Genomic DNA, 223,029 nt, shown 5'->3' with positions numbered 1-223,029 from the left:
GATATCCGTCCTCATCAATCATGCCTGCATCGCCGGTCTCATAGTAACCGGGGAAATGATTGAGGTACGAGCTTTTGAATCGCTCTTCCGCATTCCACAACGTCGGCAACGTACCGGGGGGCAGGGGCAACTTCACCGCAATCGCGCCCAACTCGCCGGGTTTCATCGGATGGCCGCCTTCGTCCAGGATCTGCACGTCATAGCCCGGCATTGGCTTCGCTGGCGAGCCCAACCTGGTCGGCAGTTCCTCGATCCCCAGCGGGTTGCCAGCGATGGTCCAGCCGGTTTCAGTCTGCCACCAATGGTCGATCACCGGCACTTTCAACGCGTCCTGCGCCCAGACGATCGTGTCCGGGTCTGCCCGTTCTCCAGCCAGGTAAAGCGCGCCCAAATGGGACAGGTCGTAATTGGCGATCAACTCACCTTGCGGATCCTCGCGTTTAACCGCGCGGATCGCCGTCGGGGCAGTGAAAAAGCTTTTGACTTTGTGTTCGGAAATCACGCGCCAGAAGGTCCCCGCATCCGGGGTACCCACGGGTTTGCCTTCGAACACGATGGTGGTGTTGCCATGGATCAGGGGCGCGTAACAGATGTAGGAGTGCCCTACGACCCATCCCACGTCGGATGCCGCCCAAAACACGTCACCAGGGTCGACATTGTAGATATTCTTCATCGTCCAGTTCAACGCGACCAGATGGCCTGCCGTGGGGCGCACGACACCTTTGGGTGAACCGGTCGTGCCCGAGGTGTAAAGGATATAGGCAGGATCATTACCATCGACCGGGACACATTCAGCCGGTTCGACGCCGTACTGGAAGCCGTGCCAGTTAAAGTCGCGCCCTTCGACCAGCTGGGCGACTTCCTGTTCGCGTTGGAAAATAACGCAGAAATCGGGTTTGTGCTCTGCCAGATCAATCGCGCCGTCCAGCAGGGGTTTGTAGTGAACCACGCGGCCCGGCTCCATCCCGCAGGAGGCGGCGATGATCGCTTTGGGTTTGGCGTCGTCGATCCGCACGGCCAGTTCGTTGCTGGCAAAGCCACCGAATACCACCGAATGCACCGCGCCCAGACGCGCACAGGCCAGCATCGCCTCAAGCGCCTCGGGGATCATTGGCATATAGATGATAACCCGGTCGCCCTTTTCGACACCCTTGGCCCGAAGTGCACCTGCCAAATTGGCTACGCGGTTGCGCAGCTCGACATAGGAAATCTCGCGCTTGGTATGCGTGATCGGGCTGTCATAGATGATCGCAGTCTGCTCGCCCCGTCCGTTTTCGACATGGCGGTCGACAGCGTTCCAGCAGGTGTTTACGCGGGCGTCCGAGAACCACTCGTATAGCGGCGCGTTGTCATCGAACAATGCTTTGGTCGGGGGGCTTACCCAGTCGATGCCCTTTGCGGCCTCCATCCAGAAGCCCTCGGGGTCGGATTTCCAGCCTTCGTAAACGTCCTGATATGCCACGGTGTTCTCCTCCGTCAATTCCTGGGCATGTGTGTAAGGGGCAGGGCGGCCACAGGACAAGCAAGCGGCGTGACGGAGCGTCACTTTATCGCAAAAAGTTTGCAGAATTCGCCGAATTGACTTGCAAATTTTTGCAAATGCACGACTGCGTGAGGGTTATCCGGCGATTGATGGGTAAATTTGCAAATCTGCAAATTCAGGCGTGCAAACAGATAGGGAATCGGCCGGACGCCGTTTTAGACGTCCGGCCGCAGATTATCCGTAGTGCGTGACCGGCGTTCCGGCGATGGCGGCCATGTTCAAAAGCCCCCGCGCGGTGATCGAGGGCGTCACGATATGCGCTTTGTTGCCCATCCCCATCAGGATCGGCCCGACCTCTAGCCCGTCGGCCTTCATCTTCAGAATATTCCGCACACCGCTGGCTGCGTCCGCATGAGCAAAAATCAGCACATTGGCCGAACCTTTCAGGCGCGAATTGGGGAAGATCCGCCCGCGCAGTTCGGGGTCCAGTGCCAGATCCAAGTTCATCTCGCCCTCATAGGTAAAGTCACGCGGCTCGGAATCCAGAATATCCAGCGCGGCCCGCAGGCGTTTGCCGGACCCTTCGGACTGGTTGCCAAACTGCGATTGCGAGCAGAAAGCGATCTTGGGCTCTAGCCCAAAGCGGCGCACGTGACGGGCGGCCCCAATGGTGCTTTCGGCGAGTTCCGCGGGCGAGGGCAGTTGCCGCACATGAGTGTCGGCGATGAACAACGGCCCGTCTTCCAAGATCATCAACGAAAGAGCACCATGCGGGCGCAGGTCGCCGTCCGCCAACACTTGTTCCACATAGTTCAGGTGCCAGCGATATTCGCCGAAGGTGCCGCAGATCATACTGTCGGCGTCGCCCCGTTGCACCGCGATGGCGGCAATTGCGGTGTTGTTTGTCCGCATGATGGCCTTGGCCAGATCAGGCGTGACGCCGCGGCGCTGCATGAGCTGGTGGTAAGACGTCCAATAGTCGTAGTATCGCGGATCGTTTTCCGGGTTCACGATCTGAAAATCCGCACCTGGCCGCACCGTCAAACCCAACCTTTCACAGCGGGCCCCGATCACGTCTGGTCGACCGATCAGAATGGGGGTCTCGGTGGTTTCTTCCAGAATAGCCTGAGCAGCCCGCAACACCCGTTCATCTTCACCCTCGGCAAAGACGATCTTGCGGGAAGCGGCTGCGGCGGCCTCGAAAACCGGGCGCATGATTAGGGCGGATTTGAAAACGGTCTGGTTCAGCTGTTCCTTGTACGCCTCGATATCTTCGATGGGACGCTTGGCAACGCCGCTGTCCATTGCGGCCTTGGCCACGGACGAGGACACAACCCCCACAAGGCGCGGATCAAAGGGTTTGGGGATCAGATAGTCCGGCCCAAAGGTCAACTGTTCCCCTTTATAGGCGGCTGCGGCCTCGGCACTGGTGGTGGCGCGCGCCATCTCGGCGATGCCGTCCACGCAAGCGATTTGCATCTCGTCGTTGATCTCGGTTGCGCCTACATCCAGCGCGCCCCGGAAGATGAAAGGAAAGCACAGGACGTTGTTGACCTGATTTGGAAAGTCACTGCGGCCTGTGGCGATGATTGCATCCGGGGCCACTTCGCGCGCGGCGTCGGGCAGGATTTCCGGCGTCGGGTTGGCCAACGCGAAGATGATCGGGCGGCTAGACATTTTCGCGACCATTTCGGGCTTGAGCACATTCGGCCCGCTGAGGCCCAGAAACAGGTCCGCGTCGCCGATCACATCATCCAATGTACGCAGGTCGGATTTCTGCGCAAACTGATCCTTGTGCGGATTCATATCCTCGGCGCGGCCCTCGTAGACCAGCCCGTGAATATCGCACAGCCAGATATTCTCGCGCTTGACACCCAGTTTGACCAACATGGACAGACAGGCAATCCCGGCCGCCCCGCCGCCGGTCGAGACGACTTTGATATCTTCGAACGATTTGCCGGCAACGTGCAGCGCGTTCTTGGCCGCAGCGCCCACGACAATGGCGGTGCCGTGCTGGTCGTCGTGAAAAACGGGGATGTTCATCCGCTCGCGGCAGATTTTCTCGACGATGAAACAGTCGGGGGCCTTGATATCTTCAAGGTTGATCGCGCCAAAGGTCGGTTCCAGCGCGCAGACGATATCAGCCAGCTTCTCGGGGTCGGGTTGGTCGACCTCGATATCGAAACAGTCGATACCGGCGAATTTCTTGAACAGAACGGCCTTGCCCTCCATCACTGGCTTCGAGGCCAGCGCACCGATATTGCCCAGCCCCAGAACAGCAGTGCCATTCGAGACCACTGCAACAAGATTGCCGCGCGCGGTGTAAAGCTCGGCATTGTGCGGGTCGGCCTTGATTTCCAGGCTGGCTTCGGCCACGCCGGGCGAATAGGCGCGGGCCAGATCGCGGCCATTGGCCATGGGCTTTGTGGCCTTGATCTCAAGCTTTCCAGGTTTGGGATGGGCGTGGTAATCAAGCGCGGCCTGCCGCAGGCTGGGTGTGTCCGACATCGACAAATCAACTCCGTTCCAAGATTTGGTTGATCGTTAAACCATTTTCCGAGGCTTGGCTACGTTGCGTCATTTCATTGCGGGTTTCCGACCTCATGGGGGTGCTGGTTGAATTCTGCCACGAAACATTTACGGTCTGCCGCGTTCGTGAACCCCAATGAATACGCGCAGCGATGAAGGTCTGATATGAGCTTGAAAGACGAACGCAACCCCGGCTTGGTCCTGCACGGATCGTTCGGTGTGCAATCCGTGGGGCTGCGGGCGGTGCTGGCTGTGATGGCCTGGATTCTGGTCGTGATTTCAATCTGGCCTGTTCAGGCTTCGGCCTTCAACCAAGAAGGCGGGCTGATCGAAACCGGATCGGCATTCGCGCTGATGATGGCTGGGGTGATTGCGCTTTATCGCTATCGTGGCGTGTCGCGTTTGTATATTGGCGTTGTCTGTCTTCTGCTGGCCGAGCGCGAGCTTGAGGCAGATATCTACGCCATTGGCACTTGGCAGCATACGATCCTCAGCGGGTTGGATACAGCGCTGGACATGACCCTTGTGCGTTTGGTGCTGGTTGCAATCGTGCTTGGCGGGCTGGTCTGGCATGGCATTCCGTCTGGCTGGCGCGCGTTCAAAGCCCGCGCGCCTTTTTTGCTGGTGTTTTTCCTGGCGGGCATGTCGGCGGTGGTCGCGCAACTGCTCGAAGAGGTGTCCGGGATGATGGGTTCGGATATTTCGCAAACCATGATGCTGCGCCTGTTTGTGCTCGAAGAAACGCTTGAGATGTTCTTTTCGATTGGCATTCTGGCCGCTGTTCTGATCGGATGGCCGAAAGCCAAGACCGAAGAGACAGTGAATGACCAACAACCAGACCAAAGCTGAGATTCGCCTGCCCACGCAGGAGCTGCGCGACGATATCCCGTTCTATACCAGGGTGCTGGGGATGCGGATGGATATGATCTATCCCGCCGATGACCCTCGGGTGGCGGTGTTTTCCGGCCACGGGCTGCGGCTGCGTATTGAAAAGGACGCGTCGGAAAGCCCCGGCACGTTGCGCATCCTGACCAATGACCCCGACAGCTTTGCCGACGGGGAGCGCAGCCTAGTGGCCCCGAACGGCACAAAGGTCGAGATTGATGAGCTGAATCCGCCCATGGTCATGCCCGACACCGTTCATTCCTTCGTGGTGCGCAGGCTCAAGGATCAGGCCCCGTGGATCATTGGCCGTGCCGGGATGCATTACCGCGATCTGGTGCCCGACCGGCTGGGCGGGTCCATCATTGCTAGCCATATCCGCATTCCCGACGGTGGACCGGTGCCGGACATGGTGCATTTCCACAAGGTCGGGTTCCAACTGATCTTCTGCATCCATGGCTGGGTGGATGTGGTCTATGAGGATCAAGGCGAAAAGATGCGCCTGACGGCGGGTGATTGCTTTATCCAGCCACCCGAAATCCGTCACCGCGTGCTTGAGGCATCGGACAATGTGCAGGTGATCGAGATCGGCGTGCCTGCCGAGCACATCACCGAGATTGATCACGATATGGACTTGCCCACCCCGGACTACCGACCCGATCGTGAATGGCAGGGGCAAAAGTTCGTCTTCAATCAGGCCGAAGGCGCGGATTGGGTGCCGTTCCGCCTGCCGGGCTATATCTGTCGCGACACAACGATTGCCGAAAACACCAAGGGCGTGGCCGGGGTGCAGGTGGTGCGCAAAGGGCAGGGTGAACCGCAATGGGCCGCACATGACACCGATATCCATTTCACCTTTGTCATGAACGGCGCGGTCACGTTAGAGGGTGAAGGGCGCGAGCCGTACCCGCTGGAACAGGGCGACGCGTTTGTGATCCCTCCGGGGATGCGTACGCGCCTGTCGGACCCTTCGGATGATGTGGAGCTGCTTGAGGTCACGCTGCCCGGCACGTTCAACACACGGCTGGGGTAAGAATTGCGGCGCGCGGGGCTTCACCTTAGCGCGCCGTTTCACTAGAACAGTATTTTTCTGACCAGATGATCAAAAATCGGGGAATCGCCATGAGCCTGAAAGACGCAGCCCTATTAGTTCGCGAAAACGCCTATGCACCCTATTCGAACTTCAAGGTCGGGGCGGCGGTCCGGTCGGCAAGCGGCACCGTCTATTCCGGCTGCAACGTGGAAAACGTGGCCTATCCCGAAGGCACCTGCGCCGAGGCCGGGGCGATTGCTGCCATGGTCGCCGCAGGTGAGCAGGAACTGACCGAGGTTTATGTGGTTGCCTCATCGCCTCAGCCCGTGCCGCCCTGCGGGGGGTGCCGTCAGAAACTGGCCGAGTTTGGCAAGCGCGAGGTCAAGGTGACGCTGGCCTCGGTCGAAGGGTCTGAGATGGAAACCACCATCGGCGATCTGCTGCCCGGGGCCTTTGGTGCCTCGCATATGGAGTGAGCCATGGACGCCCGTTCGATCAACGCCAAGCTGCGCCGGGGTCAGGTGCCCACGGCCGAGGAGTTGCGCTGGTTCGCGCAAGGTCTGGCCGATGGCGGCGTTAGTGACGCGCAGGCCGGTGCCTTTGCCATGGCCGTTTGTATGGGCGGTCTGGGCGCGCAGGGCCGCGCTGACCTGACGGTTGCAATGCGCGACAGCGGTGACGTTCTGACATGGGATGTCGATGGCCCGGTGATCGACAAACACTCGACAGGCGGGGTGGGGGATAGCGTCAGTCTGGTGCTTGCGCCTGCACTGGCCGAGATGGGGGCCTATGTTCCGATGATCTCGGGTCGTGGGTTGGGTCATACCGGCGGGACGCTGGACAAGCTTGAGGCGATTCCGGGCGTGACCACTCAGATCAGCGAAGATCGTCTGGCGCAGATTTTGCGCGAAACTGGTGCGGCTATTGTTGGTGCAACGGGGCAGATCGCCCCTGCGGACAAGCGGCTTTATGCGATCCGCGATGTGACGGCGACGGTGGAAAGCCTTGATCTGATCACCGCGTCGATCCTGTCCAAGAAACTGGCCGCCAGCCCGGATGCACTGGTGCTGGACGTCAAGATGGGCAGCGGTGCGTTCATGAAAACTCACGAAGATGCGCGCAATCTGGCACAGGCCCTGACCCAGACGGCGAATGCTGCGGGGTGTCGGACCTCGGCAGTGATCACGGATATGAACCAACCTCTGGCTCCGGCGCTGGGCAACGCGTTAGAGATCTGCGAGGTCATGAAGGCCATGACCAACGGGCACAATTCGCCCTTGGCCGAAATCTCGGTCGAGTTAGGCTGCGTGCTGCTGGTGGATGCCGGGATGTGCGCAACCGTGGATGAAGGTCGCGAGAAACTGGCCGAAATTATCCGCTCTGGCCGCGCGGCCGAAAGGTTCGGGCGCATGATGGCCGCCGTTGGCGCGCCTCTGCATTTCGTCGACAACTGGTCGCGGTACTTGCCCGAGGCCAGCGTGATCCTTGAAGTCCCTGCGCCAAGTGCGGGCTATGTGACCGCGATGGACGGTGAGGCGCTGGGTCTGGCCGTTGTCGCGCTGGGCGGTGGGCGGCAAGTTGAGAGCGACCTGATTGACCCTGCCGTTGGCATCTCGGACATCGTGCGGCTGGGTGATAAGCTGGACAAGGGTGCGCCGTTGGCCGTGATCCACGCCGCCCGCGAAGACGCGGCGCAACAGGCGGCGCAGGCCGTCCTGCAAGCGATCAGTCTCGGGCCGGACAGCCCCGCGCTGCCGGGGATCGTGCATGAAAGGATCACCGCATGACCCGCGCGTTTCTGGTCGTGATGGACTCGGTCGGCATCGGCGGCGCGCCGGATGCGGATCAGTTTTTCAACGGTGAGGTTCCCGATACGAGGGCCAACACGCTGGCCCATATCGCGCAGGCTTGCGCCGAGGGCCGGGCTGAGGAGGGCCGCTCGGGGCCGCTGCACCTGCCCAATCTGGACGCTTTGGGGTTGGGGGCGGCGACCCGTTTGGCCTCGGGCGCGGACACGCCAGGGCTGGCGACAGAACCTACCGGCCTATGGGGCTGCGCGCGGGAACACTCGCCGGGCAAAGACACGCCCTCGGGCCATTGGGAACTGGCCGGGCTGCTGGTGCCATGGGATTGGCACTATTTTCCCGACACCAAGCCATCCTTCCCCGCTGATCTGAGCCGCGCTGCGGCAGAGGCTGCGGGCACGGACGGTATTCTGGGTGATTGTCACGCGTCGGGCACGGCGATCATTGCCGACCTTGGGGCTGAACATCTGCGCACCGGTTGGCCGATTTGCTATACGTCCGCCGACAGCGTGTTCCAAATCGCCGCGCATGAGGAGCATTTCGGCCTCGACCGTTTGCTGGACATGTGCCGAACTCTGGCCCCACGCCTGCACGAGATGAAAGTGGGCCGGGTTATCGCGCGGCCATTTGTGGGCTCGCCCGAACAGGGCTTCACCCGCACCACCAACCGCAAGGATTTCGCCATCCTGCCGCCCGCGCCGGTTCTGACCAACTGGGCGCAGGACGCCGGGCGGCGCGTACATGCGGTCGGCAAGATCGGCGATATCTTCTCGATGCAGGGAATCGACACATTGCGCAAAGGCTCGGATGCGGACCTGATGCGCCACCTCTCCGATCTGGTCGACGAGGCGGAAGAGGGCAGCCTGACCTTCGCCAATTTCGTGGAGTTCGACAGCCTCTACGGCCACCGCCGCGACATCAGCGGCTATGCGCGCGCGCTGGAATGGTTCGACCGTGAGATCGGCGCAATCATCGCCCACCTGCGCCCCGGCGACCTGATGCTGCTGACCGCCGACCACGGCAATGACCCCAGCTGGATCGGCACCGACCATACTCGGGAACAGGTTCCGGTGCTGATCGCCGGGCGAGGCGCGGGTCAGATCGGCGCGGTCAATTTCGCCGATATTGCGGCCAGCATCGCACATCACCTGAACATCCCGGCACATGGGCCGGGGCGGAGTTTCCTATGAGCGTTGCAGACCTTCCCAAAATCGAATTGCACCTGCACCACGAAGGCGCGGCCCCGCCCGCCTTTATCCGGCAGTTGGCCCATGAAAAGCGCATCGACCTGAGCGGGATTTTCAAGCCCGACGGTAGTTATGATTTCCGCGACTTCGCGCATTTCCTCAGCGTGTATGAGGCCGCCTGCGAAGTGCTGAAATCGCCCGAGGATTTCCGCCGCCTGACACTGGCCATCCTCGAAGAAAGCGCGGCGAACGGAGTGGTCTATTCGGAAACCTTCCTCAGCCCCGATTTCTGCGGCGGCGGAGACCTGCATGCCTGGCGCGACTACCTGACCGCCATTCAGGATGCGGCGGATGAGGCGGAACGGAAATACGATATCACTCTGCGCGGCGTCGTGACCTGCGTGCGTCATTTCGGGCCGGACAAGGCTAAACTCAGCGCCTATTGCGCGGCGGAAACGGCGGGCGAGTGGATCACCGGGTTCGGTATGGGCGGGAACGAGGCTATGGGTGCTCAGGGGGACTATAAGTGGGCCTTCGATTGCGCGCGTGAGGCCGGTCTGCGCCTTACCACCCATGCCGGAGAGTTCAGCGGCCCCGAAAGCGTACGTGAAGCCATCCGCGATCTGGGCGTGGAGCGTGTGGGCCACGGAGTGCGCGCCATCGAAGACACTGACCTGATCCGCGAGATTCTCGACCGCGACATCACACTAGAGGTCTGCCCCGGCTCGAACGTGGTGCTGGGGCTTTTCCCCGACTTCGCGGCCCATCCGATTGCGAAACTGCGGGAGGCCGGTGTCAAAGTCACGGTTTCCACCGATGACCCACCGTTTTTCCACACTACAATGCGGCGCGAATATGAGATGCTGGCGCAAGCCTTCGGCTGGCAGGCCGAGGATTTCGCGGCCCTAAATGAAACCGCCCTTGCGGCCGCCTTTTGCGATGACAAGACCCGTGAACGGGTCAAGACAAGACTGGAGAGAACATGAGCGAACACCTGACCGTCGTTGACCATCCGTTGGTGCAGCACAAACTGACGCTCATGCGGGACAAGGGCACTTCGACCGCCGAATTTCGGCAGTTGCTGCGTGAGATCACGCTGCTGCTGGCCTATGAGATCACGCGCGAAATGCCGTTGACCACCCGCCATATCGAAACCCCGATGGAGGAAATGGACGCCCCTATCCTAGCGGGCAAGAAACTGGCGCTGGTGTCGATCCTGCGCGCAGGCAACGGCATGCTGGACGGGGTGCTGGAGCTGATCCCCTCGGCCCGTGTGGGTTTTGTCGGCCTCTACCGCGATGAGGAAACGCTCAAGCCCGTGCAGTATTACTTCAAAGCGCCCGAAGGGTTGAAGGACCGTCTGGTCATTGCCGTTGATCCGATGCTGGCCACGGGCAACAGTTCAGCCGCGGCGATAGATCTGCTGAAGGAGGCTGGCGCCACTGATATTCGCTTCCTTTGCTTGTTGGCCGCGCCCGAAGGGGTCGCACGCATGAAAGAGGCGCACCCGGATGTGCATATCGTCACGGCCTCGCTGGATCGCGAGCTGAATTCCAAGGGCTATATCATGCCGGGGCTGGGCGATGCGGGCGACCGGATGTTTGGCACCAAGTAAGCTGGTCTAGCCGCCGCAAATATTCTGTAGCCGGACCCAATCGCGGTCCGGCAGAACCTGCTGCTGAGGACGTCCGGCCATGGGATCAGCCTCGATCAACCCCAGCACGGTTTCGCCGGTTACATCCATGGCATAGGCAAACGGGGTCGAGGGCAGGGCGGTCTGCGCGAACATCTCCAGCAACGCGTCATCAGGTAGGGACGGGCGGGGTTCAGACAGAACCTCTTCGGTATAGGCATCGACGATGCCCGGTGTCAGCTCCCCGGTTGTCAGCAGGCGAAAGGCGGTTGCAGCACCTGTGCGGTTCAGCAGATCGTCCAGCGGGTCCTGTGCCTGTGACCGGGCGCGTTCGGCGACGATATAGCCGGCGGCGACCGAAGGGTCCTCGTGATCTTCGACCAACGCGCGGTTTAGCAGGATAATGCCGCCCGGCAGGCTGAGGCTCGTTTGCACGCCCGCAGGCAGGATAACCACTTCACGCACACCGGTACGTGTGGCCAACTGTTTCAGCGCGTCCTGTGCGTCGACCGAGGCGCAGGCGCGGCCTGACACGCGCTCGATCCGTTCAAGAATTGCGTCGCCGATATCGTGGCGTTTGATCTCGGGCACCACCGAGACCACGTGGTTTTGCACGGCGGCGGGCACCCAGAACACCAAAAGGGCCACGACGGCGGCGGCAACACCGGCGACGCTGAGCCAGCGCAATCGCCCCGGATGCGGACGGCTGCGGTCAATGGCCCGTTGCAGGCGGTCGATTGCCTCGATCATGGTGGTCTCGGTTTCGGCCAGCTCCAACGTTTCGTCCGGATCGCCATCGGGATTGTAGATGGCCGGATATGCGCCGGGGTTCTGCCGTTCCAGCGCAGCCAGCGACCAATGGGTCAGCGCGTTGTCGTTGAAATCCGAGATTGTCATCGTGGCTTCGCCAATCGACACCACGACCTCGCGCCGCTGCACATCGGGCGATGGCCGCCACAGACCGGTTGCTTCGATCCGTTGGTACTGTTTAAGGGCCGTCATCACGGGTGAGGTCTGCTCATTCTTGATTGGCGGCAGTTTAGCACGCAAAAATCCAGCGGCGCAAACCTGTTGCGCGATGTCGGGGAATTGTGCTGGATGTGACGACGCATCCGGGCGCAGGCGTGCCCCGGTCGGTTTCTGCAATAGGGTCAAACATGTCGTCTGGTGCGCAAACTTCTCCGATCCTGGCCTCGGTTCTGATGGTCAGCGCAATGGCGATCATCGGGGTGATCGACAACGTAGTGATCCTGCTGGCCGACACGGTCGGGCTGTGGCAGTTCCACCTGAGCCGGTCCACCCTGATGCTGCCGCTGATCATCGGCTTGTCCTTGTTGGGATTCGGGCGCTTGCGTCCCGTCCGGCCGGGTCCGGTGATGCTACGCAGTGTGCTGATCACGCTGGCCATGCTGTTCTATTTCACCTCGCTGGCGCTGATGCCGATTGCGCAGGCGCTGGCAGGTCTGTTCACCTCTCCGATTTTCGTGCTGCTGATTTCGACGCTTGCAATGGGGCAGAGGATCGGGCCATGGCGCATTCTGGCCGTCCTACTGGGGTTCGTCGGGATCCTGTGCGTGCTGCAACCCAATCCGCAGGATTTTGATGCCCGCACCCTGCTGCCGGTGGCCGGAGGGTTGTTCTATGCCCTCAGCGCCATCATCACGCGCAGCCATTGCGCGGGTGAAAGCACAGTCGCGCTGTTGGCGGCGATGGTGATCACACTGGGGTTGACGGGATTGATCGGAGTGGTCGTTCTGACCTTCTTCCCCATGATATCGCCCCCAGGGCCCGACGGGTTTGTCACGCGTGGCTGGGTTTGGCAGATGCAGGACGCTGTGCCATGGATCATCGTGCAGGCTGTAGGGTCAACAATCGCGGTTTTCATGCTGATCAAAGCGTATCAGGTAGGCGAGCCATCCTATGTTGCAGTGTTCGAATACTCGGTCATGATTTTCGGCCCCCTGTTTGCGTGGGTCGCCTTTGGTCAGTCCATCGGGCTGATGCAGATCGGAGGGATTGGTCTGATCGCGACCGCCGGAGCGCTGCTGGGCTGGCGGGCCGGTCGCACGCCCGCCGAGCAGGCGGCGGCATGATCATCTCAAATGGCCGTAGATACGTGTTTGTCCAAATCCCCAAAACCGGGGGAACGTCGCTGTCTCTGGCGTTAGAGGCGCGGGTGATGAAGGATGATATCCTAATAGGTGATACGCCCAAGGCCCTACGGCGGCGCAAGCGGCAGAAGGCTTTGACAGGCGTTGGCGCTTTGACGAAACACGCACCGCTTTCTGCGCTGGATGGGCTGATGACACCGGTTGCGTTGCGCGGCATGTTCACGTTCACGCTGGTGCGCAACCCTTGGGACAGGATGGTCAGCTACTATCATTGGCTCAGAACCCAAAAGTTTGACCACCGGGATGTCACCTTGGCGCAAACCCTTTCATTTCAGGATTTCGTCTTGCACCCGCAGATTGCACGATCCTTCGCAGCCAATCCCGCAAGGCGCTATATGACGCTGGCCGATGGGACCGAACATTGCAGTGCCTTCATCCGGCTGGAGCGAATTGACCAAGACGCCGCCCCGCTATTCGACCATTTGGGATTTCGGGTGGCATTGCCCCTGCGCAACAGGTCCGAGCGGGCATCGGACTATCGCAGTTACTATTGCGCCAAGACACGTGCGGCTGTGGCCGAGGCTTGCGCCGAGGATGTCGACAGGTTTGGGTATCGCTTTGATTAGCAGTACGTTCCGTTCGGAATCTTGAAAAAGTGCAAATGGGAAAGCTGGCGCAGGGGGGCTGCGCCAGCTTCTTTGACTTTTAAGCCGCTTTGGCTTCGGGGTCGAAACGCCCGTAGAAGCTTTGACCCTTCTCCGCCATTTCCCGCAGCAGCGGCGGGCAGGTGAAGCGTTCGCCGTAGGCTTCGGTCAACTGATCGCATCGCTCAGCTGCATAAGGCGTGCCGATGATGTCCAGCCAGCTCAGCGGGCCACCGGACCACGGCGCAAAGCCCCAACCCAGGATGGCGCCCACATCGCCTTCGCGGATGTCTTCCAGAACACCTTCCTCCAACGCGCGGACAGCTTCCAACACCTGCGCGAACATCAGGCGTTCCTGTACTTCGATCAGGTCGGGTTGGTCCTCGGCATGCGGGTATTTCTCGGCCAGACCGGTCCAGTACGCGACGCGTTTGCCCTTTTCGTCATAGTCGAAGAAGCCTGCATTGGCCTTGCGGCCCAGACGGCCTTCGCCTTCCATCCAGAAGATCAGGTCATCGGCGGGGCTTTCGGGATAGGCGTTGCCCATCGCAGCTTTGGTCGCCCGCGCGATCTTGGCACCCAGATCAATCGAGGTTTCGTCATTCAGCTGGATCGGCCCCACGGGGAAGCCCAGCTGACGCGCGGCATTGTCGATCAGCACCGGGCTGACGCCTTCGGTGATCATCCGCAGACCTTCGTTGATGTAAGGGATGATGCAGCGGTTGGCGTAGAAGAAGCGTGCATCGTTGACCACAATCGGCGTCTTGCGGATCTGGCGCACATAGTCCAGCGCCTTGGCAACCGCACGATCACCGGTTTCGCGGCCCTTGATGATCTCAACCAGGAACATCTTCTCAACCGGCGAGAAGAAGTGAATGCCTATGAACTGTTCGGGCCGAACGCTGGCCTTGGCCAGATCGGTGATCGGCAGGGTCGAGGTGTTCGAGGCAAAAATGCAATCCTCGGGGATGATCGCCTCGACCTTTTGGGTCATCTCGGCCTTGACGGAAGGGTCTTCGAACACGGCTTCGATGATCAGGTCGCAGCCTTTCAGGTGGTCCAGATCGGGCGTTGCGGTGATGCGCGACAACATCGCCTGTTTCTTGTCTTCGGTGACTTTGCCGCGCTTCATGCCCTTGTCCAGATAAGCCTCGGTATAGGCTTTGCCTTTATCAGCAGCCGCCTGATCACGATCGACCAGAACAACCTCCATCCCGGCCTGGGCCGAGACCAGCGCGATGCCCGCACCCATCATGCCCGCACCCAGAACGCCGATCTTCTTGACCGACTGATCCGGCACACCGGCTGGACGTACTGCGCCTTTCTCAAGCGCTTCTTTGTTCAGGAACAGCGACCGGATCATGGCACCCGAGGACGGGTTCATCAGGACTGAGGTGAACCAGCGCGCTTCGATCTTCAGCGCGGTGTCGAAGTCGACCAGAGCCCCCTCATAAACTGCACTCAGCAACGCCTTGGCCGCCGGGAAGGCGCCTTGGGTCTTGCCGTGTACCATCGCCGAGGCGCCAACGAAGTTCATGAAACCTGCAGGGTGGTACGGCGCACCGCCGGGCATTTTATAGCCCTTGGCATCCCACGGCTTGACCAGATCGGTGTCTTTCGCGTTCAGCACCCATTCCTTTGCGGCTGCCACCGGATCTGCAGCGATCTCATCGATATAGCCTGCGCCTTTGGCCTTTTTGACGTCCAGCATCTTGCCTTCCAGCAGCAGCGGTGCCGCTGCAATCGCGCCCACCTTGCGGACCATCCGCGTGGTGCCGCCCGCGCCGGGGAAGATGCCGACCATGATCTCGGGCAGGCCATATTTCGCCTTGGGGTTCTCGGCAGCGAAAATGCGATGCGTGGACAGAGGCAACTCCATGCCGATGCCTGCGGCAGTGCCGGGCAGGGCGGTTGCGATCGGCTTGCCGCCTTTCTTGGTCTTGGGGTCCATGCCGGCCAGCTCGATCTTGCGCAGAAGGGCGTGCATTTGCATCGTGCCGTCAAACAGACCTTTGGCCGGGTTGTCGCCTGCCTGTTCCTTCATCACAGCCAGCAGGTTCAGGTCCATGCCGCCCGCAAACGACCCTTCTTTGCCCGAGGTCAGGACGATCCCCTTGACCTCCTCATCCGCCAGCGCCTGATCGATCAGGTCGCTCAGCTGGGCCAGCCCGTCAAAGGACATTACGTTCATCGTCTTGCCTGGAACGTCCCAGGTGATCGTGGCGACGCCGTCTGCGTCTTTGGTCAGAGTGAAATCAGTCATTGTCATCTCCAATCTGGTCAGCCGTCAGCGGGCTGCCGTCTTTCCGGGTGAAGGCCTCGCCGTCGGCGTCATCCTTCACCATCATGTCGATATCGCTGTAAAAGCCGGTCTCGGTCGGGGTCCGCGTGCCCACCACCAGAAAGGTCGCGGGCGCGTTGGTTTTGTTCACAAGGTGGTGGCCGTTGGGCTCACCTGCGGGCCAGGCCGCGCAGTCACCGGGCTGCATCTCATGCTCACCATCGTCGTCGATCAATGTGCAGGTGCCGGAAAGCACAATGGCGAACTCGTCCTGCTCCATGTGGTAGTGCCGCAGCGAGGACATCCCCGCAGGCTCCAACCGTACGATGTTGACCCCGTATTGGGTCAGACCGCCCGTATCCCCCAGCCGCTGAATGAAACGACCTGCGGTCGCCTCGGCCAGCTTACCGGGATAAGACGATCCCCCAATAAACGGGATCTGAGAGAGATCCAGCTTGGGCATCAGACCCGCTCGATGATAGTCGCGGCACCCATGCCCGACGCGATGCAGAGCGTGGCCAGGCCGGTTTCTTTGTCCTGACGCTCCAGTTCGTCTAGCAGGGTGCCGATGATCATCGCGCCGGTTGCACCCAACGGGTGGCCCATCGCGATCGAGCCGCCGTTGACGTTCACCAGCTCGGGGTCCACATCAAATGCCTGCTGGAACCGCAGTACGACCGACGCGAAGGCTTCGTTCACTTCGAACAGGTCGAAATCCGAAATCTGCATGCCGTTGTCGGCCAGGATTTTCTGGGTCACCGGAACCGGGCCAGTCAGCATGATCGTCGGGTCTAGACCGATCTTGGCAGTGGCCTTGATCCGTGCGCGCGGTTTGATGCCGTGCTTTTCACCGAATTCCTTGTTGCCGATCAGAACGGCCGCAGCCCCGTCCACGATGCCCGAGCTGTTGCCCGCGTGGTGGATGTGGTTGATCTTTTCCAGGTGCGGGTATTTCAGCAGGGCGACCTTGTCGAAGCCCGGCATCTGCTCGCCCATCATCTGGAAGGCTGGGTTCAGGCTGCCGAGGCTCTGCATGTCAGTGCCGGGGCGCATGTATTCGTCGCGGTCCAGAATGGTCAGGCCGTTGCGGTCCTTGACCGGAATGATCGATTTTTCAAAGCGACCTTCGTTCCAGGCTTGCGCCGCGCGGCGCTGCGATTCCATCGCCAACTGGTCCGCCTGATCGCGGCTGAAGCCGTATTCGGTGGCGATGATGTCCGAGGAAATACCCTGCGGTACAAAATAGGTATCCATCGCCAGGGTAGGGTCAACGGCAATAGCCGCGCCGTCCGATCCCATGGGTACACGGCCCATCATCTCGACGCCGCCGGCGATATAGCCGTCACCGGCACCGCCTTTGATCTGGTTTGCGGCCAGGTTCACGGCTTCCATGCCGGAAGCGCAGAAGCGGTTGATGGCCAGACCCGGGATCGATTCATCCAGATCCGAGGCCAGCACGGCCGAGCGCGCCAAACAACCGCCTTGCTCCATCACCTGCGTGACGTTGCCCCAGATCACGTCCTCGACGGCGTGACCTTCCAGGTTGTTGCGCTCTTTCATGGCGTTAAGGGCGACGGCGGACAGTCGCACCGAGGTTACCTCGTGCAGGCTGCCATCCTTGCGGCCCTTGCCACGCGGGGTGCGCAGGGCGTCATAGATATAGGCTTCGGTCATGGGTCTTCTCCTCAAGCTCGATCCGACGGATTGCCGGGCATCAGGTCATAGGGGTGTTTCCAGCCGGGCTGTTCGCTGAGGCGCGTCAGCCAGGCGTCGATATGGGGCCAGTCGGCACGGTCAAAGCCGAATGGTTCAGGGTAGTACAGGTATCCGCAGCAGCTGAGGTCGGCGTTGGTCACGCCGTCGCCCACGATCCAGTCGCGGCCCTCAAGGTGGGTATTCAGAATTTCGTAAGCGGCCTTCAGGCGTCCTTGGTTGAACGCAATGACATCTGGGTTGCGGTGCTCTTCGGGCAGGAAATTGCACAAAAACCGGGTCATCCCCGCATTCGAGCTGAGCTTGTGATTGTCCCACAGGACCCAGCGAAAGATATCGTAGTTTTCGTCGCGGTCCTTGCCACCGAACTTGCCTGACTTTTCAGTGATATAAGCCTGAATGGCACCGGATTGACTTGTGCGGAAATCGCCATCGGTCAGGACTGGCACCTCGCCCATTTCATTGACCTCTGCGCGATATTCGGGGGTGCGCGATACGCCTTTGAAAAAGTCCACGAAAACGGGTTCCCATTCCAGGCCCGACATCTCAAGCGCAAGCGCGGCTTTGTAAGAATTTCCGCTTTCTCCGAAGCAATGCAGTTTGATGGTCATGTGCGCGCCCCTCCCGTGGCGTGTGCGGCTATGTCGGTATTTCCGAATTTTTGAAGAGAAGAAGTCCGCAGGGTTTTCCCTTCTCCGTAACGGTTCTTTAACGTCAAAGCGGCCTTTTCATGCGTGCGGTACTGGCTGCCGAGCCGATGTCCGCACGATGAAAAGCTTCGCCTTCCTGACTGCGTGCCCAAAGGTGCGATCATAACCCGGATGGCGGGGGGGAAGCGTGCGTTTGCCTTCTTCTCGCTCCAAATACGTCCGCCGGAGGCGGACAGAGTATCTGCGATTTGCCAAAGTTGTCTGGTCCCCGCATCATTCACCGTTTTCGCGCCTCAAGTTCCGAGTTGAAGATGCGCAACTTGTGCGTCAGGTTGTCGTGATCAATCACGCTGTTGAAATTTTCGAATAGAAACGACAGAGCCTCACCTTCATCCAACCCGGCTTCGGCAGCGAAACCGCGCAGTTTGCGATAGCCATCTTCGGTCATTGCAACCGGAAACCGGCGGGTCAGGCGAAAGCGTTTGGGCATGTCGGTCCTTTGCGAAGTCCGGCTGCAAGACAAAATCCTGCAGCCGGTTTTGGATCAGAAGTTCGCCGCATCCAGAGCCATGACAGTGTCAGCACCGGTCTGGATACGCGCCAGATGCAGGCCGGTGGCCGGTAGGCGACGCGCCATGTAGAACTGGCCGGTGGCAATCTTGGTCTGGTAGAACTCGGTATCCGAGGCCCCGCCGTCAAGGGCCGCATAGGCTGCTTTTGTCATTTGCGCCCACATCAAGCCCAGGCAAACGTGGCCGAACATGTGCATGAAGTCGTTCGAACCAGCCAGTGCGTGGTTGGGGTTCTTTGCACCGTTCTGCATGAAGTACATGCCAGCCGCCTGCAGATCCTTGGACGCCGCCTTGAGCGGTTCGATGAACGCCTTGTCAAAGGCTTCGTTCTGGCCACCGTTTTCCTTGCAGAAATTCTTGACGATGTCGAAGAAGGCCATGACGTGCTTGCCGCCATCGGTAGCCAGCTTACGACCCACCAGATCCAGCGCCTGAACGCCGTTTGCGCCTTCGTAGATCATGGCGATACGGGCGTCGCGGGTGTATTGCGACATGCCCCATTCCTCGATGTAGCCGTGGCCGCCGTAAACCTGCTGAGCTTTGACAGTCATGTCATAGCCTTCGTCGGTCAGGAAGCCTTTGATGACCGGAGTCAGCAGCGAGATCAGGCCGTCTGCATCTGCATCGCCGGAACGATGTGCTTGGTCGATCAGTGTGGCACCCCACAAGATGAAGGCGCGCGCACCTTCGGTAAAGCTTTTCTGATCCATCAGGCTACGGCGGATATCGGGGTGGACGATCAGCGGATCTGCCGGGCCGTCGGGGTTTTTCGCGCCGGTCACGTCACGGCCCTGCAGGCGGTCCTTGGCATATTCTACCGCGTTCTGATAGGCAGCCTCGGCCTGTGCCAGACCCTGCATACCCACACCCAGACGCGCTTCGTTCATCATGGTGAACATGGCGCGCATACCTTTGTGCAGGTCGCCCAGCAAGAAGCCGGTGGCCTCGTCATAGTTCATCACACAGGTCGAGTTGCCGTGGATGCCCATCTTCTCTTCGACCTTGCCGACCGAAACGCCGTTGCGTTCGCCCAGCGAGCCGTCTTCGTTGACCATGAACTTGGGCACGATGAACAGCGAGACACCCTTGATGCCCTCGGGGCCGCCGGGGATTTTGGCCAGAACCAGGTGGATGATGTTGTCGGCCATGTCGTGATCACCGGCCGAGATAAAGATCTTCTGACCTGACACCTTATAGCTGCCGTCGTCCTGCGGTTCAGCCTTGGTGCGCATCAGGCCCAGATCGGTGCCGCAATGCGGTTCGGTCAGGTTCATGGTGCCGGTCCATTCACAGCTGACCATGTTGGGCAGATAGGTGGCCTTCTGCTCGTCGGTGCCGTGGGCGAGAATGGCCGAAGCCGCGCCGTGGGTCAGACCCTGATACATGGTGAAGGCCTGGTTGGCGGACTGAAAGAACTCGCCCACCGCGCTACCCAGGACATAAGGCATGTTCTGACCGCCGAATTCCTCGGGCATATCCAAGCCGGTCCAGCCGCCTTCTTTCATCTGCTCGAAACCGTCTTTGAAGCCGGTCGGCGTGTAGACGACACCGTTTTCGTGGCGCACACCTTCGGTGTCACCCACAACGTTCAGCGGGTGCAGGACGTTTGTTGCGATTTTGCCGGCTTCCTCAAGAACGGCACCGGTGAATTCGGCTTCCAATTCGTCGTAACCGGGGATTTTCGACCCCGAAACGTTGAGGACTTCGTGCAGAATGAACTGCATGTCTTTTGTTGGCGCGTTATAGACGGGCATAAGAAGCTCCCTTTAATCTCAAATGTCCGGAGGTGGGGCCGCAGGGCTACTCGGCGGCTTTCTTTTCGTTCTTCATCGAGGCGATTACTTTCTCGCCCCAACGCAACTGTTCCTTCAGATCGTCGATGGCCTGCGTCAGTTCTTCGCGGCGGGCCTCCATATCGGTCAGACGCTCGCGGGCGATCTCAAACGTGCGGGTCATCTGCGTCATCTGCTGATCCCCCACATGATACAGATCCAGAAGTTGCCGGATTTCTTCTAGGCTAAAGCCAAAGCGCTTGCCGCGCAGAATCAGTTTCAGGCGCGCCCGGTCGCGTTTGGTGAACAGGCGTTTTTGCCCCTCGCGGATCGGGAACAAAAGTTCTTTGGCCTCGTAAAACCGCAATGTGCGCGGCGTGACGTCATAGGTCTCGCACATTTCACGAATGGTCATCAGATCTTCGGTCATGGTTTCAGCACTCTTGTCACTGGCGTCTATCAAGTACAGTTGCGCAGTCGATGCGCCACTTACAACACGGAGATGACGTTCACGTAATGCAAACGCTACGTCACAACTTTAGTTGACGTAACTTCCGTTTGCGTCAAGTCTGTTTGAGGGTGAAATCCCCAACGTCACGTCACGTTATTTTCAGATTTCGACAGCTGGCCAACACCCAATTGAAACGGGAATTGCAACAGCAATCCCTTTTGCGGGGCTTCAAGAGGGCCGCAATAGGCGTTGAGGTCAATCCAGCGACCTGGCGGTCTGATCGCGCATGGTTTTCAGAGCGTCGATCGCCTCATCCAGTTGCTGCTTTTGCTTGTGTAGTTCAACTAATTGGACATCGGCCAAGTCGACAAAAGCCTTCATCTGCGCCTGGTTGCCCTGATCTTCGTATATCAGCAGCCATTGGCGAATGTCTTCCAAGGGAAAGCCGTATTTGCGCCCCCGCATGATCAGCGTCATGCGGGCGCATTCGCGTGGACCATAGAATCGCGCACGGCCTTCGCGGTCGGGCTGCAACAGCTCGATATACTCATAGTAGCGCAGGGTGCGCGGTGTCACATCGAACTGGGCGCACATCTCTTTGAATGACAAACGGTCGTCGGGCATTCCTGATCTCCTCTGGCGCAGCCTATGACCTACGCCTGACAAGCGCAACAGGTGGGCTTGCTCTTTTGCGGGCCACGCGCTCATAAAGGGAGAAACCAAGAAGGTACAAATAGATGGTCGACAAAGCTGCTATCGCGCGTCAGTTCATCGAGGCGATCCCACATGCCAGGGCGCTGGGCATGACGCTGACTGAAATCGGTAACGGAGAGGCTGCGATTACAATGCCCTATAACGTGGAATTGGTGGGCGATCCGCGAACTGGGGTCATCCATGGCGGCGCTGTATTTGCCGTTCTGGACACCTGTTGCGGCGCCGCTGTCATGAGCCACCCGTCCGCGCCCGGTGGCACGGCGACCATCGATTTGCGCATCGATTATATGCGCGCGGCAACCCCGGGTCAGACCATCACCACGCGCGCGACCTGCTACCACATCACCCGTAACGTGGCCTTCGTACGCGCGACCGCGATGGACGAAAATCAGGACCTGCCGGTGGCCACGGCCTCGGGCTCTTTCACGGTGGAGGGGCTCTGATGGCGCGCAAACGTCCCGAACCCGTGCAAGTGGTCAAACAGCGCCGGGACGCGGCGCTGAACGCGATTGTCGATGGAGTGCCTTATATCCGATTCATGGATTTCAGCTTTGACCGGCGTGGGGATGAGCTGACCGGGGTGTTGAACTATGACGAAAAGCTCATCGGAAACCCGATCCTTCCCGCCCTGCATGGGGGCGTCACCGCAGCCTTCCTTGAGGTCACGGCCGTGATCACCTTGAGTTGGGAGTATTTCCTGCCCAGCATCGAGAGCGGTGAGCTGGATGCCGAGCAGATCGCGCGGGATGAGACGATCCGCTTTCCCAAGACTGTGGATTTCACGGTCGATTATCTGCGATCCGGTCTGCCGCGCGATGCCTATGCGCGGGCTATCATCAGCCGGTCGGGGCGTCGCTATGCCTCGGTCCGGGTCGAAGCATGGCAGGACAATCATGCGCGCCCTTTTGCGCAGGCCACGGGTCATTTCCTGATGCCACAACCTAAGACCATGGGTAGCTAGCCTCCATGCAGGACGCTTCGGCGCCAATAACGCATGGACGGGTGCTGAAGATTGCCCTTCCCATTGTGTTGTCAAACGCCACCGTTCCGATTTTGGGCGCGGTCGATACCGGCGTTGTGGGCCAGATGGGGCAGGCGGCCCCCATCGGAGCCGTCGGCATGGGCGCGGTGATCCTGTCAGCGATTTACTGGATTTTCGGGTTCTTGCGCATGGGCACGACCGGTCTTGCAGCGCAGGCGCGCGGCGCAGGCGATACAGCCGAGACCGGTGCGCTGTTGATGCGCGGCCTACTGCTGGGCGGTGCCGCTGGTCTTGTATTCATCGCTACGCAAGTATGGGTGTTCTTGGGGGCCTTCGCGCTGTCCCCGGCCAGTCCCGAGGTCGAGTCCCTGACCCGCGCATACCTTGAAATTCGTATCTGGGGCGCGCCCGCGACGATTGCGCTTTATGCTGTGACCGGGTGGTTGATTGCTATCGAGCGCACCCGTGGCGTGTTCCTTCTTCAGATCTGGATGAACGGGCTGAACATCCTGTTGGACCTATGGTTCGTTCTGGGGCTGGGCTGGGGTGTCGAAGGTGTCGCCATCGCCACTTTGATCGCCGAGTGGACTGGTCTGGCGTTGGGCCTATGGCTGTGCCGCAGCGCGTTCGGCGGCAATCAGTGGCGCGATTGGCCCCGGATTTTCGATTCGGCACGCCTGCGTCGGATGCTCCAGGTGAACACCGATATCATGATCCGGTCGGTCCTGTTGACGGGCTCATTCACCACCTTCCTGTTCGTGGGGTCCGATCTGGGTGATGTTAATCTGGCGGCCAATCAGGTCCTACTGCAGTTTCTGGAGATCACGGCTTTTGCGCTGGACGGATTCGCCTTTTCAGCCGAGGCGCTGGTGGGCGGCGCAGTGGGTGCACGGGACCGGTATCAGGTGCGGCGGGCGTCGGTCATGGCGTCGCAGTGGGGTGTGGGCGGAGCCTTTGCCTTGGGTGCAGTGTTCTACCTTGCCGGGCCTGCGCTGATCGACCTGATGTCCACCTCGCCCGAGGTCCGTCTGGCTGCGCGAGAATACCTGATCTGGGCGGCGCTGGCTCCGGTGATCGGAGTGGCAAGCTGGATGTTCGACGGCATCTATATCGGGGCAACCTGGACGCGGGATATGCGTAACGCGATGATCCAGTCGGTTGCGATCTATGTGGTCGCCCTGTTCTTACTGGTGCCGACGCTCGGCAATCACGGCCTTTGGGCCGCGTTGATGGTTCTGAACATTGCGCGGGGATTGACCTTGGGATGGCGTTATCCCCGGCTTGAGGCGCGGATCGCCTAAAGCAGGTCCAGCAGGTTCTCAGGCGGGCGTCCGATGGCGGCCTTGTCGCCATGGATCGCCAAAGGACGCTCGATCAGGATAGGGCGTTCCGCCATTGCCGCGATCAGTGCGTCCTCTGACGTGGTTTTGGTCAGCCCGAGTTCCTTGAACTGTTTTTCACCCGTCCGCATCATGTCGATGGCGGGTACGCCCAAAAGGGCCAGTGTCGCGCGCAACTCATCCGCCGAGGGCGCGTTTTCAAGGTATTTCCGCACCTCGACCTGCGCGCCTTTTTCCTCAAGCAACGCCAGCCCTGCGCGGGATTTCGAACAGCGGGGGTTGTGCCAATAGTTGATCATAACCAGTCCTCTCGTTTGCTGCCCACGGCTTGCGCGACCGTGTCGAACCCGTCGCGCGCCAGAAGTTTATCCACCCCCTGCGCGATCTCAGCGGCCAATGAGATGCCGCCATAAACCATCGCCGTGTAGAACTGCACGGCAGAGGCTCCGGCGCAAATCTTGGCATAAGCCTGTTCCCCCGTGCTGATCCCGCCAACACCGATCAGAGGGATCTGGCCATCGGTCAACTGGCTCAGCCGGGCTAATACGCGGGTGGATTTCTCGAACAGAGGTGCGCCGGACAGACCTCCGGCCTGATCCTTAAGCACACTTAGCAGCCCGTCGCGGGACAGGGTGGTATTGGTGGCGATCACCGCATCCACGCCGGTTTCCCGAGCGACATCAGCAATGTCTTGCAATTCGTCTTCGGTCAGATCGGGGGCGATCTTCAGGAAGACAGGCAGGGGACGGGGCAGGGCATCGCGGGTTTCGATCACTCCGCCTAGCAACGCACTGAGCGCAGCCTTGCCCTGCAGGTCGCGCAGTTTCTCGGTGTTAGGGGACGAGACATTGACTGTCGCGAAATCCAGATGTGCCGCACAATGGGCCAGCACCTTGGCAAAGTCGCCGGGGCGGTCGTCGCTGTCCTTGTTCGCACCCAGGTTCAGGCCGATCACAGCGTCTTTGGGGCGATCCGCCAGACGAGTGGCCATGACCTCCATGCCTTCGTTGTTGAAGCCAAAGCGGTTGATGGCGGCTTTGTCTTCGGACAGGCGAAACAGGCGTGGTTTGGGGTTACCGGGCTGCGGGCGTGGGGTCACGGCACCGACCTCGATAAACCCGAAGCCCACGCGGGACAGAGGTGTCAGAACCTCGCCGTTCTTGTCGAAACCAGCGGCCAGCCCAACCGGGTTGGGCAGATCAAGCCCAGCCACCTGTGTGCGCAACCGGGACGAGGTCACAGGACCGGGCGCGGGGGCCAGCCCCGCTTTCAACGCCTTGATCGACATCCCATGCGCGGCTTCCGGATCCATCCGGTGCAGGGCGGCAAGGCCCAGTTTCTCGGTCAGTTTCATCCGAAGCTCTCTCTGCCTTGGGTCGGCGCGCAACGGATCAGCCGCGACGTGTCCACCGCTGCCTGACGATGCACGACCGCTTTTTGGTAATCCGGGTCCGTGACCATTTCCATGAACGCATGGGCGGTGGGATAGCTGGCGATAAAGACTGCGTCCCAAACCTCGTCCTGCGGGCCGATCAGGGTTGTTTGAAACGCGCCGCTCCATAGAATGTGCGCGCCGATACGAGCGATGATCGGGGCGGTCTCGCTCCCGTAGTTGCGATAGGCCTGCGCGCCGGTCAGACCGGCATCGGCCAGATCGTGGTCATCCGGGTACGCGGCCTTGGCGCGGAATTTCACCAGATTGAGCATCTCGATCGGATGATCGCGGTCCAGATCCTTGAACGCCTCGAACTGCGCGCGATCTGGGTCGACGTAGCGGGTCATTCCATCTCCTCGGGGAACTGGTGGGCCTGCCCGTCAAAAGGCAAAGGCTTGGCCCAATGCACATCCGTCATCCTGATCTGCCGGTAGAGATGCGGAAACAGCGCGCCCCCGCGCGAGACCTCCCATTTCAGGTCGTCACCCATCGCGCCGGCGTCGCAGGCCAACAGGGTCAGACCGTCGATCCCGGCGAAATGCTTGGCCGCTGTCTCGGCTGCTTGCTCGGCCGTCGAGAAATGGACATAGCCGTCTGCGACATCAATCGGAGCACCGTCCGTCGCCCCATCGGACTGCAAAGCGGCCCATTCGTCGGCCCGGAAAATCTTGTAAATCAGCATGGGGCCGTGATGCCTCGCACGGCGGGTAGAATCAAGCTGGATTTCCCCCTTTGACTCTTTGCGCAGCACGGCGCACGATCACGACAAATAACAATTGGGAGTTTGAACATGTTCACCCGCTTACTGACATCGGTCGCCGTTCTGGGCCTGACAGCAGGCATGGCCGCAGCCGAATATAAGCTGACGATCCTGCATACCAACGATTTCCACGCCCGGTTTGAACCCATCAACAAATATGACAGCGGCTGCAGCGCCGAAGACAATGCCGAAGGCGAGTGCTTTGGTGGCTCGGCCCGTTTGGTAACGGCAGTGAACGATGCCCGTGGCCGTGCCGAGAACTCGATCCTTGTGGATGGCGGAGACCAATTTCAGGGGTCCCTGTTCTATACCTATTACAAGGGCAAGGTCGCGGCTGAGTTCATGAACAAGCTGAGTTATGACGCGATGACCGTGGGCAACCACGAATTCGACGACGGGCCCGAGGTTCTGCGCGGTTTCATCGACTCGGTCGATTTTCCAGTGCTGATGTCGAACGCCGATGTCAAAGACGAAGAGCTGCTGACCGACAAGATCAAGAAATCGACCGTGATTGAAGTGGGCGGCGAGAAGATCGGCCTGATCGGCCTGACGCCGGAAGACACCCATGATCTGGCCTCACCTGGCCCGAACATAACCTTCTCGGCCCCGGTCCCGGCGGTGCAGGCCGAAGTTGACAGACTGACCGGCGAGGGGGTGAACAAGATCATCGTACTCAGCCATTCGGGCTTTGGCGTGGATCAACGCGTGGCCAGTGAAACAACTGGTGTCGATGTGATCGTGGGGGGACATTCCAACACGTATCTGTCCAACGTCTCGGACAAGGCGGCGGGTCCCTATCCAACCGTGGTGAACGGGGTCCAGATCGTTCAGGCCTATGCCTATGGCAAATTCCTTGGCGAGCTGAACGTGACCTTCGATGACGACGGCAATGTGGTCGAGGCCGCGGGTGAGCCGCTGATCATGGACAACACTGTGACCGAGGATCAGTCGGCGCTGGATCGCATCGCGGAACTGGCCGTGCCGCTGGACGAGATTCGCAACAAGGTTGTGGCAAGTGCTGCTGACGCGATTGAGGGCGACCGCGCTGTCTGCCGAGTGCAAGAATGCCAGATGGGCAATCTTGTAGCCGATGCCATGCTGGCCCGTGTTGCCGATCAGGGTGTGCAGATTGCAATTGCAAACTCGGGTGGTTTGCGTGCCTCGATTGATCCGGGTGACGTGACCATGGGCGAAGTGCTGACCGTGCTGCCGTTCCAGAACACGCTCTCAACCTTCCAGATCAGCGGTCAGGGCGTCATTGATGCGCTGGAAAACGGTGTGAGCCAGGTGGAAGAGGTCAAGGGCCGTTTCCCGCAAGTGGCCGGTATGACTTTCACATGGGATCCTGCGGTGGCGCCGAACGAAGGGCGTATCAGCGATGTGATGGTAGCCGAGGATGGGGGCTTTGTCCCGATTGACCCGGCGGCGACCTATCTTGTCGTGACCAACAACTATGTCCGTAATGGCGGCGACGGCTATGATATGTTCGAAGGCGATGACAAGAACGCCTATGATTATGGCCCGGACCTGGCTGACGTGACGGCCGAATATCTGGCCGCCAACGCGCCGTACACACCGTATCTGGACGGGCGCATCAAGCAGAAATAACCGCTTGGGTGCAGGAAACTGACAGGCCGCATCGTAGGGATGCGGCCTTTTTTGTTTTTATCAGTCGAATTCGTATTCAGGCCAAAGCGCGGGATCGATACCATCCAGCATTGGCTGAAGATGGTGCCTGACGCTGCGCCATCCGCCGACAGATTTGGTGGAGATTTTGTTGCGTACCTGGTCGATGCTGGCCGTTCTAACCTGTTTTTTGTTCTCTTCCGGATGCATCATCGCCTCGGACCAGTCGATGCCGCAGAACGCAGCGACCTTCTTGCTGTAGGTCTCGGGGTCGGCCACGAGTTTTTCGTAAGGAACGGTCAGGATGCGATCCCCGAACACTTTTTCCCAATGCGCCATATAGCGCCGGTACAGGTTGGCCGTGTGTGCAATCGCCTTTTGGTTTGACGCATAGCTCATCCCACCTGCGGGAAAGCGTCGGATCCATTTCGACAGCGCTACATCGCGTGGATCGCGCTGCATGTTGATCACCCGCGCATTCGGGAAGGCGCACAGCAAATAGCCTACACGTTGGAAATTATGGGGCATCTTGTCGACAAAGGCGATGGACCCTTCCGGGATCGGAGGCATCAGCTTGCGAAATTCCTGCGCGAAATGAGCGGCAGATGCCGTATCGAAGGTATCCTTGCCTTGCCAGAAGTTAACCGAGAGGTCGGACCCGAGCATAAGTTCCCCACAACCAGCAATGTTGGGGTCTGAACTCAGCATCATCTCCATCAAGGTCGTGCCTGAACGCGGTTGGCCGACGACGAAGATCGGCAAGGGCCCTTCGCTTAGGTCATTTGCCAATATTTGATTGCCTTCAGAAAATTGACGTGTGACCGTGCCCAGTTTTTCCTCTTCGGATTCAAAACTATATGGATTGGAGTCGTGCTGAACCGCGTTGGCCTTTTCGAATTGCGGCATGGCCGCGTCCAAGCCCTCGATTTTGTGTGTCAGATGCGCCTTGGCAAATTCCAATTCGGTTAACTCGTGCTCCGATTTCTCAATCGCGTTTTCAACGTTTTCAAGCAAGTTTCCGGCTTCCTCACGGCTAGCCATCGTTGACAATTGCAGCAAAGAGGTGATGTGGTCGGGGGTTTCGTTCAGAATCCGCTCCAGAATAGCCTTTGTCCCCGCCTTGTCCCCGCCTTGATGCAGGCTGACCGCCTTTTGGAACGCGATTTTGTGGCTTTCCGGTGCGATCCGGTAGGCATGGTCAATATCATTTGAACTATCTTCGACAAAACCGACGCGCCCATAGGCTCGAGCCCGTGTCGAAAGAAGGTCGACATTGTCAGGGTCTGCGGCCAGCTTTTTGGTTGTGTGATCAATGATCTGACGCCAGTTGTTACCTTTCAGGTAGATTTCATCCAGAACGCGGTTGAGCTCTTTGTTGTTGGGAAAGATCTCAAGTTTCTGTTCGGCATAATCCAGCGCTTTTGGAATCTGGCCGGTTTGCATCAACGCATTGGCCAAATTCTCTACGAATTGCGGGTCTTGCGGCTTCATCCGCGCGGCTTCCACGAAATGCGGGATCGACTTCCTATATTGCTTCATTTCGGTCAGGACAAAGCCTGCGATGGCGTGAAAATCGCTGTCTTTTGGAAACTTCTTCAATCCCAGTTGAGCTTTTTTTAGCGCCTGGTGCGGCTTGCCGGTCTCCAGCGCTGACAAAGCCTTGCTTTTAAGGGTATTGGCTGTTTGGTTTTGCATATGACCCGGTGCCTGTAAGAAGGAAATATAGGTGGTTCATTACCCATGTGCGGACGGTTTGCAATAACTCTTCCGAATGATGCGATGGCTCAGCTTTTTGCCGCGCGGCCGTCCAACAGCTTGCCGGCTGTGCCCAATTTCAATGTTTGCCCCACAAATCAGGTACATGTGGTGCGCGCGAGCGAAAACGGGCGGACCCTGGATCCGATGCGCTGGGGGTTCCTGCCGCATTGGTACAAGACCGAAACCGCTGGGCCCCTGCTGATCAACGCGCGTGCCGAGACCCTGGCCGAGAAACCAGCCTTTCGCGCGGCCTGCCGCGAAAGGCGCTGTCTGATCGTGGCGACGGGGTTTTATGAATGGAGCAAGACCGAACAAGGCAACAGGTTGCCATGGTACATTCATCGCCTCGATCATGCGCCCATCGCCTTTGCTGGTGTCTGGCAGAACTGGGGCGCCGAGGAAGCCCGGCAGCCGACCTGCGCCATCGTCACGACCTCGGCCAATGACACTCTGAGTGCGATCCATCATCGAATGCCGCTGATCCTTGAGCCACAGGACTGGCCCTTGTGGCTGGGTGAGGCAGGGAAAGGTGCCGCCCGTCTGATGGTACCGGGGCCTGAGGGCTTGCTGAGCTATTACCGGGTCGATCCCGCCGTGAACTCCAACCGGGCCAGCGGAGCGAGCCTGATCGAGCCCGTCGCAGGTTGAGCGTTCTTCTTTGCAATCCAGCTTGCGCGCGATAGACCTTTGACATGGTTTTGAAATTCCACAGCCTTCCTGACCTTTATGCGCATGGGTTTGACATCGTGATCGACGTGCGCAGCCCCGCAGAATATGCCGAAGATCACCTTCCAGGTGCGATCAGCTTGCCGGTTTTGGACAATGAAGAACGCGCGCGGGTCGGGACGATCTATGTGCAACAAAGCCCATTTCTGGCCCGCAAGTTGGGTGCAGCGCTGGTGTTTCGCAATGCCGCCAACCATATCGAAAACAGCCTGGCGCATCATGAGGGCGGGTGGAAACCTCTGGTCTATTGCTGGCGCGGTGGGCAACGCTCGGGCTCATTCACTTGGATGCTGCAACAGATCGGTTGGCGGGCCGAAGTGGTCGAGGGCGGCTATCGCACCTATCGCCGTTTGGTGAACCGATATCTCTACGAGGACCCTCTGCCGCATCGTCTCTTCGCGCTGGATGGCTACACCGGAACTGCTAAGACTGAATTGCTGGCCCGTCTGAACATCCGCGGTGTTCAGGTGCTGGACCTGGAAGGGTTAGCCAATCACCGCGGCTCGCTACTTGGGGAACAGCCCGGGGGTCAACCTAGTCAGAAAGCATTTGAATCCGCGCTTGCGGCGGCGCTCTGCGCCCTTGATCCCGCACATCCCGTGGTGGTCGAGGCGGAATCTTCCAAGATCGGGTCTTTGATCCTGCCGCCCTCACTGTGGACCGCGTTATGTGCCGCGCCGCGCATTCACATCTGCGCACCGCTTGAGGCGCGCTCGGCTTATCTGGTGCGGGCCTATGATGATATTTTATCTGACACAGCTCGATTGCGGGACAGGCTGTTTCCGCTCCGGTCTCATCGCGGGCATGAGGTGGTCGACGGTTGGCTTACCCTGATCGAGGCGGGCGACAAGCTGGCGTTGACGCAGGCTTTGATGCAGCAACACTATGACCCGGCCTATGCGAAATCCAGCCGTGCCCGGAAGGCGGATGTGATTGCGCGGGTTGATGTGCCGACGCTGGATGCCAAGGGGTTGGAGCAGGTCGCTTCTCAGGTACAGACGGTTCTGGATCAGTCCTGAAGGCGCAGCCCTGCGGCTTCGGTCATATGGCCGATCACCACAGCTGGATATCCGGCTTTGTGCAACCGTTCGCAAAGATTGTGAGCCTTATCCGTCGCGACCGCGGCCAAAAGCCCACCTGCGGTTTGCGGATCGAACAAAAGATCAGCTTTACCGCCAGACGGCAGGTCCGGTGCGATGGAACGATTTTCGTCGAAAATCGTGGACCGGACCCCCAGCGTGGCCAAGTCGAGCGCGCCGGTCATCAACGGAATCGCATCCAGATCCAGCGTTGCGCCACAGCCCGAGGCCTGACACATGCCCATCAAATGCCCCGCCAGCCCAAACCCGGTGACATCCGTCATCGCGTGAGCATCAGCCAGAATCCGAGACGCTTCAGCTTGCGGGTGGGTCATCTGTTCATAGGCTTTGGTGATCCAGTCCCCGTCGGCTTGGCCGGCCATTTCAGCAGCCATTAGAACGCCGCTGCCCAGAGGTTTGGTCAGGATCAAAGCATCGCCCGTATGCGCCCCGGACAGGGTGATCGGCGCGCGCGCGCACAGTCCGGTCAGGGTGAACCCGATGGTCATCTCATCCCCCATGGAACTGTGACCGCCCACGATCTCGGCCCCGGCTTGGCGGATGACTTCACTGGCAGTTGACATGATTTCGGCCATCGTTCTGCGCTGCAAGTCGGGCGTCATGCGGGGTAGGATGATGGTCGCTGTAGCGGCCTGTGGCGTAGCGCCCATTGCCCAGATATCGCCCAAGGCATGAACTGCGGCGATGCGTGTCATCAGTACTGGATCATCTGAGACGCTTCGCAGATGGTCCGAGGTGATGACCTGCCGCACGCCACCAGTATGAACCAGGGCGGCATCGTCGCCGGGCAGGGAGTGGATGTCCGCTCGTTGTACCTCGGGCAGGTGTTTCAATGCAGCGTGCAGCGCACCGTGCCCGACTTTGGCACCGCAGCCGCCACACATGGGTTTGTTGCCCAACGCCTCTTGCAACCCGCTGGCGTGAAGCCGTGGCACCTCGGGCGGTTCCATCTGCGGCAGGTGCCGAAACTTGTTCATAAAGGTCTGATCAATGTGGTTTTTCCAACGCCACATCAACGGGCCACTGAACGAGGTTCCAAGACGCTCGCCCAAAGCTGATTTCTCGCCCAGCGAGATCAGTTTCAGGTAATCCTTCTGCGGTTGATAGCGGCGCATCCGGCCCGCCCCGAGCATGGCTCGCAAGTTGTTGAACAAGACTGGCGCCTCGCGCACCGCGTAGACGCCCGCTTTGGGGCTCGGGTTTTCGGACAGATGCGCGCAATCCCCGGCGGCGAAAATCGCGGGGTCGCTGGACTGGAGGAAGCCGTTCACCCGGATAAAACCATCCTGCATCTCCAGCCCGGTATCAGCCATCCAGGCATATGGGCGCGCTCCGGCTGCGCCTGTCACGAAACTGGCAGGGATTTGGCGGCCATCTTCCAGCACGACGGTTTCGCTGGTGATCTTTGCAATGGTCGCGCCTTCGATCACGTCAACCCCAAGCCCCTCCATGGCCTTGCGGATGGTTGCAGCGGCCTTGTCCGCTGTCGCCGTCAACGCCTGCGCATTGTCGATCAACGTGACCTGCGCCGCGCGCCCCTTGGCGCGCAGGGCGTGGGCCATGGCCATCACCAACTCAACCCCGGCCACTCCGCCGCCAATCACAACGACCGAAGCAGGGCCCGTGCGTTCAAGATATTCGCCCCATCTGGCGGCAAACGGACCCAGAGGTTTGGCGGGCACCGCGTGATCAGAAAATCCGGGCAGGGCGGGCATGTCCGAGGTGATGCCCACATTGACCGAGGCCACGTCAAACGCCACGGGTGGTCGGCCTGGTACGCGCACGCAACGGGCATCCAGATCTATCCCCTCGACCTTGCCCAAGATAACCCGCGCGCCAGCAAACCGGGCCAGCCTCACCAGGTCAATATCCAGTTCTGCGCGTTCGTAATGCCCGGCCACAAACCCCGGCAACATGCCGGAATACGGCGCTGTGGGGCCGGGGTTGATCACGGTCACGCGTGCGCCGGGCAAGGGGTTCATCCCCCATTTGCGCAGCAGCAGCGCGTGCGTATGGCCGCCGCCGACAAGAACCAGATCGCGGGTCAGGGGCAGCGGAGAAGTATGCATCAGGGTCAGTTCGCTGTGTGGTCAGGGACGTCCTCGACCTGCTCGACCGCGTGGGTGGCCCAAAGCTCATCCTCGCCCGCATCCGGCAGATCGCTTGGCTTTTCATGGCGATGAATATGCCATTTGGCAATGAACAGGGCCGTGATCGGCGCGGTCAGGAACAAAAAGAGCGTGATCAGAAGCTCGTGCAGCGAGAGCTTGCCTTCGAGCAGAACCGAATGGCCGATCGACGCCAGCAGCACCCCGCCTACGCCCAGCGTGGTGGCCTTGGTAGGTGCATGCAGGCGCGACATCGGGTCCTTCAGCTTGATCATCCCATAGGACCCGACAAAGCCGAAAATGCCAGAAACGACCAGAAAGAAAGCAATCAGAATTTCGAAGATAATCGTCATGCCGCCCTCACTCGATGATATTGCCGCGCAGCATGAAGCGCGCATAGGCTACGGTGGAGACAAAACCCAGCATGGCAATGATCATGGCGGATTCGAAAAAGATCTCGGTCCCCAATGCAAGCCCGTACAGGATCATCAGCGCGATAGTGTTGATCACCATCGTGTCCAGCGCCAGAACGCGGGTGCCGACCCCCTCGGCCGAGATGATCCGGTAGAGACACAGCATGATCGCTGCGCCGAAACAGGCGAAAGCGAACCAGATGGCATAGGTGACAATCATTCGAAAATCTCCTTCAGGCGGCGCTCATAGCGTTGCTTGATCTCGTCACGTACCGCCTCGGGGTCGGGGGCGTCGAGGCAGTGAACCAGCAAGTTATGGCCTTGTGCGGACAGATCACAGCTGACTGTGCCGGGCGTCATGGTGATCGTTCCGGCCAGCACGGTGATCGCCTCGGGGGTGCGCAGTTCCAATGGAATCGAGACCCAGTTGGGTTGCCGGTCGGCATCGCGTTTGAACAGGATGATCCTGGCCACGGTTATATTGGCGATCACGATGTCCCACAGCACGACCAGCATGTATTCGGCGATCATCGGCCAGTTGCGCAGTTTCGGCCGGTCGGGCCAATAGGGTTGCGTGACAAAGGGGATAATGATCCCCAGCAACAACCCGAACACCACCGAGTTGAGCGAGCCGGTATTGGCCAGCAGCACCCACACCACCGTTAGCAGAAAGGTCAGGTGCGGGTGCGGGAATATCCGGTGCAGCAATCTGATCATCCGTTTTCTCCCAATACGGCAGCGATATAGTTTTCAGGGGTGAAGAGCTGCTCAGCCGTGTTGCTGGCATATTTCAGCGCCGGACCCGCAAAGAGTGTCAGCAGGACCAGACCCAGAACCGCCGCAAAGACCGATGTAAAGGCCAATCCGGGGTGGGGTTCGGGGGCAGGGCTGGCCAGCGCCTCTTCTTCTTTTTCAAGGTCCGTCGCAGGATTGTGCTGGATATCGTGGCTTTTCCAGAAGATCAGCGTACCCGCGCGGGCCAGACCGACGATTGTCACGAAGGATCCGATCAGGACGACCGCCCAGATCGCGTTGGCGTCAGGCGCATCTCGCGCGGCATCCAGCACCAGCAACTTGCCGATAAAGCCTGACAGGGGCGGCATCCCAGCCAGGGCGATGGCCCCTACAAAGAACAGGGACGAGATCAGCCCGCTCTGCGGCATCGGCGCGGTGGGGGCGATGGACCCGCTGCGGCGTTCGACCACCATATCGGCGATCAGAAACAGCAGTGCCGTGGCAAGGGTCGAGTGGTAGATGTAATACAGCGCCGCAGCCGTAGCGGTCTCGGTAAACAAAGAGATTGCGATCAACAATGTTCCCATCGAGGCGATGGCGCAGAACGCCACCATCCGCGCGATATGCTGTGCGCCCAGAATGCCGATGGTGCCAATGGCCAGTGTCACCAGAGCCGCTGGTTGCAGCCAAGAGCCCACCAGGCCTTGGGTGGCCTCAACCTCGGGACCGAAGCCCAGCGTGTACATCCGCAGGATCGAATAGGCCCCAACCTTGGTCATGATCGCAAACAGTGCGGCCACCGGTAACGGCGCGTTGGCATAGCTGGCAGGCAACCAGAAGTGCAGCGGAAGAACGGCGGCCTTGATACAAAAGACCAGTAGAAGCAGCACTGCGCCGACCCGCAGCAAGGCCGTATCTTCGGCAGGCAGTTCAGCCACGCGCACCGCCATATCGGCCATGTTCAGCGTGCCTGTGACGGCATAAAGCGTACCCAGAGCAAACAGAAACAGGGTAGAGCCCAGCAGGTTATAGGCCACATATTGCACGCCTGCTTTCAGGCGGGTTGCGCCGCCTCCATGCGTCATCAATCCGTATGAGGCGATCAGCAGCACCTCGAAAAAAACGAAAAGGTTAAAGGCGTCGCCAGTCAGGAAGGCTCCGCACACACCCATGAGCTGGAAGTGAAACAGGGCGTGGAAATGTTTGCCCCGGTCGTCCCAGCCCGAGGCGATGGCGTAAAGCACGATAGGCAGGGCCAACAGCGCGGTCAGTAGCACCATCATCGCAGAAAGCCGGTCCAGTACCAAAACGATGCCGAATGGCGCAGGCCAGTTGCCCAACTCATAGACCAGAATATCTCCGCCAGCGGCCTGCGCGGTGATGGTCAGGGCAATACCCAATAGGCCCACCACACCAGCGACCGAGAAGATGCGTTGCAGGTCCAGATGATAGCGCAGGACCATGATGATGAACGGGGCCAGGATCGCGGGCAGAACGATCGGAGCGACGATCCAGTGGTTCATGCGTCTTCTCCCGGCGCGTCGGTATTGTTTTGTCCACGCATGTCGATGCGGTCATCCTTGGCCGAAAGATAGGCCGAGAGGGCAATCATAACGATCACTGCCGTCATCCCGAACGAAATTACGATGGCCGTCAGCACCAGCGCCTGCGGCAGCGGGTCGGTATAGGGCACGTCCTTGTATTTGTTCAGCACCGCAGGTGCATCCAACGCCAACCGGCCTGTGGCAAACAGGAACACGTTCACCGCATAGGTCAGCAGGGAAAGGCCCAGGATGACGGGAAAGGTTCGGCGGCGCAGGATCAGGAAGATCCCGGCAGCGGTCATGACGCCTACGGCTGAGGCTACGAGCGCTTCCATCAGGCCTGCTCCTTCTCGTTGTCGTCTTTTGCGTCGCGGTCCCGCAGCGGGTTAATATCCATCGGGAATTCCTGCGCCATGCCCGGCTGCCACGCAAAACGCGACAGGCTGTCCAGCGCCAGCATTACCGCGCCAAGCACGGCGAGGAACACGCCGGTGTCAAACAGGATGGCTGTAGCCCATTCGAACTCTTCCAGCGGCGGCCAGTGGATATAGCCGAAATCGCTGGTCAGGAACGGGCGCTCGTTGAACCACGCGCCGATCCCTGTAGCAGCGGCGATCAGTACACCCCATCCGATGGACCCGTGGTAGTAGAACCTCTGCCGTTCAATGGCCCAAGTGTAGCCGCTGGCCATGTATTGCATCAGATAGGCAATGGCGACGATCAGACCGGCGATGAACCCGCCGCCGGGCTGATTGTGCCCACGGAAAAAGATATAGGCCCCCACCATCAGCGCGATCGGCATCATCATCCGGGTCACGACGACCATCATCAGCGGATGCGAGTCCCCCGACTGTGGCCAATGTGGTTTGCGGTTCAGCAGATAGGCGCGCACATTCGTGCCCAGAACGGACTCGGTCAGGGCAAAGATGATCAGGGCGGCGATGCCCAGAACGATGATCTCACCGAAGGTATCAAAGCCCCGGAAATCCACCAGAATGACGTTCACCACATTGGTGCCGCCTCCACCCTTGTACGAATTGGCCAGATGGAATTCCGAGATCGTGGGAAAGGCAAAGTCACGCAACATCAGCGCATAGATCAGGGCACCGGATCCGATCCCCGCTACGACCGAGATCGCTGCATCCCGCCAGCGCCGCGCGGCGCTGCTGTCCCAAGGCGTATCGGTGGGCAGAAAGTTCAGCGACAGCAGCAACAGGATCATCGTTACCACCTCGACCGAGATCTGGGTCAGCGCAAGGTCGGGGGCCGACAGATAGTTGAAGGCCATCGAAACGATCAGACCAACGACACCGATCAATACAAGCGACAATAGGCGGTTGCGGTGGAACCACATGATGGCCAGGGTGGCTCCCACCAGACAAATCCAGCCGATCACTGGGATCACCTGCAGCGGCAGGGGATCGCGCGTCTGCGCGCCGATAGAACCGGTCGCATAGGCGTAGTACCCAAGCCCCACGGTAAAGGCGATCAGGATGATGGCATAGCGGCTGATCACGCCATTATGCAGTGTGTCGGTGATCCAGCGGCTTGCCGAAGTCAGCGCACTGATCACGGCCTCGAATATGGTTTTCGCCTCGGGGCGGGGCAAGGCGTTCCAGAATTGCTCACCCCGGCGGTGCTGGGACAGCAGGAACAGGCCACCCAGTGTGGCGACAACCGACATGTAAAGCGCGGGCGTAAACCCGTGCCACAGTTTCAGCGAGTAATAGGGCGGCTTGCCACCGCCATAGACCGCATCCGACACAACCGCGACCAGCGGGCCGACGATAGCGTTGGAATAAAGGCCGATGAGCACGACCAGCACGACCAGAAACGCCGGGGCCAGCCACAGCCCGACCGGCGGGTCATGCGGATGATGCGGATAGTCGTGACGCTCGGGGCCAAGAAACACATGGCTGATGAAGCGGAATGAATAGGCTGCCGAGAACACTGCAGCCAACAGGGCTAGACCCGGCACCAGATAGTGCGAATGCAGCCAGGTGGTGTGGACGGTTTCTTCCAGCATCATCTCTTTCGACAGAAACCCGTTCAGTGGCGGCAGACCCGCCATGGACAGCGATGCGATAGTGCCGATGGTAAAGCTGATCGGCATCAGGTGGCGCAGCCCGCCCAGTTTTTTTATATCCCGGGTTCCGGTCTCGTGATCGACGATCCCGGCGGTCATGAACAGCGCAGCCTTGAATGTCGCGTGGTTGATGATGTGGAACACGGCGGCGACTGCGGCAAACTTGGTGCCAAAGCCCAGCAGCATGGTGATCAGGCCCAGATGTGACACGGTTGAAAAGGCCAGCAGCGCCTTGAGGTCGTCTTTGAACAGCGCAATCACCGCACCGATCAACATGGTCACCAAACCGGTGGTCGCCACGATATAGAACCACGCATCCGTGCCCGCCAGAACCGGCCACATCCGCGCCATCAGGAACAACCCGGCCTTCACCATGGTTGCCGAGTGCAGATAGGCCGACACAGGCGTCGGGGCGGCCATTGCGTGCGGCAGCCAGAAGTGGAACGGGAACTGCGCGGATTTGGTGAAACAGCCCAGCAGGATCAGGATCAGCGCGGGCAGATAATAGGGCGACGCCTGAATCATCTCCTTGTTCTGAAGGATTACGCTCAGGTCGTAAGACCCCACTATATTGCCCAGAATCAGCATCCCCGCGATCATGGCCAGCCCGCCAGAACCGGTCACGGCCAGTGCCATGCGCGCGCCCTGACGGCCCTCAGGCAGGTGTTTCCAATAGCCGATCAATAAGAATGAGCTTAGAGACGTAAGTTCCCAGAAAATAAGAAGAAGTAAAATGTTGTCAGACAGAACGATCCCCACCATCGCGCCCTGAAACAGCAGCAGATAGGTGTAAAACTGTCCCATCGGGTCCTCGCGCGACAGGTAGAACCGCGCATAGAGGATGATCAGCAGTCCGATCCCCAAGATCAGCAGGGCAAACAGAAAACTCAGCCCGTCCATCATGAAATTCGCGTTCAGGCCCAAGATGGGGATCCAGTCGAACCGGGCGGTCACGACCTCGCCGCGCATGATCGTGGGGATATGGATCAAGACGCCCATCAGTGCCAGGAATGTGGTGAGGCCCGCAGCCGAAGCAGCTGCATTTCGTCCTGCCCTGATCAGTAGAGCTGGAAATACAGCACCAAGAAAGGGAAGGGCCGCGATGAGGAATAGGGACAAGTGCGATACTCCGGTCTGGGCGGTCAAGATAACCCTGATTTTGTAAGGATAATTTTCGAACTGTCCAGCTATTGCAAGTACCGCTGTTTGACCTACCGATGTCGCCAAATTGCGGTTTTTGAAAAAATCCTGACATGAACTTGATCCGGCTCTCTGAATTGAACGCGGATTTGCGGTGTTCAATATGGTAATACGTATCTGACCACACAGGAGGGCACGACGTGCCAGACAAGACGATCCGCACCCGCAGGTGGATTCTTTTCGGCGGCGGGGCCGCCGTTGCAGCGGGTTTTGCGATCCGGGAATACCGGTTGATCCCGCCCAGCTATGCGGGTGGGCATCTCAGTGTGCAGGCGGCGCATGAACAGGCCGTGTCGGGCGACGTGCTGTTGCTGGATATTCGAACCCCGCGCGAATGGGATGCAACAGGTGTGGGTGAGGGTGCCTATCCGCTGGATATGCGCCGCGATGATTTCATTCAGGCGCTGGATCAACTGACCGACGGCGACAGGTCTGCACCCGTTGCACTGATCTGCGCGCGTGGGGTTCGGTCCGCGCGGCTCAGCAACCGGCTGAGCGAAGCAGGCTTTACCAATATCATCGATGTGCCCGAAGGGATGCTAGGCTCGGCCGCAGGGCCCGGTTGGGTCCGGTCGGGGTTGCCGGTTGGAACTTATGAGGAGGCCGTTCAATGATCCGAGCCGCCGTGCTGGCTGTTGTGGCCGCATTCGCCGGGCAGTCGGCCCATGCCGCCTGCGCTGATCAGGACGGTGCCTGCCGCACTGAAATGGGCGAATATCACATCGAACTGCCCAAGGCGGAAAACCCGCCGCTGGTCGTTTTCCTGCACGGCTATGGCGGTAGCGGGACCGGCACGATGAAGAACCGCGGCATGGTCAAACCCTTGTTGTCTCGTGGCTATGCGGTGATGGCACCCGAGGGGCTTGAGCGCGCCAACCGCCCCGGTGTCAAAAGCTGGAACTTCTATCCCGGTTTCGGCGACAGGGATGAAACCGCCTTTCTGACCGAGGTCGTTCAGGACGCCGCTGACAAGTTTGGTATTGATGCCGAGCGGGTTATTCTGGGTGGTTTCTCGGCCGGTGGGTTCATGGTCAATTACCTGGCCTGCGATGCGCCCGAGACATTTTCGGCCTATGTGCCCGTGTCAGGCGGGTTCTGGCGACCTCACCCTGAGGCCTGCGAAGGGCCGATCCGAATGTTTCACACCCATGGCTGGACCGACAATGTGGTTCCGCTCGAAGGGCGTTTGCTGGGCGGTGGCCGGTTCCATCAGGGTGATATCTTTGCCGGGCTGGAAATCTGGCGCATCGCCAATGGCTGCGTCGATACCAAGCCCAGCGGGTTTTCGACGACCGGCCCTTTTATGCGCCGGTATTGGAGTGGCTGTGCAGATGGCAGTGCACTGGAGTTTGCGCTGTTCCCTGGAGGGCACACAATGCCCAAAGGGTGGGCGGACATGATGGTGGACTGGTACGAAGGCCTGCCCGGCGGCTGATCACTCTGCCGGGGTCATCACGCCTTTACCTTCGATCAAGCGCTTCAACTCGTCTCTGTGACGGCGGGCCGAGCGTGTGATCGCGGGTTCCTTCACATCCTCTTTCATCCCGACCATGCGGCGCGCAGGGCCCGAAGACACTCCGCTGAGTGCAGAAAGCGGGATCGCGAAGGCCAGGCTGATCGCTATCGGGGCCAGCCAGACCGAGACCAGCCCGGACAGGATGCCGACACTCAACGCTACGCCGCTGACGGTTTCCAGAGCATGGCACAGGATCAGAGTACGCAGCCCATAGCTGCCCCCGTCGCGCGCCTGTGGGGACCAGCCCTTTTGCACACCGAATGCGGTGCGGAACACAGCGATCATCTGTTGCACCATCAGGATCGGCGCGTAGAGGATCGACAGAATGACCTCGGACAAAAACGAAGTCAGGAATTTGAAGCCGCCGCCAAAATCCGAATAGCGCACACCGCTGAGCGGCAGGGCCAGAACGCCCAGCACCTTGGGGGCCAGCAACATGGCATACATAACGAGAATGATCAGCATATGGCGGGTTTCCGACATCTCGGGCCATTGCGGGAACAGTGGATTGTCGGGGCTGAAATAATACAGGACCGAGGCGTCCTCTCCCTGACCGATCAGTGCCCACATAACCAGCAGAGCAAACCACAAGGGCGACATCAGATACCCGACCGCACCATGGAACATGTGGAAGCGGGACACCGCGCGGAACCCGGTCGAGCTCAGCAATTTCAGGTGTTGCAGGTTGCCCTGACACCAGCGCCGGTCCCGCAGCGCGTGGTCGATCAGTGTCGGAGGCGTCTCTTCATAGGATCCGCGAATGCGCGGCAGGAAGCGCACGGCCCACCCGGCGCGGCGCAGCAGTCCGGCCTCAACAAAATCGTGGCTCATGATCAGCTTTTCCTGACCATTGAAAGCGCGCAGTTTGGGCAGGCCCGCGCTTGAGGCAAAGGCGCGCGTGCGGATGATAGCGTTGTGGCCCCAATAATTGCCCTCTTGCCCACACCAACGGGCCAGACCTTCGGCAAAGGCGATGCCGTAGACGCCGTTGGCAAATTGCTGCATCCGGGCAAATACCGATTGCGCGCCGATCAGTTGCGGGTAGCTCTGGATCAGACCGGCTCCGGGGTCACGCGCCAAGGCGTCGGTTAGGCGGGTGATGGCACGGCCGGTCATCAGACTGTCGGCGTCCAACACCAGCATCGCATCCCAATCAGCCCCCCAGCGGCTGACCCAATCGGCGATATTGCCCACCTTGCGGTCAGTGTTTTCAGGACGACGGCGGTAATACAGCTCAAGTCCCGGCGCTAGGGTTGTGCGCAGCGCCTCGACGCTGTCTTGTTCCTGCGTGGCGATCTCGGGGTCGCGCGTGTCGGACAGGATGAACATGGCATAGTGATGCTGACCACCGCGCTTACTCAGATCCTCCAGCATGGTGCGGGCATTGCCCAGCACGTTCCACGGCACCTCGTTGTAGACGGGTGTCAAGAGCGCCACGCGCAGGGGCTGAGGGCGGCCTTCGCGTTTGGGCTGTTCCTGCCGCGACAAGGATACCATACCCAGGAGCACGGTGCAGACCGTGAAAGAAATCCAGAAAAAGTTAAACGAGATCAACGCCAGCAGGATGCCTTCGATCAGGTTGATCCCTTCGGCCCCGAACCAGTCGGACATCACCCAAAGCAGCCCCAAAGTGGCCGCCATCGCAGGCGAAAAGGCCAGCGCGCGCCAGAACCCGGCCGAGGCGCGCTTGCCATTCGGTACCTGTGCATCCCGAAACCCGGCGCTGAAATCCTGCGCGGGCATCGCCAGAGGGGCCTCGGGCGGCATGATATGCAGATCGCGGCTCATGTGGTCCAACGATATAGCCACACCTCAGAGGCGGGCTGTTTGTCCTTCAGAAGCTGCGCGCGCAGCTCTACGTGGTTCCGTTCTCCCGGCTGGAAAGAGAAGGCCAGCCGCAAGCCGCCGGTATCGGGATTGCGTTGCAGCACGCCGTCTGAGGTCTCGGCATGGGGCGAGTCAACAAAGATGGTCATCGCCTCGGGGTCATCGAACAGGTCCGAAGCCTCAAAATCGATCACTGCCAGACGTCCGTCGCCGAAGGTATTGTCGCCCATCGCGGTGTTGATCACGCGCGGCATAGGGGTGCGCTGGGGTTCTTCGCCCCAGATCAAACGATAGGACATGTCGATCTGGCTGCCGGCGGCATAGGGCTCGGCCGGGCGCCAATAGGCGACGATGTTGTCGTAGATTTCCTGATCCGCCGGAATCTCGACCAGCGTCACGGTGCCTTTACCCCAATCGCCCTTTGGTTCCACCCACAGGCCGGGGCGCTTGTGATAATTCGCCTCAAGATCCGCATAGTCGGAAAACTTGCGTTTCCGCTGCATCAGGCCAAAGCCGCGTGGGTTCGTATCCACGAACGACGAAATCTGCAGGCGGGTAGGGTTGGCCAAAGGCCGCCACAGCACCTCACCCGCGCCATTGCGAACCATTAAGCCATCGCTGTCATGAACGGCGGGGCGGAAATCGTCAAACCGGCTGTGGTTGGTCTGGTCGAACAGGAACATCGAGGTGCCGGGCGCGATGCCCACATGGGGCAGCTCTTCGCGGGGGAAAAGTGTTGCTTCGACATCCATGATGCAGTCGGCCCCGGCGGTGACGTTGAACCGATAGGCCCCGGTCACGCTGGGGCTGTCCATCAGCGCGTGGACGACCATGTTGCGCTGGCCGGGTTTGGGTCGTTCCAGCCAAAAGCGGATGAATTCGGGAAATTCCTCACCATCCGGGTCCCCTGTTTTTAGGGCCAGACCACGCGCGGACAGCCCGTAAACCTCGTGCAGACCAATGGCGCGGAAATAGCTGGCGCCTTGCCAGACGCAGAACTCATCGGTCTTACCGGGGCGGTGCATTTCGGTGCGAAGGCGCAAGCCCGAGAACCCCAGCGTGTCGTCGATGGGCAGGGTCGGCACGTCTTCGGATTTGTCGAACATCGACAGATCGAACGTAACCGGGGTGGTCATCCCGTCCTCGACCGTTGAAACCTTAACAGTGCGCGGGAAGTACAAGCCCGGCGTAAAGAAATCGACATTGAACGGCGTCTGGGTTTCGTACCACAGCGCACGGTCCAACCGGAACCGGATCGAGCGATACTGCTGATACGTCAGGTCCTGCCATTCCTGCGGAACCATCTCACGCTCGGCATAGGGTTGGCTGGCCAGTTCCCGAGCCAGCGCGATCACATCGTTGCGGTCAAAGGGGACCTCGCCCCCGGCAGCAAAAGTGGCCGGAGCGAAAGCAAGCGCCGAAGTTGAGGCCAAAAATGCGCGACGTGTGAAATTCATTTTTTAGACTTCCAGGGGTGTGACTTGAACCAACCGGCCAGATAGGCCACGCCGATGATCATGGCAAAGCCAATAATGTTGGCGATGAAAACGCTGGCAACATCTCGCCCACTCAGGTCCAGCCCAACGCCGATCAGGCGCGCTGCTGCCATGGAAAAGACGAAAACCGCCAGCGATTGCTGCCCGACCTTGGTGATAACGGTCAGCAGGAATTCCCACACTTTCGCCGCTGCACCCTGACCGGTTGCGATCAGGCGATGGCCATGCTCACCCGCGACGACCCAGCCCAGATAGGCCAGTGAGAGGAAGTGGACATAGCGCAGCAGGCCAAACTCGGTCTTGCCCCGCAGTTCCGAGGTCAAGGGCCAGCCCTTGCGCAGCACGGCACCCAATTCAGGCGCGGCATTGTTGATCCAGGTAAAGACCTTCCAAGATCCAAACGGGGCCGACAGGATCAGGAACAGCACAGCAGCCCAGATCAGGGTTTTCGATACGGGCGGGGCAGGGATCCACCCGCGCATGAAGGCAAAGCCGGTAAAGAACAGCAACTGCCAGCCGAAGGGGTTGAAGAACCACTGACGGTCCGACCAAGGCTCGGCCGGCAGGGCCAGCGCGCCGGTTTGTGCCACCAGCCAAATCGCAATCGACGTGGCGGCCACGGCCCAGAACCCGACGCGGTACAGGCCCATGTAAACAGGCATCAGCGCCAAAACCACCAGATACATTGGCAGGATGTCAAAGTAGTTCGGCACGTATGTCAGCGTGAACAGACCGACCATCTGTGGCGCGGGATCGTTGAAGAAGTGCTGGAGGTTCAGTGAGGAAATGTATGTTTTCTCGAAGAAACCCGTCTGGTCCAGCGCCGCCATCGACATGGCCACAAAGAAAAACAGGCAGATATGCGCCCAGTAGACCTGCCAGATGCGGAACGCCACGCGAGCCGTTCCCATCCACCAACCCTTGCGGGCAAAGGCCCCACCAAACGCAATGGCCGAGGCCATCCCCGAGCAGAATACGAAAATCTCGGTTGCATCCGAATAGCCGAACCGCGCTGGAATCCATCTGGCCCAGGGGTCGTTCGGGATATGGGCGATCAGGATGATGAACATTGCGATGCCGCGATAGAAATCCAGCCGCGGGTCGCGCACGCGGGCAGGGGCGGCTGCTTGGGCCGCCACAGGCGCAAAATCAGAAGCGGGCGATGCTGTCGCCATACGTGTTCTGTCCTTCTTTGGTCTTTTTTGTTTTTGTTATTCAGCCGGAACGCTTTGCGCGTCTCCGTCATCGCGTGCCGCGTCGATCAATGCGCGGCGCGCAAGGGCGTAATTGTCCTCGCCACCAGCCCGTTTTGCGCGGCGGTCATCCAGGATGCGCTCGACTGCATCCAGACGCCCGGCGCGCAGGCCGGAATCAATTGTGATGCGCTCGAATACATCACGTTGCGCGTGACTGCCACCTGCAAGTTGCATTCCGTCACGTGCTGTAGAAAGGAAATCAAAGGCTTGGCCATACAGGCCGTCGCCAAAGGCTTCCAACCCTTTGGCTGCTGCAACGCCTGGATCGGACATGCGGATCGGGGTGTCGCCCTGATTGCGCTGGGCGTCTTTCTGGATGCGTTTCAGCATCTTTCCGGTCGCCTCGTCCCGGTTATCGCCAGTGAGGGCCAGGAGATAGTGCAGGTCGGCAAAGATCAGGCAGCCGTCTTCGGTGCGATTGGCGCTCAGGTCAGCCAGTTCTTCCCAGCGATTGCCGACATTTACGCCCTCAAGCTCCAGACGCGACAACAACGAGGTCGCGTTCGAGATATCGCGGTAATCGTCGGTTTTGTCTTGACGGATGTAATTGTCATACAGCTCCATCACCTGATCGACCTGTCCCAGATCCAGATGCATCAGCGCTTTGTGCCACCAGACGTGATAGCGAAAGTTGTTGCAATGCGACCAGGCGTCCTCGCGCCCGGCCAGCCAATCCAGACCCAACTGTGCGTTACCGGTCATCTCATGCACGTGGGCCACCGCGTGTAGGCCCCATGCGTCATCTGACACCATCCACAGCGCTTGACGGCCTGCAATCTCGGCCTTCTCATAGGCGCCGGTTTCTTCCAGCGCGAAAGAATGGCAGCCCAACAGATATCCACGGCCCGCGTGATCAGGCTCATACGCCGGCATCACACGTTCGATCGAGCGACGCATGCCTTCGGCGTCGCCCAGAACAAAGCGGGTGGCATGGCTAAGCTTCATCGCCAGCGAGTCTTGCGGATTGGCGCGCAGGATTTCCTCGAATTTCTGAACGGCTTGCGAGGGGAGATCGGCCAGATACAACTCCAGCGCCTGCACATACAGGCGTTCGCGTGCGGTTACCGGTTGACGCGTCATGGCTGCATTGGCAGCGGCCAGAGCCTCGACGGCGACAGGCATCATCTCGCGGCGGCCCAGCAGAACCATGAACAGACCTTTGATCGCATGGCCCAGGGCAAAATCAGGCTCAAGCTCCAAGACTTTTCCCAGATGCTGAGGCGTCACCGCCGCATGCGCCATGAACCCGAGCAGCACGCCATCCCACGCCTCGGCGCTAGCCGAATGGCTCAGGGTGTTCATCTGTCCGAAAACGTCTTGTTTCATGCTCGTGGTCCGATCCGTGTGAGAATTAGTACAATATTCGACTTACCAGAGACTCTAGTCGGGTCGTATCAGTATCGACCGACCTCTCGAATTGGTGAAATGCTGTGTGTGCAAAACGTGAAAAAAACCGCCGATTCAACGGCATGTTTCAGCAACATGCCGCCGAATTAGGCATTGTGTTTCAGTCTTCAAACGGGTTTTCGGCGTTCAGAACGGCCTGAGTGTCCGCGCCAAAGGTCGGTGGAGCACTGCGATATGTTACAGGCGTTTTGGACAGTTTCAGCGGATTTCCGATCAGATTCACCTGTGCCGGGTCGGCTTGCATGGCGATCTGCATCTGCCTTGCGGCGACCTGATCGGTGGCAAAAACCTGATCCAAAGTCTGCACCGGGCCCACAGGCACTTTGCGACTCTCAAGCTCGGCAATGACGGTTTCAGTGTCATAGTTTTGTACGGCTGGGCGCAGAATTGCATTCAGCGCATCACGATGTTCCAGACGTGATGGGTTGGTCGCAAAACGGGGATCGTCCGCCAGGGCAGGCTGCCCGATGAAGTCACAGAACCGTCTAAATTGGCTGTCGTTGCCAACCGCCAGGATCACGTGCCCGTCCGCCGTTTGATAGACGTCATAGGGCACGATATTCGGGTGCCCATTTCCGCGCCGTTGAGGGACGTTGCCAGAGGTCAGGTAATTCACGCCCTCATTGATCAGCCACGCAATTTGCGCGTCGACCAGCGCAAGGTCGATCTGCTGGCCCTCACCTGTTTGATCCCGGTGACGTAGCGCGGCCAGAATACCGACGGTCGCGTACATGCCGCACATCACGTCAGCGATGCCCACGCCCACCTTCATCGGCGCGCCTTCGGGGTCGCCGGTCAGCGACATGATCCCGCCATAGCCCTGCGCCATCAGGTCATACCCGGGTTTCGATGCGTTCGGCCCATCCTGCCCATAGCCCGAGATCGAGCAATAAACGAGGCTGGGAAATTCCTGCGACAAGGTTTTGTAATCCAAGCCGTATTTCGCCAGCCCGCCGGGTTTGAAGTTCTCGATCAGAATGTCCGCGTGCGAGGCGATGCGTCGGATTTCCGCCTGACCCTCGGGGGTGGTGATGTCGATGGCCACAGATTTCTTGTTGCGGTTGGCCGACATGAAATAAGCGCTTAGGTCCGATGCATTCCCATCCGCGTCCGTCACATAAGGTGGACCCCACTGCCGCGTATCATCGCCGCCGGTTGCCGGGTTTTCGATCTTGATCACGTTGGCGCCCAGATCGCCCAGCAATTGCGTGCAGGTCGGTCCTGCCAGAATGCGGGACAGGTCCAGAACCTTGACGCCCGTCAGCGGCCCCTCAAATCCGGCCATCATAGCCTCCACGGTCGATCTCGGCGGCGATGACGGTAAAGCTGTCGGCCTTGACCGCCGCGTCCAGCGCCGCGCGCAGCTCCTCGCGGTTGCGCACCGTGTGGCCGTTGCCGCCGAACGCGCGGCCCATGGCGGCAAAGTCGTGGCGGTCGAAATCCACGCCCGTATTGCCCATCTGGCGCTGGCGCTGTTTCAGCTCGATCAGCGCAAGGCTTGCATCGACAAAGACCAGAAAGATTGGGTTTCCCCCCATCTCGGCTGCTGTCGAAAGCTCTCCGGCAACCATCAGGAACCCGGCATCACCCGAGAAGCTGATCACCGGGCGGTCGGGTTCGGCAAGTTTCAGGCCAATCGCCATCGGCACGGCACAGCCCATGGTACACAGGGCCGAGGACTGGATCAGCCCGCGTTCCTCAGAGCAATCCCACATTTGGCTCAGCAGGATGCGATGCGCGCCGCTGTCGGCTGTCGCCAGCGTGTTGGCGGGCAGGGCAGCGCGGGTCTCAGCGATAACCGCCGCGGGACCCCAGTCGTCATCCGTGGGAAACGCCTGCGCCAAAGCGGCTTTGACTTGCGCGGGTTCGCCACCCAGCCAAGTCTTGCGCGACGGGGTGCCTTTGGCAATGGCCTCCAGCGTCTCGCCCGTATGCGCGACCAAATTCAGCCCCGCCTGATGCATGTAATGGTCATTGGGCACAGCCGAGACGTCGATCACGCGCTTTTCCGCTGGGTCCCAGATCTCACGCCAGCCGGGGCGCATTTCGATCGGGTCATAGCCCAGACACAGCACCAAATCGGCCTGTTCGACCAGCGGAACCAGATGTTTGTCGGCCAACGGCGAGAGGCCTGCGCCGCCCAGACACAGAGGGTGATCCTCGGGGACTACGCCCTTGGCCTTGTAGGTCGTCACAAATGGGATGTCGAAATGCTCCAGAAATGCCTGCACCACGTTGCGCGAGTCGTCATAGAGAACATCCAACCCGACAATTGCGATGGGCCGTTCGGCCTGCGACACCCAACGGCGGGCTTTCTCAACGCAGTCGCCCGCAGGCGACACAGTGGCGATCTTGGCGCGGCGGCGCGGTTTCACCCCCGACACGCGGGTATCCGCGACCGAGATCGGCACGTCGATATGCACCGGACCGGGGCGCGGTTGATTGGCCAACGTAACCGCCTTATCGGCAACAATGTCTGCGCCTTTGGCGGTCAGCGTAAACGTCCCCTTGGTGATCGAGCGATAGACCTGCGCGTGATCCATTACCTGATGGGTATAGGTCAGCGCTTCATCGGCATCGACGCAGCCGGTCAGCACGATCATCGGCACCCGGTCTTGCAAGGCATTGGCGACCACGTTGATCCCGTTCATCGCACCGGGGCCAAGGGTGGCAACCAGAATGGCAGGCGCGCCGTCGCGGTGATGCACGGCCTCGGCCATGAAACCGGCGGCGTTTTCATGCTTGGTCAGGTGAAAGGTGATCCCGGCCTTTTCCAGCGCATCGACAAGGGTCAGAACCTCACCACCGGGCATTCCAAAGGCGTGGCGACATCCGGCCTCGTACAAACGTTGGGCCAGAAGGTCCGCTGCGCGGGGCGAGAGGTCTTGCATAAGTCATGCTCCGAAAAACTGTTTCACAGCAGATTGCGGAGGACAGCCCCAGACGCAAGCCGGATCACGCCAGTGTGACTATTTGACTGCTGTTTCGGCCACGGCTTGAAACTTGCCATCCAGTTCCTCAGCGATTTTGCGCAGGGGTTCTCCGCCCTCGTAGACATAGGGCGCGAAGACAAAGCTGGGAGTCTTGTAGGACAGAGTGGCCGTGCCGTCCTCGTTTTCGGTGACATAAAAGCGGATCGGCGCCTCGATCATCGCGTTCACTGATGTTTCCAGCACGCGCACCGCATAGTCGTTGTTGAAGGCACCAATGACCCGATTGCCGGGGATAGTGATCCCGCGCGATGCGGCGGCGTTGGTCGGGCCTGCCTGCGTGACGACGATCAGACCATTGGCTTTGATGGCATCCTTGGTGTCGGTAACCAACGTGTCGTAACTTTTGTCGGTTGCGTAGCTGGCCCAGCCCGACAGGGGCTCGTCTGACAAAGCAGGGGTCGCTATCAGGGCAACCGCAGTCCAAAGGGCTTTCATCTGGGCCTCCTGTTTCGGGGTTGCGACAGTGATGCCAGAAAGCGGGACAGGGCGCACTCACAATCTTGTGCGTTTTCTCGATTGCGCCTGCGGTTGGAAACCCTCAGAAACAGGCAAATGCCACCCGATGAGTTCCGAATTGGATCAGATGCGCCTGTTGATATGTTCGTCCTGTGCCGGTGCCCGCGATTGCGGAGCCGAGGTCAAAGCTGTCGAATCCGCCCTGACCCGCGCGGGGATTGAGGGGCGGGTTTCGGTCGATCAGCACGCCTGTTTCAGCGGATGTGCAGAACCCGTGGCCATCGCGCTGCAGGCGGATGGCGGGGCGTCTTACGTGTTTTCAGGGGTCGATGTAGCCTCGGACGCCGATGATATCGCGGCGACTTGCCGGACCTATCTGGACAGTCCTAAAGGCTGGATCGAAGACGCCCGACCTTGCGGGCGGCTTCGGATGTGTCTGCGGGCGCGTATCCCGGCGCTTTAGTCGATCTGTAGTGTGACCGCCGCGCTGACGGGGATGTTGTCGACCATCAAAGGGCTGTGGCTGTTGGCATTCAACGAGACCGAGACCTCGACTTCGCCCTGCGGCAGTTGGTCGATATGCATCCAGTTGCCATAGAGCCGGGCCAGTTTATCGCCATTCACGTAGACATGGGCATGCCCCTCGCCGTCGATATCGGTTTTTGATGCATTCTCAGGCGAGAACCGAAAGTTTTTCGGCACAACATGCAGGTTCCATCCGGCCATGGGATCGGGGGTCAGAGTGATCTCAACCCCCGGCGCGTCGGCCCCGGCGGGCAGGTTGATGGCAGTCGAATGATCGTGTGCGGCTGCCTCGGCGTGAGATGGACTGTGATGTGCAGGATCGCCATGGTCATGGCCGTCGAAAGTGACGCCATTTGCAGCCGCAACCACAAATCCTGCACCACTGCCAAAAACTATGCCGATTGCAAACAGGGCAAGTGAGCGTGCCATTTTATGTTCCTTGATGGTAGTAGCAAACACGCCGAGCTGGTCTCGGCGTGTTTATAAGCGTGCTTGTCAGGCCGCAGCTACGGCACGCTGGCTTTCATATCGCCAGAAGTACCCGGCGAATGCCCCGACCAGAACCCAGGCTACCAGGCCGATGCCAAAAGCGCGTGCGGCAAACAGCGCGCCGATCTCGGTCGGCACAGGGCCGGTGAACACGTCGGGCTCGGGCGCGCCGATCAGGTGCGGGGCCAGCAGCAGGGCGGCTGCGATCACATAGCTGACAAGGTTGCCGCCAAAGGCGATCAGCCACATGGCTACACCTGCTGCTGCGACAGTGGCAAACCACCAAACCTGACGCGCTGCGACATCCGCCGCTGCCACGCCGGGCACTTCGGGCGCCAACGAAAAACCGGGGGCGAGGTGAACCGCGATAAACCCGGCCAAACCCCACAAAACGCCTGTGCGACCGTCGATTTTGTGACCGCTGCCCTCGGCCACCGACATCAGCGCGATCATCATCAGTGCATAACCTGTATAGATGAGCATTGTGAAAATAACGCTCAGCGCATCGCGGAACAGTTCCGAGAACATGCCCGGCAGCTCGGGGTGGGCACTGACGACGTCGCCGCCGAAATGGACCAATTCGCCTGTTTCATACAGTTCGGCGTGCAGCAAAACCGGTTGCACAAACGCAAGCTGCAGCAGGGCGGCAATCAGCCCCGCTGTAGCACCAGCGAACAACGCGCTGGTCAGAATGCGACCAAACATGGGTTTAGTGGCAGGGGAAGCCGGTTGCGTGACGCACGTCATGGGCTGCGTCATGCAGGGCAGCGGCCTGAACGTGGCCAGTCACCGAAATGATGCCAAGACCCAGAACCACAGCGAACATGACCGGCAGGATACCAGCGCGCGAGGCGGTTTGTGTTTGTGTTGTCATTTTCAATTCTCCTGTGCCGTCGCACCCGACGGCCGGTGTTTCAAATCACGCCTGGCAGGTCTCCTGGCTTGCGGGTCAGGGCCTGTGCTCGCCTTCCCCCTGAAAATTCAGGAGTGGCTGGTTGAGCAAGGCTCACCGCTTACAGTCGCGGGGGCGGCTGTGGATTGGATCAACTCGGATCGCACCACATTCCCTCTTAGCTCGTCGCTGTGAACGACGGGACCAGACGGGTTCATCTAGCCTTCAAAACCCGCGTGGCGCAATCGCCATTCGCGACCAATTTGGTCAGTTCACGCACTTTTTGAGAAGATAGATATCCATGATCCACCCGTGATCGGCGCGCGCATCGGCACGGGTGTCCAGAATCTGCTGCGCAACCTCAGCCAAGGGCCCCTTGATCAGAATTTCCTCTTTCATGCCCACATAAGCCCCCCACCAGATGTCATAATCTGCCATCTGAAGATGTTGGAACGAGCACTCACCATCCAACATTACCGCCACGTTTGATGCACCGTCCGGCCACCCTTCGTCGCGAATCCGCCGCCCCGTGGTCACGATGTAGGGGGCACCCAGATCGTTGATCGGAATCGCGTGGGCAGCCGTCAACGCCTGCAGCGCTGTAATGCCAGGGATCACCAGCGTCGTTGGTTGAGGGTCCAGCCGCGCCGCGATTCGCAGTGAGCTATCGTATAGCGACGGATCGCCCCAGATCAGCAGCGCCACGTGCTGTGCGCCGGGATGGGCGGCAATTGCCTCGCGCCAGCGCAGGGCGATGGCGTCGTGCCATTCATCCACTCCGCGCAGATACCCGTCATCGGACCGGCGCTTGGGGATGTCGAAATAGGCGATCTGCGGCGGCGTGTCGGTGACCTGCGCAATGATTTCTTCGCGCAGCCCGGCCAGATCGGCCTTGTTCTCGCCCTTGCGAGGGATCAGGATCAGGTCCGCCGCGCGGATCGCCTGCGCGCCCTGAAAGGTCACGTGGTCAGGGTTTCCGGTGCCGATACCGATCAGGGTCAGGTCAAACATCGTCAAGCTCTGCCAGCGGGCCATAAAGGATCAGCGCCGGGGCGGTTCCGATTTCTTCAGCCAGCTTTTCGGATAGCGCGCCCACTGTGCTGCGATGCAGCTTTTGCTCGGGGGTCGAGACGGATTCGGCCATCAGTGCAGGCGTTTCCAGCGGCAGGCCATGGGCGTGCAGGGTCTCAACCAGCAGGGGGAAGGTGCGCTTGCCCATGAAAACGACGGTGGTCGCATCCGGGTCGGCCAAAGCGGGCAGGTTCAGGTCCTTGGGCAGTTTGCCGCTGACATCATGGCCGGTGACAAACTGCACCCGCCGCGCGGTCAGCCTGCGGGTCAGTGGGATGCCAGCCGCCGCCGCTGCCGCCACGGCCGAGGGGATGCCGGGGATGATCTCATACTCGATCCCAGCCGCGCGCAGGGCCACCAGTTCTTCCTCCAGACGTCCGAACATGCCGCCATCGCCGGATTTCAACCGCACGACCCGCTGGCCTGTTTGCGCATATTCCACCAGCAACCGGCTGACATGGTCCTGTTTAGGCGAAGGGCGACCCGCCCGTTTACCCACGCCCACCAGATCGGCATCCTCGCGTGCATGGGTTAAGATCGGCCCGCTGCTGAGGTCATCAAACAGCACCGCATCCGCCTTTTGCATCCGGTCCACGGCCTTTAGCGTCAACAACTCCGGATCGCCCGGACCCGACCCGATGAACGAGACAAACCCACTCATACTGAGGCCTCCGCGATCAGGTGAAAGAACGTGCCGGTCACATTGCCGCGCACCGATCCGGTCTGCGGCCCTTCGGCCCCTTCAGCGTCAAACACACGGGCCAAAGGCGCGTCGGGTTGCTCGATGATCGAGGAATAGTGGAACTCATGCCCCCGCAGGCCCGTGCCTACGGCAAAGCCGGGCATGGGGGCCAGCAGCTCGGCCCGGCGATACCCCAGATTGAACTTGCGCTTCTCGTAAGATGTCACCAGCCCCAACAACCCGGCCATCTGATGCGAGACACCCTCTTTGTCGACCAGCGCCTGTCCCAGCGCCATATACCCCCCGCATTCGCCATGCACGGGTTTGGTCTGCGCATGTTTCCGCAACCCCTCCTGAAAACTCGATGCAGCGGCCAGAGTGCCTGCATGCAGTTCAGGATATCCGCCCGGCAACCAAACCAGATCGGCATCCGCAGCCGGGGCTTCATTGGCCAAGGGCGAGAAGGGCAACACCTCGGCCCCTGCCGCGCGCCAACCTTCCAGCAAATGCGGATAGGTGAACGAAAACGCTGCATCGCGGGCCAGAGCGATCCGTTGCGCCGGGGGCCGCGGCAGCGCGGCGGACGATGGCCCATTCGGGCCTGAGGATGCCGCCCGCTTGATCGCCTCAAGATCGACATGCTCGCGCAGGAACGCAGCATAGCCGACAATTGCGCTTTCCAGGTCGGGGTGTTCGACAGCCTGGATCAGACCCAGATGCCGCTCGGGCAGGGTTAGGTCGCCGCGCCGGGGCAACACGCCCAGAACCGGCAGGCCCGCGCGCTCCATCCCCAGCCGCGTCAACCGCTCATGCCGGGGGCTGGCGCAGCGGTTCAGGATCACGCCGGCAAAGGGCAGATCGGGGTTATACATCTTGAACCCCAAAGCCGTCGCTGCCGCCGACTGCGCCTGACCGCCCACATCCAGTACCAGCACCACCGGCCAGCCCATGCGCTGCGCCGTCTCTGCACTCGAGCCATAGCCCAGCTCTCCGGGTTTGGCGACGCCGTCGTACAGCCCCATTGAGCCCTCGGCGACCACGATATCCGCGCCTTCGGCCTGTGCAGAAATGGCGTCCAACAGAGGCTCTCTCATGGCCCAGCTGTCCAAATTGAACGAGGCACGCCCCGCAGCCGCCCGGTGAAAGGCCGGGTCGATATAATCTGGTCCGCTTTTAAAAGGCTGAACGGTCAGCCCATCCTCGGCCAGCGCACGTAATAAGCCCAGCATGACCGTGGTCTTGCCGGTGCCCGAGGACGGTGCAGAAATCAGAAGGCCCGGAGGGTTAGTCATCGCGTCATTCATCCTCGGGGCTCCAGCTGGACCACGGGCTGTCGGCGCTTTGCGGGCGATAGCGGCGGTCGTAATCCTTGGAATACAGACAGCTTTCGTCGAACCCTTCCCCCGCAAGCGCTGGGCCGACCATGATCAGCGCGGTGCGGGCGATGCCGTCGTCCAGCGCGTCTTTCAGCGTCTCCAGCGTTGCACGGATGATGCGTTCATCGGGCCAGCTGGCGCGATAGACAACGGCCACCGGGCAATCGGCACCATAGGCCGGGGTCAGATCAGCGATGACCTTGTCCAGATTGCCGATCGACAGGTGAATGGCCAGCGTTGCGCCGGTGCGGGCGAAGTTCTCAAGCGTTTCACCCTCGGGCATCGAAGACGCGCGGCCCGGCGTGCGGGTCAGCACCACCGATTGCGCGAGGCCGGGTAGTGTCAGTTCCATGCCCAAGGCCGCGGCTGCCGCGGCAAAGGACGGCACGCCGGGCGTGACGCTGACCGGGATACCCATCTCTTTCAACCGGCGGATTTGTTCGCCCATGGCCGACCAGACCGACAGATCGCCCGAATGCAGGCGGGCCACATCCTGACCAGCCTTATGGGCGGCATCGATCTCGGCCATGATCTGATCCAGATCCATCGGCGCGGTGTTGATGATCTTGGCTCCCTCGGGGCAGTGGCCAAGGATTTCCTCGGGCACCAGCGAGCCCGCATAGAGGCACACGGGACAGGACGCGATGATATCGCGCCCGCGCAGGGTCAGCAGGTCGGCAGCGCCCGGTCCGGCGCCGATGAAATGAACTGTCATTTTTGTCCTCCGATGGCAATAGCGCAAGTGGCCAGCCGGTCGTCTGATATCTGTCGTGGTGATAGCAGCCGCGCGCCAGATCCAGCGGCGGCAAGGGCGGATGCTTCGGCCACACTGCCGGTGCCATAACTGGCGCGGCTGCGGGGCGAGCAGGTGAGCGTGCGCTGCCCGGCCAGATCGGCGGGCGCGATGAAATGCAGGGGCAGGGCGGTTACGGCTGCGAATTCTGCAAGCGCAGCATGGCCCTCTTTGTCTGCGACGGTCGCCAAGGCGCTGACGGGGTGGTCAGAGGCGGCAGCCGCAAAGGCCGCGCGCAGACTGTCCACCGTCGCGGCGGAGGAAAAGCCAAGGCCCGCGACGATCATAGCGTGACGCTCCACTGCACCACCGGATAGCCGGATTTCCAACCCCGGCGCGGCCCCAATGGCGCAGCCTGCGCCAATTCAATCCGCAAAAGATCGCCGCCGCGTTTCTCATGCCACTGCGCCAGCAACGCCTCGCTCTCCAGTGTCACTGCATTGGCGACTAAGCGGGTACCAGCGGGCAAAGTGGCATACAGCCAGTCCAGCAGCGCGGCGCTTAGACCTCCACCGATGAACACCACATCCGGCAGGGACAACCCGTCCAGCGCATCGGGCGCAGTGCCGTGGATGACGGTCAGCCGATCCTGACCCAGCGCATCGGCATTGCGACGAATCCGCTCGGCCCGGTCCGCGCGGGGTTCAATCGTGGTGGCCGTGAGGGTCGGATCGCACATCAACCACTCGATACTGATCGAGCCGGAGCCGCCTCCGATATCCCACAGATGCTCACCGCGATGCGGGGCCAGCGCTGACAGGGTCAGGGCGCGGACAGGGCGTTTGGTGATCTGGCCGTCGGTCTCGAATATCTCATCCGGCTTGCCTGAGGATTTGGGCAGCGCGCGACCCTCGCCTGCGACTTCAAGCGCGACGCAGACCGGGTGATCGAACCCGCCCAGCAGCGCCTCGGTCAGGGACACACTGCGGGAACGTTCACGAGGGCCGCCGAGCGCCTCCATCACGTGCAGGCGGGTGTCGGCAAAGCCGGTTTCGGTCAGGTAGGTCGCCAGTTCCGTCACCGCAGCCCCGTTGCGCAGCAACAGAATGGCGCGCAGGCCTGGCGACAGATGCGGTCGCAGCCGCGTCAGGGGGGCGGCGTGCAGGCCGAAAGTCAGCGTCGCCTCCAGCGGCCAGCCCAGCCGCGCGGCGGCCAAGGAAAAGGTTGACTGGCCGGGCAGGGCGGTCCATTCCCCAGCCTCGAAATTGCGCGCGATGACCGATCCGGCACCAAACCAGAACGGATCGCCCGAGGCCAGCACGACAGTGGGTCGCCCCCGGAACCCCGTCAGCACGGGCAGCCCGTCGGCAAAAGGCACCGGCCATTCGACCCGCCGGGCCTGGCTGTCGGGGATCAGCGACAGGTGGCGCGGCGGGCCCATGATGATTTCAGCGCGGGCCAGCACTTGACGGCTTGTGGGTGACAGGCCATCAAGCCCATCCTCACCCAGGCCCAGAACGGTCAGCCACGGAGTTTCATGCATGACACACCTCCTGATCCTTGGCGGCACGACAGAGGCCAACGCCCTGGCTAAAACCGTGGCCGAACGGGGCATCCAAGCGACCTATTCCTATGCGGGCCGCGTTGATAACCCGCGCCCGCAGCCGTTGCCGATGCGCGTGGGCGGGTTCGGAGGCGTGGACGGCCTGACCACCTACCTGCGCGATCACGCGATCACCCACGTGATCGACGCCACGCACCCCTTTGCCGCCCAGATGAGCGCCAACGCGGTGGCCGCCTGCCATAAGGCCGACGTGCCTCTGGCCGCGCTGACCCGCCCGGCATGGGTGGAACAGGATGGGGACGACTGGCAGCATGTTCCGGATATCGACGGCGCGGTGGCCGCCCTGTCCGCCGCGCCACAGCGGGTGTTTCTGGCCGTGGGCCGGATGCATCTTGAGGAGTTCGCCACCCAGCCTCAGCATCGTTACTTGTTGCGGCTGGTCGATGAACCGGGTGCTCTGCCGTTGCCGAACTGCGACGTGGTTGTCTCGCGCGGGCCATTCACTCTGGCCGACGATCAGGCGCTGATGCAGCGCCATGGGATCCAGTTGGTCGTGTCCAAGAACGCGGGCGGCGTTGGCGCGCGGGCCAAGCTGGACGCGGCGCGGGCGCTGAGCCTGCCGGTGCTGATGATCGACCGTCCGGCCCTGCCGCAGCGGGTCGAGATGTCGAGCGTTGCTCAGGTTCTGGACTGGCTGGTTCATACCTGATCCTTGGCCGGTGTGAACCTCGGCGTGTAGACGATGGGCGCGCCGTCGCGCTCGATCACGCGGGTGCGGGACGAGCCGACGATGACCACCGTCTGCATATCCGCCATCTCGGGCGTGGCCTCGGCCAGTGTCGAAATCCGAATGGCCTCATCGGCGCGCGACACGGCGCGGGCGAACAGGATCAGCCGTTCGGGCTCGCATTCCTCGCGCAGGATTTCCAACGTTTTAACAAAGCCTTCCGGGCGGGACTTTGAGCGCGGATTGTAAAACGCCATTGAGAAATCCGCTTGTGCCGCCAGCCGCAGACGCTTTTCGATCAAGGACCACGGCTTGAGGTTGTCACTCAGGTTGATGGCGCAGAAATCATGCCCCATAGGTGCGCCGGCACGGGCCGAGGCCGCCAGCATCGCCGTGATCCCCGGCAGCACATCAATCTGGATATTGCGCCACTCGGGCGGGCCATCCTCCAACGTCTCAAACACCGCGGCCGCCATCGCAAACACACCGGGGTCGCCCGAGGACACCACGACCACGCGCTTGCCCTCGGCCGCCATTTGCAACGCGTGCTGCGAGCGGTCGATCTCGACCCGGTTGTCACTGGCGTGCAGCGTCAAGCCTTCGCGTTCAGCCACGCGGGCAACATAGGGGATATAGCCGACCACGTCCGTGGCCTCGGCCAAAGCGGCAGTCACCTCGGGCGTCACCAGCGCATCATCCCCTGGTCCAAGACCGGCGATCTTGACCCAGCCGCTCATGGCCTGCGCCCCTGACCGTGCACGATGATGATCGAGAAATAGGGTGTGACCTTTTCACAAGCCTCAGACAGTTTCGTCACCGTCTGGTTCGGCATTTGCGCAAATTCCACAATCCACGCGCGGTCATAGAGGCCCGCCGTCTTCAGCGCGCGCTTCACCTTGTCGATATTGCGCCCGATCTTCATTACGACCAGCGCGTCGGTCTGTGCCATGCGTTGTGCCAGATCGTCCTCGGGCAGAGTACCCACTAGTACGGTCAGCACGTCATCGCCCCAAGTGATAGGGTCTCCGGTCGCTGTCCAGGCACCCGACATGCCGGTAATGGCGGGCACGACCTCGACATCAGATTTGTCGCGCAACCGGTTGTAAAGATGCATGAAAGAACCGTAGAAGAACGGATCACCTTCGCACAAGACCACCACGTCTTCGCCCTTTTCGGACAGAGCCTTCAGATGTGCTGCGCAGTCTTCGTAAAACGCCGAGAGCAGCTCGTTATAGCGCGGATCGCTCACTGGGATCTCGGTCGTGACCGGATACTCCATTGCAAATTCGACGGCACCTTCGGGGATCATGCCATTGACGATTTTACGCGCCTGTCCGCTGCGGCCTGGTTTGCGGAAAAACGCCACGTGGCGCGCGTTGCGCAATAGGCGGTCGGCCCGGACGCTCATCAGGTCGGGATCACCGGGGCCAAGGCCCACGCCATAGATGGTGCCGCTCATTCCGCACGGCTCGCGATGGCGTTGACGGCGGCGACGGTGATGGCGCTGCCGCCCAGACGGCCCTTGACGATGCAGGATGGCACCGGCTGTGCCTCCCACAGGGCGTCTTTGGATTCGACCGCGCCGACAAAGCCCACAGGGCAGCCGATGATGGCGGCGGGGCGCGGGCAATCGGGGTCTTCCAGCATGTTCAACAGGTGGAACAGAGCGGTGGGTGCGTTGCCAATGGCGACAAGGGCGCCTTCCAGATGCGGGCGCCACAGTTCCAACGCGGCGGCTGAGCGCGTGTTGCTCATCTCAGCCGCCAGGGGGCGTACGCGTTCGTCATGCAGGGTGCAGATCACCTCATTGTCGGCGGGCAGGCGAAAGCGGGTCACGCCCTCGCTGACCATGCGCGCATCGCACAGGATCGGCGCGCCAGCTTCCATTGCGGTACGGGCAGCGGTTACAAAACCGGGCGAGAAATGGACGAATTCCTCAAGCCCGACCATGCCAGCGGCGTGGATCATGCGGACAGCGACCTGTTCCTCGTCGGCGTCGAACCGAGCCAGATCAGCCTCGGACCGGATGGTGGCAAAGCTCTCCTTGTAGATCGCCGCGCCATCGGTTTCGTAAGTGTAGGGCATCAGGTGAAGTCCATATTCATCAGTGTTTCTTCGGTCAGGCCGGTCTGGCAGGGCTCATCCCCTGCCCGGCCCTGTTTGACAAGATCAAATCGTCCGGCATTGCCGATCAGGGTTACATCGGCCGGACCCATGCGGGCGCATCCTTTGCTACACCCTGAGACATGGAGGCTGCCGGGGATGCGTGCTGCCAAAGCACGGGCAATGTCGCGGGTTTCCGCCTGCGCTTGCGGGCAATATGGCGCGCCGGGGCAGGCGTCGGTGGTCATCAGCGGGTCGGTGCCGTCTGTGACAAAGGCCGGGGCGGGTATGGCTGCCCCGCCTTCCAACAGGATCAAGCGCCACGGGGTGACCCGTAAGGCAACGGCCCTGCTTTGCGCGATCAGGTCTTTCAGGGCGCGCACAGGCAGTTGCCCAAAGGCTGCACCATAGAGCGTCCCCTGATCGCAGAGTCCGGGTTGCAGCGGGGTGCCCACCGGGCCCGGTGTCGTTCCTTGACACTCCGGCGGCAAGTTCGAGACCACGCGGGCCATGCGCCTGCTCTCGGGCGTGTAGTTTTGGGAGAACCATGCGGCCAAGGCGATCAGCAGGTCGATGGCTTCCGATTCTTGGACCAAACGTCCGGTGTTTGCCCCATCAGCGCGCAAGATCAAACCCTCTGGGCTTGTTTCCAGCCGGATATCGGCTGAATCCCCAGCCAGCAGGCGCTCAGGTCCAGTGTCGATGGCAAAGCCGAACTTGGCGGGCAGTGCGGGCAGTTCGGCCAGCCGGTCAATAAGCTCTAGTGCCAGCCGAGCGGTCAGGTCTCCGGATTGGTACAGAGGTGAGACCAGAATGTTGCGGCGCACCTCGATCCCCGGCTCGGCGTCCAGCAGGTTCAGCGCGGCCAGTTCGGCCAGCAGGGATTGATGATCCGCCTCGGCCACGCCCCGCAGCTGCAGGTTGGCGCGGTTGGTCAGGTCGATGGTGCCATTGCCAAAGTGTTCCGCCAGATCGCACAGACCTAAGGCCTGCTCAGCTGTCAGACGAGCCAGCCGAGGCCGCACCCGCACCACCAGCCCATCGCCCGACATCATCGGACGGTGCGCGCCGGGGCACCAACCCTGTACGATGGGGGCGCTCATCCCAGCCCCTCCAGATCGGCGCGAATCGAGTTGCGGCGTGTGTTCCAAAGCCCCGCCTCAAGCAAAGCGCGGAACCGGTCCTGCATGGCCTGATGCGCTTTAGGGTTGGCCTCGGCCAGAAAGGCGTCGACCTCAGCGTCGCCCAGCGTGGCATCGTGGTAAAGGTCGAAAAGGTGCGGCGCGACTGTGCCTGACAGATGCGCGAAGGATGCCATATGATCCAGCGTCGCGGCGATCTCGGCTGCACCCCGGAAGCCATGGCGTTGCATCCCGGCGATCCAGCCGGGGTTGGCGGCGCGGGCGTGGACCACGCGGCTGATCTCTTCGGGCAGGGTGCGCGCGCGCGGGGTGTCGGGGTTGGTATTGTCCAGATGATACAGCTGCGCCGTGCCGCCTGTGATCTTCTTGGCGGCGGCGAACCCAGCCTCATGAGTGGCGTAATCATTGGCCAACAGCAAGTCGGTTTCGGTCAAATCCTGCAGGTGAACAAAGCTGTCGGCATTGGCGACGCGCTGCGTGATCCCGTCCTTGTCCTGCGCGATGTGCTCGCCCTCCAACGCGTAAGAGCTTGCATCCAGCCATGCCTCACCCGCCTGCGCGCGCGCCTCGTCAGTGTAGATTTCGGACAATTGCGTCATGTTCACGCCATAGCTGCCGGGGGCGGGACCATAGACGCGGGCGGCGGGCTCCTGACCGGCATAGGGGTTCCAGTCGGCCGCCTCATCGCGCGCCGACAAGGCCCGGATCGCCTGACCGTATAGCGCCGATAGCGTCGGAAACACGTCGCGGAACAGGCCCGAGACCCGCAGCGTCACATCCAGACGCGGGCGGCTGAGGTCGGTGATGGGCAGAACCTCGATGCCTGAGACCCGCTCTGACCCCTTGTCCCAGACGGGTTTGACGCCCAGCAGGTGCAGCGCCATGGCGAATTCCTCACCCGCTGTGCGCATGGTGGCCGAGCCCCAGAGATCAACGATCAGCCCTTTGGGATAGTCGCCTTCCTCTTGCAGGTGACGCCGCACCAGTTCTTCGGCCAGTTTCACGCCTTGGCTATAGGCCGCGCGCGTGGGCACGGATCGTGGGTCGGTGGTATAAAGGTTCCGCCCGGTAGGCAGTACGTCCGAGCGGCCACGATAGGGCGAACCGGATGGCCCGGCCTCGATCCGCTTTCCGGCTAGTGCGTCGATTAGGGCGTTGCGTTCAGACTGGGCGGAAGGCGCGGGGTCGAAATTGCCGGTCACTTCTGGCACCCGGCCAAAGATGTGCAGCCCGTCGCCGAACTGGCTTTCCTTGATGTCACAGACAATGCGGTCGATGCGGGTGATCGCCTCGGCGGTGCAGGTGGCCTGATCCAGACCCAGATCGCTTTCCAGCCCGATGGCCTGAGCCTCATTCCGGATATCCTCTTGCAAACGGTCGCGGCGCTTGGGGTCCAGACCATCGGCGTTCGAGAATTCGTCCAGCAGGGACTCCAGCCGTACCATCCGATCCGGTGTACCGCTTTCTTTCAAAGCGGGCGGGATGTGGCCCAGCGTGACCGCGCCGATCCGGCGCTTGGCTTGCGCCGCCTCGCCGGGGTCATTGACGATGAAGGGGTAGATCACTGGCAGGTCGCGGATCAGCGCCTCGGGCCAGCAACCGGCTGAGAGCGCCACGGATTTGCCGGGCAGCCATTCCAACGTGCCATGGGCTCCGATGTGGATCAGCGCATCGGCATTCAAGCTTTTACGCAGCCAAAGGTAAAAGGCGACATAGCTGTGGCGCGGGGTGCGCGACAGGTCATGATAGTCGTCATCGCGTAGCTCGGGCGTGCCGCGTTCAGGTTGCAAGGCGACCAGAGCCTTGCCCCGACGCAGGGCGGTGAAGTGAAAGGCACCATCGGTGTAAGCGGGGTCATCCTCGGGAGCGCCCCAAACCGTATGCAAGTCGGTGCGCAGCTGTTCGGGCAGGTCCGCAAGCGCGGCCTGATACTCGGCCAGCGGCCATGCGATCCGGGCGTTCAGCAGCGTATCAGCGATTGGTTTGGCAGGGGCGGTATCATAGCCCCCGGCTTGCAGGTCGGACAGCATCGCCTCAGCCGAGGCCAGCGCGTCGAGGCCCACCGCATGGGCCATCTGCCAGTCCTTGCCCGGATAAGTGGACAGCACCAGCGCGGGCACGTGATAGGCTTTGGGTTTGTCCTGAAGGTTCAGCCAGCCGGTGACACGGTCGAGGATGGCCTCGATCCGTTCCTCCTCGGCCCGGTGGGCAAAGCGGGAATATTCCAGATGCGGGTCGCGTTTGCCCGGCTCCTTGAACGAGGCGATGCCCGCTGAAATCCGCCCGTCCACCTCGGGCAGCACCACATGCATGGCGAGGTCGGCGGGGGAGAGGCCGCGTTCCGCCTCGGCCCACGCCTTGCGGCGCGAAGTGGCCAGTGCGACCTGGAAGACGGGCACATTTGCAGCGTCCAAAGGCGAGGTACCCGACGCGCCTTTGCCCGAGAAGGACGTGGCGTTGATGATCGCGGACGGGGCCAGCGATACGATGGTGTCGCGCAGCCAGTCGGCGGCGGATGGCGCTTTCAGGGAAGGGGCGAACAGGCCCACGGCCTGAAAGCCGCGCGCGCGCAGGCTACGGATCAGGGCGGCCACGGGGGCTGTGTCGGCCGAGGTCAGGTAAGCGCGGTAGAAACTGACCACGACGCGTTTTGAGTCACCGGAAAACGCCTGTTCCGCCGGAATCACTCCGCGATCGGGGCACCATGCGCCGCAGTCGGGCAGGGACTTGGCACCCATCACCGGACCCGCATAGAGCCCCGCGGCCAGTGCCATCTGTGCCAAAGCGGCTTGTGCTGCAACCTCGCCACCGGTGTCGCAAAGATGCGCCAAGCGGCGCAGGGTGGAGACGGGCAGGGTCGAATAGTCATCCAGCCGCGTATCCTCGCGCCCGTCGGCAGGCAGCACGGCCACAGCAATCCCTTTGGTCTGCGCAAGCGATAGAACCTGCTGCAGTCCGTAGGACCAATAGGGCACCCCGCCGATCAGGCGGATCAGGATGCCTTTAGCGCCCTCCAACGTCTGTTCCACATAGGTGTCAACGGACAGAGGGTGTTTCAGCGCCGTCAGATTGGCCAGTCGCAGGGTTGGCATCCGACCGTCAGGCCCACCACCGCGATGCCAGCCTGCCGCGAAAGCACCAAGGTCGCTGTCCGAAAATGACAGCACCACCAGATCCGCCGGGCTCTGGCCCAGATCGGTTGGGGTTTCAGATTCCTCTAACCCGTGGCTTTCGCGGAAGACGACGTGCATGGTTTACTCTGTGCTTACTCGGCGGCTTCGGTGACGCCCGCGAGGATTTCGCGGATTTCAGCCTCTTTGATATCGTCATGCTCGGCAATAACCACCAGACGCGAACGGCGCTCTTCGCCGGGCTCCCACGGACGGTCATACTGATGACGCACGCGCGCGCCCACAGCCTGGACCAGCAGGCGCATTGGCTTGCCCTGAACAGCGGCATAGCCTTTGACGCGCAGGATGTTCAGTTCTTTGGCAAGACGTTCGATTTTCGCGACCAGATCGGCCGGGTCGGTCTGTTCCGGCAGTTCGACGATGATGCTTTCGAAATCATCGTGCTCGTGATCATGGTGGCCATCGTGATGGCTGGGCCGAGCCTCCATGTCATCCTCGGCGGCAGCCTCAAGACCCAGCACGACGCGCACGTCCACAACGCCTTCGGCCACTTCGACGACCGGCAGAGGGCGCGGGGCCTCTGCGGCGATGATCTCTTTGGCTTTGGCGACACCTTCGGGGCCGGCCAGATCAGGCTTGGTCAGCAGGATGATGTCGGCACAGGAGATCTGATCCTCGAACACCTCGGACAGCGGCGTTTCGTGGTCGATGGAGTCGTCGGCCAGACGCTGGGCATCCACCGCCGCGACATTCGGGGCAAAGCGACCGGCGGCAACGGCCTCGGCGTCGGCCAGCGCGATCACGCCGTCAACGGTGATCTTGGATCGGATATCGGGCCAGTCGAACGCTTTCAGCAGCGGCTTGGGCAGCGCCAAACCGGAGGTTTCGATCAGGATATGCTCGGGGCGCGGCTCCAGCGCCATCAGCGCCTCGATCGTGGGGATGAAATCATCGGCCACCGTGCAGCAGATGCAGCCATTGGCCAGTTCCATGATGTTTTCCGCCGGGCAATCGGGAATGGCGCAGGATTTCAGGATATCGCCGTCCACGCCGACATCGCCAAACTCGTTGACCACAACGGCCAGACGCTTGCCCTGCGGGTTCTGCATCAGGTGCCGCACCAGCGTGGTCTTGCCCGAGCCCAGAAAGCCGGTGATCACAGTAACGGGGAGTTTTTCGAGGGTGGACATGTCAGGCTCCAATCGGGGGAATGCGCGAGGCGCAGTTTTTGCGGAAATGTTCGGGGCGCTCGCGCCATTTGACCAAGCCGTCTTCGGTGGCCAGATACTTGGTCGCGCCGTCGACGATCACGTCGACATGATCGACTTCGTTCAGGTTCTCATAAACAAAGGTCCAGCGCTCGGGTCCGCCGCGCAGAACGATGGAACAGCCCTGATCGCAATTCGACAGGCATTCGACGGCTCTCAGCGTTACGCCTTCGGGCAGATCGGCCTGTTCCAGCGCCTTGTGCAACAACGTGCCGGGGCGGTCTGCGTCATCTTCAACAGGTAGGCCGCGGCGGCAGGTGGTGCAAACCAGCAGCTCGACCGGAGCGGTCTCGGTCATGTCTCTCATCCCCCCAAATCCTCATCGTGGGGGACGGGGTTTCAAGCGGGTCGCATTTGACCCGACACCGGAACACCCCGTCCGGTTTCAATCGCGGGTGCTGGCAGGTCTCCCGGCTTGCGGATGTCAGGGCAATTGCCCTGTCGGATGTCCCGCCTTCCCGGCCTGTTTGGCCAGTGGCTTGGGCACCCTCTCCGGTCACGGTCGCGGGGGCGGCTGCGTTTGGCGGATGATCCGTTGACGCATTCCCTTTTCATCCTCGTGCAGAGGACACCAACGGATCGGACATGCGGCACCGGGCAGGGGCTTGTCAAGCGAGTCGCAAGCATCTGTGAAGCAACGGTGGAAAAGCGACCTGTAAGCGTCGCTGGGCGGCATGACGAAGCCCGCAACCCCGTGCTGCCATGACCGAAACGGCGCAAACAGGGAGACGTGTCGCATGAGAGTGGGCTTTATCGGACTGGGCAATGTGGGCGGCAAACTGTCCGGGTCTTTGCTGCGCAACGGGATCGACCTGACGGTGCACGATCTGAACCCTGATCTGGTCGCGGGCTTCGTGGCGCAGGGGGCCAAGGCCGCCGAAAGCCCGGCCCAGCTGATGCGCGATTGCGACGCGGTGATCACCTGTCTGCCATCGCCTGCTGCCTCGGACGCCGTGATGCAGGAGATGCTGCCCGATGTCGGCCCCGGCAAGATCTGGATGGAGATGTCCACCACCGACGAGGCCGAGGTCAAGCGGCTGGGTGCGCAGGTCATCGAACGCGGAGGGGCGGCAGTCGACTGCCCCGTCTCGGGCGGGTGCCATAGGGCGGCGACGGGCAATATCTCGATCTTCGCGGGCTGCGACCGCGCGACGTTCGAACGTATCCTGCCCTTTCTGACCACGATGGGCCGCCGCGTGCTGCACACGGGCGCGTTGGGCTCGGCCTCGGTGCTTAAGGTGCTGACCAACTACCTGGCGACTGCAAACCTGATTACCTGCGCTGAAGCGCTCGTGACCGCCAAGGCCGCCGGGATGGACTTGAACACGACCTATGAGGCGATCAAGATTTCATCAGGTACGTCCTTTGTGCATGAGACCGAAAGCCAGGTGATCCTGAACGGATCACGCGACATTTCCTTTACGATGGACCTTGTGAAAAAGGATATCGGGCTGTTTCAGGACGTCGCTGACCGCGCCGGTGTACCGCTGGAGATCAACCCGGTCATGATCCAGATTTTCGAGGACGGAATTGCCCGCTATGGCGAGCGTGAATTGTCTCCCAACATCATCCGACGTCTGGAGGATGCAACCGGTCTAGACATCACAGCCTCCGGTTTTCCGCCCGAGATGGAGGACGACGAACCGGAAGAGCCCGGGTACGAGGTCATCCCTCAGGGGCGTGGGGCCGAATGACGCAAGCCGCGCGTCAGTGGAATAGTCTGTTTTGTAGAGAGAGTGGAGGCGAGTACCGGAATCGAGATTTATAATAAAAATATAATAAAAACAATATATTGAATGCTTCATATCCTCCTCAATATCCGCAATTTATCCTCCGTTTTGCGTGGTTTTTTGGGTTTGAGAGCCAATGCAAGGACTTCTTGGCTGGTCAATTTCTGAGCGCGGCCTTGCCAAGCTGATTTCTTGGGTTGGTCCAGTTTACTTCCCGCGTTCAAACCACTAACGGTGGTCCACAGATTTTATTGAGGTCAAAAGTTGCGGAAAGCAGGATTTCGCTGGCGGAAATGGCACCGCATTCGAGCAAAAAACGAGTTCAAACGAACCCAAAAAACATCCAGTTCCGAGGCGGGCTATTCGACGGTTCCACTTTGGGCGAACAGGTCGCGGAACTTAGATAACTACTACAATAAGTATGTCAGGATATGGCAAGGCGGTCAGGAACAAACCGCGATCTGTACGCGGCAACCAAGGGATGCCCCTCAAAACCTGTGCTTTCGAACGAACCTGTTAGAAACAACACAGTTTTTCGACCAAATCCGCAGGAGTTTTGTGATTGCCATAAACCGGAAAAAGGGTGGTTTTGTAAGACGCCCATCCAAACGCGGACCTCCGCGCATATCCGGCTATGCTGACTTCTCGAAGATCGACAGTATCTCGATGGCTGCCGCAGTTGTATTGGCGGCTGACTATGACCGCCTTAAGCACTTTTTGAATGAAGTACCCCCGACGATAAATCTAAGGGATTGGGACCCTGTAGTCGTGACACGGCTGCACCAATTGGGGTTCTTTAATATCCTAGGACATGCGCCTGATCCTCACCTCCTTGTGCAGGATGGGGATTTTTTGTTGATGAGAATCATCCGATCCCAAAACTGTGAAACGCTCGCTCAAGTTGACGACGCGCTCATGGAATTAGGTCGGTTTGTATCGCCAAATGGCCGCAGCCTGGATGCCAAAATTACCCATACGTTGTCCATAATCAGCGAGGTCATGTCCAACGTCACGCAACATGCTTACCATCCCGAGGTCGATTTCAAGTATAACCACCTAAGTAGTTTTTGGGTTTCAGCAGAAGCAGATAGAGCAGAAAGTTCACTAAGAATTGTGCTTTATGATCAAGGAGCCACCATACCTATCACCTATCCAAGAATCGACAGAACTGATATAGTCAAAACGTATTTTAGACGCGCTCTGAGGAGAGATCGTTCGTTTGACTATGTCGATGACGGTACCTATATCAGGGCAGCGCTTAGGTATGGCGGTTCGCGTACGGACGAAGACTATCGTGGAAAGGGGTTTCCTCAAATGAGTGATCTTCTGGACACTTTGGGCGGAGGAGAGTTGCGAATTTTCAGCCGTGGCGGTTGGTGCGCCCGTGGGCGTAACGGAAAGATTACTTCTGGGAGTCATCCTTGTTCCATAGGTGGGACATTGGTTGAGTGGAAAATTGAACTTTAGACGATGAGCGAAGTCACTATGACAATAGACATTGCAAATGAATTTTCCCGCTATCCGGCAGGGCGAGTGCCTTCTGATGGCCCTGACAACGGTGAGAGATTTCGCGAAGAGATACTCGTTCCCAGATTGACGACAGCCCTGCAAAGCGGAAGCGTGGAGAGCGTCGTTGTGGATATCGACGGTTGCAGAGCTTTTGGATCATCGTTTCTCGAAGAGGCTTTTGGCGGCTTGGGACGTGTTCCCTCGTTCCCGTTTAAAGATGCTCTGAAAATCTTGTCGATCCAATCGACTAAGCCGCACTTGAAGATATATCATGATGCGATCATTGAGTACTTGGCAAAGGCGAAAGCTCAACACGCAGCATAGCGGTTTTCCAGAATGTTCGAAAAGATCGCGCTCACACTGATTGGCGCTGTAATCGGTTGGGTCCTCTCGTGGTACCGATACCGAGTAGCTGAAAACGCAAATCTAATAAGCGATCACATAAAGGATATCGAAAAGTTCGCCGAGGAACTCAGGCAACATTGGACCACGTCTTTCGTGGATACGGATGCTAACCAACACCGTGCCGAGATCGCCAAGATTAGGTCACTGCACACATCGATCTCCTCGTTCTACGGAGAAGCCGAATACAGGCTGGGGCTTGCCAGATATCAGAATTATCAAGTTCTTCAACTTCGCCTTTTTATGATTGGAATGGGTGGCGACTTTGAAACAATCGGACGTGATATCTGCGAAGAGACTGCTGTAGAAACGCAAAACCTGTCGTGGCAATTGATCCAGAGCTTGCGGCTAGCCCGCAGGGAACAATACGGAATTATTGCCGCCGCGCGTTCTTACGTTTCGTACTTCCGCAAAAAGGGAAAGCCAAGCTGGTAAGTCCGAAGCCGCTTTAGGTTGAAATTTGGGTCAAAAATCTGAGGGCGGTACTAATACGCGATCCTTCCCGCGATCCCCCCGTGGCCCCCCTCAGCGATCTCCCCAAGGAACCATCAGGGGCCACCCGGTGCCACCCTCTCGCCCATGGTGTATCAATCACAACCTTCCTTGACGATTGCAACAACGCCGCCTATCTGCTTGAATTGAGCCATCAGAGGAAGGCCAATCTATGAAGCAGTACGTCACCTATCGACGAGTATCCACGACCGAACAAGGGCGCTCCAGGCTAGGCCTAGAGGCCCAGACAAGGGACATAGACTTGTTCCTGGCTAACTACTCAGGCGAACCCTTCGAGGTCATAGGAGAGTTCACAGACGTTCTCAGCGGTGCAGACAATGAGCGCCCAGAACTAACCAAGGCGATCACCCTAGCGAAGCAAACAGGGGCCGAGTTGCTGGTCGCAAAGTTGGACCGTCTGTCACGCAAGGTATCCTTCATTGCAAAGCTCATGGACGACAAGAAGCTGTCCTTGCGTGTCGCTTCGATGCCCCATGCCGACAAGTTCCAACTACACGTCTATGCGGCTTTGGCGGAACAGGAACGCGAGTTCATATCCAAGCGAACCAAGGCGGCACTACAGGCTGCAAAGGCCCGAGGTCAGAAGCTCGGCGGTATGCGTGATGCTACGATGAAGCGGAACGAAGCTGTGAAGGCTAACGCTGCCGCAAGGGCTGAGAAGGTGCGGGGCCTTGTGTTGCCCCTGAGAGACGCAGGGAGGTCGCTGCGTGAGATAGCTGCGGAGCTTGATAAGGCTGGCGTGGCAACTGCACGGGGTGGTGCTTGGAGTGCTGCTCAGGTGAAACGGATCATCGAGAGATTGGAGGTGAACTCTTAGCTTTCAGGGGCGTTCGCGGCTCAATTCATCCCGTATTGGGCGTGTTCTCGTCCTTTCCTGCGTCGTGGTCTGTGTGTGTAAACTAAGGGCAAGACTGCCCTCTGTGTCGGCTGGAAAATACATACGATATCGTAAAGGTATTGATGTCGTAACTATCTGAAAATAAACAATTTAATTGTTGACTTCGACGGGTCTCGGCTCGTAAGTATCCGTATCGCATTTACGAAAAAGGAAGCGACGGTATGGACAACCAAACACGCAAAGACCTCGGACAGGTTCAAGACATTCTCGAGCAACGCATTCATGAACTGACACACGGCGACGACTACGCTTTTCGCGCCGACCCCTTGCCGAAACTCAAGGGCACCTTCTGGAAACGCTTGCCGCTCACGTTCCTCTTGATGGCAATCAAGGCAGTCCTGCTGACCTGCAAGACAACTGCAAACTCAGACACTCACCCGCCGGAGGTTCTTCGCGTATGAGCAGCGCCCGCCGCAAACTCCCATTGAAACACTTTTCTTCCACACTCGAGGTTCAGGCGTTCGCCTTTGACGCTGCAATCCACATGACGCAGAAAAGCGTGTTGGACAAAGTGGAGCGCGACGGCCTCGTGGGGGATGAGGACTACAGGAACTTGCAACGGAAGATTGATGATCTACTCACTGTTGCGAGAAGCATGGGGCTTCCTCAGTTGGGCATGAGGCACTGGTCAATTACTGCACCCTTCTGAATAAACCCCGGAACGTCTTGGCTGGTGATCTACTGGCCAGGACTGGACCATCAGAAACCCATATAAACAATGGGTTCTGAATTACTGCACCCTTATGAGAGAGAAGAAACGAAAGTTATACCTTAAGGTACCACTCAGAGTTTCCTCATGGGTTCAACCTCCCGTACATCCTACTGTTGTTGGTCAATGATGATCATCACCAATCAATGACACTCAAAGTCTACCCCGAGTTCTCATCAGGTCTTGATCCTGATGCTCATGATCGGGGACTACACGCTAGGTTGCTACTTCAAGTTCAGTGTCCATCACTAACAACCATCAATCCTAATCCCTATACCGCATCGATCTAGGTCCTTTGTTCGATGATGGTTCAGGTCCCACACAGTTCCCCTCAAGTTACACCCTGCGTGTACTGAGTGGTCGAACTAGTGGGACCTTTTTCCCGTTTCACTCCGCCCGTGTTGTATTTGTTAGCTTGGCACATGGGCGGGTTGATGGGGGTCTCTGTTCCTTGGTGACTGTTTCGCAGAGACCCCCGAAGTAATCCCAACGCATAACCCAGCACCAGCATCCAGCGAGGCCACGATGACCATTTGTGCCTCAGCGACATGCGATAACCCATTACCAGCCTATGAGTTCAGACAACGCTTACCTCAGCGATGGGGTCTATGTTCCCGTTGCAGATCGGTCGTTCAGAACCGTGGTGTTCCTCTCGGTGGCTACATGTCCGGCGGTGCGATCAACGCGGTGGCTCGTTCGGTCTTGAAGCACATCAAGCCAACACCCTCAGAGACCGCCTTGGCGGTAAGGTTTGCCCGAGGCACACGTCATCGTGTCGGTGAATGGGATCGTCGCCCCACCTATAGAATGGCTCCGCTGAAATACGGTCGAGCAAAGACAAGGTTGCCGCATCTATTGGTCGGGCGTCGGTATGAACCGAACCCGTCAGTGATCGTCAGGGCTTTCGCCCACTACACGCTCGCTCGAGAGTTCGTCGGAACGGGACATAGGTATAACGTCTTCCTTGCTGGTGGCACGTTCATGGGTCGCCAAGGTCTTTGTGTTCCGACCGGTCAGAAGGATGAGGTACCGACCGGCGATGTTCGGTATTCCAAGTACCGCCTGAGTTACGCCGACTTCGCCATTGTCGGCACACACGCCTTACGAGCCGCTGAGAAGCTCGGTCTGGGTCGATCTGATCGAGACCTAGCAGCATTCATAGTGACGTCCTACGGGCGTCTTCTAGCCTCTGGTGATGCATATCCACCGGTCTCCGTACCGCTGCGCTCAATGCGAACAGATTACCTCGGTGATAGCTTGTTCGATCACGTCCTGCCGAGGTCCCCAAAGATACCCTCGAGATATCACAAGGCCCTCCGTCGCTCATCGGGATTGGTCAGAGGTGAATGGCCCGAGGGTCTCGACCCCGTGTCCGATCTGACACCCCGACTGTCACTCCCGCCAGCACCCGAACCACCCCCGACGCCATCTACGGATTGGCTGTTTGACACGTAAGGACCGCGAACATGCCAAGAGCTAAACCCGCACCCACGTTAATCGCCAAGACTTGCGGTGCATGTGGCAAGATCTTCGAGACCCACAAGGCGAGGGCCACACGGTGTGAACCGTGTATCGCCGAGGATCGCAGGGTTACTCGGAAGCCCTGCATCTCTTGCGGCACCAAGTTCCCAGCACCTAACGGCGACGAACTCCAATGTCTTTCGTGCGCCGAAGAACTCGGCATCGGCCAAGCCTCGCTCACACCCGAACAACAGGAAGCTCAAAGAGCCGCCGAAACACTGGCTGGATGGAAAGAGAAGGTAGCGATTATCGAGCGTGACCTAGCCTTGCTCCACGCCAAACCTAAAAGGACAAAACTCATGAACGCTCAGACGAAGGCGTCAACAATTGGCATCGCTTGGTTGGAAATTGTTAGCCGCGATGGTCAGGTTTCTTCGCTGTCGCAACTGCATGAACGCGACATCACCGAGGAAATGAAACTACGGCTCGTGATGGCGTTCACCCGACTTCGCCTCAAAGGTCACTCGTTGGATGTCTTGGCGACCCTCTGCCCCGTCCACCTCATGACCCTCGACGAAAACAAAGCGATCACCGATCTGCCCCTAGTTAAGAACCCAACTCCACCGACACCCCAAGACCTGGCCGAGATCGAGTTAGGTCTCCGCTAACCCACCCAATCCAAAGGACATAAAAAACATGGTTGAAAGAGTAACCCTCGGTGGCGGCGATGCCACCGTACAAACAATGCCATCCTCCAATTCTTACGCTTCAAGTGCAGACTATTCGAGCGGCGGCGTTGTCGTCCGTGACACCGGCAACATGCAACGCGAGGTTCACTCAAAGGACGAACTCAGCGATGCGGACGTGATCACCATTCAAGGCATGTCGATGAAAGTTGCTCAGGCCAAAGAGCTTGGACTTCTCAATGAAGCCTTCGACGAACAGTTGTCGATAGGTGCTGCTCGACGGGCCGCGCAGGAACATAGTGATGCGCAGGAACAAACCCAGGGCAGCGACACGGGTCATGCTGAGTTTGACTCGGTGGTCGATGGTCTGAACGCCTCGCTTGATGACAACATCATGACGATGGAAGAGGCTCAGACGTATGAGACGGCATTCGCGCAAATTGCCATGTCGGGTATGACCATCGACCAAGCCGCCGACACCATGCGTGGTCTGGCTGATGGGTCGGTATCGGAACTAGACGTGGATGGCGACACCCGCGCGTTGTTCTCGAATATCCAAAGCACGGTCACTGAGGCCGCAACCCAGAGCGCAATGCAAGAACTTGGGCAAGATGGCTTCGATTTCCTGAAACAGGCATCCGCCACAAACCCCGGAGTGGACCGCGTGGTCCGTCAGTTCGCCGTAGACCGGGCGGCGGGTCGTGCCGATGGAATTACGTGGCCCGAGTTTGCGCAGTATATCCGCGAGCAGCTTGGTCACTGACAAGTCCGCTCGGCAAGTTCGGTAGGTTACTTCGCCTGATCGTCTTTTTTAGATCGGGCGATTTCCTCTAAGGCGTCAATCATCCGCTTCTGCTCGTTCGCCTTGCGCTTGCTTGACCTCATGATCAGCCAAATTGGCAAAATGAAGATCAACAAGATGAGAATAAGACCAGGTAGGCCGATGTTGTTTAGCATTAATACATCTCTGTTGTTTCTCGGCTGTTGTCCTAACGCTAAACCGATTTCGCGCTAAAGAAAACTCCCGGCCTGTCGCAACATCCTATCCCAGACCAGTTCGCCCGAGGACGGGTTGCGAGGATAACTGAGGTTCACCTGTCGGGGTCGAAAGAATGAATGACAATACCATGATCGACCTTAGAGAGATGGTGACGGACGCCGATATCATGCTGGTCCTGAACCGCGTCAAACCGAGTGACTGCTCCGATCCAGACTACTGGTTTGCGACCGTTGATCTCATCGAAGACGGTCGGTCTCCCGGCGGCAACGGAATGTTGACCATGAGTGAACTCATGGCTTGGGAACACCGCGTCACGAAAGGACAAAACACCAATGATCAAGACCAGACGCGCCTCGACGTACCTGCGGACAACGATGTTCCCTACGGTACGTCGAGAGAAAACCACCGGACTTTACGTCAGATACACCCATCATCCAGCCGATCCTCTAATTGATGCGGCATACATGGATGTCGAACACGCGAGAACTGGCAGGTTCGGTATCGGTTGGCACTACTTGGTGCTGGTCGATGGTACGATTGAACTATGTAGACACCCCCTGATGTGTGGTGCAGTCGGTCGAGAAACCTTCAACAGAAGCCATATCCTGATTGGCGTAGTGGGGGGGCGAGACCGTGAAACTGGTAAGTTTTCTGAGACCCTCATGCCTGCCCAGCGTGACGCACTTGAAGCCCTCTACCCGAAACTAGCCGAAGCGCTCGGTGTCGCACTTGAGATTGATGAGAGCCTTGAGAAGTTCTCCTTTCTGCAGCACGAGCAAGCCAAAGCTGCCGAGGCTGAACTCGAAGAAACCCTCGACCGCACCGACGCGATGACCGCAGGCGTCTACTGACGCCCAATAATAACAATAGAAAGCTGACACCCAATGAAGGACCAAACCGAAACGACTAATGCAGCCCGTAGTTGCCACTTCTGCGTAGGACCAATCCCGACCCAAAGACACCACAGCGCGATTTACTGCCATAAGAATTGCAATCGAAAGGCAGCCTATCACCGGAAGACGCCCGAGGAACGCGATGAAATCAACAAGCGGTCGAACCAAAGGCGCTACATCAAAGACCTGCTGCCCCGCATTCAGTTGCTTAAACAGGTGGCCTCGGAGTTACACGCAGGCAGCGACGTGGGTTACGCCATCGCTGCGCTCGTACACCGGCAGACAATCACTGACTGGCGGTGGTCACTTGCCATCGGCTACGCCCAATCTCAGGAAGCACTGGTTCATCTAGCGGGTGGCCCTGAGTACCTCGAGGAGATCATCGAGGAAGAACTCGAAGCGGTCGCCATTCACTGACACCCGTCTGTAACGACCCTCAACCCCCAAAATCACCTCCCGTGAACCATTGATTTCATTGGCTTTTCCGTGGCCAAAATCGACCCTCCGCAGGGGTTGGTAGGGAAGTGCTGTTTTAGGGGTTCTGAGGCTTCCAAAAAAGGACTCCTCCAAATGGCCAACGCCATCACAATAGGTGACGCCAAGCGTCACTACCAAAAACACACTCCGCTGCACGGCAGAACCCGCCAACACATGGCAGACCTCGACGCAATCGCAAAGGCTTCCGCCCCGATGACCAAGGCTGAGAACCTGATCAGCAAACGCTGCGATGAGGTCATCGACCGCAAGATCGAAGAGATGCTCACTCGTCTGCAAGGTCGCCGTACCCGGCATCGCTATGACCAATCTGCCGTGGTTGCTCTCGAGCATCTGACAGATGACCCCCTTGATCCCCATACGCAACTACCGATCTGGCGGGACATGCTGCGCCGCTCGAAGGGAACGACCCTGCCAAAGATGGATTTCTATCGAGATGCCCGCGCGATCTTCCAGCAACACTCAATGTTCAACCTGGCGGCTCAGTGAAGCCGCACAACCAAAGGAACCACTATGACAACAAGTAACAACCCCGCACCGGGACCGCTGACAGACGACAGCGAAAGCTGGAAGCGCACACTGTCCGTACTTGCAGGTATCCGCCAGGTACGCCACGAGATGCGCGAAGAGGCGGACCAGATCACAGCAGCAAATCCTAACCAGATGATCAAACCCGGCCACGGGGAACGATCTGATATCGTATCTGTTTTGGATGAGGGCTACGCATCGATGGTAAACGACCTTCGCCGAATTGCCCGCAGTTGCGGTTTAGCAATGCCGGATAACCTCAGGTGAAGGTGGGCACGATCAGTACCTAACGACACTTGTTCTGGGCGGCTTGGGAAAAACCCTTTGGCCGCTCTCACAACAACAACCTTTTCGGCTGTTATGAGCATACAGTCAGCTACTTAGCTTACGGGCGGCTTGCTTGTCTTCATATTGCTTCCACAGTCCCATATGTCCGTTTTGCCGCGCATTTGCCAGCCATAGCTTCTTTCTAGCGTCGGGCATTTCCATAGATCGGTACTGTCCACCGGAGAATTTTGGCCAGTCTATCGCTAAACCAAGTTTGACCATTTCAGCAGATAGATCACGGCCATCCTCGAGGTAGCACTTTGCAACTGTCCGTCCGTGGGTGTCTTGCTCGGTAACTTCCGCCCTGATTTTTTGACCCTTGCAGAGCGAAACGAGCGCCCATTTCGCTTTCTTGCCATAGGGATGGTTCATCTCGGGAGCATCTACGCCAAACAGACGAACCTGTGTTTTCTTAATGACCAGTGTGTCGCCATCTACAACGTACGCTGAACCCGTTAGTATCGTGACCTCGGGTTTCGGTAACGTATGGTCAGGATCAAAACGCTGCGGTTGGGATGTGCGCTGTCGTTGGTTCGTGGTTAATCTTGGTTTCTCATACGCACCTGACTGACTCCCAGGAGTAGTTGTGTCGCGACGCCTGTTGCTGCGAACCGCCAAATACACAGCGCCCGCCAATACCAAACTCAAAACTACTAAGATTTCCACGAGACAGTTCTCCAAAAGCTAGGTCAGTCAAAATTTTCATACTGGATCATGATCGACCCAAGCACACGTTCGGGTTGAAACGCTAGGGACACCTCACATTCACCCAGAGAGATGTGACGGATTTGCCCGGCTGAGTGCTTTCCCGCGCAGGTCAGCTAGGCGGTTTAACTCTTCTTACTGGAACTCCAAGAATAACAACCGGTATTTCAGTTAGTTCCTACTATTCACATCTACTAGGACTTGTGGCGCAAATTGGCGGAAACTCACAGAAGAATGGCAGCTTCGCGCAAGCATTCAATTCAAAGGGTCCAGATGTGCAACCCAGGGTGAAAAATCTTAATGAATGATTAAGTGACGATCTATCGCGTGATGAGTGTGGAGCAAGGCGTAATATGACGGAGAACAAGGATCGTTTGACGGCTGAGGAAGCAAAGGGACTTCGGACCGCTAAAGAGCTTGAAGGTCATCTCGCGTGGCTGGACACGTTTACCCCCGCAGCCTTGGGTGTCCTAGCCATCGCATCTGGTATTTATACCTATCTCGGTGTGTCCTCATTGCTCGAAGATAATGGCGCAGTCTCATTCTTCGCAGCCGTTGCATACTCAATCGCCGTCTCTGTCGGCATCTTCGTCTTTTGGAGCTACATGCTCCGTCTGCTGCCTTCTATGCGTACGGCCAGTGGTTTCATTGGTCTGACCATCTCTACGATTGTTGGCTCTGTCGCCATTATCGCCATGTCTAGCTGGCTCAACGCAGCCGCACTCGCAGGCTCGGCAGCAGTCGAACAACACTTGGAAAACACCGTCCGTGACTACCAAGCTGCTCTTGAGCAAGCTCACGATATAGCTCTGAGTGGTCAGGCGTTGGGGCGCGAGGTGGAACGCGCCCGCCAGAGTTTTGAAGAACTCGCTGAACTCGAGCAGTCCGGAGACCTCTCGGGTACCGCCGGACGAGGTGCCGTGTTTCGTGTGCTAACACAAAAGGCTGAGGAGTTGCGAAACCTTGAAGAGCAGATCGCGGCACAGCAAGAACCTATCGAGGAAGCCTTCCAACAAGGCAACGAAATCCTTGCGAAAATGCGTGAGCTTACCGTCGCGCCCGGTCCAGTAGATCGCCGCTCGGTTCAGTTTTCTGAGGAAAGCGTGAAGTTGGCTGGTGTTATCTCGCGCCTCAACCAGTACAGCGTGGCACCACTTGTTGCTCGTGCTGCTGAGGACTTGCCATCCTCGGTCGTACTTCCAGAGCTTGATGGGCGCAGTTCCGACGTACGAGACGCGCAATCGTCCACAATCAACTCTGTTTTGAATGCGCTGGACCAACGCAGCAAGACACTCAAGAACGCTGCTGACGAGGTATTGGACATGGAGCCGCCCATCGAGACGGCATACAATCCGATTTCCAGCGCCGATGCGGTAATCAAATACGCCCACAACTTCGTCCCTTCGTGGGCAGGAGCCATCGCCATCGACTTGTTGCCCGCTGTGTTGGTGTTTGTGCTGGCAATAACTCAGGCGGCGATACGCAGTGGTAAAGACGGGATGAGCATCGAGGACACGCTGACACTGGCAGATCTGAGAGCCGCGATGAACGCCATGAAGGACGTCGAGGCAACTATGGGTGTCGCAGACGCAGCCATCCTCAACCGAACGTCGCCGCAAAAAGATGAAGCGTGATGGGCTTACTACGTCGTCTCGATCCACGCTCTGGGCTGCGCTACGTTCTGATATTGCAGCTAGCGATTGCGGGCGTCCTAGTAGCGTCGGATGTTCTTGGTGTCATTCCCAGTCCGTTCAAAGAGCGAGTTGAACTCCCAACAGGGCCGGTATCTCCCGGTGATCAGCGCCGAGAGTATCGCACTGATCGCAGTGATCCGTCTCTTTTGCATCAGGATGGACCTCTGGATGTGCCCGTGCCAGAGGCTTTTCCAAACCGATTGGACTTTACTGTTCAGGATGTAGAGGGGTTAGGGCGAGTTCTCTTACTGAGCGGCCAGATAGAGGTAGATGACTCTTCTCGCTTTGCCTCCTTCCTATCGGAGATGCAAGACAAACCAGACCTTGTAGCTCTTCACAGTCCTGGGGGCGTAGTCACTGAGGCGCTGGCCATTGGCAAGCGGGTGAGAGAAGCTGAGCTGTCTTCTGCCGTTCTGGCTGGTGCGATGTGCGTGTCGTCATGTCCGTACATCCTGGCAGGCGGCGAAGAACGTATAGTTTCACTTCGCGGCATTGTGGGTATGCACCAGCACTACTACGAGCAACCTCGCTTAATACCTGTCGTCTTCGCAGTAGAGGGCATCCAGAAGGGGCAAGGAGAAACAATGCAGCATCTGATCGACATGGGTGTGGACCCGTCGCTGATGTTGTACTCACTGAACACTCCGCCCGAGGAAATCTATGCGCTTATCGAGGAAGAACTCGTTGATACCCGCATAGCAACTCAAATAGTCGATTAACACGAAACACCGAGGACTTCGCCTTGTTCAAGAAGCTAACCATTGCAATGGCATTTCTCGCCACGACAGCCACTGCTGGTGGCCTCCAAGTACGCGACGCAGACACGATCGTTGTCGATGGCACTCCCGTCCGTCTGAACGGTGTGGATGCGCCAGAACTTGGTACTCGCTCTGGTCAGAATGCCAAACGCTGGATGGTGAACTTCCTGCGGGGCAAGAGCGTCGAGTGCAAACTCAATGGTGAGCGCACCCATGATCGCTGGGTTGGTGTTTGCTACGCGGACGGACAAGACATTGGTGCTGCGGTGATCGCTGCGGGGCATGCCCTGGATTGCGCGAGGTACTCGGGGGGGCGATACAGGCACTTGGAGACGCCTTCGGCTAAGTCTCGTTTTAAGCGGGCTGGGTACTGTAGGTAGGGAGTAACAATTTTTTAGGAAGCGTACTCCCTGTCGAAATAGTCACCATATTCAATTCATAATAGAACTGCATTGAGAGACGCGTTTGCAGAAGGGAAAAGAATGAAGCGTGTTTTAACCTTACCGGCGGTTTTCGCCTTAACTGCAACCACTGCAGTCAATGCTGCAACCGTCTGCGAAGTCCCAAATGAAGACCGCCGATTTGTTTTCGTCGGCGACTCGGCAATTATTGAAGTTAAAATCGGGAACGGCAAAACTGACTCAACTCATTTGACATGCATACAAGTTGGCCATGCTGCGCCTACCTGCGGACACAGGGAAGGCAATAGTCAAACTATCCTTTCCGTAATAGACGATAGAACTCTCGTGCTCACGGTGGCGGGGTTTACGGATGTTACTTTTGCTCCCGTATCGATCGTTTACCGCGACGTGATTTGCAAAGAGATATGAAGTAGCTTTGTCTACGTCGCCGTTGGTCATCGTATCGGATGATGGGGATATCACTCAATTGATGGTGAACCGGGCAGAGGTTTTTAACACCCATGTTGCCGAAACCGCGACGATAGTTGATGCCGGGGGAAGTTGACAGTCAGCCTCACGTAGAACGGTAGTCTCTCTCTTAGATGCCTTATGGTGTAGATAACGTGATCTCGTTCGTTCGGATACTTGTTCACTTACCCACCTTAGTGATGAAGTTGAAGTTCAACCGCTCGATTGCTTCTTTTCGGACTTTTAAGCTCGGGCCTTCACCGTATGAGCCGGCTACATCGCCGGAACCGTGTCCAGTGATGAAGTCGTTTATCTCCTTCGACACCCCGGCATCCCTTAGCATGTCCTTGAAGTTCCCGCGAAGTGAGTGAATGACTTTTGTAGGGTCCTCGGTGACCCTGCGTACCCAAGGCATCAACGCCTTGGATGCTGGCCCCTGTGTCTTTCCATCGCGGTCTCGGGGAAACTCAGGGAAAATCTGGCCGGTTTTACCTGCTTTGATCCATGTGAGGGCCGGGTGGACCGGCACCCGTCGCTTAGACCCCGAGTTCTTCACGATGGAACCTGTAAGGTCGAAGTAGAGAACGCCTTGTTCTTCATCTTCTTTGACATCCTCCCAAGTAAGCAGAGCGGCTTCGTCGAGCCTCATACCGGTGGTAGTCAGGATCGATAGCAGGGATCGCAGATGAGGCTCCATCGGCAGCGCAAAGAGAGCCTTGAGTTCTCCTTTGGTGAACGGTGTGTAGCTTTGCTTCTTGGTGCCGAGGTTCTTGTCGAGCTTGATCCCTGCGAACACGTTGTGAGGAACCCAGCCCTTTCTAACTGCATGATCAAACATGCGGCGCACGTAGCCGATCTTCTTGTCGATGGTCTTTCGGCTTTTTGAGGCACCCACATTCTCCGCGAATTCGTGAACCATCACCGCAGTGACCTCAGATAGGGAAATGTCTCCGGCGAAGTCCTTGAATTGCTCAAGGGCGTGTTCTGCTTCGCGCTGAGTCTTGATCGTGCTGTACGGATTGGTCTCAAGGTACGCTTTGGAGGCGCTGGCGAGGTAAACTGTTCCCGGAACAGCCGCTCGCTCGGTTCCTCCAGCCTTCCACTCACGGTAAATCTTGAGAGCTTCCTCCGCATTTTCGTTCACCACTTCAACAGCGACGTCGTCTTCTTCATCCTCGGTGTACTCAAGGTTCCGGCAGTATTGGATAAGACCTTCAAGTTCTCCCGTGTCCTCCATTCGTTGCACTTCGTCGGCGTCACCGATCCAACCCAGTAGATCGCTGATAACGTCGCGCGGATCAGGCTTGCAGTTGTCCAGTTGGGCGTAGAGTTCAACGGCAATGTTGTGCTGCCTGCGCTTGGCATCAGCCAAATCACTGGTACCCGTGGACTTCTTGAGTTGCTTCCTGCCGTTGAAGTGCTGGCGAAGCTCGGCGGGGATAGTCAGGAGAACGTAATACTTGCCTTTGTTCTTCGCCAAGGTCGTCGCGGGGTAGTCAAGCACCTGTATCCTCCAAAGTATCCTCCATGAGATACTCCAAGTGTCTAATACATTGAGAAAAAACACAATAGGGTGGAGTGGAGGCGAGTACCGGAATCGAACCGGTGTACACGGATTTGCAATCCGCTGCGTCACCACTCCGCCAACTCGCCTTTTCAAGTAAAATCAAATACTTGCTGTGGTGTGACAGGCGTTTTAACAGCTTTCTTCTGGGGCGTCCAGAGGGTTGCGGCGAAAATTCAGCAAGCGCAGGCGTGCCATATCGGAAACAGGTTCACTTTCTTGTTCTGCAACAAAAGTTTCGATGCCTGAGCCGTTGCCGGTTTTATCCGGATATGGCACAAGCCCAGCATCCAAGGGAATAGAACGAGCGATCCAATGACAGATTTTGCAGCCCGGCGCCGCACTATGGTCGATACGCAAATCCGGCCTTCTGATGTCACGAAATTTCCGATTATCGATGCGATGCTTAGCGTCAGGCGTGAAAACTTCGTGCCCGATGCGCAGCGCGAGGCAGCATATGTTGAAGGGCTGCTAGATCTGGGGAACGGTCGCTGCCTGCTGGAGCCTCGGACGCTTGCCAAAATGTTGGATGCGCTGAATATTTCCAATGATGAGGTCGTACTCGATATCGCGCCGGCGATGGGGTATTCTACTGCTGTTGCCGCAAAGATGGCGCAGCTTGTGGTTGCGGTGGAAGAGGATGAAGAACTCGCGACCGAGGCCCAAACCGTTTTGATGGAAGCAGACGCAGATAACGCAATCGTGCATGTCGGGCCTTTGGAGCAGGGTGCAACCGAACATGGCCCCTACGATGTCATCCTGATTCAGGGCGGGGTCGAGCATGTGCCTGACGCGTTGCTCGCGCAGCTCAAGGATCATGGTCGGATCGCATGCCTTTTCATGGATGGTGAATTGGGAACTGTTCGGATCGGCCACAAATCCGGCGAACGCGTGACTTGGCGCCACGCGTTTAATGCCAATGCCCCGGTTTTGCGCGCTTTTTCCACGGATCGTGTATTTTCGCTATAATTCCGGGACAGATTGTCCTGCCACCTTGATTAGTTGAACATAAACGCGCAAACTGTCCGCAGGGCTGCGTAATTTTGGTTTGAGAGGATTTCGTGATGAGTTCTACGGCGGGAGGAAAACTGGTCAAGGCGTTGGCGCTGACGGCTGGTATCGCGCTTAGTGTTGTGCCAGGTCGGGGCGCATGGGCAGACAATCTGACAGACGCGTTCATTGGTGCTTATAACACCAGCGGGCTGTTGGAGCAAAACCGCGCCTTGCTGCGTGCTGCCGACGAAGATGTGGCGATCGCATTGGCCGCGCTGCGTCCGATCATCAACTTTGCCGCTCAGGTCAGCCAGGATTATACCCGCTCGACCATTGACGATGTGACGGTCCGAAATGAACCTTCTACGTTCTTTGCTGGTCTGACGCTTAGTCAGCTGATCTACGATGGTGGCTTTTCGGTTCTGGGCAAGCAATCGGCGCAAGAAATCGTTCTGTCCACACGTCAAAGCCTGATTGATGTGGAACAGGCCGTGCTGTTCCGAGCCGTAAATGCTTATTTGGCCGTTGTTCTTCAGGAAGAAACCGTTCAGATTCAATTGAACGATGTAGAAGTTTCTGCCGAGGAACTCCGCGCTTCGCAGGACCGTTTCGATGTGGGCGAGGTGACGCGCACGGACGTGGCGCTGTCGCAGGCGCAGCTTGCCAGCGCTCAGGCGGAACTGTCCGTTGCGCGCGGGAACCTGAGCACGGCGCAGGCCGAATACGTTAACGCCGTAGGTAAAGCGCCGGGCGCGACGGCTGGTCAGCCCAGCCTGCCCAACCTGCCGCGGTCAGAGGCGGAGGCGATTGCCCTGGCTCAGCGCAACCACCCGGCGATCCTGTCATCTCAGCATGAGGTTCGTGCCTTTGATCTGGCCGTTCTTCAGCAGCGTGCGAACCTTGGCCCGAATGTTACTTTGAACGCGGATGCCGGGATTACCGAAAGCTACGACAACGACGATTCAATCGAAGACGCGACGGTCGCTTTGACCTTCACTCAGCCGATCTATGCTGGTGGCGCCTTGGCCGCGCAGGTCCGTCGTGCAATGGCGACCCGTGACGCGTCCCGCGCGAACCTGCTGAACGTACAGAAAGATATCACGCAAGGCGTTTCCGTGGCTTATGCCAACTTCCAGGCTGCATCGGCCAGCCTGCGCGCTTCGACCGAGCAGGTGCGAGCTTCTCAAGTGGCCTTTGACGGCATCCGGGAAGAGGCGACCTTGGGCGCTCGGACGACGCTGGATGTTCTGAACGCACAGCAAGACCTGCTGGATGCGCAGCTCAATGAGGTTGCATCGCGCACCGAACGGTCGCGGGCTGCCTATCAGTTGTTGCAGGCGCAAGGTCTTTTGACGGCCGAGCGTTTGGGGCTGGCCGTGCAAATCTATGACCCGACGCTGTATTACAATCTGGTCAAGAAAGCACCGGCACAGGTTAGCAAGCAGAGCAAGGATCTGGATCGGGTACTCAAGGCCCTGCGCCGCGACTAACCCAGGACACAATCTGTTGTGAGGGCCGAAGTGTTTGGCTACACTCGATTCTGAGGAAAGAGTGGTAGAGAAGAATGACGGATAAAGTCGTAGACGGGAGAGTAGAGGACGTTTTGTCCTCTATCAAACGCCTGGTCGGTGAAGAAGGCCGCAAAATCCCCGATCTCGTTCCGTCTTCTTTGGCACGAAAGCCCGGTAGATTGGTTTTGACGGACGCACTGCGAGTCGGGGATAATGAGGACGGTAAACCCATTGCAGACCCGGTGGTGGATGCGTCAGTCAAACCTATGGTTCTGCGCGCCCGGGATGCAGTAGAGAGTGAGGCGTCGCAACCCGTCCCAACCCCAGAGAAAGTTCCGAGTTTCAGCCTGAGTTCCAAGATAGAAGCGCTGGAGGCGGCGATTGCCCGCACCGAGGATCAGTGGGAACCCGACGGTGATAGCGATGACGCCTATTCTGGAACTCCGACTCGTGCTTTGGGTTGGAGCGTCGGGAACGAAGCCAAAGAGGATGAAGTGGTGGAAGAGGGGCTCTCGGACACCAAAGCAACCTTCATCCGTGACCCCGAGGTCATCGCGGCGACCGAGGCTGAAGAACAGCCTGAACCTCCTGCGATGGATGAAGACGCGTTGCGCCAGCTTATCGCGCAGGTCGTGCGGGAAGAGCTTCAGGGCGTGCTGGGCGAACGCTTTACCCGCAACGTTCGAAAAATGGTCCGGCGCGAGATTTATCGGGCTTTGGCTGAGGTGGAATCCAGCTAGACGCTAGGCCCGGCAGGGCTGTTGCGCCAGTTCCAAAAGCTGATCCAAATCCATATGCTGCTCAAGATGGTCGGCCAATGCGTCCAGCGTCTCGTCCACGCCGTCCTCGTAATTGATCTCTGAGACAGCCCCCAATTCCGACAGGTAACGCGCGCGGAACGCATCGGACGAAAATATCCCGTGCAGATAGCTGCCGCGAATACGTCCAGTTTTGTCTGCGGCACCCTCGGGCCGACCTTCAACCTCCAGCCAAGCGCGGGCGCAGTCGGGGCCCTCGGTCCGGCCCATATGGATTTCATAGCCTGACACCGGTTCTTTGCCGGGAACCGCATGCGCCTGCCGCAACGTGACCTGCTTCTGGCCAGCCATGATGGTATCGACGTCCAGCAAGCCCAGCCCATCGACTGTTCCTGGTCGACCATCGACGCCGCCGGGATCGGAGATGGTATTGCCCAGCATCTGATACCCGCCACACAGGCCCAAAACATGACCACCGCGCCGCACATGGCCATAGAGGTCCACATCCCACCCCTGCGCCCGGAAATAGGTCAGGTCGCCGATAGTGGATTTACTGCCTGGCAGCAGCACAAGGTCAGCATCGCCGGGCAGGGGGCGCCCCGCAGGGACGATCTCGACCGTGATGCCTGGTTCAGCCGAGAGCGGGTCCAGATCGTCAAAATTGGCCATCCGCTCAAGTTGCGGCACCACCACTTTGCAGGTCCCGCCCGCGTGAGAGCGGATGTCCATCATATCCTCGGCAGGCAGTTTCCATGCGTCGTTGAACCACGGCACGACACCCACGCAGGCCCAACCGGTCCGCGCTGCGATATCGTCACGCCCTTCATCGAAAAGGGATACATCGCCCTTGAAGCGGTTCACCGCAAAGCCCTTGATCATCGCCAGATCGCTGGCTTCCAGCACCGCCTGCGTGCCTACAATCTGTGCGATTACACCGCCGCGGTGAATGTCGCCGACCAGCACGACCGGCACACCTGCGGCGCAGGCAAAGCCCATATTGGCAATATCTCCCTTACGCAGGTTGGTTTCAGCCGGACTGCCTGCGCCCTCGACCAGAACCAGATCGGCATCCGCACAGAGCCGGTCAAAGCTTTCCAGCGCAGCCCCCAGCAGCTTGGATTTGCCCTTGCGGTAGTCACCCGCCTTCATCGTTCCAGCCCGCTGCCCCTGCACGATGATCTGCGCCCCCGTGTCGGTTTCGGGTTTGAGCAGAATCGGGTTCATATCCGTATGCGTCGGCCTGTTCGCTGCCCACGCCTGAAGCGCCTGCGCGCGCCCGATCTCGCCGCCGTTTTCGGTTACGGCGGCGTTGTTTGACATGTTCTGCGGCTTGAACGGAGCCACGCGCAGCCCGCGTCGTGTATAGGCGCGAGCCAGCCCGGCCACCAAAACCGATTTACCCACATTGCTGCCGGTACCCTGAATCATGATGGCGCGAACCATGCTTGTTCTCCTATAACCTGACGGGCACATGACCCGATTTGATGGCAGAGGAAAAGCCCCCGATGAACACGCCAGCCCATCTTTTGATCGGAGCCGCCGCCTTTGCGCGCCCGTCCTATGGCCGAACTCTGCGTGCCGTTCTGATTGGGTCGGTGCTGCCGGACCTGTCGCTCTATCTGATGGCGGGGGTGTCGCTGTTCATTCTGAACATCCCCGAGCAGGTGGTGTTCGGGCAGCTTTATTATTCCGACGCGTGGCAGACCGTTTTTGCCATCGACAACTCGTTTCTAGTCTGGGGGCTGGCACTGGCCATCGGGGTATTGCTGCGCGCGCGTTTGCTGGTGCTGGGCGCCTCGGCCGGGTTGCTGCATCTGGGTACCGATTTTCTGCTGCATGCAGGGGATGGACGGGCGCAGTTTTGGCCGCTGAGCAATTGGGTCTTTCACAGCCCGATCAGCTATTGGGACAGCGCCCATCACGCACAATGGGTCGTGCTTGTGTCGATCACAGCCTGCGCGGTGTCATATATCGCGCTGTGGCGGCGCGGGTTGACCCTTCCGACCAAGATCTTCTTCGCAGCTTTGCTTGCATCCGAAGTCTGGGTCGCTCGGCAGTGGCTGTTGTTTTTCTGACGTTGGTTTAGCCAAAAGAAAAGCGCGCTCTGGCAGTCAGAGCGCGCTTTTTCTCAAAGGCAGCAGTTCAGATCAGGCGGCTTCGGCCTGCTGAGCAGCGTTACGGCGTTCGCTTTCCTCGCGCGACAGCGCGACCGAGGTGCGCACACCGCGCCCCACGAATTCCATCAGGCCGCTGACAACCCGCTCATTGGGGTCGATACCCGCGCAGGACAGCACCTCGCGGCCATCGCGAGAGCGGGCCCAGCGGGCGATTTGTTCGGGGCCATTGCCGTATTTCTTGTCATCGGCAATTGCATCATCCAGGGCAGCCAGAACGACGGCTGCAAAAAGTTTGCGCGCACGGTTGCCTTGCTCATTGTTAAAGGCGGTGCCGTCAACGAAATCTCTCATCTCGTCTTCCTTGTTGTTCTTGCTCTTGCATTTTCGGCGTGACGGTCCTTATGACCTATAAAGTGTGATTCGGATACAGCTAATATGCATAGTTGCGTTGCGTCACTCGCATAGCTTGCTGCATGTGCAGCACTAGGTCTCGTTGTCTTGCCAGGTGTGGTCACGCCAGATATAGGAAGCGCAACTGACGCATCAACCGTTTGTGAAGGATTTATGTCATGCCCAAGATAAATGGGAACGAAATTCGCCCCGGCAATGTGCTTGAGCATAATGACGGCCTGTGGGCAGCCGTAAAAGTCGATCACGTAAAGCCCGGAAAAGGCGGTGCTTTTGCGCAGGTCGAACTGCGTAACCTGCGCAACGGGTCGAAATTGAACGAACGGTTTCGCTCGGCGGACAAGGTCGAGCGTGTGCGGCTGGAACAGAAGGATCAGCAGTTCCTCTACGAATCCGACGGCATGCTGGTGTTCATGGATTCCGAGACCTATGAGCAGATCGAACTGCCATCGGAACTGCTGGGCGAACGTCGCCCGTTTCTGCAGGACGGCATGACCATTGTGGTTGAGTTCTACGAAGCAGAGGCCCTGAACGCCACGCTGCCCCAGAAAGTGACCTGCAAGATCGTCGAAACCGAGCCGGTCGTCAAAGGTCAGACCGCTGCGAACTCGTTCAAACCGGCCATTCTGGACAATGGCGTCAAGGTCATGGTGCCGCCCTTCATCGGTCAGGATGAGATGATCGTAGTGAACACCGAGACCATGGAATATTCCGAGCGCGCGTAAGCTGCACTGAAATCACCAAGAGGCCGCGTTAGCCAAGGCTACGCGGCCTTTTTTATGTGCGGCGCTTGATACGGCGGTATTGCTCGGGGTGGGGGCCGAACAGTTCCAGCATCAGCTCATACTTGATGCGGTTGGCGCTGACCTGGCGGTAGAAGGCGATCAGAAACGCGGTCGGTCCCTGGATCCGGGCCAGCCCGCTTGTTGCGGCAACCACGGTGCCGACATCGGTGCGCCCTTGCAGAACCAGCCAACCGCCCAGCATCAGTATGCCAACGGTGCCTGCGCCGTTGATGACGCTGAGCAGGAATTTGGCAGAAAGCTTCCAGAGAAACATCCGGCGGCGGGTTTCATAGATGTCGTCGAACTGCGCCTCGACCTCACGCGCAGCGGCGTCGATCTGGGCCGAAGTCAGCCGGTCCGTGGCGTTGCGCAGAATGCGCACGCGTTCAGCCACAAAGACATTAACTTTGCGTTGCGACACCAGCACGATGACGATCTGCGGCACGATCATCGAAAAAGCGATCAGTCCCAGCCCCGGCTGTGTGGAGGAGATATATCCTATCACGCTGATCAACGTTCCGATCTGTACGACCGGGTCGGAAAACGCACCACCTGCGAATTTGCCGAGCTCTTCCGCTTCGGCCGAGATGGCGGTGGTCATGGTCCCCTTGCGCACGTCCTCGCCCGTTTCGTTCAGATCAGCAGACCTGACCAGCAGCCGCTGACGGATAAGGCGGATCATGTCTTCGCCCAGCGTGCCCGAGCGGTATCCCAGCACCCATTTCAACCCGAGGCTCAGCAGGATAACCCCCATCATCCCCGCGCCCAGCAACATCAGGTGATCGGCATCAATATTGGCCGAGGTCAGGTGGTTGACGATATCGCGTTGAAATTCCAGTGGGACGGCGGCAAGGGCGGCCACCGCAATGGACAGGGCGATCAGGATGATCTGTCGCCCGGCGCTGGCGCGCCAGATCGCTCTGTATAGCTTGAACATACCCGCACCCGTGTTGGTCCCGTCGGTATTGTGACAGCGCCAGGGTAGGGGTGGCAATCTTTACTCGCGGTGACGGGGATCAGCCGTGCCGATTGCGCAACAATTCAATCGCTTAGCCGAACTGTCGCTGTGTCGGCCTGCATATCGCCGATGGCGCGATCCAGCCGCAGATACGCGATGGCAGCGCCGCCAGACTGAGTGAACAACGTCCCAACAGGTTTGCCACCTGCGTTGATTTCCGTTCCGACCGGGGCGCTGCCGTCGATCAGCACCCTGCGCAGACCTTTGCGCAACTCGGTCTTGTGCTTCATGCGGGCGGTGACCTCTTGCCCGACATAACAGCCCTTCTTGAAATCGACGCCGTTCAGCGCTTCGAACCCGGATTCGAGGATGTAGCTGTCTGGGGTCAGCTCAACGCCCGTCTCAGGGATGCAATTTCGCACACGGATGGCGTCCCAATCGGTGCCGTCGTCGCTTTCAGAAGCAGCGCTATACGTCCGCCAGCCCATGTCATTGTGGCGTGGGTCGGGCTGGGCGCCGTCGGGCGCAGGGCCGGTGCCGCGTTGCAGATTCAACCCGCTGTCCGCGATCGTGACGTCCGCGCGCAGCTTGTACATGCTCAGACGCTTGACCAGCCCGTCCGCCAGAGTTTCTGCCACGTCCAGCAGGACAGCGTCGCCCCGACGCGTCAGAAAGAAATCGGCAAGGTATTTGCCCTGCGGCGTCAGCAGCGCTGCATAGACCAACCCGAGCTGCATCCCGGCGATATCGTTTGTCACCAGCCCTTGCAGGAAACTGTCAGTGTCCGCGCCACTCAGGCGCAGGATGCGGCGATTGGGCATGGGGGTGTCCTCGTGCTTTCCCTCGGCTTCGTGATATAGGAGTTCGCGCCGACAAGACCAGAGGGTAATCCACGTGCCAGCACCGATCTCGATCGTCATCCCAACCCTGAACGCGGCTCAGACCTTACCCGCAACGCTTGAGGCGTTGATGGAAGGGCTGCATACCGGCCTGATCAGGGAGTTGATCGTTTCGGACGGTGGATCGACGGACCAAACGCTAGAGATCTCGGATGAGGCCGGGGCTGAAATCGTGTTCGGTGCCGCGTCGCGCGGTGGTCAGTTGCGCCGGGGGTGTGCCGAGGCCAAGGGCGAGTGGCTGCTGGTGTTGCACGCCGATACCGTATTGCAGCAGGGCTGGACCAAAGTGGTTGGGGATCATCTGCGATATGGCACCCCGGGGGTCTTCCGGCTGGCGTTTTCTGCCTCGGGTTTTGCCCCGACATGGGTGGCGGGTTGGGCCAACCTGCGCAGCCGGATATTTGGCTTGCCCTATGGCGATCAGGGTTTGCTGGTTCCGCGCCGCCTGTATGAAAAGGCCGGAGGGTTCCCGGATCAGCCATTGATGGAGGACGTGGCGTTGGTGCGTCGCCTTGGCCGCATCACTCTGTTGCCGGTCCGGGCCTTTACGAGTGCGGACCGATACCAGAAGGCGGGTTGGCTGCGTCGAGGGACGCGGAACCTTTGGACTCTGACACGGTATTTTCTTGGCGCGGACCCGGAGCGGCTGGCTCAGGCGTATCGGCGCTGAAGGCGGTGCGTAGTTCTACAAGCGATTTGCCCAGACGGAACGGTGCAGCAAAGCTGACCAGACATAGAGCAATGATCTGCAACACCAATATATGCGCGTTGGCTTGTAGATATTCCCATTCGTCTTTCAACTTCCCGACTTGCGCAATCAGATCCTCATAGCTTCGGGCAAGGATCAGATAGTCACCGGCAATCGCAGGCACCTTGCGGCGCATATTGTCGATGGCAATCTGGGTTTTGTCGTCCACGGTCGTAAAGACAAGAAACTGGTCAATGTCGAAAGCGTTGGCCTTTGCGGCCATCGCGCGTGCGTCGTCCATATCGTCTTTTGCCTGACGTCCGAATAGGAAGTGCAGTCCTTGCAGCGGCGCGACCTCGTTGGTCACGGCTATAAACAGGGGGAGGTCAGCGTTGCTGGCCGTAGACGCTGACAGGAATTCCACCTTTTCGCACAGAACGCCGATATCATCGTCGTAGGCGGGATCACAAAAGCGCAACCGAAAGCGCGCAGCGTCCCGGTCAAAGGCCAGTGTAGCTGCGTAAGCCACGTCGATCTGCCGGTCCAGACGAGAACTGTCTGCAGTGTAAAGACCTGCCAAAACGGCAACCAATGCGCCGATGCCACCCAGCACGACCCAGACCAGATCGGCCAGTTTCCACGCTCGATGCCCCGCAGGTTTGCGGAACAGAAACCCGGTGCCTACGAGTCCGATCAGAAAAAACAGGATCAGAAGCGGCAGTTGATTATCGGCGACAAAACTCATGCCCATAAAGTGAACGCGCGGCCCCGAAGTGGCAACACTGATCACGGGCAGTTGTAAATTATAGCAATTTCAGATGTTAAGAACCCGAGCTTTGACCGAACTTGCGGAACAGCTTGGTACGGTCAAAGGCGGCCTCAAGTTCGTCGGTGCGGTCTTTGACCGAATCCCAAAGGCGTTCCTGAACCTCGGCGATGGCGCACTCCATCAGCGTCAGGATTGACGCCATCGAATCCCACGCTGACGGTACCGCAATCCGTGCGGCAAAGGTATGTTTGGCCAGTCGGTGAATGGGCGAGCGCCACTGGTCTGTGAACAGCACAATCTCGGCCCCGCGTTCCTGACAGAGCTGCCCGATCAGCATGGTCGAGTTCTCGTAGCGCCGCACGTCCAGCGCGATTAGGACATCATCCTTGCGTACATCCAGCAGATCATGTGTCCACGACGCAGCCACCGGTAACATTCGGACGTCGGGACGGATCATTTGCAAATGCAGGTACAGGTACTGCGCCATTGTACCTGTGATGCGTCCTCCGGTGATGAAAATACGTCGGTTGGGATCGGATAACAGGTTGCAAAAACTGTCAAACTCGGCTGGATCGACCTCATCAATCGTGCGCTTTTGGTTGGCGAGGGATTGCTGGGAGTAGCGGTTGAGGATGTGTTCTTCGGGCAGATCGTTTTGCCAGACATCACGCTTGGCGATGGGGCCCGAGATCATCTCTTTTACTTCGCCCCGCAGGGCGGCCTGAAATTGCGGATAGCCGTCAAATCCGGTCTTTTGCAGCATCCGTGCCACCGTGGTGGTCGAGACCGAGGCGGTGCTGGCCAGTTCAGTAATGCTGCCCAAGCCTGCCATGGGATAGTCATCCAGGAGCACACTGACAAGTTGCCGTTCCGAAGGCGTCATCTTGTCCCGATGGGCCAGCAGCCTGTCCGTCACCCGCACTAAACGATCCTCCTGTATGCGACAAAGGCATAATGTGAATAATTTTTCATCAAGATCAAGTCTGGAGAAAATTGTACAGGAAAATTATTGACAGGTGATCGACGTGTGTGGAAATTTTTCCACAAAGAAGATTCTGGGAATCGCGGGGCGATAGGTTGGATTTCGGCACAGTTGTTCACACTGACTTGGCAGGCAACGCCCCGAAGGTGGTGTTGGTCTGCGAACACGCGTCGAACCGCATCCCTGCGTTTCTGGGCGACATGGGCCTAGGCGCCGAGGCGCGCGACAGTCACATCGCATGGGACCCCGGCGCATTGGCCGTGGCCCGGATGATGTCTGCCGAACTCTCGGCACCGCTGGTTCATGGTGGTGTTTCGCGGCTGGTCTATGACTGCAACCGCCCCCCCGAAGCGCCGGGCGCCATGCCCGTCCGGAGCGAGGACTACGACATCCCCGCAAATGCCCAGATGTCGGATGAAGAAAGGCAGGCCCGTATCCACGGGGTCTATGACCCGTTTCGACAAGCCTTGTCGGCTGTGATTGACCGCAACCGCGCCTCACTGGAGTTGCTGGTGACGATCCATAGCTTCACGCCAATTTATCACGGACAAAAACGTCAGGTCGAGCTTGGCATACTGCACGGAGTCGATGATCGGTTTGCCGCCGCGATGATGGCAACGAAAGCCGTTGAGAACCCGTATATCACGCGACTGAACGAGCCGTATTCGGCCAAGGACGGCGTGGCCCACACATTGGATGTGCAGGCATTGCCCAATGGTTTGCTGAACGTGATGATCGAAATCCGCAACGACTTGATCCGCACGCCTCAGCAGTACGCAACCGTCACCAACTGCCTTGTACCGTGGATCAAGCGGACCTTGGCGACCTTCGAAGAAAGGGCGGCCGAGTGATCCGGGCGATGAGCATATATGTCCGCGTCGTTGACGCGATCAACTACCGGATCGGGCGGGTGATGATGTGGGGTCTGTTCGCGATGATGGGCATCCTGCTGTGGTCGTCGATCTCGAAAACCTTCTTTCTGCCGTCGCTGTGGACCCTGGAAATGGCGCAATTTGCCATGGTGACCTATTACATCATGGGCGGGCCGTATTCGATCCAGCTGGGTTCGAACGTACGGATGGACCTGTTTTATCACAACTGGAGTCACAAGAAGAAAGCGTGGTTCGACGCCTTCACAGTGCTGCTGTTGATTCTGTATCTGGGCGTGCTGTTCTATGGCGGCTTGGGCTCGACCGCCTACAGCCTTGGGTATTGGGGCACGGAACCCGTGGCCTATTTCACCGGTCTTCTGACCGGCAGTGAAGAGGTTGGGCGGCTCGAGCGTTCCTCGACCGCGTGGCGGCCTTATATCTGGCCGATCAAATCGATCATGACGCTGGGCTTTTTCCTGATGCTGCTGCAGGCGATATCGGAATTTTTCAAAGACATAGCCCGGATCAACGGGCAGGAAATCGGGGTCGCTCGGGCATGAGCCAGGAATATATCGCCATTTTCATGTTCGCCTCGATGATGCTGATGCTTTTCACAGGTCAGCGCGTCTTTGGCGCAATCGGAGCGGTTGCTACCGTTGCCGCGCTGGCCCTGTGGGGAACAGGCGGGCAGGACATTACATTTTCAGCCGCCATGAAGCTGATGAAGTGGTATCCACTGCTAACGCTGCCGATGTTCATCTTCATGGGCTACGTGTTGTCAGAAAGCCGTCTGGCCGATGACCTCTATCGGATGTTCCATGTTTGGATGGGGCCGGTGAATGGCGGGTTGGCAATTGGTACGATTGGCCTGATGGTGCTGGTTTCGGCCATGAACGGGCTCAGCGTGGCGGGGATGGCGATTGGCGCGACCATTGCGCTGCCGGAATTGCTGCGGCGGGGCTACGACAAGACGATGGTGACGGGGGTCATTCAGGCGGGGTCCAGTCTGGGAATTCTTGTGCCGCCTTCGGTGGTTCTGGTGCTCTATGCGATGATCGCGCGGCAGCCGGTAGGGCAGTTGTGGCTGGCAGGGATCGTGCCCGGCCTGCTGATGGCAGGAATGTTCATTTTGTATATCTGGATCCGCTGCCGCATTCAGCCGCATCTGGGCCCCGCAATGGAAGATGCGCATGAGGTCCCGCGGGCCGAGAAAATCCGCCTGCTGGGCGCGGGTGCGCTGCCGCTGATCATCTTTGCCGCTATGATGGTGCCCTTTGTGAATGGCTGGACCTCGCTGGTCGAAAGCTCGGCCATTGGGGCGCTGACGGCGCTGGTCGTGTCGGTGGTGAAACGGCGCATGACGTGGAAGATTTTCGAGGACTGCACCAAGCAGACGCTGGCGATTTCGTGCATGTTCATGTGGATCATTCTCGCCGCTCTTGGCTTTGGTGCGGTGTTTGATGGCTTGGGCGCGGTGAAGGCCATCGACAACCTGTTCACCGATCAACTTGGCCTGTCGCCATGGATGATTTTGATCCTGATGCAGCTCAGCTTTATCGTGATGGGCACGTTTTTGGACGATACGGCGATGCTGGTGATCGTAGCCCCACTCTATGTGCCACTGGTGGGGGCGCTGGGCTTTGACCTGATCTGGTACGGAGTGCTGTATACGATCACCACACAGATCGCATATATGACGCCGCCCTTCGGCTATAACCTGTTTTTGATGCGCGCGATGGCCCCGCCCGAGATCACGCTGCGCGACATCTACCGCTCGATCTTCCCGTTTGTGGCGGTGATGGTGCTGGCGCTGACGATTATCATGATCTTCCCGGAACTGGCCTTGTGGCTGCCCGGATATGTTTACGGAAACTAACAAGAATGCCGATGAAAAGGCACGAGAAGAACTGCAACAGAGAGGAAATGACATGACAACAAGACGTAAGTTTTTGCAAACGGCCGGGGTCGGCGTTGCCGCTGCCCCTCTGGCCGCGCCCGCGCTGGCGCAGAGCACGATCACATGGCGGATGCAGACCTATGCCGGTCCAGCTTTGGCGGCCCATGTGATCGACCCCGCGATCGAGATGTTCAACAAGATTGCCGGCGACCGGATGCAGATTGAGCTGTTCTATGCTGATCAGCTGGTCCCGACCGGAGAGCTGTTCCGCGCCATGCAGCGCGGCACCATCGATGCGGTGCAATCGGATGATGACTCGATGGCATCTCCCACCGAAGTCACCGTGTTCGGCGGCTATTTCCCGTTTGCTTCCCGCTACTCGCTGGACGTGCCGGTGCTGTTCAACCAGTACGGCCTGAACGAGATCTGGGATGAGGAATATTCCAAGGTCGGCGTCAAGCATATCAGTGCCGGCGCATGGGATCCCTGCCACTTTGCCACCAAAGACCCGATCAACAGCCTGGCCGACCTGCAGGGCAAACGCGTCTTTACCTTCCCAACGGCGGGCCGCTTCCTGAGCCAGTTCGGCGTTGTGCCGGTCACTCTGCCGTGGGAAGACATCGAGGTCGCGGTGCAAACCGGCGAGTTGGACGGCATCGCTTGGTCGGGCATCACCGAGGACTACACCGTGGGTTGGGCTGATGTGACCAACTATTTCCTGACTAACAACATCTCGGGCGCATGGGCAGGATCGTTCTTTGCCAATATGGACCGCTGGAACGAACTGCCGGAAGACCTGCAGACCCTGTTCCGCGTTTGCTGCGACCAATCGCACTACTATCGTCAGTGGTGGTACTGGGGTGGCGAGGCCAGCCTGCGTGTGAATGGCGATAAGATGGAACTAACCTCGATCCCGGACGCCGAATGGGCGCAGGTCGAAGAAGCAGCCGTTGCCTTCTGGGATGAAATCGCAGCTGAGTCCGAGACCAAGGCCAAGGTTGTTGAGATATTCAAGCAGTACAACGCTGACATGCTCAAGGCCGGACGGCCTTATCGCTACGGCTAAATTCAACGCGATTTCGGCGCGCGGCCTCGGTCGCGTGCCGGTATTGGACCTCTGGAACCCCGATCCCCGATGCTAGGCTTGCCTCTGAAACAGACAAGAACACTCTGGTCGCGCCGTGGCGTGAACCGGGTCAGAGGGGTATAGGCCAATGGCTATTGCGGGGTTCCTGATCGAGATTTTTGCGGCGACCATGTTGCTGCTGTTTGCGGTGCGGCTGGTCCGCACGGGCATCGAAAGACGCTTTGGCGCATTGTTCCAGTCGCTGTTGACGCGACACTCGAACACCTTTGTTGCCGGTGGGGCCGGTATGGTTCTGGCCACGATCCTGCAAAGCTCGGCGGCGGTAACGGTTTTGCTGACCGGTTTTGCCGCGGCAGGCATGGTCAGCTTTGGCCTTGCGTTGGCCGGGGTGCTGGGCGCGGATCTGGGTGCAGCGCTTGTCATTCAGGTTCTGTCTTATGATCTGGGCTGGCTGCAGCCCGTGCTGCTGGCGCTGGGCGGGTGGCTGTACCTCAAGTCCGACCGCGCCAATGTGCGGCTGATCGGGCGCATTGTTCTGGGCATCGCGTTCATTCTGGTTTCATTGCAGTTCTTGCGCGATGCGGTTGATCCGATCCGCGAGAGCGCCTTTTTGCCCGCCATCGCGGGCTATCTGGAAAGCGACTATTTCAGCGCCTTTATCGTGGGCGCGGTACTGGCCTTTGTCATGCACAGTTCGGTTGCGACGATCCTGATGTGCGTGACACTGGTTCAGATCGGAGCCATCCCTTTTGCTGCCGGGCTGTCGCTGGTTCTTGGGGCCAATCTGGGCTCGGCCTTTATTCCGATCTGGCTGACCCGTGACCTGACTGTTTCCGCGCGTCGTATTCCACTGGCCAACCTTCTGCTACGCGGCAGCGCGGCGCTGGTGATGCTGATTGTGGTCAACGTGACCGGCACGCATCAGACGCTGATGGTGGCGGGGGCAGGGCAGTCGTTGATCTTGGCCCATATCGGGTTCAACCTTGCCGTTTTTGTGCTGGCCACAGGGTTTGTGAACTGGATGGAGCGTCCGGTGACACTGCTGCTGCCCGAGCCCGAGGTTAAGGCGCACGCGATGGACCACTTCTCGGACGCGCTTAGCCCACTGAACGATCCAAGCGCGTCGGGGGCGAACGTTGCGATGTCCTCGGTCCGGCATGAGCTGTTGCAGATGGTCACACAGGTTGAGCGCATGTTCCGCCCGGTTCTGGATATTTATGAGCAGGACGACAGCGATGCGATCTCGGCCCTGTGGCAGCAGGATGAACGGGTGAATGCACAGCTGACCGAAATCCGACGCTTTGTCGCCCGAATGCCGCGCCAAAACATGAGCAAGGCGCAGATCAAGGAGGCGCGCGGCCTGGTCGAATACGCGATCCGGCTTGAGGCGGCGGGCGACGTGGTGTCAAACCGCATGACCCGAACCGCGCAGATCAAACACACTGAACGCACCGAGTTTTCGGCGCAAGGCTGGAAGGAACTCAAGGACCTGCACGCGGCTGTACTGGCCAGTTTCTCGCTGGCTCGTCATGTGCTGCTGGTGAATGATGTGGACTGCGCCCGCCGTCTAGTGCTGGACAAGGCCGAGGTCAAGCGCCTGTCACGGCATAGCCGCAAGGCGCATCTGAAACGGCTTGAGAGGGGGCAGACCGAGAGCTTTGCCTCAAGTGATCTGCATCTTGAGACGTTGCGCGCCATGCGTGACCTGCACGGGCATATCGCCGCCATCGCCTATCCGATCCTCTACCAAAGCGGGCAGGTGCTGGAGACACGTCTGGTGATGGAAATGGATAGCGAAACGGTCGAGGACTAGGGCCGCTGGGAATAATTTGGGACGACGGTCCCAGAAGATGACAAAGGATGAACGGGATGGGCAATGAAGCAAGATTGAACGATCTCAAAGCCAAGGCCGAAGCTGGTGAGGTCGACACCGTGCTGGTCTGCATGGTCGACATGCAGGGGCGTCTGATGGGTAAGCGGTTCCACGCGGGTCATTTCGTGGCGGGCGCTTGGGAAGAGACCCATTGCTGCAACTATCTGTTGGCCACCGACCTCGAGATGGCGACGCCCGATGGCTATGCTGCCACCAGCTGGGAACGCGGATATGGCGACTATGTGATGAAGCCTGATCTAAGTACTCTGCGCCCGGTTCCGTGGCTTGAGGGCACCGCCATGGTGATGTGCGATGTGTTGGATCACCATACGCATGAGGAAGTGCCCCACGCGCCTCGGTCCATCCTGAAAAAGCAGGTGAACCGGCTTAAGGCCATGGGCTATGACGCCATGTGCGCCACCGAGCTGGAGTTTTTCCTGTTCGAGAAGAGCTTTGACCAGATCCGCAAGGAAGGGTTTCGCGATCTGGAGCCGATCTCGGGCTATAACGAAGACTATCACATCCTGCAGACCACCAAGGAAGAGCATGTGATGCGCCCGATCCGCAATCATCTGTGGAACGCGGGGATTCCGGTCGAAAACTCGAAAGGTGAGGCTGAGACCGGGCAGGAAGAGCTGAACATCAAATACGCCCCAGCGATGGACACGGCCGAGTATCACTCGATTGCCAAGAACGCAGTGAAAGAGATCGCGTGGCAGCATGGCCATGCGGCGACGTTCCTGCCGAAATGGCATCATGAGAAAGTGGGAAGCTCGTCCCACGTGCATCAGTCGCTTTGGGCAGACGGGGTGCCAATCTTTTTCGACGAAAAAGATCCGCTCGGGATGTCTGATGTCATGAAGAACTACATGGCGGGTTTGCTGAAATACGCCGCCGATTACACCTATTTCATGGCTCCCTACATCAACAGTTACAAGCGGTTCATGAAGGGCACGTTTGCGCCAACGCGGATCATCTGGTCGGTGGACAACCGCACGGCGGGGTTCCGTCTGTGCGGGGATGGCACCAAGGCAGTTCGGGTGGAGTGCCGTATTCCGGGCTCGGACACGAACCCGTATCTGGCGATGGCAGGGATGCTGGCCGCTGGGATTGCCGGGATCGAGGAAGCGCTGGAATTGCAGCCCCCGACACAGGGAGACGTCTATCAGGGCGAAACGGGCATGATCCCCGGCAACTTGCGCGCGGCGCGGGATGCGTTGCATGGGTCGGCCATGTTGCGCGCGGCCATGGGGGATGATGTGGTCGATCACTATGCCCGTGCGGCGGAGGTCGAGATCGAAGAGTTCGAGCGTGTAGTGACGGATTGGGAAATTGCGCGCGGGTTTGAGCGGGCTTAGAGGGCGGGAGCGAGGGGCCAGCCCCTCGCGCTCCCCGGGATATTTTGGGCCAGATGAAGCAGGGATCCTGTTTCTTTCGAAAATGGAGTGAAAATGGGGCAGATGTTGCAATGTGTCTCGCCGATTGACGGATCGGTTTTTGCGGAGCGTGAAGTGTTGTCGGCTGAGGCGGCTTTAAAGTCCGCCGCGCGGGCCCGTGCGGCGCAGGTGGAGTGGGCGGCGCGGCCGTTGCAGGAGCGGATTGATCTTGTAATGGCAGGTGTGGCCGCTGTGGGGGCGATGAATGACGAGATCGTGCCAGAGCTTGCGCATATGATGGGCCGGCCGGTGCGCTATGGCGGTGAGTTTGGCGGGTTCAATGAACGTGCAAGTCATATGGCCGAAATTGCCTCAGACGCTCTGGCCGATATCGCTGTGGGTGAGGATGAGACCTTCAAACGCTATATCAAGCGTATTCCGCATGGGGTCGTTTTTGTGGTGGCGCCTTGGAATTACCCCTATATGACGGCGATCAACACGGTGGCACCTGCGCTGATTGCGGGCAATGCGGTGGTGCTGAAACACGCCACACAAACCTTGCTGGTGGGTGAGCGTATGGCGCAGGCGTTCCATGCGTCGGGAGTGCCCGCGGATGTGTTCCAGAACGTGTTCCTCAGCCATGACGTGACCAATGATCTGATCGCTGGCAAGGCGTTTGATTTCGTAAACTTTACCGGCTCGGTCGGCGGCGGACAGGCGATGGAACGCGCTGCGGCGGGCACCTTTACTGGCGTTGGTACCGAGTTGGGTGGCAAGGATCCGGGCTACGTCATGGAGGATGCCGATCTGGATGCGGCGGTCGATACGCTGATCGACGGGGCCATGTTCAACTCGGGCCAGTGCTGCTGCGGGATCGAACGGATTTATGTGCATGAAAGCCTCTATGACGCCTTCGTTGCCAAAGCGGTTGAGGTGGTGAAAGGCTATAAGCTGGGCAATCCGCTTGACGCTGAGACGACGATTGGCCCGATGGCCAACGTCCGCTTTGCTGATGAGGTGCGCGCGCAGATTGCCGAGGCTGTCGCGGATGGTGCCGTTCCCCATATCGAGACCTTCGCTGAGGATGATGGGGGAGCCTATCTGACCCCACAGATCCTGACCAATGTCACCCATGACATGCGCGTGATGCGGGATGAGAGCTTTGGTCCGGTTGTGGGCATCATGAAAGTGTCCTCGGACGAAGAAGCCATCGGGCATATGAATGATAGCGAGTTTGGCCTGACTGCCAGCCTCTGGACCCGTGACGTGGATCGCGCGGCGCGGGTGGGCGACCGGATCGAAACCGGCACCGTGTTCATGAACCGGGCGGATTATCTGGACCCGGGTCTGTGCTGGACCGGCTGCAAGAATACCGGGCGCGGAGGCGGATTGTCGGTCATCGGCTATCACAACCTCACACGTCCCAAATCCTACCATCTGAAAAAGGTGACATCATGAGCCTTGTTGGAAACTGGTCTTACCCGACCGCGATCAAATTCGGCGCTGGCCGGATCAAGGAACTGCCCGAGGCCTGTGCGGCCGCAGGGATGAAGCGCCCCTTGCTGGTGACTGACAAAGGGTTGGCCGGTCTGCCGATCACCACGGCCACGCTGGATATTCTTGAGGCCGCAGGGCTGGGTCGCGGGCTGTTCAGCGAAGTGGACCCGAACCCCAATGAAAAGAACCTCGAAACCGGGGTTGCCGCCTATAACGCGGGCGGCCATGACGGGGTGATTGCCTTTGGCGGTGGCTCGGGCCTGGATCTTGGCAAGATGGTTGCCTTCATGTGTGGCCAGACGCGCCCGGTGTGGGATTTTGAGGATATCGGCGATTGGTGGACGCGCGCCGATGCCGATGCCATCGCGCCGATCATCGCTGTGCCGACCACTGCCGGAACCGGGTCCGAGGTGGGGCGGGCCAGCGTCATCACCAACTCGGAAACGCACGCGAAGAAGATCATCTTTCACCCCAAAGTTCTGCCTGCGGTCGTGATCTGTGACCCTGAATTGACCGTGGGGATGCCCAAGTTCATCACCGCAGGCACCGGTCTGGACGCGTTTGCGCATTGCGTCGAGGCGTTTAGCAGCCCGCATTATCACCCCATGTCCCAGGGCATCGCGCTGGAGGGGATGCGGCTGGTCAAGGACTACCTGCCACGCGCCTATGCTGACGGTACCGACATCGAAGCCCGCGCCCAGATGATGAGCGCGGCGGCAATGGGCGCCACGGCGTTCCAAAAGGGCCTCGGAGCGATCCACGCGATGAGCCATCCGATTGGCGCGGTGTTCAACACCCATCACGGCACCACCAACGCGGTCTGTATGCCCGCCGTGCTGGATTTCAACGCGCCCGTTATCGCGGACCGGTTCCAGCAGGCCGCGGCCTATCTGGGCATCGAAGGCGGCTTTGACGGCTTCCGTGCCTTTGTGCAGGCGTTCAACGACAGCTTTGCCATCCCGCGCAAACTGTCCGATCTGGGCGTGACCGAAGCATCGATCCCGGAACTGGTCAAAGGTGCGATCACCGACCCGTCCTGTGGCGGCAACCCGATTGAACTGACCGAAGACAACCTGACCGCGCTGTTCAAAGCCGCGCTGTAACAGGGTTGCAGACCCGATCCCTCACCTCGCATACTGCGCGCAGGTGAGGGAGATTTTCATGACCAAAGAGATTGTTCTGATCCACGGGGCCTTTGCTGGGCCGTGGTGTATGGAGGATTACGCGGGCTTCTTCCGCGCGCGCGGCTGGACGGTTCACACCCCTGCGCTGCGCTACCATGGCGGCGACCCCAAGGCCGAGCCCGATCCCGGCCTGACCGACACCAGCGTCATGGACTACGCCGATGACGTTGCCGCATTCGTGCAGGGGCTGGATAGCAAGCCGGTGCTGCTCGGCCATGCCATCGCCGGGGTGGTGGCACAGCAGGTGGCGTCTCGGGGCCTGGCCAGCGCCATCGTTCTGATCAACCCGAATGCGGCCTGGGGGACGCTGCCCGAAACCGACGACGAACGCGCGGTACCGCGCGCGCTGATGGAGGGCGGGGCGTTCTGGAAACAGCCCATGCGCGTTGATTTCGACCTGATGGCCCCCTTTGCGCTGAACAAATTGCCCGAAACGCAGCAACATGAGGTGTTCGACCAACTCGGCCCCGAAAGCGGGCGAGTGATGTTCGAGATGTTCTTTTGGATGTTCGACGACCAGCACGCGATGAAGGTGGATATCGACAAGGTCGACTGCCCGGTGCTGATCGTATCCGGAACCGAGGACCGGGCCGTGAACCCCAACACCTGCCACGCGCTGGCGGAACTTTACGGCGTGCGAGCCACCTTCCTGCCAGCCGAAGACCACGCCCATTTCCTGTTCATGGAGCCCGGCTGGGAGGGGCCAGCAGGTCAGATCGCGGATTGGCTGGAGCAAATGGTGGGCTAGAACGCCCACCCAACGCGTTCAGTTGTTGGTCGAGAATGTGCTCTGCGGTTTCCACTTCAGCGAGCCATCCTCTTCACGATGACAGCGCAGCAGGCGTTCCTGAACGGTACTGACGGTGCTGGTTACAGTGTTGTCGCCGACCATCAGAACAAATGCGTCTTCGGAATAGGCCATGCCTTCATAATAGCAAAACCGCTTCTCGGCACCTTCCGGAATAGGCGATGCGGTGCTGAGCATTTGCTGCGCTGGGGCTTGTGTGGCCAGCAGGGCTAAGGCCAGTCCGAGGAGTAGTGTCTTCATGTCGTCCTCCCGTTGAGAAATCAGTGGGTCAAATGGGTCTTGGACGCTCGGGAGCCTCAAATATCGTTCTTGAATGACGGCTTGAGGGTAAGTGTGAACGAGATCAACGGGTTAGGCAAGGGGGGTGTCCATTGTTCAAGGAGGTTGTTGGTCCACCTTGAATCGCTGATGTAATTTTCAAATTAGCGAATGCGCTCTAGCGTGAAGGCAGACGGCTATCAGACGCTGAGAAAGGACTGACCACCTGACAGTTGAGTATTGCTATTTTGGCGTTGTTTTTCATAAGGAGGACTGCAAACATAGGTGGAGAAGATTTTTTCAAGATATACCAAAGGTTGACAATGAGTAACTATTCACATGGCGGCCCAGAGTTGGGCCGAATTCACAAACGTAACAACGACAAAAAGTTTTTCTGCCACTTTACTGGTTTTCTTGAGGGCGTGGCGGCAAGTGGATACCTAGAGGTTGGCGAAATTGAGCCATTGATTGCAGAATGCGAAGAGTTCGTTCGGCACGTAACGGATGGCGATGCAAATGATATTATCGAAGATTTTGGAGTCGATCTTTTGGATCATTCGTCCATCGACTCGGTTGTCGAAATACGTATGAAGGAAATCGAAGAATCCTGCGAAAAGAGCCAACTCAACCGTTTTCTAGGATTTTGCCGAGGCATTGTGTGCGATGGGAAAATCACTTTGGCCGAAGCGGAAGCAATAGTATCGTTTATTGATCGAAACCCATCATTACTAGATACGGTTGGGGTTAAGCAGATCCTTGTTTCATCCGTAGATGCAATTGCCGACGGCATTGTTTCAGAAGAAGAATCTGACGAACTTAGCGAAGTCATCGGGCATGTAGTGGGTGATTGCTACGGCGATACGGGAATCGCACAAACTACCGGAGTTGCGAATTATCAGGAAACGCGCCTTGAAAGCATCGAAGCAGATTTGGACGGGGCAGTTCTCGTTTTGACGGGAAATTTCAAGGCGAATCCCAGATCAATCTTCGAGAAGCAACTTGAGGCTTACGGCGCCCGAATGGCTCGAAGTGTTTCGGGTAAAGTTGATTTCTTGATAATCGGAGGTGAGGCTTCAAGAGATTGGATAGAGCTAAACCGAGGCACCAAGATTCGTAAAGCACAAGAATTGCGTCTAAAATCGGAGCGCCCGTTGTTTATTTCTGAAAGCCAGTTGCTGCGGTTAATGGCACAATAACCCTATCTCAAACATCCAACTCCTCCACAAACCGCGCGTTCTCCTGAATGTATTGGAACCGCAGTTCGGGCTTCTTGCCCATCAGGCGCTCGACCAGGTCGCCGGTTTCTCCGGGTTCGTCCTCGTCAATCGTGACGCGGATCAGCTTGCGCGAGGCTGGGTCCATCGTGGTCTCTTTCAGGTCCTTGGCGTCCATTTCGCCCAGACCCTTAAAGCGGGATACGTCGATCTTGCCCTTGCCACCCAGACCTTTCTCAAGCCATTCGTCGCGCTCGGCCTCGTCCAAACAATAGACGCGCTTGGCGCCTTGGGTCAGGCGGTACAGAGGCGGGCAGGCCAGATACAGGTGGCCCGCGTCGATCATGGGCCGCATCTGGGTGAAGAAGAACGTCATCAGCAAGGACGCAATATGCGCGCCGTCCACATCTGCGTCGGTCATGATGATGACCTTGTCATAACGCAGGTCGTCCACGTTGAACTTGGTGCCAAGGCCCACACCCAGCGCTTGGGTCAGATCGTTGATCTCGGCATTGGTGCCCAGCTTGGAGCTGGCCGCGCCCAGCACGTTCAGGATTTTGCCACGTAGGGGCAGCAGGGCCTGTGTCTTGCGGTCCCGCCCCATTTTGGCCGAGCCACCCGCCGAGTCGCCCTCGACGATGAATAACTCAGTCCCGTCGCGTGTTGAACTAGAGCAGTCCACCAGCTTGCCGGGGAGACGAAGTTTTTTAGTGGCGGACTTGCGTTGTGTCTCTTTCTCGGCCCGTCGGCGCAGACGTTCCTCGGCTCGGAGTATCACAAAGTCGAGTATAGCGCCGGCGGATTTCGTGTCCGCGGCCAGCCAGTTATCGAAATGGTCGCGGACCGAATTCTCGACCAGACGCTGCGCCTCGACCGTGGCCAGACGGTCTTTGGTCTGGCCCACGAATTCCGGCTCGCGGATAAAGCAGGACACCAGCGCGCAGCCGCCGGTGATCAGGTCTTCGCGGGTGATCTGCGCGGCTTTCTTGTTGTTGATCAGCTCACCATACGCCTTGATCCCCTTGAGGATCGCGGCCCAGAACCCCGCTACATGGGTTCCACCTTCGGGAGTGGGGACGGTGTTACAGTAGGATTGGATGAACCCATCGCGCGAAGGTGTCCAGTTGATCGCCCATTCGACCTTGCCCGGTGTCCCGAACTTCTCGGTGAAGTCCACGGTGCCTGCGAAGGGTTGCTCGGCATAAGTGGACGAACCGTTCATCGTCTCTTTGAGGTAATCGGACAGGCCTCCGGGGAAGTGGAACGTCGCCTCGGTCGGGGTCTCGCCATCGTCGATGGCGGATTTCCAGCGGATTTCCACGCCTGAGAACAGATAGGCCTTGGAGCGAATGGATTTGAACAACCGCGCCGGTTTGAACTTGTGGTGGCCAAAGATTTCGGCATCGGCGTGGAATGTCACGGTGGTGCCGCGCCGGTTGGGGGCCGCGCCGACTTTTTCGACCGGACCCAGCGGGATTCCGCGGGAGAACCGTTGTTCGAACAGCGTCTTGTCCCGCGCCACCTGTACGACCATCGAATCCGACAGAGCGTTTACCACCGAGGCACCAACCCCGTGCAGACCGCCCGAGGTCTGATAGGCCTTGCCCGAGAATTTACCACCCGCATGCAGGGTACACAGAATGACCTCCAGCGCGGATTTGTCGGGGAATTTCGGATGCGGATCAATCGGAATGCCGCGCCCGTTGTCGCGCACGGTCAGGGCGTAATCTTCGTGCAGTTCCACCTCGATTCGGTTGGCGTGCCCCGCGACCGCCTCGTCCATCGAGTTGTCGAGGATCTCGGCCACCATGTGATGCAGCGCGCGCTCATCCGTGCCGCCGATATACATGCCGGGGCGTTTGCGAACGGGTTCCAGTCCTTCAAGCACCTCAATCGAAGAGGCGTCGTATGTGGAGGTGGCGCTGGGCGTCAACAGATCGTCTGGCATCGGTGCTGCTCTTGTTTTTGGGTTTTACCCATTATGGCAGGTGATGTGGTCCGGGGGAAGAGGGGCGCGAAGTGTTGTGGGTAAATGGTAGGCAGGTCGGAAGGGCTGATCATGGTTTTGGCAAGCTTGGTCAAGTTCGTGTACCCTGTGAATATTGCGGACTGCACCAGACTGGGAGAATTTCAATGAGCACGAACGCCTCGGGCTTTGTCGGGGATATCCCCTCGCACTATGACAACGGGTTGGGTCCAAATATTTTCTTTGATTACGCGGACCGGATTGTCGACGCCGCTGTTTCAGGACAGTCCAAGACCGTTTTGGAACTCGCGGCAGGAACGGGTATCGTCAGTAGTAGATTGCGGGATAAATTGCCTTCGGATGCCTCCTTGATCATTACTGACCTGAACGCTCCGATGTTGGATGTCGCGCGTCAAAAATTTTCCTCCAAGGACAAGATCGATTTTCAAGTCGCCAACGCGATGGAGTTACCATTTGGCGACTCGCTTTTCGATCTTATCGTGTGCCAGTTCGGGGTCATGTTCTTTCCCGACAAAGTAGCGTCGTATCGTGAGGCGGCGCGTGTTCTCAAGCCGGGTGGCCGGTACGTTTTCAATGTCTGGAGCGCGATCGAGTTGAATCCGTTTTCCCAGATCGCCCAACAGGTTGCTTCGGAGGTGTTCCCGGATGACCCGCCGGGCTTTTACAAGGTTCCCTTCCATTATGGCGACCCGCAATTGGTATGTTCGGATCTGGCCGAGGCCGGTTGGGAGGATGTCTCATTCCTGACGATCGAGCTGACGAAAACCATCTCGAACCCGCGGGCCTTTGCAGCAGCTCTTGTCTTTGGCAATCCTTTTATCGACGAGATCCGCGAACGTGGTGGTGTTGATCCCGAAGATGTCGTGGCTCGAATTCTCGCAAGGCTGACTGATGCCTTCGGGGCGAACGGGATGAACATGCCCTTGTCTGCCACCATTTATGAGTGCCGCAAGTCATAGGTGCGGCGTATAAAAATTAAATTTCATACGATTGCCTCTCGAAGCTCAATTTGAACGCAACTAAGCTGCGCTGGAAACGACAGGGGACAGGTATGAGCTGGATCAAAGTGGTGCCGTTCGAAGAAGCGACCGGCAAGCTGCGCAAGCTGTATCAGCGGGTGACGGGGCCGGGCAATAATGTGGACAACATCATGATGGTGCATTCCTTGCGCCCGCATTCGATGGAAGGCCACATGGCGATGTACAAGAATGTCTTGCACCATTCGGCCAACACCATCCCGAAATGGTTTCTTGAAGTCCTGGGCGTGTGGGTCAGCGCGCTCAACCGCTGCGACTATTGTGTCGAGCATCATTTCAGTGGCCTGCAGCGGCTTTTGGCTAACCCTGACCGAGGCAATGCTATCCGTGCCGCGATTGAAGCCCGGACACCGCAGACGGCCCCTCTGGATCCGGCGCAGATCGCGGCGATGGGCTATGCGCGCAAACTGACCGAGGCGCCTGCGGAACTGACAGAAAGTGATATTGAGGCTCTGCACGCTGCAGGGTGGGAGGATGGAGAAATCCTCGAGATCAATCAGGTCTGCGCCTATTTTTCTTACGCCAATCGCACGGTTCTGGGGCTGGGCTGTTCCACCGATGGGGATATTCTGGGGCTGTCCCCCAACAACTCGGACGATCCGTCAGACTGGGGACACCGTTAAGGCTCGGGTCCAGTTCAGAATGGCCTGCGCCAGCGCCTTGGGGCGTTGATGATGCAGCCAGTGGTCCGTGCCGGGAATGTCAATGCGGGTCAGGTCGGGGGCGAACTCTTCCAGCCCCTCAGTGGCCTCGGGTAGCAGGGCCTTGTCCTCAGATCCCCACAGCAAAAGATGCGGGCAGCGGACCAAAAGGCGCTCGACCGGCAGCTCGGGCAGATTCGTCAGCGGTTCGCCGGGTTTCGCCACCACCAGCGGAGAGGCGCGGTACCAGTTCAGCATTGCGTCCAACCGGCCGGGCCGGGCCCATTCGGTGCGATAGGCCTGCATTTGTGCATCCGACAGCCAATCCAGCCCCATCCCGTACCGAAAGAACCTCTCGAGCCGCGCGAAATTGTCGGCAGAAAATCTTTGGGCGGCGTCTTCGGCCCTCAGATCGTTGATATATTGCGAGGCCGCTGATTGCGCTCCGCCCGACGCCATCGCGCGCTGAAACGGCACCGGGTGGACGCCATTGGCGATAATCAGTCGGCCCACCAGCTTGGGCTGGAACATGGCCAGCCCATAGGCGACTGAGGCCCCCCAATCATGGCCCAGAACCGTGACAGGTGCGCCCAGCATATCGATCAACGCCGCCATGTCCCCGACCAGTTTTGACAGGGTATAGTGCCCGACCCCCTCGGGCGCCCAGCTTTGGCCATAACCACGCTGATCCGGGGCAATACAATAGAAGTGTTCAGCTAGATGCGGGGCCAGATCAGCCCATGTGCCGCCATATTCAGGAAAGCCATGCAGCATCAGCAAGGGCGGCAGGCTGGGATCGCCCCAACTGCGTAGAAAGAACGGCTGTCCGTCCAGTTCGACAAATCTGCTGTCCACGCGTTAACCCTCTGCTGCCATAGCCAAAAACAGAACCACAAGGTTACAGCAATTTGATACCAATCAAAGCGCGAAATGGCGGTCTCTGCTAGTCACTGGGTCAGACAGCTTTTCAAGGAGAGATTGCATGGAAACAGCGGCGCGGATCGAAAAGACACAAGCCTCCGCCAACGGCGTTCCGGTGCCCACGACCGGCCCGGCTGAACCCAGCCCCGAGAAAATTCGCCACGCGTTTGAAAGCGGCAAGTACCCCTATGGCCGCAAGATGGCGCGCAAGATCTATGAGGCGCAAAAGGCCGAGTTGCAGGCTGAGCTGCTGAAGGTTCAGATATGGGCGCAAGAAACCGGCCAGCGGTTCGTGTTGCTGTTCGAAGGCCGTGACGCTGCGGGTAAAGGCGGCACAATCAAGCGGTTCATGGAGCACCTGAACCCACGTCAGGCCCGAGTGGTTGCGTTGAACAAACCCACCTGGGAAGAGAAGGGTCAGTGGTATTATCAGCGCTATGTTCAGGAATTGCCCACCGTTGGTGAAATGGTGTTCTACGACCGGTCCTGGTACAACCGCGCAGGCGTGGAACGGGTGATGGGCTTCTGCTCGCCCAACGAATATCTGGAATTCATGCGTCAGACTCCGGATCTTGAGCGGATGCTGGTCCGCTCGGGCATTCAGCTTTACAAATACTGGTTCTCGGTCACGCAGCCCGAACAGCAACGCAGGTTCAAAAGCCGCGAGACGGACCCGCTGAAACAGTGGAAACTGTCGCCGATCGACAAGGCCAGCCTTGACAAATGGGACGACTACACCGAGGCGAAAGAGGCGATGTTCTTCTATACTGACACCGCCGACGCGCCATGGACCATCATCAAGTCGAACGACAAGAAGCGTGCGCGCCTGAACACAATGCGGCATTTCCTGTCGACGCTGGACTACCCCGGCAAGAACCATAATGTGGTCCGCGAGCCTGATCCCTTGATCGTTGGACAGGCGCATCACGTCATCCATCGGTCCGAGCACATCCTTGGCAGCGCACTGCACCCTGATGCGCGTTAGGGTCATCCGGGCTGTTGATTGGCCCCGGACTGAGAGTCTCATCCTGAAATTTCGCTGATCTGGTCTTGTCCCGGCCTCGGGCCGGGCATAAGGCTGGGGCGATGAACAAGGTGATGACATATCGCGGCCATTTCCGGGCCATTACCGTGCTGGGCCTACCGTTGGTGGGCGGGCATCTGGCGCAGTTTGCTATCGGTCTGACCGACACCATCATGCTGGGCTGGTACGGGGTCGAAGCTCTGGCGGCTGTAACCTTGGCCAGTAGTTACTACTTCGTGCTGTTTCTGTTTGGGGCCGGGTTCGGCTGGGCGGTGATGCCCATAGTCGCCACCGCCGCCGCCGAGGAGGATGAGACCAGCATCCGCCGCTCGACCCGCATGGGGCTGTGGTTGTCGCTGATCTATGCCGCGTTGATGATGCCACTGCTGTGGTGGTCCTACCCGATCCTGATTGCGTTGGATCAGGACCCCGAGGTCGCCCGGACCGCTGCGCAATATCTGCGGGTCGCGGGCTGGGGCCTGTTCCCGGCGCTGATCGTGATGGTCCTGAAATCCTATTTGGCGGCGTTGGAACGCACGCAGATCGTGCTGTGGATCACTGTGACGGCTGCTGTGGTCAACGGTTTCACCAACTATGCGCTGATCTTTGGCAATTGGGGTGCGCCCGAGTTGGGCGTGATCGGTGCGGCCATCGCTTCGGTCGTGACACAGGTTGTCTCGCTGGTTTTCGTGGTGATCTACGCGGTGCGTGCCCTGCCCGAACACAGCCTGTTTCAGCGCTTTTGGCGCCCGGATTGGGAGTTCTTCTTCAGCGTCCTGCGTCTGGGCGTGCCCATCGGTCTGACCACATTGGCCGAGGTCAGCTTGTTTGCCATGTCGGCAATCATGATGGGCTGGCTGGGAAAAGTGCCGCTGGCGGCGCATGGTATCGCGCTGAATCTGGCCTCGGCTACGTTCATGGTGCATCTGGGTCTGTCCAACGCGGCAACGATCCGCGCAGGTAATGCGCTGGGCCGCAAAGACCGGGCACATCTGGAAAAAGGCGCGATTGCTGTGACGGCGATGTCGCTGGTGATGTCGGTGCTGACCGTGATCCTGTTCCTGACCTGCGCCGAGCCGCTGATTTCCCTGTTTATGGAGGCGGATGACCCGCAGCGGTCGCAAATCCTGCTGATCGGAACCGGGTTGCTGGCCATGGCGGCGCTGTTCCAATTGGTCGATGGCGCGCAGGTGATCGCGCTGGGCCTGTTGCGTGGATTGCAGGACGCCAAAGTGCCAATGGTGATGGCAGGGCTCAGCTATTGGGTCGTGGGGATTCCGGCCTCGTATTACTTCGGCTTTGTCCAGGGGATGGACGGGATCGGCGTGTGGCTGGGCCTTGTGCTTGGGTTAGCCTTCGCAGCGGTCTTGCTGATGGCGCGGTTCTGGATGCGGTCGGTCCGCTCGGTCCCGGTGGTAGGTTAGTCTTTGGTCAGACGATCCGCCTTTTTACGCACCAGAACACTGCGCAGATCGTGCATCGCCAGTAACAGCCGGTCAGTGACTTCCTCAAGCTGCTCATCTGTCGCTTTGGACTGCGCCCACTGAGTCGTCAGGTTCAGGTAGTCCACGGCCCGGTGAATGTCGTCCATATCACGCTGTGCCAAAAGGGCTGTGCGGTCCTCGATCCAACGCGTGATAGCGGCCTGGTCGGTCTCGGTTAGGGTGCGCTGTCCCTGCGGCTTGACCTCTCCGTTGCGGATGTTGATGACCGCGATTTGGTCCATCTCGATCCGGCGTTGGCGGTTTTCGGTGTCGATCCGAAAAACCGCCGCCCCATTCTCGCGCACGCGAAAGTAATATTCGGGCAAATCCACGGCTCAAAGCCTCCGATCAGGTCAGTGCGGCGCAGAACCGCTGAATGCGGGTGCAGGCCTCGGTCAACGCCGCGTCCGAGGTTGCGTAGCTGACGCGGAAGTTTGGGGATAGACCGAAGGCGGCCCCGAAAACGACGGCCACGTCGGCTTCTTCCAGTAATGCCGTGGCAAAGGCTTCATCAGATGAGATCACCGTGCCCGCCGGAGTAGTCTTGCCGATCAGCCCTGCGATCGAGGGGTAGACATAGAACGCGCCTTCGGGAGTGGGGCAGGATATACCGTCAATCTCGTTCAGCATCCGCACTACCAAGTCACGGCGGCGTTTGAATGTCTCGGCATTGGGGGCCAGAAAGTCTTGCGTGCCCTCCAGCGCCTCGACTGCCGCCCATTGACTGACGGAGCAGGGGTTTGAGGTCGACTGAGATTGAATCTTGCGCATCGCGGCAATCAACTCGACCGGACCCGCCGCATAACCGATCCGCCAACCGGTCATGGCATAGGCCTTGGACACGCCGTTGCAAGTCAGAGTGCGGTCATAGAGGCCGGGTTCAACCTCGGCCGGGGTGCAGAACTCGAACCCGTCATAAGCCAGGTGCTCATACATATCATCAGACATGATCCAAACATGTGGATGGCGTATCAGCACATCGGTCAATGCCTTCAGTTCGGCCCGGCTATAGCCCGCGCCCGTTGGGTTGGACGGAGAGTTGAAGATGAACCACTTGGTGTTTGGCGTAATCGCGGCCTCAAGCTGGTCGGCGGTCAGTTTAAAGCTGTTCTCGAGCGTCGTTTCCACCACAACCGGCGTGCCTCCGGCCAGTAGCACCATGTCGGGATAGCTGACCCAATAGGGCGCAGGGATGATCACTTCGTCGCCGTCGTTCATCGTCGCCATCAGCGCGTTATAGAGCGTTTGCTTGCCGCCCGTGCCCACCGAGATCTGCGCAGGCGAATAGTCCAGCCCGTGGTCGCGCTTCATCTTCGCGCAGGCGGCCTGTTTCAGCTCGGGGATGCCATCGGGCGCGGTGTATTTGGTTTTGCCCGCCGCAATGGCGGCAACGGCGGCATCCTTGATGTTCTGCGGCGTGTCGAAATCGGGTTCTCCGGCGCTCAGGCCGATAACGTCGCGTCCCGCGGCCTTCAATTCGGCCGCTTTGGCCGTCATGGCGATTGTAGGCGACGGTTTTACGCGTGACAGTGTCGCAGACAGGAAACTCATGGGGGCCCTCGGTTTGAATGATCAACCTGTCTGTCATAGGGTGCGCCCGAAAGACGATCAAGCGATATGAATTGTGGAATTGGAGACCCCGATGAACGACGAAAACGACTGGTACGGCCCGGATTCAGCGACATTCGGCGACCGTCTGGCAGGTGCGCGTGAAGCTGCGGGGATGACACAGTCACAACTGGCCCGCAGGTTGGGCGTGAAAAAAGCAACCCTCGCGGATTGGGAAAACGACCTGTCCGAGCCGCGCGCCAACCGCCTGTCGATGCTGGCCGGGATGGTCAATGTCTCGATCATGTGGCTGCTGACCGGGGAAGGCGAGGGCATGGATGCGCCCTCGGAAGCTGAAGAACCCATGCCCGAACTGGTGGATATCGTGGCCGAGCTACGCTCGATCCGGGGCGAGATGCGAGCCAGCGCGGAACGAGCCGCGAAACTGGAAAAGCGTCTGCGACAGATGGCTGAGCAAGTCCTGTGACCGAGCAGCGGGACACGCGGATCAAGCGGTTGAAAATGCGTTCGATGCGCCGGGGCATCAAAGAGATGGACCTGATCCTGTCGGCCTATGCCGATCGCAATCTTGGCAGCATGGATGAGGCGTTGCTGGACCTGTACGACGCCCTGCTGCACGAGAATGATCAGGACCTGTATCAATGGGTGACAGGACAGGTTTCCACGCCCGAGCCGTATGCAGATCTGATTGTGGACATAGCGCAAACCTTTCAAAAGTAATAGCAAAATCTGCTTAACAGAATATTCGGTTTTTCGATTCATGCTGCCTGAAACGGCGCGATTGAATCGGAGGATCGGATGAGTATGGAAATGCAGGTCTCCGCGCACGGGGCCAAGGGCTTCATGACCAGCTATCTTGAGGCGCTTGCGCTGGTGGAACGGCTGCACCGCCTGCTGCTGGACGTCATCAAGGACGAGTTCGAGCGTGTCGGCGTGCTTGAGATCAACGCTGTGCAGGCCTTGTTGCTGTTCAATATCGGCGATCATGAGGTCACGGCGGGCGAATTGAAAAGCAGGGGCTACTATCAGGGCAGCAATGTCAGCTACAACCTGAAAAAGCTGGTTGAGATGGGCTATATGCACCACCAACGCTGCGAGATTGACCGCCGCTCGGTGCGCGTGCGTCTGACGCCGCGGGGGCGTGAGATCCGCGATATCGTATCCGAACTGTTCGCGCGCCACGCAGGTGGGTTGCAATCACGTGGCGTATTGGAGCTGGAAGGGATTGAGGACATCACCACTTCCCTCCGCCGGGTTGAACGCTACTGGACGGACCAGATCCGCTATATTTACTGATCAGGGCCGGGTGTAGGGCCCGGCATCGGACAGGACCAGGCCTTCAAGCTCGCGGATCAGCTTGCGGGCCATCGCGTCCTCATAGGCTTCGAACCCCACGGCGACCTCGACAAAGGCATCGGGGCCCAGAGTGACCCATGCATTGTAATAGGCAGACAACTCGCTGATCTGCACGTCGCGCTTGTCCCCAACATTGGCATCATCAGGGCCGATCACTAGACCGTTGATAGTGATCCCGCTGGATTGCAGCGCCTGTTTGGCCTCGCGGGGATGGGGTCCAATGTTATGTTTGCCGTCGCCAGACAGGTCCAGCGTGTGCTTCCAGCACTCAGGTTGTTGCCACAGCAGACCGGCGCCAAACTGCATCGCCGATCCGACCGCCGTTCCCTGCGGCGCCGAGCTGCGCGTCACGGAGTTCAACAGGTCTGAAATACCATCCAATTGTTCCTCGGATCGGATTTCTGTCCAGTCTAGCAACATGCGCTGATGACTGGGCTCACTCCATTCGAATACCGCCAACCGCACCGCAGGGCCAAGGCCCGAAAGAAGTAGTTGCTTGACTTCGGGTCGTTGCAGGGCAGCGGCCAGACCACCAAGCTGCAACCGGTATTCGGTACTATCGACCGAACCAGAGACATCCAGTCCAAGGGCCAGCGCTTGCCTGCACTCAGACATCGCAGGCGTTGCCAAAAGGGTTGCGGCAGCGGCAAGGTAGCGGATCATTTCAACGCATCACCAGATAGCGCGCCGATTTGCAGGCCCTGCAATTCCCGCTCAAGTTTGCGGCGCATGGCGCGCTCGAAATCCTCAAACCCTTGCGCAACTTCCAAAAAAGCGCCGGGGCCATGCAGGACATTGTTCTCGAAAAACGGGATCAGGAACAGCTCACCCTCGAAATCGGCGGCGTTGATGACCAGCCCGTTCACCACGATGTCCTGAAATGGAAAGTGGCGATAGGCCGAGTCTGGTCCGTACCCGTCATTGTTCGACCCATCCCCAGACAGATCGATGGTCTGGAACAGGCAGGGCGGGGCTTGCTGCATCAATGTCGCACCAAAGGCCAGCGCATATCCCATCGCCGTGGCCGACCCGCTGTCGGACCGCACCGACTGTTGCACCGTCGTCGCCGCTGCCAGCAAGTCCGCCCGCGTGCGGATCATCGACCAGTTCAGTATGACGTGCTGCGTGCTGCGCCCGCTCCATTCATAAACGGCCAGCGCCACGGGCATGGGGGACGAGAAAAACGCCTCGGTCACCTCGGGTGCGACGAGTGCTGCGGCCAGGCCCTGCCGTTGCAGCGTGTCTTCGGATGCGTCTACCGAGGTCGATATGTCCATCGCCAAGGCGAGCGCCAGCCTGCAGGTCTCGGCCCGCAGGGGGCTGGCCAGAGCAGCCAGTCCCAGGATTGTCAGCCAGCGGATCACCAGTGGCCGGTGCTTTCCATGCTGGCCCAGGGTTCGGCCGGATCAAGCGCGTCACCGTTTTGCAGCAGCTCGACCGAGATATTGTCGGGCGAGCGCACAAACGCCATGCGCCCGTCACGTGGCGGCCGGTTGATCACGACGCCATTGTCCTGAAGTAGTTGGCATATTTCGTAGATATTATCGACTCCGTAGGCCAAGTGACCGAAATGCCGGCTATCGCTAGGCAATCCGTCGTCGCCATCCCAGTTATATGTCAGTTCGATCGGGCGATCTTCTTGCCCCGGAGGTGCCATGAAGATCAGCGAAAACCGGCCCTGTTCACTGTCATACCGGCGGGTTTCTTGCAGCCCCAGCAGTTCGTAAAACGCCATGGATTTCTCAAGATCTTTCACACGGACCATGGTGTGGAGGTATGTCAGCCCCATTGCGGTTTCCTTTTTTTGTTTAGGTGATGACAAGCACCTTAGCGCGCTAACATAGTCTGTCGAGAGGCGCGGCGGACACAATTTGGAAAATGCACAAACAAGCGTACATATCGCGGTTCCGGTCGCTGCATTGCCGAGATATAGTGGTCGCCGACTCATTCGATGGAAAGGAAATTTCATGCCGCTGTCCTCTGACCAACTGGCCGAGATCGAAGCGCAAAGGGCGCAATCGCATCAAACGCGTCGTGTTGTGGCTCCGGGGATGGAAGATCATTTGTACACTGCTCATCAAGTCCTGGACCACGGCTTTGTGCGCGTAATCGACTATATGGGCGATGATAACGCGATCTGTCAGGCGGCGCGGGTGTCTTACGGCAAAGGCACTAAGTCGGTGCAGAATGACGAGGGCCTGATCCGCTATCTGATGCGTCACTGGCATTCGACCCCGTTCGAGATGTGCGAAATCAAGCTGCATGTGAAGCTGCCAGTCTTTGTGGCCCGTCAGTGGATCCGGCACCGGACGGCGAATGTGAACGAATATTCCGCGCGTTACTCGATCCTGGATCGGGAGTTCTATATCCCCGCGCCCGACCATGTGGCGGCGCAGTCCGAGGTGAACAACCAGGGTCGGGGCGAAGCCTTACAAGGGGAAGAGGCCGCGCGGGTTCTTGAAATGCTAAAGGCCGACAGCGCCCGGTGCTATGACAATTACGAGGCGATGATCAGTCAGGACGGTCAGCAGGGTCTGGCGCGTGAACTGGCGCGAATGAACCTGCCGGCGAATATCTACACCCAGTGGTATTGGAAGGTGGACCTGCACAACCTGTTCCACTTCCTGCGTTTACGGGCCGACCCGCATGCGCAGTACGAAATCCGCGTTTATGCCGATATGATGTGCAAGATCGTCGCCGATTGGGTGCCTTTTGCCTATAAAGCTTTCGAAGATTATCGTCTGGGCGCGGTGAATCTGTCGGCACAGATGGTCGACAGCCTGCGGCGGATGCTCGCCGGAGAGGCTGTGACGCAGGAAACCTCGGGCATGACCGCCCGCGAATGGCGCGAGTTCGAAGCGGTCATTCGCGAAAACTAAGCGCATATCGTTTGTCTATACGTACTGTCATGAAGCTGTTACACTGGCTTCATGGCTTTTCTTTCCTGTATCCGATACGCGTGCTTGATGTCGTTGCTTGGCGCTCCGGCTTTGGCCAAATCCCCTATTGCTGAGGTGCTGTGTGAGCCGACGTCCCGGTTGCATGACAAGCTGGAACGTCAGTTCGGCTCGCAACGCGCAGCCTCTGGGGTGCGCAGCCCTGAGCAGATCATGGAAGTCTGGACTAGCGAGAAAGGTGATTGGACGATGGTTGTCACTTATTCGACCGGCACGTCCTGCATCGTTGCGATGGGTCAAGACTGGTTCACGCACGTCGACGCAGATCCGGCGCGCGGTTAGCATTGGTCGAACCATTATTGGTCAACGGCCGGAAATTGGCCGTTGCCCTGCTTTGTCTTCCCGTCGGGAGGGGGCCTTACAACGGTTTCAAATCGGCGGCCATCTGGCGACCGTCGCGTCCGTCCTGCAATTCGTATGAGACTTTCTGATTGTCTGCGAGCCCGGTCAGACCTGACCGTTCAACAGCCGAGATATGTACAAATACGTCCTTGCCACCTTCATCAGGGGCAATAAACCCATAGCCTTTAGTGGTATTAAACCATTTCACGGTGCCAGTTGGCATTTCCCGTGTCTCCTTCTACTTACACGTTGTCCCACAAATTGGTGGGGGAAGTGATTGACGCCACCGCCTTTCATCACCGCCGCGCCCACACGCTTCGGCCCGAATTGCGTATTTCGTCTTTTTCAACATTGCACGGTGAAGTAAAAAATCAAGAATTACCGGAACACGTTGGCGAAATTGCCTAAAATTCGCACAAGCACAGGAAGCCCCCGAAAATGCGTCTATATGGACTTAAGAACTGTGACACCTGCCGTAAGGCATTGAAGTCATTGCAGGATGTTGAATTCATCGACGTCCGCGCTGATGGCGTGCCTGAAACAGTGCTCTCAAAGGCTCTTACACATTTCGGCGAGGCTTTGCTCAACACCCGGTCCACGACTTGGCGGGGCCTAAGCGAAGACGAACGCGCGCGTGCACCGTTGGAGCTGTTGCGCGATCATCCGACCTTAATGAAACGCCCGCTGATCGAGCGTGACGGGGAGCTTTTTCTCGGCTGGACGGCGGCGACGAAGGCGGCTCTTGGCGTCGGCTGAGCGGATGCTTATCTGCAAGGGCGCAAGCAAGAGGGCGAAGGATGCGTAACGCAGCGATGATTTTGGGTGTGATTGCCGGGCTAATCGGCATGTTGGTCGGCTTTGTCGGCTATGGCTATGTCGAACTGATCGACCGGTTCGGTGAGATCGACGGGTTGGCCGAGCAGGTCGACAACGCGCAACTGATCCAGACGGCCTCAATCCTTGCGCCTCTGCTGGCGATTGCCGGTGGTGCCATGGCCAAGGCGCGGGCACTGGTTGGGGGGCTATTGTTGCTGGTCTCAGCAGGCGGCATGTATTACGCGTTTGGCTTCAATGCCTTTACCATGTTCCCCGTCGCATTTGCCGGGGTGGCGGGGGTCCTCGGGCTGGCCGCAGGTAAACCGGACGAGCCCAAGGCGCATTTCTAGATCATTTTAGGCGCAGGACGCGGTCAATGGAAATCGGGCCTGCGCCGTTGATCACGATGACCAGGAACAGGAAGGTCCACATCACACGCTGATCCATCAAAGTGATGGCGTTGTCGAACAATCCACCCAGTTTCACGCCGTGACCGGCGACATCAACGATGGTCTGGACCCAGACGAACCCGATCATGGCCAGGGCAGCAACGCGTGTCAGAAGACCAACCAGCAGAAGCGCAGGCAGGACGAATTCGGCCACGGTGCCGAAGAAGATCACGATGCGCTGGAAAAAGGTCATCTGGGTGACGTCGTACAAAACGGCTTCAGCCGCTTTGGGGAAGATCTGGCCAAAGGCACCGGCTGACGCCGAGAAGATCGACCCGTCAATCTTCAGGGTGGCCGAGTTCCAGTAATACACAAGCAATACAGCAACAAAAACAAGCCGCGCCAGGGTCGGGGTCAGCCAATTGGCCGAACTGTCGAGCCGTCCCAGGACGTTATTGTGAAGAGAGATCAGGGCAGTCATTATGCCAGCCTTTCGATAGTCACAGAAGTAAGAGCGCCGCCTTGAAGCAGCAGCGCCAGAGTAGCCCCAAGGTCAAACTCGGGGGTGGTTGCAGAGGTGTCTTCAAACGCCTGACCGATAGTCTGACCGGCCATCATCTCTGCAATCCAATCCGCACCACCGGCAGGCAGCAGATGCGGAGCGGGATCATATTCCGGTCGTGTTACTAACACGCCTTCGGCCCCAGCCTGTGGCTTGGGTGCGTTTTCTAGCGTGTTGAAACGCCAGATCGAATAAATCGGCCATTCCGAGCGGATCACCCGCATCGACGGCGCAAATTCAAGCGTGGCCTGCATCACCTCATCAGGCGCAACTGCCAGCGCATCCGCTGGGGCTGGGGTGCTGTCGGCGGCGTGGTAAGACTGACGCAGAGCCAGTTCCAGCCGAGCGATGTCGGGCAGGTAGCCCAGATGCGAAAGCTGCGGCATCCCGGCCAGAAACTCGGGGAATGCTTCGCCATAGAACATCATCATGGGCGAGGTCGGAGGATGCTGACGTAGGAAAATACCCGATAGACCATCCATATTCTGCGTGCCCAGCAGTTTGGTAATCACCGGAAAGGCCTGATGCATTGCCTCGGTCAGCGACACGGCGACGTTGTTGCGGTAGACGCTGAAACGACGTCCTGCGGGTTGTTCAGTCGCATCCACAAGGCCGTCCGGAACCGCCTGAGACGGGTCCAGCAGGGCCGTGTGGAATGTGGTCTGTGAAACGGTCATGCCGGAATCCGGTCCAGCGCTGCCTGAGCCCTGTCGGCCTCGGCACGCAAAATTGGCCAGTCGGGAACGTCGGTATCCCACTCGATCAGGACGGGCTTGGGGCCGGATTGGTCCAGAACGTAGTCCAACAGCGTCCATACCGGGTCCACAACTTCCCGCCCGTGGCTATCAATCAGCAGGGGGCGACCGTGGTCGTCTTCGTCTTCGTCGTGGCCGCCCAGATGAATCTCACCCACTTTGTCCAGCGGATAGGCGTCGATATAGCCTTGGGGTGAGAAATTCAGATTGGTGGCCGACACGAACACATTGTTCACGTCCAGCAACAGGCCACAGCCCGTGCGACGCGCGATTTCACGCAAGAAATCAGGCTCGGACCAGGTGCTTTCCTCGAACGCCAAATAGCTGGAGGGGTTTTCCAGCAGCATCTGCCGCCCGACAACCTCTTGCACCTGATCAATATGCTCACAAACCCGGTCCAAAGTTGCGTCGGTGTAGGGCAGGGGTAGCAGGTCGTTCAGGAAATGGCTGTCATGGGTCGACCAAGCCAGATGTTCCGAAAAGCTGGCAGGGTTCAGCCAGCCAACCAAATGTTTCAACCGGGCCAGATGATCGGGGTCCAGCGGGGTTTCGCCGCCAATGGACAGGCCGACACCGTGGACAGAGATGGGGAATTGCTCGGACAAATGGCGCAGTTGCGCCAGCGGGCGTCCGCCATCGCCCATGTAATTCTCGGCATGGATTTCCAGCCATGCCACCGGGTGCGCGTGATCCAGAATTTGCTGAAAATGCTGGGGCTTATATCCGACACCCGGCGCGGCGGGCAGTCTGTTTGAACGAATAGCATTGTCCAGCATCGTTATAGTCTCCGGTTCACGACAAAGAGGCGGGCGACAAGGCCCGCCCCTTCGGTTTTCCTAAGCGCGGGCTTATGCCGGCAGGTCGCGGTCCAGCGGCTCCAGCGAGCCTTTACGGTCCGAACCGTCTGCGGTTTTAGGCAGCTCGATATCGGCGCAAGTGCCTGCGTCGACCAGAGTCCAGGCATTGCCCTGATAATCAACGGTCGAGGTACCGGCGCAGGTGGTGCCGGGGCCTGCGGCGCAATCGTTTTCGCCTGCCAGCGAAACGCCATAGCATTTCTCTTTGGCTTGTGCGGTTGCGGTGGTGGCCATGCCCGATACGGCGGCTGCAACGGCGCTTGCGATAACGAGGGACTTAGCTGTGTTCGACATCTCGGTAATCCTTTTGGTGACTGCGTATGTCTGTGTTGACAATGACAAAGGTAGTCGTTCAGAGGCGACAGTTAAATTCACGAGCCCGTGTCTCACAACCCCGTCAGGCACTGTCATGCCCCCTTGCAGGTTAACATATTGTTTTTGAAATCGAAAATGGAAAATATTTCAATCCGGCCCCTGTTTTTGGGCCGGATCGCAGGCAAATTGACGCCGAATGTTACAGCAGATCGGGCGGTGTCGCCTCCTTGGAAAGCTCAATTGTTACAGCCTCAAGTGATTGAACCTGTGTTTGTTTTTCACCCAAACGGCGAACACTGACTGTGCGTTCGTCAACTTCGCGGTGTCCGACGGCCAAGATCACGGGCACTTTACCGACAGAATGCTCGCGGACCTTGTAGTTGATCTTTTCGTTGCGGATATCCGCTTCGGCCCGAACCCCGGCGGCTTTGAGCGTTTCCACCACTTCGGCCACATAGTCATCAGCCTCGGAAGTGATCGAGGCGACAACGACCTGACGCGGGGCCAGCCAGAAAGGCAGCTTTCCCGCGTGTTCCTCGATCAGGATGCCGATGAACCGTTCGAACGAGCCCAGCGTTGCCCTGTGCAGCATGAACGGACGGTGCTTGGCACCGTCTGCGCCGATGAAGCTGGCATCCAGACGTTCGGGCAGATTGGGGTCAACCTGCAGCGTGCCGCATTGCCAGGTCCGACCGATGGCGTCGGTCAGAGTGAATTCCAGCTTGGGGCCATAAAACGCGCCTTCGCCTTCGAGGATCTCATAGTCATACCCGGCGGCTTTGCAGGCATCGCCCAAGGCTTTTTCGACCAGATCCCAGCTTTCATCGGACCCGATCCGCTTTTCGGGACGGGTGGACAGTTTGATCGTCCAGTCGTGGAAGCCCAGATCGGCATAGACCTTGGATAGGAAAGCGATGAACTTGGCGGTCTCGGATTCGATCTGATCTTCGGCACAAAAGATGTGGCCATCGTCCTGCGTGAAACCGCGCACCCGCATGATGCCGTGCAATGCTCCCGAAGGTTCATAGCGTGCGCACGATCCGAACTCAGCCATGCGCAGGGGCAGGTCGCGATAGGATTTCAGACCCTGATTGAACACCTGCACGTGGCAGGGGCAGTTCATCGGCTTCAGCGCGTTGATCGCCTTTTCGCGGGCATGCTCTTCGTCCACTTCGACGATGAACATGTTTTCCTGATATTTGTCCCAGTGACCCGAGGCCTCCCACAGTTTGCGGTCGACAACTTGCGGGGTGTTGACCTCGACATAGCCGTCACGCTCCTGCATTCGGCGCATGTAGTCCTGAAGGGTGGTGTAGATTTTCCACCCGTTCGGATGCCAGAAGATCTGGCCGGGGGCCTCTTCCTGCATGTGGAATAGGTTCATCTCGCGGCCCAGCTTGCGGTGGTCGCGTTTGGCGGCCTCTTCCAGCATATGCAGGTGGGCTTTCAGCTTTTCCTTGCCGGTGAAAGCCACGCCATAGATCCGCTGCAACATCGCGCGGTCGCTGTCGCCGCGCCAATAGGCGCCCGCGATGCTCATCAGTTTGAACGCATCGCCGGGCAGTTGGCCGGTGTGCTGCAGGTGCGGACCGCGGCACAGGTCCTGCCAGTGGCCGTGCCAGTACATCCGCAGCGGTTCATCGCCCGGAATGGCTTCGATCAGCTCGACCTTATAGGGCTCGTTATTGGCCTTGTAGAATTCGATCGCGCGGTCGCGGTCCCAGACCTCGGTGGTGACGGGGTCGCGCTTGTTGATGATCTCTTTCATCTTTTTCTCGATGAGGCCGAGATCTTCGGGGGTGAAGGGTTCCTCGCGGTCAAAGTCATAGTACCAGCCATTGTCGATCACGGGGCCGATGGTGACTTTGGTCGCGGGCCAGATTTCCTGCACCGCGCGGGCCATGACATGCGCCAGATCGTGGCGGATCAGCTCATTGGCCTGATCTTCATCCTTCATGGTGTGGATGGCGATTTGGGCGTCGGACTCAATAGGCCATTGCAAATCCCAGTGCTTGCCGTCGACCGTGGCCGAGATTGCTTTTTTGGCCAGCGAGGTCGAGATATCGGCAGCGACCTGCGCGGGTGTTACGCCTGCGTCATAGGAACGTGCATTGCCATCGGGGAAGGTGAGAGAGACGGATTTCGAATCCAGGGCCATGTTGGCTCTCCTCGTCGGTTTGGCGCCCACTGAACGCCCGGTTGCGGGTTATTTGCGTCTGGCTGCTTTGGCAGGTGGTGGGGATTGTGTCAAGTGTCGGAGCGAGGGGCCAGCCCCTCGCTCACCCCGGGATATTTTTAGCCAGATGAAGAGCGGATCGGGGAATTGCGGTTGGGGTTGGGACGTGCATGATGTTGACAAAGCAAAGAGGGTTTTATGGCAGAGGCTGAATTTCTGGACACCGCGCAGGGGCCGCGATTGGCGTATCACAAAAGTGAGGGGTCGGGGCCCACGGTCGTTTTTCTTGGCGGGCTGAAGTCGGATATGGAAGGCACCAAGGCGGTGCATCTTGAAGCATGGGCAAAGGCACGTGGGCAGGCGTTTTTGCGGTTCGACTATTCGGGGCATGGGGAGAGTTCCGGTACGTTTGAGAAAGGCTGCATTGGCGATTGGCATGAGGATACGGTTGCCGCGGTCAAGGCGCTGACCGAAGGGCCCTTGATTGTGGTCGGGTCGTCCATGGGTGGCTGGCAGGCGTTGTTGTTGGCAAAGGCAATGCCGGAACGAATTGTCGGGATGGTTACAATCGCTGCCGCGCCGGACTTTACCGAAGATGGCTATTGGGCCTCGTTCAGCGATTCACAGAAGGCGGCTCTGGAGACGGTGGGGCATGTGGAATTGCCCTCGGATTACATGGAGCCTTACATCATTACCAAGCGCATGATCGAAGATGGGCGCACGCGATTGGTTCTGCGCGATCCGTTGGCTTTGCCATTTCCCGTGCGATTTTTGCAGGGCACGGCGGATACAGCGGTGTCAATCGAGACGGCTGTGCGGTTGCTGGACCATGCCAGTGGACCGGATATGCGGTTGCTGTTGGTCAAGGATGCGGATCACAGATTCTCGGACGGGCCTTGCCTGGAGATTATCGAACGCGCCGTGCTTGATGTTCTTGCCCCCGAATGACCCGGTTGTTTCTGCGTTTCATTGTCGTGCTGGCAGCTCTGGGCGGCCTGATCTTCTGGTTGGGGCCGCGCGAAGAGGTTGACCTTCATCCCACGTTTGAGCCGCGCAAATTTGGCGAGGGGGTGCAGGTCTATTTCGAGAGTGTCGAATCCGCCTTCGAAGACATCGTTCCCGGTGTCGAAAAGCGGGTGATCTGGCAAGAGGGATTCAAGGAACAGCGAACACCGGTGTCGATCCTTTATGTTCACGGATTCTCGGCCTCATCCGAGGAAATCCGCCCGGTGCCCGATCTGCTTGCAAAAGCGCTGGGTGCCAATCTGGTGTACACGCGCCTGCAAGGCCATGGGCGCGGCGGTTCCGCCATGGCAGAGGCGACGGCCCCGGGGTGGATGGCCGACATGGCCGAGGGCCTCGCCGCAGCACGCGCGGTTGGCGACCGGGTGGTTGTGATCTCGACCTCGACTGGGGGGACGCTGGCTGCGGCTGCCGCGCTGGATGCCGAGATGACGCAGAATGTCGGCGCGATGATCTTTGTTTCGCCGAATTTCGGGGTCAATACGCCGGGGGCTTGGATACCCGGCCTGCCTTGGGCGCGAAATTGGTTGCCGATGTTGATGGGGGAAACCCGCGATGTGTCAGATACCGACCCGGATCGGAACAAATACTGGTCGCTGAGCTATCCGTGGGAGGCCGTTGTTCCGATGACCCGGCTGGTCGATGTGGTGAACGGGCAGGATTTTGCGCAAGCACAGGTTCCGGCGCTGTTCTGGTTCTCGGATGACGATCAGGTGGTGCGTCCCGATCGGACTCATCAGGTGGCGCAGGCGTGGGGCGGGCCTGCGACAGTCAATCTGGTTACAATGGGCGAAGAAGATGACCCTGCATCGCATGTGGTGGCTGGGCGGCTGATGTCGCCGGGGCAGACCGAAGCCACAGTGGATGGCATGCTCGCGTGGCTACGCTCGGTGGGGGTCGAATAGCGATGCGTAAACCGGCCAGTATGTGGAGCCTTGAGACGCTGGGCCGGGTGCGCTTGTCGCGGCATTTCTTCATGCGGGACTTCCTGTATTCCGAAATCGGGAATTTTCATGGGATACAGAACATCCCCGAAAACCCTGATCTAGCCATCGAAACGGGGCGCGCTTTTTGCCAAACCCTGCTGGACCCTTTGGAAGAGACCTTTGGGCGCGTCGCCGTACGCTCGGGTTATCGCGCGCCGTCGCTGAACCTGTTCGGCAACGAAAACAAACTGAACTGTGCCCGCAATGATAACCCGATGGAATGCCATATCTGGGATCGGGGCACGGGCGAGAACCGGATTGCGGGGGCGTCGATCGTGATTCCTTGGTTCGCGGATCAATATGGAACCGGACGCGATTGGCGCGATCTTGCGTGGTGGATGCATGATCATCTGGACTATTCCGAGATCTGGTTCTTTCCCAAGCTCTGCGCGTTCAATCTGGTCTGGAGACCTAATCCGCATCGCCGGATCGATAGCTATATCGCGCCACGCGGATGCCTATTACGGGCGGGGACAGAACCTGATGAGCCCCGGGAAAAGCGGCAAGCGCGCTATGCGGATTTCCCACCCTTTCGGGGCATCGACTATCCCTGAACTTTCCCTTGCCCGGGTGCTGAAAAACGCTCATCCTGCAGGAAAAGTTGATTATTGTGGAGGCTCTGTGTGATTGAGCCGTTGGTTTTACTGCCCGGTTTCATGTGCGATGCGCGCCTGTTCGGGGCTCAGATTTTGTACCTGTCTCATTACCGCGCGGTGACGGTTGCGCCCCTGTCGGTCGGCGAACGGATAGAAGAGATCGCCTCGGGCTTGCTGGACCAGTTGCCGCATCGGTTTGCATTGGGCGGCTTCAGCATGGGCGGGGTTGTGGCGCTTGAGATCGCGCGCCGCGCGCCGGACCGGGTCTCTCGGTTGTGCCTGATGGCGACCGATGCGCAGGCCGATACCCCTCAGATCGCAGCGGGACGTGAAGAGTTGATCGTTGGGGCAAAATCCGGGCGGCTTGAGGATGTGATGACTCGCATGATCGGTTCGGACAGTTTGGCGCCGGGGCCGGAGCGAGTGCCCGTCCTGAACGAAGTGATGGCCATGGCCATTGATCAAGGCCCGGATGTGTTCGAACGGCAAATGCGGGCCATGCAGCGCCGACCGGACCAGCAAGGGGGGTTGCGGTATATCAACGTGCCAACTCTGGTTTTGTGTGGGGCCCATGACCAAATCACCCCAGTGCGCAAACATAGTTTCATGGCTGAGATGATCCCGAATGCCGAACTGCGTGTGATCGAGGAGGCGGGCCATATGGTGCCGCTCGAGGCCCCCGCCGCGGTGACCGAAGCCTTGGAGGCTTGGCTGAACATTCCGGCGCGTTTGGCCTACTTGTAGAGGGCTGCGCGCTCGGGTTTCGTTAGGACGGTCGGTTTGGCCGACGTTTCCCTGGTGTCGGCATCGAAGAAAGGCGTGTTCTTCCAACTGCCAGACAAACGGGACTTCAGCACGCGCGTCACCAGACCAATTGCCGCAGGGCCCAAGCCTTCATGCGCTTGCTTTCCGCCGGGGCGTGGAACAAAGCCGCGTGTACGTACGGGCCCTAGGTCGCTTGGGTCCGGGATGCGGTTCACGATGAACCCGGCGAAAGGAACTTTCGGTGTACGTGAAGTGGTGGCCAGCGGGGCGTTGCAGCAACTGGCGTACCAGCGCAACATCCCTTTGGGGCTGAGCTGCATCAGCGCAAGGTGTTCTGCGCCGTGTTCAAAAACGATCTCCTCGGGCAGCATTTGCAGCACGTCGACCGGGCCAGGGGCAGGGTCGGGTTGTCCAAAATAAAGCTGCGCGGCCCGGCAATCGTGGCAAAAGCATTCCACATGTGTGGACGAAGCGACCCCTGCGGCTGAAATGCGCCCACTCAAAGCACCGCAGGTGCAGGCGAAGGTAGTGTCCTTGGCCGGGCTTTGAACCATGCGCCTCAGGCGACTTTGTTCTTGTTGGCGGCCCGGCGGCGCGGTTTGCGTGTGTTGGCGTTCATGAAGTCGATCACCAGCGGGCGGATATTGTCGCGCCAGCTGCGGCCCGCAAAAATACCGTAGTGCCCCGCGCCGGGTTCCACATGGCTGGCCTTTTTCGCATCGGGCAGACCGGTGCAAAGATCAAGGGCCGCGATACATTGGCCAGGGGCCGAGATATCGTCATTCGCGCCCTCAACTGATTTTACCGCGACATCGGTGATCTTGCCTATATCCACCTTGTGCCCGGCCACCACAAATTCATTCCGCGCAATTTCGCGGTTTTTGAAGATGCGTTCGACGGTAGACAGGTAGAACTCGGCCGTCATGTCCATCACTGCCAGATACTCATCGTAGAAACGGTTGTGCGCGTCATGATCCGAGGCCTCGCCCCGCATGACACGCTGGATCTGGTCGGTGAAGGCCTTGCTGTGGCGCTCTCCGTTCATCGACATGAACGAGGCCAACTGCAACAGGCCGGGATAGACCATGCGGCCGACGCCTTTGTACTTAAAGCCCACACGCTGGATCATGGTTTCTTCCAGCTGGCCCATTGTAACGCGGCGGCCAAAATCGGTGACATCCGTCGGAGTCGCGTCTGGATCGACCGGCCCACCGATCAGTGTCAGAGTGCTGGGTTGTGCCTTGGGTTCCACCTCGGCCAGGTAAGCCGTGGCAGCCAGGGTAAGGGGCGCGGGCTGGCATACGGCAACAACATGTGTTTCCGGGCCAAGTTCTTTCATGAAATCGACAAGGTAGAGTGTATAGTCCTCGACATCGAACTTGCCTTCGGACACAGGGATATCGCGCGCATTATGCCAATCGGTGACATAAACTTCGCAATTGACCAGCAGGCTTTTGACTGTCGATCGCAGCAACGTCGCATAGTGGCCCGACATTGGGGCAACCAGCAGAACCTTGCGCGGCTGTTCTTCGCGACCGTTGACGCGGATGTGGATCAGGTCGCCAAACGCACGCTCGACCACCGGCACGATGTCGACAAGATGGTCCTTGCCATCTTCGCAGGTGAAGGTGCGAATGCCCCAGTCAGGCTTGACAATCATGCGCTGGAATGTGCGTTCCGTGACCTCGCCCCAGGCTGCCATCATGCTGAACGCAGGGTTCGGCACCATCGAAAACAACGGGTAAGAGGCCATCGCACTGGCGGTCGCACCCATCCATTGATTGGTGTTGCGCATGGTTTCCATCAGATCATAGGTCATCATGTAGCGCATCGGGCGAACCTCCTGAGTGACAGCCCTAAACTTCGGACCATTCGTCGCTTTGCGCTGCGGCTGCCGCGACGTTATTCTGCATAGCAGCAAGATTACGGGGGAATTGTTAAAATGACAACAAGTGAAGACCAGGCGCAGGAATTGTCCGCAGAACATCTTGAACGGCTTAAAGAAAATATGAACAAAGTCGAAGAGCTGTCGAAGCGGCTGGTCGAGGTCATGGCCGGGAAGAAGGCGCATTCCCCCGCGTTGGACGGCCCGAATCAAGAGCTTTTCGCAAAAGCAGCAACGGCATATATGGCCGAGGCTTGGCAAAATCCCGCCAAGCTGTTGGAACACCAGATTGCCTATTGGAGCAAGTCTGTCATGAACTTTGCCGAAGCGCAGCAGGCGCTGACAACGGGCGAAGTTGAGGGGGCGGCACCAGTAGCCAAAGACAAACGTTTTGCCAATCCGCTTTGGGAGACTAACCCTTATTTCCGCTTCGTCCGCCAGCAATACCAGACAAATGCCGATGCGATTTCAGAAGCAGTGGCCTCGGTCGATGACATGGATGCCAAAGACAAGCAGCGTCTTCACTTTTTTTCGCAACAGATCATCAACATGATGTCTCCGACAAATTTTCTGGCCACAAACCCTGATGCGCTGGAAAAAGCGGTCGAGACTGAAGGTCAGTCGCTGATCAAAGGGCTGGAGAACCTTGTTTCCGATCTGGAGGCCAATGATGGCGAGATGGTTGTTCGACTGGCGGATGACAGCGCCTTTGAAGTGGGCGGCAATATCGCCACGACACCGGGAGAGGTGGTCTATCGCAACCGGTTGATGGAGCTGATCCAGTACAAACCGGCAACCGAGACAGTGCATGAAACGCCGATTGTCCTGTTCCCGCCCTGGATCAACAAATTCTACATTCTGGACCTCAAAGCCCAGAACAGCCTGATCAAATGGGTAACGGAGCAGGGCTACACCCTATTTGTCGTCAGTTGGGCAAATGCGAACGCATCCCACGCCGAAATCGGCATGGGGGACTATATTGAAGAAGGTTACCTGACCGCGATCGAGCAGGTGAAGGACATTTGCAAGGTCAAGCAAGTCAATGCGGTCGGCTATTGCATCGCGGGCACCACACTAAGCCTGACGCTTTCGCTGTTGAAGCAGCGCGGGGACAAGTCGATCAAGTCGGCCACGTTCTTCACCACTCTGACCGATTTTGGCGAACAGGGAGAGTTCACCCCGTTTCTGCAAAACGACTTCGTCAACGGCATCGAAGACCAGATCGGTAAGGATGGCGTGCTAAAAGCCTGGGTCATCGGGCGAACCATGTCCTTTCTGCGCTCCAACGACCTGATCTACGGCCCCGCAATCCGCAGCTACATGATGGGCGAAACACCTCCGGCGTTTGATTTGTTGTACTGGAACGGAGATGGGGCCAACCTGCCAGGCCGCATGGCGGTCGAGTATTTGCGTGGGCTGTGTCAAAGCAATGATTTTGTCACGGACGGGTTTGAACTGTTGGGGCACAAGCTGCATATCCGGGATGTCGACGTGCCGTTAATGTCAATCACCTGCGAGACCGATCATATCGCGGCCTGGAAAGACTGTTACCGCGGCGTGCAGCAGATGGGGTCACGGTCGAAAACTTTTGTGGTGTCGGAATCGGGTCATATCGCAGGCATCGTGAATCCGCCCAGCAAAAAGAAATACGGGCATTATACCAACCCAGACATGCAGCTGGACGCTGACAGCTGGATGAAGGATGCCGATTTCCATGAAGGGTCCTGGTGGCCGCTTTGGGAAGCGTGGTTGAGAAAGCGGTCTGGCAAGCAGATTCCGGCGCGTGAGCCGGGCGATTCGAACCACCCGTCTCTGTGTCCCGCGCCCGGTACCTATGTATTGGCCAAAGCAACTGATTGATTAGTAAGGGAATCCGAAGTTTTTTCTGCGTTGCAGCAAAAAAATCTTGCAATGCTGCGATGCAGCAATCATATTGTCCTCAAGCTGATGAAAACCGGGGCGGGCCCGGTTCGGCAAAAAGGATTTGGACAATGGCAAAGACCCCTGACTTCACCGCGACCCTGAAAGACATCATGGGCGCATTCCCCGTTGACACTTCCGCTCTGGAAGGTGCCTTCAAGTCGACCGCAACCCTGAACGAAAAACTGTCGGGTGTTGCTCTGGAAGCTGCAGAGAAATCGGCAGAAATCTCGAACAAATGGACCAAAGACACTCTGGCCAAACTGACCGAGATGTCGAAAGCAAAGGCAGAGCCTGCCGACTACGCAAAAGCCGCAACCGACTTCGCAAGCGCGTCGGCTGAAGTTGCCGCAGAAAACCTGGCTGCTTTCGCTGAAATCGCGAAAAAAGTTCAGAGCGAAACCGTCGAGCTGCTGATGGCTGCCGGTAAAGACGCTGCAGAAGACGCAACTGCTGCTGTCAAGAAAGCCACCAACGAGGTGACTGCTGCTGCCAAGAAAGCAACAGCTGCCAAGTAAGTAAGGCCGCGAGGCGCACCCATTCCTCCCATCTGGTGCAATCGCGTTGGGCAGGTCGAAAGACCTGCCCTTTCTTTTTGTTCTGCAGTCGCATAATCTCTGCTGCAACGCATCATCCTTGGGGAGGGTAAACGGTGTCAGAACAAGAAAAACCGTTGCTGATCAAACGCTATGCCAGCCGTCGGCTGTATAACACCGAGACCAGCGACTACGTCACGCTAGAGGATATCGCGGTGTTCATTCGCGATGGGCGCGAAGTGCAGATTATCGACCTGAAGACAGGGGATGACCTGACACGCCAATATCTGCTGCAAATCATTGCGGAACATGAAAGCCGGGGCGAAAACGTGCTGCCGGTGAACGTGCTGAACGATCTGGTCCGCAGTTACATGCTGCCGGGAGGTGGAATGATGCCGCAGTTCTTGCAAAGCTCGTTCGATATGCTGCGCGAAAGCCAGTCCAAGATGATGGAGAACATGAACGCCATGAACCCGATGTCCCAGATGCCCGGGTTCGAGGCGATGCAGGCGCAGCAACAGGCTTTTCTGAAGGCGATGACCGGCGGATTGTCTGGCCAGTGGTCTGGCCCCGACAAGGAAGATGAGGCCAGATCCGAACCGAAAGAAGATCTGGACGACATCAAAAAGCAGCTTGCCGAGCTTCAGCAGAAACTATCCAAACTGAACTGAACCTGCCATGCGCTGGGTGCTGACGGGCGTCGTGCTGTGTTGGGCAACGCTCGTTTATGCGCAAGGGCAGTTTTCTGAGCCGTGGTCGCCGATCTGCACGCTTGGGTCTGCTGCGGATGATGGTTGCGCAGATATCCGTGCCCGCGAAATACTGGATGCGGCTGAACCGCCATGGCGCGCAATCGGACGAGTCAATTTTGCCAGCAGGGCCCAGCGATCTCATTGCACCGGCGTTTTGGTGCGGATGATCTGGTTCTGACCGCCGCGCATTGCCTTTACAATGCCGCGCGTCAGCTCTGGATACCGCCATCCAATATCCGCTTTGCTGCTGGGTATCAGCGAGGGGAGGCCTCCGCGGTCTCGACCGCCAAGCGCTATGTCCTGCCCGAAGGCCAAGGCACTGCATTCAATGACGGACCTGAACTGGATTGGGCGGTGCTTGAACTGGAGAACCCGATTGGCCGGACGTTGGGTTCTTTTCCTCTGACAGAGCAGGATATGTTGACCGGATTGGTCGCGGGTTATGCTGGGGTGCGGCCGCATGTCCTCAGCCGTGCGAACCCATGTCCGGTTGTTCGGCGGACTGATGCGCTGATGATCGCGCGTTGCCCTGTAATGATGGGGGATTCCGGCGCGCCCTTATTGATCGACACGCCATCAGGGCTGGCTGTGGCTGGTGTCTTATCGCGCGTCGCCGCAACCCCCGAAGGGATCGCGGCGCTGTTTGTGTCCAGCCGAGTTGTCTACGTACCCTCGCACTGACGCTCAGGTGCCGAACGCCATCTCGGGGGCGGTGACCTCACCGACCGAGGCCAGCAGGATGTCGGCAATCACGTCCAGCTCTTCCCGTGTCAGGCGGACGGGCAGCCGAACGTCGCAGGCTTTCATCAGCATGTCGCGCGTTTGGGGCAGATCGACCTGTTCGGGCAGGAACTGCCAGTTCCAGAAGGCGCGGGCGTTGTCTTCGCTCAGGCCAAAGACCTGAACCTTGACGCCTCGCGCCTCGGATGCTGCGGCAAAGGCGCGGATATCATCATCGCTCAGGTTCACTAGGTTGAACTGGATCGAATCCGGTGCACGTTGTTCCGGCGCAAGCGGGGCAGGGACGTTGATATAAGGCGAGGTGTTCAATCGGTCGGCCACGTAGTCGTGATTGGCGAGCCCGTCTTTGACGCGGCGCGCCAGCTCTGGGATCTGCGGCCGGATCACGGCGGCGCTGAGGTTGCTCATCCGCAAATTATACAGCGGCAATTGGTTCTGCCAGCGAGAAAAGGCTTGCTCCAATTCGGGCGAGTTGTCGCCATGCGGGCCTTTGTGTTTTTTCCAGTTATGCTCATACGCGCCCGACATGATCACGGCGCGGGCCACCAGATCGGCGTCGTCGGTGATCAGAATGCCACCTTCGCCCGCGTTGATCATCTTGTAGGACTGGAATGAGAAACAGCCGACCTTGCCAATCGTGCCGATATTGCGCCCATGCCAGGTGGTGCCCAGCGAATGGGCCGCATCCTCGATCACGGGAATATCGCGCGCATCGCACAACGCCATGATTGCGTCCATGTCGGAAGTATGCCCGCGCATATGGCTGATGATGACGGCCTGAACACTGTCCAGCTTGGCCTCGAAATCGGCCATGTCGATGCGATAATTCTCGCCCACTTCGCACAAAACCGGAATGCAATCCGCATGGACGACCGAGGACGGCACGGCCGCAAATGTAAATCCGGGGATCAGCACCTGCGCATCCCGCGGCAGGCCCAACGCCTTGAGCGACAGGAACAAAGCGGCCGAGCAGGACGATACGGCCAGCGCATATTTCGTGCCCAAGAGGGCCGCGAATTCGCTTTCCAGCAGCGCAACAGGCGCGTCTTGCGGCGCGGTATAGCGGAACAGGTCGCCCGACTGCATCAGGGCGTCGATGGCCTCACGCGCGGCGGCAGGGATGGGTTCGGCGTCATGAACGTTAGGAGGAAGCGTCATATTTGATTTTCCCAAATTCTATCTTTGGAAAAAATAAAGCTAAAAGAATTTCAATCCAAGCCCCTACGTGAACATGCTGCGAAATTTCACCGAACTGTTGTATTTGAGGGCAATTGCATCCCGACCGCCGGATTGCGTCTTGTATCCGTAGGGGAATCCGGGTGGCAATGGGACAATCTACATGTTGCATTTCACGGTCCGGATTGTTGCCATCATGCTTGCTAGACTTGCTTTTTCACTGTCCATTCTCGCTCTGCCAGCTCATGCGCAATACGTCCTGTCCGACGGAACCGAAGTCGCGCCGCTTGAGATGTTCCAGGAATGCGACGTCTGCCCCGAGATGATCGTGTTGCCGTTGGGAGAGTTTCTGATGGGCGCTGCACCGGGAGAATCCAAGCGCAACTTCCATTGGGACAAAAAGGGATTTCGTCTTGCGACACCGGAAGAGCCCTATATCGCCCATCACGAGGGACCGCTTCACCAAGTAACGATCGATATGCCTATCGCAATGGGGCGCAGCGAGGTGACCCATGATCAATGGATGGCCTGCGTCAACGACGGAGGTTGCGGGGGGCATATCCCGCGTGCTTGCACACCGCGCATTGATGGGCCGTGCATAGACATTCGTGGTAATTACCCGGTCGTCGATGTGTCATATCTGGACGGGCTTGCATATACAAAATGGCTCAACCAGAAAGTGGGGGGCGAAGTTTATCGCCTACCCACTGAGGCAGAGTGGGAATACGCGGCCCGCGCTGGGACGCAGACGCCCTTTGCTCAGGGTGAGGAAGTCACCACCGATCAGGTCAACTTCCGCGGCAAGCCGACCGAAGAGATGCTGGGTGTAAAGCGCCCTGATCTGGCGCGGCGAGGCCATCCGGTTCGAGTAGATGAGCTCGACGCCGCAAATGAGTGGGGATTCCGGCATATGTCAGGGAATGTAGCCGAAAGAACAATGTCTTGTTGGAGTTACAGGCACAAAACTTGGAACTCGTCCAGCTTGTACCTCGAAATGTCTGCTTCGACGAATTGTGGCTAGAGAGTTGGCCGTGGTGGAACGTACTGGACGGCAATGGATTTCTCGCGCGTTGCCACGCGTGGTCCAATTCGAGCGGACGCCAGATCGCAATCTAGCGGTTTTCGTGTGTTGAGACAGTTTGCGCCGCCGCGTTTGGCTACTTTTCAATCAAACTCCCAACCGATCCCGCAACGCAAACCACGTCATCGCCAGCACCAGCAGGGGGTTGCGCAGGGCGGGGCCTCCGGGGAAGGGCAGGGCGGGGACGCGGGCCATGGTGTCGAACCCTTCGGCTTGGCCTTGGATGGCCAGCGCCATCAACTGTCCCGCATGGGTTGCCGTGCCAACCCCATGGCCGGAATAGCCCGAGGCGGACAGGATATTGGGCGCAACCCGCGTCAGATACGGCATCCGCCGCATGGTGATCGCCAGTGTGCCGCCCCAGGCATAGTCGATCTTGACGTCGCGCAGGTGTGGGAAAATCTCTGTCATCGGTTTGCGGACTTTGGCGGCGATGTCCGCCGGGAAGCGATAGCCATAGCTTTCGCCGCCACCAAACAGCAGCCGGTTATCGGCGCTGAGGCGGAAATAGTTCACCACGAATTTCGTATCGGCCACCGCTACGTCACGGGTCAGAACACGGGCAGCATCTGTGCCCAAAGGTTCGGTCGCAGCGATGAAATTGTTGATCGGCATGACCCGCGCAGCGACCTTGCTGTTCAGGCCCCCCAGATATCCGTTGCAGGCCAGAATGACGTGATCGGCCGTGACCTTGCCCTGCGCGGTGTGAACGATGGCGGGTGAGGTCTCCTCGACCCCCGTCACCTCGGTGCCTTCATATATCCGCACGCCTGCCTTGGCCGCTGCCTGCGCCAGACCCAGCGCATAGTTCAGCGGATGCAGATGCGCCGCACCCATATCCAGATAGCCTCCGCGATAGGCGGGCGAGGGGCACAGACCGTGGCCCGCGCCTTCGTCCAGCAGCTCCATCTGGTCATAGCCATAGCGGTCAGACAAGTGAGCCGCGTGATCGTGCAATTCCTGCTGTTCTCCGCTGGACAGGCCTAGAACGGCAACGCCCGGTTTCAGGTCGCAGTCGATCTGGTGTTTCGCAATCAGCGATTTGACCAGTGCCTTCGCATCCTCGGCAAGATCCCACAGCTTCACCGCATCGTCATCACCAACCAGCCGCTCAAGGTCTTCCTGATCCATCCGTTGTGCGCTGCCCAACTGACCGCCATTGCGGCCCGACGCACCAAAGCCCACGCGATGCGCCTCAAGCAGCACCACGCTGAACCCGGCCTCGGCCAGATGCAGCGCTGCGGACAGGCCAGTATAGCCGCCGCCGACCACGCAGACATCCGCCTTTTCATTGCCAGTCAGCGCGGGAAACCGGTCGATAGGATTGACCGTGGCCGCGTACCAGCTGGCTGGATATTCAGCCTTGCGGTCGTTGGAATAAAGCAGGTTCATCGCAGTTCAGACATTCATCAGCAGATGCTCACGCTCCCACGGAGAGATAACCTGCAGGAACTCTTCATACTCGGCGCGTTTGACGATGCCGTAGACGCGGGCAAATTCGGGGCCCAGAACCTCGTGCAGGGCGGTCGCCTCATCAAACAGGTCCAGAGCATTGCCCATGACCTGAGGGATATCGCCTTCGCCTTCGTAAGCGTCGCCATAAAACTGACGGCGTGGGCGTTCCTGTTGGACCAAGCCCAGATAGCCACAGGCCAGTGACAGCGCGATGCCCAGATAGGGGTTGCAGTCCATCCCGGCGATGCGGTTTTCGACCCGGCGCGCCTCGGGCCCCGACAGCGGCACGCGGATGCCGGTGGTGCGGTTGTCGCGTGCCCATTCCAGATTGATCGGCGCGGCGTGATCTTTCACGTAGCGGCGATACGAGTTCACATAGGGCGCCATCACCGCCAGACCCGAGGGCAGGTGGTTCTGCAACCCGGCGATGAAGTGGTAAAACGCGTCCGTCTCGCCCCCTTGCGGGCCCGAGAAAATGTTCTGCCCGGTCTCCATGTCGATGATCGAATGGTGGATATGCATGGCCGAGCCGGGCTCATCCACAATCGGTTTCGCCATGAAGGTGGCAAAGCAGTTGTGGCGCAGGGCGGCTTCGCGGATCAGGCGTTTGAAATAAAAGACCTCATCTGCCAGCTTGACCGGATTGCCGTGGCGCAAGTTGATCTCCAGCTGGCCCGCTCCGCCTTCTTGGGTGATGCCGTCAATCTCGAACCCTTGGTGTTCGGCGAAATCGTAGATGTCGTCTATCACCGGGCCGAATTCGTCCACGGCCGTCATCGAGTAAGCCTGCCGCGCGGCCGCCGGACGGCCCGAGCGGCCCATCATCGGCTTGATACTTTGCGCGGGATCCACGTTGGGGGCAACCAGAAAGAACTCCATCTCGGGCGCGACGACGGGTTTCCAGCCCTTGTCGTGATACAGTTGCACCACGCGTTTCAGGACGTTGCGCGGGCTGAACGGGATTGGGTTGTCATCGCGGTCGTAGGCATCGTGGATTACCTGCAGCGTCCAGTCGCCGGTCCACGGTGCGGCGGATGCAGTCGTAAAGTCCGGCTTCAGGATCATGTCCCGTTCGATGAACCCATCTTCGCCCGCGGCCTCGCCCCAATCACCGGTGATGGTCTGGTAAAAGATGCTGTCTGGCAGGTGGAAATAAGATTGCTTGGCGAATTTCGAGGCGGGCACTGCCTTGCCGCGCGCGATACCGGGCAGGTCCGAGATGATGCATTCGACCTCATCCAGTCGGTGGCCGTCGAAATAGCTGCGGGCTGCCTGCGGCAGTTGATCTGTCCAGTCGGCCATCAGGCCCTCTCTTTCTTCAAAAACTCCGCCATGAATTGCCCGATCTTTGGGTTGTCGTCATTGGCAGGCAGGCGGTTTGTGGCCGCTTGCATCAATTCGTCAGGCACAAGGCCCTTGCCGCGTGTCTCAATCAGGCCCTGGATAAAGCTGTCACCATATTCGGGGTGGGCCTGTACGGTCCAGATCGTGTCGCCATAAGCCACCATGGCGTTGCGACAGAAATCGTTGGTGCCGGTGACACGCGCGCCGTCGGGTAGGGCGACTACCTGATCCTGATGCCACGCATTCAGCGTAACTGTCTGGCCATCAAGGTCATAGTCGGTGCGCCCAACGGCCCAGCCACCCTGAAATTTCTCGACCTTGCCGCCTAGTGCCTGAGCGATAATCTGATGCCCGAAACACACCCCAATCAACGGCTGGCCACGGTCCCGGATGGCTCGGATCAGGTCTTCAAGCGGCGGTATCCAGGGATGGTCCTCATAGGCGCCATGGCGCGAGCCGGTGATGACCCAGCCCTCAGCCGCATCCGTGCTGGCGGGAAACTCTCCATCAACGACGTTGTAGGTTTCGAACGTGAACCCGTTCCCCCCAAGCAAGGCACGGAACATGCCGTCATAGGTGCCGAACTCACCGTACAGTTCGTCCGGGGGGTGGCCGGTTACAAGGATGCCGATTTTCATGAGTCACCAAATTTGATCAAATTCATTCTAACGAACCCAAAGGGGCCGGGCAAGGGGGGTCAGACGGCCTCGACGTAGCTTAGCCAGTGCTCTTCGGGGGGACGCTCGGCGAAGCGTCGGACTTCCTGCCGTTTGGTCATCGCCAGAAAGCGGATCAAATCAGCAGGGAAGATGCGCGCCACTTTGGGGTCGGATTCGAAGGTAGTGATCGCGGCCTCCCAATCGCCCGCCAGTTGGGGCAGGCCACCGATTTCATAGGCGTTGCCGGTGATCGGGGCGGGCGGCTGAGCTGCGTCCTCGATCCCGTTCATCGCGGCACCCAGAACGGCGGCCAGCATCAGGTAGGGGTTGATGTCGCCACCGGCCACGCGATGTTCAATCCGGCGGGCGGCAGGGGCACCGCCGGGAATGCGCAGGGCAGCGGTGCGGTTCTCGTAAGCCCAACTTGCACCGGTGGGCGCGTGGGCACCGGGCACGAGCCGGGTGTAGGAATTGCCGTGCGGCGCAAAGATCAGCGTGCTACCGGGCATCGCCGCCAGACACCCTGCAACTGCGTGGCGCAGCGTGTCCGTCCCCTCGGGGCCGCCATTGTCAAAGACGTTCCGACCGGCCTGATCCACGACCGAGAAATGCACATGCATCCCGTTGCCCGCATCATCAGCATAGGGTTTGGACATGAACGTTGCGGTAAACCCGTGCTTGCGGGCAAGTCCGCGCGTCAATACCTTGAAAAGCAATGTATCGTCGGCGCAACGCATCGCATCCTGATGGTTCAGGTTAATTTCGAACTGGCCGATGCCGCTTTCGGAAATGGCGGTCTGGGCGGGGATGCCCATCGCGGCGCAGCCATCGTAAAGCTCGGTGAAAAAGGCATCGAACGCGTCCATCTCGGCCATGGACAGAACAGCCTCATCCACCAGCCTGCGCCCGGTAATGGGGTTCATCGGCGGTTGTGGCTGCGCGCCCGAGGAATCGAGCAGAGTGAATTCCAGCTCGGTCGCCGCGATTACCGACCAGCCGCGCTGGGTATAACGGTCCAGCACAGCGCCAAGCGCGTGGCGGGGGTCTCCGGCGAAGGGGGTGCCGTGGTCGTCGTACAGACCCATGGGCACCAGTGCGGTGTCCACCTCAAGCCAAGGCATTGGGACCGCGCCGCGATCGGTAGGCAGCAGCACACCATCGGCATCACCGGATTCAAACACCAGCGGACTGCCGTCAATATCCGCGCCCCACAGATCCACATTCAGCGCCGAGAACGGCATCCGCACGGACCCATTGTCCAGCTTGTCGGAATACGAGGGCGGCACGCGTTTGCCCCGCAACTGACCGTTCAGGTCACAGGCTGCAACGCGAAAACTGTGCAAGGCGCTCAGGTCCATCGGGGGCTCCATCATTGTGGTTCTCCCGAGGTTTAGTCGACACGGCGCGCCTTGTCACGAAATTTGATCAAATTAACCCCGCGCCGAGTTCAGGCGGCGCGGGGCAGGGGGTCAGGCGAAGCTGACACCGTTTTCGGCCATCGGATGCTCGGCCACCAGAACGCCTGACATCGCGTGGATCGCATTGGCCAGTGCCGGTGCCGACGGAGGCGTTCCGGGCTCGCCCACACCGGTCGGCGCCTCGGCAGAGGGCACGATATGCACGTCGATGGCGGCGATATCACTGATGCGCAGCGGCTCGTAATCCGGGAAGTTGGACTGATCGACCGCCCCGCTTGTCAGCGTGATCTGGTCACGCATCACATGGCCGATGCCATAGCCGATGCCGCCTTCCATCTGCGCTTTGACCACATCCGGGTTCACCGCGATGCCGCAATCCACGGCACAGGTGACCTTTTCGATCTTGATGCCGTCTTCCGGATCGCCCGAGATTTCAACGACCTCGGCCGCATAAGACCCAAAGGATTTATGCACCGCGATTCCTTGCGAACGGCCAGCAGGCGCATTGCCCCAGCCCGCTTTTTCAGCGGCCAGTTTCAAAACGGCGGCTTTGCGCTGCTGATCGGGGTTGGCGCTGTCCGACAGATGGGCCAGACGGAATTCAACCGGGTCACGACCTGCGGCTTCGGCCACTAGGTCCATCATAGTTTCCATCGCATAGGCTGTATGGGTATGACCCACCGAGCGCCACCACAAAACCGTTGTCGCCTTGGGTGTGTCGGTCAGGCCAACGGCCATTCCAGGGATGGCATATGGGCTGTCAGCCACACCTTCGACCGAGCTGTGATCGACGCCGTCATGCACCAGAACGGCCTCGAACGCGGTGCCTTTTATCACCGATTGCCCGGCGATCTGATGTTGCCAGCCAACGATTTTACCGTCCGTATCCAGACCCACACGGACTTTATGGCCAAAGGCGGGGCGATAGTAACCGCTGCGAATGTCATCCTCCCGCGTCCAGACCAGTTTCACTGGGCGCGAGCGATCGGTGACCACAAAGGCCAGCGCGGCTTCGACCTGATAGTCCGCATCGGGCGTGGCGCGACGGCCAAAGGAACCACCAGCCAGCATAGTCTTGATGTGGATCTTCTCGGGTGGCAGCTGGAATATCTGCTGATAGGCCATATGAGGGCCCGTCGGCATCTGTGCGCCGTCATGCAGGACGATGTCACCCTCAGCAGTTTGTTCGATGGTGCAGTTCAACGGCTCCATCGGTGCGTGGGCCAGCAGTGGGAAGTAGAAGGTCTTTTCGACCACCTTATCCGCGCCGTCGATGGCTGCCGAAACCGTTCCAACATCCGCCTTGTTCACGTTGTAGGTGGGTTCAGCATCCAGCGCGGCCATGATCTCGGACCTGATTTGATCCGAGTCGCGGGTCTCGGCCCCCGACATGTCCCAGTCGACCTCAAGCGCGTCGCGCGCCTGGATCGCGGCCCAAGTGTTTTCGGCATAGACCGCAACGCCCGCCTGATTGGGCAGAACGGCGGCACTGATATAGCCTTTGACCTCTTTCGATGCGCTGTCATCAAAGCCAAGTGCGACACCGCCCTTGGATTCCGGGCGCTTGATCATCGCGACCATCTGGTTCGGCAGATGCACATCCATCGCATACATCGCTTGACCGTTGCCCTTGATAGCCGAGTCCTTGCGGCGCACGGCTGCGTTGCCGATCAGGCGGAACTCGGACGGGTCTTTCAGGCGTGGCTCGGCCGGCGCTTCTAGCTGAGCAGCGGCTGCCACGAACTCCGCAATCGGAGCGGACTTGTCACCGGCCTTGACGATGCCTTCTTCGATGGTAATGCCCGACGCATCCACGCCCCAGCTTTGGGCGGCGGCGTTGATCAGCATCTCGCGTGCGGCAGCGCCTGCCTGGCGATATTGCAGCCAGGAATTCGCCATCGCGGTAGATCCGCCGGTGCCCTGGAAAGGACCGAACAGAAGGTTGTTATAGACATTCGGGTCCGACGGCGCGAATTCATATTCGATCTGATCCATGGTCAGGCCGATTTCCTCGGCGATCAGCGTCGGCAGGCCGGTGGCCGGGCCTTGACCCTTTTCAAAATGCTTCACGATGGCCGTCACTGTGCCATCAGCATCGATTTTCACGAAGGGGTTGAACTGAGCGGTCTCGGACGAGGCCGCCGCCAGCGCGCCATCGGGGCGGGCGCCGACCAGCAGTACGGCACCGGCAGCAGCGGCGCCTTTCAGAAACCCACGGCGAGAGGTGTTGATGGTCATGGATCAGGCCTCCAGAATCTCGGACGCGCGCTGGACGCCGGCGCGGATGCGTTGATAGGTGGCACAGCGACAGGCGTTGCCATACATGTATTCGTCAATTTCCTCGGCCGAGGGCTTGGGGTTTTCGGACAGCAACCCGACAGCCGACATCACTTGGCCCGACTGGCAATAGCCGCACTGAACCACGTCCAGTTCGACCCAGGCCTGCTGGACTGCGGCACCGATCTTGTCGTCGCCGACGGCCTCGATCGTCGTGATCTCAGCATCTTCGACATCTTCGATGTAAGTTTGGCACGAGCGCACGGGCTCGCCATTCAGATGCACGGTGCACGCACCGCAGGACGCGACGCCGCAGCCGAATTTGGTTCCGGTCAGCTTCAATTCATCCCGGATCACCCACAGAAGGGGCGTGCCGGGTTCGGCATCGACCGTGTGGGTCTGGCCGTTCAGTTTCAAGGTCAGTGACATGAGGGGGATACTCCATGTTGGGCTGGTTACCTGAATCGGTAAACTTGCGGGTTTACAATAGGTGACGCTCCCATCAGTGTAAACCCATGCGTTTACCTAGTGTTTGACCTTGCTCTGTCAATGGGCTTATAGCTTGCAGATATGAACGACATCAGCGCGCCGAATGCGGCCAAACACGCTCAGATCATCGAAGCTGCCGTCGCCGAGTTCCAGGAAAAGGGGTTCGCGGCGGCCAGTATGGACCGTGTGTCTGCTCGCGCCGAAGTGTCCAAGCGTACATTGTACAAGTATTTCGAAAGCAAAGAAAATTTGTTCCGGTCTATCGTGGTGGAGCTGTCGAACCGGTTCGCCGGTGTGCTGGATATCCGCTATGAAAAGGGCCGCGATATCCGCGAGCAACTGACTGAACTGGCTTGGGCCGAAGGGCGTATTCTGATGCTGCCCGAGGTGATGGCAATGTCGCGTATGGTGATCAGCGAAGTTTTGCGCAGCCCCGAACTTGCGGCGGCAGCGCAGGGCAAACTGGACAAGACCTCGGTGTTCATTCGGATGTTGCGGGACGCGTCAGAGGACGGCCAGTTGCAAATCGACGACCCCGACGCCGCCGGGCAGGAGTTCATCGGATTGATCAAGGCGCGGGCGTTCTGGCCGATGGTGTTCACCGGCAGTGTCCTGAGCGAGGCCGAAATGACCGACACGATCAACAGCAGCGTTGAGATGATCCTGAGCCGCTATGGCCAGTGATCCACAGCGCGGTTGCGGCGTGGCAATCCTGCGCGGGTGTTTCTACCTCTGCTTGCAGGTTTGCCGATGACGCGTGATGACGCATCTTTAACACTTGCGTGAGATTTTCGCGCAAAATCAAAGTAAGCTTTGCTTCTTTTCCGTTCTGAACGGAATACTGTGTCAAACGTTACTTTTTCGGAGCGTTCATGCGACTTAGCGTCGGCATCGCTGTCTCAATCCTGGTTGCCTTCTCGATCGGCGTCTCGACGTTTGTGGTCCATTCCTTGTGGTGGACGACGGCGCGCGATAACAGCCGTATGCTGGCTGCAGAAATCAACACGCAGATCGCCAATACCGTGCGCACCGAGGTGGGCGCGACGCTGGGCTCGGCCGAGGCCGCCTGGGCGGCGGTGCGTACGATCTTTGTGCAAAACGTTATTGAGACCCGTCAGGCCGATAAGCGCGAATTCGTGTTTCTGTCGCAATTGCAGGCACAGCCCAACATCTCGTGGATTTTCTTTGGCTGGCCGGACGGCAATTTCTTTGCCTCGCATCGTCTGGGTGATGGTGGGCTTGAGATGGTCGAAATTGACGACCAAATCCACGACCGCATGTTGCGCAAGGACCAGTATATTTTCATCCCCGGCGACATTCAGTTTGAGGCGCGCACCTTTTCGGAGACCACTTATGACCCCCGTGACCACGCGTGGTTTGGGAATTTCATGGGTCTGAACTCTCAGGGGTGGATCGAAGCACGTGATTTGCCGGGCAGCAACAAAACCGTTTACGCGTTTGCTGGACCTGTCGATGTGAACCGCAGACGCGAAGGTGTCTTGGCCGTCGCGATCGAAACGGACCGGCTTTCGCGCTTTCTGGCCACTTTGAACCCCGGTGAGTTCGGGGCGGCCTTTATTCTGGACGCGGATGGCAAGGTCATCGCTGTTCCTGATCAAGAAGCGGATGAGGTGACGCCTGCGCGGATGGGCGAAGGCGAACTTTACGAAGTTGCCATGATCTCGGGCGAACAGCTTTTAGGCGGCTCCAAGGCCAAAGCGGCGGGCAGCCAGAACCAGAGGGTGGTGATCGACGGGGTTCCCTACGCGGTCGCACTGACCCCGCTGGGGTTTTATGGATGGCGGGTGGCCACGGTGATCCCGGAATCTGCGTTCTTGTCAGGGATCGACAAGACGCTGATCAACCTGCTGTATATTCTTATCGTCGTGGTGACTTTGGCCATCGGGTCGACGATCTGGCTGGCACGCAGCATTGTGGCCAAACCGCTGGCGCGCATCGCCGAAGACCTAAACAAAATCGAACGGTTTGACGTCGAAGAGATCTCGCGCAGGCCCTCGAAGCTGTCCGAACTGGCCAATCTGTCTGCTGCAACTGCGAGCATGGCGGCCGGTTTGTCGGCTTTTCGCAAATATGTCCCGACCGATCTGGTGCGCATGCTGGTTGCCGAGGGCATCAAATCGCAACCGGGCGGGGACATCAAACGGATCTCAGTCCTGTTTTGCGATGTGACCGGCTTCACTGGGCTGTCCGAAAAGCTGGGTCCGCGCATCGTACAATTGATGGAGCCGTTTTTCAGCGCGGCATCGACCGCGATTACTCGCCATGACGGCACCATCGACAAGTTCATGGGGGATGCGGTAATGGCGTTCTGGGGCGCTCCGCGTACCGATGCCGATCACGCCGAAAATGCTTGCCGCGCCGCGTTGGACCTGATCGCCGCTGTCGATGAGGCCGGTATCGTGGACGACGCTGGGCACCCCCTGCGTGTGCGCATCGGTTTGAACAGCGGTGAAGCTCTGGTGGGCAATATCGGTTCGGAACAGCGGCTCAACTATACGGCCATCGGTGATGTGGTGAATGTGGCCAGCCGGTTGGAAGGGGCGAACCGGTCTTTTGGCACTTTGATCCTGATCGGCCCGGAAACGCGGCGCGAGGCGGGCGATGCGATTGTCGTGCGGGAACTGGACACACTGACCCTCTTTGGGCGGGATCAGGAGCTGGTGGTTTATGAGCTGATCGGCATGAGAGATGGGTTCGACGCCCCTGACGACTGGATTTTGGCCTACGAACAAGGGCTGGCACATTACCGGGCCAAACGGTTCGAGCAGGCGATTGCAGCGTTTGAGGCGGCAGATCAACTGCGTGGCGGCGACCCCGCGTCGGTTGTCATGAAAACCCGCGCGCATGAGTTGCTGAGCGCCCCTTTGCCCAAGGGGTGGCGCGCTGTGACCCATACGGAAAAGTACTGACGCGCTTTTCGCCTGTTGACCGGCCTTGATCGAATGCGGCCGCGTTTCGTCGCCTGCTGCTGTTCGTTTCGAGCGTATGTGATAAAGGGTGCCGCACTCGAATCGGCAATTCGGCACCAAATGCTTTGTAAAGGTGCCTTTCTTGAGCGTGTAAGGCGAACCTGGTGACGAACGAAATACGAAATGCAGCGCGCCTGAGCGTGGCCCCCATGATGGATTGGACAGACCGCCATTGCCGGTATCTGCACCGTCTGCTGAGCGCCGAGACCCTGCTTTACACCGAGATGGTCACGGCCCCCGCTCTGGTACGCGGCGGGGCGCTGCATCTGTTGGACTATAGCCCGCAGGAACATCCCGTAGCGCTGCAACTGGGTGGGTCGGACCCCGCCGAACTGGCGAAAGCCGCGCGTCTGGGAGGCGAGGTCGGGTACGATGAGATCAATCTGAACTGCGGCTGCCCGTCGGACCGCGTGCAATCGGGCACATTCGGCGCGGTGCTGATGAAAGACCCGGCCCGCGTGGCCGAATGCGTGGCCGCGATGCGCGATGCGGTCGATGTCGAGGTCACGGTCAAATGCCGGATCGGCGTTGATGATCAAGACCCGGAGCAGGTTCTGCCCGCCTTTCTTCAGGCCATACGCGCGGCAGGGTGCGAACGCGTCACCATTCATGCGCGCAAGGCGTGGCTGCAGGGGCTCAGCCCCAAGGAAAACCGCGATATCCCGCCGCTCGATTATGATTTGGTGCACCGGATGAAGACGCAGTTCAGCGATATGCATGTGTCGATCAATGGCGGCATCATCTCGCTGAAACAGGCGCAAGAGCATCTGGATCAAGGGCTGGATGGTGTCATGATCGGCCGAGCTGCCTATCACCAGCCCGCCGATATTCTGGCAGAGGCGGACCCGCTGATCTACGGAGTCGGGCAGGCCGCCGATCCGATCGATGTGGTCAAAAAAATCGTGCCATATGTCGAGCAGCACCTTGCCGCGGGGGGGCGTTTGCATCAGATCACCCGCCATATGCTGGGTCTGTTCGCTGGGCGTCCCGGCGCGCGTGCCTGGCGACGGGCCTTGTCCGAAGGGGCCGTGCAGGACGGGGCAGGGCCTGAGGTCATGTTGCAGGCGCTCGACCGCGTTGCGCCTTTGACTGACGCGTGAGAATTCAAAACGCGGCCTTTGGGTCGGGATGGGGGAAAGATGCCAGAGACGATGTTGCTGGTTCAGATGCTGGCACTTTTGCTTGTGATCGGAGCGTTCGCGGGCGTGTTGGCCGGATTGCTGGGTGTTGGCGGTGGGATCGTTCTGGTTCCGGCCTTTTTCTATGCGTTTCAAACGCTTGGTTATGGCGGTCCGCAACTGATGCAGCTGTGTCTTGCAACTTCGCTGGCCACAATCATTGTCACGTCAATCCGCTCGGTTCTGGCCCATAACAAGAAAGGTGCGGTGGATTGGTCGATCCTGCAAGGCTGGGGGCCGGGCATCGCGCTGGGCGCAATCCTCGGCGTGATGGTGGCGTCGGCCCTGCGAACCGAGGCATTGCAGGCGCTGTTCGGCGTACTTGGGATGGTAATAGGGGCCTATATGGGGTTGGGCAAGTCGGAATGGCGGCTAGGTGACGCGATGCCCAAGGGCGTGCGGCGTGCGGTCCTATCTCCGGGCGTTGGGTTCCTGTCGGTCCTGATGGGCATCGGAGGGGGCAGTTTCGGCGTGCCGCTTATGAGCCTGTTCAACACGCCAATTCACCGTGCCGTCGCGACGGCTGCCGGGTTTGGTGTAATCATCGCCGTGCCGTCGGTCATAGGCTTTCTGTTTCTGGGCATCGCGCCCGAACACCGCCCGCCGCTGACCATCGGCGCGGTCAATCTGGTTGCTTTGGCCATCGTGGTCGCAATGACCATGATTACGGCGCCTTGGGGCGTAAAACTGGCCCATGCGATGGACCCGAAGCCACTCAAAAGGGTCTTTGCGGTCTTTCTGACATTGGTCGCGCTGAACATGCTACGCAAGGCGGTGGGGCTGTGATGGATTTCCACGAGAGGGGCTGGGTGAAGTTTCCCTATGATCCGGTTTTGGCTGATTGGGTGCGGCACGCTTTGCCACAGGCACGCGCCTCGGTGGCGGATCCGGCCCATGCACAATGGGTGGATTGCGAGGGCACTTGGTTCATCGGCGTAGATGCACTGGACAATGATGCGCAGGGACGGGTCGGGCAGTCGGATGTCCTGTCCGGGCAGGCCATGGGGTTTATTGTCGAACAGTACGGAACACTGCCCTTGCACAAAGGTCAGGTCTCGATCATCTATCCCGGCTACCCCAAACCGCGCCGGGGCGAGAATGAGGCGGCAGCGCGGTATCGACGCAATCGGGATGCGGCGCATGTGGATGGTCTGCGCCCGACGGGACCGGACCGCCGCCGCCGCGTGGATGAGCCGCACGCGTGGATATTGGGAATACCGCTGACCGATGCCAGTGCTGATGCCTCACCCATGGTTCTGTGGGAGGGCAGCCACAAAATCCTGCGCACCGCTTTTGCAGAAGCGCTGAAGGATCACCCTCGCGACAGGCTGCACGAGGTGGATATCACCGACATCTACCAAACCTTCCGACGCGAGGTGTTCGACACCTGCCCGCGTATCGAACTGACCGCCAAACCTGGCGAGGCGTATTTGCTGCATCGCCATTGCCTGCACGGGGTCGCGCCGTGGCCGGATGGTGCAAATGCTGGGCCGGACGGTCGGATGATTGCCTATTTCCGCCCCGAATGCGCAGGGGGTGTGGCCGAGTGGATCGAATCTCCGTAACCTGCCGCCATTGTTTTGGTTTGGAGGTTTAGGGGTATGATTACGGTTCACACAAGTTCGGACGGCGCGCAGATTGAAGTCGAGCTGTCCGGCGAAGTCACCAGCACCGATTACAGCGAAACGCTTGTTCCAGCGATCGAAGCGGCGCTGGCAGAGCATGAGACCGTGCGCCTGATGGCCGTCGTTCAGCCCGAGTTCAAGGGCTATGACCTGGGGGCGGCGTGGTCGGATACCAAGCTGGGTCTCAGCCATTGGCGCGGCTTTGATCGGATCGCCGTGGTGGCTGATCAGGGGTGGGTGCAGACCAGCACTCGTCTGGCCGCGCCGATCATGCCCTGTCCAATGCAGGTTTTCGAACTGGCCGATATCGAAGAGGCGCGGCGGTGGTTGCGCGAATCCTTGGGCTCGATCCATGTGACCGATTTGGGCGGACCCTGTGTTCAGATCAGCCTGTTGGGCAAGCTGGACCCCGACGAATACCAAAAGGCCGGGGCGCATCTGGACGATCTGCTGCGCGACAAGACCGGGTTTCGTCTGCTGATCGACCTCAGCGCTTTTGACGGCTGGCGGGGCCTTACGGCTTTAGCTGCGCATTTCCGACTGGCAAGCGGCCATATCGGACGGCTGGATCGCGCGGCTATCGTGGGCGACAAGGCGTGGCAACATCTGGCGCAACGCGTCGCAAGCCATGTGCTGGGTGCGCGTACCCAGTTTTTCCCGGCAGAAGAGATAGATAACGCAAAGACCTGGCTTGCCGCTGGCTAGTGTCAGGATCGGCGGATTGACGCCAAGTCAGCCCATTTGGCGACATGTTGTTCTTGATTGACCAGTCAGAAAAAATCTAGTGTCCCAATGTTTGCCCCGTCGACCACGCGAGGCAACAAAAATGCCGAAACGCGCCGTTGTGGGTTGCCACTCACTCACAAAATGTCTTCGAACTTGACCCCCTTGGAGTTCAGACCAACCTGCAACGGCGCAGGCGCGGCACAGGGGTCGGGAACCGGGGAGGTAGGGTCAGGATTTGTTCAGACGCGCCGACCGTCCGCCGCGCCGTTTTGCAAGCTGCGGCTTGCGGTCGGGCAGGGACTCCATGATCTCGGCACGTTCGGAACTGTCCATCTTGGACCAGCGCGAGATCTCGTCGATGGTGCGATAGCAGCCGGTGCAGATCCGCTCTGTCGGGTGCACGACGCAAATCTGGACACAAGGGCTTTCGACCTCATTCCGTTTCCAGACCATGTTTGTCATAGGCGTCATCCGTCCTTACAGAAAGCGCAGCCTGTCCAGCGCTCCTTGCAAGATATAACCGGCGGCGACGTGATCAATAACCTGTCCGCGACGTTTTCGTGTCGTATCCGCCTCAAGCAGTGCTTTTTCTGCCGCAACAGTGCTGAGGCGTTCGTCCCAGAACCCGATGGGGACATCGGTCAGACGCATCATATTGCGGGCAAAAGCGCGGGTAGACTGGCACCGGGGGCCTTCGGATCCGTCCATGTTTTTCGGCAGGCCCAGAATAACTCCGCCAATTTCACGTTCTGCAATCAGCTCTAGCAGGCGTGCGGAATCGAGCGTGAATTTCTTGCGTCGAACAGTCTCCAGAGGGCTGGCCACGCCGCGCATCCGGTCCGAGACCGCGACCCCAATGGTCTTTTCCCCCAGATCCAGCCCCATCAGCGCCGTCATTGGTGCAAGAGCCGATGCGAAATCTTCAAACGCGTCGTGGATCATTGCGCGATCCCGGCCTGAAACGCGGCTGCGTCAAGCAGTTCCAGCGCCTCGGTATCGCCTGCAAAGATGTCCACGGCTTCTTTCATGATATCAATCGCGCGCTGGCCTTCACCCAGAACCCCCAAAGCGGCAATAAGCTGCGCCCAATCCTCGACCGGACCGCCTTCGGTGGCCAGACGATCTGACAGCTGGTTGACCATGCCTTGGATCATTTCTTGCCGTTCCTCTGGCGTCAAAGCCGCGGCGGCGTCGATGTCTTCACGGCTAGGGCCGGACGGTGCCGGGATATTTGGCGGGTTAAACACGCCTGCCCGGAAAGCCAGATCGTCAAGCTGGGCGTAGATGGCCTCGACCCAAGGCGCGCTGGGTGGGGCGACGCGCAGGGCGTCGATCCAGATGCGATAGCCGATGTCAGGACGCCCGACCTGAACCATCATTTGCCCCAGATAGTAGTTTGCAGGGCCATGACGCGGATCACGCTGCAATGCCTGCTTCAACGCCTCTTCCGCCTCGGGCGAGACATAGCCATTTGCCGACAGGATCATCATCTCGGCCAGATGCGAATAGGCATCCGCCGGAGCGGCGTCACCGGAAAGTTCGATCACCCGCTGCTGCGCGGCGTAGGCAGCCCGGAAATTCCCTGCGTTTGCCTCATGTTGCGCCAGCAGGATATGGCCTTGCAGGTCGTCGGGGCGTGCCGAGACTGTCTCACGCAATTGCTCCAGTAGGGCAGCGTAGCTTTCGTCCAGTTGCGGCTGTGGAGCGGCGGGTAGGTCGGCCTCGACCTGAGCCTGGCTGGGGCGGTCGGCCCGTAAGGCTTCGGCCATCTCCTTGCGCAGCTCCAGTGGCTGATCCGGTAGTCCGGCCGCGCCCATCTGACGATACATCCAGAATCCGCCGCCTACTAAAACGGCAGCAACGACCGAGATTGCGACGACATTGGCCCAGAGCGGCGGTCCATCCTGATCCGTTTGCGCCTGCATCTGCGCGTCAGCGGCCAGAATGCGGCGCGAGATTTCGGTTCGCACACGTTCTGCGTCCGCTTCGCTGACGACGCCCCGCGCCAGATCGCGATCAACACCTGCCAGTTGCTCGCGATACACACGCAGGTCGTAGGCTGCGGCGGGTTCACGGTTTTTACGCCCCCTGAACATCGCATAGCCAAGGAACGCGGCAATCAGCAGCGCGGTGAGGATCAAGAGGGCCCAGAAAGTCATGACAGCTCCAGTATAGCTGCCCTGACTTAGACCTGCAGGCGCGTAGAAAAAAGGGACAAATGGCCGCGAGACGATTACAACACGCAATATTGGGCGCTATGTCGCAATAGTGCGATATTACGGCGTTGAACGGCAGGGGTATAGTGTCGTTACGCGGCATACCTTCGCACAATCACCGAACCGGATGGATTCGCTTATGAAACACTATTCAGCCTTTGCTGTGGCGCGTGAAGCGCTGCGCTATCACACCGGGTGGGAACGCGCTTGGCGTTCGCCCGAGCCTAAGAAGAAATACGACGTGATCATCGTCGGTGCCGGTGGTCATGGTTTGGCTACGGCGTATTACTTAGGTAAAAATTACGGCATTCAGAATGTCGCCGTGATCGAAAAAGGCTGGCTGGGTGGCGGCAATACCGGCCGGAACACGACCATCATCCGGTCGAACTATTTGCAGGATCCGTCGGCGGCGTTGTACGAAAAGGCACGCAGCCTCTACGAGGATCTGAGCCAGGATCTGAACTACAATATCATGTTTAGCCCGCGTGGCGTAATCATGTTGGCGCAGACCCAGCACGAGATCCGCGGCTATCAGCGCACGGCCCATGCCAACGCGTTGCAAGGTGTGAAGACCGAGTGGATCACGCCCGAGCGCGTCAAAGAGCTGGTGCCGATCATCAATCTGGACGGGCCGCGCTATCCGGTTTTGGGCGGTCTGTGGCAGGAACGCGGTGGTACCGCGCGTCACGATGCGGTGGCCTGGGGTTACGCCCGTGCCTGTTCGGCCATGGGAATGGACATCATCCAGCAATGCGAAGTCACCGGCGTGCGGCAGGAAAATGGCCGCGTTGTGGGCGTCGACACCACCAAAGGCGCGATCGACTGTGACAAGCTGGGCATTGTGGTCGCAGGCCATTCCGGTCAGCTGGCCGAGATGGCGGGCTTCCGTTTGCCGCTTGAGGCCGTGGCACTGCAGGCGCTGGTGTCCGAACCGATCAAACCCTGCATGGACGTGGTTGTGATGGCCAACACTGTGCACGGCTACATGTCGCAATCCGACAAGGGTGAGATGGTCATCGGTGGCGGCACTGACGCTTACAACAACTTCACCCAGCGCGGTTCGTTCCATCATATCGAAGAAACCGTGCGGGCGCTGGTCGAGACCTTCCCTATGATCTCGCGCCTGAAGATGCTGCGCCAGTGGGGCGGGATCGTGGACATGACCGGCGACCGCTCACCCATCCTGTCGAAAACGCCTCTGGGTGGATGCTTTATCAACGCTGGTTGGGGCACGGGCGGCTTCAAGGCCATTCCGGGCTCGGGCTGGGGTATGGCGCAGCTGATGGCTACGGGTCATTCGCCGCTGACCGAAGCCTTCACGATGGACCGCTTCAAAGAAGGCCGCTTCATCGACGAAAGCGTCGCCGCCGGGGTGGCGCACTGATGAGATTTTTCGTCGAAAAATCTTACGCGCCCGACACGCTGATTTCGCAGGACACTGCCGTGTACCTGCTGCCGAAAGGATGACCAGATGCTGATCCTGAATTGCCCATATTGCGGCGTCGATGCCGAAGAAACCGAACTGGCCGCTGGCGGCGAGGCGCATCTCAAGCGCTATGGCCCCGGCTCGTCGGATGATGAGTTCCACGACTACCTGTTCATGCGTGAAAACCCCAAAGGCGTTCACTTCGAACGCTGGCGCCACGCCAATGGTTGCGGAAAGTGGTTCCACGCGGCGCGTGCGACCGACACGCTCGAAGTCTTCGGTACCTATTCCGCTCAGACCACCGAGCCACCGCAAGAAATCCGCGAGGCGATCACCGCCAAGCGCCCCGGCTGGACCTGGAGAGAGTTCGAATGATCCGCCCAGCCACCCGTAATTCCGCCTGCGAAAGGTCCGCAACATGAGCACCCGTCTCGCAAATCAAGGCCGGCTGATCGACCGGTCGAAACAGGTTACATTCAGTTTCAACGGCACCTCGATGCAGGGCTATGAGGGCGACACGCTGGCCTCGGCCCTGCTGGCCAATGATCAAATGATGATGGGCCGATCGTTCAAATATCACCGTCCGCGCGGCGTTGTCGCCAGCGGCGCGGAAGAGCCGAACGCTCTGGTCGGTCTGGGGCAGGGCAACCGGTTCGAGCCGAACCAGCGCGCAACCACGACCGAGCTGTTCAATGGCTTGACCTCGATCTCGCAGAACCACTGGCCGAACCTCGAGTTTGATATCGGGTCGATCAACACCCACCTGTCGCGCTTCTTGCCGGCGGGCTTCTACTACAAGATGTTCATTCATCCCAAGCCGTTCTGGAAACACGTCTACGAGCCGTTCATCCGTCAGTCCGCGGGTCTTGGCAAAGCGCCTGACAAGGACAACCGCGATGCGGACACGTACGAGCACTTCTACCACTTCACCGATGTTCTGGTAATCGGCGGCGGTGTAGCGGGTCTTCAGGCTGCGAAAGTGGCAGCCGCGTCCGGTGCCAAAGTCATGCTGATCGAGCAGACTGCCCATTGGGGTGGCCGGGCTCCGGTTGACGGTGGTACGATCAATGATGAGCCTGTGGATAAGTTCGTGGAACAATTGGTTTCCGAACTCGAAGCAATGGACAACGTCACGATGCGCAATCGTTGCATGGGGGCCGGGGTTTATGACCACGGTTACGTGCTGGGATATGAGCGTTTGACCGACCACAAGCCGGGCACTCAGGGCCCACGTCACCGGCTGTGGCGCATCCGCGCCAAACAGGTTGTAACTGCCACCGGCGCGATCGAGCGTCCGCTGTCCTTTGCGGGCAACGATGTGCCGGGCGTGATGCTGGCCTCGGCCATGCGCGACTATGTGGTGAACTGGGGCGTGACCCCCGGCGACCGCGTAATCGTTGCGACCAACAATGATGACGCCTATCGCACTGCGATCATCCTGAAACAGGCCGGTGTCGAGGTTCTGCGTATCGTGGATGCGCGCACGACAGCCGGACCGTTGGCCGATGAGGCGCGCCAGCTTGCCATTCAGGTCGATCCGGGCAAAGCCATTGCCAAGGTCAAGGGCGGCAAACGCGTCAAAAAGGTCGAACTGTGCAATCAAGAAGGCATCGGCGGTGCACGCGAAGAGGTCGAGTGCGACGCGGTCGCCATGTCGGGCGGCTGGTCTCCGGTCGTGCATATGTGGTCGCATTGCGGCGGCAAACTGATCTGGGATGAGGCGCAGGCGCATTTCCGGCCTGACCCGTCGCGGCCTCCTCTGGGCGCTGATGGTGAAGGGTTCGTGCTGGCCGCGGGCTCGTCGAATGGTCCGCTGGCGCTGGGCGATGTTCTGACCGACGCGGATGCAGCGGGCAAGGCAGCAGCCAAGGCGGCTGGTTTCACAGCGAAACGCACCAAGGCTCCGGTCGGTGAGACCACGGCTGAGGCTCCGATGGCGGCGGTTTGGTTGATGCCCGCCAATGCCGAGATCGGTTTGCGGATGAAATCTTGGCTGGATTTCCAGAACGACGTCAAAGTATCCGACGTACAATTGGCCGCGCGCGAGGGTTACGAAAGCGTCGAGCACACCAAGCGTTACACCACGCTGGGTATGGCAACCGATCAGGGTAAGCTGAGCAACATCAACGGCTTGGCGATCCTTGCTGATGCATTGGACAAGGAAATCCCGAAGGTCGGTACAACCACCTTCCGTCCGCCTTACACACCCATCTCGATGGCTTCGATTGGCGGTGAAGCGCGTGGTGAGGTGTTCCAGCCGATCCGTCAGACTCCTATGCACAACTGGCACGACAAGAACGGCGCCGATTGGGAGCCGGTCGGCCACTGGCGCCGGACCTATGCCTATGTTCGTCCCGGCGAATCCGTCCATGACGCGGTCAATCGCGAGGTGAAGAACACCCGTGAAAACCTCGGCCTGCTGGATGCCTCGACGCTGGGTAAGCTGATCGTCAAGGGCCCCGATGCGGGCAAGTTCCTGGACATGCTGTATACCAACATGATGTCCACGCTAAAGGTCGGCAAATGCCGCTATGGCCTGATGTGCTCGGAAAACGGCTTCCTGATCGACGACGGCGTTGTTGCCCGCATCGATGAGGACACGTGGCTGTGCCACACCACCACCGGCGGTGCCGAGCGTATCCATGGTCACATGGAGGAGTGGCTGCAGACCGAGTGGTGGGACTGGAAAGTCTACGTCGCCAACGTGACCGAGCAATACGCACAGGTCGCCGTGGTCGGCCCCAACGCTCGTAAGGTGCTGGACAAGCTGAACGCACAGGCGGGCGGCGGCATGGATCTGTCGAAAGAGGCGCTGCCATTCATGGAATGGCGCGATGGCAAGATCGGCGCGTTCGACGCGCGGGCCTATCGCATCTCGTTCTCGGGCGAGCTGTCCTATGAGATCGCGGTTCCCGCATCTCAGGGTCAGGCCTTCTGGGACGCTCTGATGGACGCAGGCAAAGAGTTCGGCGTGATGCCCTACGGCACCGAATGTCTGCACATCCTGCGGGCCGAAAAGGGCTTTATCATGATCGGAGACGAGACAGACGGCACCGTGATCCCGCAAGATCTGGGGCTACACTGGGCGCTGTCGAAAAAGAAAGAGGACTATCTGGGCAAACGCGCTCATACACGCAGCCACATGGCCGATCCGGACCGTTGGAAACTGGTCGGGCTTGAGACTGTGGATGGTTCTGTCCTTCCCGACGGTGCCTACGCAGTGGGCGAGGGCGTCAATGCCAACGGTCAGCGTAACATGATCGGGCGTGTGACCTCGACCTATTACTCGGCCAATCTGGGCAAAGGCATCGCCATGGGCCTGATCAAGCACGGTCCTGACCGGATGGGCGAGATTGTCGAGTTCCCGGGCACCGACGGCAAAACCTACAAAGCCAAGATCGTTGACCCGATCTTTTACGACAAAGACGGGGAGAAGCAGAATGTCTGAACCCATCAGCGCACTGAACCACGCCAGCTTTGAGGGCATCGCCAAAGTCGAAGAATGCGGCCTGCAAGGCATGATCACGCTGCGCGGCGATCTGTCCGATAAGGCGCTGGCGAAGGCCGTCAAAGACGCAACCGGGCAAAAAATGCCCGGTCAGCGCGAAGCTTTCGTGGAAGGTGAGTCCGGCGTGTGCTGGATGTCCTCGGACGAATTGCTAGTGCTGGTGCCCTATGCCGAAGTCGACGCCAAGCTGGCGGCCATGACCAAGACACTAAGCGGCACCCATTCGTTGGCTGTAAACGTGTCGGACGCGCGGGCTGTGTTCCGTGTCTCGGGCACCAGTGCCCGCGAGGTTCTGGGAAAAATTGCCCCGGTCGAGCTGTCGGCCGAGGCCTTCCAACCCGGTCAAATCCGCCGCTCGCGCCTTGCACAGATCGCAGGGGCGTTCTGGATGGACGACGCCGAGACCTTCCGCGTCGTCTGTTTCCGTTCGGCTGCGGATTACGCGTTCAACTTGCTTAAAGTGGCCGCACAACCGGGCAGCGAGGTCGGGATCTACTGAATCTGAACCTTTATCGTTTTGAAGTAGGGCCACCATGTCTTGTACTGGTGGCCTTTCTTTTTGAGCGCCCAATTAGTCGGTAAAGCCTACTTTGCAGCACAATTTATTGTCGTGCCGTGCTACGTTCTTTTCCCCCATTGCGGGTGCCTGACCTATGCGGTAGCAATAGACGATATATTAATAGTGACGTCGGTAATGAGAATTTCAAAATTACTTGTGTATGGCTTCATTGCCGGTCTGAGCCTGCCAAACTTTGCCACTTCCGAGACATATGCAGAATCGTTTGAATGTGTCTTCGGTAAAGGCCTGGTAAACCGTCCAACACCAACGCGAGTCGTTTTTTCAGTTGATGAAAGTCAACGTTCCGTTGTGCTTCACGAAGTTGAAATGCAGGGAATCAATACTCCGAAAACCTGGGCTTCGATCAACAGAACCAGCTATCGTCTACTTTCATTCAGTTGGTTCGGCGAGCCGTATACGTTTTCCGAAAACGGTCGTCGTACCAGGGTTGGCGACCCCAGAACCAAAGTTCTGGATATTGGGCGTCAAGAATTTTCAATCTTTTTGAATCGCCAGACTATGCGCGCAATTGCGAGTTCAAGATCCAATGTACAGACGTCCCATGATGGCAATGCGAACGGGACCTGCGTTGAGATTGAGTTTTCAAGTTGAATAGCGAAAGGGTTGGCAAGTGAGGCCCAATTCAAGCGCAATTGCTCTCATTGGTGCTTTAACCATCATCCCGGTCGCTTCACTCTCTCAAACTTTCAAAGAGACGTTCGAGTGCGATTTCGGTCCGGGTATTGTCAGCAGCCCTACGCCTCAGCATCTTGTCTTTTCAGTCGATGAATATGGCCGGTCTGCCTATCTTCACGAGGTGCAGCTGCCAAATGTCGATACACTGCCAGGGCACGCCCGCATCAAGCGCGACGGCGTCCGAAACCTGTCAATCGCGTGGTCCGGAAAAGACTATGTCTATTCTGATATAGGGCGCACTCTTTCTTCCGGTGCATCACGCTCAGACGTTGTTGATCTGAAGGATCAGGAGTTCGCGGTTTTCTTGGATCGCAAAAATATGAAAGCGACAGCCCGGTCGGAATCCTACCTAGCTGTATTTTCACGTACCGGTTTCGCAGAGGGGAATTGCAGAGCAGTTCCTACACCAAATTAACCAAATGAAGGAAAAATATAGATGAAAGTTGCACTCGTCGCGCTGGCATTTTCTATCGCCGGAACAATGGCTCAGGCGGAAATTGTAAACTATGACTGTGAATTGCATAGCATGGAAGCGCAGGGCTGGATTCCCCCTCGGGTATTGCTGAGCGTGGATGCCGACAACAAGCGCGCGCGCGCCTACGATGGGGCGATTGCCTCTTACAACGAATACAAAGGCTGGTCGGATGAAAAACCGATGGACACAAAATTCAAGGTCAACCGAAAAGACCAGTATCAGGTGCAATGGAAAGTGACGCTGTCGACCAGCACGACCCAAAAGCTTCGGGTGTCCTACATGGCGCGTCTGGACCCGAAGACAAACAAGTTTGACATGACAGCCCGGTTTCCAATGGTGGACGTTGTAAACCGCCCCAGTGGTGTCGGACGGTGTAAACCGGTTCCCAGTCCGAACCTGTATTGAACGAAGGAACGTCAGATCGGCATTTAGCCGTTCAGAAGGAATGTTTGGAAACCGGTCAGGGCAGGGGCTGAGGTAAAGGACTGCAATCCGACCTCGGCCCCGGTCGCATCCTTGCAGGACTTATAGAATGACAAGAGTTGCGCCAGTGCTGCCATCCTGTCGGCGCGCTGCTCCTCTGGCAACAAAGGCGCGTGGGTCGACAGGTACAGGGCCGGACGGTGTTCCTCCAGAAATGATATCAGGCTGGGCAGCACGGTGAATTCGGCGCCCTCAATATCCATCTTGACCAGTGACACTTGGGACAGGTCATTCACCGCCTGGAATTGATCCCAAGCGATGGTCAGCGCGTCAGTACCATGAGCGCCATCATGCAGCAGCGAGCTGGTGGAATCGCCGGGCTCACCCCGGACTGAGGCCATACGGGCGACGCCGAACTGATCCGACAAGGCCACCCCAAAGGCCGAGACATTGCGGATGTCATTCAGATCCAGGTTCCACGCCAGATAGCGGAACGCCGTGGGATCAGGCTCGAAACACCAGACCTGCCGTGCACGGCGTGCGCCATACAGAACCGTTGGCCCGATCCACGCACCGATATCCAGATAGTCGCGGTCGGGTGAAAGGTGCTCATCCAGAACCGCGAATGTCTCTGGCTCCCACTTTCCTGCAGTTGCCCTGCGCCAGAATTTCGAGTGATAGGGATCCAGGTGAAACGCTTCACCATTCAGGGACCCAGCATAGTACCCGCGGGCGCGGTAAAACATCTTGCGCGCCTGTGTAAGCATCGCGGACCTTTCGGTTTTGTGATCTCTGCCCTTGACCTATGGCCGTTGCCAAAGCATTTAACCTTTGGAACCGCAACAATCATTTCAACAGGGGGCCGAGATGGCTTTTGAACTTCCTGATCTTCCTTATGCACATGACGCGCTGGCAGCCAAGGGCATGTCCGCGGAAACATTGGAATATCACCACGACCTGCACCACAAGGCCTATGTCGACAACGGCAACAAGCTGATCGCTGGCACCGAATGGGACGGCAAGTCGCTGGAAGAGATCATCGTGGGCACCTATGACGCAAATGCTGTCGCTCAGAACGGTATCTTCAACAACATCAGCCAGTTGTGGAACCACAACCAGTTCTGGGAGATGATGGGCCCCGGCGTGAGCGCCATGCCCGGTGAGCTGGAGAAGGCTCTGGTCGAAAGCTTTGGCTCGGTCGACGAATTCAAATCGCAATTCAGCGCTGCAGGTGCCGGTCAGTTCGGCTCGGGCTGGGCGTGGCTGGTCAAGAACGCAGACGGCTCGCTGGCTGTCACCAAGACCGAAAACGGCGTGAACCCGCTGTGCTTTGGTCAGACTGCGTTGCTGGGTTGCGATGTGTGGGAGCATTCCTACTACATCGACTTCCGCAACAAGCGTCCGGCCTACCTGACAAACTTCCTGGACAATCTGGTCAACTGGGAAAACGTCGCCTCGCGGATGTGATCGGCTGACCGGTAGTACTTTTTTGAGGGCCTACTTGCGTAAGTGAGTGGGCCTTTTTCGTTACGTGACGAGTGCTTAAGGTGATAGGGGTTGCCGCAGCAGTTCTTTCGATGACTGTTTGAGCCCAAAGAAGACGTTTGGATCAAGCGCGGCGAATGACTGCATCAATGGTGGTTCAAACGATCTTCCACACTAGGCAAATACGAAATCGTCAGCACTTATTCCGACTACTCCCAGCAGTGTAATTTCGTCTAAGTCTAAAGCGGTGCCATCAAGGTCGATGATCGTGTTACCGTCTATCTCTTGAATATTCAGCGACAAGGAGTCTGTCTCGGCAATACCATAGCCGGAAATGTCCAGTTTATCTTTACCCACTTCAAAGTCATGGACGGTATCTAGCCCACTATTCGGGTTAAAAACGAAACTATCGGCTCCTCCCACGGCCTCGTCAAAGAGAGAACCATCTCCCCAGAGGTCGTCGTTTCCAGCCCCTCCGATAATGATATCGTTCCCTCCGACAGTGTCTCCGTATAGGTTCGGAGCGTCGCCAACGATCAGGTCATCGTCTGCTCCGCCGTTCAGAATATCGTCAGAGCTCTGGCCAGAACCAACTGCCCAATCCGTATCTCCGAACAAATAGTCGCCACCATCACCGCCCGAGATCGTGTCATTCCCATACAGTCCGACGACCACGTCGTTCCCGCCACCCATTTCGGCGACATCGTCCAAGTCAGTGAGAATAACATCCTCGCTGACATCGCTGCCAATAACATGAACCGGAGCCTGTTTTCCCTTGGCGGAAAAAAAATCGAAGTGAGGAACATTCTCCTCTTCAGTGAAAAGGTGATCTATAAAGCTATCGAAGTTCTTTTTTGACGCAAGCACGCCTAAGTCAACTACAGAGCTTTCGCTATCGTTTTTCGGTGGTTTTCGCGGCATTGTATTTCCCTCGAAGATGGAAAGGAATTGCTTCTGCCTGATCTGCCTTCGGCTAACGGTATAGCATCGGTGTGATTGCGTCTACCGGGATTGATTTCGGACGGCCGGAGCTTGAGGGTTTCACGTACCTGTCAAAGTTCAGAAATAGTCTTTGGAAATTTGAGAATGTGGGCTTAAGGCTTTCCTCGAATGGCAGAGATGCCCGCAATGTGAACAATGATTTCCACACATTATGCCGCGCAATCTGCTCTTCGGCTCACGTATTAGCATTTGGATTTGCTTGACGTCTGATCTCTTGCTGACCGGTAATTTCTCGCCGATAAATTCGAATTAATCTGAGTGCGTATTGTACGGGCCACTGTAGTCCCTAGCTATATAGGGCGGAGGGAGAGTACCGCCAATCTATTAAAAACACTCAAGCAGCGCGCCGAAAAACCGTTGGCGCGCAACGAGATACCTATATCCGTTGAACAAGGGATGGTCACATAAAACCATAGCAGGAGATCACGATGGTCGCACTTTCACAGGGAACTTGGATTGTCATCGCAGATGGCGAAAAGGCTTTGTTCATGGAGAATATCACCGATGCCGAAGACCCCAATCTGGTGGTTGTCTCCGTTGAAGAAACCGATGGGGCCAGCAGCAAGCCCTCAGATCGCGCCGGGCGACGGGCGGATGCGGGTCCGAACCAGAAATCTGCCGTTGAAGAACCCAAGTGGAAAGCGCATGCGAAATCCCTGTTCGTGCAGGATGTGGCCAATCTGTTGAACCGCAAGGGGCTGAAAGGCGCGTATCAACGCCTTGTTTTGGTAGCCAGTCCGCATGTTCTGGGCCTGCTGCGCCGCCGCCTTCATGGAGAGGTGCTGAGCAAAGTAGTCGCCGAGGTCGACAAGACGTTGACAAATCATCCGCTCCACAAGGTCGAGCAGGTGCTGATCAATCGTTTGAAACCAGCGACTTAAGCGGAGTTTTGAAAGCAGGTGACGTGGTCGCCTGCTTACCCTATGCTGGGTTCCAACAAATGCCGCAGATTGATCATGGCTGCATCCGGCCCATCGACCCATGTGATGAAATCACCCAGCGATGCATCAGCAAAGCCCTGACCTATGACCTGCTGCAAGAGGTCGTACAACGCGTCCCAGTAGCCATCCACATTTATCACCAGAATGGGTTTGTCATGCAGGCCCAACTGCCGCCAAGTCAGCGCCTCGAACAGTTCGTCCAGCGAGCCGGGGCCGCCAGGCAGCACAACGACCGCATCCGCATTCATGATCATGACCTTTTTGCGCTCATGCATCGTTTCGGTCACGACAAAGCGGGTCAGGTCGGTCTTGCCAACCTCGCGTTGCAGCAGGTGCACGGGGATGACGCCAAACGTGTCACCACCAGCATCCTGCGTGGCGCGGGCGACTTCGCCCATCAGACCTACATCTCCGGCGCCGTAGACCAGTCGCCAGCCCTCTTGCGCCAGCAACTGTCCGAACCGGTTTGCAGCCTGCGCATAAGCCGCATTAACACCATTGCGTGACCCGCAATACACACAGACAGATTTCTGGGTCATTATATAGGCTCTCCGGGGTTGTATCTGGGGTTTTGACCCCTGATAGCGAGATTGATAGATTGGCTCAACCGTCAGGCAGAATGCGTGTAAGTCAAAGCATTTGCGCTGCGGAGTGGAAGGAAAAGAATGGACGATCAGTCTGGACGCGAAAGCTCCGGTACTTTCACCTGGGGGGTGATCGCCGGAATAGTGGTTTTGATCGGGGCGGGCGGGGCCTATCTGTCCGGCGCGTTCGATCCTGTGGCCGAAGACCCTGCTCCACAAGCAGAAGCCAACCCCGAACAACCCGCGCCGACCGAAAGTGCGCAAGCGCCGGCCGCGGTGGAGGAACCGGCTGCGTCCGAAGAACCCGTTGCTTCAACGCAGCCCGAGACGACCGCACCGTCAGAACCGGAAGTGGCTGAGGATGCTGCTCCGGCTGAGGCTGAGCCAGCAACGGAAGACGTGGCCGAGGCCGCGCCTGAGACAATCCCGCCCAGCCTTGATCAGATCTTTGTCGAGCCCGACGGTAATGCGGTGCTGTCGGGCAACGCCGAGCCGGGCTCGGTGGTGCGGGTGCTGCTGGATGGCAAAACGGTTCACAGTTTCACCGTGGATCGCAGCGGGCAGTTTGCCGAATTCGTCCTTATCCCGTTTTCTAGTGCAGCGCGTGGTTTGACGCTTGAAACCGATGGGCAGGATCAGCCCGTGCGCTCGGATGACTACCTGATCGCAGCCTTGCCCAAACCTGTGGTGGAGGCTGAGCCGGTCCAGGATGAACCCCCGGCGACCGTGCAGGAAGACGTTGCGCCATCGGCGGATGAAGGCACACAGATTGCAGAGAACACTGCGTCCGAGGAAGAACAGGCTGCAGAAGCTCCTGAAGAACTCGCGGCGGACGAGCAGATCACCGCAGTGGAACCAGAGCCCAAAAAAGAGGAACCGGAACAGCAGGTTGCAATCCTGCGCTCAGGTGAAGATGGGGTCGAGCTGGTGCAGCCTGCAACACCTCAGGAAGACGCGGATCAGGTAGCACTGGATACGATTGGGTATTCGGACACTGGAGATGTGGAGCTGACCGGGCGCGTGCCGGATGGCTCGGTCGTTCGGCTTTACCTCAACAATAAGTTGGTGGATGACCTGCCGCCTGCCGATGACGGCAAATGGCGTAGCGAGCTGGAGGATGTCGACCCCGGCGTCTATACCCTGCGGGTGGATGAGGTGGGCTCTGACGGTACCGTTGTCAGCCGGCTTGAGACGCCGTTCAAACGCGAACCGCTGGAGGTTCTGCGCGCGGCCGAGGCATCCAACGCGGCCGCCACCACGGCTGAGGCCCCGGCTATCCGATCCGTTACCGTGCAAGAGGGCGATACGCTCTGGGCGATATCGCGGGAACGTTATGGCGACGGTCTGCTGTTTGTGCGCGTGTTTGAGGCCAACCGCAGCGCCATCCGCGACCCTGATCTGATCTATCCGGGGCAGGTCTTCACCATTCCTGAATAATCCTGTACCTCTGGCCCTCTTGGGTCAGGGGCTAATCTCTGACCGCAGTTCTGGTACGTGATGAGACGAGCAGCCCCTATGCTATCCGCAGATAAGCCTGAAACCGACGAGCGACGGTCGGGTTGGCGCACGATCCGTAAGGTCGCGCCCTACCTTTGGCCAGATGATGAGCCTTGGGTGAAACGGCGTGTTGTGATCGCCATGGCCATGCTGGTGCTGGCCAAGGTGATCGCGGTGTGCACACCCATCCTTTATCGCGATGCGGTGGACAGCCTGGCCGGAGACGGCGTGCCGCCGCTGGCGTTGGGGGCCGTCGGCCTGACCGTTGCCTATGGCATCGCACGCATGATGAATGTTGGCTTTCAGCAGCTGCGCGACGCGGCCTTTGCGCCCGTGGGTCAACGCGCCCTGCGCGCCTTGGCGCTAGAGACCTTCCAGCACATACACCAACTGTCGATGCGCTATCACGTGACCCGCCGCACCGGCGGCCTTAGCCGCATTATCGAGCGCGGTGTGAAGGGTGTCGAGTTTCTTTTGCGGTTCCTGCTGTTCTCCATCGGGCCGTTGATACTCGAACTGTTGCTGGTCGCGATCATTCTGATGTGGCTGTTCGACGTGTGGTATCTGGTCGTCGTAGCCGTCACCATCGCGCTTTACATCTGGTTCACCTTTGCCGTGACCGAATGGCGGGTGAAACTGCGCCGGGAGATGAACGATCAGGACACCGAGGCCAATCAACGTGCCATAGACAGCCTGCTGAACTTCGAAACCGTCAAATATTTCAACGCCGAAACGCGCGAAGCTGAACGCTATGATGTGTCTATGAAGGCCTATGCGGGGGCAGCGCTCAAGACGGCGTATTCGCTGGCTTTTTTGAATTTCGGACAGTCGTTCCTGATCACTTGCGGGCTGATCGGGGTCATGGTTTTGGCCGCAATCGGCGTGCAGAATGGAGCGCTGACGGTGGGTGATTTCGTCATGGTCAACGCCTACATGATCCAGATTACCGTGCCGCTGAACTTTCTGGGCACGGTCTATCGTGAGATCCGGCAGGCTCTGGTCGATATGGGGCAGATGTTCGATCTGCTGGAACAACCCGCCGAGGTGACGGATAAGCCCAATGCGCCCGCGCTAAAGGTGACGGGTGGCGAGGTGACGTTGCAGGATGTGCGCTTTGGCTATGACGCAGACCGGGAAATCCTGAAGGGTGTGTCGCTGACCGTACCGGCGGGGCAGACGGTGGCTATCGTTGGGGCGACAGGTTCGGGCAAATCCACCATTGGGCGGTTGTTGTTCCGCTTCTATGACGTGACAGGTGGGGCGCTGAAGATTGACGGGCAGGATGTGCGGGATGTCTCGCAAACCAGCCTGCATTCTGCGATCGGCGTGGTGCCGCAGGACACCGTCCTGTTCAACGACACGATCCGCTACAACATTGCCTATGGCCGCGATGGGGCCACGCAAGAGGATGTTGAGGCCGCCGCAAGGGCTGCGCAGATTCACGACTTCATCGTGACCCTGCCCGAAGGCTATGACACGAAGGTCGGCGAACGCGGCCTGAAGCTGTCGGGCGGAGAAAAGCAGCGCGTCGGGATCGCACGTACTTTGCTCAAGAACCCGCCGATCCTGTTGCTGGACGAGGCGACCTCGGCGCTGGATACAGACACCGAGCAGGACATCAAAGATGCGCTGGCCCGCGCGGGCGAAGGGCGCACGGTTCTGACCATCGCCCACCGTCTGAGTACCATCGCCGAAGCGGACCGGATCGTGGTGCTGGAACAAGGTGAGATTCTGGAGCAGGGCACCCATGACGAGCTGCTGGAACGTCAGGGCCGCTACGCCCAGTTGTGGAGCCGTCAGCAATCGGATGCCCAAGCTGCATAACCTGTTATACTGCCCCCAATGGTTAGAGGTCTGGTGATGCGTATTGCTTTGAAACTGGCAGTTGCCGCAATTGTTCTGAGCGCGATGCCAGCGCTCGCGTCAGATGATCCGATTGTCGGAGTGTGGAAGACTGAACCGGACCGCAAGAACCTAACCTCGCATATCAAGATCACTGCGTGCGGCGACAAATTCTGCGGTCAGATTCTGTCGGCCTATGATTCCTCGGGGAAAGAGGTGCAGACGCCCAATATTGGCAAAAAGCTGTTCTGGGACGTGTCCAGCCAAGGCGGCGGTAGCTATGGCGGCGGTGAGTTCTGGGTGCCGTTGATCAATGTGGACGCGGTACCGCAGATGACCTTGCAGGGCGATACGCTCAAGGTCAAAGGGTGCGAGCATCATATCTGCGCGCACCAGTCCTGGACCCGGTTATAAGGGCTTTCCGGCGGTTGACCCAGTTCTATTCGGCAGCTTTCAGCGGTGGACCAGGCGGATGACCCGGTTTCTGATCGCGGTCATCTGCCGTTGAATCATCCCAAACCATTTCGGACGCTTGCGCCTTACGGGCAGCACGCCGGATCGCGACCTCTTGCGCAAGCGGGCTGTTCTCACCCGCCGTGACGCGCATCAGCAACCGGCTTAGCCACAGGGCGTAGGTCGTGACCCAAACGCGCAGCGCCAGCATCGAGGGCGTTACGATCAGCGTCAGCACCGTTGCAATCCCCAGCCCGAACACAACGGCGGTGGCCAGTTGCTTCCACCACAGCGCAGTGGGGCTGTCGATCGAGTAGCCACCATTGATGAAATCCAGAGACAGCCCGAACATCATCGGTGTCAGACCGGCCATGGTGGTCAGAGTGGTCAGCAAGACAGGGCGGATACGGGATTCGGCGGTACGTATGATCGCCTCGATCCGGGGCATATAGCTGCTGTATTCCTGATAGGTGTCAATCAGAACGATATTATTGTTCACCACGATCCCGGCCAGAGCCACGATGCCCGTCCCGGTCATGATGATCGAGAAGGGCTGCTGCATCACCATCATGCCGATCAGCACCCCGGTGGTCGACAGGACCACCGCCAGCAGCACCAGCACCGAGTTATAGAGCGAGTTGAACTGCGCCAGTAGGATCACGAACATCAACCCCAGCGCCCCCAGGAAGGCATTCGCCAGAAATGCACCGGATTCGGCCTGTTCTTCCTGATCTCCGGTCCATTCCCACGCAATCGCGGGGCCAAAGGGATCGTTATCCAGCCACTCGGTCAGCAGCGCGATGCGTTCGTTCGGTGTCACGGGCCGGTAGGTCGCGGTTTCAGCCTGGGACTGCACCTCTTGCATATCCGCAGCGCCGGTTAGTTGCACGACCTCATAGGTCTTTCCATTGCCACCGTCGATCGTTGACAGCGTAGAGGTCGCATCATCCTGAACCTCGCGGACCAAGGCAAGACGCTTGTCTTCGATGCTCTGTCCTTCGCTGTCGGTCGACATGGCGATCATATCGACCAAACCCGGTTCAACATCCGCTTTCACATCATAGTAACGCTGCTGGTCGACGCGATTGATCTCGGCCAGTTTGGCGACAGGTTGGCGGGTCACAAAGTTAGACAGGGGCACCAGACCGTCCGCTGTGCGCACTTTCAAGGTATCCAACGTTGACAGCACGCGGTCATCTTCGGGCAGTCGGACGCGTATTTCGATCTCTTCATCGACCGTGTCGGGGCGCATTTCGCCCAGCAGTAGGCCGCGGGTCACAAGCTGAACCATGGCACCGACGGTCGCCACATCCGCGCCAAACCGGCCCGCTTTGGCAACGTCCACGTCGATCTGCCAGTCGATACCGGGCAGGGGCAGGGTGTCTTCGATCTTGATCAGCCCCGGCGTTTCGTCAAACACTCCGCGTGCGGTTTGCGTGGCAGCAGTCAGCTCAGGCCAACTGTCGCCCTTCAGGCGCAGGTGTACCGGCTTGGCCGAGGCCGGGCCCTGTTCCAGTGGCAGAATCTCGACCACGATGCCGGGAATGGTAGCCAGTTCGGCATTCAACTCGTCCAGAACGACATCGCCGTCAAACTCTGGCGCGATGGTCTGACGGTCCAGCAGACCAAACAGGATTGGCTCGGAAATGGTTGGGCGATCCTCCCATGGGATGATCTCGAACTGAACGCGGCCCACGGTGTCAGCGGGGGCCTGCGCGCCGCCATTGTTCTGCGTCAGGCCACCTTCTCCAGCGAAAGAGAACACATTGACCACGGCGGGGTGCGATCCGATGATCCGTTCGGCATCTAGAACCATCTGGTCCATTTCAGCCAGGGATATGTTGCCACGGGCGCGCACATAGGCAGTGGCTTGTTCGGGTTCGTTTTCGACAAAGAACTCGACCCCGCGATTGTTGTTGCCATAGGCGATCATGACCATGACAACAGCGGCACTTACGACAAGAATCGACACCACCGGCATGATCGGATTGCCGACTAGAAACTTAATCACATGGCCAAAGCGAGTGTGTTCGCGGGCGGTGTGCACATGCGGGTCCGGCGCGCGTTCAATCCGAGCGGCGCTGAGCGTGACAGAGCCGGCAAACGCCCCCAGCGTGAACAGGATGGCCCCGAATACCAAACCGCCCGAGCTGCCAGCAGGCATCAGATAGGCCGGGTTCAGGACCTGCATGGCCCCCAGAAAGATCAGCAGCAGTGCAGGCGGTACCAGCGCGACACGTGCGCGCCATGACAAACGGGCACGCAGCCAATCTGCGGCATGGTCGAACACACGGCTCAGACGGCCAGATACGCCGCCCATCACGGGTAGGTAGATCAGCGCAACGATCAGTGAGGCAGACAGAACAAAGATCAGCGTGACCGGCAGCATGCCCATGAACTCACCCGGTACGCCGGGCCAGAACAGCATGGGCAGGAAGGCACAGAGTGTGGTCGCAGTAGACGACACGATAGGCCAGAACATGCGTTGCGCCGCCTCGACATAGGCATGCATGGGCCCGACGCCATCTTTGATGCGCTTGTCAGCATATTCCACCACAACGATCGCGCCATCGACCAGCATCCCCACCGCAAGGATCAAGCCAAACATCACGATGTTGGAAATACTGACGCCCATAACGGCAAGGAAGGCAAAACACAGCAGGAATGAGGTCGGGATCGCAAACCCCACCAACAGCGCCGCCCGCGTGCCCAGCGAGGCCAGAACGACGATCATCACCAGCGCAATCGCCGTCAGGACCGAGCCTTCAAGCTGGCTGACCATCGAGCCAACGATGCGGCTCTGATCGTTCGAGGTGCCCAGTTCGATCGTGGCGCGCATCTGGTCGGGCCATTTCGCCTGAGCTGTGGCAATGGTCTTTTTGACGTCCTCGACCGTGTCGATCAGGTTGAAGCCCTTGCGCTTGACCACTTGCAAGGCGACCGTGGATTCGCTGTTAAACCTTGCGGTGCCTTCGCGGTCTTCGAAAGTGTAGTTGATCTGCGCCAGCTCGCCCATGGTCACGACCCGGTCGCCATTGACCTTGACCGGCAGGTCGTAGACATCCTGCGCCGTTTTGAACGACGAGGGGATCTTGACCGAGAATGTACCCTGTGCGGTTTCGACCTCACCTGCGGCGATCAGTTGGTTGTTGTTCTGAACGACGTTGATCAGTTCTGCTGCGGTGACGTTGTAGGCCTCAAGACGAAGGGGGTCGATGATGACCTCCAGCAGTTCGTCCCGATTGCCCGCGATACCGGCCTCAAGAACCGAATCCATCGCTTCCAGATCGTCCTGCAAGTCCTTGGCGACGCGCGCCATTGTGCGCTCGGGTACCGCGCCGGTTAGGTTGACGATGACGATGGGGAATTCGGAAAAGTTGATCTCGGTCAGCGAATATTGCTCGGCCCCTTCCGGAAATTCGGCCTGAGCGCTGTTCATCGCATCGCGCACATCCGCCATGATGGCGGTCTTGTCCCAGCCAAAATCAAATTCCAGCGCGACCCCGGCATAGCTTTCGGCGGCGGTCGAGGTCATCTCTTTCAGACCATCAAGATCGGCCAGCTCGGTTTCCATCGGCTTGACCAACAGATTCTCAGAATCTTCTGCCGAGATGCCGGGGAACTGAACCGAGACGAACAGGGCCGGGATCTCGATATCCGGCTCGCCTTCTTTGGGCAGACCAATATAGGCATAGCCGCCAATCACCAGCGAGATGGCGATAAAGGCCAGGACCATCCGGGCCCGGCCAGCGGCCCAGCTGACGATTCCGGTCATTCGGTCAGGTTCCTGTAGGTGGGGGCGACTTTCACACCCGCAGTCACAAATTCCTGCCCGATCACGATGATATCCACCGTTTCAGGCAGGCCATCGACCCAGACACCTTCGGACGTGTCGCGCAACAGTTGGATCGGCTGGAAGGCGACAATGTTGCCCGCCGCAATGGTGCGCACACCAACCTGCCCCTCACGGCTGAGGGTCAGGGCCGATTGCGGCAGCAGGTGCGCCTTGGTGCCTTCGGACGCGATACGAATATCCGCCGTCTGGCCATCGCGGATTGTCAAATCAGGGTTGGGGACGGTGATTTCCACCTCGAATGTCCGGGTAGTTTCGTCCGCGGACCGGCTGAGAAAGCTGACCCGGCCAGCCACCTGAAGGCCTGTAACCAGTTGCGCCGTCGCCTCAGACCCGACAATCACGCGGTTGACCTCTGTCTCGGGTACAAAGCCCACCAGCTTAATCGGGTCAAGCTGAATCACTGTGGCGCATAGCGAGCCGGGCAGCATCAGACTGCCAAGTTCGGCAGTGTCGCTTTCCAGTAGGCCTTTGAACGGGGCCTCGATCGTTTGACGGTCGATCTCGCGCCGGGCCGCTTCGACCTCTGCAATGGCGGCTTCGATACCGGCGCGCGTGGCTTCCAGACCGGCCTCGGCAGTTTTGATACCCGCCTCGGCGGTGCGCATGGCGGCCTGACTGGCAACCCGCCGCGTTTCCGACCCAAAGCCAGTTTCCGACAGTCTTTGCGCGGCGGTTAGGTTGATCTCGGCCTCGGCCACCAATGCGTGGGCTTCTTCCAAGCGGGCTTCGGCCTCAGGGATGCGGCTTTCGGCCTCAAGCTTGGCGGCCATCGCCTCGGCCAGACTGGCCGGGCGGGTGCCGGGATCCAGTTCACACAGCAAATCCCCGGCCTCGACAAAGGTGCCTTTGCGCTTGGGTTCCGAGATAACGGTCGAGGTGGTTTCAGCCAGAACTTCGACCTGACGATTGGCTTTTGTTTGGCCCCGCAGCGACACAGCGCTGTCAATCTCGCGTGCGACTGAACGCAGGGCAACCACGTTGACGGCGGACTTGTCCGAAGCACCTGATGTTGGTTCAGGCGACTCGGTTGCGCTTGTTTCGTCGGCTTCGGCCCGCCCTGCGAATGCAAACAACGCATCGCGCTCGAACACCAGCAGGAACAGTGCGACTGTTACCAGAACCGCATTTACCAGCGAAATCAAGCGCATAAAGGGTTTCTCCCAGAAATTTTCGCCAAGATGGTGTTGACGCACGTACTTAAATGTGGGGCCGATTATGCAGCTTTTCCACGCTAAACTGAATAGTTTGGTTCACTTTTTTCCGCAAGCCTGTGCCGCCTAGTGGGAAATGTGCGAATTCGGACCCTTGGCTTGGCAAATGTGGCGGGTTATGACATGGCGCCATACACCACGGATTACAGCCCCGGAGGGCAGGGATGAGCGACACCGACAGTTTCATTGATGAGGTGACCGAAGAGGTCCGCCGGGACCGTCTTTACCTGCTGCTGCGGCGCTGGGGCTGGGTCGGTGTGCTGGCCGTGGTTCTGATCGTCGGCGGCGCGGCCTTCAACGAGGTGCGTAAGGCGCGGGCAACCGGACAGGCCCAGGATCTGGGCGACTCGATTCTAGCGGCTCTGGCGTTAAACGACTCGGCGGAACGTGCTGCTTCCCTGTCGGAGGTTGAGGCGGCGGCGCCGGGTGGAGATGCAGTCCTGAATATGTTGCTGTCGGCGTCCCAGGTTGAAGCCGGGTCCGAGGCGGATGCGGTTGCAAGTCTGAACACCATTGCGGTGCAGGGGGACCTGCCTGAGATCTACCGGGCGATTGCGGCTTTTAAAGCCTTGTTGCTGCAAGCGGATAGCCTGCCCATCGCAGACAGACGCCAGCAATTCGAAGCCTTGGCTGCGCCGGGTGCGCCGCTGCGCTTGCTTGCGGAGGAGCAGTTGGCGCTGCTGGATGTGGCTGAAGGCAATGTCGACGCGGCGATTGCGCGGTTGCAAGCGCTGCGCCAAGATGCCGAGATCGGTGTTGACCTGCAACAGCGTGCTGCGCAACTGATTGTAGCCCTTGGGGGTGAACCCGAACCGCTGATAGCCCGGCAGGGCTAATCCGGGGCGGAACACATATTGGACAGGCGAGTGCGCAACATCATGGTAACAAGTCTATTTTCCCGCGTCGGAGCGTCGGTCGCAGTTCTTTCCTTGACAGTACTGGCTGCCTGTCAGGAAGCCGAGGTGATCCTGGTCGGCCCCCGTGAGGATATCCGCCCCGCTGCGGATTCCGAGGCGGTTGAGACACGTGGAGCCAAACCGATCAGCCTGCCGGCCCAGCAAGCTAATGTAAGCTGGCCGCAAAGTCCTGGCACAGCGGCGTTCCGCACCACGCATGCGCAATTGCGCGCGAGTCCGCAACGGGTATGGTCGAATTCCATCGGTAAGGGGGATTCGCGCAAACAGCGCATCACAGCCGAGCCTGTCGTAGCAGGCGGTTTGATCTACACTCTGGACTCTGGCGCCAACGTCACCGCGACATCCGCACAAGGCGCAACTGTCTGGAGCGTTAATCTGATCCCTGCACAGGATGGTGACGCGGACGCCACAGGCGGTGGCTTGGCCTATGCTGATGGTGTTTTGTATGTGTCATCTGGGTTTGGTCGCCTTACCGCGCTGGATGCCAGAACCGGCGTAACCCGCTGGCAGAAACGGTTGAACGCCACCGGCAGCGGCGCGCCTTTGGTGAATGGCGGCTTGCTGTATCTGGTCGCCGGGGATGAGACCGGCTGGGCCGTGGATGTCAAAGACGGGCGGATTGCTTGGCAGATTCAAGCCACGCCGAGCGTCGGAAACGTCCTGGGTGCGCCCGCTCCGGTAATCGCGCAGGAATTTGCCGTGTTCGCCTTTGGCTCTGGCGATGTGTCGGCCACGTTCCGTCGTGGCGGCATCCGCCGCTGGAACGCCTCGGTGGCCGGTGGGCGCCGTGGACGCGCGGCGGCGCAGATCGTTGATGTCACCGGTGGCCCGATGGTGGTGGGCGGCACGATTTATATTGGGAACCACTCGGGCCGCACCGTGGCCTTTGACGCGGATTCCGGTGAGCGAAAGTGGACCGCCGATGAAGGCGCAATTGATACGGTTTGGCCTGCGGGCAACAGCATTTTCCAGGTCAGCGACCGCAGCCAGCTGATCCGTCTGGACGCAGCGACTGGTCAGGTAGTCTGGGCGCAGGACTTGCCAGGCTTCGTAAAGGACAAACCCAACCGTCGTGGTCCCATAGTGGCTCATTACGGCCCGATTCTGGCCGGAGGGCGCATCGTAATCGCCTCGAATGATGGCTACCTGCGCTTCTTTAATCCCGTCGATGGCGCGCTGGTCAACCGGGTCGAGGTCCCCGGCGGGGCCACCACTGCACCCGTCGTGGCGGGGCAGACCTTGTATGTCGTATCGACCAAAGGTGATCTACACGCTTTCCGTTGACGAAAAGATGCGCTAAAGGGCGCGTCTGAGTCTTGAAAGTTGAATGTCATGTCACTGACCCTCGCCATCGTGGGGCGCCCGAATGTGGGCAAATCCACCCTTTTCAACCGCCTTGTGGGCAAACGTCTGGCCTTGGTCGACGACCAGCCCGGCGTGACGCGCGACCTGCGCGAGGGCGAAGGGCGTCTGGCCGATCTGCGTTTTACCGTGATTGATACCGCCGGGCTTGAGGACGCCACCGATGACAGCCTGCAGGGCCGGATGCGTCGCCTGACCGAACGTGCAGTGGACATGGCCGATGTCTGTCTGTTCATGATAGACGCACGCGTGGGCGTGACGCCGACCGATGAGCTTTTTGCAGATATCCTGCGCAAACGCTCGAAACATGTGATCCTTGCGGCGAACAAGGCTGAAGGGTCAGCCGCGGATGCCGGTGTGCTTGAGGCGTATAACCTTGGCCTTGGCGAACCCGTCCGACTGTCGGGCGAGCATGGCGAGGGGATGACGGACCTGTATACCCAATTGATGCCTCTGGCTGATGCAGCCGAGGAGCAGGCCGTCGATGACGCCCCCCAGACCGATATCGAACTGGATGAGGATGGTGAGGGCGAAACCCCTCTGATCACCGCAGCTAAGCCGTTGCAGGTGGCTGTTGTAGGTCGCCCGAACGCGGGAAAATCTACGTTGATCAATAAGATCATGGGCGAAGATCGTCTACTAACCGGCCCCGAGGCCGGGATCACCCGCGACGCGATCAGCCTTCGGGTAGACTGGGCCGACCCGGATGGCGACAGCACGCCGATGCGGATTTTCGACACGGCAGGCATGCGTAAAAAGGCCAAGGTGCAGGAAAAGCTTGAAAAGCTCTCGGTTTCCGACGGGTTGCGCGCGGTGAAGTTCGCCGAGGTCGTGGTAGTTCTGCTGGACGCAGCAATTCCATTTGAGCAGCAAGACCTGCGTATTGCCGATCTGGCCGAGCGCGAGGGACGGGCCGTCGTTATCGCGGTGAACAAATGGGACATTGAAGAGGACAAGCAGGAGAAACTGCGCGACCTCAAGGAATCCTTTGAACGTCTGCTGCCGCAACTGCGTGGTGCGCCCTTGATCACCGTATCTGCAAAAACGGGCCGCGGGCTTGAGCGGCTACGCGCGGCCATCCTGCGTGCCCATGATGTTTGGAACCGCCGCGTGCCGACGGCTGCGCTGAACCGCTGGCTGACCGCAATGCTGGAGCAGCACCCGCCACCAGCGCCGCAAGGCCGCCGAATCAAGCTTCGCTACATGACGCAGGCCAAGACCCGCCCGCCGGGCTTCGTGGTGATGTGCTCGCATCCCGACAAGATGCCCGAAAGCTATAACCGCTATCTGATCAATGGCTTGCGCGAGGATTTTGACATGCCCGGTACGCCCATCCGCCTGACATTGCGCGGCCAGGGCGACAAGAACCCCTACAAAGGACGGCGTAAGAAAAACGCCGGTGCTTTGGCCAAACATCTCAAAGGGCGCGCGTAACCGCGCCAAATCGCAGCATTTTCGGCTGAGGGGCGTGACAGGCCCCAAACTGCACGCTAGCATTCACTGGCGTGCATTTGTTTTCGCGCGTGCGGGTTGCATGTGAGAATTCCACGCTTAATTTCAAATTGATATTAAACCGGGCCATCGTGAGGGGCGGGATGGATGGATCTAAGAGAATACACGCGACAATATGCGGTGCAGGACAACCGGCTGGCGGCTCTCAGTTATTTTGGGACTTTCGCGGTGTATTTTGCATCGCTTGCGCTGGCCATCGCTTATGTGGATCGCTGGTATATTATGGTCCCCGCCGGGATTGTTTTCGCATTTGCCGCCGTGCGCCTGTATGTCTTGCAGCACGATTGCGGCCACCATTCCCTTTTCGAAACACGTCTACAAAATGAATGGGCCGGGCATGGGCTGTCACCTTTCACCTTTGCCCCGTTCGAAGTGATGAAGCAGAACCACAATCTGCACCATTCCGGAATCGGAAACCTGGAACATCGCGAAACCGGTGAAATTCACACGATGACAGTGCGCGAGTGGACTAAGGCGGACTGGAAAACCCGTTTGTTCTATCGCCTTTACCGCAATCCGTTCATCCTTGTCCCAGTGGGCGCATTGTTCACCTATTTCATCCGTTATCGCTGGCCCAAGAACACGATGCGGTTCGGTGTGACCGGTGTCGTTCTGCACAACCTGTCTATCATCGTGTTTCTGGGGCTGCTGTACCTGATAGCGGGCAGTACCGGCATTCTGGTGTGGCTTGTCTTCTCTTTGTTGGGTGGGATGCTGGGCGTATTCCTTGTATATCTCCAGCATAATTTTGAGGATACCTATTGGGATCGGCGTCCTGACCTGGACCCTAAACTGGCGGCTTTGCAGGGGTCGTCCGCATTGGATTTCGGTTGGTGGTTCGACAACGCGGTGGCCTGCATTACGTTGCATGACATCCACCATTTCAACGCGCGTATTCCGTCTTATCGACTGCGGGAATGTCACTACAACCTACCGCCCGAATACACGCCGCGGCGGATCAAGTTCCCCGAAGCGGTGGCGGCATTGAACCTCAAACTGTGGGACGAAGACGCCAAACGCCTGGTGCCGTTCCCAAAGAAACGACAAACAGCCAACTTGGCCCATAGCAGTTAGGTCTGGGATCATACGGCTTGCGGATCTGTATATTCAGTGTATATACATCTGCTTGGAGATACAGAAAGGACAAGGAATGACCTCAGTGACCGACGTTAAAGGTGTGGGCGAAGCGTTAGGACAAGCGCTTACGGCAAACGGTTTTAGAACCGCAGAAGCCATCGCCAAGGCAAGCCCTGCCGATCTGGTCAAGGTCCCCCGAATTGGTGTCGCGCGTGCGCCGCTGCTGATCGCTGCAGCGAAAGAGGCGATTTCGACCAAACCAGCCGTCAAGCCGGCTGCCACCAAGCCAGCCGCACGCCGAACATCGACGCGCAAACCGGCGGCGCGTAAACCGGTCGCGCGCAAGACGGTGGCCGCTGCCGAAAAAACGGCTGAGGCGGCGGCCCGCAAAGCGGCCGAGGAAAAAGCAGCCGCAGATGCCGCCGCAGCCAAAGCACGGAAAAAAGCCAAGGCCAAAGCCAAAGCGGAAAAGGCCGCCAAAAAACGCGCCGAGATGGAGGCCGTGTTCTCGAAAGCCAAGGACAAGGTGAAGGCAAAGGCGAAGAAGGACAAAAAGTCCAAAAAGGACGACAAGTCCAAGGACAAGAAGAAAAAAGACGACAAGAACAAAGACAAGAAGAAAGAAAAGAAAAAGGCGAAGAAGTAACCCTTCCTCGCCTTTGAGATTTGCGAACCGGCGGCTGTGGCGCGCCGGTTTTCTTATGCCAAGCTGCCGTCCAGTTGCAGTGTCAGCTTGCCACCTAGATAGGGAGCCAGCACCTTGGGCAGGGTGACGGTGCCGTCGGCGTTCTGGCCGTTTTCCAGCACTGCAATCAGGCAACGCCCCACCGCCAGACCCGAGCCGTTCAGCGTGTGGACATATTCCGGCTTACCCCCGCCTTCGGGACGAAAGCGTGCGTTCATGCGACGAGCCTGAAAGTCTCCACAAGTCGAGACCGAGCTGATCTCGCGGTACGTATCCTGACCGGGCAGCCAGGCTTCGATGTCATAGGTGCGGCGCGCGCCAAAGCCCATATCGCCGGTACACAGGATCACGGTGCGATAGGGCACGCCCAGCTTTTCCAGAATCCCTTCGGCGCAGCGCAACATGCGCTTCTGCTCGTCGTCGGAATTGTCCGGATGTGTGACGGAGACCATCTCGACCTTCTCGAACTGGTGCTGACGCAGCATCCCGCGCGTATCTTTGCCGGCAGAACCGGCCTCGGACCGGAAGCACAGCGAATGCGCGGTATAGCGGCGGGGCAGGTAGCTTTCTTCGATCAGCGTGTCGTTGACGATATTGGTCAGCGAGACCTCGGACGTCGGGATCAGCCACCAGCCTTCGCGCGTCTGATAGCTGTCTTCGCCGAATTTCGGCAGCTGACCAGTGCCCTGCATCATTTCCGACAGAACCAGAACGGGGCCGTTGACCTCGGTCAGGTCGTTCTCGTTGATATGCGTGTCCAGCATGAACTGCGCCAGCGCGCGGTGGATGCGTGCGACGCCGCCGGACAGCAGCACAAAACGCGAGCCTGACAATTTCGCGGCGGTCTCGAAATCCATGCCGTTTTGAACGGCCTCAATCTCAAAATGCTCTTTTGGGGCAAAGTCCATTTCGCGCGGGGTACCCCAACGGCTCACCTCGACATTGTCGTTCTCATCGGCACCTTCGGGCACATCCTCGGCCGGCAGGTTGGCGATGCGGATCAGTTGATCCGTCAGCAGAGCGTCCAGATCCTTGGCTTCGGTCTGCATTTGGGCGATCTCGGCCTTTTTCTCGGCGACCAGCGCGCGGAGGCGTTCGAATTCCGCCTCATCACCGCGCGCCTTGGCGGCGCCGACCTCTTTGCTGGCCTTGTTCTGTTCGGCCTGAGCGGTCTCAGCCGCCAGAATTTTCGCACGGCGGCTTTCGTCCAGCCGAAGCAGGTCCGACGACACCGGCGCGTCCCCACGGCGCGCAAGGGCGGCGTCGAAGGCGGCGGGGTTTTCGCGAATGGCGCGGATGTCGTGCATGTCTCAGATCCTTGAATGCGTGAATCACTGAGACCGCTTATGCACCATCTGAACCGCAGGGTGTAGCACCGGTTACGACTTATCCGCGCCCTCGTGGGATTCATGCGCCAGATGGCCATCCCAGTCTTCGCTGGGGATTTTCGGATCGGGCGGATCGGCCATATAAGACGGCGTCATGATCTGCACGCCGTTTTCGTTGAACACGGCCACGATATTGCGGTGCAGGTCCGAGCGGATTTTGGGAATGATGCTGCCCCGCGTGGTATAGCCGTTGATCTGGTAATTTATCGCGTAATCGGCTAAAGCAGTCCACAAAACAAAGGGTTCCGGCTTGGCCTTGATCCCCTTAGTGCGGTGGGCGGCCTCGATTAGCATGGCCTCGACCTTTTCGGGCGGTTCCTCATAGCCGATGCCGACAGTGGTGTGCAGTAACAGCCCGCTGCCATCGGTTTTCTTGGAAAAATTCACCACGTCCGAGTTCATCAACTGCGCGTTGGGGATCGAGATCAGTTCGTTCTTGATGGATTTCAGATGCGTCTCCATCAGCTTGATCTGCACCACGTCGCCAATGTGGTCGCCAATCTGAATGCGGTCCCCGATTGAGGTCGAGCGGCGGTAAATCACAAACAGCCCGGCCAGCATGTTCGAAACGACCGAGTTCGCACCTAGTGACAGCATCGCGCCTACAAGAATGGTCAAGCCTTGAAAAGCAGCGGAATCTGATCCCGGAATGTAAGGAACGGCAAAGACCAGCGCGATCAGGATGACGACGACGCGTGCGATGTTGAAAGTTGGACTCACCCAGTGTTTTTCAAAATCCCCCAGATCGAATGACCCGGCCTCGACGGCGTCAAAGAACACTCGCATGCCCCGAATGATATAAAGCGTGACCCAGCTGATTAGACCCAGCATGATCAAGTTGGGTATGTAACTAAGGATGCCCTTGAAGATTAGTAGAACAGGCTCAGTCAGGTAAGTCAGCAGAAGCTGCGCAAAGTACCGGGTTTCTGCAAAGGCGAGCAGGACGAAGGACAAATAATAGTAGAAACCCAGAAAGAAGATCACCAGCAGGACGAAATTCAGGGTATATCGAACCAGTGCGGCAATCGCTTCAGCTTGAACGCTTTTTGCGGTGGCGTTTTCCACGTCCTTCAGATGCCGTTGTACGAATTTCAGCGTTTTGCGTCTGATCCTGCGATGCAGCCAAAGGATGATGGCTACAAAGACACCAAAGCCTATTGTCCATGCGGTGGCTTCTATCGCTCCGGAAACTCGCGCTTGATCAGTTCGATTGGACCTGTAGGCCAGGATAGCTTGCTCGATGGCCTCGCCATGGAGAAAACCGAGAACTTCAAGTTCAATCTGCTCCAATTCCGCGTCGGCGACTGTCACAACCGATACCGAAAGTCCGTCGACCAGTATGCGTGTGCCGAGTTCAGTATCCTCATAAGTGATTGTGACTTCGAGGCTATCCGAAGCTTCGGCCGCTTCTATTATTTTTTCCTGTACTGCTTCGGCGCGTTCCGATGCTGGTAGTGCGCTGGAACCACGTAAGAAAAACAGAGTATCGCCGTCCACGATAACGGGTGCTTTGAAGGTCTCGGATTGTTCTTCGTTTTCGACAGGGGCTTCGACCGTTTCCTGACCAGAAGCAGGCGCTGCACAAAGGCCAACCCATAGGGTCGTGACCAGTATCTGAAGTAGCAATCCCAGTTTCAGATGAATCTGCGCCATTGGACCTCCCGCGGTTCAACTATATCGACGCAAGCGCTTGTTTCTAGGACTTAACTGCAACGCTTGGCCAAATCTTTGCGCATTATCTGAGTTTCGGTGCAAAAACCTGTACCGCCATTCCTTGCAAACAGTCAGTTCAAAGAATAGGTTCTCGCAAAATTTGCGGGCCCTCCGCAAGCACCAAACCAAAAGGAATATCCCATGGAAGGTGGCGCAATCGCCCAGTTTCTCCCGCTGATTCTGATCTTTGCGATCATGTATTTCCTGCTGATCCGTCCTCAGCAGAAAAAGATGAAGGAACATCAGGCCATGGTCGAAGCTGTGCGCCGGGGTGATCAGGTGGTCACGCAGGGTGGCCTGATCGGCAAAGTGTCGAAGGTCAAGGAAGGCGAGAACGAGATCGAGGTTGAACTGGCCGAGGGTGTCAAGGTTCGCGTCGTCAAATCGACCATCGCGCAGGTTCTGAACAAGACTGAACCGGCGAAGTAACGTCGCGCGTCAAATCCTTGAAAAGGCAGGGTAATGCTGCACATTGATACCTGGAAGCGGGTTCTGATCTGGCTGGTCTGCGTGACCGGCCTGCTGATGGCCCTGCCGAATGCGTTTTACACGCGCGTTGAACAATCCAACGATGCCAAGGCCGCGATCGAGCTTGGCATCGACACGCCCGAGATGCAGGCCGAAGCGGGGCAGTGGCCGAATTGGCTGCCGTCGTCCTTGGTCAATCTGGGCCTTGACTTGCGGGGCGGTGCGCACTTGCTGGCCGAGGTTAAGGTCGGCGATGTCTACGAATCCCGTATGGATGCCATGTGGCCTGAAATCCGCGATGCGCTGCGGGATGAGCGGGCGACCGTAGGCACCATCCGCCGTCAGAACTCGGCCCCCGATGAGATTCGGGTGCGCATCAGTCAGCCCGAAGGCATGGCGCGCGCACTGGAAGTCGTGCGTGGCCTAGCCCGTCAGGTGCAGACGCTGTCCGGGGTAGGGGCCACTGATATCGAAGCCCGCTCCGAAGGCGACACCATCGTCGTGCAACTGTCGGATGCCGAGAAGCTGGCCTCGGACGATCGCACCGTTCGACAGTCGCTTGAGATCATCCGCCGTCGTATCGACGAGGTCGGCACGCGTGAACCCACCATTCAACGCCAGGGCGCGGATCGTATTCTGATCCAGGTGCCTGGCATCGGCAGCGCGGGTGAGCTGAAAGAGATCATCGGAACCACTGCGCAACTGACCTTCAATCCGGTTGCTGGCCGCACGACCGATGCGGATACCGCGCCGGGCATCGGGCAAGAGGTCGTCCCTTCGCTTGATGAAGACGGTGTGTATTACATTCTGGAATCCGCCCCCGTTGTGACGGGTGAGGAACTGGTCGACGCCCAACCCGCGTTCGACCAGAACGGCCGCCCTGCGGTCAATTTCCGCTTTAACACGTCCGGTGCCCGTAAATTCGGCGACTACACGCTGGAGAACATCGGTGCGCCTTTTGCGATTGTGCTTGATGACGAAGTGATCTCGGCCCCAGTGATCCAAAGCCATATTCCGGGTGGTTCGGGCATCATCACCGGCAATTTCACGGTTGAGGAAAGCACCAATCTGGCCGTCCTGCTGCGCGCAGGTGCGCTGCCGGCGGGGCTGGAGTTCCTTGAAGAACGCACGATCGGCCCCGAGCTGGGACAAGACAGTATCGACGCAGGCAAGGTGGCCACCATCGTGGCCTTTGTTGCCGTCCTGGTCTTCATGGCGCTCAGCTATGGTTTGTTCGGTATCTTCGCCAATATCGCGCTGATCCTGAACGTCGGGCTGCTGTTCGGTCTGTTATCACTGATCGGGGCGACGTTGACCTTGCCGGGGATCGCGGGGATCGTGCTGACAGTCGGTATGGCGGTGGATGCCAACGTGCTGATCTTTGAACGTATCCGCGAGGAACTGAAATCCGCCCGAGGTCCGGCCCGTGCAATTGAGCTGGGCTATGAAAAGGCACTGTCGGCAATTCTGGACGCAAACGTCACCACATTCATCACGGCGACAATCCTGTTTGCCATGGGCAGCGGACCGGTGCGGGGCTTTGCCATCACTCTGGGTCTGGGCATCCTCACCTCGGTCTTCACCGCGATCTTCGTGACGCGCCTGATGATCGTGATTTGGTTCGAACGCCGCCGCCCGAAAACGATCGAGGTTTGATCATGAGACTGAAACTTGTCCCTCAAGAAACCTCGTTCGATTTCTTCAGCCGCTGGAAGGTTTGGCTGGGTATTTCCGGCTTGATGATGGTCTTGGCCTTTACGTCCTTCATGTTGCAGGGCCTGAATTTCGGCATCGACTTCCGGGGCGGCACCACGATCCGCACCCAATCGGCGCAAGAGATCGACGTGGGTGCCTATCGCGACGCCATCGCTCCGCTTGAACTGGGCGATGTCACAATCACCGAGATTTTCGACCCGACCTTTGGCGAGGACGAAAACGTCGCCATGATCCGCATTCAGGCGCAGGCGGAAGCCGAAGCGGTCTCGGCCGCAACAGTAACAGCTGTGGAAGAGGCATTGAAGGCGGCAGCCCCCGATATCCAATTTGTGTCCGTTGAATCCGTCGGTCCCAAGGTTTCGGGTGAGCTGATCCAGACCGCCGTGATCGCCGTTGTCCTCGCGATTGGGGCCGTGCTGGTCTATATCTGGCTACGGTTCGAATGGCAGTTTGCCCTGGGGGCGGTGGCCGCGCTTGTGCATGACGTAATCCTGACCATCGGCATCTTCTCGGAACTGCAAATCCGGTTCGATCTGGCGATCATCGCTGCGCTGCTGACCATCGTGGGCTATTCGCTGAACGACACGGTGGTTGTCTTTGACCGGGTGCGTGAGAACCTGCGCAAATACAAAAAGAAAGACCTAAAAGAGGTCCTCAACATCTCGATCAACGAGACCCTCAGCCGGACGGTCATGACCTCGGTGACAACCCTGCTGGCGCTGATCTCGCTTTATGTGTTGGGCGGAGACGTCATCCGTGGCTTCGTCTTCGCGATGATCTGGGGCGTGATCGTCGGGACGTATTCTTCGGTCTTCGTAGCCTCGACCATCCTGCTGTGGCTGGGGGTCAAACGCGACTGGTCCAAACCGTCGAACACGGCGGGCAACCAGTTTGCAAACATCGACGCCTGATCTTTTTGGCCAGTCCCCCACAGGGCTGGCCATTATTCTATGCGCCGCCTTCCTCAGCGGCATCGTGCGTGGGTTTTCCGGCTTTGGCACGGCGCTGATCTTCCTGCCTATCGCAACGCCTTTTCTGGGCCCGTTCGGCGCGCTGATTGGGCTGACCATCATGGATATCTTCGGTCCGCTCCCCAACCTGCGCCGTGCGTGGCGCGAGGTTGACCGGGGCGACTTGATCCGGCTGGTGGCCGGGTGCGCCCTGATCCTGCCATTTGGGCTTTGGATTTTGACGCAGGTCGACGTGAATGTCTTTCGGTACGCGGTTAGCCTCCTGTCGATCGCGATGCTGGTGGTCCTGATCCTAGGTCTGCGCTATCACGGCTATGTCAGCCGCACGATGGTGGTCGGCATCGGCTGCGCTGCAGGATTTCTTGGAGGCGTGGCAGGCCTGCCTGGTCCAGCGGTCATACTGTTCTACATGTCCCGCCCACTGCAAGTGACGGTCATCCGCGCCACCATTCTACTATTCCTGTTTGCCTTCGACTTTCTGCTACTGGGGTACCTCACAGGTATGGGGCGGGTGACCGGAATGGCCGCGCTTCTGGGGTTGCTGCTAGCTGTGCCAAACCTGATCGGCAATTGGCTGGGCGGCAAACTGTTCCGTCCCGAACACGAAAGGCTCTACCGCGCTGCCGCGTATCTGGTGATTGCCGTTGCGGCCTTGTCGGGCCTACCACTTTGGGGCTAGAACGCACCCATGCGCCTGAACGAGATCACCTATACCAACGCCACCCCTGTCGATGGCTACGGCCCCGGTTTCTTCCGCGTGGGCGGCGTGCTCTTTCACGGCGCGGTTCTCACCGGCCCAACCGGCACCTCGGAATGGCGGGGCTATGAGGATGCCCAACCGCTCCTCGATCTTGCCGCCAACATTGACGTCCTGTTCATCGGCACCGGGGCAGAGCTGGCACATATTCCCGCCAAACTGCGTAACACGCTTGAAGATGCGGGTATCGGGGTCGAGATCATGAATTCCCCCGCCGCCTGCCGAACCTACAACGTACTGCTCTCCGAAGGTCGCCGCATCGCCCTTGCCGCGCTCCCGGTCTGACGGATCTCCCTTCATCTGGCCAAAAATATCCCGGGGAGCGTGAGGGGCTGGCCCCTCACTCCCACCCCAACCACATCGCGTTCCGTCTAAAGCTCTGCGTCAATTCCGACCTTTTGTCCGCCCCCACAATCCGCTAAGCGAGCGCTATGACACTGACCGTGACCGATCTGGCCATCACCCGTGGCGGCATTCCCGTGCTCGAAGGGCTCAGCTTTTCATTGCCCGCAGGCAAAGCGCTGATCCTGCGCGGTCCCAATGGGATCGGCAAAACAACCCTTCTACGTACGCTTGCCGGGTTACAACCCCCTCTGCATGGCCGCATCGAAGGGGCCGAGGATCAGATCGCCTATGCCTCACATTCCGACGGGCTGAAACCCACGCTGACGGTTGTCGAAAATCTTAGTTTCTGGGCCTCGGTCTTTGGCACGCAAGGCATACAACCGGCGCTGGACGCCTTTGCTCTGAATGATCTGGCCGACCGCCACGCAGGCAACCTGTCGGCGGGACAGAAACGGCGGCTGGGGCTGGCGCGGATGCTGGTTACAGGGCGACCGATCTGGATGCTGGACGAACCCACTGTCTCGCTGGACCAGAATGCAGTGAAAATGTTCGCCGACGCCGTGCGCGCGCATCTGGGGCAGGGGGGATCAGCCCTGATCGCCACTCATATAGACCTGGGCCTTGACGGAGAGGTTCTGGATGTCGGCCCCAACAAGGCCAAACCCAAACCCATCGACGATTTCGACGGAGGCTTCCTGTGATCGCCTTGCTGCTGCGTGACCTGAAACTGGCCTTCCGCGCCGGAGGGGGCTTCGGCCTTGGGCTGGCTTTCTTCCTGATCGTGACCGTGCTGGTGCCATTCTCGGTCGGGCCGCAATCCTCTCTGCTTTCGACTATCGCGCCTGGTGTGCTTTGGCTGGGCGCACTGCTGGCCTGCCTGCTGTCGCTCGACCGCCTGTTAGCGCTGGATTGGGAGGACGGCTCGCTCGACCTGCTGGCCACGGCACCGCTGCCGCTGGAAGCCGTGGTTACGATCAAGGCGCTTGCGCACTGGCTGACCACAGGCCTACCACTGGTTCTGGCCGCGCCGTTTCTGGGCGTGCTGCTGAATCTGCCGGTGCCGGGCTTTTCGTGGCTGGTGATCTCGCTGCTGATCGGCACCCCCGCCATGAGCGTCATCGGCACCTTCGGCGCAGCCCTGACCGTCGGCCTGAAACGCGGCGGTTTGCTGTTGTCGCTGCTGGTCCTGCCGCTTTACGTGCCCACGCTGATCTTCGGCGCTGAAGTGGCCCGCCGTGGCGCCACCGGGATGGAGACCCAGACCCCGCTGCTCATGCTGGCGGGGATCACCGCCGCCACAATCGCACTGCTGCCCTTTGCCAGCGCCGCCGTTTTACGCATCAACCTTCGGTGACGTGCTCAAACTTTGACCAAGGTCAATTGAGAACGAACCCGACTCGGACTAGATAAGGCCCATGTCTATCGCAGCCAAAGCCAACGCCCTCTGGGAATACGCCAACCCGCGCAAATTCCTTGCGACCAGCGAACGGGTGATGCCGTTTTTCTGGATTACGTCCATCGCCTGCATCGTGGTTGGGCTGACCTGGGGGTTCTTCTTCACGCCGGATGATTACAAACAGGGATCAACCGTCAAGATCATCTACCTGCATGTTCCTGCGGCGCTGATGGCGATCAATTGCTGGCTGATGATGCTGGCGACCTCACTGGTCTGGCTTGTGCGCCGCCACCATGTCAGCGCGTTGGCGGCTCGTGCAGCAGCTCCCATTGGCATCGTGATGACACTGATCGCACTGGCGACGGGCGCGATCTGGGGTCAGCCGATGTGGGGCACATGGTGGGCCTGGGATCCGCGCCTGACCTCCTTCCTAATTCTATTCCTGTTTTATCTGGGCTATGTCGCCCTGTGGGAAGCGATCGAAGACCCCGACACCGCCGCCGACCTGACCTCGGTCCTGTGTCTGGTGGGCTCGGTTTTTGCGATCCTCAGCCGCTATGCGGTGAATTTCTGGAATCAGGGTCTGCACCAAGGCGCATCGGTGATGCGTGCAGCTGCCATTACCGGGGCGGATACCGAGGAAAAAGTCAGCAACATCTATTTCTACCCGCTGCTTCTGTGCATCATCGGGTTTGTTCTACTGTTCATCGCGCTGGTGCTGTATCGCACGGGCACGGAAATTCGCGCGCGCCGGATCAAGGCGTTGCTGGCACGGGAAAGGGTAAACGGATGATCCCCGATCTTGGAAAATACGCCGACACGGTGCTGTGGTCCTATGTGGTTTCAATCGGCCTTCTGACGGCGCTGATCCTGTTCAGCGTGATGCGGGGCCGCAAGGTTCGGACCGAGATGGAAAAACTCGAAGAACGGATGACCCGCAATGGCTAAAATCTCGCCTCTGATGATCGCGCCACCGCTGATCTTTGGCGCCTTTGCCGTTCTGGCCGGCATCGGCATGTTCCGCGACGATCCAAACGCGTTGCCATCCGCCCGCGAAGGCCAGCCCGCGCCACCGGTCGTCCTGACCGAATTTCAAGGCAAACCCAATTTCGACGACGCCACGCTGCGCGACGGGAATGTCAAACTGGTCAATTACTGGGCCAGCTGGTGCGCCCCATGCCGAGTGGAACATCCCAACCTTCAGGCCCTGTCCGATGAAGGCATCCCGCTTTACGGCATCAACTACAAAGACCAACTGGACAATGCCGAAGACTTCCTGACCGAACTCGGCGATCCGTACACTGGCATCGGTCGCGACGAACAGGGCCGAATGGGCCTCGATTGGGGCGTCTACGGCGTACCCGAGACCTATGTCATCAACGGCGAAGGCACCATAATCCTGCGCTTTGCCGGACCCATCACCCAACGCGTGATCGAAGGCACCATCCGCCCAGCCTTGGAAAAAGCTGCAGGCAAATAAAACCCGCCCCTTCTTCTGTTCAAAAATACCTCGGAGCGCGAGGCAGAGCCTCGCAAATAACAAAAGGACGCCCGCAGGCGTCCTTTCTTATTCTATATGCACAAATTCCGGTCATCCGGCCTTTGCAAGGTTCCGCAGCACATAGTGCAGCACGCCACCGTTCTCGATATATTCGATCTCGGGTGCGGTATCGATGCGGCACTTCAGGCTGATGGTCTTCTCGGACCCGTCGCCATAGACAATGGTGCAGGGCACCTTTTGCAACGGTTGGATTGTGTCCAGACCGTGGATCGAGACCGTTTCATCCCCTTTCAGGCCCAACGACTTGCGTGTGTCACCACCGGTGAACTCAAACGGAATGACGCCCATACCAACCAGGTTCGAGCGGTGAATACGCTCAAAGCTTTCAGCGATCACGGCCTTGACGCCCAGCAGAGCCGTACCCTTGGCCGCCCAGTCACGAGAAGAACCCGCACCGTACTGTTCGCCCCCAAAGACGACCAGCGGGGTACCCTGTTCCTGATAGGCCATCGATGCCTCATAAACCGAGGTCTGTTCGCCATCGGGGCCTTTAGTGTAGCCGCCCTCGACACCGTCCAGCATCTCGTTTTTGACACGGATGTTGGCGAAGGTGCCGCGCATCATGATCTCGTGGTTGCCACGGCGGGACCCGTACGAGTTGAACTCGCGCGGTTGTACCTGACGGTCGGTCAGATACTTGCCCGCAGGCGTGGTCGTCGCAAAAGATCCGGCCGGTGAGATGTGGTCGGTGGTGATCATATCACCCAGGATCAGCAATACCTTGGCACCTTCGATGTTCGAAATCGTACCCGGCTCGGCCCCCATGCCCTGGAAATAGGGCGGGTTCTGGATGTAAGTCGATGTCGCGGGCCAATCATAGGTTTCCTGCTGCGGAACATCCACGCCCTGCCACTTTTCATCGCCCTTGAAGACGTCGGCATATTTCGATTGGAACGCCTCACGCGTAACGGTCTGTTCAACCAGTTCAGCGACTTCCTGAGCCGATGGCCAGATGTCTTTCATGAAGACGTCGTTACCGTCCTGATCCTGACCAATCGGCTCGGACGTCAGGTCGATATCCATGGTGCCTGCCAGCGCGTAGACCACCACCAACGGCGGCGAGGCCAGATAGTTGGCGCGCACGTCAGGCGAGATGCGTCCTTCGAAGTTCCGGTTGCCCGACAGCACCGACGTGGCGACCAGGTCGCCTTCGGCAATCGCCTCGGACAGTTCTTTTTGGATGGGACCCGAGTTACCGATGCAGGTGGTGCAGCCATAACCCACAAGGTTAAAGCCCACCTTGTCCAGATCTTCTTGCAGACCTGCGGCCTCAAGGTAGGCCGACACGACCTGCGAGCCCGGAGCCAGCGAGGTTTTGACCCACGGTTTGCGGTTCAAACCCAGCGCTGCGGCTTTGCGCGCTACAAGGCCCGCGCCGATCATCACATAGGGGTTCGAGGTGTTGGTGCAGGAGGTGATCGAGGCGATCACAACCTTGCCCGATTCCATGGTGTAGTCCTCGCCGTTGACGGCGACTTCTTTGCCCATGGGACGCTTGAAAGTCTCTTCCATTTCCTTGGTGAAAGCGGCCTTGGCGTCGGTCAGTGCAACATAGTCCTGCGGGCGTTTTGGACCCGAGATCGCAGGAACGATGGTGCCCATGTCCAGCGACAGGGTGTCGGTGTAGATCGGCGCATAGTCCGCATCCCGCCAGAAGCCGTTCTCTTTCGCGTAGGCTTCGACCAGAGCAATCCGGTCCTCGTCACGACCGGTATTGCGCAGATACCGCAGGGTCTCGCCGTCGATCGGGAAGAAGCCACAGGTTGCGCCGTATTCGGGGGCCATGTTGGCGATGGTGGCACGGTCGGCCAGCGGCAGGCGGTCCAGACCTTCGCCGTAGAACTCGACGAATTTGCCGACAACACCTTTTTCACGCAGCATCTCGACGACCTTCAGAACCAGGTCGGTGCCGGTGGTGCCTTCGACCAGATCGCCGGTCAGCTCAAAACCCACAACCTCGGGGATCAGCATCGAGATCGGCTGACCCAGCATCGCGGCCTCGGCTTCGATCCCGCCAACACCCCAGCCCAGAACGGCCATGCCGTTGACCATGGTGGTGTGGCTGTCGGTGCCGACCAGCGTGTCAGGGTAGGCGACTTCGTTGCCGTCCTGATCGGTGTCAGTCCAGACGGTCTGGGCCAGATATTCCAGGTTCACCTGGTGACAGATGCCGGTTCCGGGGGGCACAACGCGGAAGTTGTTAAAGGCGTTTTGGCCCCATTTCAGGAACTGGTAGCGTTCCATGTTGCGTTCATACTCGCGGTCCACATTCATCTGGAACGCGCGCGGGTTGCCAAACTCGTCAATCATGACCGAGTGGTCGATGACCAGATCAACCGGGTTCAGTGGGTTGATCTTCTGTGCGTCGCCGCCCAGTCCTTTGATGCCGTCACGCATTGCGGCCAGATCGACAACCGCCGGAACACCGGTGAAGTCCTGCATCAAAACGCGGGCAGGGCGATAAGCGATCTCGCGCGGGTTCTTACCGCCGTTGGCGCCCCATTCGGCAAAGGCCTTGATGTCGTCGACCGAGACCGAGAAACCGTTATCCTCGAACCGCAGCATGTTCTCCAGCACCACTTTCAGCGCGGCGGGAAGGTTTGAGAAATCACCCAGACCGGCCTCTTGTGCGGCGGGGATGGAATAATAGGAAATGGACTTGCCATTCACGCTCAGGCTGCGGCGTGTCTTGGCGGTATCCTGTCCGACTTTGATGGGCATCTAGTGGCCTCCCTCTCAAATGACGTGGAATATGGGATTCGCTGAGGGGTATCTGCATCACCCAAGCCGCCGGTTCAAGGTCCAACAGCCCACCTGCGGCAATTTTTGTATACCATTGCACACATTTTTTTGAAATCTGGCTGTCGCGGCTCTCAAGAAACCTTGATTGGCGGTTGAGCGGCGATAGATGTACACCTGTCTCGCATCCCACAAATCCCGAGAGCCCCATGATCAGAACCGTTACTGCGACCGCGCTTGTTTCCCTGTTTCTTGCCTCGTCTTCGATGGCGGAAAGTGACCCGGTGGTTGTGGAGTTGTTCACGTCTCAGGGGTGTTCTTCCTGTCCCCCTGCGGACAAGCTGATGCATGAGCTTGCCAAGCGCGACGACGTTATCGGCTTGGCGCTGCACGTGGACTATTGGGACTATATCGGGTGGGAAGATGAATATGCCAATCCCGATCACACCACCCGGCAGCGCGCCTATGCGCGTGGGGGCGGGCGGTCGATGATCTATACGCCGCAGATGGTGATCAACGGGCAGCAGGATGTTGTGGGCGCCAAGGCTGATGAACTAAATCGCATCATCGACGCCCATCTGAAAGCTGCGCCAGAGGCATCGGTCACAGCAACACGGGCGGCGAATGATGTCACGGTGGATGTCACGCCGATCGAACTGCCCGAAGGGGCGACCTATGAGATTCGGGTGGTGGAGTATTCACCGATGCGCCATGCCTCGATCCGCCGAGGGGAACTGGCGGGGCATGAGCTGGACTATGCCAATGTGGTGGAATCCTGGCACTGGGCTGGATCCTGGGATGGCAACCAGGCGCAGCAATATTCGGTTGCGCTGACTTCGGACCTTCCTGCGGTTGTGCTGGTTCAAGAGGCAGGTCATGGTCCGATCGTGGCCGCGGCGCGGGTCAAATAGGTCAACCGCCCGTTAAACCATGTCTTCCGGCTGAACACCCAACCCATTCCAGGCTTTCCAGCGGCGGTGAATCCAGAACCACTGGCCCATATTCTTGCGCACCATCGCCTCAAGATCGTCATTGGTGAACTGGGTCATGGTTTTGGGGTCGGTATGAGGGACGGGGTCGTGCAGGACGATCTCAAAGTCGATACCGTTGGGCTGGCGCACGGCATAGCACGGGATCAGCACCGCCTTGTACTTCATCGCAAGCTCGGCATTCAGAACCGAGGTCACGGCGGGTTTGCCGAAATAGGTCAGCTCTTCGCCGCCATGGGCATGCAGGTCCGATACGATGGCGATGATCCCACCCTTTTTCAGGGCGCGCACCATCTCAACCATGCCGCGGCGGCCCTGTTCAAACATCGGCGCGCCGGTTTTGTAAAAGGCGTCGACATACATGTCGTTGAAATAGGGGTTTGCCATCCGGCGATAGAGACAACCGATCGGTTCGCCGCTGCGTTCCTGTAGCGCGATGCGCGCCGCTAGGTAGTGGCCGAAATGGGCGGTGATCATCATCACCGGCTTGCCCTCGGCCACGGCGGCGTCAAACGCGGCGATACCAGGACCCGAGACCTTTGCGTGGCGCTGTCGATCCGTAAACCCTTCGGGCGAGAAATGTTCCATAATCGCGCGGCCAGCATTGTCGGGGACGGCCTGGCAGATGCGATTGACTTCATCCTCGGGCAGGTCGGGGCAGGTCAGCTTCAGGTTGTCGCGCACGCGTTTCGAAAACCCCACCACTGGTGCAAGCATGCGGACCAATGCGCCCATTGTCGCAATGCGGCGCTCGTAGGGCAGCAGGCGCATCGCGCCAATCAACCCTCTGAGGAACAGGCCGGTCACGTAATATTTGCCAAGCTCAATCCGGCTGAGTTCTGACTTTTCTACGGGCATCTGTGGCTCTCGGCGGCTATTGCGGGCGTTGCCGGGCCAGACATACAACCCCGACCGAGTGACCACAAGCGTTCTGAATGGGTTACAAGGGCACGGAGGCGTCTCGTTATTCCTTGGCCTCTTCTTCGACAAGGGTTATCGCGCCGCCATCCACCAGATCGCGGATTGCGCCAACGATCTGGGTCATGGCCTCTTCCGCCTCAGCTTGTTTGACCTTGCCGCGTTCGGTCATTTCCTCGTGCAGATTGTCGGCCATGCGCGAGGACATGTTGGTCAGAAGAAATTCAACCGTTGCCTTGTCATCCTCGGTCTCGGCACCGGCGAGCGCCGTGACCAGAACCGGTTGATCCACGCCCCGAAGGATAGCGGGTACGTCGCGCGGCAGGATGCGCGTTGGGACATGGGCGAATGTAAAGATGGACCGGCGTACGACACTGGCGAAGTCCGAATCCTCCTCATCCAGAGCGCTAAGCAACCCGTCGCGGGTCGAGGCGGCGGATTGGTTGAGGATGGCCCCCACGCGCGCACCGGGGCCATCTGTGAATGCCATGGTCGGGCGTTGATCCAGTTGCGCGGCCAGCGACCATCCGATCCGGTCTACTGCCTCGGGTGTGACGTTGGCGGTTTTCGACACCGCATAGGTGATCCGTCGCGCCACAGGGCCGGGCAGGTGGCCCAATAGCTGCGCGGCCTTCGCGGTTTCCAGCTTCGAAAGCATCACTGCCGCGACCTCGATACTTTCGGCCTGCGCCATGTCGGCCAGATCCTCGGTCGGGACTTCGCGCAGGCGCTGCCAGGGATCGCCGACTTGACGCACCCCTGCGACTTTGCGCAGCCGCGCGGCGGTGGCCGGAGCGATTTTGCCGTTCACAGCATCCAGCGCACCCGCAAGTCCGTGCGGAAAGGAAAGCCCGACACTGTCCAGCGCTTCGGCAAATTCAGCGGCCACAGCGTCCAGCGTCACCCGGTCCACCAGACCCATCTGCCCCAGTTGGTGGGTCAGCTTTTCCTGCAAGTCATCGGGAAGATCCTCAAGCGGGATATCCGCGCCGTCATTTAACAAAAGCCGTACGACCACTGCCGCCTTTTGTCGATTGCTCAGCGCGCGTGGAACCACGCGCGGCGCTTCTTGTTCTTTGTCGGCAATGGGGGCCGAAGCCCCCGGCGCCATTTGTACCAATGTGTGTGAGTCCTGCATCTGCCTGCGGTGCCATCATTCTGATCCACGGGCAGAATAGGGAGACTCGGGTAAAAAAAACCTGAAGCTTAGTAGTTGAAGGTCAGCCCCGTGCGGATTGCCTCGCGCAGAGACGCCTCGGCCCAGGTGCCTTCACCACCGCGCGCCTTGATCTCGCGCCATTGCTCGATGGCCAGATCGGTGCGACCTTCGGCGACATAGCCTTGTGCCATGTACGAGCGCGCCAGAATATTGTCGGGATTGACCCTGATAGCGTCCTGATAGAACAGATTGGCCTGTTCCAGATCGCCCAGCTTTCGGAAGGTAAAGCCCCAATAGGTCAGAACACGGTCATCATCCTGATCCATGATCCGAAGGACGTCCTGCGCGTTTTCCAACTGCCCGTCATAGGCAAGCTCACGCACCGCGCCATAAAGTTCGTCCTGAGTGAAATTTGTTTTGTTCGGTTTCACACAGCGCCCGGCGTCCTTGTCATAGACCCGACCGAACAGACACTTCTTGGTCGTGTTCGTCGGTTTAGGCGGGCTGCTGTCCCCACCGCCAGCGGCGTGGGCAACTGGGGCGAAAGCGAATGCCTGCAGGGCAATTGCTGAGGCTAGTACTAGGCGCATTTTCCTACTCCGTTCTCTGGGCTGCTCTGATCAAGCATAGCGCGATCCGATAAAAGACGAACAATCGGCGGCTCGCTTTTATTCACGAGTAGGAAATATTTTCTTAGCTGTTCACGGTTTTGGTACAGCTCTGGGTCTCATAGTCCCATTGGGTGCCCGGCGCGCAGGATTGCGTTTGCTTGGAATGTCCGCTGCAGGCCATCGCGATCGAGGCAGAGCAGGTCAGAGCCAATGCGCATAGAAGAGTACGGGTCATGGTGGGTCTCCTGTTCGGAACAACGACCCCATCATATCCGAATTTGAGCAACCTGACAAAAAGACAAGGCCCGAATCCGCCTATACGGTCCGGGCCTTGTTTAGTGTGTTAGGCTTTATTCCTCGCCAAACACGCGCGCGAAAATCGTGTCTACGTGCTTGGTGTGATAGCCAAGGTCGAATTTCTCTTCGATCTCCGCGGGGCTGAGGGCGGCGGTGACATCGGCATCGGCCAGAAGTTCTTCTTTGAAATCAGTGCGGTGTTCCCAAACCTTCAACGCGTTTCGCTGAACCATGGCATAGGCGTCTTCGCGGCTGACACCTGCTTGGGTTAGGGCCAGCAGAACCCGTTGGCTCATGACCAGACCGGGGAATTTGTTCATGTTCTCCAGCATGTTTTCAGGGAAGATCAGCATCTTGTCGATCACACCTGTTAGACGGGCCAGCGCAAAGTCCAACGTGATCGTGGCGTCCGGCCCGATCATGCGTTCCACCGAGGAATGCGAGATATCGCGTTCGTGCCAAAGTGCCACATTCTCCATCGCAGGGATCACCGCCGCACGCACCATACGCGCCAGACCAGTCAGGTTCTCGGTCAGCACCGGGTTTTTCTTGTGCGGCATAGCTGACGAGCCCTTTTGACCCATCGAGAAGAACTCGGCCCCTTCCAGAACCTCGGTCCGCTGCATATGGCGGATTTCGATAGCGATATTTTCGATGCTGCTGGCGATCACGCCCAATGTGGCAAAGAAGGCCGCGTGACGGTCGCGGGGGATGACTTGCGTGCTTATCGGTTCCGGCACCAGACCAAGCTTGTCGCAGACATGCTCTTCAACCGCGGGATCGACATTGGCAAAGGTGCCGACCGCGCCGCTGATCGCACCGGTTGCAATCTCGGCTCGCGCGTCACGCATGCGAGACAGATTACGGTCCATCTCGGCGTAGAAACGCGCAAAGGTAAGACCCATGGTTGTGGGCTCGGCGTGGATGCCGTGGCTGCGGCCGATGCGGACGGTATCCTTGTGTTCGATCGCTCGGCGTTTCAGGGCGGCCAGCAGACCTTCGAGATCAGCGATCAGCAGGTCGGCAGCGCGGGTCAATTGTACGTTAAGGCAGGTGTCCAGCACGTCGGAACTGGTCATGCCCTGATGGACAAATCGCGCCTCTTCACTGCCGACATGTTCGGCCAGGTGGGTCAGAAAGGCGATGACGTCATGTTTGGTGACGGCTTCGATCTCGTCAATCCGCGCCACGTCGAACTCAACGTCCTTGGCCTTCCACACGGCCTCGGCGTTTTCGCGTGGTATTACGCTTAGATCGGCCATAGCGTCACAGGCATGGGCTTCGATCTCGTACCAGATGCGGAACTTGCTTTCGGGCGACCAGATGGCAACCATCTCGGGGCGGGAATAACGTGGAATCATTGGCAGCAGCACCTTATTGTGATTTGGCAGGAGGCGTTGCGGCGCGGTTTAAACCCGACCCGCCACGGGAACAAGATGCGAGTGCGCAGATGAGACGGTTTGCCCTGATTTTAGGCCTTTGGCCCGATATTTCGGCCGCGACAGAGTTTTGGCCACTGACCGGGAATGAAATCGTGTCGGCCTTGACCGGGCAGAAACTCAGCTATGGCGAAGGCGTCTGGCAAACCTTCGATGCAAGCGGGGCTACGCAGTATTTCTCGGGGCGACCCAGCAGTGGACGGTGGGCGGTTCGCGGAGACCAGTATTGCTCGACCTGGCCACCATCCGGGCTTTGGGCCTGCTATGACGTTTTGCAAAGCGGGGTAATCATTCGGTTCATCGACGACAGGGGCGGGATCACGGACGGGTATCTGCCGGAATGATCGCTCCGAACAGCCTGTCCGATTTCGAAGGCTGCTGGGGCCTGACGCGCACCATCCGCGACGCAAGGGCGGGGCAGGTGGTGCAGGCGGAGGGGGTGGCGTATCTGCGTCCTGCTGATGACGGTCTGATCTATGACGAAGAAGTGGTTTTGCGCATACCCGGTCAGGCTGAGATGAAAGGCACCCGGCGCTACCTGTGGCGTGCGGACGGCGACGGTGTAGCGGTCTTTTTCGACGACGGGCGGTATTTCCACCGTTTGAATCTGGGGGTTCCGCAGACGTCAGATCACCATGATTGCGCACCTGACAGTTACGACGCAGTCTACGATTTCTCGAATTGGCCGCGATGGAGCGTACGCTGGATCGTCTCGGGGCCCCGAAAATCCTATGAAATGGGCACGGAATACGTGCTACGGTAGCGTAATCACCTTGAAGTGAGCCGCCGGATTGGGCATTGCTGTCGCAGAATTCCGATCCGAATTGGGGAGAAGTGAAGATGAATGCAAATGTACTGGCCAATGCGTTTGGCCCGCGCGAAGGCACGGCGCTGCGTGTTAAGCAAGTGATCCTGGTTGCGCTGGGCATCGTTGCTTTGGCCGTTGCCGCGAAAATCAAAGTGCCGATGTGGCCGGTTCCGATCACCATGGGCACCTTTGCCGTTCTGACCATTGGCACCGCCTATGGCGCGCGTCTGGGTCTGGTGACCATGCTGGGATACCTGCTGATCGGCGCGCTGGGCTTTGATGTGTTCGCCGGTTCGTCGGCCGAGAAATTCGGGCTGACTTACATGATGGGTGGCACAGGTGGCTATCTGGTGGGTTACGTTCTGGCAACCCTGGCTCTGGGTGCTCTGGCCGCGCGCGGCTGGGACCGCTCGGTTGGCAAGCTGGCGCTGGCGCTGGTTCTGGCCAATGTGTTGATCTACGTCCCCGGCCTGCTGTGGCTGGGTCAGCTGTATGGTTGGGATCAGCCGATCCTGGCCTGGGGCCTGACGCCGTTCCTGGTGGGTGATGCGATCAAACTGGCGCTGGCGGCGCTGCTGATCCCTGGCCTGTGGAAACTGGTGGGCGACGCCCGCGCCTGATTTCCCGCTTTTGAGAACGACGAAACCCGCGCCCGGAGCAATCCCGGCGCGGGTTTTTGTTGTGGAATGAGACTGGACAAATCCAGTCATCGCGGGCCACTCTGAGCCAACAGAAACAACAGGTTATTATGATATGTTTTTGCGAATAAGCTCTGCCATTGCGGCGATATGGCTTGGCGCCGCGCCAGTTTTTGCCGATACCCCGGTGACGTATACGGATAATGGACGCGCCTTGTTCAGCTTTTCGGTGCCCGATTTCTGGGCCGTGCGGACAGGTGGCACACGCGAGATTGAGGATACGCAACTGGGAGATCCCCGCGCAGTGGCCCGTGTCATGGGGATACGGCCTGTGACCGACGACAACGTCTGGATCGGTTTTGTCGCACCCGCCGGCGTCGCCTCGATCGACGGAGGATTGCGTTATCTACAGGATGTCGACAAGTTTCTGGTCAAATCCCCAGTGGTTTCGGACACTGTTTCAACGCGTATCGGAGGGCTGCCCGCACAAGTGATCCGGGGCACCGGCACCCGTGAGGGGCGGGGCGTTAACTTCACGGCGACTGTGATCGACCTGCCCAATGACCGCGTCGCCGTGGCCGTGGCCGTTCTGCGTGATGGGGCCGATCCGGCCTATGTGGATGATCTGAACGCGGTATTCGCCTCGTTCCGGGCTGCTCGGTGAGGAGGGGGAAGATGACCAGAAAACTGATCAAACGCACCTGTCTTGCCCTGATTCTGGGCGCAGCCAGTTTTACCCTGTCCGCCTGTGATGGGGTCACTGTCGGGGTCGGATACGGATATGATCCGTTTTACGACTCGCTTCTGTGGAACGACTATTACCACGACGTAGATGTGGACATCGACGTAGATCGCCCGGTTCGCCCGAAGCCGCCGAACGGGAAACCGCCTGCACGGCCCAAGCCACCGATCGCCAAACCGCCCGCGCGACCCCGGCCACCTGTGGCTCGGCCCCCGACAGCACGGCCGCCGATCCATCGACCGGCACCGCGACGGTAAGGGGCGTCAGGTCAGCAATTCGGTTGTAATTTCCGCCGAACCCTCAAGTGTCCTGTGAACAGGGCACTTGTCGGCAATCTCCAACAACCTGGCGCGCTGTTCGTCGTCCAGAGGACCTTCGAGCCGGATCTTGCGCCGGAACAGATCAACCTTTCCGTCGCCGACTAGCCCCGCATCCTGCCCGTGGACCTTGTTGTGGCAGACATCGACAACAATGCCCGTCAACGGCCAGCGTTTGCGACGCGCATACATGCGAATTGTCATCGAGGTGCAGGCCCCCAATCCGGAAGACACGAAACCGTAAGGCGACATGCCTCGGTCGGTGCCGCCATACGAGGCAGGCTCGTCCGCGACCGCATGGTGACGGGGGCCGGATTGAATGTCCTGCAAGAAACCGCTGGGGTCGGCCTCGGTCACGCGCACAATGCCTTCGGGGGCGCCGGGCGGTGGGGCTGGTGGGGACAGGGTTATGTAGCGTGTCACCCAGGCCGCAATCACATCGGCCGCATATTCAGCGTCACAGGCCCGCGTGATCAGGTGGTCGGCATCATCCAGAGTAACAAAGCTTTTGGGGTGCTTGGCGGCCATAAAGATGGCGCTGGCGTTGTCGACGCTCACGGTCTCATCCAAGGGGGCGTGCAGGATCAGCAGCGCGGCTTTCAGCTCTTTGATGGCGGGGGTCAGTTCGGTTTCCGATATGTCGTCGACAAAGGCCTTACCAATCCGGAAAGGACGCCCGCCCAGCGTCACTTCAGCCGAGCCTTCCTGCTCGATCTCGGGCAGAGCGGCCTGGAAATGGTGCGAGACATGGCCCGGATCGGCAGGTGCGCCCAACGTGACCACCGCTTTGACGCTGGGAATGCCAGCGCGGGCGCGCAGAACAGCAGCCCCGCCCAGCGAGTGCCCAATCAGCAATGAAGGTGCCATGTCGCGCCCGGCAAGATAGTGAGAGGCGGCAATCAGGTCTTCGACATTGGAAGTGAAAGTGGTGTTGGCGAACTCGCCTTCAGAGTGACCCAGACCAGTGAAGTCAAAACGCAGAACGGCAATACCCATTCCAGCCAGACGCGCAGCGATGCGACGGGCGGCAGGAATGTCCTTGGAGCAGGTAAAACAATGGGCAAACAACGCTGTGGCCAGAACCGGCCCGTCGGGCAGGTCAAGGCGCGCAGCAAGTTGGTTGCCGTCGTGACCGGCAAAGGTAATGCGTTCGGTGGGCATGGCAGTTCCTTACGTCGCAAGTTAGCGCCAATACTGTGGGCTTCTACCGGGTCGCTCAACCCATATGTAACGCGCGTCACGGGAAGGTGAGGACAGATCGGTCATCCAGTGCAGGATGCGGAACGTAGGTTCCAATTATCATCAAATTATGTGATGTGGTATCAAAATAATATTCGTTTTAAAAATATGTTTGGAACCTCCACATTGACGTTGTCCACGTCACACAATCCCGGAGGCCATGATGGCACATATTTCTTGCGCACCACGCAGCACCGCGTTGCGCCCCGATCTTCTGATCATTCTTGCCCTGACGGCGCTGCTTAGCTTTGCGGCGGGTCACAACTGGCCCGAGGCCGCGCCGGTCGCGGTCCCAACCGCCGAAGACTGGCACGGCAATGTCAAACGCTCAACCTAGCCTGACTAGGCCAGACCCATCAGCTGGGGGTCGAACGGATAGGTTGTCAGGTTCTCATACCCGTCTTCGGTGATCAGAACCTGATCCTCCAGCTTGATGGAAAAGTCACCGCCCACTTCGCCCACGGCGGCCTCGACACACAGGACCATGCCGGGCTCCAAGGCATAGTCGTAAGCGCCCGCAACCGCCTTGTCCGGGTAGGCCACCAACGGCCATTCATCGCACAGGCCGACACCGTGCATCAGGCAACCGTATTTCTGCGCCTGAAACTTGTCGTCCAGTTTGTGGGAGTTGGCTGTCAGCTCGGGGATCATGACGCCGGGTTTCAGCATCTCCATGTTGGTCATGATATGCTCATGCGCGTGCTGCATGGCATAGATCATGTCCGGGCGGGGTTTCTGATCTCCGATCCACCATGTGCGTGAGATATCAATACATATTCCGTAAGAACCGATCAGGTCGGTATCAAAGGCGATGATCTCATTTTGTTGCGTGATCCGCGGTCCACATTCCTGAAACCACGGGTTCGTGCGTTGCCCCGAGGCAAGCAGGCGGGTTTCAATCCATTCACCGCCGCGTCGGATGTTTTCAGCGTGCAGAACTGCCCAGATGTCATCCTCGGATGTCTTGCCGTCGCCGACATTGGCGCGCGCAAATTGCTCCATCGCGCCAACAGCGGTCTCGCAGGCATGATGGGCGCAGCGCATGGCCAGAATCTCGTCCGGGCCCTTGATCGCGCGGGTCTTTTCAGTGAGTTCTTCGCCCTCCATGATCTCGAACCCCTGCGCCTCGAGCGCGCGCAGCCCATGTAGCATGATCTTGTCCACGGCCAAGCGCTTGTTGCCGCCGCTATGCTCCTCGATCAGCACTCGCACCTCATTCGAGAACACATCAGCCGCCACATCCACCTTGTCTCCCCGGTCGAAATAGAACAGGTCGGCGCCCGAACGCTGTTCGCGCACCAGCGGGTTGAAGGTCGAAAGGAAGGGCGAGTTCTTATAGTCCCAGATTACCATGTACCCATCGGCGCACAATAGTACGGCGCGAAACGGGTTGTGGGTGTTCCAAAGCTGCATGTTGGTGCTGTCGGTGGCATAGCGGATGTTCAGCGGGTCGAACATCAGCACCCCGCCATAGCCGCGATCCACGACCGCTTGCGTCAGGCGTTTCCAGCGATACTCGCGCATGTTGGCAAGGTTGGGCAGGGTCAACCCGGCGGCCTCCCACTCGGAAAAGGCTAGTTGGGTGGGACCGATCTCGATCCGGTCCAATGCGTTCGGGGTGCCATCACCAAGGGTCGCGCCTTTGGTGGGGTCGATTTTGCGGCCGTCGCGGTAATGTGTGTTCATGGATGCCCTCTCTGCCTGTTTTTTCAGCGTGGAGAATCATTGCCGCGCAGTCTCGATAAATTGCGACGGTCGGATCGTCGCTTTTTGACCGACAGCTCTGCGTTGCAGTGATAGATCAGCCTTATGACGATTTTTCAGACCGCAATTCCCTACAACCCGCTAGATCAACGCCCACTGCCGGGTATCCAGCCCGACAGTATGGAGACATGGCTGCACCGGGATGATGCCTTTGCGGCGCAGATGCAGCACCGAGAAGCTTTGTTGCGCGACCGCCGGGCGGATGTTCTGGCGCTGGACCCAAGCGCTGAACCGGCGGCGCAGGAGCTTCTGGATCTTGTGCTGCACCACGCCTATCCGGGGTGCTCCGACCATGTCACCCGACCCGATGGGCAAGAGGTGATCATCGATCGAGCCCAGCCGATGGAGACCCTATGCAAGCTGGTGCAGGAGGATATCTGTATCTTGCAAAAGCACGGCGAAGAACATGTTCTGACCGGGGCCGTCTTGTGTTTTCCGGCCAGTTGGCGCCTGTCCGAGAAGTTCATGCGCCCGCTGATCGACATCCATGTGCCGGTCGACAGCTATGACGATGACATCGCCCGCCGTGTCCAGCGCTTGTTCGACGGGATACGGCCGGGTCGGCCGCTCTGGCGGTTCAACGCGCTGTGGTACGATGATGCCGAATTGCACCAACCCCGAAGCGCGCAGGAACCGCGTCACATCAAAGTCCCCGGAACCGCGCCATATCTGCGCAGCGAAAAACAAACACTGTTGCGGCTGCCGCAGACGCAGGCGGTGGTATTTACAATCCATACCTACGTGCTGAAAGCGGACAGCTTGCCAAATATAGAAAACCCCGCCTGATGGCGGGGCCTCCTAGGAGGGTCTTAGGTTCGTGAATTACATGCCCAAAACGTTGGCAACACCTGCGAAAGCCCCGCTTGTGCTGAGAGCGGAGATCGCTACCGAATAGGCAAGCACCTGAGTGTTCAGGCGAAAATCTTCGCCCCGGATCAGGTTCACAGCGGCCATAGAGGCCGCGATCGGAACAGACACACTGGCCACGGCACCGGTCAATCCCCAACTGGTCAGTCGCAGGATATCACTGGGCTGTTCGTCGTGGTCGAGGGGGTGCGTGTCGTCCCGATCCAAAGGCTGCTCGATAGGTTCTGTCCGAAAAGCGATGCTGAGCAACTGCTCATCCGACAACTGGATCGGCCGGGCTGCCGGGGGCGGCGCCTTTTTTTGTGGCTCGTCCAGTGGGTCTTCCTCAATAGTGTCCAGTTCCGCGAACGGGCCTGAGACTGCCTCGAAAATCTGTTTTCTATTTCGCTTCTTTTTTTTAACAGGGGGCAGAGTGTCAAACGCACTCATGAATTGTTCGATGGTCAGCACGGTGTTGGGGGTCAGCCATTCAACCCGCTGCGTGGCGCAGATGTCGACCATGCGATACAGGACAACCACCAGCATCAGCTCGGAAATCTCGCGGTCGTCCAGAAGCGGTGAGACCGGCGTGATCGTAATGGTCAGCCGGTTTTTCGGCAACGTCACCACGGGCCGTTGCAGCGTCTTCAAACCAGCCGAGCGGTTCATGCGCTCAAACCGGTCTTCAGCCACAGGCACCTGTGTGTCCAGCGTCAGACGCACCAGATATTGATTGCAGACGATGCTGGCTTCGGTCGCGTCACGAATGCTTTTGCGTTCGACCAGATGCCCGTAATCTTCAAGCGTTGCAGAAACAATGGCGCTGAACCGCTCGATCGCGCCATCGGTTTCGCCGTCAAACTGCAAACCACCATGATAGCTGTTCTTCGGAGTCACTGCGCATTCCTTTGTCGCATCCTGTTTGGACTCCAGTCTAGTGAGAGAAATGGGGCAGATTTGGGCGAAAATGGAAAAAAATCACAAATTGCAAAGATTGATTACGGTCTGGAAACCTAGGCAATTTAAGGGCCATTAAATGTCTGTGGCAGGAATGTGGCTGAAATAAGGAGGCGCGTGCTGAGATTGTGGCCAGCCTTAGCCGTCGATTCGCGCGGCCATGATGGCGATGGATTGCTGGTACACGGTGGCAGCATTCCATTGCTGAATGACGGCAAAGTTTGGCTGCCCTTGCTGGTAGCCGCGCCCCGGTTTCCAACCCTTTTTGCGAAGAAAATTCGCGGTCGAGGCCAACGCGTCGGTCATGTTGTAGAAATCCACTTTGCCGTCCCCCGTGGCATCGACCCCATAGTTCAGTGCGTTGCCGGGCAGGAACTGCGTGTGCCCCAATTCGCCATGTTTCGCCCCCCGTGTCGCGGTCGTAATGCTGCCTTGATCCACCAGTTTCAGTGCGCCGATCGCATGGGGAATGAAGAATTCCGACCGGCGGCAATCATAGGCAAGGGTGGTGATTGCCGAAACAACCTGACTGTCGCCCATAAAGCCGCCAAAGCCGGTTTCCATGCCGTGAATGGCGATCAGAACACCTGCTGGAACGCCATATTGCCGCTCGAGCGCCGCGTAGAATTGCGGGTTTCGCGCCTTGCGCTTGCGTCCCTGCGCGACAATCGTGTCGGCGCCGCGAACCTGCATGAATTTGTCCAGCGAATATTTGAAACTCTTCTGGTTGCGATCGGCTGCAATAGTGCGTGTTGCATAGGTCGTCTGGGCGAGTGCCTGGAGGCCTTTCTTCTTTACACCCGCGCGTTTGGCTTGTTTCGCGAAGTCCTTTTTCCACGCCTCAAAATCGGCGCTTGTGTCACCGCAGGGGGCAGCAATCGCAAGAGTTGGAAGGATCAAGGCGAAAAGCAGGGCAAGGCGAAACATGGTGAAAAACCTGATGGACTGAAAAGAACAATTCCCATCTTACGTACCGAGAGCTGTCCCGCAAAGGGGGTCAGTACAGATCCAGTTCTCCGCTTTGCTTGAGGGTTTCGAACCATTTATCCGGAGTTTTGTTGATCCGCGCGTGCTTGACCATCGTGGCGTTCATGTTCGGCAGGTTTGACGAATCTGGCCAATCCTGAGGGTTCCACAGGTTTGCGCGGATCACGCATTTGGGGCAATGGGCAAAGACGGTTTGAACTTTGATCAGCAGCGCCAGCTTGGGCGCGCGACCTTGCACAGCCATGGCGTCCAGCAGCTTTGGATCGGCGCAGATTTGGGCCGTTCCGCGCATGCGCAATGTCTCCATCTTGCCGGGCACGAAGAAAATCAAACTGACGCGTGGGTCTTTCAGGATGTTGTGGAACGTGTCCACGCGTTTGTTGCCAGGACGGTCGGGGATGGCGATCAGGGTGTCCGAGAGCACGTGAACAAAACCGCTTGGGTCTCCGCGCGGTGACACATCCAAATGTCCGTCGGGATTGGCAGAGGCAATGATGCAAAACGGCGAGGCTGCAACAAAGTCGCGGCACATCTGATCCAGAGCGGGCAATTCCTTGGCGATGATCTGGGGCAGAGGCGCGCCGGTTATCTGTTCCAATTCTTCGGCGGCGGTCACGAAATGCGTAAACTCGGTGTCCATGGGATCTCCTCCTTGGCAGGCAGTCTGGAAGATCACCCGAAACGAAACAAGGGCGCCCGGTTGGGCGCCCTTGGAAGAATTTTCGTCGAAAATTCTTGGATCAGCAGCTGTAGTACATGCCGTACTCGACCGGGTGCGGTGTGTGCTCGTAGGTTTCGACTTCTTCCATCTTCAGTGCGATGTAGCCGTCGATCTGGTCTTTGGTGAACACGTCGCCCTGCAGCAGGAAGTCGTGATCGGAGGCCAGAGCTTCCAGCGCTTCGCGCAGCGAACCACATACGGTCGGGATGTCGGCCAGTTCTTCGGCCGGCAGATCGTACAGGTTCTTGTCCATGGCTTCGCCCGGATCGATTTTGTTCTTGATGCCGTCCAGACCAGCCATCAGCAGAGCAGCAAACGCCAGGTAGGGGTTCGCGGCTGGGTCGGGGAAGCGAGCCTCGACGCGCTTAGCTTTCGGGCTTTCGGTCCACGGAATACGGACACAACCCGAACGGTTGCGGGCCGAATAGGCGCGCAGAACAGGTGCTTCAAAGCCCGGGATCAGGCGCTTGTAGCTGTTGGTCGACGGGTTGGTGAAGGCGTTCAGGGTCTTGGCGTGCTTCAGGATGCCACCGATGAAGTATAGCGCTTCGTCCGACAGGTCAGCGTATTTGTCGCCAGCGAACAGAGGCTTGCCGTCTTTCCAGATCGACATGTTCACGTGCATACCGGTGCCGTTGTCGCCTGCGATCGGCTTCGGCATGAAGGTGGCCGATTTGCCGTAGGCATGTGCAACGTTGTGGATGACGTACTTGTACTTCTGCAGCTCGTCAGCTTGCTTGGTCAGGCTGTCAAAGATCAGGCCCAGCTCGTGCTGACAGGAAGCAACCTCGTGGTGGTGCTTGTCCACCTTCATGCCCAGGCGCTTCATGGTCGACAGCATCTCTGAGCGCAGGTCTTGCGCTTCGTCAACGGGGTTCACGGGGAAGTAGCCGCCCTTGACGCCGGGACGGTGGCCCATGTTGCCCATCTCGTACTCGGTGTCGGTGTTCCACGACGCGTCGGTTGCATCAACTTCGTAAGATACCTTGTTGATGCTGTTCGAGAAACGGACGTCGTCGAACAGGAAGAATTCGGCTTCTGGGCCCATGTAGGCAACGTCACCAATACCCGAAGCTTTCAGGTAGGCTTCGGCTTTCTGGGCGGTGCCGCGCGGGTCACGCTCATAGGCTTCGCCGGTGTCGGGCTCAACGATCGAGCAGTGCAGGCAGATGGTCTTTTCCGCGTAGAACGGATCAACATAGGCGCTTTCGGTGTCGGGCATCAGTTTCATGTCCGATGCTTCGATCGATTTCCAGCCAGCGATCGACGAGCCGTCGAACATGAAGCCTTCTTCCAGGAAGTCTTCGTCAACCTGGTCCGACATGATGGTGACGTGCTGAAGCTTGCCGCGCGGGTCGGTGAAGCGGATGTCGACGTATTCTGCGTCTTCATCACGGATCAGCTGAAGAACTGCGTCCTTGCTCATACTCTCTATTCCTCTGATTTGAGTGCGTTCGATTAAAGCGCTTCCGAGCCGGTCTCACCGGTGCGGATGCGAATGGCTTGTTCAACGGGCGAGACAAAGATCTTGCCGTCGCCGATCTTGTCGGTCTTAGCGGCCGAAACGATGGCGTCGATGGCAGCATCGACCTGATCGTCATCCAAAACGACCTCGACTTTTACTTTGGGCAGAAAGTCGACGACATATTCTGCGCCGCGATAGAGTTCGGTGTGGCCTTTCTGACGGCCAAAGCCTTTGACCTCGATCACACTGAGACCCTGGACGCCTACGTCCTGCAGCGCCTCTTTTACTTCGTCCAGCTTGAACGGTTTGATGATCGCTTCGATCTTCTTCATACCGGGCTCCCTTTAACTCTTGTAAGGATGGCAGTGACCACGTCTAAGATCGGGCGGCAATCGGATTGCGAATTTGGCCCCGTTTGGCTATTGGGAAAATGGGCTCGAGGTTAAATTTTAGTCAGTTTGCGTAAAAAATGATCGAAACTGAATCGACTGGGAAAAGTGAGATGACGGAACTGCTGACGGCTGCACAGATGCAGGCCATCGAACGGGCCGCGATTGAGTCTGGTGAGGTAACTGGGCTGGAACTGATGGAGCGGGCTGGGCAGGGCGTTGTCGACGCTATTTATGAGGAGTGGCCCGAGTTCAAGGATCGAGGGGCCAGCCCCTCGAGCTCCCCGAAATATTTGGGGCCAGATGAAGGGGATCCGTTGCGCGCTGTGGTGCTGTGCGGGCCGGGGAACAATGGCGGTGATGGGTTTGTTGTTGCGCGCCTGTTGCAAGGGTTGGGGTGGGACGTCGAGGTTTTTTTGTATGGGGATGCCGAGAAGCTGCCGCCGGATGCGCGAGTGAATTATGAGCGGTGGATGGAGTTGGGGAAAGTGGCAAGGCTTTCTCTGCCGAAGCCAACTGAAAGCGAAACGGCTGTTTTGGAGAAACAGGCGGCCAGAACGATTGAGGCAAGAGGGCCGAACCTGATTTTGGACGCTTTGTTTGGAACAGGGCTTTCGCGCCCTATTGAAGGGCTCAAGGCAGTCCTTGGTGCCATTCAGATCAACTCCGAAACTGATGCGGACCCATGGTGGTCCCGGGTTGTTTCGGTGGATATTCCCTCTGGCTTGTGTGCTGATAGTGGTAAGGTTCTGGGGAGCGATGGTGTCCAGATCGGTGCGCATCTCACGGTTTCGTTCCACGGAAAAAAGCTAGGACATAGTCTTTCTGCCGGGCCGAAATACAGTGGAACGTTAGTTGTTACTGATATCGGATTGTCATCTATCGGAGAGCCCGGGTCGTCTTCGCGAAGAGCTTTGATCGTACTTTACAACGAAAAAAGGTTGGGCAGAGTGCTGAGCGTGGAGATGAATCAAGGTGCTCTGTCTCCGTATCTTTCGAAAGAGCAGTTCGAGCACAAATACACCCACGGGCACGCACTTATCCTCTCTGGCGGTGCGGCTAAAACCGGCGCTGCGCGGTTGGCGGCGCGGGGCGCTTTGCGGATTGGGGCGGGGCTGGTGACGCTTGGGGTGCCAGGTTCGGCTCAGATGGAGGTGGCGGCGCAGGTGACGGCCCTCATGTTGCAGCGGGTTGATGGGCCCCAGGGGCTTGCGGCTGTGCTGGGCGACGAGCGGTTGAATGCGCTCTGCCTTGGGCCGGGAATGGGGTTGGAGCGGGCGCGCGAACTGGTGCCGGTTGTGTTGCAGGCCAAGCGTGCCACCGTGCTGGATGCGGATGCTCTGACGGCGTTTGCAGATGATCCGGCGGCCCTGTTAGGGCAGTTGCACGAGAATTGCGTTCTGACCCCGCATGGGGGCGAGTTTGCGCGGCTCTTCCCGGATATCACCGAAAAGCTGGCGGCGACGCCGACAAAGGGACCGGCTTATTCGAAGGTGGATGCCACGCGAGAGGCGGCCAAGCGTGCCGGGTGTGTGGTGCTTTTCAAGGGGCCGGATACGGTGATTGCGGCGCCGGATGGTAGATGCTCGATCAATGCGGCTTTTTATGACCGTTCTGCCCCTTGGTTGGCAACGGCGGGGTCTGGAGATGTGCTGGCCGGGTTCATCACCGGTTTGCTGGCCCGAGGGTTCGCGCCCATGCAGGCTGCGGAAACTGGGGCGTGGTTGCATGTGGAATGTGCGCGCAGCTTTGGGCCGGGCTTGATTGCCGAGGATTTGCCTGAGCAACTGCCATATGTATTGAAAAAGATAGATATATGATTGTATATTCGACGTGTCGTCAAACGCTGGTTGCTGCACTGGTAATGGCCGTCTGAAGGGTGAAGCTGACCAATCGACAATTGTGTCTGTGCCTTGGGACGAACCAACCTGGAAGCAAGGTCAGGTTTTGCGAGAAGTAAGAATTTAAAAAGAAGTCAGATTTCAAGGACGCGGTGTGAGGTACGTTACGGAAGGCAATAGGCATCAACTTGTGCGTTCAGCGCCCGTCCTAGGCAGGTAGAAGACAAAAAATTGAGCAGCGCCAAAACAGTTTTTCTCATGGTGACTGAAATGACCCAGAATTTTAGAATTTATTCTCTGGCTGCAGTATTGGCCGTAACGACTGCCGTTCCGGCAATGGCGCAATTGCGATACGACAATAACAGCGGCGGCTATGTTGAGCTCTACGGCCAGATTCACCCGGTCATCGTCTCGGTAGATGACGGGGAAGAAACGGAAACCCGTTTGCTCGACAATGATCTGTCGAACAGCCGTGTGGGGCTTCGCCTGATGCAGCCCTATGGCAGCAACGAGTTCACGTTCCGGTTTGAAACCGGATTGGGGCTGCCCAGCACCGGTTCGGCCAATCAGGACGGCACCAATAATGATGGCTGGTCGCGCGAAGATATTCGCCACGTCGATTTTGCCCTGAAAGGCAGCTATGGCAAGTTCTCGGCAGGGCAGGGCAGCATGGCGTCCGATGGCGCGGCCGAGGTTGATCTGTCCTATGTTGGCACTGTGCTGTATTCGTTCACCAATGACGAGAACGGTGCCTTTTTCTATCGCCAGCCCGACGGGATGCTGAGCGACATCACGGTTGGAGATTCCGCCAGCAACTTTGACGGGGCGCGGCGCGGGCGTATCCGTTATGACACGCCTAGTTACAATGGGTTCTCGGGCGCTATCGCCTATGGTCAGAATATTTTGTCCAGCAGTGACGACGACGATTATTACGATATTGCAGTATCTTACGGAAACACCTTCACAAATGGGATCGAGTTTGCGGCCACAATCGCCTATGCGGTGCGCGACTTTGATGATGGGTCAGGTGAACGTCGGGATACGATCGGATCGGCCTCGGTGCTGCTGCCGAGCGGGTTCAGTTTCACGGCGGCTCTGGGGACGCGGGACAATACCTCTGACGGGGCTAGCGATCCGGATTATTGGTACACAAAGATCGCCTATGAGACCGATTGGGTGTCTTGGGGGCAAACCGGTATCGGGATCGACTATTTCGACGGATCCGATTTCCAGAATGAAGGATCAAGCACCAAATCCTGGGGCATCGCGGTTGTGCAGCGGATCGACAGCATCAACACGGATGCCTATCTGAAATACCGCAGCCACGATTTTGACGATATGGTCGATTTCGACGAGAACGAAGCCTGGGCTCTGGGCGCGCGCTGGCGGTTCTGAGACGACAGTTTCAGCCAACAACAAACGCTCCGGCCCAGTCCGGGGCGTTTTTTCTTCAAATCCGCGGCAAAACAAGGCTGATCGGGCAGTTGCCCCTTGCACGTTGGGGGCAGGGCAAATAGAAGGCCTCAAATTTGCCCGGCGCGCCGTTTTGCGCGCCCCGAATCCTATGGGGACTACCATAATGCAGGTTACCGAGACGCTGAACGAAGGTCTGAAACGCGGTTACAATATTGTCGTTTCCGCAGCTGAGCTGGACGACAAAGTGAATGAAAAACTGGTCGAGGCACAGCCGGAAATCGAAATGAAAGGTTTCCGCAAAGGCAAAGTGCCGATGGCGCTGCTGAAAAAGCAGTTCGGCCAGCGCCTGCTGGGTGAAGCGATGCAGGAAAGCATCGACGGTGCGATGAACAAGCACTTTGAGGATAGCGGCGACCGTCCTGCGCTGCAGCCCGAGGTCAAGATGACCAACGAGGACTGGAAAGAAGGCGACGACGTCCATGTCGAGATGTCCTATGAGGCGCTGCCTGCCATTCCTGAAGTTGACCTGAAATCGGTCGAACTGGAAAAGCTGGTCGTCAAAGCCGACGACGCGGCGATCGAAGAAGCGCTGAATAACCTGGCTGAAACCGCGCAGGATTTCAAAGCGCGCCGTAAAGGCTCGAAAGCCAAGGACGGTGATCAGGTCGTGATCGACTTCGTCGGCAAAGTAGACGGCGAAGAATTCGAAGGCGGTTCGGCCGAGGACTATCCGCTGGTTCTGGGCTCGAACAGCTTCATTCCTGGCTTTGAAGAACAGCTGGTTGGCGTGAAAGCTGAAGAGGAAAAAGACGTCAACGTCACTTTCCCGACCGAATACGGTGCCGAGCATCTGGCCGGTAAGGAAGCTGTTTTCACCTGCACCGTCAAAGAAGTGAAAGAGCCCGTCGCCGCCGAGATCAACGACGAGTTGGCCACCAAATTCGGTGCCGAAGATCTGGACGCGCTGAAGAGCCAGATTTCGGAGCGTCTGGAAGCCGAATATAATGGCGCATCGCGGGCCGTGATGAAGCGCGCTCTGCTGGACGTGCTGGATGAGAAGGTGTCGTTCGACCTGCCGCCGTCGCTGGTAGAAGCTGAAGCCAAGCAAATCGCGCACCAGCTGTGGCACGAGGAAAACCCCGATGTCGAAGGCCACGATCACGACCCGATCGAGCCCACCGACGAGCACAACAAACTGGCCGAGCGCCGCGTGCGTCTGGGTCTGCTGTTGGCAGAGCTGGGCCAGAAGGCCGAGGTTGAAGTCACCGATGCCGAGATGACACAGGCGATCATGAATCAGGCGCGTCAGTACCCTGGTCAAGAACGTCAGTTCTTTGAGTTCGTGCAGCAGAATGCCCAGATGCAGCAGCAACTGCGCGCGCCGATCTTCGAGGACAAAGTCATCGACTATATCGTCGAGCTGGCTCAGGTTGCTGACAAGGAAGTTAGCAAAGACGACTTGCAAAAAGCTGTTGAGGCGCTGGACGAGGAATAATCCTTTGTCGCCCGCGTAGCCGGGCAAAAGAATACGGAGCCGCCTGATAAAGGCGGCTCCGACTAAGTTGCTCTAACTTCTGAGGTGAGGGGGTCAGGCCCCATGAGCTAGAGCACGGGGGGAACGCATCAGGGCTATCTTCTGCTCGGGTGTGAACTTGTCCGAGAGTTCTTCTATCAAGCGCAATACGGCATTGACCTCTTCCTGGGTGGTTGCGGCGCTCATTTGTTCTACGAAGTATTTTTCCATTTGACTCAGTGGCTTGTGATCGAAGTTTGCGGGTTTGGGTTGTGGTTTGACGTTGGACACGGCGAAAAGCTGGAGCGCTTGTTCGTCGGTTAGAAACACGTCATGGGCGATGCCAGCATAGTCGCGAATTCCTGAAATACGCTCGTCCGAGCAATCCATGAGGGCGGCCATCGCCACCACTTTCCCCATGGGTTTCGCGGTGCCCAGATAGTCATAAGGCGCGTTCCCGGATCGTTGTAGGACGCGGTTCATCACCGGGTCGATAACAGCGATCGAGTCCAGCACTCCGGCTGTCTTGGCGTATTCGAACGAACCGATCATGACCTCGCTGGTGACATAGGAGACCGAATTCTCACCCCTCCCGCGCCCCAACTTTTTAGTGTCGACACAAAACCGGGTTGCCTCCCAAATCTGGGCGCTGCGCACAGGCGGCTCGCCATCCAGGATCGCGTTAAACACATCGGCCAGCATATGAGGCCCTGTGGTCTGCAGCAGACGCATACAGCCAACGACGTTCCCCTCGTCGTTCAGACTGACCACGTGTGCAGGATTGAGCGTATCGAACCTGTCGATCTCTCGCCCGTCCTGGATGGTTACGTCCCATCCCAAGCGGTCGCCGAAGACCCGTGCGCGCAGTTGATACATCTCATCCAAGATGTCTTTGAATTTGTGTTGGTTCATCCCATCAATCACGATGATCATGTTCCATCCCCCTACAGATTGGTTACCGTGAACAGAGGATTAACAAAGTTGTGATCTGAGACTATTAGGGGATTCCCGTAGAATTTTAGTTTTTTTGTTAACCGGGAGCTATCAGGCCGAGACTAACGGCCCGTCCGATCGCCTGCGGCGTGGTCAATGTGCCTAGTTTTTCCCGCCCTGACCGCATATGCACTTCGACGGTCCGGTGTGAGATGGACAGGATATCACCGATATCCTGCTGAGATTTACCCACGGCCGCCCATTGAAGGATCTCTTTCTCGCGCGTTGACAGGGCAGGTAGGTATAGTGCTTTGCCCAACAAACCCGACTGCATGACCGTGTCATGGGCGTGCACGGCGGCAAGTTGCAGGTCCCCCATCACGTGCCGCTTGAGCTTGTCCCATTCGTCGTCCGAGCAGTCACGCGTTACGTTCAGCAGCCCGCATTCGCCGTAAGGGCCGCGCACCGGAACCGAAAGGCCTCGGGTCGTGATGCCAAAGTCATGGGCGTCCCGAAACACGGTGTGGAACTTGTCATCATGGTTAAAGCGACCCCAGTCTACGGGGGCGATACTGAGCACGGATTGATACAAAGTCGGGTCAAATTTATGAAAACCCTGCGTACCATAGTGAATCTTCCATTCGTCAGGATAGTTCGCGTAGCCTTGAACATCTCCCTTAACGGGGTTGAATGTCGCATAGGATGCGTAATCAAAGCCAAGCTCGGAACAAACCGCGTCAATTATGTCAGCGGCTGACTTTTCCTCGTGGTCGATAGCGGCCAAGTCGATCAGCTTCAACTTTTCAACCTTTACGGAGGTTAACCTCGGTTCAGAGGTTAACGGCGTTAATGTTCAGTAAATCTTACGAGGCGTAAGGCAGCGCGCAAGCAATTTGTTCACATGTGTAGTGTTATCATCCGCCATTCGCGACGTCATAACGCATTAATACAAGGTTTTCGGCAGCCTCGGAGGGCTATTCGGGAACCAAACCTGTTTCAACCAACAATCCGCGTGCTTTTGCCTCGGGCCAATAGCCTTTGGCATAGAGAAAGATCGCGCGTTGCTGATCGCCGTCGGACAGCAGCCATGCGCCGCGCAGGTACTTGCCGGCAAATTCCAAATTGGTGTCGGCGTCGAGGAGCCCCTGCGGATCGCCCTGGTAGCCCATGGACCGTGCAGTGGCCGGAAGGATTTGCAGCAGCCCGTAATAGGGTCGGTTCACGGCCCAGGGGCGATGCGTACTTTCGCGAATAGCCAGTTTGTGCACCAGCTCGCGCGGCAATTCGTAGTGATCGGCCCATTTATTGATCGATGCCCGCAGCTCGGGCGTTTCGTTCGGGTAAAGGGGGGGATCAAAGGCCGCACGCGTCGGTGTGTCGGGGGTGCCGCAAGCCACCAGCGGCGCGGTAAGAAGAAGGGCTAAGACACTGCGGCGCGGGATCTGAGTCATCAAGGGCTCCGGAATTTTGGACGAAATACTAGGAAACTTGTCTCTGGCCGCAAGGGTAGCTGGAAATTCAGGCTGAATTATGCCGCCCAGTTCGTGCATGAAAAAAGGCCGCCCAAAATGGCGCGGCCTTTTCGAAGTTCACAGGTTGAAGGTTACGCTTTCGCGTCGTCTTCTTCCGCAGCCGGTGCTTCTTCGGCAATCAGGTCTTCGTCGTCGGACGCGGCGGAACCGATATCGTCGAACAGCTCGGCGATTTCGAATTCAGCGGCGGCTTCCTCTTCAGCGGCCAGTTCCTGGATCGATTTACCCGAAGCTTGCAGTTCGGCTTCTTCTTCCGAACGGGCGACGTTCATCTTGATTTCAACTTCGACCTCGGGGTGCAGTTTGACTGCCAGCGAGTGCAGACCCAGCTCCTTGATCGGTGCGATCAGGGCGATCTGTTTCTTGTCGACGGTGAAGCCAGCTTCGGTCGCGGCCTCTGCAGCGTCACGCGGAGTGACCGAGCCGTACAGAGCACCGGCATCCGACGCCGAGCGAATCACGATGAACTGCTGACCGTCCAGCTTTTCAGCCAGTGCTTCAGCTTCTTTCTTGGTTTCCAAGTTGTGCGCTTCAAGCTGCGCCTTGCGGGCTTCGAACGAGGCGATGTTCGACTCGGACGCGCTCAGAGCTTTGCCTTGGGGCAGCAGGAAGTTGCGGGCGTAGCCGGGCTTGACGTCAACGACGTCGCCCATCTGACCCAGTTTCGCAACGCGTTCCAGCAGGATAACTTGCATATCAGTCTCTCCTTACTTCACGGCGTAGGGCAGCAGGGCGAGGAAGCGGGCGCGCTTGATAGCACGGGCCAGTTCACGCTGCTTTTTCGCCGAAACGGCGGTGATGCGCGAAGGTACGATCTTGCCACGCTCAGAGATGTAGCGCTGCAGCAGACGTGTGTCTTTGTAATCGATCTTGGGCGCGTTCTCACCCGAGAACGGGCAGACCTTGCGGCGGCGGAAAAATGGTTTTGCGGCCATGGTTTGGTGTCCTTTCGTCAGGCGTTGATCAGCGGCGCTCGCGGCGGCCTTCGCGCTCATCGCGCTTCTGCATCTGGACCGAAGGGCCCTCGGCATGCTCGTCGACCTTGATGGTCAGAACGCGCATGACGTCTTCGTGCAGGCGCATCAGGCGCTCCATTTCCTGAACCGCGCCAGCAGGCGAGTCGGTTTTCAGGAAGGCATAGTGGCCTTTGCGGTTTTTGTTGATCTTGTAGGCCATCGTCTTGACACCCCAGTACTCGCTTTCGACGACGTTGCCGCCGTTGTCAGCCAGAACAGTGCCGAAATGTTCGACAAGGCTTTCTGCCTGCGCGTTGGACAGATCCTGACGCGCGATCATTACATGCTCATACAGTGGCATGTGCACTCCTGTTTATATCAAGGCGCATTTCATAGGCGGGGCCGTTTGGTCCTTCGCGACCCTGCCACGAGAGGCTGCGCGATTCATGTGATTGGCGAAGGATGGCCCCGTATACACGTTTATGGCGGCGGGGCAAGACCTGACACACGTGCCTTGGTGAAGTCCTGCTATTTCCTTTGCACCGCCCAATTCCTGACGCTTTTCAAGTCGATCTTGAATTTCATACCGGGGACAGACCGGACACACCGGACCCACGACGGCAACCTGAGAAACAGGGTGAGAGAAATGACCGCGATGAATACGAATACACTTGAACAGTCGGCGACCGGCGCGCGTTTTGAGAAATCCGTTCCAGTTCTGATCACATTCGCTCCGAACTGGAAAGTGCGCATGATTTTGGCGCGCATGGTTGGTGCCTTTCTGATCGTGATGTCCTTTTCCATGTGGCTGGCACCGGGTTCGGCCATGGCCGCCGAAGTTTGGCCGATCAAGATGGCAGCGTCGCTTGCTTTCCTGATCGTTGGTGTCAGTCTGCTGACCATTCAGATGCTGGACTCGCGTCCCGATGCCTATTTTGACCCGATCCGTCGCGAAGTCCGCGTTCTGCAAAAGAACGAAAACGGCCGCCCGCAAACGGTTCTGCGCCGCAGCTATGACACGCTAGGCGGTGCCAAATTCAGCGATGATCAAGTCGAACTGTTTGATGTCGATGGCAGCCTGCTGATGAAGCTGCCCCTGCAGTCGGCGGATGTCAGCCGAGCGCTCAAGGGTCAATTGAGTGGAAGTGTAACAATCTTCGCCTGAATTTTATTCTGTTCATATAGGAACAGAAGTTGTGAGCGAATAAAGCTTGTGTGCCGCCCCTTGGCGGCACATTTTCGTTACCGAGCAACCCAACAGGTTTGCATCCACAACATTGCGGAGTTTGTCATGAAACCCATCCTTCTTGCTGCTGCACTGGCCGTGTCGGCGACTTCGGCGTTTGCAAGTGCCGAGAAATACGTTCTGGACCCAAGCCACAGCCAGGTCATTTTCAACTATAACCACCTTGGTTTTTCGACCACCTATGGCATGTTCTCGGGCTTTGAAGGCGAGATCCTGTTCGACAAGAAAAACCCGGCTGCGTCCAGCGTGACGGTTTCGATGCCCGTTATCGAGATGTTCACGGGCTGGAAACCGCGCGAAGATCACTTCATGACCGAAGATTTCTTTGGCGCGGCTGAAGGCGATCTGGTTACGTTCTCATCAACCAGCATCGAAGTGACAGGCGAGAACACCGCCAACATCACTGGCGACCTGACCATGAACGGCGTGACAAAGTCGGTTGTGCTAGACGCCAAGCTGAACCAGGCGGGCGAGCATCCGATGGCAGGCAAGCCTTGGGCTGGTTTCGATGCGACGACCACTCTGATCCGCAGCGATTTCGATCTGGGCCAATTCGCACCCTTCGTGGGTGACGAGGTTAATGTTCAGATCTCGGTCGAGGCGCAGAAAGCCGAGTAAATAAGGCTACTATTCTAGAATCGAAACCGCCGGAGCTTTTTGCCCCGGCGGTTTTCGTTTGTTCGCCGCTATTCACCGCGCGTAGCAGTCAGCTCGACGCTTACAGTGACTGCGAAGCCCAGTGAAGCTTCGGTGGGTTGCGATGTGCCCACATCGAAATCCATGCGGTTCAACTCCAATTCACCAGAAACCGTCGCGGTGTCGCCTTGCAAATCCAAAGTGAACGGCAGCACAACGTCCAAGGACTTGTCGCGGATGGTCAAGGGGCCGCGTGCCTCATACCCGGTTTCGGTTTTGAATAGATCTGCCTTAAACAGCGCCGTGGGATATTGTGCGCTGTCGAAAAAATCCGCGCCCATAGCTTGATCACTGACCGTGCCTAGGCTGAGCGACGGGATTGAGATCGTCACCTCGACCGAACCGGCCAAGCCGGGCTCGGCGGGCTCATCAAAGGCTATGGCGGCCGTCCAGTTCTGGAAGCTACCGGTGACTGGGCTACCCAGCTGGTTGATGGTAAGGCCCAGAGTTCCTTCCTGAACCTGCCAGTCCGATTGGACTTCGGCCAGTGCCGTGGCTTCGCCCAGAGCGTAAGAGTGATGGCTGAACGCGCCGATGCCCCAGCCGCCGACCAAAACCGCACCCCAGACGACGAGCGCGGCAAGCGCGGGTGTCTTCGAATGGTGTTGGGCCGGGGGCTCGGGGGCCTGGGCTGAGCCAGGCAGCATACGCCGCAATGTGCTGTCTTTGTCGATGACGTGGTGTTTCAGCGCCCCGGCAATATGCAGCACAAGCGCGCCACCTAGGGTCCAGACGAACAGCCAGTGCAGGCTGGCGGTGAATTCGGCCAGATGCTGGGATTTGGGGACTAGCGGCAGGTTTTGACCAAAGTGCCAAAGGATCGGCGCGAACCCTTCGGCTGCGGCGTGGTGTATCCAGCCGGTCAGCGGTGCCAGCACCAACGAGCCGTAAAGCAGCCAATGCACGGTTTCGGCAGCAAAGGCCTCGGGCTTATTGTCGGCGTTCAGTAGGCCGGGTTTGGTTTGGGTCAGGGCCCAGAGAATGCGAGCAAGGGCTACGAAAAAGACGGCAACGCCCAATGTTTTGTGCAGTGAGAATAGGCGCGCCGTGCGGGTGATGTCATCCTCGGTCGTCGGGATGTTCGGGTCATAAATGGCCTGCGCCAGATCATTGGCGAAATAGCCCAGCGGAAAGGCGGTGAAGATCAGCAGGGCGGTCAGCCAGTGGAAGGTCTTGGTGACGCTGCCATAGCTGGAAAACGTGTTGGTCGAGGGCATCGGGTGCTCCGGCGAAAAGATGGTTGGGTTCAACCTATCGCCGTGCGGGCAGGACTCAAGGGCGCAGGGCGCACAGATACGGTGCCTTTGTGCAGAGATCAGGCAATGCTTGTGCCGCGCGATCACACAGTTTACACCCCGCCGCAACCTAACGTCATCCAAGAGGTTGCAATGACACGCGCATTTGTTTTCCCGGGGCAGGGCGCCCAGACCATCGGAATGGGCAAAGCTCTGGCCGAGGCTTACCCCGCTGCTCAGGCGGTGTTCGACGAAGTGGACGAAGCCCTGGGCGAAAAGCTGAGCGGCCTGATTTGGGATGGCGATATTGCTGAATTGACCCTGACCCAAAACGCACAACCTGCGTTGATGGCAACGTCAATGGCGGCAATGAGGGCGCTAGAGGCCGAGGGCGCCTCAGTCACCGATGCAGCCTTTGTGGCCGGGCATTCGCTGGGGGAATATTCCGCGCTGGCCGCTTCTGGTGCGCTGTCGGTTGCAGATACTGCGCGTCTTCTGCGCACCCGTGGTCAGGCGATGCAAAGCGCCGTGCCGGTGGGCGAAGGTGCGATGGCGGCGATCCTTGGGTTGAACCTTGAGGCCGTGCGCGCCGTGGCGGATGAGGCCGCGCAAGGTGAGGTTTGTCAGGCCGCAAACGACAATGACCCTACGCAGGTTGTGGTCTCGGGCGCGAAGGCTGCTGTGGAACGTGCGGCCGAGATTGCCAAGGAAAAGGGTGCCAAGCGGGCCGTCATGCTGCCTGTTAGCGCGCCTTTCCATTGTGCGCTGATGCAGCCTGCTGCCGACGTGATGGCCGAAGCTTTGGCAGGGGTTGAAATCAAAGCGCCTGCCGTGCCGCTGATTGCCAATGTGCGCGCCGAAGCGGTCGGTGACCCCGATCTGATCCGACAGTTGCTGGTCGCGCAGGTCACCGGCTCGGTCCGCTGGCGCGAAAGCGTGCAGTACATGGCCGCGCAGGGCGTGACCGAGACGTGGGAGATCGGGGCAGGGAAAGCTCTGTCCGGGATGATCCGCAAAATCGACCGTTCGATCGCGGGTAAAGCTGTCGGCACGCCGGATGACGTGCAGAATGTGACACAAGCCGAATCGTAAGACACCGCGCGCCGCGTGGCGCGTAGCAAAAGGACAAGAGAATGTTTGATTTGACAGGTAAGAACGCACTGATCACCGGTGCCTCGGGCGGGATCGGTGGTGAGATCGCGCGCTCTCTGCACGCTGCCGGCGCTACGGTGGCGCTGTCCGGCACACGGATTGAACCGCTTGAGGCGCTGGCCGCTGAGTTGGGCGACCGTGCCCACGTGCTGCCCTGTAACCTGAGCGACCCTGAGGCTGTGGCCGCACTGCCCAAGCAGGCGGCGGATGCGATGGGGTCGGTCGATATTCTGGTCAACAACGCGGGTATCACCCGTGACAACCTGTTCATGCGCATGTCGGATGACGAATGGCAGAGCGTGATCGACGTCAACATGACCTCGACCGCGAAACTGTGCAAAGGCGTGCTGCGCGGAATGATGAAGGCGCGTTGGGGCCGGATCATCAACATCTCTTCCGTGGTCGGCGCGACGGGCAACCCCGGTCAGGCGAACTATGCAGCGTCCAAAGCGGGGATGGTCGGGATGACCAAGTCGCTGGCATACGAGGTTGCAAGTCGCGGAATCACGGCCAATGCGGTGGCTCCGGGCTTTATCACTACGGCGATGACCGACAAGCTGACCGACGATCAGAAGGCGGGCATTCTGGGTCAGGTCCCGGCCGGACGTATGGGGGATGCATCGGAAATTGCTGCGGCAGTTCTGTTCCTTGCCAGCCCCGAGGCCGGATATGTGACAGGAACCACCTTGCATGTAAACGGCGGTATGGCCATGTTGTGACCACCTGTCGGGGCAGGCGCGAAAGCGTTTGCCTTGGGCGTTGTCTGTGCTATAGGCGGCGCATCAATTCGGGGGTCGGCCATAGGGTCGGCCTTCTAGTTTCCCGGCAATCGGGAACCCAAACCGCCCAGACGGGCACATCAAGGCCAGCCTGAGCGGGCAAGGGCAGAACCGGGCACTATGCCCTGAAATGGAATGAGGAATAGACATGAGCGACGTCGCAGATCGCGTTAAGAAGATCGTTGTTGAGCACCTGGGTGTTGAAGAAGACAAAGTAGCGGAAAACGCTTCCTTCATCGACGATCTGGGCGCAGACAGCCTGGACACCGTTGAGCTGGTTATGGCCTTCGAAGAAGAGTTCGGCATCGAGATCCCTGATGACGCAGCCGAGACCATCCAGACCTTTGGCGACGCCGTCAAATTCATCTCTGAAGCGTCCTAAGACCTTCGAAATCTTATGAAAGCGGCGCTTCCGGGCAACGGAGGCGCCGTTTTTTGTTGCCTGACGCGTATTCAGGCTTGTCAGATGTCCATTTCGCACGCACGCTTTCAGCTGAGGCAAAAATTTCAGAGCGGGCAGGGCATGATACGATCCACCCCGATGATAAACACGGCACGCTTGACGCTTTGCGCCATGCGGCCTGAGGATTTCAACCGGTTCGCCGAGATCTGGCGTAACCCGTGTGTCGTGCGGCATATTGGCGGCAAACCGCGATCGCGTGGCGAAGCGTGGGATTCGTTTTTGCGCAATGCCGGGCATTGGCAGATGGCCGGGTTTGGTCAGTGGGCGGTGATTCAGCAATCGAATCGGCAGATGATCGGGCAGGCCGGCTTTTTCTATGGCAACCGTGCGTTGGGCGAGGATTTCGACAGTTTTCCCGAGGCAGGTTGGGTTCTGGCCCCCGAGGCGCAGGGACAGGGCATGGGCCTTGAGGCCGCTCAGGCCGCGCATGAATGGTTTGACCGCATCATGCCGGGGCCATTGGTTGCAATGATAAATTCCGAAAATGAGACTTCGCAAAGATTGGCGGAAAAACTGGGGTACCAGTCTCTGCGCGACTGCGATTATCAAGGAACGTCGGTCAAATTGCTGCGCCGGACAGGTCCACCGACACGTCACTGATCCCCGTGCTGCGATGCCGCAAAATGCCCGTGGTTTGCCGAAACTGGTTGCCGCACGGGTAATTTCTTCGGCTATGATACTGGGGTATAGCACAAGGATTGAGCGGAGGATCAGGCTCATGAGGATTTACCCCACGATGGAATTGCAGAACGGCCGGTGTGTCACACTGGACAAGGGCCGCCTGGACGAAGCTATGATCTGGCACGTGAACCCTGCCGAAACAGCCCGTAGCTGGGCTGCCGCAGGGGCGGAATGGATGCACCTGACGGACTTCGACGCCATCGAAGGGCGTGATACTAATGCGGAGCTGGTCGAAGAGATCATCCGCTCGGCCGAGATCCCGGTGCAGTTGGCGGGCGGCATGCGCACCCGTGAGCAGGTCGAACATTGGATCGACAAGGGCGCGGGTCGGATCGTCATCGGTACATTGGCCGCCTGGGACCCAAATCTGGTAAAAGAGCTGGCAAAGCTGTATCCGGATCAGATAGTTCTGGCGGTCGATGTCTGGCAAGGTCACGTGATGACCGAAGGTTGGCGCAGCCAAAGCGCATTTACCGCCGAAGCTTATATCGAAGCCTTCGCCGATACTCCGTTTGCCGCAATTCTGGTGACAGATATCGACAGCGACATGGAAGATGTCGAGGCGCAGTTGGGTTTGATCTCGGGGGTTGCTGAGAAATCGCGCACGCCTGTCATCGCCAGCGGTGTTGTACGCACGGCCGACGATATCTCGCGCCTGGCCTATATCCCAAACATTTCGGGAGCGATTGTAGGGCGGGCGTTGTTCCGCAAGACGCTGGAGCTGTCGGATGCACTGGCTGTGGCCTCGACCGCACATGAGCCGGTGGCCGAATTCCAGTAAAATCACTTCCATCATGAATTTGCCGCCCTCTCAAACGACCTGAGGGGGCGGTTTTTGTTTTTCGGTGTCTGTGCGACGCACATGATGATAACTGGTTCTGGGCTGAATGCGCCCTTGCTCTTGCCCCCGGCCCCTACGCCGGGGTATGAGCGTTTCTTAAACACGAAGCAGGCAAGAGGCATTTCATGCGCAGAGTCGTTGTAACCGGTCTGGGATTGGTCACTCCGTTGGCCAGCGGGGTCGAGGAAACCTGGTCGCGGCTGTTGGACGGAGAATCCGGTGCGGGCCCGATCACTCAGTTTGATGCCGAAGGCAGTGGGGTCACG

General features: G+C 58.9%; 233 protein-coding genes, 1 tRNA gene and 2 riboswitches (2 of these 236 only partly in view). Of the genes, 125 read left to right on the top strand and 109 right to left on the bottom strand.

The window, feature by feature from the left end; all coding sequences use genetic code 11:
• Together prpE and ACR0DB_RS02550 are read right to left on the bottom strand one after the other, a co-directional pair.
• Positions 1-1,462, bottom strand: partial view of a propionate-CoA ligase PrpE gene (gene prpE, locus ACR0DB_RS02555; protein WP_480548679.1) — the 5' portion only. It extends 428 nt beyond the left edge of the window; 1,462 of the gene's 1,890 nt are visible here — the first part of the coding sequence; it begins with the start codon at positions 1,460-1,462; its stop codon lies beyond the left edge, outside the window.
• A gap of 255 nt (positions 1,463-1,717) precedes the next feature.
• Entirely contained in the window at positions 1,718-3,991 is a 2,274-nt protein-coding gene (locus tag ACR0DB_RS02550; RefSeq protein ID WP_480548677.1) for an NADP-dependent malic enzyme, read from the bottom strand.
• 186 nt (positions 3,992-4,177) lie between these two features.
• Here ACR0DB_RS02550 and ACR0DB_RS02545 point away from each other — a divergent pair, with 186 nt between their 5' ends.
• The 7 genes from ACR0DB_RS02545 (at position 4,178) to upp (ending at position 10,534) form a co-directional block, all read left to right on the top strand.
• Positions 4,178-4,861, top strand: coding sequence for a hypothetical protein (locus ACR0DB_RS02545; RefSeq protein ID WP_170770132.1), 684 nt, complete (start codon positions 4,178-4,180; stop codon positions 4,859-4,861).
• Positions 4,836-5,927, top strand: coding sequence for a cupin domain-containing protein (locus tag ACR0DB_RS02540; RefSeq protein WP_480548675.1), 1,092 nt, complete (start codon positions 4,836-4,838; stop codon positions 5,925-5,927). The genes ACR0DB_RS02545 and ACR0DB_RS02540 overlap by 26 nt, the downstream gene beginning before the upstream one ends.
• Positions 5,928-6,016: 89 nt before the next feature.
• Positions 6,017-6,403: a cytidine deaminase gene (locus ACR0DB_RS02535; protein WP_480548673.1), complete on the top strand. Its 387-nt coding sequence runs from the start codon at positions 6,017-6,019 to the stop codon at positions 6,401-6,403.
• A gap of 3 nt (positions 6,404-6,406) precedes the next feature.
• Complete coding sequence (locus ACR0DB_RS02530; protein ID WP_480548671.1) at positions 6,407-7,714, top strand: thymidine phosphorylase; 1,308 nt, start codon at positions 6,407-6,409, stop codon at positions 7,712-7,714.
• Complete coding sequence (locus ACR0DB_RS02525; protein WP_480548669.1) at positions 7,711-8,922, top strand: phosphopentomutase; 1,212 nt, start codon at positions 7,711-7,713, stop codon at positions 8,920-8,922. Before ACR0DB_RS02530 ends, ACR0DB_RS02525 begins: the two co-directional genes overlap by 4 nt.
• Positions 8,919-9,905: an adenosine deaminase gene (locus tag ACR0DB_RS02520; RefSeq protein WP_480548667.1), complete on the top strand. Its 987-nt coding sequence runs from the start codon at positions 8,919-8,921 to the stop codon at positions 9,903-9,905. Before ACR0DB_RS02525 ends, ACR0DB_RS02520 begins: the two co-directional genes overlap by 4 nt.
• The gene (gene upp, locus ACR0DB_RS02515) at positions 9,902-10,534 is read left to right on the top strand and encodes a uracil phosphoribosyltransferase (RefSeq protein ID WP_170770144.1); all 633 of its coding nucleotides are present in this window, start codon (positions 9,902-9,904) and stop codon (positions 10,532-10,534) included. The genes ACR0DB_RS02520 and upp overlap by 4 nt, the downstream gene beginning before the upstream one ends.
• Before the next feature lie 6 nt (positions 10,535-10,540).
• Here the strand turns inward: upp and ACR0DB_RS02510 are convergent, their stop codons facing one another.
• Complete coding sequence (locus ACR0DB_RS02510; RefSeq protein WP_170789014.1) at positions 10,541-11,554, bottom strand: hypothetical protein; 1,014 nt, start codon at positions 11,552-11,554, stop codon at positions 10,541-10,543.
• Between the two features lie 155 nt (positions 11,555-11,709).
• Here ACR0DB_RS02510 and ACR0DB_RS02505 point away from each other — a divergent pair, with 155 nt between their 5' ends.
• The gene (locus ACR0DB_RS02505) at positions 11,710-12,645 is read left to right on the top strand and encodes a DMT family transporter (protein WP_480548665.1); all 936 of its coding nucleotides are present in this window, start codon (positions 11,710-11,712) and stop codon (positions 12,643-12,645) included.
• A complete protein-coding gene (locus ACR0DB_RS02500; protein WP_480548663.1) occupies positions 12,642-13,289 on the top strand; it encodes a sulfotransferase family 2 domain-containing protein in 648 nt (215 codons plus the stop codon). The genes ACR0DB_RS02505 and ACR0DB_RS02500 overlap by 4 nt, the downstream gene beginning before the upstream one ends.
• 79 nt (positions 13,290-13,368) lie before the next feature.
• Here ACR0DB_RS02500 and ACR0DB_RS02495 read toward each other — a convergent pair whose 3' ends face one another.
• The 8 genes from ACR0DB_RS02495 to ACR0DB_RS02460 all read right to left on the bottom strand — a co-directional run bounded on the left by ACR0DB_RS02495 (position 13,369) and on the right by ACR0DB_RS02460 (position 21,370).
• Positions 13,369-15,570 (bottom strand): 3-hydroxyacyl-CoA dehydrogenase NAD-binding domain-containing protein, encoded by a 2,202-nt coding sequence (locus tag ACR0DB_RS02495; protein WP_480548661.1) that lies wholly within the window; start codon positions 15,568-15,570, stop codon positions 13,369-13,371.
• Entirely contained in the window at positions 15,563-16,051 is a 489-nt protein-coding gene (locus ACR0DB_RS02490) for a cupin domain-containing protein (protein WP_480548659.1), read from the bottom strand. Before ACR0DB_RS02490 ends, ACR0DB_RS02495 begins: the two co-directional genes overlap by 8 nt.
• Positions 16,051-17,262 (bottom strand): acetyl-CoA C-acetyltransferase, encoded by a 1,212-nt coding sequence (locus tag ACR0DB_RS02485; RefSeq protein WP_480548657.1) that lies wholly within the window; start codon positions 17,260-17,262, stop codon positions 16,051-16,053. The genes ACR0DB_RS02490 and ACR0DB_RS02485 overlap by 1 nt, the downstream gene beginning before the upstream one ends.
• A gap of 11 nt (positions 17,263-17,273) precedes the next feature.
• Entirely contained in the window at positions 17,274-17,912 is a 639-nt protein-coding gene (locus tag ACR0DB_RS02480; protein ID WP_480502685.1) for a glutathione S-transferase family protein, read from the bottom strand.
• A 316-nt stretch (positions 17,913-18,228) separates the two neighbouring features.
• Positions 18,229-18,441 (bottom strand): hypothetical protein, encoded by a 213-nt coding sequence (locus tag ACR0DB_RS02475; protein WP_170770159.1) that lies wholly within the window; start codon positions 18,439-18,441, stop codon positions 18,229-18,231.
• Between the two features lie 54 nt (positions 18,442-18,495).
• Positions 18,496-20,277 (bottom strand): acyl-CoA dehydrogenase C-terminal domain-containing protein, encoded by a 1,782-nt coding sequence (locus tag ACR0DB_RS02470; protein WP_480548655.1) that lies wholly within the window; start codon positions 20,275-20,277, stop codon positions 18,496-18,498.
• Positions 20,278-20,323: 46 nt separating this feature from the next.
• Positions 20,324-20,725: a MerR family transcriptional regulator gene (locus ACR0DB_RS02465; RefSeq protein WP_170770163.1), complete on the bottom strand. Its 402-nt coding sequence runs from the start codon at positions 20,723-20,725 to the stop codon at positions 20,324-20,326.
• A 276-nt stretch (positions 20,726-21,001) separates the two neighbouring features.
• Complete coding sequence (locus tag ACR0DB_RS02460) at positions 21,002-21,370, bottom strand: MerR family transcriptional regulator (RefSeq protein ID WP_170770165.1); 369 nt, start codon at positions 21,368-21,370, stop codon at positions 21,002-21,004.
• Between the two features lie 113 nt (positions 21,371-21,483).
• Here ACR0DB_RS02460 and ACR0DB_RS02455 point away from each other — a divergent pair, with 113 nt between their 5' ends.
• Genes ACR0DB_RS02455 through ACR0DB_RS02445 form a run of 3 tightly spaced genes read left to right on the top strand, consistent with a single transcriptional unit; the run spans position 21,484 to position 23,743 of the window.
• Positions 21,484-21,903, top strand: coding sequence for a PaaI family thioesterase (locus tag ACR0DB_RS02455; protein WP_170770167.1), 420 nt, complete (start codon positions 21,484-21,486; stop codon positions 21,901-21,903).
• A complete protein-coding gene (locus ACR0DB_RS02450) occupies positions 21,903-22,421 on the top strand; it encodes a PaaI family thioesterase (protein ID WP_480548653.1) in 519 nt (172 codons plus the stop codon). Before ACR0DB_RS02455 ends, ACR0DB_RS02450 begins: the two co-directional genes overlap by 1 nt.
• A gap of 5 nt (positions 22,422-22,426) precedes the next feature.
• On the top strand, positions 22,427-23,743 hold the full coding sequence (locus tag ACR0DB_RS02445) for an MATE family efflux transporter (protein ID WP_480548651.1): 1,317 nt from the start codon (positions 22,427-22,429) through the stop codon (positions 23,741-23,743).
• Here the strand turns inward: ACR0DB_RS02445 and arsC are convergent.
• From arsC to ACR0DB_RS02425, 4 genes are read right to left on the bottom strand one after another with little or no spacing between them, the layout of a single operon-like run.
• The gene (gene arsC, locus ACR0DB_RS02440; protein ID WP_480548649.1) at positions 23,740-24,081 is read right to left on the bottom strand and encodes an arsenate reductase (glutaredoxin); all 342 of its coding nucleotides are present in this window, start codon (positions 24,079-24,081) and stop codon (positions 23,740-23,742) included. The two genes, ACR0DB_RS02445 and arsC, sit on opposite strands and share 4 nt — an antisense overlap.
• A complete protein-coding gene (locus ACR0DB_RS02435; RefSeq protein WP_480548647.1) occupies positions 24,078-25,136 on the bottom strand; it encodes a quinone-dependent dihydroorotate dehydrogenase in 1,059 nt (352 codons plus the stop codon). Before ACR0DB_RS02435 ends, arsC begins: the two co-directional genes overlap by 4 nt.
• Complete coding sequence (locus ACR0DB_RS02430) at positions 25,133-25,564, bottom strand: DUF1330 domain-containing protein (RefSeq protein ID WP_480548645.1); 432 nt, start codon at positions 25,562-25,564, stop codon at positions 25,133-25,135. The genes ACR0DB_RS02435 and ACR0DB_RS02430 overlap by 4 nt, the downstream gene beginning before the upstream one ends.
• Positions 25,561-25,899, bottom strand: coding sequence for a DUF952 domain-containing protein (locus ACR0DB_RS02425; RefSeq protein ID WP_170782747.1), 339 nt, complete (start codon positions 25,897-25,899; stop codon positions 25,561-25,563). The genes ACR0DB_RS02430 and ACR0DB_RS02425 overlap by 4 nt, the downstream gene beginning before the upstream one ends.
• A gap of 108 nt (positions 25,900-26,007) precedes the next feature.
• On the opposite strand from ACR0DB_RS02425, the gene ACR0DB_RS02420 reads away from it, so the two are divergent.
• Positions 26,008-27,585 (top strand): bifunctional metallophosphatase/5'-nucleotidase, encoded by a 1,578-nt coding sequence (locus tag ACR0DB_RS02420; RefSeq protein ID WP_480548642.1) that lies wholly within the window; start codon positions 26,008-26,010, stop codon positions 27,583-27,585.
• Between the two features lie 60 nt (positions 27,586-27,645).
• Here ACR0DB_RS02420 and ACR0DB_RS02415 read toward each other — a convergent pair whose 3' ends face one another.
• Complete coding sequence (locus tag ACR0DB_RS02415; protein WP_480548640.1) at positions 27,646-29,298, bottom strand: tetratricopeptide repeat-containing sulfotransferase family protein; 1,653 nt, start codon at positions 29,296-29,298, stop codon at positions 27,646-27,648.
• A gap of 45 nt (positions 29,299-29,343) precedes the next feature.
• Between ACR0DB_RS02415 and ACR0DB_RS02410 the strand changes: the two genes are divergently transcribed.
• A complete protein-coding gene (locus ACR0DB_RS02410) occupies positions 29,344-30,009 on the top strand; it encodes an SOS response-associated peptidase (RefSeq protein ID WP_480548638.1) in 666 nt (221 codons plus the stop codon).
• Between the two features lie 44 nt (positions 30,010-30,053).
• Complete coding sequence (gene mnmH, locus ACR0DB_RS02405; RefSeq protein WP_480548636.1) at positions 30,054-31,106, top strand: tRNA 2-selenouridine(34) synthase MnmH; 1,053 nt, start codon at positions 30,054-30,056, stop codon at positions 31,104-31,106.
• On the opposite strand, the gene selD is transcribed toward mnmH, so the two are convergent.
• From selD to ACR0DB_RS02370, 7 genes are read right to left on the bottom strand one after another with little or no spacing between them, the layout of a single operon-like run.
• Positions 31,097-33,256, bottom strand: coding sequence for a selenide, water dikinase SelD (gene selD / locus ACR0DB_RS02400; protein ID WP_480548634.1), 2,160 nt, complete (start codon positions 33,254-33,256; stop codon positions 31,097-31,099). The two genes, mnmH and selD, sit on opposite strands and share 10 nt — an antisense overlap.
• A gap of 5 nt (positions 33,257-33,261) precedes the next feature.
• Positions 33,262-33,648, bottom strand: coding sequence for a Na+/H+ antiporter subunit G (locus ACR0DB_RS02395; RefSeq protein WP_170770191.1), 387 nt, complete (start codon positions 33,646-33,648; stop codon positions 33,262-33,264).
• A gap of 7 nt (positions 33,649-33,655) precedes the next feature.
• The gene (locus ACR0DB_RS02390; RefSeq protein ID WP_170770632.1) at positions 33,656-33,925 is read right to left on the bottom strand and encodes a K+/H+ antiporter subunit F; all 270 of its coding nucleotides are present in this window, start codon (positions 33,923-33,925) and stop codon (positions 33,656-33,658) included.
• Positions 33,925-34,425, bottom strand: coding sequence for a Na+/H+ antiporter subunit E (locus ACR0DB_RS02385; RefSeq protein WP_174839409.1), 501 nt, complete (start codon positions 34,423-34,425; stop codon positions 33,925-33,927). Before ACR0DB_RS02385 ends, ACR0DB_RS02390 begins: the two co-directional genes overlap by 1 nt.
• A complete protein-coding gene (locus ACR0DB_RS02380) occupies positions 34,422-35,966 on the bottom strand; it encodes a monovalent cation/H+ antiporter subunit D (RefSeq protein WP_480548632.1) in 1,545 nt (514 codons plus the stop codon). Before ACR0DB_RS02380 ends, ACR0DB_RS02385 begins: the two co-directional genes overlap by 4 nt.
• Positions 35,963-36,322, bottom strand: a complete 360-nt coding sequence (locus ACR0DB_RS02375) for a Na+/H+ antiporter subunit C (protein WP_480548630.1) — start codon at positions 36,320-36,322, stop codon at positions 35,963-35,965. The genes ACR0DB_RS02380 and ACR0DB_RS02375 overlap by 4 nt, the downstream gene beginning before the upstream one ends.
• Positions 36,322-39,192, bottom strand: coding sequence for a monovalent cation/H+ antiporter subunit A (locus ACR0DB_RS02370; protein WP_480548628.1), 2,871 nt, complete (start codon positions 39,190-39,192; stop codon positions 36,322-36,324). The genes ACR0DB_RS02375 and ACR0DB_RS02370 overlap by 1 nt, the downstream gene beginning before the upstream one ends.
• A 221-nt stretch (positions 39,193-39,413) precedes the next feature.
• Here ACR0DB_RS02370 and ACR0DB_RS02365 point away from each other — a divergent pair, with 221 nt between their 5' ends.
• Positions 39,414-39,887: a rhodanese-like domain-containing protein gene (locus tag ACR0DB_RS02365; protein WP_480548626.1), complete on the top strand. Its 474-nt coding sequence runs from the start codon at positions 39,414-39,416 to the stop codon at positions 39,885-39,887.
• Positions 39,884-40,708 (top strand): CE1 family esterase, encoded by an 825-nt coding sequence (locus ACR0DB_RS02360; RefSeq protein WP_480548624.1) that lies wholly within the window; start codon positions 39,884-39,886, stop codon positions 40,706-40,708. The genes ACR0DB_RS02365 and ACR0DB_RS02360 overlap by 4 nt, the downstream gene beginning before the upstream one ends.
• On the opposite strand, the gene mdoH is transcribed toward ACR0DB_RS02360, so the two are convergent.
• The 7 genes from mdoH to ACR0DB_RS02325 form a co-directional block, all read right to left on the bottom strand.
• Positions 40,709-42,577, bottom strand: coding sequence for a glucans biosynthesis glucosyltransferase MdoH (gene mdoH, locus ACR0DB_RS02355; protein WP_480548622.1), 1,869 nt, complete (start codon positions 42,575-42,577; stop codon positions 40,709-40,711).
• Positions 42,574-44,073 (bottom strand): OpgD/OpgG family glucan biosynthesis protein, encoded by a 1,500-nt coding sequence (locus ACR0DB_RS02350; RefSeq protein ID WP_480548620.1) that lies wholly within the window; start codon positions 44,071-44,073, stop codon positions 42,574-42,576. The genes mdoH and ACR0DB_RS02350 overlap by 4 nt, the downstream gene beginning before the upstream one ends.
• A complete protein-coding gene (locus ACR0DB_RS02345; RefSeq protein ID WP_480548618.1) occupies positions 44,070-45,287 on the bottom strand; it encodes an OpgC family protein in 1,218 nt (405 codons plus the stop codon). The genes ACR0DB_RS02350 and ACR0DB_RS02345 overlap by 4 nt, the downstream gene beginning before the upstream one ends.
• Before the next feature lie 36 nt (positions 45,288-45,323).
• On the bottom strand, positions 45,324-46,694 hold the full coding sequence (locus ACR0DB_RS02340) for a tetratricopeptide repeat protein (RefSeq protein ID WP_480548616.1): 1,371 nt from the start codon (positions 46,692-46,694) through the stop codon (positions 45,324-45,326).
• A gap of 181 nt (positions 46,695-46,875) precedes the next feature.
• Positions 46,876-48,060: a CaiB/BaiF CoA transferase family protein gene (locus ACR0DB_RS02335; RefSeq protein ID WP_170782733.1), complete on the bottom strand. Its 1,185-nt coding sequence runs from the start codon at positions 48,058-48,060 to the stop codon at positions 46,876-46,878.
• Positions 48,047-49,666, bottom strand: a complete 1,620-nt coding sequence (locus tag ACR0DB_RS02330) for a thiamine pyrophosphate-binding protein (protein ID WP_480548614.1) — start codon at positions 49,664-49,666, stop codon at positions 48,047-48,049. The genes ACR0DB_RS02335 and ACR0DB_RS02330 overlap by 14 nt, the downstream gene beginning before the upstream one ends.
• Before the next feature lie 78 nt (positions 49,667-49,744).
• Entirely contained in the window at positions 49,745-50,203 is a 459-nt protein-coding gene (locus tag ACR0DB_RS02325; RefSeq protein ID WP_480548612.1) for a DUF302 domain-containing protein, read from the bottom strand.
• Between the two features lie 127 nt (positions 50,204-50,330).
• On the opposite strand from ACR0DB_RS02325, the gene ACR0DB_RS02320 reads away from it, so the two are divergent.
• Positions 50,331-50,687 (top strand): DUF1636 family protein, encoded by a 357-nt coding sequence (locus ACR0DB_RS02320; RefSeq protein ID WP_480548610.1) that lies wholly within the window; start codon positions 50,331-50,333, stop codon positions 50,685-50,687.
• On the opposite strand, the gene ACR0DB_RS02315 is transcribed toward ACR0DB_RS02320, so the two are convergent.
• The 9 genes from ACR0DB_RS02315 to cbiE all read right to left on the bottom strand — a co-directional run bounded on the left by ACR0DB_RS02315 (position 50,684) and on the right by cbiE (position 57,535).
• The gene (locus tag ACR0DB_RS02315) at positions 50,684-51,178 is read right to left on the bottom strand and encodes a hypothetical protein (protein ID WP_480548608.1); all 495 of its coding nucleotides are present in this window, start codon (positions 51,176-51,178) and stop codon (positions 50,684-50,686) included. The two genes, ACR0DB_RS02320 and ACR0DB_RS02315, sit on opposite strands and share 4 nt — an antisense overlap.
• A 66-nt stretch (positions 51,179-51,244) precedes the next feature.
• Positions 51,245-51,943, bottom strand: coding sequence for a CbtA family protein (locus tag ACR0DB_RS02310; protein WP_480548606.1), 699 nt, complete (start codon positions 51,941-51,943; stop codon positions 51,245-51,247).
• 4 nt (positions 51,944-51,947) lie between these two features.
• The gene (locus ACR0DB_RS02305) at positions 51,948-52,112 is read right to left on the bottom strand and encodes a CbtB domain-containing protein (protein WP_170770220.1); all 165 of its coding nucleotides are present in this window, start codon (positions 52,110-52,112) and stop codon (positions 51,948-51,950) included.
• Positions 52,113-52,148: 36 nt separating this feature from the next.
• Positions 52,149-52,354, bottom strand: a riboswitch (cobalamin riboswitch).
• Positions 52,355-52,397: 43 nt separating this feature from the next.
• Positions 52,398-53,141 (bottom strand): precorrin-6A synthase (deacetylating), encoded by a 744-nt coding sequence (gene cobF / locus ACR0DB_RS02300; RefSeq protein ID WP_480548604.1) that lies wholly within the window; start codon positions 53,139-53,141, stop codon positions 52,398-52,400.
• Positions 53,134-53,862 (bottom strand): uroporphyrinogen-III C-methyltransferase, encoded by a 729-nt coding sequence (gene cobA, locus ACR0DB_RS02295; protein WP_480548602.1) that lies wholly within the window; start codon positions 53,860-53,862, stop codon positions 53,134-53,136. Before cobA ends, cobF begins: the two co-directional genes overlap by 8 nt.
• Positions 53,859-55,187 (bottom strand): cobyrinic acid a,c-diamide synthase CobB, encoded by a 1,329-nt coding sequence (locus ACR0DB_RS02290; protein WP_480548600.1) that lies wholly within the window; start codon positions 55,185-55,187, stop codon positions 53,859-53,861. The genes cobA and ACR0DB_RS02290 overlap by 4 nt, the downstream gene beginning before the upstream one ends.
• On the bottom strand, positions 55,180-55,974 hold the full coding sequence (gene cobM / locus ACR0DB_RS02285) for a precorrin-4 C(11)-methyltransferase (protein ID WP_480548598.1): 795 nt from the start codon (positions 55,972-55,974) through the stop codon (positions 55,180-55,182). The genes ACR0DB_RS02290 and cobM overlap by 8 nt, the downstream gene beginning before the upstream one ends.
• A complete protein-coding gene (locus ACR0DB_RS02280) occupies positions 55,971-56,339 on the bottom strand; it encodes a cobalamin biosynthesis protein (protein ID WP_480548596.1) in 369 nt (122 codons plus the stop codon). The genes cobM and ACR0DB_RS02280 overlap by 4 nt, the downstream gene beginning before the upstream one ends.
• Entirely contained in the window at positions 56,336-57,535 is a 1,200-nt protein-coding gene (gene cbiE, locus ACR0DB_RS02275; protein WP_480548594.1) for a precorrin-6y C5,15-methyltransferase (decarboxylating) subunit CbiE, read from the bottom strand. The genes ACR0DB_RS02280 and cbiE overlap by 4 nt, the downstream gene beginning before the upstream one ends.
• On the opposite strand from cbiE, the gene ACR0DB_RS02270 reads away from it, so the two are divergent.
• A complete protein-coding gene (locus ACR0DB_RS02270; RefSeq protein WP_480548592.1) occupies positions 57,534-58,265 on the top strand; it encodes a cobalt-precorrin-6A reductase in 732 nt (243 codons plus the stop codon). The genes cbiE and ACR0DB_RS02270 overlap by 2 nt on opposite strands.
• On the opposite strand, the gene cobJ is transcribed toward ACR0DB_RS02270, so the two are convergent.
• The 7 genes from cobJ to ACR0DB_RS02235 are packed head-to-tail and all read right to left on the bottom strand — an operon-like array spanning position 58,256 to position 66,225.
• The gene (gene cobJ / locus ACR0DB_RS02265; RefSeq protein ID WP_480548590.1) at positions 58,256-59,020 is read right to left on the bottom strand and encodes a precorrin-3B C(17)-methyltransferase; all 765 of its coding nucleotides are present in this window, start codon (positions 59,018-59,020) and stop codon (positions 58,256-58,258) included. The genes ACR0DB_RS02270 and cobJ overlap by 10 nt on opposite strands.
• Positions 59,017-59,742, bottom strand: coding sequence for a precorrin-2 C(20)-methyltransferase (locus ACR0DB_RS02260; RefSeq protein ID WP_480548588.1), 726 nt, complete (start codon positions 59,740-59,742; stop codon positions 59,017-59,019). The genes cobJ and ACR0DB_RS02260 overlap by 4 nt, the downstream gene beginning before the upstream one ends.
• A complete protein-coding gene (locus ACR0DB_RS02255; protein ID WP_480548586.1) occupies positions 59,739-60,368 on the bottom strand; it encodes a precorrin-8X methylmutase in 630 nt (209 codons plus the stop codon). Before ACR0DB_RS02255 ends, ACR0DB_RS02260 begins: the two co-directional genes overlap by 4 nt.
• Positions 60,368-61,489: a precorrin-3B synthase gene (gene cobG, locus ACR0DB_RS02250; protein ID WP_480548584.1), complete on the bottom strand. Its 1,122-nt coding sequence runs from the start codon at positions 61,487-61,489 to the stop codon at positions 60,368-60,370. The genes ACR0DB_RS02255 and cobG overlap by 1 nt, the downstream gene beginning before the upstream one ends.
• Positions 61,486-64,779: a cobaltochelatase subunit CobN gene (cobN, locus tag ACR0DB_RS02245; RefSeq protein WP_480548582.1), complete on the bottom strand. Its 3,294-nt coding sequence runs from the start codon at positions 64,777-64,779 to the stop codon at positions 61,486-61,488. The genes cobG and cobN overlap by 4 nt, the downstream gene beginning before the upstream one ends.
• A 14-nt stretch (positions 64,780-64,793) precedes the next feature.
• Positions 64,794-65,849 carry a cobalamin biosynthesis protein CobW gene (cobW, locus tag ACR0DB_RS02240; protein WP_170770244.1) on the bottom strand — a complete coding sequence of 352 codons (1,056 nt, stop codon included), beginning with the start codon at positions 65,847-65,849 and terminating at the stop codon, positions 64,794-64,796.
• Position 65,850: 1 nt separating this feature from the next.
• A complete protein-coding gene (locus ACR0DB_RS02235) occupies positions 65,851-66,225 on the bottom strand; it encodes a DUF1636 family protein (RefSeq protein ID WP_170788921.1) in 375 nt (124 codons plus the stop codon).
• A gap of 85 nt (positions 66,226-66,310) precedes the next feature.
• Positions 66,311-66,518: riboswitch (cobalamin riboswitch) on the bottom strand.
• Positions 66,519-66,664: 146 nt separating this feature from the next.
• Between ACR0DB_RS02235 and ACR0DB_RS02230 the strand changes: the two genes are divergently transcribed.
• The 9 genes from ACR0DB_RS02230 to ACR0DB_RS02190 all read left to right on the top strand — a co-directional run bounded on the left by ACR0DB_RS02230 (position 66,665) and on the right by ACR0DB_RS02190 (position 74,598).
• Positions 66,665-67,621, top strand: a complete 957-nt coding sequence (locus ACR0DB_RS02230; protein WP_480548580.1) for an NAD(P)-dependent oxidoreductase — start codon at positions 66,665-66,667, stop codon at positions 67,619-67,621.
• 300 nt (positions 67,622-67,921) lie between these two features.
• Positions 67,922-69,124: a hypothetical protein gene (locus tag ACR0DB_RS02225; RefSeq protein WP_480548578.1), complete on the top strand. Its 1,203-nt coding sequence runs from the start codon at positions 67,922-67,924 to the stop codon at positions 69,122-69,124.
• A gap of 3 nt (positions 69,125-69,127) precedes the next feature.
• Positions 69,128-69,490, top strand: a complete 363-nt coding sequence (locus ACR0DB_RS02220; RefSeq protein WP_480548576.1) for an STAS-like domain-containing protein — start codon at positions 69,128-69,130, stop codon at positions 69,488-69,490.
• A 12-nt stretch (positions 69,491-69,502) separates the two neighbouring features.
• Positions 69,503-70,003, top strand: a complete 501-nt coding sequence (locus ACR0DB_RS02215) for a hypothetical protein (protein ID WP_480548574.1) — start codon at positions 69,503-69,505, stop codon at positions 70,001-70,003.
• Positions 70,004-70,232: 229 nt separating this feature from the next.
• Positions 70,233-70,898 carry a recombinase family protein gene (locus tag ACR0DB_RS02210; protein WP_480548572.1) on the top strand — a complete coding sequence of 222 codons (666 nt, stop codon included), beginning with the start codon at positions 70,233-70,235 and terminating at the stop codon, positions 70,896-70,898.
• Between the two features lie 242 nt (positions 70,899-71,140).
• Complete coding sequence (locus ACR0DB_RS02205) at positions 71,141-71,380, top strand: hypothetical protein (RefSeq protein WP_480548570.1); 240 nt, start codon at positions 71,141-71,143, stop codon at positions 71,378-71,380.
• Complete coding sequence (locus ACR0DB_RS02200; protein WP_480548568.1) at positions 71,377-71,628, top strand: hypothetical protein; 252 nt, start codon at positions 71,377-71,379, stop codon at positions 71,626-71,628. Before ACR0DB_RS02205 ends, ACR0DB_RS02200 begins: the two co-directional genes overlap by 4 nt.
• Before the next feature lie 1,526 nt (positions 71,629-73,154).
• Positions 73,155-73,817 (top strand): hypothetical protein, encoded by a 663-nt coding sequence (locus ACR0DB_RS02195; protein WP_480548566.1) that lies wholly within the window; start codon positions 73,155-73,157, stop codon positions 73,815-73,817.
• Positions 73,818-73,845: 28 nt separating this feature from the next.
• Positions 73,846-74,598, top strand: a complete 753-nt coding sequence (locus ACR0DB_RS02190; protein ID WP_480548564.1) for a hypothetical protein — start codon at positions 73,846-73,848, stop codon at positions 74,596-74,598.
• Between the two features lie 26 nt (positions 74,599-74,624).
• Here the strand turns inward: ACR0DB_RS02190 and ACR0DB_RS02185 are convergent, their stop codons facing one another.
• Positions 74,625-74,792, bottom strand: a complete 168-nt coding sequence (locus tag ACR0DB_RS02185; RefSeq protein WP_480548562.1) for a hypothetical protein — start codon at positions 74,790-74,792, stop codon at positions 74,625-74,627.
• A 155-nt stretch (positions 74,793-74,947) separates the two neighbouring features.
• Between ACR0DB_RS02185 and ACR0DB_RS02180 the strand changes: the two genes are divergently transcribed.
• The 5 genes from ACR0DB_RS02180 (at position 74,948) to ACR0DB_RS02160 (ending at position 77,018) form a co-directional block, all read left to right on the top strand.
• Complete coding sequence (locus ACR0DB_RS02180) at positions 74,948-75,289, top strand: hypothetical protein (RefSeq protein WP_480548560.1); 342 nt, start codon at positions 74,948-74,950, stop codon at positions 75,287-75,289.
• Positions 75,290-75,299: 10 nt separating this feature from the next.
• On the top strand, positions 75,300-75,686 hold the full coding sequence (locus ACR0DB_RS02175; RefSeq protein WP_480548558.1) for a peptidoglycan recognition protein family protein: 387 nt from the start codon (positions 75,300-75,302) through the stop codon (positions 75,684-75,686).
• A gap of 33 nt (positions 75,687-75,719) precedes the next feature.
• Positions 75,720-76,145 (top strand): hypothetical protein, encoded by a 426-nt coding sequence (locus ACR0DB_RS02170; RefSeq protein WP_480548556.1) that lies wholly within the window; start codon positions 75,720-75,722, stop codon positions 76,143-76,145.
• 153 nt (positions 76,146-76,298) lie between these two features.
• Positions 76,299-76,712, top strand: coding sequence for a hypothetical protein (locus ACR0DB_RS02165; protein WP_480548554.1), 414 nt, complete (start codon positions 76,299-76,301; stop codon positions 76,710-76,712).
• A gap of 24 nt (positions 76,713-76,736) precedes the next feature.
• Positions 76,737-77,018, top strand: coding sequence for a hypothetical protein (locus tag ACR0DB_RS02160; protein ID WP_480548552.1), 282 nt, complete (start codon positions 76,737-76,739; stop codon positions 77,016-77,018).
• 105 nt (positions 77,019-77,123) lie between these two features.
• Here the strand turns inward: ACR0DB_RS02160 and ACR0DB_RS02155 are convergent, their stop codons facing one another.
• Complete coding sequence (locus tag ACR0DB_RS02155; protein WP_480548550.1) at positions 77,124-77,744, bottom strand: thermonuclease family protein; 621 nt, start codon at positions 77,742-77,744, stop codon at positions 77,124-77,126.
• Between the two features lie 392 nt (positions 77,745-78,136).
• Here ACR0DB_RS02155 and ACR0DB_RS02150 point away from each other — a divergent pair, with 392 nt between their 5' ends.
• From ACR0DB_RS02150 to ACR0DB_RS02135, 4 genes are all read left to right on the top strand, one after another.
• The gene (locus ACR0DB_RS02150) at positions 78,137-79,417 is read left to right on the top strand and encodes a hypothetical protein (RefSeq protein WP_480548548.1); all 1,281 of its coding nucleotides are present in this window, start codon (positions 78,137-78,139) and stop codon (positions 79,415-79,417) included.
• Positions 79,417-80,196, top strand: coding sequence for a COG3904 family protein (locus ACR0DB_RS02145; RefSeq protein WP_480548546.1), 780 nt, complete (start codon positions 79,417-79,419; stop codon positions 80,194-80,196). Before ACR0DB_RS02150 ends, ACR0DB_RS02145 begins: the two co-directional genes overlap by 1 nt.
• Positions 80,197-80,243: 47 nt before the next feature.
• The gene (locus ACR0DB_RS02140; RefSeq protein ID WP_480549092.1) at positions 80,244-80,615 is read left to right on the top strand and encodes a thermonuclease family protein; all 372 of its coding nucleotides are present in this window, start codon (positions 80,244-80,246) and stop codon (positions 80,613-80,615) included.
• A 102-nt stretch (positions 80,616-80,717) separates the two neighbouring features.
• The gene (locus ACR0DB_RS02135; protein ID WP_480548544.1) at positions 80,718-81,065 is read left to right on the top strand and encodes a hypothetical protein; all 348 of its coding nucleotides are present in this window, start codon (positions 80,718-80,720) and stop codon (positions 81,063-81,065) included.
• 220 nt (positions 81,066-81,285) lie between these two features.
• On the opposite strand, the gene ACR0DB_RS02130 is transcribed toward ACR0DB_RS02135, so the two are convergent.
• The 3 genes from ACR0DB_RS02130 to ACR0DB_RS02120 all read right to left on the bottom strand — a co-directional run bounded on the left by ACR0DB_RS02130 (position 81,286) and on the right by ACR0DB_RS02120 (position 83,028).
• Positions 81,286-82,608 (bottom strand): DUF6538 domain-containing protein, encoded by a 1,323-nt coding sequence (locus tag ACR0DB_RS02130; RefSeq protein WP_480548542.1) that lies wholly within the window; start codon positions 82,606-82,608, stop codon positions 81,286-81,288.
• A gap of 75 nt (positions 82,609-82,683) precedes the next feature.
• Positions 82,684-82,757, bottom strand: a tRNA-Cys gene (locus ACR0DB_RS02125).
• Between the two features lie 43 nt (positions 82,758-82,800).
• Positions 82,801-83,028, bottom strand: coding sequence for a hypothetical protein (locus ACR0DB_RS02120; RefSeq protein WP_170769851.1), 228 nt, complete (start codon positions 83,026-83,028; stop codon positions 82,801-82,803).
• Between ACR0DB_RS02120 and ACR0DB_RS02115 the strand changes: the two genes are divergently transcribed.
• From ACR0DB_RS02115 to ACR0DB_RS02105, 3 genes are all read left to right on the top strand, one after another.
• Entirely contained in the window at positions 82,984-83,637 is a 654-nt protein-coding gene (locus ACR0DB_RS02115; RefSeq protein ID WP_170770250.1) for a protein-L-isoaspartate O-methyltransferase family protein, read from the top strand. The two genes, ACR0DB_RS02120 and ACR0DB_RS02115, sit on opposite strands and share 45 nt — an antisense overlap.
• Positions 83,638-83,732: 95 nt before the next feature.
• A complete protein-coding gene (locus tag ACR0DB_RS02110) occupies positions 83,733-85,151 on the top strand; it encodes a TolC family outer membrane protein (RefSeq protein WP_170788919.1) in 1,419 nt (472 codons plus the stop codon).
• Between the two features lie 74 nt (positions 85,152-85,225).
• The gene (locus tag ACR0DB_RS02105; RefSeq protein WP_480548540.1) at positions 85,226-85,912 is read left to right on the top strand and encodes a hypothetical protein; all 687 of its coding nucleotides are present in this window, start codon (positions 85,226-85,228) and stop codon (positions 85,910-85,912) included.
• Between the two features lie 3 nt (positions 85,913-85,915).
• Here ACR0DB_RS02105 and ACR0DB_RS02100 read toward each other — a convergent pair whose 3' ends face one another.
• Positions 85,916-87,373 (bottom strand): cobyric acid synthase, encoded by a 1,458-nt coding sequence (locus ACR0DB_RS02100; protein ID WP_480548538.1) that lies wholly within the window; start codon positions 87,371-87,373, stop codon positions 85,916-85,918.
• A gap of 62 nt (positions 87,374-87,435) precedes the next feature.
• Between ACR0DB_RS02100 and ACR0DB_RS02095 the strand changes: the two genes are divergently transcribed.
• Positions 87,436-88,005, top strand: a complete 570-nt coding sequence (locus tag ACR0DB_RS02095) for a cobalamin biosynthesis protein CobQ (protein ID WP_480548536.1) — start codon at positions 87,436-87,438, stop codon at positions 88,003-88,005.
• A 72-nt stretch (positions 88,006-88,077) separates the two neighbouring features.
• On the opposite strand, the gene ACR0DB_RS02090 is transcribed toward ACR0DB_RS02095, so the two are convergent.
• On the bottom strand, positions 88,078-88,398 hold the full coding sequence (locus tag ACR0DB_RS02090; RefSeq protein ID WP_037310273.1) for a DUF6280 family protein: 321 nt from the start codon (positions 88,396-88,398) through the stop codon (positions 88,078-88,080).
• A 218-nt stretch (positions 88,399-88,616) separates the two neighbouring features.
• Here ACR0DB_RS02090 and efp point away from each other — a divergent pair, with 218 nt between their 5' ends.
• The gene (efp, locus tag ACR0DB_RS02085; protein ID WP_170770260.1) at positions 88,617-89,180 is read left to right on the top strand and encodes an elongation factor P; all 564 of its coding nucleotides are present in this window, start codon (positions 88,617-88,619) and stop codon (positions 89,178-89,180) included.
• A 52-nt stretch (positions 89,181-89,232) separates the two neighbouring features.
• Here the strand turns inward: efp and ACR0DB_RS02080 are convergent, their stop codons facing one another.
• Together ACR0DB_RS02080 and ygfZ are read right to left on the bottom strand one after the other, a co-directional pair.
• Entirely contained in the window at positions 89,233-90,177 is a 945-nt protein-coding gene (locus tag ACR0DB_RS02080; RefSeq protein ID WP_480548534.1) for an ABC transporter transmembrane domain-containing protein, read from the bottom strand.
• A 104-nt stretch (positions 90,178-90,281) separates the two neighbouring features.
• Positions 90,282-91,019 carry a CAF17-like 4Fe-4S cluster assembly/insertion protein YgfZ gene (ygfZ, locus tag ACR0DB_RS02075; protein ID WP_480548532.1) on the bottom strand — a complete coding sequence of 246 codons (738 nt, stop codon included), beginning with the start codon at positions 91,017-91,019 and terminating at the stop codon, positions 90,282-90,284.
• A gap of 73 nt (positions 91,020-91,092) precedes the next feature.
• On the opposite strand from ygfZ, the gene ACR0DB_RS02070 reads away from it, so the two are divergent.
• A complete protein-coding gene (locus ACR0DB_RS02070) occupies positions 91,093-91,767 on the top strand; it encodes a TIGR04283 family arsenosugar biosynthesis glycosyltransferase (protein ID WP_480548530.1) in 675 nt (224 codons plus the stop codon).
• A gap of 839 nt (positions 91,768-92,606) precedes the next feature.
• Here ACR0DB_RS02070 and ACR0DB_RS02065 read toward each other — a convergent pair.
• Complete coding sequence (locus ACR0DB_RS02065) at positions 92,607-93,476, bottom strand: MurR/RpiR family transcriptional regulator (protein ID WP_480502650.1); 870 nt, start codon at positions 93,474-93,476, stop codon at positions 92,607-92,609.
• A gap of 155 nt (positions 93,477-93,631) precedes the next feature.
• Here ACR0DB_RS02065 and ACR0DB_RS02060 point away from each other — a divergent pair, with 155 nt between their 5' ends.
• From ACR0DB_RS02060 to ACR0DB_RS02020, 9 genes are all read left to right on the top strand, one after another.
• Entirely contained in the window at positions 93,632-94,387 is a 756-nt protein-coding gene (locus tag ACR0DB_RS02060) for an N-formylglutamate amidohydrolase (protein WP_480548528.1), read from the top strand.
• 8 nt (positions 94,388-94,395) lie between these two features.
• Positions 94,396-94,968 carry a TRAP transporter small permease subunit gene (locus ACR0DB_RS02055; RefSeq protein WP_170782706.1) on the top strand — a complete coding sequence of 191 codons (573 nt, stop codon included), beginning with the start codon at positions 94,396-94,398 and terminating at the stop codon, positions 94,966-94,968.
• Positions 94,965-96,284 carry a TRAP transporter large permease gene (locus tag ACR0DB_RS02050; protein WP_170770275.1) on the top strand — a complete coding sequence of 440 codons (1,320 nt, stop codon included), beginning with the start codon at positions 94,965-94,967 and terminating at the stop codon, positions 96,282-96,284. Before ACR0DB_RS02055 ends, ACR0DB_RS02050 begins: the two co-directional genes overlap by 4 nt.
• A gap of 52 nt (positions 96,285-96,336) precedes the next feature.
• Positions 96,337-97,371: a TRAP transporter substrate-binding protein gene (locus ACR0DB_RS02045; RefSeq protein ID WP_170770277.1), complete on the top strand. Its 1,035-nt coding sequence runs from the start codon at positions 96,337-96,339 to the stop codon at positions 97,369-97,371.
• A 148-nt stretch (positions 97,372-97,519) separates the two neighbouring features.
• Positions 97,520-99,205, top strand: a complete 1,686-nt coding sequence (locus ACR0DB_RS02040) for a Na/Pi cotransporter family protein (RefSeq protein WP_480548526.1) — start codon at positions 97,520-97,522, stop codon at positions 99,203-99,205.
• Positions 99,206-99,261: 56 nt separating this feature from the next.
• On the top strand, positions 99,262-100,623 hold the full coding sequence (locus ACR0DB_RS02035; RefSeq protein WP_170788909.1) for a glutamine synthetase family protein: 1,362 nt from the start codon (positions 99,262-99,264) through the stop codon (positions 100,621-100,623).
• Between the two features lie 93 nt (positions 100,624-100,716).
• Positions 100,717-102,099: an aldehyde dehydrogenase family protein gene (locus tag ACR0DB_RS02030; RefSeq protein WP_170770283.1), complete on the top strand. Its 1,383-nt coding sequence runs from the start codon at positions 100,717-100,719 to the stop codon at positions 102,097-102,099.
• Positions 102,096-103,241, top strand: a complete 1,146-nt coding sequence (locus ACR0DB_RS02025; protein ID WP_480548524.1) for an iron-containing alcohol dehydrogenase — start codon at positions 102,096-102,098, stop codon at positions 103,239-103,241. The genes ACR0DB_RS02030 and ACR0DB_RS02025 overlap by 4 nt, the downstream gene beginning before the upstream one ends.
• A 58-nt stretch (positions 103,242-103,299) precedes the next feature.
• Positions 103,300-104,070, top strand: a complete 771-nt coding sequence (locus tag ACR0DB_RS02020; RefSeq protein WP_480548522.1) for an alpha/beta hydrolase — start codon at positions 103,300-103,302, stop codon at positions 104,068-104,070.
• 18 nt (positions 104,071-104,088) lie between these two features.
• Here ACR0DB_RS02020 and ACR0DB_RS02015 read toward each other — a convergent pair whose 3' ends face one another.
• The gene (locus ACR0DB_RS02015) at positions 104,089-104,370 is read right to left on the bottom strand and encodes a DUF1496 domain-containing protein (protein ID WP_480548520.1); all 282 of its coding nucleotides are present in this window, start codon (positions 104,368-104,370) and stop codon (positions 104,089-104,091) included.
• A gap of 251 nt (positions 104,371-104,621) precedes the next feature.
• Here ACR0DB_RS02015 and ACR0DB_RS02010 point away from each other — a divergent pair, with 251 nt between their 5' ends.
• Positions 104,622-105,584: a BRCT domain-containing protein gene (locus tag ACR0DB_RS02010; RefSeq protein ID WP_480548518.1), complete on the top strand. Its 963-nt coding sequence runs from the start codon at positions 104,622-104,624 to the stop codon at positions 105,582-105,584.
• Between the two features lie 7 nt (positions 105,585-105,591).
• Here ACR0DB_RS02010 and parE read toward each other — a convergent pair whose 3' ends face one another.
• A complete protein-coding gene (parE, locus tag ACR0DB_RS02005; RefSeq protein WP_170770293.1) occupies positions 105,592-107,550 on the bottom strand; it encodes a DNA topoisomerase IV subunit B in 1,959 nt (652 codons plus the stop codon).
• 185 nt (positions 107,551-107,735) lie between these two features.
• Between parE and ACR0DB_RS02000 the strand changes: the two genes are divergently transcribed.
• Complete coding sequence (locus ACR0DB_RS02000; protein WP_480548516.1) at positions 107,736-108,548, top strand: class I SAM-dependent methyltransferase; 813 nt, start codon at positions 107,736-107,738, stop codon at positions 108,546-108,548.
• Positions 108,549-108,640: 92 nt separating this feature from the next.
• A complete protein-coding gene (locus tag ACR0DB_RS01995; RefSeq protein WP_170782696.1) occupies positions 108,641-109,249 on the top strand; it encodes a carboxymuconolactone decarboxylase family protein in 609 nt (202 codons plus the stop codon).
• On the opposite strand, the gene ACR0DB_RS01990 is transcribed toward ACR0DB_RS01995, so the two are convergent.
• Positions 109,229-110,122, bottom strand: coding sequence for an alpha/beta fold hydrolase (locus tag ACR0DB_RS01990; RefSeq protein ID WP_331252367.1), 894 nt, complete (start codon positions 110,120-110,122; stop codon positions 109,229-109,231). The genes ACR0DB_RS01995 and ACR0DB_RS01990 overlap by 21 nt on opposite strands.
• Before the next feature lie 127 nt (positions 110,123-110,249).
• Here ACR0DB_RS01990 and ppk2 point away from each other — a divergent pair, with 127 nt between their 5' ends.
• Entirely contained in the window at positions 110,250-111,173 is a 924-nt protein-coding gene (gene ppk2, locus ACR0DB_RS01985) for a polyphosphate kinase 2 (RefSeq protein WP_480548514.1), read from the top strand.
• 101 nt (positions 111,174-111,274) lie between these two features.
• Positions 111,275-112,636, top strand: a complete 1,362-nt coding sequence (locus ACR0DB_RS01980; RefSeq protein ID WP_480548512.1) for an MATE family efflux transporter — start codon at positions 111,275-111,277, stop codon at positions 112,634-112,636.
• On the opposite strand, the gene ACR0DB_RS01975 is transcribed toward ACR0DB_RS01980, so the two are convergent.
• On the bottom strand, positions 112,633-113,028 hold the full coding sequence (locus tag ACR0DB_RS01975; RefSeq protein ID WP_480548510.1) for a hypothetical protein: 396 nt from the start codon (positions 113,026-113,028) through the stop codon (positions 112,633-112,635). The two genes, ACR0DB_RS01980 and ACR0DB_RS01975, sit on opposite strands and share 4 nt — an antisense overlap.
• Before the next feature lie 16 nt (positions 113,029-113,044).
• Complete coding sequence (locus tag ACR0DB_RS01970; protein WP_480548508.1) at positions 113,045-114,247, bottom strand: pyridoxal phosphate-dependent aminotransferase; 1,203 nt, start codon at positions 114,245-114,247, stop codon at positions 113,045-113,047.
• 91 nt (positions 114,248-114,338) lie between these two features.
• Here ACR0DB_RS01970 and ACR0DB_RS01965 point away from each other — a divergent pair, with 91 nt between their 5' ends.
• The 3 genes from ACR0DB_RS01965 to ACR0DB_RS01955 all read left to right on the top strand — a co-directional run bounded on the left by ACR0DB_RS01965 (position 114,339) and on the right by ACR0DB_RS01955 (position 115,561).
• The gene (locus ACR0DB_RS01965) at positions 114,339-114,731 is read left to right on the top strand and encodes a helix-turn-helix domain-containing protein (protein WP_480548506.1); all 393 of its coding nucleotides are present in this window, start codon (positions 114,339-114,341) and stop codon (positions 114,729-114,731) included.
• Entirely contained in the window at positions 114,728-114,985 is a 258-nt protein-coding gene (locus tag ACR0DB_RS01960) for a succinate dehydrogenase assembly factor 2 (RefSeq protein WP_336510109.1), read from the top strand. The genes ACR0DB_RS01965 and ACR0DB_RS01960 overlap by 4 nt, the downstream gene beginning before the upstream one ends.
• Before the next feature lie 78 nt (positions 114,986-115,063).
• Positions 115,064-115,561, top strand: coding sequence for a MarR family winged helix-turn-helix transcriptional regulator (locus ACR0DB_RS01955; protein WP_170782692.1), 498 nt, complete (start codon positions 115,064-115,066; stop codon positions 115,559-115,561).
• Here ACR0DB_RS01955 and ACR0DB_RS01950 read toward each other — a convergent pair whose 3' ends face one another.
• Genes ACR0DB_RS01950 through ACR0DB_RS01940 form a run of 3 tightly spaced genes read right to left on the bottom strand, consistent with a single transcriptional unit; the run spans position 115,562 to position 117,410 of the window.
• Entirely contained in the window at positions 115,562-116,284 is a 723-nt protein-coding gene (locus ACR0DB_RS01950; protein ID WP_480548504.1) for a DUF1194 domain-containing protein, read from the bottom strand.
• A complete protein-coding gene (locus ACR0DB_RS01945; protein WP_480548502.1) occupies positions 116,281-116,985 on the bottom strand; it encodes a DUF1194 domain-containing protein in 705 nt (234 codons plus the stop codon). Before ACR0DB_RS01945 ends, ACR0DB_RS01950 begins: the two co-directional genes overlap by 4 nt.
• Positions 116,982-117,410, bottom strand: coding sequence for a VOC family protein (locus ACR0DB_RS01940; protein WP_170770314.1), 429 nt, complete (start codon positions 117,408-117,410; stop codon positions 116,982-116,984). The genes ACR0DB_RS01945 and ACR0DB_RS01940 overlap by 4 nt, the downstream gene beginning before the upstream one ends.
• 178 nt (positions 117,411-117,588) lie before the next feature.
• On the opposite strand from ACR0DB_RS01940, the gene thyX reads away from it, so the two are divergent.
• The gene (gene thyX, locus ACR0DB_RS01935) at positions 117,589-118,500 is read left to right on the top strand and encodes an FAD-dependent thymidylate synthase (protein ID WP_170770317.1); all 912 of its coding nucleotides are present in this window, start codon (positions 117,589-117,591) and stop codon (positions 118,498-118,500) included.
• An 87-nt stretch (positions 118,501-118,587) separates the two neighbouring features.
• Positions 118,588-118,860: a hypothetical protein gene (locus ACR0DB_RS01930; RefSeq protein WP_170770319.1), complete on the top strand. Its 273-nt coding sequence runs from the start codon at positions 118,588-118,590 to the stop codon at positions 118,858-118,860.
• 76 nt (positions 118,861-118,936) lie between these two features.
• On the opposite strand, the gene ACR0DB_RS01925 is transcribed toward ACR0DB_RS01930, so the two are convergent.
• The gene (locus ACR0DB_RS01925) at positions 118,937-119,143 is read right to left on the bottom strand and encodes a cold-shock protein (RefSeq protein ID WP_008758035.1); all 207 of its coding nucleotides are present in this window, start codon (positions 119,141-119,143) and stop codon (positions 118,937-118,939) included.
• A 50-nt stretch (positions 119,144-119,193) separates the two neighbouring features.
• On the opposite strand from ACR0DB_RS01925, the gene ACR0DB_RS01920 reads away from it, so the two are divergent.
• The 3 genes from ACR0DB_RS01920 to ACR0DB_RS01910 are packed head-to-tail and all read left to right on the top strand — an operon-like array spanning position 119,194 to position 120,086.
• Complete coding sequence (locus tag ACR0DB_RS01920) at positions 119,194-119,328, top strand: hypothetical protein (protein ID WP_269149773.1); 135 nt, start codon at positions 119,194-119,196, stop codon at positions 119,326-119,328.
• A 30-nt stretch (positions 119,329-119,358) separates the two neighbouring features.
• A complete protein-coding gene (locus ACR0DB_RS01915; protein ID WP_170770321.1) occupies positions 119,359-119,676 on the top strand; it encodes an ArsC/Spx/MgsR family protein in 318 nt (105 codons plus the stop codon).
• A gap of 41 nt (positions 119,677-119,717) precedes the next feature.
• Complete coding sequence (locus tag ACR0DB_RS01910) at positions 119,718-120,086, top strand: hypothetical protein (RefSeq protein WP_170770323.1); 369 nt, start codon at positions 119,718-119,720, stop codon at positions 120,084-120,086.
• 1 nt (position 120,087) lies between these two features.
• Here the strand turns inward: ACR0DB_RS01910 and ACR0DB_RS01905 are convergent, their stop codons facing one another.
• From ACR0DB_RS01905 to thrS, 5 genes are all read right to left on the bottom strand, one after another.
• Positions 120,088-120,606, bottom strand: a complete 519-nt coding sequence (locus ACR0DB_RS01905; RefSeq protein WP_170770325.1) for a DoxX family membrane protein — start codon at positions 120,604-120,606, stop codon at positions 120,088-120,090.
• The gene (locus tag ACR0DB_RS01900; RefSeq protein WP_170770327.1) at positions 120,606-121,364 is read right to left on the bottom strand and encodes an HvfC/BufC N-terminal domain-containing protein; all 759 of its coding nucleotides are present in this window, start codon (positions 121,362-121,364) and stop codon (positions 120,606-120,608) included. Before ACR0DB_RS01900 ends, ACR0DB_RS01905 begins: the two co-directional genes overlap by 1 nt.
• Positions 121,361-122,218: an MNIO family bufferin maturase gene (gene bufB / locus ACR0DB_RS01895; RefSeq protein WP_480548500.1), complete on the bottom strand. Its 858-nt coding sequence runs from the start codon at positions 122,216-122,218 to the stop codon at positions 121,361-121,363. The genes ACR0DB_RS01900 and bufB overlap by 4 nt, the downstream gene beginning before the upstream one ends.
• Positions 122,219-122,290: 72 nt before the next feature.
• Positions 122,291-122,593 carry a BufA1 family periplasmic bufferin-type metallophore gene (locus ACR0DB_RS01890; RefSeq protein WP_170770331.1) on the bottom strand — a complete coding sequence of 101 codons (303 nt, stop codon included), beginning with the start codon at positions 122,591-122,593 and terminating at the stop codon, positions 122,291-122,293.
• A gap of 220 nt (positions 122,594-122,813) precedes the next feature.
• On the bottom strand, positions 122,814-124,772 hold the full coding sequence (thrS, locus tag ACR0DB_RS01885; RefSeq protein WP_480548498.1) for a threonine--tRNA ligase: 1,959 nt from the start codon (positions 124,770-124,772) through the stop codon (positions 122,814-122,816).
• 216 nt (positions 124,773-124,988) lie between these two features.
• Between thrS and ACR0DB_RS01880 the strand changes: the two genes are divergently transcribed.
• The 4 genes from ACR0DB_RS01880 (at position 124,989) to ACR0DB_RS01865 (ending at position 128,139) form a co-directional block, all read left to right on the top strand.
• Positions 124,989-125,738: an alpha/beta hydrolase gene (locus tag ACR0DB_RS01880; RefSeq protein ID WP_480548496.1), complete on the top strand. Its 750-nt coding sequence runs from the start codon at positions 124,989-124,991 to the stop codon at positions 125,736-125,738.
• The gene (locus ACR0DB_RS01875; RefSeq protein WP_480548494.1) at positions 125,735-126,718 is read left to right on the top strand and encodes an alpha/beta hydrolase; all 984 of its coding nucleotides are present in this window, start codon (positions 125,735-125,737) and stop codon (positions 126,716-126,718) included. Before ACR0DB_RS01880 ends, ACR0DB_RS01875 begins: the two co-directional genes overlap by 4 nt.
• 20 nt (positions 126,719-126,738) lie before the next feature.
• Positions 126,739-127,353, top strand: a complete 615-nt coding sequence (locus ACR0DB_RS01870) for a hypothetical protein (protein WP_480549090.1) — start codon at positions 126,739-126,741, stop codon at positions 127,351-127,353.
• Positions 127,354-127,422: 69 nt separating this feature from the next.
• A complete protein-coding gene (locus tag ACR0DB_RS01865) occupies positions 127,423-128,139 on the top strand; it encodes an alpha/beta fold hydrolase (RefSeq protein WP_480548492.1) in 717 nt (238 codons plus the stop codon).
• Here ACR0DB_RS01865 and ACR0DB_RS01860 read toward each other — a convergent pair.
• Together ACR0DB_RS01860 and phaZ are read right to left on the bottom strand one after the other, a co-directional pair.
• On the bottom strand, positions 128,130-128,714 hold the full coding sequence (locus ACR0DB_RS01860) for a DUF6151 family protein (protein ID WP_480548490.1): 585 nt from the start codon (positions 128,712-128,714) through the stop codon (positions 128,130-128,132). The two genes, ACR0DB_RS01865 and ACR0DB_RS01860, sit on opposite strands and share 10 nt — an antisense overlap.
• 5 nt (positions 128,715-128,719) lie before the next feature.
• Positions 128,720-129,991: a polyhydroxyalkanoate depolymerase gene (gene phaZ / locus ACR0DB_RS01855; protein WP_170770343.1), complete on the bottom strand. Its 1,272-nt coding sequence runs from the start codon at positions 129,989-129,991 to the stop codon at positions 128,720-128,722.
• Positions 129,992-130,102: 111 nt separating this feature from the next.
• Between phaZ and ACR0DB_RS01850 the strand changes: the two genes are divergently transcribed.
• The 4 genes from ACR0DB_RS01850 to ACR0DB_RS01835 all read left to right on the top strand — a co-directional run bounded on the left by ACR0DB_RS01850 (position 130,103) and on the right by ACR0DB_RS01835 (position 133,934).
• On the top strand, positions 130,103-131,905 hold the full coding sequence (locus ACR0DB_RS01850; protein WP_170770345.1) for a PHA/PHB synthase family protein: 1,803 nt from the start codon (positions 130,103-130,105) through the stop codon (positions 131,903-131,905).
• A gap of 131 nt (positions 131,906-132,036) precedes the next feature.
• Positions 132,037-132,483: a phasin family protein gene (locus ACR0DB_RS01845; RefSeq protein WP_170770646.1), complete on the top strand. Its 447-nt coding sequence runs from the start codon at positions 132,037-132,039 to the stop codon at positions 132,481-132,483.
• 134 nt (positions 132,484-132,617) lie between these two features.
• On the top strand, positions 132,618-133,172 hold the full coding sequence (phaR, locus tag ACR0DB_RS01840; protein WP_480548487.1) for a polyhydroxyalkanoate synthesis repressor PhaR: 555 nt from the start codon (positions 132,618-132,620) through the stop codon (positions 133,170-133,172).
• Positions 133,173-133,394: 222 nt separating this feature from the next.
• Positions 133,395-133,934, top strand: coding sequence for a trypsin-like serine peptidase (locus tag ACR0DB_RS01835; protein ID WP_480548485.1), 540 nt, complete (start codon positions 133,395-133,397; stop codon positions 133,932-133,934).
• Positions 133,935-133,937: 3 nt separating this feature from the next.
• Here ACR0DB_RS01835 and ACR0DB_RS01830 read toward each other — a convergent pair whose 3' ends face one another.
• Positions 133,938-135,152, bottom strand: a complete 1,215-nt coding sequence (locus ACR0DB_RS01830; protein ID WP_480548483.1) for a DegT/DnrJ/EryC1/StrS family aminotransferase — start codon at positions 135,150-135,152, stop codon at positions 133,938-133,940.
• Between the two features lie 214 nt (positions 135,153-135,366).
• Between ACR0DB_RS01830 and ACR0DB_RS01825 the strand changes: the two genes are divergently transcribed.
• A complete protein-coding gene (locus ACR0DB_RS01825; RefSeq protein WP_480548481.1) occupies positions 135,367-136,191 on the top strand; it encodes a formylglycine-generating enzyme family protein in 825 nt (274 codons plus the stop codon).
• 147 nt (positions 136,192-136,338) lie between these two features.
• Here the strand turns inward: ACR0DB_RS01825 and ACR0DB_RS01820 are convergent, their stop codons facing one another.
• From ACR0DB_RS01820 to ACR0DB_RS01795, 6 genes are all read right to left on the bottom strand, one after another.
• Positions 136,339-137,643, bottom strand: a complete 1,305-nt coding sequence (locus ACR0DB_RS01820; RefSeq protein ID WP_480548479.1) for an NAD(P)/FAD-dependent oxidoreductase — start codon at positions 137,641-137,643, stop codon at positions 136,339-136,341.
• Positions 137,644-137,649: 6 nt separating this feature from the next.
• The gene (locus ACR0DB_RS01815; RefSeq protein ID WP_480548477.1) at positions 137,650-139,008 is read right to left on the bottom strand and encodes a glutamine synthetase family protein; all 1,359 of its coding nucleotides are present in this window, start codon (positions 139,006-139,008) and stop codon (positions 137,650-137,652) included.
• Positions 139,008-139,688 carry a type 1 glutamine amidotransferase gene (locus ACR0DB_RS01810; RefSeq protein ID WP_480548475.1) on the bottom strand — a complete coding sequence of 227 codons (681 nt, stop codon included), beginning with the start codon at positions 139,686-139,688 and terminating at the stop codon, positions 139,008-139,010. Before ACR0DB_RS01810 ends, ACR0DB_RS01815 begins: the two co-directional genes overlap by 1 nt.
• A gap of 59 nt (positions 139,689-139,747) precedes the next feature.
• Complete coding sequence (locus ACR0DB_RS01805) at positions 139,748-141,067, bottom strand: glutamine synthetase family protein (RefSeq protein WP_480549088.1); 1,320 nt, start codon at positions 141,065-141,067, stop codon at positions 139,748-139,750.
• 111 nt (positions 141,068-141,178) lie between these two features.
• Positions 141,179-143,365 (bottom strand): xanthine dehydrogenase family protein molybdopterin-binding subunit, encoded by a 2,187-nt coding sequence (locus ACR0DB_RS01800; protein WP_480548473.1) that lies wholly within the window; start codon positions 143,363-143,365, stop codon positions 141,179-141,181.
• A 3-nt stretch (positions 143,366-143,368) separates the two neighbouring features.
• Positions 143,369-143,833: a (2Fe-2S)-binding protein gene (locus ACR0DB_RS01795; protein ID WP_170752479.1), complete on the bottom strand. Its 465-nt coding sequence runs from the start codon at positions 143,831-143,833 to the stop codon at positions 143,369-143,371.
• 141 nt (positions 143,834-143,974) lie between these two features.
• On the opposite strand from ACR0DB_RS01795, the gene ACR0DB_RS01790 reads away from it, so the two are divergent.
• The 6 genes from ACR0DB_RS01790 to ACR0DB_RS01765 all read left to right on the top strand — a co-directional run bounded on the left by ACR0DB_RS01790 (position 143,975) and on the right by ACR0DB_RS01765 (position 150,391).
• Positions 143,975-144,577 (top strand): TetR/AcrR family transcriptional regulator, encoded by a 603-nt coding sequence (locus tag ACR0DB_RS01790; protein ID WP_170770365.1) that lies wholly within the window; start codon positions 143,975-143,977, stop codon positions 144,575-144,577.
• Between the two features lie 188 nt (positions 144,578-144,765).
• Positions 144,766-146,823: an adenylate/guanylate cyclase domain-containing protein gene (locus ACR0DB_RS01785; RefSeq protein ID WP_170782672.1), complete on the top strand. Its 2,058-nt coding sequence runs from the start codon at positions 144,766-144,768 to the stop codon at positions 146,821-146,823.
• A gap of 164 nt (positions 146,824-146,987) precedes the next feature.
• Positions 146,988-147,983 carry a tRNA dihydrouridine(20/20a) synthase DusA gene (dusA, locus tag ACR0DB_RS01780; RefSeq protein WP_480548470.1) on the top strand — a complete coding sequence of 332 codons (996 nt, stop codon included), beginning with the start codon at positions 146,988-146,990 and terminating at the stop codon, positions 147,981-147,983.
• Positions 147,984-148,022: 39 nt separating this feature from the next.
• A complete protein-coding gene (locus tag ACR0DB_RS01775; RefSeq protein ID WP_480548468.1) occupies positions 148,023-148,847 on the top strand; it encodes a sulfite exporter TauE/SafE family protein in 825 nt (274 codons plus the stop codon).
• On the top strand, positions 148,847-149,626 hold the full coding sequence (locus ACR0DB_RS01770) for a hypothetical protein (RefSeq protein ID WP_480548466.1): 780 nt from the start codon (positions 148,847-148,849) through the stop codon (positions 149,624-149,626). The genes ACR0DB_RS01775 and ACR0DB_RS01770 overlap by 1 nt, the downstream gene beginning before the upstream one ends.
• A gap of 36 nt (positions 149,627-149,662) precedes the next feature.
• A complete protein-coding gene (locus tag ACR0DB_RS01765) occupies positions 149,663-150,391 on the top strand; it encodes a SpoIIAA family protein (protein WP_170770374.1) in 729 nt (242 codons plus the stop codon).
• A gap of 249 nt (positions 150,392-150,640) precedes the next feature.
• On the opposite strand, the gene ACR0DB_RS01760 is transcribed toward ACR0DB_RS01765, so the two are convergent.
• The 3 genes from ACR0DB_RS01760 to ccmI are packed head-to-tail and all read right to left on the bottom strand — an operon-like array spanning position 150,641 to position 152,571.
• Positions 150,641-150,874 (bottom strand): DUF1289 domain-containing protein, encoded by a 234-nt coding sequence (locus tag ACR0DB_RS01760; RefSeq protein WP_170770376.1) that lies wholly within the window; start codon positions 150,872-150,874, stop codon positions 150,641-150,643.
• A 15-nt stretch (positions 150,875-150,889) separates the two neighbouring features.
• Positions 150,890-151,354, bottom strand: a complete 465-nt coding sequence (gene ruvX / locus ACR0DB_RS01755) for a Holliday junction resolvase RuvX (RefSeq protein ID WP_170788873.1) — start codon at positions 151,352-151,354, stop codon at positions 150,890-150,892.
• Positions 151,351-152,571, bottom strand: coding sequence for a c-type cytochrome biogenesis protein CcmI (gene ccmI, locus ACR0DB_RS01750; RefSeq protein WP_480548464.1), 1,221 nt, complete (start codon positions 152,569-152,571; stop codon positions 151,351-151,353). Before ccmI ends, ruvX begins: the two co-directional genes overlap by 4 nt.
• 196 nt (positions 152,572-152,767) lie before the next feature.
• Between ccmI and ACR0DB_RS01745 the strand changes: the two genes are divergently transcribed.
• The 6 genes from ACR0DB_RS01745 to ACR0DB_RS01720 all read left to right on the top strand — a co-directional run bounded on the left by ACR0DB_RS01745 (position 152,768) and on the right by ACR0DB_RS01720 (position 159,697).
• Positions 152,768-154,012, top strand: a complete 1,245-nt coding sequence (locus tag ACR0DB_RS01745) for a sarcosine oxidase subunit beta family protein (RefSeq protein ID WP_170770382.1) — start codon at positions 152,768-152,770, stop codon at positions 154,010-154,012.
• 87 nt (positions 154,013-154,099) lie between these two features.
• Positions 154,100-154,429 carry a sarcosine oxidase subunit delta gene (locus tag ACR0DB_RS01740; RefSeq protein WP_170770384.1) on the top strand — a complete coding sequence of 110 codons (330 nt, stop codon included), beginning with the start codon at positions 154,100-154,102 and terminating at the stop codon, positions 154,427-154,429.
• A 43-nt stretch (positions 154,430-154,472) separates the two neighbouring features.
• A complete protein-coding gene (locus tag ACR0DB_RS01735; RefSeq protein WP_480548461.1) occupies positions 154,473-157,502 on the top strand; it encodes a sarcosine oxidase subunit alpha family protein in 3,030 nt (1,009 codons plus the stop codon).
• Positions 157,495-158,061, top strand: a complete 567-nt coding sequence (locus tag ACR0DB_RS01730; protein ID WP_480548459.1) for a sarcosine oxidase subunit gamma — start codon at positions 157,495-157,497, stop codon at positions 158,059-158,061. The genes ACR0DB_RS01735 and ACR0DB_RS01730 overlap by 8 nt, the downstream gene beginning before the upstream one ends.
• A 60-nt stretch (positions 158,062-158,121) precedes the next feature.
• On the top strand, positions 158,122-158,733 hold the full coding sequence (locus tag ACR0DB_RS01725; RefSeq protein ID WP_480548457.1) for a hypothetical protein: 612 nt from the start codon (positions 158,122-158,124) through the stop codon (positions 158,731-158,733).
• A gap of 520 nt (positions 158,734-159,253) precedes the next feature.
• Entirely contained in the window at positions 159,254-159,697 is a 444-nt protein-coding gene (locus ACR0DB_RS01720; protein WP_480548455.1) for a hypothetical protein, read from the top strand.
• 23 nt (positions 159,698-159,720) lie between these two features.
• On the opposite strand, the gene ACR0DB_RS01715 is transcribed toward ACR0DB_RS01720, so the two are convergent.
• Positions 159,721-160,461 (bottom strand): FkbM family methyltransferase, encoded by a 741-nt coding sequence (locus ACR0DB_RS01715; RefSeq protein WP_237217943.1) that lies wholly within the window; start codon positions 160,459-160,461, stop codon positions 159,721-159,723.
• Positions 160,462-160,582: 121 nt separating this feature from the next.
• Between ACR0DB_RS01715 and ACR0DB_RS01710 the strand changes: the two genes are divergently transcribed.
• The gene (locus ACR0DB_RS01710; RefSeq protein WP_170788864.1) at positions 160,583-161,182 is read left to right on the top strand and encodes a superoxide dismutase; all 600 of its coding nucleotides are present in this window, start codon (positions 160,583-160,585) and stop codon (positions 161,180-161,182) included.
• 192 nt (positions 161,183-161,374) lie between these two features.
• Here the strand turns inward: ACR0DB_RS01710 and ACR0DB_RS01705 are convergent, their stop codons facing one another.
• The gene (locus ACR0DB_RS01705) at positions 161,375-162,121 is read right to left on the bottom strand and encodes a calcium-binding protein (protein WP_480548452.1); all 747 of its coding nucleotides are present in this window, start codon (positions 162,119-162,121) and stop codon (positions 161,375-161,377) included.
• Between the two features lie 509 nt (positions 162,122-162,630).
• On the opposite strand from ACR0DB_RS01705, the gene ACR0DB_RS01700 reads away from it, so the two are divergent.
• Complete coding sequence (locus tag ACR0DB_RS01700) at positions 162,631-163,083, top strand: host attachment family protein (RefSeq protein ID WP_170770402.1); 453 nt, start codon at positions 162,631-162,633, stop codon at positions 163,081-163,083.
• A 35-nt stretch (positions 163,084-163,118) separates the two neighbouring features.
• On the opposite strand, the gene ACR0DB_RS01695 is transcribed toward ACR0DB_RS01700, so the two are convergent.
• On the bottom strand, positions 163,119-163,682 hold the full coding sequence (locus ACR0DB_RS01695) for an LOG family protein (protein ID WP_480548450.1): 564 nt from the start codon (positions 163,680-163,682) through the stop codon (positions 163,119-163,121).
• Positions 163,683-163,808: 126 nt separating this feature from the next.
• On the opposite strand from ACR0DB_RS01695, the gene ACR0DB_RS01690 reads away from it, so the two are divergent.
• From ACR0DB_RS01690 to ACR0DB_RS01680, 3 genes are all read left to right on the top strand, one after another.
• On the top strand, positions 163,809-165,164 hold the full coding sequence (locus ACR0DB_RS01690) for a LysM peptidoglycan-binding domain-containing protein (protein ID WP_480548448.1): 1,356 nt from the start codon (positions 163,809-163,811) through the stop codon (positions 165,162-165,164).
• Positions 165,165-165,242: 78 nt separating this feature from the next.
• Positions 165,243-167,048, top strand: coding sequence for an ABCB family ABC transporter ATP-binding protein/permease (locus ACR0DB_RS01685; RefSeq protein WP_480548446.1), 1,806 nt, complete (start codon positions 165,243-165,245; stop codon positions 167,046-167,048).
• A 36-nt stretch (positions 167,049-167,084) separates the two neighbouring features.
• Complete coding sequence (locus tag ACR0DB_RS01680; protein ID WP_170788859.1) at positions 167,085-167,480, top strand: DUF2147 domain-containing protein; 396 nt, start codon at positions 167,085-167,087, stop codon at positions 167,478-167,480.
• Positions 167,481-167,505: 25 nt separating this feature from the next.
• Here ACR0DB_RS01680 and ACR0DB_RS01675 read toward each other — a convergent pair whose 3' ends face one another.
• Both ACR0DB_RS01675 and ACR0DB_RS01670 read right to left on the bottom strand, forming a co-directional pair.
• A complete protein-coding gene (locus ACR0DB_RS01675; protein WP_480548444.1) occupies positions 167,506-171,294 on the bottom strand; it encodes an efflux RND transporter permease subunit in 3,789 nt (1,262 codons plus the stop codon).
• Complete coding sequence (locus tag ACR0DB_RS01670) at positions 171,291-172,523, bottom strand: efflux RND transporter periplasmic adaptor subunit (RefSeq protein ID WP_480548442.1); 1,233 nt, start codon at positions 172,521-172,523, stop codon at positions 171,291-171,293. The genes ACR0DB_RS01675 and ACR0DB_RS01670 overlap by 4 nt, the downstream gene beginning before the upstream one ends.
• A 227-nt stretch (positions 172,524-172,750) precedes the next feature.
• Here ACR0DB_RS01670 and ACR0DB_RS01665 point away from each other — a divergent pair, with 227 nt between their 5' ends.
• The 5 genes from ACR0DB_RS01665 (at position 172,751) to ACR0DB_RS01645 (ending at position 178,100) form a co-directional block, all read left to right on the top strand.
• On the top strand, positions 172,751-173,422 hold the full coding sequence (locus ACR0DB_RS01665) for a hypothetical protein (RefSeq protein ID WP_170788856.1): 672 nt from the start codon (positions 172,751-172,753) through the stop codon (positions 173,420-173,422).
• 42 nt (positions 173,423-173,464) lie between these two features.
• Positions 173,465-174,787 carry a PQQ-like beta-propeller repeat protein gene (locus ACR0DB_RS01660; protein WP_480548440.1) on the top strand — a complete coding sequence of 441 codons (1,323 nt, stop codon included), beginning with the start codon at positions 173,465-173,467 and terminating at the stop codon, positions 174,785-174,787.
• A 48-nt stretch (positions 174,788-174,835) separates the two neighbouring features.
• A complete protein-coding gene (der, locus tag ACR0DB_RS01655) occupies positions 174,836-176,299 on the top strand; it encodes a ribosome biogenesis GTPase Der (protein WP_480548438.1) in 1,464 nt (487 codons plus the stop codon).
• Between the two features lie 165 nt (positions 176,300-176,464).
• Positions 176,465-177,451 carry a fatty acid desaturase gene (locus ACR0DB_RS01650; RefSeq protein ID WP_170770413.1) on the top strand — a complete coding sequence of 329 codons (987 nt, stop codon included), beginning with the start codon at positions 176,465-176,467 and terminating at the stop codon, positions 177,449-177,451.
• A gap of 76 nt (positions 177,452-177,527) precedes the next feature.
• Positions 177,528-178,100 carry a helix-hairpin-helix domain-containing protein gene (locus ACR0DB_RS01645; RefSeq protein ID WP_170770415.1) on the top strand — a complete coding sequence of 191 codons (573 nt, stop codon included), beginning with the start codon at positions 177,528-177,530 and terminating at the stop codon, positions 178,098-178,100.
• A 53-nt stretch (positions 178,101-178,153) separates the two neighbouring features.
• Here ACR0DB_RS01645 and serS read toward each other — a convergent pair whose 3' ends face one another.
• Together serS and ACR0DB_RS01635 are read right to left on the bottom strand one after the other, a co-directional pair.
• Positions 178,154-179,446, bottom strand: a complete 1,293-nt coding sequence (gene serS / locus ACR0DB_RS01640; RefSeq protein ID WP_480548435.1) for a serine--tRNA ligase — start codon at positions 179,444-179,446, stop codon at positions 178,154-178,156.
• Positions 179,447-179,518: 72 nt separating this feature from the next.
• The gene (locus ACR0DB_RS01635) at positions 179,519-181,180 is read right to left on the bottom strand and encodes a mechanosensitive ion channel family protein (protein WP_170770419.1); all 1,662 of its coding nucleotides are present in this window, start codon (positions 181,178-181,180) and stop codon (positions 179,519-179,521) included.
• Between the two features lie 201 nt (positions 181,181-181,381).
• Here ACR0DB_RS01635 and yajC point away from each other — a divergent pair, with 201 nt between their 5' ends.
• The 10 genes from yajC (at position 181,382) to ACR0DB_RS01585 (ending at position 188,373) form a co-directional block, all read left to right on the top strand.
• Entirely contained in the window at positions 181,382-181,669 is a 288-nt protein-coding gene (gene yajC / locus ACR0DB_RS01630; RefSeq protein ID WP_170770420.1) for a preprotein translocase subunit YajC, read from the top strand.
• 33 nt (positions 181,670-181,702) lie between these two features.
• Entirely contained in the window at positions 181,703-183,364 is a 1,662-nt protein-coding gene (gene secD / locus ACR0DB_RS01625; RefSeq protein WP_480548433.1) for a protein translocase subunit SecD, read from the top strand.
• A 2-nt stretch (positions 183,365-183,366) separates the two neighbouring features.
• Complete coding sequence (secF, locus tag ACR0DB_RS01620; protein WP_170782655.1) at positions 183,367-184,335, top strand: protein translocase subunit SecF; 969 nt, start codon at positions 183,367-183,369, stop codon at positions 184,333-184,335.
• Entirely contained in the window at positions 184,316-185,074 is a 759-nt protein-coding gene (locus ACR0DB_RS01615) for a sulfite exporter TauE/SafE family protein (protein ID WP_480502586.1), read from the top strand. The genes secF and ACR0DB_RS01615 overlap by 20 nt, the downstream gene beginning before the upstream one ends.
• A 9-nt stretch (positions 185,075-185,083) precedes the next feature.
• Entirely contained in the window at positions 185,084-185,437 is a 354-nt protein-coding gene (locus ACR0DB_RS01610) for an Mth938-like domain-containing protein (protein WP_480548431.1), read from the top strand.
• A gap of 146 nt (positions 185,438-185,583) precedes the next feature.
• Positions 185,584-186,198, top strand: a complete 615-nt coding sequence (gene ccmA / locus ACR0DB_RS01605; protein WP_170788845.1) for a heme ABC exporter ATP-binding protein CcmA — start codon at positions 185,584-185,586, stop codon at positions 186,196-186,198.
• Positions 186,195-186,851 carry a heme exporter protein CcmB gene (gene ccmB, locus ACR0DB_RS01600; RefSeq protein ID WP_170770426.1) on the top strand — a complete coding sequence of 219 codons (657 nt, stop codon included), beginning with the start codon at positions 186,195-186,197 and terminating at the stop codon, positions 186,849-186,851. The genes ccmA and ccmB overlap by 4 nt, the downstream gene beginning before the upstream one ends.
• A 61-nt stretch (positions 186,852-186,912) precedes the next feature.
• Positions 186,913-187,686, top strand: coding sequence for a heme ABC transporter permease (locus ACR0DB_RS01595; protein WP_170782652.1), 774 nt, complete (start codon positions 186,913-186,915; stop codon positions 187,684-187,686).
• A complete protein-coding gene (gene ccmD / locus ACR0DB_RS01590; protein WP_170770430.1) occupies positions 187,683-187,841 on the top strand; it encodes a heme exporter protein CcmD in 159 nt (52 codons plus the stop codon). Before ACR0DB_RS01595 ends, ccmD begins: the two co-directional genes overlap by 4 nt.
• Complete coding sequence (locus tag ACR0DB_RS01585; protein WP_170782651.1) at positions 187,834-188,373, top strand: DsbE family thiol:disulfide interchange protein; 540 nt, start codon at positions 187,834-187,836, stop codon at positions 188,371-188,373. Before ccmD ends, ACR0DB_RS01585 begins: the two co-directional genes overlap by 8 nt.
• Before the next feature lie 111 nt (positions 188,374-188,484).
• Here the strand turns inward: ACR0DB_RS01585 and acnA are convergent, their stop codons facing one another.
• The gene (gene acnA, locus ACR0DB_RS01580) at positions 188,485-191,175 is read right to left on the bottom strand and encodes an aconitate hydratase AcnA (protein WP_480548428.1); all 2,691 of its coding nucleotides are present in this window, start codon (positions 191,173-191,175) and stop codon (positions 188,485-188,487) included.
• 227 nt (positions 191,176-191,402) lie between these two features.
• Between acnA and ACR0DB_RS01575 the strand changes: the two genes are divergently transcribed.
• On the top strand, positions 191,403-192,104 hold the full coding sequence (locus ACR0DB_RS01575) for a DUF1223 domain-containing protein (RefSeq protein WP_480548426.1): 702 nt from the start codon (positions 191,403-191,405) through the stop codon (positions 192,102-192,104).
• Between the two features lie 12 nt (positions 192,105-192,116).
• Here ACR0DB_RS01575 and ACR0DB_RS01570 read toward each other — a convergent pair whose 3' ends face one another.
• From ACR0DB_RS01570 to purB, 5 genes are all read right to left on the bottom strand, one after another.
• Complete coding sequence (locus ACR0DB_RS01570; RefSeq protein WP_480548424.1) at positions 192,117-193,040, bottom strand: lysophospholipid acyltransferase family protein; 924 nt, start codon at positions 193,038-193,040, stop codon at positions 192,117-192,119.
• 106 nt (positions 193,041-193,146) lie between these two features.
• On the bottom strand, positions 193,147-194,211 hold the full coding sequence (locus tag ACR0DB_RS01565; RefSeq protein WP_480549086.1) for a flagellar motor switch protein FliG: 1,065 nt from the start codon (positions 194,209-194,211) through the stop codon (positions 193,147-193,149).
• A gap of 95 nt (positions 194,212-194,306) precedes the next feature.
• The gene (locus ACR0DB_RS01560) at positions 194,307-194,849 is read right to left on the bottom strand and encodes a tetratricopeptide repeat protein (RefSeq protein WP_170788838.1); all 543 of its coding nucleotides are present in this window, start codon (positions 194,847-194,849) and stop codon (positions 194,307-194,309) included.
• Between the two features lie 103 nt (positions 194,850-194,952).
• Positions 194,953-195,105: an adenylosuccinate lyase gene (locus tag ACR0DB_RS01555; RefSeq protein ID WP_170788837.1), complete on the bottom strand. Its 153-nt coding sequence runs from the start codon at positions 195,103-195,105 to the stop codon at positions 194,953-194,955.
• A gap of 115 nt (positions 195,106-195,220) precedes the next feature.
• Entirely contained in the window at positions 195,221-196,528 is a 1,308-nt protein-coding gene (gene purB / locus ACR0DB_RS01550) for an adenylosuccinate lyase (RefSeq protein WP_480548422.1), read from the bottom strand.
• A gap of 89 nt (positions 196,529-196,617) precedes the next feature.
• On the opposite strand from purB, the gene ACR0DB_RS01545 reads away from it, so the two are divergent.
• The 5 genes from ACR0DB_RS01545 to ACR0DB_RS01525 all read left to right on the top strand — a co-directional run bounded on the left by ACR0DB_RS01545 (position 196,618) and on the right by ACR0DB_RS01525 (position 199,051).
• A complete protein-coding gene (locus ACR0DB_RS01545) occupies positions 196,618-196,950 on the top strand; it encodes a hypothetical protein (RefSeq protein ID WP_480548420.1) in 333 nt (110 codons plus the stop codon).
• Positions 196,947-197,369: a DUF6314 family protein gene (locus ACR0DB_RS01540; protein ID WP_480548418.1), complete on the top strand. Its 423-nt coding sequence runs from the start codon at positions 196,947-196,949 to the stop codon at positions 197,367-197,369. The genes ACR0DB_RS01545 and ACR0DB_RS01540 overlap by 4 nt, the downstream gene beginning before the upstream one ends.
• 77 nt (positions 197,370-197,446) lie before the next feature.
• On the top strand, positions 197,447-198,034 hold the full coding sequence (locus ACR0DB_RS01535; protein ID WP_170770450.1) for a biotin transporter BioY: 588 nt from the start codon (positions 197,447-197,449) through the stop codon (positions 198,032-198,034).
• 133 nt (positions 198,035-198,167) lie between these two features.
• A complete protein-coding gene (locus ACR0DB_RS01530) occupies positions 198,168-198,716 on the top strand; it encodes a hypothetical protein (RefSeq protein ID WP_480548416.1) in 549 nt (182 codons plus the stop codon).
• Positions 198,717-198,727: 11 nt separating this feature from the next.
• Positions 198,728-199,051 (top strand): hypothetical protein, encoded by a 324-nt coding sequence (locus tag ACR0DB_RS01525; protein WP_480548414.1) that lies wholly within the window; start codon positions 198,728-198,730, stop codon positions 199,049-199,051.
• Between the two features lie 6 nt (positions 199,052-199,057).
• Here ACR0DB_RS01525 and ACR0DB_RS01520 read toward each other — a convergent pair whose 3' ends face one another.
• Positions 199,058-200,272: a bifunctional alpha/beta hydrolase/OsmC family protein gene (locus ACR0DB_RS01520; RefSeq protein WP_170770456.1), complete on the bottom strand. Its 1,215-nt coding sequence runs from the start codon at positions 200,270-200,272 to the stop codon at positions 199,058-199,060.
• 241 nt (positions 200,273-200,513) lie between these two features.
• Here ACR0DB_RS01520 and ACR0DB_RS01515 point away from each other — a divergent pair, with 241 nt between their 5' ends.
• Positions 200,514-200,687, top strand: coding sequence for a hypothetical protein (locus ACR0DB_RS01515; protein ID WP_480548412.1), 174 nt, complete (start codon positions 200,514-200,516; stop codon positions 200,685-200,687).
• A 5-nt stretch (positions 200,688-200,692) separates the two neighbouring features.
• On the opposite strand, the gene dddP is transcribed toward ACR0DB_RS01515, so the two are convergent.
• Positions 200,693-202,036: a dimethylsulfonioproprionate lyase DddP gene (gene dddP / locus ACR0DB_RS01510; protein WP_480548410.1), complete on the bottom strand. Its 1,344-nt coding sequence runs from the start codon at positions 202,034-202,036 to the stop codon at positions 200,693-200,695.
• A 123-nt stretch (positions 202,037-202,159) separates the two neighbouring features.
• Here dddP and ACR0DB_RS01505 point away from each other — a divergent pair, with 123 nt between their 5' ends.
• The gene (locus ACR0DB_RS01505) at positions 202,160-202,900 is read left to right on the top strand and encodes a heme-dependent oxidative N-demethylase family protein (protein WP_480548408.1); all 741 of its coding nucleotides are present in this window, start codon (positions 202,160-202,162) and stop codon (positions 202,898-202,900) included.
• Positions 202,901-202,936: 36 nt separating this feature from the next.
• Here ACR0DB_RS01505 and ACR0DB_RS01500 read toward each other — a convergent pair whose 3' ends face one another.
• From ACR0DB_RS01500 to ACR0DB_RS01480, 5 genes are all read right to left on the bottom strand, one after another.
• On the bottom strand, positions 202,937-203,857 hold the full coding sequence (locus tag ACR0DB_RS01500; RefSeq protein WP_331252086.1) for a hypothetical protein: 921 nt from the start codon (positions 203,855-203,857) through the stop codon (positions 202,937-202,939).
• A 198-nt stretch (positions 203,858-204,055) separates the two neighbouring features.
• The gene (locus tag ACR0DB_RS01495) at positions 204,056-204,844 is read right to left on the bottom strand and encodes a lytic murein transglycosylase (protein WP_170770463.1); all 789 of its coding nucleotides are present in this window, start codon (positions 204,842-204,844) and stop codon (positions 204,056-204,058) included.
• Between the two features lie 70 nt (positions 204,845-204,914).
• Positions 204,915-205,544 carry an MSMEG_1061 family FMN-dependent PPOX-type flavoprotein gene (locus tag ACR0DB_RS01490; protein ID WP_480548406.1) on the bottom strand — a complete coding sequence of 210 codons (630 nt, stop codon included), beginning with the start codon at positions 205,542-205,544 and terminating at the stop codon, positions 204,915-204,917.
• Positions 205,545-205,644: 100 nt separating this feature from the next.
• The gene (gene glnA / locus ACR0DB_RS01485) at positions 205,645-207,051 is read right to left on the bottom strand and encodes a type I glutamate--ammonia ligase (protein ID WP_170782638.1); all 1,407 of its coding nucleotides are present in this window, start codon (positions 207,049-207,051) and stop codon (positions 205,645-205,647) included.
• Between the two features lie 32 nt (positions 207,052-207,083).
• Positions 207,084-207,422, bottom strand: coding sequence for a P-II family nitrogen regulator (locus tag ACR0DB_RS01480; protein WP_170354532.1), 339 nt, complete (start codon positions 207,420-207,422; stop codon positions 207,084-207,086).
• A 170-nt stretch (positions 207,423-207,592) separates the two neighbouring features.
• Here ACR0DB_RS01480 and ACR0DB_RS01475 point away from each other — a divergent pair, with 170 nt between their 5' ends.
• From ACR0DB_RS01475 to tig, 3 genes are all read left to right on the top strand, one after another.
• Complete coding sequence (locus ACR0DB_RS01475; RefSeq protein ID WP_480548404.1) at positions 207,593-209,299, top strand: NAD(P)H-hydrate dehydratase; 1,707 nt, start codon at positions 207,593-207,595, stop codon at positions 209,297-209,299.
• A gap of 291 nt (positions 209,300-209,590) precedes the next feature.
• Positions 209,591-210,715, top strand: coding sequence for a porin (locus ACR0DB_RS01470; RefSeq protein ID WP_480548402.1), 1,125 nt, complete (start codon positions 209,591-209,593; stop codon positions 210,713-210,715).
• Between the two features lie 184 nt (positions 210,716-210,899).
• Positions 210,900-212,231 carry a trigger factor gene (gene tig, locus ACR0DB_RS01465; RefSeq protein ID WP_480548400.1) on the top strand — a complete coding sequence of 444 codons (1,332 nt, stop codon included), beginning with the start codon at positions 210,900-210,902 and terminating at the stop codon, positions 212,229-212,231.
• 93 nt (positions 212,232-212,324) lie between these two features.
• Here tig and ACR0DB_RS01460 read toward each other — a convergent pair whose 3' ends face one another.
• The 6 genes from ACR0DB_RS01460 to rpsF all read right to left on the bottom strand — a co-directional run bounded on the left by ACR0DB_RS01460 (position 212,325) and on the right by rpsF (position 216,031).
• Positions 212,325-213,182, bottom strand: a complete 858-nt coding sequence (locus tag ACR0DB_RS01460; protein ID WP_480548398.1) for an acyl-homoserine-lactone synthase — start codon at positions 213,180-213,182, stop codon at positions 212,325-212,327.
• Positions 213,183-213,279: 97 nt separating this feature from the next.
• Complete coding sequence (locus ACR0DB_RS01455) at positions 213,280-213,981, bottom strand: LuxR family transcriptional regulator (protein WP_480548396.1); 702 nt, start codon at positions 213,979-213,981, stop codon at positions 213,280-213,282.
• A gap of 175 nt (positions 213,982-214,156) precedes the next feature.
• Positions 214,157-214,633 carry a transglycosylase SLT domain-containing protein gene (locus ACR0DB_RS01450; RefSeq protein WP_480548393.1) on the bottom strand — a complete coding sequence of 159 codons (477 nt, stop codon included), beginning with the start codon at positions 214,631-214,633 and terminating at the stop codon, positions 214,157-214,159.
• A 152-nt stretch (positions 214,634-214,785) separates the two neighbouring features.
• Entirely contained in the window at positions 214,786-215,409 is a 624-nt protein-coding gene (gene rplI, locus ACR0DB_RS01445) for a 50S ribosomal protein L9 (RefSeq protein WP_170782632.1), read from the bottom strand.
• A 12-nt stretch (positions 215,410-215,421) separates the two neighbouring features.
• The gene (gene rpsR / locus ACR0DB_RS01440; protein WP_005608650.1) at positions 215,422-215,649 is read right to left on the bottom strand and encodes a 30S ribosomal protein S18; all 228 of its coding nucleotides are present in this window, start codon (positions 215,647-215,649) and stop codon (positions 215,422-215,424) included.
• 28 nt (positions 215,650-215,677) lie between these two features.
• Positions 215,678-216,031, bottom strand: coding sequence for a 30S ribosomal protein S6 (gene rpsF / locus ACR0DB_RS01435; RefSeq protein WP_170354526.1), 354 nt, complete (start codon positions 216,029-216,031; stop codon positions 215,678-215,680).
• 285 nt (positions 216,032-216,316) lie between these two features.
• Between rpsF and ACR0DB_RS01430 the strand changes: the two genes are divergently transcribed.
• On the top strand, positions 216,317-216,835 hold the full coding sequence (locus ACR0DB_RS01430; protein WP_170770483.1) for a hypothetical protein: 519 nt from the start codon (positions 216,317-216,319) through the stop codon (positions 216,833-216,835).
• Between the two features lie 126 nt (positions 216,836-216,961).
• Positions 216,962-217,534, top strand: coding sequence for a YceI family protein (locus ACR0DB_RS01425; protein WP_480548391.1), 573 nt, complete (start codon positions 216,962-216,964; stop codon positions 217,532-217,534).
• A 68-nt stretch (positions 217,535-217,602) separates the two neighbouring features.
• Here the strand turns inward: ACR0DB_RS01425 and ACR0DB_RS01420 are convergent, their stop codons facing one another.
• Positions 217,603-218,829, bottom strand: a complete 1,227-nt coding sequence (locus ACR0DB_RS01420) for a cytochrome b/b6 domain-containing protein (RefSeq protein WP_480548389.1) — start codon at positions 218,827-218,829, stop codon at positions 217,603-217,605.
• Positions 218,830-219,000: 171 nt separating this feature from the next.
• On the opposite strand from ACR0DB_RS01420, the gene fabD reads away from it, so the two are divergent.
• From fabD to fabF, 6 genes are all read left to right on the top strand, one after another.
• Positions 219,001-219,939 (top strand): ACP S-malonyltransferase, encoded by a 939-nt coding sequence (gene fabD / locus ACR0DB_RS01415; RefSeq protein WP_170782630.1) that lies wholly within the window; start codon positions 219,001-219,003, stop codon positions 219,937-219,939.
• 41 nt (positions 219,940-219,980) lie between these two features.
• Complete coding sequence (gene fabG / locus ACR0DB_RS01410) at positions 219,981-220,718, top strand: 3-oxoacyl-[acyl-carrier-protein] reductase (protein ID WP_480548386.1); 738 nt, start codon at positions 219,981-219,983, stop codon at positions 220,716-220,718.
• 208 nt (positions 220,719-220,926) lie between these two features.
• The gene (locus ACR0DB_RS01405; protein ID WP_008756330.1) at positions 220,927-221,160 is read left to right on the top strand and encodes an acyl carrier protein; all 234 of its coding nucleotides are present in this window, start codon (positions 220,927-220,929) and stop codon (positions 221,158-221,160) included.
• Between the two features lie 141 nt (positions 221,161-221,301).
• The gene (locus ACR0DB_RS01400; protein WP_480548384.1) at positions 221,302-221,841 is read left to right on the top strand and encodes a GNAT family N-acetyltransferase; all 540 of its coding nucleotides are present in this window, start codon (positions 221,302-221,304) and stop codon (positions 221,839-221,841) included.
• 118 nt (positions 221,842-221,959) lie between these two features.
• Positions 221,960-222,703 carry a 1-(5-phosphoribosyl)-5-[(5-phosphoribosylamino)methylideneamino]imidazole-4-carboxamide isomerase gene (locus ACR0DB_RS01395; RefSeq protein ID WP_170782627.1) on the top strand — a complete coding sequence of 248 codons (744 nt, stop codon included), beginning with the start codon at positions 221,960-221,962 and terminating at the stop codon, positions 222,701-222,703.
• 185 nt (positions 222,704-222,888) lie between these two features.
• Positions 222,889-223,029, top strand: partial view of a beta-ketoacyl-ACP synthase II gene (gene fabF, locus ACR0DB_RS01390; RefSeq protein ID WP_170770498.1) — the beginning only. Its footprint extends 1,125 nt past the window's final position; only the first 141 of its 1,266 coding nucleotides appear in the window; it begins with the start codon at positions 222,889-222,891; its stop codon lies beyond the right edge, outside the window.

The organism is Ruegeria sp. AB6 (assembly GCF_056542685.1).
Note: the sequence above shows the minus strand (reverse complement) of the source record. Positions and strands in the feature narration are given on the sequence as shown.

Bases quoted from the DNA above. Each gene is read 5' to 3' on its own strand.
- ACR0DB_RS01785 (WP_170782672.1), top strand. From the start codon at position 144,766: ATGCGACTTAGCGTCGGCATCGCTGTCTCAATCCTGGTTGCCTTCTCG.
- ACR0DB_RS02035 (WP_170788909.1), top strand. From the start codon at position 99,262: ATGGGCAATGAAGCAAGATTGAACGATCTCAAAGCCAAGGCCGAAGCT.
- ACR0DB_RS01480 (WP_170354532.1), bottom strand. From the start codon at position 207,422: ATGAAGAAGATCGAAGCGATCATCAAACCGTTCAAGCTGGACGAAGTA.
- ACR0DB_RS02190 (WP_480548564.1), top strand. From the start codon at position 73,846: ATGGTTGAAAGAGTAACCCTCGGTGGCGGCGATGCCACCGTACAAACA.
- ACR0DB_RS01765 (WP_170770374.1), top strand. From the start codon at position 149,663: ATGATTACGGTTCACACAAGTTCGGACGGCGCGCAGATTGAAGTCGAG.
- ACR0DB_RS02045 (WP_170770277.1), top strand. From the start codon at position 96,337: ATGACAACAAGACGTAAGTTTTTGCAAACGGCCGGGGTCGGCGTTGCC.
- ACR0DB_RS02220 (WP_480548576.1), top strand. From the start codon at position 69,128: ATGAGCGAAGTCACTATGACAATAGACATTGCAAATGAATTTTCCCGC.
- ACR0DB_RS01395 (WP_170782627.1), top strand. From the start codon at position 221,960: ATGAGGATTTACCCCACGATGGAATTGCAGAACGGCCGGTGTGTCACA.
- ccmI (WP_480548464.1), bottom strand. From the start codon at position 152,571: ATGACTTTCTGGGCCCTCTTGATCCTCACCGCGCTGCTGATTGCCGCG.
- ACR0DB_RS01880 (WP_480548496.1), top strand. From the start codon at position 124,989: ATGGCAGAGGCTGAATTTCTGGACACCGCGCAGGGGCCGCGATTGGCG.
- mnmH (WP_480548636.1), top strand. From the start codon at position 30,054: ATGGTTTTGAAATTCCACAGCCTTCCTGACCTTTATGCGCATGGGTTT.
- ACR0DB_RS02495 (WP_480548661.1), bottom strand. From the start codon at position 15,570: ATGACTGATTTCACTCTGACCAAAGACGCAGACGGCGTCGCCACGATC.
- ACR0DB_RS01595 (WP_170782652.1), top strand. From the start codon at position 186,913: ATGTCTATCGCAGCCAAAGCCAACGCCCTCTGGGAATACGCCAACCCG.
- thyX (WP_170770317.1), top strand. From the start codon at position 117,589: ATGCCGCTGTCCTCTGACCAACTGGCCGAGATCGAAGCGCAAAGGGCG.
- ACR0DB_RS02185 (WP_480548562.1), bottom strand. From the start codon at position 74,792: ATGCTAAACAACATCGGCCTACCTGGTCTTATTCTCATCTTGTTGATC.
- ACR0DB_RS02455 (WP_170770167.1), top strand. From the start codon at position 21,484: ATGGTCGACAAAGCTGCTATCGCGCGTCAGTTCATCGAGGCGATCCCA.
- ACR0DB_RS02415 (WP_480548640.1), bottom strand. From the start codon at position 29,298: ATGCAAAACCAAACAGCCAATACCCTTAAAAGCAAGGCTTTGTCAGCG.
- ACR0DB_RS02150 (WP_480548548.1), top strand. From the start codon at position 78,137: ATGACGGAGAACAAGGATCGTTTGACGGCTGAGGAAGCAAAGGGACTT.
- ACR0DB_RS02210 (WP_480548572.1), top strand. From the start codon at position 70,233: ATGAAGCAGTACGTCACCTATCGACGAGTATCCACGACCGAACAAGGG.
- yajC (WP_170770420.1), top strand. From the start codon at position 181,382: ATGGAAGGTGGCGCAATCGCCCAGTTTCTCCCGCTGATTCTGATCTTT.
- ACR0DB_RS01845 (WP_170770646.1), top strand. From the start codon at position 132,037: ATGGCAAAGACCCCTGACTTCACCGCGACCCTGAAAGACATCATGGGC.
- ACR0DB_RS01950 (WP_480548504.1), bottom strand. From the start codon at position 116,284: ATGATCCGCTACCTTGCCGCTGCCGCAACCCTTTTGGCAACGCCTGCG.
- ACR0DB_RS02450 (WP_480548653.1), top strand. From the start codon at position 21,903: ATGGCGCGCAAACGTCCCGAACCCGTGCAAGTGGTCAAACAGCGCCGG.
- ACR0DB_RS02475 (WP_170770159.1), bottom strand. From the start codon at position 18,441: ATGCCCAAACGCTTTCGCCTGACCCGCCGGTTTCCGGTTGCAATGACC.
- ACR0DB_RS01810 (WP_480548475.1), bottom strand. From the start codon at position 139,688: ATGAAAATCGGCATCCTTGTAACCGGCCACCCCCCGGACGAACTGTAC.
- ACR0DB_RS01965 (WP_480548506.1), top strand. From the start codon at position 114,339: ATGAACGACGAAAACGACTGGTACGGCCCGGATTCAGCGACATTCGGC.
- ACR0DB_RS01770 (WP_480548466.1), top strand. From the start codon at position 148,847: ATGGATTTCCACGAGAGGGGCTGGGTGAAGTTTCCCTATGATCCGGTT.
- ACR0DB_RS01705 (WP_480548452.1), bottom strand. From the start codon at position 162,121: ATGCCGCGAAAACCACCGAAAAACGATAGCGAAAGCTCTGTAGTTGAC.
- ACR0DB_RS01520 (WP_170770456.1), bottom strand. From the start codon at position 200,272: ATGCCCACCGAACGCATTACCTTTGCCGGTCACGACGGCAACCAACTT.
- ACR0DB_RS02375 (WP_480548630.1), bottom strand. From the start codon at position 36,322: ATGGAAGCGCTCGTAGCCTCAGCCGTAGGCGTCATGACCGCTGCCGGG.
- ACR0DB_RS02420 (WP_480548642.1), top strand. From the start codon at position 26,008: ATGTTCACCCGCTTACTGACATCGGTCGCCGTTCTGGGCCTGACAGCA.
- ACR0DB_RS01515 (WP_480548412.1), top strand. From the start codon at position 200,514: ATGGCACATATTTCTTGCGCACCACGCAGCACCGCGTTGCGCCCCGAT.
- ACR0DB_RS01820 (WP_480548479.1), bottom strand. From the start codon at position 137,643: ATGAACCTGCTTTATTCCAACGACCGCAAGGCTGAATATCCAGCCAGC.
- purB (WP_480548422.1), bottom strand. From the start codon at position 196,528: ATGATTCCACGTTATTCCCGCCCCGAGATGGTTGCCATCTGGTCGCCC.
- ACR0DB_RS02110 (WP_170788919.1), top strand. From the start codon at position 83,733: ATGAGTTCTACGGCGGGAGGAAAACTGGTCAAGGCGTTGGCGCTGACG.
- ACR0DB_RS02535 (WP_480548673.1), top strand. From the start codon at position 6,017: ATGAGCCTGAAAGACGCAGCCCTATTAGTTCGCGAAAACGCCTATGCA.
- ACR0DB_RS02360 (WP_480548624.1), top strand. From the start codon at position 39,884: ATGATCCGAGCCGCCGTGCTGGCTGTTGTGGCCGCATTCGCCGGGCAG.
- rplI (WP_170782632.1), bottom strand. From the start codon at position 215,409: ATGCAAGTTATCCTGCTGGAACGCGTTGCGAAACTGGGTCAGATGGGC.
- ACR0DB_RS02290 (WP_480548600.1), bottom strand. From the start codon at position 55,187: ATGAATGACGCGATGACTAACCCTCCGGGCCTTCTGATTTCTGCACCG.
- ACR0DB_RS02395 (WP_170770191.1), bottom strand. From the start codon at position 33,648: ATGACGATTATCTTCGAAATTCTGATTGCTTTCTTTCTGGTCGTTTCT.
- ACR0DB_RS02000 (WP_480548516.1), top strand. From the start codon at position 107,736: ATGAGCACGAACGCCTCGGGCTTTGTCGGGGATATCCCCTCGCACTAT.
- ACR0DB_RS01825 (WP_480548481.1), top strand. From the start codon at position 135,367: ATGCTTGCTAGACTTGCTTTTTCACTGTCCATTCTCGCTCTGCCAGCT.
- ACR0DB_RS02545 (WP_170770132.1), top strand. From the start codon at position 4,178: ATGAGCTTGAAAGACGAACGCAACCCCGGCTTGGTCCTGCACGGATCG.
- ACR0DB_RS02490 (WP_480548659.1), bottom strand. From the start codon at position 16,051: ATGCCCAAGCTGGATCTCTCTCAGATCCCGTTTATTGGGGGATCGTCT.
- ACR0DB_RS02175 (WP_480548558.1), top strand. From the start codon at position 75,300: ATGGATGTCGAACACGCGAGAACTGGCAGGTTCGGTATCGGTTGGCAC.
- ACR0DB_RS01665 (WP_170788856.1), top strand. From the start codon at position 172,751: ATGAGCGACACCGACAGTTTCATTGATGAGGTGACCGAAGAGGTCCGC.
- ACR0DB_RS02170 (WP_480548556.1), top strand. From the start codon at position 75,720: ATGAAGGACCAAACCGAAACGACTAATGCAGCCCGTAGTTGCCACTTC.
- cobG (WP_480548584.1), bottom strand. From the start codon at position 61,489: ATGAGCGCCCCCATCGTACAGGGTTGGTGCCCCGGCGCGCACCGTCCG.
- ACR0DB_RS01940 (WP_170770314.1), bottom strand. From the start codon at position 117,410: ATGGGGCTGACATACCTCCACACCATGGTCCGTGTGAAAGATCTTGAG.
- ACR0DB_RS02050 (WP_170770275.1), top strand. From the start codon at position 94,965: ATGAGCCAGGAATATATCGCCATTTTCATGTTCGCCTCGATGATGCTG.
- ACR0DB_RS01545 (WP_480548420.1), top strand. From the start codon at position 196,618: ATGAGACGGTTTGCCCTGATTTTAGGCCTTTGGCCCGATATTTCGGCC.
- cobM (WP_480548598.1), bottom strand. From the start codon at position 55,974: ATGACAGTTCATTTCATCGGCGCCGGACCGGGCGCTGCCGACCTGCTG.
- ACR0DB_RS02385 (WP_174839409.1), bottom strand. From the start codon at position 34,425: ATGATCAGATTGCTGCACCGGATATTCCCGCACCCGCACCTGACCTTT.
- ACR0DB_RS02315 (WP_480548608.1), bottom strand. From the start codon at position 51,178: ATGGCACGCTCACTTGCCCTGTTTGCAATCGGCATAGTTTTTGGCAGT.
- ACR0DB_RS01875 (WP_480548494.1), top strand. From the start codon at position 125,735: ATGACCCGGTTGTTTCTGCGTTTCATTGTCGTGCTGGCAGCTCTGGGC.
- ACR0DB_RS02550 (WP_480548677.1), bottom strand. From the start codon at position 3,991: ATGTCGGACACACCCAGCCTGCGGCAGGCCGCGCTTGATTACCACGCC.
- ACR0DB_RS02425 (WP_170782747.1), bottom strand. From the start codon at position 25,899: ATGCTGATTTACAAGATTTTCCGGGCCGACGAATGGGCCGCTTTGCAG.
- phaZ (WP_170770343.1), bottom strand. From the start codon at position 129,991: ATGCGCTACATGATGACCTATGATCTGATGGAAACCATGCGCAACACC.
- ACR0DB_RS01450 (WP_480548393.1), bottom strand. From the start codon at position 214,633: ATGACTCAGATCCCGCGCCGCAGTGTCTTAGCCCTTCTTCTTACCGCG.
- ACR0DB_RS01925 (WP_008758035.1), bottom strand. From the start codon at position 119,143: ATGCCAACTGGCACCGTGAAATGGTTTAATACCACTAAAGGCTATGGG.
- ACR0DB_RS01830 (WP_480548483.1), bottom strand. From the start codon at position 135,152: ATGACGCTTCCTCCTAACGTTCATGACGCCGAACCCATCCCTGCCGCC.
- ACR0DB_RS01970 (WP_480548508.1), bottom strand. From the start codon at position 114,247: ATGAGTTTCCTGTCTGCGACACTGTCACGCGTAAAACCGTCGCCTACA.
- der (WP_480548438.1), top strand. From the start codon at position 174,836: ATGTCACTGACCCTCGCCATCGTGGGGCGCCCGAATGTGGGCAAATCC.
- ACR0DB_RS01775 (WP_480548468.1), top strand. From the start codon at position 148,023: ATGCCAGAGACGATGTTGCTGGTTCAGATGCTGGCACTTTTGCTTGTG.
- ACR0DB_RS02195 (WP_480548566.1), top strand. From the start codon at position 73,155: ATGCCAAGAGCTAAACCCGCACCCACGTTAATCGCCAAGACTTGCGGT.
- ACR0DB_RS01870 (WP_480549090.1), top strand. From the start codon at position 126,739: ATGTGGAGCCTTGAGACGCTGGGCCGGGTGCGCTTGTCGCGGCATTTC.
- ACR0DB_RS01430 (WP_170770483.1), top strand. From the start codon at position 216,317: ATGACCGCGATGAATACGAATACACTTGAACAGTCGGCGACCGGCGCG.
- ACR0DB_RS02135 (WP_480548544.1), top strand. From the start codon at position 80,718: ATGAAGCGTGTTTTAACCTTACCGGCGGTTTTCGCCTTAACTGCAACC.
- ACR0DB_RS02100 (WP_480548538.1), bottom strand. From the start codon at position 87,373: ATGGTTCGCGCCATCATGATTCAGGGTACCGGCAGCAATGTGGGTAAA.
- ACR0DB_RS02505 (WP_480548665.1), top strand. From the start codon at position 11,710: ATGTCGTCTGGTGCGCAAACTTCTCCGATCCTGGCCTCGGTTCTGATG.
- ACR0DB_RS02020 (WP_480548522.1), top strand. From the start codon at position 103,300: ATGACCAAAGAGATTGTTCTGATCCACGGGGCCTTTGCTGGGCCGTGG.
- ACR0DB_RS01530 (WP_480548416.1), top strand. From the start codon at position 198,168: ATGTTTTTGCGAATAAGCTCTGCCATTGCGGCGATATGGCTTGGCGCC.
- ACR0DB_RS02160 (WP_480548552.1), top strand. From the start codon at position 76,737: ATGACAACAAGTAACAACCCCGCACCGGGACCGCTGACAGACGACAGC.
- cobF (WP_480548604.1), bottom strand. From the start codon at position 53,141: ATGTTTGACCTGACCCTGATCGGTATCGGCACCGGAAACCCTGACCAC.
- ACR0DB_RS01650 (WP_170770413.1), top strand. From the start codon at position 176,465: ATGGATCTAAGAGAATACACGCGACAATATGCGGTGCAGGACAACCGG.
- ACR0DB_RS01740 (WP_170770384.1), top strand. From the start codon at position 154,100: ATGCTGATCCTGAATTGCCCATATTGCGGCGTCGATGCCGAAGAAACC.
- dddP (WP_480548410.1), bottom strand. From the start codon at position 202,036: ATGAACACACATTACCGCGACGGCCGCAAAATCGACCCCACCAAAGGC.
- ACR0DB_RS01915 (WP_170770321.1), top strand. From the start codon at position 119,359: ATGCGTCTATATGGACTTAAGAACTGTGACACCTGCCGTAAGGCATTG.
- ACR0DB_RS01815 (WP_480548477.1), bottom strand. From the start codon at position 139,008: ATGGCCGACTGGACAGATCAACTGCCGCAGGCAGCCCGCAGCTATTTC.
- ACR0DB_RS01850 (WP_170770345.1), top strand. From the start codon at position 130,103: ATGACAACAAGTGAAGACCAGGCGCAGGAATTGTCCGCAGAACATCTT.
- ACR0DB_RS02410 (WP_480548638.1), top strand. From the start codon at position 29,344: ATGTGCGGACGGTTTGCAATAACTCTTCCGAATGATGCGATGGCTCAG.
- ACR0DB_RS02485 (WP_480548657.1), bottom strand. From the start codon at position 17,262: ATGACCGAAGCCTATATCTATGACGCCCTGCGCACCCCGCGTGGCAAG.
- ACR0DB_RS01525 (WP_480548414.1), top strand. From the start codon at position 198,728: ATGACCAGAAAACTGATCAAACGCACCTGTCTTGCCCTGATTCTGGGC.
- ACR0DB_RS02345 (WP_480548618.1), bottom strand. From the start codon at position 45,287: ATGGCGACAGCATCGCCCGCTTCTGATTTTGCGCCTGTGGCGGCCCAA.
- thrS (WP_480548498.1), bottom strand. From the start codon at position 124,772: ATGGCCCTGGATTCGAAATCCGTCTCTCTCACCTTCCCCGATGGCAAT.
- ACR0DB_RS01540 (WP_480548418.1), top strand. From the start codon at position 196,947: ATGATCGCTCCGAACAGCCTGTCCGATTTCGAAGGCTGCTGGGGCCTG.
- ACR0DB_RS02115 (WP_170770250.1), top strand. From the start codon at position 82,984: ATGACAGATTTTGCAGCCCGGCGCCGCACTATGGTCGATACGCAAATC.
- ACR0DB_RS02335 (WP_170782733.1), bottom strand. From the start codon at position 48,060: ATGGCCGGATTTGAGGGGCCGCTGACGGGCGTCAAGGTTCTGGACCTG.
- ACR0DB_RS02025 (WP_480548524.1), top strand. From the start codon at position 102,096: ATGAGCCTTGTTGGAAACTGGTCTTACCCGACCGCGATCAAATTCGGC.
- ACR0DB_RS02330 (WP_480548614.1), bottom strand. From the start codon at position 49,666: ATGCAAGACCTCTCGCCCCGCGCAGCGGACCTTCTGGCCCAACGTTTG.
- ACR0DB_RS02090 (WP_037310273.1), bottom strand. From the start codon at position 88,398: ATGAGAGATTTCGTTGACGGCACCGCCTTTAACAATGAGCAAGGCAAC.
- ACR0DB_RS01715 (WP_237217943.1), bottom strand. From the start codon at position 160,461: ATGTTTTACCGCGCCCGCGGGTACTATGCTGGGTCCCTGAATGGTGAA.
- rpsF (WP_170354526.1), bottom strand. From the start codon at position 216,031: ATGCCACTGTATGAGCATGTAATGATCGCGCGTCAGGATCTGTCCAAC.
- secF (WP_170782655.1), top strand. From the start codon at position 183,367: ATGAGACTGAAACTTGTCCCTCAAGAAACCTCGTTCGATTTCTTCAGC.
- parE (WP_170770293.1), bottom strand. From the start codon at position 107,550: ATGCCAGACGATCTGTTGACGCCCAGCGCCACCTCCACATACGACGCC.
- ACR0DB_RS01790 (WP_170770365.1), top strand. From the start codon at position 143,975: ATGAACGACATCAGCGCGCCGAATGCGGCCAAACACGCTCAGATCATC.
- ACR0DB_RS02215 (WP_480548574.1), top strand. From the start codon at position 69,503: ATGTTCGAAAAGATCGCGCTCACACTGATTGGCGCTGTAATCGGTTGG.
- cobA (WP_480548602.1), bottom strand. From the start codon at position 53,862: ATGAGTGGGTTTGTCTCGTTCATCGGGTCGGGTCCGGGCGATCCGGAG.
- ACR0DB_RS02165 (WP_480548554.1), top strand. From the start codon at position 76,299: ATGGCCAACGCCATCACAATAGGTGACGCCAAGCGTCACTACCAAAAA.
- ACR0DB_RS02205 (WP_480548570.1), top strand. From the start codon at position 71,141: ATGGACAACCAAACACGCAAAGACCTCGGACAGGTTCAAGACATTCTC.
- selD (WP_480548634.1), bottom strand. From the start codon at position 33,256: ATGCATACTTCTCCGCTGCCCCTGACCCGCGATCTGGTTCTTGTCGGC.
- ACR0DB_RS01900 (WP_170770327.1), bottom strand. From the start codon at position 121,364: ATGACCGTTTCACAGACCACATTCCACACGGCCCTGCTGGACCCGTCT.
- ACR0DB_RS01910 (WP_170770323.1), top strand. From the start codon at position 119,718: ATGCGTAACGCAGCGATGATTTTGGGTGTGATTGCCGGGCTAATCGGC.
- ACR0DB_RS02305 (WP_170770220.1), bottom strand. From the start codon at position 52,112: ATGACAACACAAACACAAACCGCCTCGCGCGCTGGTATCCTGCCGGTC.
- ACR0DB_RS01560 (WP_170788838.1), bottom strand. From the start codon at position 194,849: ATGCGCCTAGTACTAGCCTCAGCAATTGCCCTGCAGGCATTCGCTTTC.
- ACR0DB_RS02255 (WP_480548586.1), bottom strand. From the start codon at position 60,368: ATGCCCTACACTTACGAAACCGATGGCGCGGCGATCTACAAGGAGAGC.
- ACR0DB_RS02380 (WP_480548632.1), bottom strand. From the start codon at position 35,966: ATGAACCACTGGATCGTCGCTCCGATCGTTCTGCCCGCGATCCTGGCC.
- ACR0DB_RS02320 (WP_480548610.1), top strand. From the start codon at position 50,331: ATGAGTTCCGAATTGGATCAGATGCGCCTGTTGATATGTTCGTCCTGT.
- ACR0DB_RS01745 (WP_170770382.1), top strand. From the start codon at position 152,768: ATGAAACACTATTCAGCCTTTGCTGTGGCGCGTGAAGCGCTGCGCTAT.
- ACR0DB_RS01695 (WP_480548450.1), bottom strand. From the start codon at position 163,682: ATGACCCAGAAATCTGTCTGTGTGTATTGCGGGTCACGCAATGGTGTT.
- tig (WP_480548400.1), top strand. From the start codon at position 210,900: ATGCAGGTTACCGAGACGCTGAACGAAGGTCTGAAACGCGGTTACAAT.
- ACR0DB_RS01425 (WP_480548391.1), top strand. From the start codon at position 216,962: ATGAAACCCATCCTTCTTGCTGCTGCACTGGCCGTGTCGGCGACTTCG.
- ACR0DB_RS01565 (WP_480549086.1), bottom strand. From the start codon at position 194,211: ATGGCGCCGGGGGCTTCGGCCCCCATTGCCGACAAAGAACAAGAAGCG.
- ACR0DB_RS02510 (WP_170789014.1), bottom strand. From the start codon at position 11,554: ATGACGGCCCTTAAACAGTACCAACGGATCGAAGCAACCGGTCTGTGG.
- cobW (WP_170770244.1), bottom strand. From the start codon at position 65,849: ATGTCCACCCTCGAAAAACTCCCCGTTACTGTGATCACCGGCTTTCTG.
- ACR0DB_RS01680 (WP_170788859.1), top strand. From the start codon at position 167,085: ATGCGTATTGCTTTGAAACTGGCAGTTGCCGCAATTGTTCTGAGCGCG.
- ACR0DB_RS02525 (WP_480548669.1), top strand. From the start codon at position 7,711: ATGACCCGCGCGTTTCTGGTCGTGATGGACTCGGTCGGCATCGGCGGC.
- ACR0DB_RS01795 (WP_170752479.1), bottom strand. From the start codon at position 143,833: ATGTCACTGACCTTGAAACTGAACGGCCAGACCCACACGGTCGATGCC.
- ACR0DB_RS02445 (WP_480548651.1), top strand. From the start codon at position 22,427: ATGCAGGACGCTTCGGCGCCAATAACGCATGGACGGGTGCTGAAGATT.
- ACR0DB_RS01470 (WP_480548402.1), top strand. From the start codon at position 209,591: ATGACCCAGAATTTTAGAATTTATTCTCTGGCTGCAGTATTGGCCGTA.
- ACR0DB_RS01475 (WP_480548404.1), top strand. From the start codon at position 207,593: ATGACGGAACTGCTGACGGCTGCACAGATGCAGGCCATCGAACGGGCC.
- ccmD (WP_170770430.1), top strand. From the start codon at position 187,683: ATGATCCCCGATCTTGGAAAATACGCCGACACGGTGCTGTGGTCCTAT.
- ACR0DB_RS01890 (WP_170770331.1), bottom strand. From the start codon at position 122,593: ATGTCGAACACAGCTAAGTCCCTCGTTATCGCAAGCGCCGTTGCAGCC.
- ACR0DB_RS01670 (WP_480548442.1), bottom strand. From the start codon at position 172,523: ATGCGCTTGATTTCGCTGGTAAATGCGGTTCTGGTAACAGTCGCACTG.
- ACR0DB_RS01700 (WP_170770402.1), top strand. From the start codon at position 162,631: ATGGTCGCACTTTCACAGGGAACTTGGATTGTCATCGCAGATGGCGAA.
- ruvX (WP_170788873.1), bottom strand. From the start codon at position 151,354: ATGATCCACGACGCGTTTGAAGATTTCGCATCGGCTCTTGCACCAATG.
- ACR0DB_RS02500 (WP_480548663.1), top strand. From the start codon at position 12,642: ATGATCATCTCAAATGGCCGTAGATACGTGTTTGTCCAAATCCCCAAA.
- mdoH (WP_480548622.1), bottom strand. From the start codon at position 42,577: ATGAGCCGCGATCTGCATATCATGCCGCCCGAGGCCCCTCTGGCGATG.
- ACR0DB_RS01555 (WP_170788837.1), bottom strand. From the start codon at position 195,105: ATGACCCGTACTCTTCTATGCGCATTGGCTCTGACCTGCTCTGCCTCG.
- ACR0DB_RS02280 (WP_480548596.1), bottom strand. From the start codon at position 56,339: ATGATCGTCGCGGGCCTTGGCTTTTCCTCCGCCGCGACGGTGGACAGT.
- arsC (WP_480548649.1), bottom strand. From the start codon at position 24,081: ATGATCAACTATTGGCACAACCCCCGCTGTTCGAAATCCCGCGCAGGG.
- ACR0DB_RS02460 (WP_170770165.1), bottom strand. From the start codon at position 21,370: ATGCCCGACGACCGTTTGTCATTCAAAGAGATGTGCGCCCAGTTCGAT.
- cobJ (WP_480548590.1), bottom strand. From the start codon at position 59,020: ATGAGCGGCTGGGTCAAGATCGCCGGTCTTGGACCAGGGGATGATGCG.
- ACR0DB_RS02540 (WP_480548675.1), top strand. From the start codon at position 4,836: ATGACCAACAACCAGACCAAAGCTGAGATTCGCCTGCCCACGCAGGAG.
- ACR0DB_RS01995 (WP_170782696.1), top strand. From the start codon at position 108,641: ATGAGCTGGATCAAAGTGGTGCCGTTCGAAGAAGCGACCGGCAAGCTG.
- ACR0DB_RS01675 (WP_480548444.1), bottom strand. From the start codon at position 171,294: ATGACCGGAATCGTCAGCTGGGCCGCTGGCCGGGCCCGGATGGTCCTG.
- ACR0DB_RS01490 (WP_480548406.1), bottom strand. From the start codon at position 205,544: ATGGACACCGAGTTTACGCATTTCGTGACCGCCGCCGAAGAATTGGAA.
- ACR0DB_RS01720 (WP_480548455.1), top strand. From the start codon at position 159,254: ATGAAAGTTGCACTCGTCGCGCTGGCATTTTCTATCGCCGGAACAATG.
- ACR0DB_RS01610 (WP_480548431.1), top strand. From the start codon at position 185,084: ATGCGCCTGAACGAGATCACCTATACCAACGCCACCCCTGTCGATGGC.
- ACR0DB_RS02200 (WP_480548568.1), top strand. From the start codon at position 71,377: ATGAGCAGCGCCCGCCGCAAACTCCCATTGAAACACTTTTCTTCCACA.
- glnA (WP_170782638.1), bottom strand. From the start codon at position 207,051: ATGAGCAAGGACGCAGTTCTTCAGCTGATCCGTGATGAAGACGCAGAA.
- ACR0DB_RS01400 (WP_480548384.1), top strand. From the start codon at position 221,302: ATGATACGATCCACCCCGATGATAAACACGGCACGCTTGACGCTTTGC.
- ACR0DB_RS01460 (WP_480548398.1), bottom strand. From the start codon at position 213,182: ATGATCATCGTGATTGATGGGATGAACCAACACAAATTCAAAGACATC.
- ACR0DB_RS01905 (WP_170770325.1), bottom strand. From the start codon at position 120,606: ATGACTGCCCTGATCTCTCTTCACAATAACGTCCTGGGACGGCTCGAC.
- upp (WP_170770144.1), top strand. From the start codon at position 9,902: ATGAGCGAACACCTGACCGTCGTTGACCATCCGTTGGTGCAGCACAAA.
- ACR0DB_RS01575 (WP_480548426.1), top strand. From the start codon at position 191,403: ATGATCAGAACCGTTACTGCGACCGCGCTTGTTTCCCTGTTTCTTGCC.
- ACR0DB_RS02040 (WP_480548526.1), top strand. From the start codon at position 97,520: ATGGCTATTGCGGGGTTCCTGATCGAGATTTTTGCGGCGACCATGTTG.
- ACR0DB_RS02435 (WP_480548647.1), bottom strand. From the start codon at position 25,136: ATGAAACTGACCGAGAAACTGGGCCTTGCCGCCCTGCACCGGATGGAT.
- ACR0DB_RS02520 (WP_480548667.1), top strand. From the start codon at position 8,919: ATGAGCGTTGCAGACCTTCCCAAAATCGAATTGCACCTGCACCACGAA.
- ACR0DB_RS01955 (WP_170782692.1), top strand. From the start codon at position 115,064: ATGAGTATGGAAATGCAGGTCTCCGCGCACGGGGCCAAGGGCTTCATG.
- ACR0DB_RS02260 (WP_480548588.1), bottom strand. From the start codon at position 59,742: ATGAGCGGCACCATCTATGGCGTGGGCCTTGGCCCCGGTGATCCCGAC.
- ACR0DB_RS01805 (WP_480549088.1), bottom strand. From the start codon at position 141,067: ATGGACCTGAGCGCCTTGCACAGTTTTCGCGTTGCAGCCTGTGACCTG.
- ygfZ (WP_480548532.1), bottom strand. From the start codon at position 91,019: ATGCCCAATCGCCGCATCCTGCGCCTGAGTGGCGCGGACACTGACAGT.
- ACR0DB_RS02430 (WP_480548645.1), bottom strand. From the start codon at position 25,564: ATGACCCGCTACGTCGACCCAGATCGCGCGCAGTTCGAGGCGTTCAAG.
- ACR0DB_RS02270 (WP_480548592.1), top strand. From the start codon at position 57,534: ATGACACACCTCCTGATCCTTGGCGGCACGACAGAGGCCAACGCCCTG.
- ACR0DB_RS02095 (WP_480548536.1), top strand. From the start codon at position 87,436: ATGAACACGCCAGCCCATCTTTTGATCGGAGCCGCCGCCTTTGCGCGC.
- bufB (WP_480548500.1), bottom strand. From the start codon at position 122,218: ATGCTGGACAATGCTATTCGTTCAAACAGACTGCCCGCCGCGCCGGGT.
- ACR0DB_RS01860 (WP_480548490.1), bottom strand. From the start codon at position 128,714: ATGGTTCAAAGCCCGGCCAAGGACACTACCTTCGCCTGCACCTGCGGT.
- ACR0DB_RS02470 (WP_480548655.1), bottom strand. From the start codon at position 20,277: ATGCCCGTCTATAACGCGCCAACAAAAGACATGCAGTTCATTCTGCAC.
- ACR0DB_RS01710 (WP_170788864.1), top strand. From the start codon at position 160,583: ATGGCTTTTGAACTTCCTGATCTTCCTTATGCACATGACGCGCTGGCA.
- ACR0DB_RS02480 (WP_480502685.1), bottom strand. From the start codon at position 17,912: ATGACCATCAAACTGCATTGCTTCGGAGAAAGCGGAAATTCTTACAAA.
- ACR0DB_RS01730 (WP_480548459.1), top strand. From the start codon at position 157,495: ATGTCTGAACCCATCAGCGCACTGAACCACGCCAGCTTTGAGGGCATC.
- ACR0DB_RS02180 (WP_480548560.1), top strand. From the start codon at position 74,948: ATGAATGACAATACCATGATCGACCTTAGAGAGATGGTGACGGACGCC.
- ACR0DB_RS02530 (WP_480548671.1), top strand. From the start codon at position 6,407: ATGGACGCCCGTTCGATCAACGCCAAGCTGCGCCGGGGTCAGGTGCCC.
- fabD (WP_170782630.1), top strand. From the start codon at position 219,001: ATGACACGCGCATTTGTTTTCCCGGGGCAGGGCGCCCAGACCATCGGA.
- serS (WP_480548435.1), bottom strand. From the start codon at position 179,446: ATGCACGACATCCGCGCCATTCGCGAAAACCCCGCCGCCTTCGACGCC.
- ACR0DB_RS01660 (WP_480548440.1), top strand. From the start codon at position 173,465: ATGGTAACAAGTCTATTTTCCCGCGTCGGAGCGTCGGTCGCAGTTCTT.
- secD (WP_480548433.1), top strand. From the start codon at position 181,703: ATGCTGCACATTGATACCTGGAAGCGGGTTCTGATCTGGCTGGTCTGC.
- ACR0DB_RS01535 (WP_170770450.1), top strand. From the start codon at position 197,447: ATGAATGCAAATGTACTGGCCAATGCGTTTGGCCCGCGCGAAGGCACG.
- acnA (WP_480548428.1), bottom strand. From the start codon at position 191,175: ATGCCCATCAAAGTCGGACAGGATACCGCCAAGACACGCCGCAGCCTG.
- ACR0DB_RS01635 (WP_170770419.1), bottom strand. From the start codon at position 181,180: ATGGCGCAGATTCATCTGAAACTGGGATTGCTACTTCAGATACTGGTC.
- ccmA (WP_170788845.1), top strand. From the start codon at position 185,584: ATGACACTGACCGTGACCGATCTGGCCATCACCCGTGGCGGCATTCCC.
- ACR0DB_RS02325 (WP_480548612.1), bottom strand. From the start codon at position 50,203: ATGAAAGCCCTTTGGACTGCGGTTGCCCTGATAGCGACCCCTGCTTTG.
- ACR0DB_RS02350 (WP_480548620.1), bottom strand. From the start codon at position 44,073: ATGAATTTCACACGTCGCGCATTTTTGGCCTCAACTTCGGCGCTTGCT.
- efp (WP_170770260.1), top strand. From the start codon at position 88,617: ATGCCCAAGATAAATGGGAACGAAATTCGCCCCGGCAATGTGCTTGAG.
- ACR0DB_RS01800 (WP_480548473.1), bottom strand. From the start codon at position 143,365: ATGACCATCAACACCTCTCGCCGTGGGTTTCTGAAAGGCGCCGCTGCT.
- ppk2 (WP_480548514.1), top strand. From the start codon at position 110,250: ATGGAAACAGCGGCGCGGATCGAAAAGACACAAGCCTCCGCCAACGGC.
- cbiE (WP_480548594.1), bottom strand. From the start codon at position 57,535: ATGCATGAAACTCCGTGGCTGACCGTTCTGGGCCTGGGTGAGGATGGG.
- ACR0DB_RS02340 (WP_480548616.1), bottom strand. From the start codon at position 46,694: ATGAAACAAGACGTTTTCGGACAGATGAACACCCTGAGCCATTCGGCT.
- ACR0DB_RS01685 (WP_480548446.1), top strand. From the start codon at position 165,243: ATGCTATCCGCAGATAAGCCTGAAACCGACGAGCGACGGTCGGGTTGG.
- ACR0DB_RS01405 (WP_008756330.1), top strand. From the start codon at position 220,927: ATGAGCGACGTCGCAGATCGCGTTAAGAAGATCGTTGTTGAGCACCTG.
- ACR0DB_RS02465 (WP_170770163.1), bottom strand. From the start codon at position 20,725: ATGACCGAAGATCTGATGACCATTCGTGAAATGTGCGAGACCTATGAC.
- ACR0DB_RS01495 (WP_170770463.1), bottom strand. From the start codon at position 204,844: ATGTTTCGCCTTGCCCTGCTTTTCGCCTTGATCCTTCCAACTCTTGCG.
- ACR0DB_RS01585 (WP_170782651.1), top strand. From the start codon at position 187,834: ATGGCTAAAATCTCGCCTCTGATGATCGCGCCACCGCTGATCTTTGGC.
- ACR0DB_RS01645 (WP_170770415.1), top strand. From the start codon at position 177,528: ATGACCTCAGTGACCGACGTTAAAGGTGTGGGCGAAGCGTTAGGACAA.
- ACR0DB_RS01760 (WP_170770376.1), bottom strand. From the start codon at position 150,874: ATGACAAACATGGTCTGGAAACGGAATGAGGTCGAAAGCCCTTGTGTC.
- ACR0DB_RS02145 (WP_480548546.1), top strand. From the start codon at position 79,417: ATGGGCTTACTACGTCGTCTCGATCCACGCTCTGGGCTGCGCTACGTT.
- fabG (WP_480548386.1), top strand. From the start codon at position 219,981: ATGTTTGATTTGACAGGTAAGAACGCACTGATCACCGGTGCCTCGGGC.
- ACR0DB_RS01735 (WP_480548461.1), top strand. From the start codon at position 154,473: ATGAGCACCCGTCTCGCAAATCAAGGCCGGCTGATCGACCGGTCGAAA.
- ACR0DB_RS01690 (WP_480548448.1), top strand. From the start codon at position 163,809: ATGGACGATCAGTCTGGACGCGAAAGCTCCGGTACTTTCACCTGGGGG.
- ACR0DB_RS02015 (WP_480548520.1), bottom strand. From the start codon at position 104,370: ATGAAGACACTACTCCTCGGACTGGCCTTAGCCCTGCTGGCCACACAA.
- rpsR (WP_005608650.1), bottom strand. From the start codon at position 215,649: ATGGCCGCAAAACCATTTTTCCGCCGCCGCAAGGTCTGCCCGTTCTCG.
- ACR0DB_RS02310 (WP_480548606.1), bottom strand. From the start codon at position 51,943: ATGTTTGGTCGCATTCTGACCAGCGCGTTGTTCGCTGGTGCTACAGCG.
- ACR0DB_RS02140 (WP_480549092.1), top strand. From the start codon at position 80,244: ATGGCATTTCTCGCCACGACAGCCACTGCTGGTGGCCTCCAAGTACGC.
- ACR0DB_RS01930 (WP_170770319.1), top strand. From the start codon at position 118,588: ATGTCGTTGCTTGGCGCTCCGGCTTTGGCCAAATCCCCTATTGCTGAG.
- ACR0DB_RS01420 (WP_480548389.1), bottom strand. From the start codon at position 218,829: ATGCCCTCGACCAACACGTTTTCCAGCTATGGCAGCGTCACCAAGACC.
- ACR0DB_RS02055 (WP_170782706.1), top strand. From the start codon at position 94,396: ATGAGCATATATGTCCGCGTCGTTGACGCGATCAACTACCGGATCGGG.
- ACR0DB_RS02030 (WP_170770283.1), top strand. From the start codon at position 100,717: ATGGGGCAGATGTTGCAATGTGTCTCGCCGATTGACGGATCGGTTTTT.
- ACR0DB_RS02080 (WP_480548534.1), bottom strand. From the start codon at position 90,177: ATGTTCAAGCTATACAGAGCGATCTGGCGCGCCAGCGCCGGGCGACAG.
- ACR0DB_RS02235 (WP_170788921.1), bottom strand. From the start codon at position 66,225: ATGACCGAGACCGCTCCGGTCGAGCTGCTGGTTTGCACCACCTGCCGC.
- ACR0DB_RS01505 (WP_480548408.1), top strand. From the start codon at position 202,160: ATGACGATTTTTCAGACCGCAATTCCCTACAACCCGCTAGATCAACGC.
- ACR0DB_RS01980 (WP_480548512.1), top strand. From the start codon at position 111,275: ATGAACAAGGTGATGACATATCGCGGCCATTTCCGGGCCATTACCGTG.
- ACR0DB_RS01570 (WP_480548424.1), bottom strand. From the start codon at position 193,040: ATGCCCGTAGAAAAGTCAGAACTCAGCCGGATTGAGCTTGGCAAATAT.
- ACR0DB_RS02105 (WP_480548540.1), top strand. From the start codon at position 85,226: ATGACGGATAAAGTCGTAGACGGGAGAGTAGAGGACGTTTTGTCCTCT.
- ACR0DB_RS02230 (WP_480548580.1), top strand. From the start codon at position 66,665: ATGAGAGTGGGCTTTATCGGACTGGGCAATGTGGGCGGCAAACTGTCC.
- cobN (WP_480548582.1), bottom strand. From the start codon at position 64,779: ATGCACGTCGTCTTCCGCGAAAGCCACGGGTTAGAGGAATCTGAAACC.